This window comes from Streptomyces sp. NBC_00316 (assembly GCF_036158715.1).
Classification (GTDB): domain Bacteria; phylum Actinomycetota; class Actinomycetes; order Streptomycetales; family Streptomycetaceae; genus Streptomyces.
On sequence record NZ_CP108023.1, the window covers coordinates 5,387,950 to 5,618,635 of the forward strand.

A 230,686-nucleotide genomic window follows, 5' to 3' on the forward strand; every position below is an offset into this window, starting at 1 on the left:
CTCCGACGCATTGTGCGCGTTGCTGGTCCTTCCCGACACCGTGCCTGAGCGTTGGCCTGTTGGCAACCATCCCGGCCCGGCGCGTAGGGTCACTGGGTGCTCGATACGACCGCCCTTGTCACCGCCGTGGACCGATTCGCCGACCGGCTGCGCGCCGCCCCGCAGAGCAGACTTCAGCGCGGAGCCGCCGCCGAAGGACTGGCCACGGCCAGGGAACTGGCCGTACGGGCCCAGCTCATCGAGGCGCCGGGCCGCGAGCCGCGCGTCATGCCGGACGCCGGGATGTTCGCCATCGGCGACGAACTCGCTGTCGCGGGGCGGGACTTGGCAGTGGCACTGGAAAAGGCCCCGCCCGTGGAGCTGGACGAGGCCGTGCGATTCGTGGAGGAGGCGACCGCTCGGGCATTCGCGTAGCGGCCGTCCCGTCACCACATCGGGAAGCAGCGGCCGACGAGAGCCGCTGCGGGGGAACCCGGGGTTCCCCGGGCGTCAGGGTGTCAGAACGAGGCGATGACGCGGTCGGCGAGGATGTAGACGTTGTCCTTGCCGCAGGAGAAGGTCAGGGCGTACGCGCCGGAGACACCGGAGCCGCCCAGCAGCACCGGGTGCTCACCGGCCAGCAGCGCCCGGGCGAGGCGGTCGGCCGTCTCGCGGTGACCGGGGGTCATGCAGAGCGTGGTGCCGTCGGCGAAGACATAGACGTCGAGCGTGCCGAGCGGGCCGGGGCGGACGTCGGCGAGCTCGGTGCGGCTGTCGGCGAGCTCCTCCAGCCGGTGCACGGTGCGCTCGTGGTCGGTGACGACGGGGGTCTGCACCGGTACGAAGTCGGGGTGCGAGGGGTGGCGGCGACGGGCCGCGGCCAGCTCTGGGGAGTCCTCGGCGAACTCCGAGACCTCCGGCAGCTCCGTGATCTCCGTCAGCTCGGCCAGTTCCGTCAGCTCTTCGAGCGCCTCGGCCGCGTCGATGTCCATCGCCTCCAGGCCCGCGAAGTCGGCCTGGCGCGGCATGAAGAACGGCGCGTCCTCGCCGATCCCCGAGAGCCCGCCCAGCAGGGACGGCGCGTCGGCGGCGTCGCGCGCCTCCTGGGAGGCCCAGAACGCACGCGCCTCGGCGAGCTCGCGCTCACGCTCCTCGGCGAGTGCCTCGGCGACGGCGGCGCGTATTTCTGCGGCGGGAGTGGCCGTGGCACGGCTCTGCGGCGGCACGACGGTACGGGCGTGGCCGGCGGCCAGCTCGATCCGCAGTGCTGCGACCTGCTTGCGCAGCCCGTGAGCAGCGTGCAGCGCAGCAGCGCCCACCGCCGTCGCAGCGGCGGTGGTCAGCAACAGGGCAAGAGGCATGATGCTCACTGACATACTCCCGGTTTCAATTGATTCCTCGACTTCCTACATCAGCTTGGCCCGTACCTGTACTCCGTGTCAGTGCATTACGTCACGAATTGGACAGGTCTTTGTGCCTGGGGTTTACCCCTGATGCGGGTGTGACCTGCACAAATGGATCTCCCCCAGGAGATAGGTCACATCCTGGGGGAGATTCGGTCACGGTCGGGGCTCGGAACCGGCCGCCTCGGCGGCACGGCGCCGCCGGAAGAGGCCGACTCGGTCGATCCCGGCGGCGATCAGCTCAGCCGCTCGTTCCTGTGGTCGCGTTCGCTTCGCTTCCGCTGCGGGCAGGTGCCGCCTTCGTGCCTCAGGCGACCCCTACCCTCCGCTGCAGCTCAGCTCAGCCGCTCGATGACCATCGCCATGCCCTGGCCGCCGCCCACGCACATGGTCTCCAGACCGAACTGCTTGTCGTGGAACTGCAGGCTGTTGATCAACGTGCCGGTGATCCGGGCGCCGGTCATGCCGAAGGGGTGGCCGACGGCGATCGCGCCACCGTTGACGTTGACCTTCTCCAGCGGCAGGCCGAGGTCGCGGTAGGAGGGGATCACCTGGGCGGCGAACGCCTCGTTGATCTCGGCCAGGTCGATGTCGTCGATGGTCAGCCCGGCGCGCTTGAGCGCCTGCTTGCTGGCCTCCACCGGTCCGTAACCCATGATCTCGGGGGAGAGACCGGAGACGCCGGTCGAGACGATCCGGGCCAGCGGGGTCAGGCCCAGCTCGCGCGCCTTCGTGTCGGACATGATCACGAGCGCGGCGGCGCCGTCGTTGAGCGGGCAGCAGTTGCCCGCGGTGACCAGGCCGTCGGGGCGGAAGACCGGCTTCAGGCCCTGCACGCCCTCCAGCGTGACGCCCGCGCGCGGGCCGTCGTCCTGCGAGACGACCGTGCCGTCGGGGGTCGTGACCGGGGTGATCTCGCGCGCCCAGAAGCCGTTCTTGATCGCTTCCTCGGCGAGGTTCTGCGACCGCACACCGAACTCGTCCATGTCCTGGCGGGTGACGCCCTTGAGCCCGGCCAGGTTCTCGGCGGTCTGCCCCATCGCGATGTACGCGTCGGGGACGAGGCCGTCCTCACGCGGGTCGTGCCAGCTCGCGCCGGCCTCCTCGGCGCGCGCGGCGGTGCGGGCCTCGGCCTCGGCGAAGAGCGGGTTGTGCGTGTCCGGCAGGCTGTCGGAGTTGCCCTTCACGAAGCGGGACACCATCTCGACACCGGCCGAGATGAAGACGTCGCCCTCGCCGGCCTTGATGGCGTGCAGTGCCATACGGCTGGTCTGCAGGGAGGACGAGCAGTAGCGGGTGACCGTACAGCCGGGAAGGTGGTCCATCCCCATCTGTACGGCGATGATGCGGCCCAGGTTGTTGCCCTGCTCGCCACCGGGGAGGCCGCAGCCGAGCATCAGGTCGTCGATGTCCTTCGGGTCCAGCTCGGGGACCTTGGCCAGCGCGGTCTGGATGATCGTGGCGGTCAGGTCGTCCGCCCGCAGGTCCTTGAGAGAACCCTTGAAGGCCCGGCCGATGGGGGAACGGGCAGCAGAGACGATCACGGCTTCGGGCATCACGCGGCTCCATGAGGGCTGAAGGGCTGACTGACTGGCAGAACTGCTCTGGAAGTTACCCGGCCGTATCGCTGAGGTCACCCGGCGAGGCGTGTGATGCGGACCTCTTTTCTAAGCGACCGCTCAGTCGAATGGTCGGAGGCGGGCGGACGGGGGTGTTCAGGCGGGCCGCGAAGCGGGATCCGTGCCCGCGTCCCCGCCCGCGCGGGGGTCTCTTCCCGCGCGGGGATCACCACTCGGACGCACCCCGGGCTGCTGCCCATCCGGGTGCGCACCGTCGGGACGCGCACGGTCGGGGTGCTGCCCATCCGGGTGCGCACCGTCCGGACGCGCATGGTCGGCGTGCTGTACGTCCGGGTGCGCGCCGTCCGGGTGTGCACCGTTGGGGTGCAGCTGAGGCGCCGGATGCGGTTCCGTGGCCGCCGGCAGGCGCCGCCGCCTGCGGTGCTTGAGCAGCGCCCAGGGCGCCCGCGCCCCCGTGACCTCCGTACCGGCCTCCCGGGCCGCCTGGGACGCCGCCTTGGCGACCGGCAGCATGTCCTCGCGCCGCGCCCCGTCGAGACGGTCGGACTCCGGCCACAGCCCGAGCACGGCGCAGAGCGTGGGCAGCAGCGCCATCGCCGCTGTCGCATAGCCCTCGGCGGACGGGTGGTAGTTGTCCGGGCCGAACAGCTCGCGCGGATTCGCCTCGAACTCCGGCCCCAGCAGGTCGCCCAGCGACACCGTGCGACCGCCCTGCTCCACCGAACCGATCGTCTGGGCCGCCGCCAGTTGGCGGCTCGCCCGCCGGGCCAGCCAGCGCAGCGGCTGGTAGACCGGCTCGATCGTGCCCAGATCAGGGCACGTTCCGACGACCACCTCCGCACCCGTCGTCCGCAGCCTGCGCACGGCGGCGGTCAGACAGCGCACCGAATGGGTGGCAGGCATGCGGTGCGTCACATCGTTCGCCCCGATCATGATCACGCAGACGTCGGGGGTGCGGGACGTGTCGGCCAGCAGCAGCGAGACCTGTCGCTCCAGATCGTCCGAACGGGCGCCGGGCTGCGCCACATTACGCAGATCCACCGGTCGTTCGGACACCGCCGCGAGCCCCGAGGCGAGCAGCGCCCCGGGCGTCTGCCCGGCCCTGCGCACCCCCTGACCGGCCGCGGTGGAGTCGCCGAGGAGCCCGAGCAGCAAGGGCTCCGCCGGGCCGGTGAACGCCACCCCGTACCGCCCGTCCGCACGGGGGGGGACCGGCGCGATACCCCCGCCCACCTGCCGCTTCGCCAGCTGGACCTCCGCCAGCACCACGCCTACCGCCGCTGCACCGAGCAGTCCGATACTGCCGCCGCCGTAGGCCGCGCCCGCCGCGATCCGCCGTGCCACCCTTGCCCTTGACACAGTCCGGTCCACCTCCTCGTCGCCGTACCGCCGTACATACAGCTAACTGCCCCGTAATGACCGCCGCCCAATCGCTTCGCCCAATCTCATCCCCGTACGCATACGCTGGCGGCACCATCTCGGAGACCCCGGAGTATCACGGTGCAATTTCACGATTCGATGATCAGTCTCGTTGGCAACACCCCGCTGGTGAGGCTGGGCCATGTGACGGCCGGCATCGAGGCGACGGTGCTGGCCAAGGTCGAGTACTTCAATCCCGGCGGTTCGGTGAAGGACCGCATCGCCCTGCGCATGATCGAGGCGGCCGAGGAGAGCGGCGCGCTCCAGCCCGGCGGCACGATCGTCGAGCCGACCAGCGGCAACACGGGCGTCGGCCTGGCGATCGTGGCGCAGCAGAAGGGTTACAAGTGCATCTTCGTCTGCCCGGACAAGGTGTCCACGGACAAGATCAACGTGCTGCGCGCCTACGGTGCCGAGGTCGTCGTCTGCCCGACGGCCGTTGACCCCGAGCACCCGGACTCCTACTACAACGTGTCCGACCGGCTGGTCCGCGAGACGCCGGGCGCCTGGAAGCCCGACCAGTACTCGAACCCGAACAACCCGCGCTCGCACTACGAGACCACCGGTCCCGAGCTGTGGCAGCAGACGGACGGGAAGATCACCCACTTCGTGGCCGGCGTGGGCACCGGCGGCACGATCACCGGCACCGGCCGCTACCTGAAGGAGGTCAGCGGCGGCTCGGTCAAGATCGTCGGCGCGGACCCGGAGGGCTCGGTCTACTCCGGCGGCTCCGGACGCCCGTATCTGGTCGAGGGCGTGGGCGAGGACTTCTGGCCGAGCGCGTACGACAGCACGGTCACGGACGAGATCGTCGCGGTGTCCGACAAGGACTCCTTCCAGATGACCCGCCGGCTCGCCAAGGAGGAGGGCCTGCTCGTCGGCGGTTCCTGCGGCATGGCGGTCGTGGCGGCCCTGGAGGTTGCGCAGCGTCTCGGCCCGGACGACGTGGTCGTCGTACTGCTGCCGGACAGCGGCCGCGGCTACCTCAGCAAGATCTTCAACGACGAGTGGATGGCCGACTACGGCTTCCTGGAGGACACCGGCCCGTCGGCGCGTGTCGGGGACGTACTCGCCCACAAGGAAGGCGCGATCCCGACGCTCGTCCACATGCACCCGGAGGAGACCGTCGGTGAGGCGATCGACGTGCTGCGCGAGTACGGCGTCTCGCAGATGCCGATCGTGAAGCCGGGCGCCGGCCACCCGGACGTGATGGCCGCCGAGGTCATCGGATCGGTCGTCGAACGGGAGCTGCTGAACGCGCTGTTCGCGCAGCGTGCCTCGCTCACCGACCCGCTGGAGAAGCACATGTCGCCGCCGCTGCCGCAGGTCGGCTCGGGCGAACCGGTCGAGGACCTGATGTCGGTGCTCAGCGGTGCGGACGCCGCCGACGCGGCGATCGTGCTGGTGGAGGGCAAGCCGAAGGGTGTCGTGAGCAGGCAGGACCTGCTGTCGTTCCTGGCGAAGGACGCCGGCCCGAAGCAGTAGAGCCGCAATCGGTGCTTCGTGAAAACGGTACGAGCACGACACGTACCCGCAGCACCGGCTTAACAAGGCTCCGGCACATTGGTGGGTGTCGGCAGGGAAACCGGCCGGCACCCAAGACGGCGACACGGACTACGGAGCGGCTCCCGGACCTCCACCGTCGCCCGGACGCGGCAGCCCGGCCCTGACCCGGACCCGCGTCCCTCGCGGGGACCGCCGTCGTCCCGCCCCCTGGGAAACCGGGGGTGCGGCGGTCCCCGCGACATATCCATGCGCGTCAAGTGCGGCGTCACGCATGTCCGTCCGCTCCCTCCGGCGCCCCTTGGCGCGCATCGGCCCGGTTTCGCCCATCCCGAGCTCGACGCCCGCTCAGTCCTCCCACTCGGACTTCGTGCACGCCTCCGAGCGCCGGAACAGCGGCCGGCTGCGGGCGGCATGGAAGGCGTTGACCCCGACGATCCCCAGCCAGGCCACGACGAGCCCCTCGATCCCGGCGTTCGCGGCCCCGATCGCGGACAGCGGGATGGCCAGGATCAGCGAGATGATCCCGAACCCGAACCGTTCACCGAAGTTCCCCAGCGGCACCTGGGGCGCCCGGGCCCCTCGGGCGACCGTCACCTGCTGCTCGGCGAGATGACGCCGCACACGCCGGTCGAGCGTGACGTCGAGACGCTGGTCGAGCTTCTCCAGGAACGAGTCGATGAGCGCGGACTCGTACTCGGGCCCCAGTTCGCTGCGGGCCTGCAGGGTGGCATTGAGCTCTTTCCTGAGCTCGGAGTCACGGGGTTCCATGCTCCAACGGTACGGAGCGACGCGGCCCGGCACAGTGGGGCTAACCCCCCTGTCGGGGGTCGGGGTCGTACCCCGGGGCGGGCCCCCGGTGGAGAGGGTCCACTTGCCGATCGTGATGTCCTCGGCGTACGCGCAGTCCTTGCGGGTGGCGTACAGCGGACCGTGCGGAGGCGGTGGACGACGGGACAGCCCTCAGGCGGCCCCGGCGAGGTGGGGCCGGCAGCTCTGCGAGCCCCGCCCGGCCGCACCGCAGATGCCGGATCTACACCCCGCGAACGCACCGGGCGGTGCTCCTGGCTCCGCCCGGCCTCCGGCGCCTCGCTACCAGTAGTGCCGGCGACCGCCCACCGCATGCCCGACGGCGCCCAGGATCCATAGAACGATGCCGATGACGACGAGGACGACACCGATCGTCCACAGGATCGAGATACCTGCCACAAGGCCGATGACCAGCAGAATGACACCGAGGACGATCATGGGGTCCTCCCATCTCACGCGTCCTCCCAGTATGCGCCCGACGCCTCTGCCGTGCGATTTCGTCACGTGGACCGAGGGGTCGGGGCTCCGCCCGTAGGGTGACTTCCCGCGCATGTCGCCGGAGGAGCCCGGGGCCGCCGAGCCCGGGCTGGTACCAGCAGGGGATGCCCAGGCGATCGCATCCGCAGCCCGACAGCACGGACCCCCGCGTGCCGCCCGAACGGCGACGGCACCGGACCCGCACCCCGTCACGCCGGGCGCTGCGCTCCGTCACCCGTCCTGCGGCCCGGACCCCGGGCTCCCAGCACGCGCCGCCCGGCCAGTGGTCCGGGCCTCGCGTGAACGCCGCGCTGCAGACGGCCGCGGCCTATTCCTGGCGGATCCTCGTCGTGGGAGCCGTTGTGTACGGCGTCTTCTCGGCGCTGGGGCGGTTCCACGAGGTCGCGGTGGCCGTCTTCCTCGGCCTGGTGGTCACCGCGATGCTGCGCCCGGTCGCGGATCTCCTGGCCCGCCTGCTGCCGCGGCCGCTCGCCGTCGCCGTGGCACTGATCGGCAGCATCCTCCTGGTCCTCGGCGTCCTCAGCCTCATCGGTGAGGCGGTCGCCGGAGAACGGGCAGGTCTGGAGCAGGAGTTCGGCGACGGTCTGGCCAGGATCGAGCGATGGCTGGAAGCGCCCCCGTTCCGGATGGACCCGAAGGCGCTCGAGGACCTCCGGGACCGGATCGGGGAGTACCTGTCGACTCATCGTTCCACCCTCATCAGCACGGCCCTCAGTGGCGTGGGCCGGCTGGTGGAGGTGGTGACGGTGTTCGTTCTCGCCCTGTTCTGCTCGGTCTTCTTCATCCACTCGGGCGACCGCCAGTGGGCCTGGTTCTGCAAGCAGCTTCCGGAGACGGCCCGGGACCGGGTGGCGATCGTGGGCCGGGCGGCGTGGCGGACGTTCACCGGGTACACCCATGGGATCGTGCTGGTGGCCGCCACCAACGCCGTACTCGTCGGGCTGGCCCTTTTCGCGCTCGGAGTACCCCTGGTCCTGCCCCTGGCGCTGCTGGAGTTCTTCGCCACCTTCATCCCGTTGATCGGCTCGCCGATCGCCCTCGCCGTCGCCGCGGTGGTGGCTCTGGCGTCGAAGGGCCCGGTCGTGGCGGCTGTCGTCATCGCACTGATCGTGGTCATCGGCCAGATCGAGGGCCACCTGCTGCACCCGCTCGTGATGAGCTGGGCCGTCCGTCTGCACCCCGTGGTCGTCGCACTCGCGGTGATCGGCGGCGCCATCGCGGCGGGAGTGATCGGGGCGGTGGTGGCCGTCCCGCTGGTGTCCGTGCTCTGGTCGGCCCATCAGGCCCTGCGCCGGGCACGCGAATCCACGCGGACGGAGGACTGAGCGCCGGCCCGGCGCCGGACCCGGAGGGCGTCGACCGGGCTCAGGCCGCCGGGACCCGGTCCGCCGGCAGGATCGTTGCCGTGGGGACGTGGCTCGTGTCGCGGCGGGCGAGCAGCCAGTACAGCAGGGCCGGTACCAGCAGGCCGATCACCCAGGAGATGTCCGCGCCGCCAAGCGGCTCCACCAGCGGGCCGGTGTAGAAGGTCGTCGCCAGGAACGGGAGCTGGGCGACGATGCCCACCGCGTAGACCGTCAGCGCGTCCCAGCGCCAGGCGCCGTAACGGCCGGACGGGTCGGACAGGGCCGGGATGTCGTACCGCTCGCGCGATATCAGGTAGTAGTCGACGAGGTTGATCGCCGACCACGGGGTGAAGAAGGTCAGCAGGAACAGCAGGAAGTCCTTGAACGAGGCGAGGAAGGTGTCCTTGCCGAGCAGGGCGACCGCCGTGCCCGCGACCATGATCACGGCGATGTACGCGGAGCGGCCGCGCTGCGAGAGCGCACGCTGCCCGCGGAAGCCGCTGATGCCGGTCACCATCGACATGAACCCGCCGTAGGTGTTCAGCACATTGATGGTCAGTTTGCCGAGCGCGATCACGAAGTAGAGCAGGGAGGCGATCAGTCCGGTGCCGCCCAGCTTGACCACGTAACCGACCTGGTCGTCGAGGAACGCCTCGCCCGCGGATGCCGCGACCAGTACGCCGAAGGCCATGGACCACTGGGAGCCGAGCGTCGTGCCGGACAGCGTCCACCAGAAGGTGGCGCGTGCGCTGGTGCTGCGCGGCAGATAGCGCGAGTAGTCCGCCACGTAGGGCCCGAACGCCAGCTGCCAGGAGGCCGCGATCGACACCGCGAGCAGGAACATCGGCAGGTCGAAGGCGCGGTCGGCGAGGGCGGCGCCGAGGTCGATCCGGTCCAGCAGCCGGATGCCGAGATAGATGAACGCCAGCGCGCAGACCACACTGGCGACCCGGCCGAGGACGTGGACCACCCGGTAGCCGATCGCTGCCATCAGCGCGGTGACCGCGGCGAAGACGAGGATGCCGGGGGTCTGCCCGAGGTGGGTGAGCTCGCCGACCGCCTGGCCGGCCAGCACGCTGCCGCTGGCGAAGAAGCCGACGTACATCACGACCACGAGCAGCAGCGGCACGACCGCGCCCCGCACCCCGAACTGTGCCCGGCTGGAGATCATCTGCGGCAGGCCCAGCCTGGGACCCTGGGCCGAGTGCAGCGACATGACCGCGCCGCCGAGCAGATTGCCCACCAGCAGGCCGATCAGGGACCAGAAGGCGCCGCCGCCGAAGACGACCGCGAGCGCGCCGCTGACCACCGCGGTGATCTGGAGGTTCGCTCCGAGCCAGAGGGTGAACTGGGAGAACGCGGTGCCGTGCCGTTCGTCGTCCGGTACGACGTCGATCGAGCGGCGCTCGACGAGGGAGTCGGCCATGGGGATGCTCCTTCTGCTCTTACTTCTTGGTCAGGCCGTGCGCCGCGGCCCAGTCGTGCGCCACGTCCTCCGGGTCCTTCTTGTCCTTGTCCACCAGGCGGTTGAGCTCCGTGAGGTCCTTCGTGGTGAGCGTGGCGCCGAGGCGGGCCAGTGCCCTGCGGACCGTGGAGTCCGCCGCGCGGTCCGCGATCAGGGGGACCACGTGCTGGCCGGGGATCAGGTTCTTGGGGTCGGTGAGGACCACCCAGCCCTCGGCGGCGATGTCCGTGTCGGTGGTGAAGAGGTTGGCGACGTCGACGTCGCCCTTCTTCAGGGCGCCCTTGACCAGCGGGCCGGAGGAGTCCAGCGACTTGAACTCCTTGAACTCGACTCCGTACACGTCCTTCAGGCCGACCGCCCCGACCGTCCGCTTCTTCACCTCGGGGGCCGCGCCGATGACGAGCTTTCCGTTCTGCTTCGCCAGGTCGGCGAGGGAGGTGAGGCCGTACTTCTCGGCGGTCGCGGGGGTGACGACGAAGGCGTCCGAGTCCTCGGCCATGCCGTACGGGAGGATCTGGAGGCCCTTGGGGAGGGCGATGGCCAGGGCGTTCTGCATCTCGCCCTCCTCGGTGGCCTTCGCCTTCGGGTCGAGATAGTGCAGCAGGGCGCCCTGGTATTCGGGGAGCAGGTCGATGTCCCCGCCCTCGAGGGCGGGGATGAGGATCTCGCGGGTGCCCAGGTTGGCGCGCACCGTCGTCTTCACTCCGGCTGCCCGCAGGGTCTCGGCGTACAGGTGGCCGAGCACCTGGTTCTCGGTGAAGTTGGCCGTGCCGATGGTGAGGCCGCCGGCGCTGGAGCCGCCGCCACCGCCGACGTTCCCCTGGCCGTCGAGCGAGGTGATGCCGCTGCTGCAGGCAGCGAGGGCGGGGACGGCGGCCGCGGCGAGGAGGCCGCCGAGCAGGGAACGGCGGGTGGTGCTGTGGGACGTGCGGGTCATGGGGAGGTCTCCTCAGGCGGTGCGGTGGCGGAAGAGGATGCGCTGCAGTCCGGACAGGGCCAGGTCCAGGACGACGGCCACGACCGCCACCAGGACGGCGCCGCCCAGGACCTGGACCAGGTCGCGCTGGGCCAGGCCGTCGAAGACGTACCGGCCGAGACCGCCGAAGCTGACGTACGCGGCGACCGTGGCGGTGGCGACGACCTGGATCAGGGCGAGGCGCAGGCCGGTCATGATCAGGGGGAGGGCGAGGGGGAGCTCCACCTGCCACAGGATCTGGTGGCCGCGCATGCCCTGGCCGCGGGCCGCGTCCTTCACCTCCGGGTCGACGGCCGTCATCCCGGCGTAGGTGTTGGTGACGATCGACGGGACGGCGAGGGCGACCAGAGCCACGTACACCGGGGTCATCGACAGACCGCTGGCCAGGAAGACCAGCACCACCAGACCGACCGTGGGGAGCGCCCGGCCGAACGACGAGAGGTTGATGGCCAGGAATGCGCCGCGCCCCGTGTGGCCGATGAGCAGGCCGATCGGGAGAGCGATCGCCGTCGCGATCAGGGTGGCGAGGAGTGAGTACTGGAGGTGCTCGGCAAGCCGGTGCGCGATGCCGTCCGGGCCCTGCCACTGCTCGGCGCCGGTCAGCCAGGTGCCGAGGTTCGCGAAGAGTTCGTACATCGGTCAGGCCCTCTGCTTCCGCTTCCAGGGGGTGAGCACGTACTGCACGGCCACCAGCGCCGCGTCCGCGACCAGCGCGAGCAGCAGGGTCAGGGCGATGCCGACGACCACCGGGGTCGGGAAGTTGCGCTGGAACCCGTCGGTGAAGAGCTGGCCGAGGCCGCCGTCGCCGATGTACGTGGCCACGCTGACCAGTGAGATCGACATGACCGTGGCGATCCGTACGCCCGCCATGATCACGGGGAGGGCGAGGGGGAGTTCGACGGTGAGCAGGATGCGCAGCGGGCGGGTGCCCATCGCCTTGGCGGCTTCCCTGGTACGCGCCGGGACGGAGTCCAGGCCCTCGACGGTGTTGCGGAGGAGCACGACCAGTGTGTAGACGGTCAGGCCGATCACTGTGGTGGTGCGGGTCAGTCCGGACACCGGCAGGAGAAGGACGAAGACCGCGATGGACGGGATCGTGAAGAGGATGTTCGACAGGCCGAGGAGGAAGCCGCGCAGGGGGCGCACCCGGTGGGCCAGGACGGCCAGCGGGACCGAGATCAGCAGACCGAGGAGTACGGCGGTCAGGGCGGCCTGGAGGTGGGAGACGGTGAGGGTGGCGAGGTCGCTCGCGTGGTCGGAGATCCACGACCAGTCGATGGTCATGCGCTGCCCTTTCCTGCCGGGGCCGCCGCCGGCCGGGGGGCTGCGACCGCTGCGGTGTGGGCGTCGCCCGCCCGGACGTGGACGGCCTCACGTGCGGTGACCCCGGTCAGTGCGCCCGTGTCGTCGACCCGGGCGATCAGGCCGGCCGGCGAGGCGACCGACTCGTTCAGCGCGGAGAGCAGCGAGTCCGTGTCGCGCAGCGGCCGTACGGGCAGGAGCGAGGCGTCGCCCGCCCGGCCCCGCGGCGTGGCGGCCGGGTCGAGCCAGCCGAGGGGTGCGCCCTCGGCCGAGACGACCAGCTGCCAGTCGGTACGCCCGGCGGGGGCGGTCTCGTCGGCCCGTACCGTCGTCGCCGCCTGCCGGGGAAGGTCCGCGAGCGTGCTCAGCGAGAGCAGTTTCAGGCCGCGTTCGGCGCCGAGGAAGTCGGCGACGAAGTCGTCGGCCGGGCGGGCCAGGAGTTCGGCGGGAGGTGCGCACTGCACCAGATGGCCGCCGGTGCGGAAGACGGCGATCCGGTCGCCGAGCCGTACGGCCTCGTCGATGTCATGGGTGACGAAGACGATGGTCTTGTTCAGCTCCTGCTGGAGTCGGAGCAGCTCGTCCTGGAGCTGGGTCCGTACGACGGGGTCGACCGCGCCGAACGGCTCGTCCATCAGGAGCACCGGCGGGTCGGCGGCGAGGGCCCGGGCGACTCCGACGCGCTGCTGCTGGCCGCCGGAGAGCTGGTGCGGGTAGCGCTTGGCGGCCTCGGCGGGCAGTCCGACGGTCTCCAGCAGCTCGGCCGCGCGGGCCCGGGCGCGCTTACGGCCGTGGCCGAGCAGCAGCGGGACCGTGGCGATGTTGTCCAGGATCGTGCGGTGCGGGAAGAGCCCGGCCTGCTGGATGACGTAACCGATGCCCCGGCGGAGCTCGGCGGCGTCCGCCTCGAGGATGTTCCTGCCGCCGAGTGTGATCGTTCCGGAGGTCGGGTCGACCATGCGGTTGATCATCCGGAGGGTGGTCGTCTTGCCGCAGCCGGAGGAGCCGACCAGGACGGTGATGCCGCCCTCCGGCATGGTGAGGCTGAGCTCATGGACTGCGGTGGTGCCGTTCGGGAATCGCTTGTTCACTGCGTCGAATTTGATCATCAGTCGTCCCTTGCCCCGGCTGCATATAGTCATGCAGAGTTCTTGCCAACTGAATAGGTTGTCAATGCCTCGGGGTAAAACACTGGTTACGGAAGCCCGAACCGCGAGATGCAATGTCTGAATGAGGAGGGTTCGCGCATGATGTCGTCCCACATGATGGACTCCTCGCCCTTCGGCGGCTGGGCCGCGGACCATGCCGTCTCCGTCGTCGAGCTCGACGGCGAGACCCTCCCCGTCGCCGACGTCGTCCGGATCGCCCGCGGCACCGCCCGGCCCGTGCCCGGCATCGAGGCGATGAAGCGTGTCGACCGGTCCTGGGCCGCCGCCCGGGAGCTTGCCGCGACCGGGCGGGTGTACGGGCGTTCCACCGGCGTCGGCGCCAATCGCAACGAGGGCGTGCCCACCGAGGCCGCCGCCGGTCACGGGCTGCGCCTGCTGCGCAGCCACGCCGGGGCCATCGGTGACCCGCTGCCCGCCCGCGAGGTCCGCGCCATGCTCGCCGTGCGCGCCAACCAGCTGCTCGCGGGCGGCGCCGGGCTGCGGCCCACCGTCGTCACCGCGCTCTGCGAGGCGCTGGAGGCCGGCGCGCACCCGGTGGTCAACGAGTTCGGCTCGGTCGGCACCGGTGACATCGCCGCCCTCGCCCAGGTCGGCCTCGCGCTCGTCGGGGAGCACCCCTGGCAGGGGCCCGGCGCCGCCCCCGAGCCCCAGGCGCTCGACAACAACGACGCCCTCGCCCTGATCAGCAGCAACGCCCTCACTCTCGGCCAGGCCGCCCTCGCGCTCGACGAGCTGCGCCGGCTCGTCACCGCCACCGAAGCGGTTGCCGCGCTCTCGCTGCTCGCGGTCGACGGTTCGCACGAGGCGTACGCCGAACCGGTGCACGCCGCCCGACCGCACCCCGGCTCGTACCAGGTCGCGGCCCGGATGCGAGAGCTGATCGGCGCCCCCGACCGCCCGGGGCCGCCGCTCGGCCGGATCCAGGACCCGTACGGCTTCCGCTGCCTGCCGCAGATCCACGGCCCCGCGCAGGACGCCGCGGACGCGCTGGAACGCGTCCTCGCCGTCGAGATCAACGCCGCCGCCGAGAACCCTCTGATCTGCCCGGACGCCGGTCTCAACGACAGCCCCGCCGCCTATCACCACGGCGGCTTCTACATGGCCCAACTCGCTCTGGCCCTCGACCATTTCCGGCTTGCGGTCACCCAGGTCGCCCGGCTCTCCACCTCCCGGCTGTCGGCGCTCAACGAGCCGTCCTTCACCCGGCTGAGGCCGTTCCTCGCGGACGGCGAACCCGCCTCCTCGGGCGTGATGATCCTGGAGTACGCGGCCGGGGCCGCCCTCGGTGATCTGCGGGCGTTCTCCGCTCCTGCCTCGCTGGGGCACGCCGTGCTCTCCCGGGGCGTCGAGGAGCAAGCCAGCTTCGCATCGCTGGCCGCCCGTCAGACGCTGCGCGCCTGCAGCGCCTACCGGCAGGTTGTCGCCTGCGAACTCGTCTCCGCCGTAAGGGCGTTGCGCCTGCGCGACCTTCGGCCCGATCCTGAGCTCCCGGTCGGGCGGGCGTTCGCGCTGGCCGATTCGCTGCTCGACGCGGACCTCGCCGACCGGCCGCTCACCGATGATGTGAAGGCTGCGGCCGGGGAACTGCTCGACCGCTGCACGGACCTGTGGAACACCGGACTCACCGGAACGGGCCGGGACACCGGACCCGCCGGCACAAGGGGGACAGCATGAGCAGCGGGAGCAGCCCGGCGGCGCGGTTGCAGCAGCTCTTCGAGGGGCACCGGCTCACGCCCACCCAGCGGCGTATCGCGCACTCCATGGTGCGCAAGGCCGCTGACGTGCCGTTCCTGTCGAGCGTGGAACTCGCCGAGCTGGCCGGGGTCAGCCAGCCGTCGGTCACCCGGTTCGCCGTCGCGCTCGGGTTCGACGGGTATCCGGCGCTGCGCAGGCATCTGCGCGAGGTGGCGCCCGGAGCCGGTGAGGCGGCCGCGTCGGCCACCACCGACGACACGTACAACGAGTACCAGCAGGCCGTCCGCGCCGAGATCGAGAACCTGCAGCACCTCGCCGAACTGCTCGCCGACCCGACACCCGTCGAGCGGGCGGGACGCCTGCTCGCCGCGTCACGGCCGCTGCCCGTGCTCGGGCTGCGGGCCGCCTCCTCGCAGGCCCGTGGGTTCGGCTACTTCGCCGCCAAGGTCCACCCGGACGTCCGCGTGCTCGACGAGGGCGGCAGCATGCTGCGCGACCGCATCGACGCCGCGCGGCGGGCGGGGGCGAGCGCGCTGCTCTGCTTCGCCCTGCCGCGCCACCCGAAGGAGGTCGTGGAAGCGCTCGCGTACGCCCAGGAACAGGGGCTGACCGTGGTGTCGGTCGCCGACTCGGCGTTCGCCCCGGTGGCCGGACACAGCGATCTGCTGATTCCGGCGGCCGTCGGCACCGGGCTCGCCTTCGACACGGCGTGTGCGCCGATGCTGCTCGGGCGAGTGCTGCTGGAGGCGATGTGCGACGACCTGCCCGACGCCCAGGCGCGGCTGGAGGAGTTCGACGCGCGGGCGGCGGCGCGCGGGCTGTTCGCCGAGTGAGCACGGGGCTGCTGGCGAAGGTGTGAGCCGACGGTGGCGAACCGGCTGCCGATTCTCAGGCATTGCTCAGACATTGCTCAGAATCAGTCATTAATCTGCGCCCACGGAACACAGCACCGATCTCTGTCGAGAGGGGTACGGACGTGGGGCGCGGAGCGCAGTCGCTGGCGAGGGTGGCCGTGATCGTACGGGCGGGAGCCGCACCGCTGTGGTGGCCGGGGCTGCTGGCCGCCGCCGTCGGTGTGCTCGTCCCGGGGCTCACCGGCCGGCGGATCGGGCTGCTCGCCGGAGCAGCGCTCTTTCTGGTCACCGCGGCCGTGGTGGCGCTCGTACGGGGCCGGCGGTACGCGGCACTGGCCGGGGCCGCCACCCGGGCCGGGCGGACCGACTTCCTCCAGGACCGGGCCGTGACCGTACGCAACTGGCGGCGCGGGCACCGGTGGTGGCTGCTGGGGGGGTTTCTCGTGGCAGTCGCCTGCGGGTTCCTGCTGCCCGGGGCCGGTGGGCTGATGCTCGCGGGCGCGGGGGCCGGGCTCTGGCTCAAGGCGGTCCGGATCGGGCAGCGCGAGCGCAAGGACGACGTCCTGTACTGGGTGCGGACCGACTGGGTGGCGAAGGGACGGCCCGCGGGCAGGCAGGTCGCGGCGTACCGGACGACCGGACCGGTGGCGGGCGACGCCGCGCCCGGTGGGGCGCGGCGCCGCTGAGGGCGTCCTGCCGGGGTCAGACCTCCAGCTCGGCCTCGATGCGCTTCAGCTGGTGGCGGGCCATCGCCAGGTTGGCGCGGCCGGAGTCCAGCACCAGGTAGAGGAAGAGCCCGTTGGTGCCGCGCGCCTTGAGCAGCCGGATCAGGTGGTACTGGCCGCTGAGCGTGATCAGGATGTCCTCGATCTCGTCCTTGATGCCGAGGTGTTCCATGGTGCGGAGTTTTGCGCGTACGACATCGGTGTTGCCCGCGGCCGCGACGTCCAGGTTGAAGTCCTTGCCGCCGCCGAGGGTGCCCAGGGCCATGCCGCTGGTGTAGTCGACGAGAGCGACACCGAGGGTGCCCTCGATGGACGTCATTGCTTCCTTGAGTGACGTTTCGGTGTTGGCCATGAGTGCTCGTTTCCTTTCCTTGCCGGCCGAGGTGACCGGCTCCGTTATCTGGCGCCCCTGGTGCGGACAGGGCTGGTGTTACGTGCGGTGCGGGAGGGGGCCGCCGGGCGGCGGGGTGCGTGGGCGCGGCGCGTGCGGTGCGGGCGCGGGCTGCGCGGTGCGTTGCAGTGCGGCATCGACCAGTTCGCCGATCCGGGTGCTCGTCCGGCGGCCTTCCAGGTGGAGCCGGCCGACATTGATCCGGTCCTCGGCCAGGAGCGTGAGGACGGCGGACGAGCCCGCCGCATACGTGGCGACGTAGCCGGTCTCTCCTCGTACGAGCAGTTCGCGGAAGCCGCCCCGGCCGGTCGCCTCCGTCATCCGGAGCGCGACTCCGAGCGCGGCCGCGGTCAGTGCGGCGATGCCCTCCGCCTCCACGCCCGGGGTGTCCTGGGCCAGGACGAGTCCGTCGGTGCTGGCCGTCAGCGCGCCCGCGAGGAGCGGCACCCGGGCGCGCAGCCGCTGGAGTTCGGCCAGGACGTCCTGGACCTCGGCCTCGGGAACCATCAGTTGTCTCCTCCCGGCACGCTGTCTGAGCGCGCGAATCACAGGGCCTCCAATGCGTCTCTGAGCCGGCGCAGCAGGGCGACGTCGGGATCGGCCGTGACCTCGGGAAGCGTGATCCGGCCGGGCGCGGTGGCGGACGGGGCCGCCGTCTGCCGGACCGCTTCGACCAGTCCGGCCGCGGTGAGCCGCCGCAGGTCGACGAGGATGTGGAATGCCGAGCGGCCCAGGTGCTGTGCGATGTCGGAGGCCGTACGCACTCCGTCCACCAGGTCGAGCACGCGGCGCCGCCGAGACGGGACGGGGACGTCGACGGGGTGGGCCGCCCGGACGAGCGGGGCGGTGTCGGTCGTCGCATGGGGCCAGATCCGGTCCAGCAATTCCCGGCGCCGGAGCGTCTCGCGCTGCACGGCATCGACGGGGACGGGGTGCACGGGACCGATCCAGTGCGAGACCCCGTAACGGAACCGGGCCGGGGTCCGGGAGGGGGCGAGGGCGAAGAAGGCGGCGTCGTACAACGCCCCTAAGTGGCAGAGCTCCAGGGCGCCGCCGGGTATCCGTCCGCTGTCCACGAGGTAGCGGCCGACCCGCTGGCGGGTACCCGCCTGGGCGACGGCGTCCCACCAGCCGTCGCGGTGCACGGTGCCGCTCGTGGTGAGCAGAATGTCGATGCCAGGCGTCGCAGGGCTCTCGGCGTGCACGACCTGGCCGTCGGCGAGGTAGAGCGTGCCGCGGTCGCGCATCAGGGCGCCGGTGGCACGCTCGGCGGCGAGGCGCTGGAGCATGGGGGAGAGGGCGGAAGCTGCTCTCACAGGGGAGGCTCTCTCGGAAGGGGTTCTGTCGGGAAGTGTTCTTTCGGGCGCGGTGGTGCTCATGCCAGGACCAGCCGCTCCGCCATCTCGCTCAGCCGGATCCGGGCGAGCGCCAGGTTGCCGTCGGAGCGGTCGAGCCACAGGTGCAGGAAGACACTGCTGTCGAAGGCCGTCTCGACGAATCGGAGGATGTGGTAGCCGGCGTGGGTGGTGACGATGACGTCCTCCACCGGTGGCGCCGTACTCTTCTCCGCAACAGGGCTCTCTCCCGGGCCTGTTGAGGTTTCCGGGACGGAGGGGGCGAACGCGGGCTGCTCCGCCGCCATGCGCGCGACCTCGGCCGTCTCGGCGGCGGTAGCCTCGTGGTCGCCGTTGGGCGAGTCGCCGATGGTGCCTAGGGCGAGACCGCTCGTCCAGTCGACCACCGCGGCGCCTCGGGCACCGGGCAGCCTCATGACTTCGAGCAGGCACTCGTCGATTCCGGGCACGCGGGCTCCCTCCCGACCGGACGTGCGGCTGTGACTCCGAGGCTACGCAACGTGCTCGCCCCAGGTGGGCGTTCTGGCATTTTCCATTGGTACATGCGGAAGGTGGTCGGAATCGGTCGGACCCGTTGTCGCCCCTGTCGCGTTCTGTCCGTGTTCGATGCCGCTCGCCGTCTCCGGGGCAGGTCTTTCGGGCGCGCCTGTTGACTACAAGTATTCAGGGCGACAGGATGTGAATAGAAGCATCACAGTCGCGAGGAGGCATTGCCATGTCAGGACCCCGCCCCGTACGGGCACCGCGCGGTACGGAACTGAGCGCCCTGGGATGGCAGCAGGAAGCCGCCCTGCGCATGCTCCAGAACAACCTCGACCCCGAGGTCGCCGAGCACCCGGACAAGCTCGTCGTCTACGGCGGCACGGGCAAGGCGGCCCGCGACTGGCGTTCGTACGACGCGATGGTGCGCACGCTGCAGACGCTCAAGCAGGACGAGACGATGCTCGTCCAGTCCGGGCGGCCGGTCGGTGTCATGCAGACCCACGAGTGGGCGCCGCGCGTCCTGATCGCCAACTCCAACCTGGTGGGCGACTGGGCGAACTGGGAGGAGTTCCGCCGCCTGGAGGCGCTCGGACTCACCATGTACGGGCAGATGACCGCCGGGTCGTGGATCTACATCGGCACGCAGGGCATCCTGCAGGGCACGTACGAGACGTTCGCCGCCGTCGCCGCGAAGAAGTTCAACGGGACGCTGGCCGGCACGATCACCCTGACCGCCGGACTCGGCGGCATGGGCGGCGCCCAGCCGCTCGCCGTGACCATGAACGACGGCGTCGCGATCTGCATCGACTGCGACCCGCGCGCCATCGAGCGCCGCATCGAGCACCGCTACCTGGACGTGCGCGCCGACTCCCTGGAGCACGCGCTCCAGCTCGCCGTCGAAGCGCGCGACGCGCGCAAGCCGCTCTCCATCGGGCTGCTCGGCAACGCCGCGGAGCTGCTGCCCCGGATGCTCGCCGAGGGCGCCCCGATCGACATCGTCACCGACCAGACCAGCGCGCACGACCCGCTCGCGTACCTGCCGATCGGCGTCGACTTCGACGACATGGCCTCGTACGCCGCCGAGAAGCCCGCCGACTTCACCCAGCGGGCGCGCGAGGCGATGGCCAAGCACGTCGAGGCGATGGTCGGCTTCATGGACGCCGGGGCCGAGGTCTTCGACTACGGCAACTCGATCCGCGGCGAGGCCCAGCTCGCGGGCTACGACCGGGCGTTCGACTTCCCCGGGTTCGTCCCCGCGTACATCCGGCCGCTGTTCTGCGAGGGCAAGGGCCCGTTCCGCTGGGCCGCGCTGTCCGGTGAGGCGTCGGACATCCACAAGACCGACAAGGCGATGCTCGAACTCTTCCCCGAGAACGAGTCGCTGCACCGGTGGATCAAGATGGCCGGCGAACGCGTGCACTTCCAGGGACTGCCCGCCCGGATCTGCTGGCTCGGCTACGGCGAGCGGGACCGCGCCGGTGAGCGGTTCAACGACATGGTGGCGAGCGGTGAGCTGGCCGCGCCGCTGGCGATCGGCCGCGACCACCTCGACTGCGGTTCGGTGGCGTCCCCGTACCGCGAGACCGAGGCGATGCTCGACGGGTCCGACGCGATCGCGGACTGGCCGCTGCTGAACGCCATGGTCAACGTCGCGTCCGGCGCTTCCTGGGTCTCCATCCACCACGGTGGCGGCGTCGGGATGGGCCGCTCCATCCACGCGGGGCAGGTGACCGTGGCCGACGGCACGAAGCTGGCCGGCGAGAAGATCCGCCGGGTGCTGACGAACGACCCGGGCATGGGCGTCATCCGGCACGTCGACGCGGGGTACGACATCGCGGAGTCCGTCGCCGCGGACAAGGGCGTGCGGGTGCCGATGACCGAGGGCGGGCAGTGACGGTGCCGGGTACGGGTTCCGTCGCACCCGATCGTTCCGCTGCGAACGATCGTCCGCAGGCGTCCTTCCACACCATGTGGAAGGAGCTCGCTCCCCTCGGGCGGCACGCCGGGAGCGGTGGCTACCGGCGGTATGCCTGGACCGCTGCCGACCATGACTGCCGCGACTGGTTCCGGGCGCAGGCCGAGGCCCGTGGGCTCGTGTACGAGGCCGACCGGAACGGGAACCAGTGGGCCTGGCTCGGGGATCCGCTCGGTGACGACGCCGTCGTCACCGGGTCGCATCTCGACTCCGTGCCCGACGGCGGCGCCTTCGACGGTCCGCTCGGCGTGGTCTCCTCCTTCGCCGCGTTCGATGAACTCCGTCGCAGGGGAGCGGAGTTCACCCGGCCGTTCGCCATCACCAACTTCGGTGACGAGGAGGGGGCCCGGTTCGGGCTCGCCTGCGTCGGTTCCCGGCTCGCCGCCGGGCAGCTGACCGTCGAGAAGGCGCACCAGCTCCGCGACGGTGATGGCATCACGCTGCCGCAGGCGATGGAGGCGGCCGGCTACGACCCCGACGCCATCGGCCCGGACCCCGAACGCCTGGCCCGTATCGGTGCGTTCGTCGAGCTCCATGTCGAACAGGGGCGCTCCCTCGACCTCACCGGCGACCCGGTGGGCATCGCCTCCGCCATCTGGCCGCACGGCCGCTGGCGGTTCGACTTCCGGGGCGAGGCCAACCACGCGGGTACCACCCGGCTCGTCGACCGGCGCGACCCGATGCTCACGTACGCCGAGACCGTGCTGGCCGCCCGCCGCGAGGCACAGCTCACCGGGGCTCTGGCCACCTTCGGCAAGATCGCCGTCGAGCCGAACGGGGTCAACGCCATCCCCTCCCTCGTCCGTGGCTGGCTCGACTCGCGCGCCGCCGACCAGGACACTCTCGACGCCGTCGTCACCGGCATCGAGCGGGCCGCCCGGGAGCACGCCGAGCGTGCGGGCATCGATCTCGACGTCGTACGGGAGTCCTTCACGCCCGTCGTGGAGTTCCAGCACGCCCTGCGCGACGAGCTGGGCAAGATCCTTGCGGGCAGCGGCGACAACGGCGGCGACGCGGGCCGCGCCGTGCCCGTCCTCGGCACCGGAGCCGGGCACGATGCGGGTATTTTGTCCGCTTCGGTGCCTACCGCCATGCTGTTCGTACGGAACCCCACCGGGATCTCGCACTCGCCGGCCGAATACGCCGCCGAGGACGACTGCGCGGCCGGGGTGATCGCACTCGCCGATGTACTGGAAGGTCTCGCGTGCAGCTGACAACGACAGCGACGGGGCAGATGCACGACACCGTGACGTTCTGGCTGTCCCACGCCTGGCTCGGCACCCATGTCGAGCCGGGCGTCACCCTGGACGTCGCCGACGGGCGGATCACCGGGGTCCGTACCGGCGTCGACGCCCCGCCTCCGGGTGCCACCGTGCTGCGCGGGCTCACCCTCCCCGGTCTCGCCAACGCCCACTCGCACGCCTTCCACCGCGCCCTTCGCTCCACGGTCCAGGTCGGTTCCGGCACCTTCTGGACCTGGCGCGAGCTGATGTACCAGGTCTCGGCCCGCCTCACCCCCGAGTCGTACTACGACCTCGCCCGCGCCGTGTACGCCGAGATGGCGCTGGCCGGCATCACCTCGGTCGGCGAGTTCCACTATCTGCACCACGCGCCGGGCGGAGCCCCGTACAACGACCCGAACGCGATGGGCGAGGCCCTGATCGCCGCCGCCGACGCGGCCGGGATCCGGATCACCCTGCTGGACACCGCCTATCTCGCCGCCGGGTTCGGGCAGGGCGCCGGGCAGTACCAGCAGCCCGACCAGCACCAGCTGCGGTTCTCCGACACCACCGCCGAGGCCTGGGCCGAACGCGCCTCCCTCCTCAAGGGCAGCGACCACGCCCTGATCGGCGCGGCCGTCCACTCCGTACGCGCCGTGCCCGCCGGGCAGCTCGCCACCGTGGCCGCATGGGCCGAGGAACGTCAGGCGCCCCTCCACGTCCACCTGTCCGAACAGGTCGCGGAGAACGAGGCCTGCCAGGCCGCCCACGGCTGTTCCCCCACCCGGCTGCTCGCCGACCACGGGGTCCTCGGCCCGCGCACCACCGGCGTCCACAACACGCACCTCAGCGATGCGGACATCGCACTGCTCGGCGCCTCGGCCACCGGTACCTGCATGTGCCCCACCACCGAACGCGATCTCGCCGACGGGATCGGCCCCGCCGTCGCCCTCCAGCGCGCGGGCTCGCCGCTCTCCCTCGGCAGCGACAGCCACGCCGTGATCGACCTCTTCGAAGAGGCCCGCGCGATGGAGCTCAACGAGCGCCTGCGCACCCGGACCCGCGGCCACTGGACGGCAGCCGCGCTGCTGCGCGCAGCCACCGCAGACGGACACGCCGCACTCGGCCGCCCGGACGCCGGCGCCCTCGAACCGGGCGCCCTCGCCGACTTCACCACCGTCGCCCTGGACTCCGTCAGGACAGCGGGACCGGCGCCCCGACTGGCAGCGGAAGCAGCCGTATTCGCCGCCTCCGCCGCTGATGTGCGTCATACGGTCGTGGCAGGCCGGCACATCGTCCGCGACGGGCAGCACGCGCTCGTCGAGGACGTCCCCGCAGCACTCGCCTCGGCCATCTCAGCCCTGCACGGCTGACGCCGGACCACCGCAAGGAGAGCAGCCCCCCGATGACGACGACCGCCCTCACCAACATCGCCAGTCTGGTCACCAACGACCCTTCCCTCGGTGACAATTCCCCCCTGGGCCTGATCCTGGACGCGGCCGTCGTCATCGAGGGCGACCGCATCGTCTGGACCGGTGAGTCGAGCAGAGCACCCGCCACCGACAACGCCGTCGACGCGGGCGGCCGCGCAGTGATTCCGGGGTTCGTCGACTCCCACTCCCACCTCCTCTTCGCGGGCGACCGCACCCAGGAGTTCAACGCCCGGATGTCGGGCCGCCCCTACACCGCGGGCGGCATCAGGACCACGGTCGCCGCCACCCGCGCGGCCACCGACGACGAGCTCTCCGCCAACATCGCCCGCTATCTCGGCGAGGCGCTCCGCCAGGGCACCACCACGTTCGAGACCAAGTCCGGTTACGGGCTCACCGTCGAGGACGAGGCCCGCGCCCTGCGTATCGCCGCCCGGCACACCGACGAGGTCACCTACCTCGGCGCCCACGTCGTGTCCCCCGACTACGCGGACGATCCCGCCGGATACGTCGACCTGGTCACCGGACCGATGCTCGACGCCTGCGCCCCGTACGCCCGTTGGGTCGACGTGTTCTGCGAGAAGGGCGCTTTCGACGGTGACCAGGCCCGCGCGATCCTCACCGCCGGCATGGCCAAGGGGCTGCACCCCCGGGTCCACGCCAACCAGCTGACCTACGGCCCCGGTGTCCAGCTCGCCGTCGAGCTGGACGCCGCCTCCGCCGACCACTGCACGCACCTCACCGATGCGGACGTCGACGCCCTGGCCCAGGGCAACACCGTCGCCACGCTTCTCCCCGGCGCCGAGTTCTCTACCCGCGCGAACTGGCCCGACGCCCGCCGCCTCCTCGACGCGGGCGCCACCGTCGCGCTCTCGACGGACTGCAACCCGGGCTCGTCGTTCACCTCATCCATGCCCTTCTGCGTCGCGCTCGCCGTCCGCGACATGGGCATGACCCCGGATGAGGCCGTCTGGTCCGCCACCGCGGGCGGCGCCGCGGCCCTGCGCCGCACGGACATCGGCCGGATCACCCCCGGCGCCCGCGCCGACCTGGCTCTCCTCGATGCCCCCAGCCATGTCCACCTCGCCTACCGGCCGGGGGTCCCGCTGGTGCAGGCCATCTGGCAGCGCGGCGAGCGCATGCTCTGACCGCGCGGACGGCACGTCAGTCATGCGGAAGGACCTGCCCGTTGCCGGGTCAGGTCCTTCCGTACGAGGTCGTGCGGGGCCGCGCGGAACGTGCCGGGGCGTCACTCCTCCAGCGTCAGGCCCTTCCTGAGCCTGTTCAGTGTCCGGGAGAGCAGCCGCGAGACGTGCATCTGGGAGATGCCGAGTTCCTCACCGATCTCCGACTGCGTCATATTGGCGACGAAGCGGAGCGAGAGGATCTTCCGGTCGCGGGCGGGCAGCGAGGCGATCAGCGGCTTCAGGGACTCGACGTACTCGATGCCTTCGAGTCCGTGGTCCTCGTAGCCGATCCGGTCGGCCAGCGCGCCCTCGGCGTCGTCCGCCTCCGGCTTGGCGTCGAGCGAGCTCGCGGTGTAGGCGTTGCTCGCCGCCATGCCTTCGACGACCTCGTCGTCGGTGAGTCCGAGGCGCTCGGCGAGTTCGCTCACCGTGGGCGCCCGGTCGAGCCGCTGGGCGAGTTCGTCGCCCGCCTTGGCCAGGTCGAGCCGCAACTCCTGCAGTCGGCGCGGGACGCGCACGGACCAACTGGTGTCGCGGAAGAACCGCTTGATCTCGCCGATGATGGTCGGCATCGCGAACGTGGGGAACTCGACGCCCCTGCTGAGCTCGAACCGGTCGATCGCCTTGATCAGGCCGATCGTGCCGACCTGGACGATGTCCTCCATCGGTTCGCTGCGTGAGCGGAACCGGGAGGCGGCGAACTTGACCAGTGCCAGGTTCAGTTCGACGAGCGTGTTGCGTACGTACGCGTACTCGTGGGTGCCCTCTTCGAGGGACTCGAGCCGGGCGAAGAGCGTCTTCGACAGCGCTCTGGCGTCCAGCGGACCCACTTCGGAATACGGCGGGATCTCGGGAAGTCCCTGCAGTCCTTCGCCGGTGCTTCCGGCCCTGCTGGTGGTGCGTGTGCTGCTGCGCTGGCCCGGGACGGCGGCCGTGGCAGGGGAGTCTGATTCGGTCAGTCCCTGAGGACATGCCGACGTCGCGTCGTGGGTACGCGGTTCGTCGAGCCGGGGTGACATGGTCTCCTCCATCGTTCTCGGCATATGGCTGCCGATGCCCATACGTGTTCCTGCGGTGAAGCGGCGCCTCCAAAGCCGGCCGTGTTTCGGGTGTCCTCCTACCCTTACCCGGTTCCGACGGCGAGTTACAACCACTAATTGAGAGTAAATGTCCGGTTTATTGGGGTCTTTGGCTACCGCGTGGCGTACGGAACGCGTACTGTTTTACGAACGTCAGCGACAGCTGCACACGCAACCGCATGTGCAGTGACAGTCAGTGAGGCGTGCGGTGACGCAGGCAGTGACGAACGGTGAAGAGGGACAGGCATGGACCGCCGGACGGTCGGCAGTGCGAACCGGGGCCGACTTCAGGTCGAGACCCGGACCGAGGGGCGCAGTGAGGTCGTGACGCCGGTGGGTGAGCTGGATCACCACACCGCCGATCTGCTCCGTGAGCCCCTGGAGAGCGCGGTCGAGCAAGGGCGTGTGCGCCTGGTGGTCGACTGTTCGCGACTCGAGTTCTGTGATTCCACCGGGCTCAATGTGCTGCTCGGTGCCCGTCTCAAGGCGGAGGCGGCCGGGGGAGGGGTCCATTTGGCCGGAATGCTGCCGGTGGTGGCGAGGGTCTTCGAGATCACCGGGGCCGAGGCGGTCTTCACCGTCCACGACTCCCTGGAAGAGGCTCTGGACGCCTGACCGTGGCGTGTGTCATGACACCGGGCGGCCGGCGTGTTGCCCGAGTCACGCGAACCGCGCAGGCGAAGTGGGTGTTGTCACGATTCGGCCGGGCAGAAGAGAACCCGGCCGGTGCCGGGCGTCCCACGGGCTTCGTATCCGGTCGGTGCCCGCATCTGTATGTGTATCTGTTCAATGGCGACATGGTGAATCGGTGAGGTGAAGCGCTGATGAGCACCACCCGGCAGCATCCGCCGGGCGACCTCGGCCGCGAGCCGGAGGGGGCGGGCGACGGCGTCGGCGTACCCTCCGGCGAGCCGGTCGAGCGGCAGTGGCGCACGCTGCCGCTGCGACAGGTCAGCGGCATCGTGCCGACGGCCCGTGATTTCGCCCGCCAGGCCCTCCACGAGTGGGGCTGGCTGCCCGCGTCGACCGCCGACCGCCGCGCGGCCGCCGAGGACGTCCTCCTGGTCGTCTCCGAACTGGTCACCAACGCCTGCCTGCACGCGGAAGGGCCCGAGGAGCTGCGCATCGCCTGCACCTCCAAGGTGCTGCGGGTGGAGGTTCTCGACGGCGGTGCCGGACAGCCCGCCCCGCGCACCCCGCACCGCGCGGGCCGGCCCGGCGGGCACGGCATGTTCATCGTGCAACGGCTCTGCCTGGACTGGGGGGTCCTGCGCGTGCCGGGCGAACCGGGCAAGACGGTCTGGGCGGAGCTGGCCGCCCCCGCGTAGTCAGGGCCCGGCCCCGACTCCGTACAACCTGACTTCGCATCCCGCAGGAGCGCGCCCGATCGGCGCGCTCTTTGTCTTCCCTCCACAAGGCCCCAGGCGTACCTTGAGCGCCCGATCTGATGTGTCGTCAGTAACTTGCGTCGATGTGATGCGTCGTGCGGCGACTACCGGCATGAGGGGAACTCGAGGTGTCGTACCCGAAGCGAACAGCTCTCGCGCTGGCGTCCGCGCTGGCCGGCTCGTGGGTGCTGCTGGCCGCGCCCGCCGCACACGCCACGGTCGTGGACGTCGACTACAAGTGCAAGACCCCGATCGGCGACAAGAGCGCCGTGTCGCCCATCGATATCAAGGGCGTCAGGAGCGGCAGCGGCTACACGCTCACGATGTCCTTCCAGAAGGGTGTCTCGTCCAGCCCCGTCGAACTGGGCAAGGGCGCCATGAACCCCAGTGCGGTGATCCTGCTGGGCGGCGCCGAATCGGGCCAGGTCCGGGTCTCGGGACCGGCGAACGCCGCGGCCGTCCCGGCCAACACCCCCATCAAAATCAGTGACTTGACGGGTACGTACACCCCGAAGAAGAGCGGCAAGGTGACTTTCACCGCCGGGGTGCTCACCATCAAGGCGCTCGGCACGACCACCACCTGCACCCCGGGCAACAGCCCCAAGCCGTCGCTGGAGCTCGATGTGACGGCGGCGGGCGGCGTACAGAGCACATCGGACGGCGGCCAACTGCCGAAGACCGGTCCGCTCGACTCCGCGACGGCGCTCGGGATGCTCGGCGGCACGGTGCTGCTGACCGGTGCGGCCGGAGTGCTGTGGCTGACCCGGCGCGGGCAGCGGGCCACGGGCTGAGCCCGAACCGTCCCCGCCGCATCCGCGTCCCGCACGTACGCACCAGGGAGCCCTGCCCATGACGTCGTTGACCGGTCACGCCGCCCGAGCCGCCCTCGCCCTTCTGCTGTGTGCGTTCGTCATGACCCCGGCGGCCGGTGCCGCCGAACGGACCGGCAGCGCCGCGGACTGGACGGCCCGGCCCGCCGCGGGCGGCGCCGGGACCGGGACCGGCAAGGACGACGGCAGACCGTACTTCTACCTGGAGGGCGCGCCCGGCACCGTCCTGCAGGACCGGCTCGCCGTCACCAACCCGGGCCGTACCCCGGTCACCGTACGGCTGCGCGGAGCCGACGCGTACAACGCCGAGGACGGCGACTTCGCGCTACGTGGATCAGAGAACTCCACCGGAACCGGTGCCTGGCTGCGGCTCGCGGCGGACACGGTGACCGTGCCCGCCCGTACCCGTGCCGACGTGCCGTTCTCCGTCACCGTGCCGACGACGGCGGCGCCCGGCGACCACCCCGGCGCGATCGTCGCCGAGAGCGCCGGCCGTTCGGTCGGCGTCCGCGTCCATCTGCGGGTCGGCGGGCCGACCCTGGCCGCGCTCACCGTCGAGGACGTCACCGTGTCCGGCCGGACCATCCACTACACCCTCGTCAACCGCGGCAACACCGCCCTCGCCCCGCGCCTCGCCGTCGGCGCGGACGGGGTGTTCGGCACGCTGCTGCGGCGCGAGGCCCGGACCCTGCCGGTGGAACTGCTGCCCGGACAGCGGGTGAAGCTCACCGAACCGTGGCGGGACGTCCCCGCACTCGACTCCGTCACCGTCCGGCTGCGGGTCACCGCCGAGGGCGGCGCGCACAGCGAGGCGGCGGCCTCAGCGGTCCTGGTCCCCTGGGTGCCGGTCACCGGCGGCGCACTGCTGGTCCTCGCCGCGACCGTCCTCGGTGCGTACGGGTACCGGCACAGACAGCGGCGGCCGCCGGGCGACGCGAGCCCGCGATCGCAACCCACGTCGGAAGAAAGGCACTTGGTGCAGGCGGGAGCGGACACGTGAGACGACACACCGGAGCCGCGGAACGGCGGACGACCGGCTCCGCGCGGCGACGGACCGGAGCGGCAATCCTTCCGCCCGGCAGCCTCCGCCGGACCGCCGCGCTGCTCGCCGCCCTGCTGCCCGCGCTGCTGTTCCTGCCCGCAGCAGGTGCCCGCGCGGCGGACGGCCGGCCCACGGTCACCCTGTCGCAACAGCAGGCGGGCAAGGGCGGTGAGATCACCGTCAAGGGCAGCGGCTGGCGGCCCCACGCCCTGCTGATGATGCTGATCTGCGGGCAGTCCGCACCGGGCAGGGGCGTCATCGGCGGCACCAACTCCTGCTCCAACGCCGACGGACGCGCCGTCACCACCGACGCCAAGGGCGCCTTCGGCAAGAAGATGCCGGTCGCCGAGCCGCCCGAACCGTGCCCGTGCGTGGTGCATGTCGCGACGGTCACCGGGGAACAGGCCCTCGCCGACGTCGTGTTCGTCGTCGCGGGCCACCCGGTCGCCCCACTGCCCAAGCAGACCGACAGCGGGAAGCTCGCGGTGCTCGCCGCCACCCGGCTGGACGGCGACAGCGGGATCCTCACCTGGTTCGGTGCCCCACCCGCCCGGAAGCTCGTGTTCACCGTCGGCAATCTCGGCTCGGCACCCGTCAAGGACCCGGTCTTCGAGGTCGGCACGGCCCACGGGGTCTTCGCGCCGCAGTGGGAGGAACAGCAGTGGCGCGGCACCGTGGCGCCCGGCCGCAAGGCGCAGATCGAACTCCCGGTCGAGCTGGCGGCGGGCGCGCACGGCGACTACCGGATCTCCCTGCGGTACGGGACGAAGGTGCTGGCCGAACAGCCGTGGGGGGTGGGCCGCCCCTGGGGCGTCACCCTCTTCTGGGTCCTGCTCTGCGTTGTCGTGCCGGCCGCCGTGTTCCGGATCGGCATGGCGGTCGTCGACAAGGTCCGGCCCCGCACGCCGTACGCCTCGGCCCGGCCCGGACGCCATCGCCACCCGCAGCTCAGCGAGATGACCGCGAAACTTCCGAAGCTGCGCCGGGCACCGGACACCGTCCCCGTGAATTCAGCGACGGCGTCCCCGTCAGGACGCACCGGGCCTGCTGCGGGCACGGCCGCGCTGCCGTGGTTCACACCGGAATCCGCACCGTCAGAGAACAGACCCACGACGAAGGGACATTCGTGAGCACCCAACGGAGGATGAGCGCGGCCGGAGTCGCGCTGATGCTCGGCGGCGCGGGAATCCTGCTGGCCGCGAGCCCGGCCCAGGCCGCCGACGTCTCGTACAGGACGGAGTGCATACCGCCGTCCATCTCAGGGCTTCCGCCCGTGCAGGGCACCACCAAGGTGCAGCTGACCGCGCCCGCCGAGGCGAAGGTCGGGGACACCGTCGAGGTGGTGTGGAAGACGGTCGAGGCCGCCTCCAGCAACCCCGACGTCCTCGACCTGGAGAAGGACACGGTCAAGCCGACCGGCACGATCAAGGTGGGCGGCGCGGCCGGTGGCGACCTGCCGATGGAAGGGCCGCGGCAGAACCCGCCGATCCCCAAGAACAGCCCCATGGTGCTGCCCGACATGAAGGGCATGCTGAAGCTGGAGAAGGCCGGCGAGATCACGCTGACGCCGGACGCGTACAACATCAACGTCTCCAAGCCGATCTCCACCGACACCAAGTGCTCCCCGAAGGAGACCGTCCAGCCGGGCGCGACGATCAAGGTCACGGACGGTGGCGGCGGAACGACGACCGCAGGCGGCACCACGGCTGCGGGTGGCACCACGACCGCAGGCGGCACGACGGCCGGTGGTACGGACAGCGGAGGCGCGAGCGCCGGCGGTACGGACAACGGGGGCACGGACTCCGGAGGCACCACCACCGGATCCAGCGGTGGCGGCAACGGCGGTCAGACGGACTTCGAAGGCAAGGAGGTGTCCGTCGCGTACGCCTGCAAGACGCCGATCGGCGACAAGAACGCCACCTCTCCGGTGAAGATCGACGCGAAGAAGAACGGCGGCGGCTTCGACCTCACGGTGAAGTTCAGCAAGTCGGTCATGGACAGCCCTGCCGACATCCCGGCCGACTCGGTGAAGCCCTCCATGGAGGTCAAGCTCGGCGGAGCCGACAAGGGCACGGTCCATGTTGAGGGCCCCACCAACAAGGAGCCCATCAAGTCCGGCGATCCGATCGAGATCCCCGATCTCACGGGAACGTACAAGCCGGGTGCGAGCGGCAGGTCCACCCTCAGCCCGGGCGTGCTGACCGTGATGGCGCTCGGTACGACGACGACGTGCACCCCGCCCGCCGACGTCGCGGTCTCCCTGGAACTGGACACCGCGTCCCAGCCCGGCGGGGCGGCCGGCGGGGCGGCCGGCGGAGCGGCCACGGGCGGCGCGGCGAGCGCCGGCGGTACGGACTCCGGTGGCGGGCTGGCTGCCACCGGTGCCGAGGACAACGGCACCCTGCGCGCGCTCGGCCTGGTCGCCGGTACGGCGATCCTGCTCGGCGGCGCCGTGTTCACGTTCACCCCCTGGCGCCGGCTGCGCGGCACCAGGTGAGCTGAGCTCCGTACCGGGGCAACGCGAAGGGCCGTCGTACCGGTCAACCGGTACGACGGCCCTTCGTACGAGCGGTCAGCGCATCAGCGCATCAGCGATCAGTGCGTCAGCGCACGTCGCCCATGAGCTGCTTGACCTTGTTGCGGTACATGAAGATCGCGACACCCGCAGCCACCGCGAGGGCGGCCTGCAGAGCGACCACACCGGTGCCGTTGAGGTCGATACCCGCGATGGAGAGCAGACCCGTCGTGCAGTCACCGGCGGTGACGGCCAGGAACCAGACACCCATCATCTGGCTGGCGTACTTGGCCGGAGCCATCTTCGTGGTGACGGAGAGACCCACCGGGGACAGCGTGAGCTCGGCGACCGTCTGGACGAAGTAGATCGCGACCAGCCACATCGCGGCGGCCTTGTGGCCGTCCGTGGCGATCATCAGCGGCGCAAGGAAGAGGAAGAACGACGCACCGACCAGCACCAGACCGGAGCTGAACTTCACGATCGTGCTCGGCTCCTTGCCACGGCGGTTCATCGCCAGCCAGAAGGCGGCGAAGACCGGGGCCAGCGCCATGATCAGGACCGGGTTGACCGACTGGTACCAGGAGACCGGGAACTCCCAGCCGAAGACGGTGTTGTCGGCCGAGGAGTCGGCGAAGATCGCGAGCGTCGAACCACCCTGGTCGTAGATCATCCAGAAGATGGCGGCGGCGACGAAGAACCAGATGTAGCCGGACATCTTCGACTGCTCGGAGGCGCTGAGCTCCTTGTCGCGCTTGATGCGCGCCAGGACCAGCACCGGAATGACCAGGCCTGCGACGGTGATCGGGACGAGGATCCAGTTGAGCGTGTAGACGCCGGTGACGACCGTGATGATGTAGAAGACCGCGGCTATGGCCATCCAGATCATGCCCTTGCGCAGCGTGCTCGCACGCTCGGCGGCGGACAGCGGCTTCGGAACGACGAGGCTGCGCTCGTTCAGGTGGCGGGTGCCCAGCAGGAACTGGACGAGACCCAGCGCCATGCCGGCCGCGGCGAGCGCGAAGCCCAGGTGCCAGTTCACGTTCTCACCGACGGTGCCGATGACCAGCGGCGCGGCGAAGGCACCGACGTTGATGCCCATGTAGAAGATCGTGAAGCCACCGTCACGGCGTGCGTCGTCCGGGCCGTCGTAGAGCTGGCCGACCATCGTCGAGATGTTGGACTTCAGCAGACCGGAGCCGATGGCCACCAGGCCGAGACCGGCGAAGAACGTGCCCTGTGCGGGCAGCGCCAGCGCCAGGTGGCCGATCATGATGACCACACCGGCGACGGCGACCGTCTTGCGGGGACCCCAGACGCGGTCGCCGAACCAGCCACCGGGCATGGCGAGCAGGTACACCAGCGACACGTAGACCGAGTAGATCGCCGTGGCCGTGGCCGGGTTCATGTGAAGCCCGTTGGGGGCGATCAGGTAGAGGGGGAGCAGGGCCCTCATGCCGTAGTAGCTGAAGCGCTCCCACATCTCGGTCATGAAGAGAGTGGCCAGGCCGCGGGGGTGGCCGAAGAAGGTCTTCTCGGAGCCAGACGTGCTGGCTGAGTCCTTCGTCAGGCTGGACGCCATGGTCGATCCTTGCTTGCTCGGGACGCGACGCCCTGTGAGGGTGACGCGCCCGGTGGGGGGAGGCCGGCACCGATACGGCTGCGCCCCACCCCTCACGCCCGAGAGGGATTCGCTCCGGTCTCCGTACGCGTACGGAGTCGATGCCGGAGTCGGGGGACGGACCGCATCGGGATCCACGCCCGGGGCACTTCTTTGCGCTCCGGGCCCGGCCACAGGTCATTCACTGCGTCAAGGCCGACGGGTGTCGGCCCGCATACCAAAGAGACCTTCGGCGCTCAAAGCTGCTCAAAGGTCCTTGAGTAGTGCAACAGGCGTTGAGCCACCATACGACACCACACTGCCGGATATGGAAGGACTTGAGACATGGATCACAGGGATCGGTGCAACCAGACTCACACATTCCAAGGCCTGCCTCGTTCCGTGTCGCTGACCCGAAGGCCTTGTCGATCACCTCACGGCAGCCGCCCCATGCGGACTACCATCACCCCATGACCCGTGTACTGCTCGCCGAGGACGACGCATCCATCTCGGAGCCGCTGGCCCGCGCCCTGCGGCGGGAGGGCTACGAGGTCGAGGTCCGCGAAGACGGCCCGACGGCGCTCGACGCCGGACTCCAGGGCGGCATCGACCTGGTCGTGCTCGACCTGGGCCTGCCCGGGATGGACGGCCTCGAAGTGGCCCGGAGGCTCCGCGCCGAGGGGCACGCCGTGCCGATCCTGGTGCTCACCGCCCGCGCCGACGAAGTGGACACGGTCGTCGGTCTGGACGCCGGAGCCGACGACTACGTCACCAAGCCGTTCCGCCTGGCCGAGCTGCTCGCCCGGGTGCGGGCGCTGCTCCGCCGCGGTTCCACCGAGCCGGCCCCGCAGCCCGCCACCCACGGCGTGCGGATCGACGTCGAGTCGCACCGGGCCTGGATGGGCGACGAGGAACTCCAGCTCACTGCGAAGGAATTCGACCTGCTGCGGGTCCTGGTCCGCGACGCGGGCCGGGTCGTCACCCGCGACCAGCTGATGCGCGAGGTCTGGGACACCACCTGGTGGTCGTCGACGAAGACCCTCGACATGCACATCTCCTGGCTCCGCAAGAAGCTCGGCGACGACGCCGCGAACCCGCGCTACATCGCCACCGTCCGGGGCGTCGGCTTCCGCTTCGAGAAGAGCTGACGTACAGAAACAACCATGCGCCGCCGACTGATCAACTCCACGCTCGCCGTGGTGCTCGTGGTGATCGCCGTCTTCGGTGTCTCCCTCGTCATCGTCGAGACCCGCACCATCAGCAACAGCGCCCAGGAGAGCGTCGACTCCGAGGCGCTGCGACTGATCAGCGTGGTCGAGAGCCGGCTCGTCGAGTCCGAGCGGATCGACCCCACGGTGCTCGCCGAACAGGTCGACGACAACCGGTACGCGCTCGTCAGGATCCCCGGCCGCGCCCCCCTCGAAGTGGGCACCCGCCCCACCGGCAGCGTCATCAGCAGTACGGCGACGGGGGAGCAGGGCGAGAAGGTCACCGTCGAGGAGTCCAGCTCGGCCGTCACCCGCGAGGTCGGCCGCACCCTGATGATCATCGGTGCGGTGGCGCTGCTCGCGATCGTCTCCGCCGTACTCCTCGCCGTACGCCAGGCCAACCGGCTGACCTCGCCGCTGGTCGACCTCGCCGAGACGGCGGAACGGCTCGGCTCCGGCGACCCGCGGCCGCGCCACAAGCGGTACGGAGTGCCGGAACTCGACCGGGTCGCCGACGTCCTCGACTCGTCCGCCGAACGGATCGCCCGGATGCTGACCGCGGAACGCCGGCTCGCCGCCGACGCCTCCCACCAGCTCCGCACCCCTCTGACCGCGCTCTCCATGCGGATCGAGGAGATCTCCGTCACCGACGACCCGGACACGGTGAAGGAGGAGGCGAACATCGCCCTCACCCAGGTCGAGCGCCTCACCGACGTGGTGGAACGGCTGCTGACCAACGCCCGCGACCCGCGCACCGGCTCCGCGGTCGTCTTCGACCTCGACGAGGTCGTCAAGCAGCAGATCGAGGAGTGGCGGCCCGCCTACCGTGGCGAGGGCCGCGCCATCGTCTGCTCGGGCAAACAGGGTCTGCGGGCGGTCGGCACCCCCGGCGCGGTCGCCCAGGTGCTGGCCGCACTGATCGAGAACTCACTGATGCACGGCGGCGGCACGGTGGCGCTGCGTACCCGGGTCACCGGCAACCAGGCGGTCATCGAGGTGACGGACGAGGGCCCCGGCGTCCCGCCCGACCTGGGTGCCCGGATCTTCGAGCGGACGATCAGCGGCCGCAACTCGACGGGGATCGGCCTGGCGGTGGCCCGTGACCTGGCCGAGGCGGACGGCGGCCGCCTGGAACTGCTCCAACTGCAGCCGGCGGTCTTCGCCCTGTTCCTGAGCCGCGTCCCCGTCACCCGCCGGGAACCGGAACGCCCGGTGCGCTGAACCGGGGGCTCCGGGCTGCGGCTGTCGGGCCGAGGGCAGGGAGATCAAGCCCGCCCGGCCATCGAGGGCGAAGCAGTGACCGGACGACCCCGGTGCCTCACCGCTGTACCGCTTCCACCGGTTCCGCCGGCACCGGCGCCCGCCCCTGCGCCACCACACCTACCCCGTCTTTGGCAGGCAGCGCCTTGAACACCCAGCTCCGGTAGGACCAGAACCGGAACAGCGTCGCGATGCCGATCCCGAGGATCTTGAACACATTGCTCTGGACCGGGCTGTTCCACCCGAACCCGTACGTCGCCGCGTACAGCACGCCGTTCTCGATCACCGCGCCTACCGCGCTGAACAGCAGGAACAGCATCAGCTCGCGGGTGCGGCCGGTCTTGTCACGGTCCCGGTACGTCCAGTAGCGAAAGCCCACGTAGTTGAAGAGGATGGCGACGAACGTCGCCAGGACGCTGGCCCGCACCACCTGAAGGTCCGTGGTGTGCCGCAGCAGGTTGAAGACCGCGACGTTCACCAGCAGACCCAGCGCACCGACCGCGCCGAACTTGGCGACCTCTCGGGCCAGCCGGTCCAGCCGGGTTCGCAGTGCGCCCCGTTCGCTCATGGTGATCGCTCAACCCCGTCCCTGGATCCGGTCGACCCGGCCATGCTATCCAGCCCGCCCGTGGGTTGCCTGTGGGCCGCCGTACAGGGCGGCGGCGCTGTGCCGCAGACGCCCCGGAACCCGTCCCGGCAGGGCATCGTCCGGTGCTCCCCGGCGCGGCGGATACCCTGGAGGAGTGACGTTTCCGGTAGTCGGCATGGTCGGTGGCGGTCAGCTCGCCCGTATGACCCACGAGGCGGGCATCCCCCTCGGCATCAGATTCAAGCTCCTGAGTGACACCCCTCAGGACTCAGCTGCCCAGGTGGTGAGCGAAGTCGTCGTCGGCGACTACCGCGACCTGGAGACCCTGCGCGCCTTCGCGCGCGGCTGTGACGTGATCACCTTCGATCACGAGCATGTCCCGACCGAGCACCTGCGGGCCCTGGAGGCGGACGGCATCCCCGTGCGCCCCGGCCCCGACGCACTGGTGCACGCCCAGGACAAGGGGGTGATGCGCGCCAAGCTCTCGGAGATCGGCGTGCCCTGCCCCCGCCACCGCATCGTGACGGACCCGGCCGACGCGGCGGCGTTCGCCGCCGAGGTCGGGGGCTTCCCCGTCATCCTGAAGACGGTCCGCGGCGGCTACGACGGCAAGGGCGTCTGGGTGGTCCGTTCCGAGGCGGACGCGGCCGAACCGTTCCGGGCCGGTGTCCCGGTCCTCGCGGAGGAGAAGGTCGACTTCGTACGGGAACTGGCGGCGAACATCGTCCGCTCGCCGCACGGCCAGGCCGTCGCCTACCCGGTCGTCGAGTCGATCCAGGTCGACGGCGTCTGCGACACGGTCATCGCCCCGGCTCCCGGGCTGAGCGAGAAGCTCGCCGGTGAGGCCCAGCAGCTGGCCCTGCGGGTCGCCGCCGAACTCGGTGTCGTCGGCCACCTCGCCGTCGAACTCTTCGAGACCGCCGACGGACGCATCCTCGTCAACGAGCTCGCGATGCGCCCGCACAACTCCGGTCACTGGACCCAGGACGGCGCGATCACCTCGCAGTTCGCCAACCACGTCCGGGCCGTACTCGACCTGCCGCTCGGCGACCCGCGCCCGCGCGCCACCTGGACGGTCATGGCCAACGTCCTCGGCGGCGACTACCCGGACATGTACCAGGCGTATCTGCACTGCATGGCCCGCGACCCGCAGCTCAAGATCCACATGTACGGCAAGGACGTGAAGCCCGGCCGCAAGGTCGGCCATGTCAACACCTACGGCGACGACCTGGCGGACGTGCGTGAGCGCGCCCGGCACGCGGCCGACTACCTGCGAGGAACGATCACCGAATGACTTCCCCCGCCGCGCCGCTCGTCGGCATCGTCATGGGCTCGGACTCCGACTGGCCCGTCATGGAAGCAGCGGCCAAGGCCCTCGACGAGTTCGAGATCCCCTACGAGGTCGACGTCGTCTCCGCCCACCGCATGCCGCGCGAAATGATCGCGTACGGGGAGAACGCCGCGGACCGCGGCATCAAGGCGATCATCGCGGGTGCGGGCGGCGCCGCCCACCTGCCCGGCATGCTCGCCTCCGTCACCCCGCTGCCCGTCATCGGTGTCCCGGTTCCGCTGAAGTACCTGGACGGCATGGACAGCCTGCTCTCCATCGTGCAGATGCCGGCCGGCGTTCCGGTCGCGACCGTCTCGGTCGGCGGCGCACGCAACGCGGGCCTGCTGGCCGCCCGTATCCTCGCCGCCCACGACGGCGAGCTGCTGGCGCGCATGCGGGAGTTCCAGCAGGAGCTGAACGACCAGGCGACGGAGAAGGGCAAGCGGCTGCGCACCAAGGTCGAGGGCAGCGAGTCCTTCGGCTTCGGCAAGTAGACGACCAGAAGAGGAAGCGGGCGACCATGGCGGATCAGATCGCGGGCCGGATCACGGACCACTCCGGTGACCACCTCGCACAGGCGGCGGAACTCCTCGCCGAGTACCCCGTCGTCGACGGCCACAACGACCTGCCGTGGGCGCTGCGCGAGCAGGTCGGATACGACCTGGACGCACGCGACATCGCCACCGATCAGTCCGCCCACCTCCACACCGACATCGGGCGGCTGCGTGCCGGCGGCGTCGGCGCGCAGTTCTGGTCCGTCTACGTACGGTCCGACATGGCCGGCGAGGATGCCGTCAGCGCCACCCTGGAACAGATCGACGTGGTCGCCGAGCTGCTGGACCGCTACCCCGCGGACCTGCGGCGCGCCCTGACCGCCGACGACATGGAGACGGCCCGCGCCGAAGGCCGGATCGCCTCCCTGATGGGCGCCGAGGGCGGCCACTCCATCAACAACTCGCTCGGCACCCTGCGCGCCCTGCACACCCTCGGCGTCCGCTACATGACGCTGACCCACAACGACAACATCGCGTGGGCGGACTCGGCGACCGACGAGCCGGGCGTCGGTGGTCTCTCCCCGTTCGGCCACGAGGTCGTACGGGAGATGAACCGCACCGGCATGCTGGTCGACCTCTCCCACGTCGCGGCGACGACGATGCGCGACGCGCTCGCCACGTCCACCGCGCCGGTGATGTTCTCGCACTCCTCGTCGCGGGCGATCTGCGACCACCCGCGCAACATCCCCGACGACGTGCTCGCACAGCTCCCGGCCAACGGCGGTATCGCCATGGCGACCTTCGTGCCGAAGTTCGTCCTGCCGGAGGCCGTCGCCTGGACCCGGGCCGCAGACGAGAACATGCGCGCCCATGGACTGCACCACCTCGAGACCACCGCTCAGGCGATGAAGATCCACGCGGAGTTCGAGGCGGCCAACCCCCGCCCGATGGCCACCGTGGCGACGATCGCCGACCACCTCGACCACATGCGCGAGGTCGCCGGGATCGACCACATCGGTATCGGCGGCGACTACGACGGCACCGCGTTCCTCCCCACCGGCCTCGAGGACGTCGCGGGCTACCCGAACCTGATCGCGGAACTCCTGGGCCGCGGCTGGTCCGCCACCGACCTCGCCAAGCTCACCTGGCGCAACGCCGTACGGGTGCTGCGCGACGCGGAGGACGTCGCCCGTGACCTGCGTACGCAGCGCGGCCCGTCCCACGCCACGATCGAAGAACTCGACGCCCCCACGGCCCCGTAACGGCCCCGGGAACGACCCGGGCCCGCGTCTTTCCCCGAAGACCTGAACGACAGAGGGAGACGCGGGCCCGGACGCATGCGGGGGCCGGCGGGCGACGCATGCTCAGGCCTGGGGCCGCCCCATCGCCCGGTACGTCCAGCCCGCCTCGCGCCACAGTGCACCGTCCAGCGCGTTGCGGCCGTCGAGAATGATCCGGTGGGCTGCGGCCTCGCCCAGCGCCGCCGGGTCCAGCTCACGGAACTCGCGCCACTCCGTCAGGTGCAGCACCACATCCGCACCGCGCACGGCGTCCAGCGCGGACTCCGCGTACCCGAGCGTCGGGAAGAGCCGCCGGGCATTGTCCATGCCCTTCGGGTCGTAGACGGTGACCTGGCCGCCCTGCAGATGGATCTGCCCTGCCACGTTCAGGGCCGGCGAGTCGCGTACGTCGTCCGAGTCGGGCTTGAACGTCGCGCCCAGCACGCCCACCCGCTTGCCGAGGAACGAGTCCCCGCCCACGGCCTCCCGGGCCAGCTCCACCATGTGGCCCCGGCGCCGCATATTGATCGAGTCGACCTCGCGGAGGAAAGTCAGCGCCTGGTCCGCGCCCAGCTCACCGGCGCGCGCCATGAACGCGCGGATGTCCTTGGGCAGGCAGCCGCCGCCGAAGCCGATCCCGGCCCGCAGGAACTTGCCGCCGATCCGCTCGTCGTGGCCGATCGCCTCGGCGAGCTTCTTGACGTCGCCGTCGGCTGCCTCGCAGACCTCCGCCATGGCGTTGATGAACGAGATCTTGGTCGCCAGGAACGAATTCGCGGCGGTCTTCACCAGTTCGGCGGTCGGGAAGTCCGTCACCACGAACGGCGACCCCTCCGCGACCGGCACCGCGTACACCTCGCGCAGCAGCTTCTCGGCCCGCTCGCTCTCCACACCGACCACGATCCGGTCCGGGTGCAGGGTGTCCTTCACGGCGAAGCCCTCGCGCAGGAACTCCGGGTTCCAGGCCAGCTCCGCGTCCGTGCCCACAGGCGCCAGCTCGGCGAGCCGCGCCGCGAGCCGGGCGGCGGAACCCACCGGCACGGTCGACTTCCCGACGACCAGGGCGGGCCGGGTCAGCTGCGGCGCCAGCGACTCGAAGGCACTGTCCACATAGCTCATGTCGCAGGCGTACTCGCCGTGCTTCTGCGGGGTGTTCACGCAGACGAAGTGCACATCGCCGAAGGCACCCACCTCTTCCCACGACGTGGTGAAGCGCAGCCGCCCGGTGGACCCCTCGATGCCCGCCACGTGTTTGTGGAGGATCTCCTCCAGCCCCGGCTCGTACATGGGGACCTTGCCGGCGCTCAGCATCTCGACCTTCTCGGGCACGACATCGAGCCCGAGCACTTCGAAGCCGAGTTCCGCCATGGCCGCGGCGTGGGTGGCGCCGAGGTAGCCGGTGCCGATCACAGTGAGCTTGAGGGCCATGGAGTGCTCCTGGGAGATGCGGACGGTCGTGCGGTGAACGAGCATAGTCGTGCCTTCGGATGCCCTGTTTTACCGGTCTTACGGACCCCTGTCATGCAGCTCACGTGGACCTCTCATAGGTCTTTGCGGGGCATGGCGCATAAAATTGGGTTACTTAACGGTAGTTAGCATCCTTGGGGAGTGAGCGTCTTGGCGGGTTCCACCGATTTCGACCTGTACCGTCCGGCCGAGGAGCACGACATGCTCCGCGAGACGGTCCGTGCGCTCGCCGAGGCGAAGATCGCCCCGTTCGCGGCGGCGGTCGACGAGGAGGCCCGCTTCCCGCAGGAGGCGCTGGACGCCCTGGTCGCCTCCGACCTGCAGGCCGTGCACGTCCCCGAGGAGTACGGCGGCGCCGGGGCCGACGCCCTCGCCACCGTGATCGTGATCGAGGAGGTGGCCCGTGCCTGCGCCTCCTCCTCCCTGATCCCGGCCGTCAACAAGCTCGGCTCGCTCCCGGTGATCCTCTCCGGCTCCGAGGCGCTGAAGAAGAAGTATCTGGGCCCGCTCGCCAAGGGCGACGCGATGTTCTCGTACTGCCTCTCCGAGCCCGACGCGGGCTCCGACGCCGCCGGCATGAAGACCAAGGCCGTCCGTGACGGCGACTTCTGGGTCCTCAACGGTGTCAAGCGCTGGATCACCAACGCGGGCGTCTCCGAGTACTACACGGTGATGGCCGTCACCGACCCGACCAAGCGGTCCAAGGGCATCTCGGCGTTCGTCGTGGAGAAGTCGGACGAGGGTGTCTCCTTCGGTGCCCCGGAGAAGAAGCTCGGCATCAAGGGCTCCCCGACCCGCGAGGTCTACTTCGACAACGTCCGGATCCCCGCCGACCGCATGATCGGCGAGGAGGGCACCGGCTTCGCCACGGCGATGAAGACCCTGGACCACACCCGCATCACGATCGCGGCCCAGGCCCTCGGCATCGCGCAGGGCGCCCTCGACTACGCCAAGGGGTACGTCCAGGAGCGCAAGCAGTTCGGCAAGCCGATCGGTGACTTCCAGGGCGTCCAGTTCATGCTCGCCGACATGGCGATGAAGCTGGAGGCGGCCCGCCAGCTCACCTACTCGGCCGCGGCCAAGTCCGAGCGCCTCGACGGCGACCTCACGTTCTTCGGCGCCGCGGCCAAGTGCTTCGCCTCCGACGTCGCGATGGAGATCACCACGGACGCGGTCCAGCTCCTCGGCGGCTACGGCTACACGCGCGACTACCCGGTGGAGCGGATGATGCGCGACGCCAAGATCACGCAAATTTATGAAGGCACGAATCAGGTCCAGCGGATCGTCATGGCCCGTAACCTGCCGTAACCCTGCCGGTCTCCGCAACTCGGCGACCGCTGCGAACAGTTGGTGACCACCGATCGGCCCCCGGCATCCTGCCGGGGGCCGATCGCTCTTCCCTGCGCAGCGGGTTCGTGAACGCTCCCCGAACGAACGCTCGGGATGGCGTAACTTCCCTGTACATGACCGATATCGACACGCTCACCGGCCTGTTCACCGCACTCGGGGCCGACGACGCACCGGGCTGGGCCGACTCGGAGGCCGAGGAGAACATCCCGCAGCTCGCCCGCTACCGGCTCCTGCGCATGGTCTGGCAGGACATCGATGCCTGGGGCTCGGCGGCGCCCGACTGGGTCGAGGCGTACCGGAAGGAGGGCCTCGCGGGCGGAGCCGTCGAGCGGGCGCTGCGGCTCGGGCTGACACCCGGTGAACTGGGCGAGATAGCCCGCGAGGTGGCGAAGGAGACCGCGTTCGGCCTGCTCTACAGCCTGGCCGACCCGGCCGACGGTGATCTGCCGCCCGAGGTCGAGGAACAGCTGCCCGGCTGGTGCCTGGCGGAGCTGTCCCCGCAGGGCGAGCCCACGGGACGGATTCTGGATGCGCTGTACGAGGATCTGGACGAGCTCGAACCGCAGGGACCTCTGGGAGATGCGCGGTGACCGCCTTCGACGTGAGCGAGCGGCGGATCTGGGACGGCCGTGCCGAGGCGTACGCGCGCACGTTCGCCAGGCTCTGCGCCCATCCGGTGCCGCGGCTGCTGGACGCGGCCGGAGTCGGGGCCGGAGTGCGGGTGCTCGATGTGGGGTGCGGCAGCGGCACGGTGACGGCGGCGGCCGCCGGGCGAGGGGCGGTCGTACGGGCCGTGGACGCCGAACCCGGAATGGTCGAGGCGACCCGGCGCGCCGCGCCCGGAGTCGATGTCCAGCTCGGCCGTCTGCCCGAACTCCCTTACCAAGAAGGTGAGTTCGACGCCGCGGTGGCTAACTTCGTGCTCAATCACGTGGGCCGACCGGCGGCTGCTCTGGCGGAGCTGCGCCGGATCACCCGTCCCGGTGGCCGGGTCGCGGTCACCATCTGGCAGGTGCCCGGCGCCGCCGGGCAGGCATTGGTGGGACGGGCCGCACAGGCGGCGGGACTGACCCGCCCGCAGTGGCTGGCCACCGTCGACGCCGAGCACGACTTCCCGCGCACCCCGCAGGGGCTGGGTGCACTGATGTCCGCGGCCGGCCTCGACGACGTACGGACCGAGGTCCTCGCCTGGGACCACCACGTCGGCGCGGAGGACTGGTGGTCCGGCCCCGCGTCCGGGGTCGCCGCGATCGGCCGGCTGGTCAACAGCCGGGGGCCGGAGGGGGTTGCGGCGGCCAAGCGGGAGTACGACGTGCTGCGTGCCGAATTCACCAAGGAGGACGGCGAGTTGGCTCTCCCGCATGTGGCGCTGCTGGCTCAGGGGAGTGTGTAGGGGCGGTCGCACGGGTGGCGACGAACGCAGCGGGGCCCGGGCGGTTCGCCGCCCGGGCCCCGCTGCCGTCCGCCGTCAGTTGCCGGAGACGGTGACCTTTTCGTCGTTGTTGAGCTGCTGCACCAGCTGCTTGACCTTGGCCTTGTCCCACACCAGGTTCCCGCCGGTGGAGCCCGAGATCGGCATGTTCATCGACGTGCCGTCACCGCCCGTGACGCCCTTCATCGCGAAGAACATGTTGCCCAGGTTCCACAGCGACATGTCCTTGTCGACGATCAGGGTGTCGAGACCGGCGCCCATCGTCGGGTACAGCTTGAACGGGTTGAGGATCGTGGACGGCGTCGCCGTCTGGCTGGCCAGTGCGGCGAGGAACTTCTGCTGGTTCTTCGTACGGTCCAGGTCACTGCCCGCGAAGGCGTACCGGGTCCGCACGAAGGCGAGGGACTGCTCGCCGTTCAGCGTCTGCTTGCCCGCCTGGAAGTCGGCGCCGGAGTTCTTGTCCTTGAACGCCTTGGGGATGTCGAGCTCCACCCCGCCGATCGCGTCGACGATCTTGGCGAAGCCGCCGAAGCCGATCTCGACGTAGTGGTCGATGTGCAGCCCGGTGTTGAACTCGACGGTACGGACCAGCAGCTCGGGGCCGTCCTCGGCGTAGGCAGCGTTCAGCTTGGTGAAGCGGCCGCGGCCCGGGTAGAGCTTGCCCGAGTCGGAGCCCTTGTACGAGGGGATCTCGACGTTCGAGTCACGCGGCAGGGAGATCAGCGTCGGGCCGTTCGATCCGTCGTGCAGGATCATCATCGAGTCGGTCCGCTTGCCCTCGGCGGAGCCGGTGTGGAGCCTCTTCTTGTCCTCGGCCGACATGCCCGCGCGGCTGTCGGAACCGACGATCAGATAGTTGGTGCCGTCGCCCTCGCCGGGACGCTCGATCACCTTGGAGAGGTCGACGTCACGCTTCAGCTTGGAGTCGGCCCAGAAGTACGTGCCGATGGAGACGGCCAGCACCACGACCACGAGGGTCAGGGCGCCGATCTTTATTCGGCGGCGCCAGTCCGGCGCGGGCCGGCCCTGGACGTAACCGCCGTCACCTCCGCCGTAACCCCGGCCGCCGCCGTTGCCGCCGCCGTAGACCTGACCGGCGCCGTAACCGTTGTCGTACCCTGCGCCGTCGTCGTAGCCGTCGGCGTACCGCGGCGGCTCCGGACGGCGCTGCTGCGGCGGTGCCGGTCGCTGCTGCGGCGGTGCGGGCTGCCGCTGGACGTGCCGCATCACACGGGCGCCCTCGGGCTGGGTGCTGTCGCTGCCCCGTCCGTAGCGGTCGTCGCGGTTGTCATCGGTCCATCCACCGGGCCTGTCGCTCATGCGGACCAGTGTGCCGCCCGGACCGGCCGGTATTACAGGGGGTGTGAGATATCGGGCCAGGGCTGTTGCCAAGCTGATGCAATGTCCGCGTCCTCGGGCCGCCGCATAAGGTGGACGGCATGACAGATCAGGCCCTGCGCCCGGAGGGCGATATTCCGGGCAAGCCGACCGCGGCGTCCCGGACCACCCTCAGCCACATCATGACCGGCAGTGACACCAATCTGCTGGGTACGGTGCACGGCGGCGTGATCATGAAGCTCGTCGACGACGCGGCGGGCGCCGTGGCCGGCCGGCACTCCGGCGGACCCGCGGTGACGGCCTCGATGGACGAGATGGTCTTCCTGGAGCCGGTCCGCGTCGGTGACCTTGTTCACGTGCGCGCACAGGTGAACTGGACCGGCCGCTCCTCGATGGAGGTCGGCGTCCGGGTCATGGCCGAGCGGTGGAACGAATCGACCCCCGCCCAGCAGGTCGGCAGCGCGTATCTGGTGTTCGCGGCGGTCGACGGGGACGGCAAGCCGCGGCCCGTACCGCCGGTCATCCCGGAGACGGAGCGCGACAAGCGGCGCTACCAGGAGGCGCAGATCCGGCGCACGCACCGCCTCGCCCGGCGCCGCGCGATCAGGGAACTGCGCGAGAAGCGCGTGGCGGACGGCATCGACGTCGACTGACGGCAGCTCCCGCGGGGCGGCGGCACGTACGGGGCACGTTCCTACGGGCATGCCACCTGGTCGCCCGTGACCGCGTCGAACCTGCCCCGCTGCGGCTCCTCGGCCCGCACCCGCTCCACCTTGCCGAAGGCCGACCCGACGGTCACCTTCATCGTCCGGCCCAGCTTCGCGACCGCGCGCAGCTCGGCCCCCGGCAGCGCCGCCGCCAGCGATCTCGCCGACCGGTCCCACCGGGGGTCGTACTCGATCAGGGTGCGCTTATGCTCGCGCAGATCCGCGTTGAGCGGGGTCCGTGTCGTGTCGAAGCCGGTGGCGTGGAGCGCGTTGTCGACCGCCCGGCCGAGTCCGTTCTTCGGCGTCCCGTTGTAGACCTGGACCCGGATCCCCTGCGGCGCGACATCGACCGTCCGCACCTTCGGCGCCTTCGGCGCCTTCGGCCGGTCCAAGGCCAGGGGCTTGTCCTCGCGCAGCGTCTCGAAGAGCATCTTCGACTTCTTCGGGTCCCATTTGACTGTCGAGCCGACGCCCTTGACCGGGTACGAGGCATTGCTGATCGGCACGGAGGCGAACTCGGACGACGCCGGAGTGAAGCCGCGCATGGCCTGGCCGAGGTCCAGCAGCTGATCCGTACCGAACCCCCGGTCGGCCCGGACCGAACCGAGCATCGTCGCCGCGACGTTCCGGAACTTCACCGGGTTCAGCAGCACACCGCTGCTGGTCGCCTGCTTGATCAGCGAGGCGAGGAATTTCTGCTGGCGCTGCATCCGGCCCAGGTCGGCGGCCGCGTCGATGTGGCGCGAGCGCACGTACTGGAGCGCCTGCCCGCCGTCCAGCCGGTGGGTACCGGCGGCGAGGTCGAGTCCCGTGTACGAGTCCTTCATCGGCCGGGCCGTGCAGATCTGCACCCCGCCGAGGGTGTCCACCGTCTTCATGAAGCTGGGGAAGTCGACCTCCAGGTAGTGGTCGACCTTGACGCCCGTCATGTTCTCGACGGTCCGTACGGTCAGCGCGGGACCGCCCTCCGCGTAGGCGGCGTTCAGTTTCACCGGATGGGTGGTGCGCGCGTCGTCACCGGCCGGCCCCCGGCGCCCGGGGATCTCGACGTAGCTGTCCCGCGGCAGCGAGACGATGCTCGCGCGTTCCCTGTCCGCCGACAGATGCACCAGCATGATCGTGTCGGTGCAGTGGCAGGGCGCACCGCCCAGCCGGTACTTCCTTCGCTGCTCCTGGCTGATCCGGTCGCGTCCGTCGGTGCCCACGAGCAGGAGATTCGTGCCGTTGCCGGCACGGGGCCGGTTCTTCATGTCCTTGAACGGGTCGATGCGGTCGATCCCGGTCTCCAGGCTCGTCACCACCGCATGGCCGATCCCGCCGGCCCCGAGCACCAGCACGGACAGACCGGTCGCCACGCGCATGCCCCAGCGGGGCCTCTCGTCCTGCTTTCTGGACCTGTGCCGCGGGGGAGCGGTGCGGCGGTGCGGCGGACGAGGGGAGCGGTGCGGCGTGGGCACGGACGGACCTCCGCGGTGCAAGGGGGACCGTTCGCACAGTAGGCCCATACGATCTCCACTCCGGTGAGCAACCCGGTGGCGCGCGCCCCCGTCCCCCATTCGCGGTAACGTGGCGGCCGAATACGCCGCCTCCTGGGGTGCGAACCCCCGGCGCCCCCCGAGGACCCCCCGAGGACCACATGCCTGCCGCGCAGTACCCCGCCGTCTCCGTGATCATGCCGGTGCTCAACGAGGAACGCCATCTCAGGAACTCGATCCGGCACATCCTGGAGCAGGAGTACTCCGGCGAGATGGAGGTCGTGATCGCGCTCGGCCCGTCCACGGACCGTACGGACGAGATCGCCGCCGAGCTGGTACGCGAGGACTCCCGGGTCCACACGGTGCCCAACCCGACCGGCCGCACCCCCGCGGCGCTCAACGCCGCGATCAAGGCCTCCTCGCATCCCGTCGTGGTGCGGGTCGACGGTCACGGCATGCTCTCGCCGAACTACATCGCGACCGCGGTCCGCCTCCTGGAGGAGACGGGCGCGCAGAACGTCGGCGGCATCATGCACGCCGAGGGCGAGAACGCCTGGGAGGACGCCGTCGCCGCGGCCATGACCTCGAGGATCGGCGTCGGCAACGCGGCCTTCCACACCGGCGGCCAGGCGGGCCCGGCCGAGACCGTCTACCTGGGGGTCTTCCGCCGCGAGGCGCTGGAGAAGGCGGACGGCTACAACGTGGAGTTCATCCGCGCCCAGGACTGGGAGCTGAACTTCCGGATCCGCGAGGCGGGCGGGCTGATCTGGTTCTCGCCGGAGCTGAAGGTGCAGTACCGGCCGCGCCCCTCGGTGCGGGCGCTGGCCAAGCAGTACAAGGACTACGGCCGCTGGCGCCACGTCGTCGCCCGCTACCACGCCGGCTCGATCAACCTGCGCTACCTGGCCCCTCCGGCCGCCGTCTGCGCCATAGCGGCGGGCATCGTCGTCGGCGCGGCCCTGACCCCGTGGGGCTTCGTGGTCCCGGCCGGTTACGCCGCGGCGATCATCGCCGGGTCCCTCCCGGCGGGCAAGGGCCTGCCGCTCAAGGCACGGGCACAGATCCCGGTGGCGCTGGCCACCATGCACATGTCCTGGGGCTACGGCTTCCTGACCAGCCCGCGCTCGCTGGCGAAGCGGGTCATCGCCAGCCGCCGCCCGGCGGCCGCGCGGCAGACGGTCTGATCCGGTACGGACGCACGAACAGGGGCGCCGGTCGTTCTCCGGGGAGAACGACCGGCGCCCCTGTCGCGTCGTACGGGCCCTGACTAGAACCGGTACGGCCAGTAGACGTCCATGCAGGCGTCCGCCTGTGCCCCGTTGACCGCCTCGGTGTCCTTCAGCGGGTCGTCCTCGTCGACCGCCTTCTTGGGATACGCCGCTCCCGTGCGCCAGTCCGAGCCGACCGTGAGGGTCAGCGTCTCGACCCCCGCCGACACCTTGACCGCACTGGTCGGCAGTCCGAGGGCCTTGGCGACCGACAGCGCGTCCGACTTGCCCTGGGCACCCGAGTCCTTCGGATAGGTCACCGCGGTGGTCAGCGCCGACCCCGGAACGGTCGTGGCGCCGGCCTTGGTGAAGCCCTTGGACCGGAGGATGTCCTGGACGTCCGCCGCACGGCCGGTGGTGGCGACCTGACCGTCGCCCGCGGTGCCGTTGACCACCGTCAGGTCGAGGGCATCGGGTGCGGTCGCGGCCGGCCCCTTGTCCTTCGTCCCGGTCTTCGCGCGGTCCTTCGGGTCGAGCGACTCGTCGTCGCGCAGCAGCGCCCAGAGCGTGTCGGCGGCGCCCGGCTTCGGCAGCACGTGGTTGTCGTCCTCCGGGTCCGTGACCCGTGGCATGGTCAGCATGTTGATCTTGCTCATCGGCACGTTCTTGAGCTGCATACCGAGGTCGAACAGCTTCTTCACGGAGCCGATCTCCTCGGAGACCTGGAGCGACTTGGTCGCGGTCTCGGCGAGATCCATCAGCCGCCCGGTGTCGGTGAAGGCGTTCTGGCTCTTCAGTTCACGGATGACCGAGTTCAGGTACATGTGCTGGGCCTTGGCCCGGCCGAAGTCGCTCTCGAAGGCATGGCGGGTACGCAGCCATTGCAGGGCCTGCTTGCCCTGGACCTTGTGCGTGCCCTTGGTCAGCTTCAGATACGAGCCGCCGGGAACCCTGGGCTTGGGGATGTCGTAGACGTTGTCCTTGACGCACACATCGGCGCCGCCCACGGCGTCCGCCATGGCGACCACACCGGTGAAGTCGACCATCACCCAGTGGTCGATGTAGATGCCGGTCAGCTGCTCCCAGGTGTCCAGCGTGCAGCCGGGGCCGCCGCGGCCGAGCGTCTCGTTGATGAGCCCGTTGGTGGCCGGGGACTCCTGCTTCGTTTTGGGGTCCACGCACTTCGGGATGTCGACGCGCGTATCACGCGGAATGCTGACGACCGAGGCGTTCTTCCGGTCGGCCGACACATGGAGCAGCATCTGCACATCGGCCAGCGGCTTGGCGCCGACGCTCGACTTCGAGCCGCCGAGCTTGAGGTTCTCCTTGGAGTTACGGTCGTCCGAACCGATCAGCAGAATGTTCAGCGGGGTCTGGCCCGCGGCGTTCGGGGCGGCCTTCTTCGCGCCGCTGTTCCCGGCGCTGCGCTGCCCCTTGCGGAGATTGCTGTTCAGGTGCTCGTACCAGAGGTATCCGGCGGTGCCGGTGCCGAGTATGACGACCGCGAGCGTCCAGGCGATCCAGCGCAGTACGCGGCGTTTGCCGCGTTTGCCGTGCCGGTGCGACTGGTTGCGGCGGCGTTCGGCGCGGCCGGGGCCCGGGCGGTCCCGGTCCCCGCCCGCGCCGCTGCGCCGGTCGTTCCGTCCGCCGTCGTGCCCGTCGTCGGGGCCGGCGGACGGGGCGTCGTCGTACAGACCGTCGTCCCAGCCGAGTTGGCCGGCGTGCCGGACGCGTGGTCGCGTCCCCTCTCCGGGCGTGCTGCTCCGTACCACCAGGACCCCCCCTGCTGCTCAGACTCTTGCCATGGCGCGGTGACCGGGCGTCACTTCGCGCACTCTGCCTTGTCGGCACTTGCCTTCTGGATGCCGTCCGGCGCCTTTGCCGGTCCGGTGACGGGCACACCCGCGCCCTTGAAATCCGCGCCCAGGGTCAGGACCATCGCCTGTAGGCCCTCGGCGTCCACGGTGCCCTGCTTCAGGGCCGATCCGGGCAGCCCCATCATGGCGGCGAGCGCCCGGGCCTGGTCGGCCTGGTTCGGCGCGTACGTGAGCGTCGTCTTGGAGATCTTCTCGGGGGCGTTGGCCTTGTTGGTCGACTTGAGCACACCCTGCTCGTTCTGCAGCCAGGTGACCGTCTGCTGCGCGGCGCCCGGGATGTCGCCGCCGTTGAGGACATCGACCCGTACGTCGGCGGCGGCCGCCTTGGTGCCCTTGAGCAGCGCGTCCTGCTTGCTCTTGGCCGCCTTCTTCTGCGCGGCGACCTCGGTCAGCGAGGTGTCCTCACGCATCATCGCGAACAGCGGATCGGACTTGGCGGGGTTGAGCACCACCGTGGCATGGACCTTCTCGGCCGGGTTGTCTATCACCGGGGCCGTCACGAAGGTGATGTTCTTGGTGTCGACCTTGCTGAGCTCCTTGGCCAGCGACACCAGCTTCTTGCCGGTGCCGATGGCGGAGTCGACGGTGAGGGCACTGGTCGCGACGTTCGCCAGCTTGTACAGCTTCGTCGGGCTGGTCAGGGTGTCGTCCGACTTCATCTGCCGGATCATCGAGCCGATGAACTGCTGCTGCACCTTGATCCGGTCGAGGTCGCTCTCGTTGCCGAAGCTGTGCCGGGTGCGGACGAACGCGAGGGCGTCCTCGCCCTGGACCGTGCTCTCACCGGCCGGCAGGTCGAGATGCGACTTGGGGTCCTTGACCGCGTGGGCCAGGCAGACCTTGACGCCGCCGACCGCCGTGGACAGCTCCTTCACCGCGTTGAAGTCGACCATCATGAAGTGGTCGACCTTCAGGCCGGTGATCTCCTCGACCGTACGCATGGTGCAGCCCGGGTCGCGCCCGTCCTGGCCGAGGCTGACGTTGAACCGGATGTCCTGCGTCCCCGGAATGACCTTGTCCGTGCCGTCCGGCTGCTTGGTGGTGCAGTCCGGGATGTTGGTGATCAGGTCGCGGGGGATGCTCAGCGCCGTCGCGTTGGTGCGGTCCTTGGAGACGTGGAAGAGGATGTTGGTGTCGGCGTGGCCGGTGCTGCCCTTGTCGCCGTACCCCTCGTTGCCCTTACCGGTCCGCTTGTCGGTACCGATGATGAGTATGTTCAGCGGGCCTTCGGAGGTGACGTTCTTGTTGCCGACGTCGCCGACGTCGACGGTGCTCAGGTTGCTGTTGAAGTGCTGGTACAGCGCGTAGGCGCCGATCGACAGCGCGACGAGTACGAACGCCATCACGCCGCCCGTCCAGATGAGCGCCTTCTTGCGACGGCCCTTCTTCTGCTTGCGCTTGCGCCGGCCCCCGGCCTCGGGACCGGAACCCTCCGGACCGCGCGGGCCGTTGGCCGGGCGGCGACCGCGCTGCCCGGGCACCTCGCGGCGTGGTGCGGGGCCCCGGCCGCTGCCGTCCCGTGCACCGCTCCTGCCCTCGCCGTCGTCGTCACGAACCGCACCTCTGCGTCCGGAACCACGCGGACTCGGCGCACTCGGCGTGCGGTATGAATCCCCTCCGGATTGGGTCAGTCGCAATTCGTAATCGCCGGTCTGCGGGTTGAGTACCCACTGGTCTGCGGGGTCGATTTCGTCCGCCCGCCCACGGCTTTGCGCGTCCACGGTTGTTTGAGTCCTCCGTCGGTGCCACGCGAGGCGCCTTCCCCGGCAAGGCGCTCGATCTTTCGCTCCAGCAGTGCGCGACCTGACGGCCGGAAGCACCGGATCGCGTCACACTATCGGCCCGATTCGGCCTGAAGCGACGGGCGTGACACATTCCACGGTCCTTACAACCGGTCATTCTGCTCATTAGGTGCCGATCGTCGACGTCTGCTTGGGAATTGCTTTACTGCTTGCACGGGTCGGTGGCCGCATTGCTGCCCGAATAGGTAGGTGTGGGAGTCGGACTCCTGGAGCCCGGACCGTCCGAATTGCGGTCCGCTTCCTCCGCCGGGACCACCTTGACGGGGGCGTCGTCACGCAACCGCTTGAAGAGTCTGTCCGCGTTGGGCTGTACGAGTTCGTCCCGGTTCGGGTCGGCGGGGTACGGCTTGCGCGGCAAGGTAAGGAATTGCACCTTTTCGGTTGGTACATCACGCATGCTGCGCACCAGTTCGTACAGGTCCTTCAGGCTGTTCAGGCCCGGGTCCGTGGTCAGCGACTTGGTGGCCGCGTCGAGCACAGGGTAGAGGCGCGTCGGGTTGAGCAGGACGCCGTTGCTCTGCACCTTGTTCACCAGAGCGCCGAGGAATCGCTGCTGGCGGTCCATCCGGTCGGTGTCGCTGCCGTTCCCGATGGACTTGCGGGCCCGTACGTACCCCAGCGCCTCCTCGCCGTCGAGGGTCTGGCGCCCCGCGCGGAGCTTGAGGTGCGCGTCGGGGTCGTCGACCGGCTCCTTGAGGCAGATCTCGACGCCGTGCACCGCGTCGACCATGTCCTTGAATCCGTTGAAGTCGACGACCATGTGGTGGTCGACGCGGATGCCTGTCATCCGCTCGACGGTGCGGACCGTGCAGGCGGTGCCACCGAATTGGAAGGCCCAGTTGAATTGGGCGAATTGCTTCCTGGTGGGTTTTCCGTCCGCTTGATGACAGCTGGGGATCTCGGTCATCAGATCGCGCGGGATGGACATGGCGGTGGCGCTCTTCCGGTCCGCGGCGAGGTGCAGCAGGATCGTGGTGTCGGAGCGCTGGGTGTTGCCGTAGCTGCGGCCGTACTTGCGGTTGTCGCCGAGGCGGCTGTCGGAGCCGATCAGCAGGATGTTCTCCGCGTCGTGCACGACGGACTCGGGGCGTTCCTTCTCGTACGCGCGCAGTTCGGCTGCCGCGGACGTGTCGGTCGTGATGTTGGCGTCGAGCTTCCGGTACAGCCACCAGCCGCCGCCCGCGGCGACCAGGACGAGGAGTGAGGCGGCGAGCGCCGCCCAGCGCAGCCAGCGGTGCCTGCGCCTGGCCGGGCCGTCCGTGTCGAGCGGGTCCTGGTGGGGCCCGCCCCCGCCCTGCGACGGGTCCCGGTCCGCGGCCGAGTGGTCGGGGCCGGTCGGCGGGCCGGCGCTTTCGGTCACGTCTGCGTCCATCCTTCACGTTCGGCGGCGCGCTGGGCCGCCGGTCGCAGGAGTAGACGGCTGAACCTCACGCTGGGTTGTACTTCAGGACCTGAATGGTCTGTACCGCCGATGATGTACCGGAGTTGATGCGCAGGCTCGGGGGCTCGGCCCGGTATGGGCCGGATGAGTGCCCGTCAGCGCGCTTGTCATACCGCGGTGTTGGTGACCCGCTCGCTCTCCACGCGCTTGGCGAGCCCGTCCGCGCCCAGCTCCCCCAGATGGCGGCAGAGCACCACGGAGCCACCGGCGGCCAGGGGGGCGAAGAGCCCGGCGCTGAGCCCGTCCCAGCTGTCGAACGTACGTCCCGTCAGCAGTCGCGATCCAGGTGCCAGCCCCAGCTCCGAGGCGTCCTCGCGGGCGCGCGCCACCAGCTGTGCCCCGGTCAGCTCGACCCCGCCGGCGACGAGCGCGGGCGCGTCGGGATCCACCGGCGCGTACGGCGCGAACCGGTCGCCCTGGCTCGGCACCTCCACGGCGTAGTCCGCGAACCCCTCGGGCGGCTGCGGGAACCGGCCGCCCAGTGGGCGCAGGGCCAGCGCGATCCGCTCGCCGCGGCAGGCGCGCGCGGCGTCCAGCGTGTCCGGGCCGGTGACGACGAGGTCGGCGGCGGCGGGGTCCCCCTGTACATCGGCGACGACGCCGACCGAGGAGCAGGCGAGCAGCCAGACCGCGGACTGCCAGTGCGCGGGCAGCAGGAGGGCGACCCGGTCGCCGGGTTCCGCCGCGAGGTCGCCCTGCAGCAGGTTGGCGGTCTTGGCCACCCAATTGGCGAAGGTGGCCACCGATAGTTCGACGCGCTCTCCGGTGGCGTCGTCGTAGAAGGTGACCATGGGACGGGCCGGGTCCGCGGCGAGCGCGGAACGCAGCAGGTCGGCAGGGGTGCGGTCGCTGGCGTTCATCCGCGCAAGGGTACGCGCCGGTGGCGGGCCGGACCGGGTGCCACAGGCATCGGGTACACCGGTTCGGCAGACGGCCCGTCAGTTGTCCCGAGATATCCCGGTAGCCGGAGTTGTTGGATTGTGCCCAGTATCGTTCGTATGCGTGCCTTCATTGCATCAGCCATTGGTGTCACCTGCTCAGCAGCCCTGATACTGCCGTTGGCCGCGCCCGCGGGCGCCGCCCCCGACACCTCCGTCAACGCAGCGGCCGAGGCGGCCGATCCCGCCGATGTGCCCGGGTCGACGCAGTCCCTGCCGCTGTCGCCGCTGGCCGGCGCGTCCACGCGGGAGACCGGCGCCCCCGCCGTACAGGGCCTGCCCCGACGCGATGTCCACCCCTTCTCCCTGGTCGGTGTGGTCTGGGACGACGCCGACGCAGAACTCCACGGCAGCGTCCAGGTCCGCACCCGCGCCCTCGACACCGGCTGGTGGTCCGGCTGGCAGGACCTGGAGACCCACAACGCCGAGCACGCCGCCGACCCCGGGAGTGCCGAGCGCGACTCCGGGACCGTCCGCGGCTCCACCGCCCCGCTCTGGGTCGGTGACAGCGACGGCGTGGAAGTCCGGGTCAGCCCCGAGACGACGGACGTCCGGGTGCCGGGCAGCACCAGCGTCGCGCTGCCCGAGGGGCTGCGGCTCGAACTCGTCGACCCCGGCAAGGATCCGCAGCAGCCGCCGGTGACCGGCACGGACGAGTACGGCACCGAGGACGGCGTCGAGGAGGCAGGCGCCGAGTCCCGAAACGGCGGCCGCTCCGGTACGTCCGTCCAGGGCTCCGTCATCCCGGCGCTGAGCAAGGAGCGGACGGAGGTGGAGGCGGAGTCAGCGGCCGGCGCCGCGCCGGGCAGCAAGCCGTACATCGGCCCCCGCCCGCGCATCGTCACCCGCAAGGGCTGGGGCGCCGACGAGAAGCTCCGTGAGCACGCCTTCGCGTACACGAAGACCGTCAAGGCCGCCTTCATCCACCACAGCGCGACGGGCAACAACTACACGTGTTCCCAAGCGCCCTCGGTCCTTCGTGGTATCTACCGCTACCACGTGAAGAGCAATGGCTGGCGCGACATCGGCTACAACTTCGCCGTCGACAAGTGCGGAAACATCTACGAAGGACGCGCCGGGGGCGTGACGAAGGCGGTCATGGGGGCGCACACCCTCGGTTTCAACACCAACAGTATGGGCATCGCAGTGCTCGGCACCTTCTCCAAGTCCAATCCGCCGGCCGCCGCGGTGACGGCCATTGCGAAGCTGACCGCCTGGAAGCTCGGCCTGTTCGGCGCCAACCCCCGCGGCAGGACGGTCCTTGTCTCGGGTGGCGGAAATCGCTTCAAGAAGGGAAAAAAGGTCAAACTCAACGTCATCTCCGGTCATCGGGACGGCTTCGCAACCGAATGCCCGGGAACCCGTCTCTACAAGAAGCTCGGCACAGCCCGGACCAGCTCCGCCCATCTGCAAGGCCGCTGACGGCCCGTGCGGACTCCGGCGGAGAGCGCCGGACTGCCCTGCTGGGCGCTGACCGGGGATGATCCGACCGGTCTGCTTACACTGGCCAGCCGACACCAGGGCCGGCCCCAGCAGGAAGCAGAGACAGTGCTGTGACAGAGGCAAAAGAAGCGATTCTCCTGGTCGGTGGCAAAGGCACCCGACTGCGCCCGCTCACGGTGCACACCCCGAAACCCATGGTTCCGGCGGCCGGCGTCCCGTTCCTGACGCACCAGCTGGCGCGGGCGAGGGCCGCCGGGGTCGAGCACATCGTCCTCGCCACGTCGTACCTGGCGGAGGTCTTCGAGCCGTACTTCGGTGACGGTTCGTCGCTCGGCCTTCATATCGAGTACGTCACCGAACGCGAACCGCTCGGCACCGGCGGAGCCATCCGCAACGTGGCGTCCCGGCTCGTCTCCGGCCCGGACGAACCCGTTCTCATCTTCAACGGGGACATCCTCACCGGCCTCGACATCCGGGCACTGGTCGCCTCGCACGCCACATCCGGAGCGGATGTCTCGCTCCACCTCACCCGGGTCGAGGACCCGCGAGCCTTCGGTCTCGTACCGACGGACGCCACCGGCAGGGTGACCGCCTTCCTGGAGAAGCCGCAGACGCCCGAGGAGATCGTCACCGACCAGATCAACGCGGGGGCGTACATCTTCCGCCGCTCGGTCATCGACACGATCCCGGCCGGCCGCCCGGTCTCCGTGGAGCGCGAGACGTTCCCCGGACTGCTCGCCTCCGGCGCGCACCTCCAGGGCATGGTCGACTCCACGTACTGGCTGGACCTCGGCACCCCGCAGGCGTTCATACGCGGCTCCGCCGACCTGGTCCTCGGTCGCGCCCCGTCCCCGGCCGTGCCGGGCCGGTGCGGCGACAGGCTCGTCCTGCCGACCGCCTCCGTCGCCGCCGACGCCAAACTCGTCGGCGGTACGGTCGTCGGCGAAGGCGCCCTGATCGGTGCGGGCGCCCGGATCGACGGCTCCACGGTGCTGGCCGGCGCGGTCGTCGAACCCGGCGCGGTGATCACGGACTCGCTGGTCGGAGCCGGCGCCAGGATCGGCAGCCGTACGGTGCTGGCCGGCGCGGTCGTCGGCGACGGGGCGCAGGTCGGTGCGGACAACGAACTGCGTGACGGCGTCCGCATCTGGTGCGGGGCGACACTGCCGGACGCGTGCGTGCGTTTCTCGTCGGACCAATGACCGGCCCCTGCGGCGCGTACGCTCGATAGGCAGCCCCGACGACCGAGGACCTCATCCGTGGCAGGACGATTCGCCCCCCGCAGCGCCCCGCGCAGGCCTGTCCCGCGCCAGGCGGCAGCGGACCCGGCGGCACCCCGGGAAGCGGCGGCGCTGACCAGGGAGTGGACCCCGCCGGGCCCGCTCGACCTGCGCCTCGTCCTCGGCCCGCTGCGTCGTGGCCCCGCCGACCCCACGTTCCGTATCGACCGGGACGGTTCGGTCTGGCGGGCCACCCGCACCCCGGCCGGCCCCGGCACGCTCCACGTCACCGACCGGGGCGGCCGGATCGGGGCGACGGCCTGGGGCCCCGGCGCCTCATGGCTCCTGGAGCAGCTCCCGGTCCTGCTGGGCGCGGAGGACGACCCGGAGGCCTTCCGTCCCCGCCACCGCCTGGTCGCCGCGGTGCAGCACCGCCGCCCGGGCCTGCGGCTGCTGCGCACCGGTCTGGTAGTGGAGTCGCTGATCCCGTCGATCCTGGAACAGAAGGTCACCACCGACGAGGCGTACCGGGCCTGGCGCCTCCTGGTCCGGACGTACGGCACCCCGGCCCCCGGTCCCGCGGCCACCCTGTTCACCACACACGGCCTGCATGTGATGCCGGACGCGCGCACCTGGTCCCTGATCCCGTCCTGGGAATGGCATCGTGCGGGCGTCGACGCCAAACGCTCGGCCACGATCCTGCGCGCGGTACGGGTGGCACGCCGTCTGGAGGAAGCGGCCACGATGCCGCTGCCGGAGGCGACGGCCCGACTGGAACTGATCCCCGGCATCGGCCCCTGGACCTCGGCCGAAACCCTCCAACGAGCCAACGGCGCTGCCGACGCGGTCACCGTGGGCGACCTTCATCTCCCCGGCATCATCGGCCACGCCCTGGCGGGCAACAGAAACGCCGACGACGAGGAAATGCTGGCCCTGCTCACCCCCTACGAGGGGCAGCGTCATCGAGCCACCCGCCTGATCCTCCTCTCGGGCCACACCCCGTCCCGCAGAGCCCCGCGCATGACAAGGGGCGACATCGCCCGCTTGTAGGCACAGCGGATTCAGCCCTGCTGGTCCCGCGCCCGCGGGTTGTGACGAGGCGTAGCGAAATCAGCCCTGCTCGCCTCTCCCCGCGGGTGGTGACGAGGCGTAGCGAAATCAGCCCTGCCGGCGTGCGCCCGCAGCTCACACGAAGCGCGGCAGAACCAAGCCCGTCCGGTGATCGAGGGCACAGCACGACCGAAGGCCACGTCCCGAACCCCCGGGCTGCCCCAGGAAGCGGGCGGGTGGGGGGAAACGCACCCCACCCCTCACCGCACCGCGACGAACCCCTCCGCGTCCCGCTCTTCCCTCTCCCTCGGCACGCCCGCCGCGCGCCCCACGGCCACCGCCCCCAGCGGATCCCACTCCGCCGGCAGATCCAGCACCTCGCGCACCACGTCCCGGCAGAACATCGTCGAAGACACCCACGCCGACCCGAGCTGCTCACCGGCCAGCGCCACCAGGAAGTTCTGGACGCCCGCCCCCGCCGCGACCACGAACATCTCGCGCTCCGCCGCATCCCGCCGCGCGTCCCCGTAGGTGTGGGAGCCGTCCATCACCAGGCACGGCACCGCAAGATACGGAGCCCGGCGCAGCACATCGCCCCGCCGTACCCGCTTGGCGATCGACTCCTCGCTCTTGCCGTCACGGCGCAGATCCGCGATCCACGCCTCGCGCATCGCGTCGAGCAGCCGGGTCCGCGACTCCTCGGACTCCAGGAGCACGAACCGCCACGGCGTCGTGTGATGCGGCGCCGGAGCCGTCACCGCCGCGGCCACGGCACGCCGTACCGCCCCCGGGTCCACCGGCTCGTCCGTGAACTCCCGCACCGTACGCCGCAGCGTCACCGCTTCCCGTACCGCCTCGGACGTCCCGAGCCGGAACATGTCGTCCGCCGCGACCCGCACCAACGCCCGCGCCCCGGAACCGGAGTCACCGGAACCGGACCCACCGGAGCCCGCCCCGTCCACCACGTGCGAGAGACCCCGCACCACCGCGACCGGCAGACCCTCCGCCTTGCCCTTGACCAGATCGCCGGCCGAGGCCAGCTCGTCCGCGGTGGCGACGACGGTCGCGCTCAGCGGGTTGCCGTACGCATCCGTCCCGCCCCGCAGGTCGTCCAGCACCCGCACCCCGGCCGCCCCGATCGCGACATCGGTCAGCCCGTTGCGCCACGGCCGCCCGAAGGTGTCCGTGACGACGACTCCGACCTCGACGCCGAGGGTGTCCCGCAGCCCGTCCCGGATCGCGCGGGCCGACGCGTCCGGGTCCTCCGGCAGCAGCAGCACCGTGCCCGCGGGGGTGTTCGAGGCATCGACCCCGGCCGCGGCCATGACCAGCCCCTGCCGGTTCTCGACGATCCGCAGCGTGCCACGGCGCGCCACCACCCGTACCGTCTCGGCATCGATCGCCGCTTCCCGGTCCGCCGCCTCGACGATCCGGCCCTCCGCCTTGGAGACGATCTTCGAGGTGACGAGCAGGATGTCGCCGTCCACCAGCCCCGGTTCCGTGGCGGCGATCAGCTTCGCGAGATCGTCCCCGGACCGCACCTCGGGCATCCCGGGCAGCGCCCACACCCGGTACGAGGGCGCCTCGCGGGTGGCCGCGCCGCCGCTCACGCCCGTACCTCCTCGGCCAGCGCCAGCGCCTGCCGCGCCATCTCGGCCGTCGCGTCCACGTCCGTCATCATCAGGGGCACGGCCAGGCAGCGGATGCCCGCGGCCTCCACCTCGTCGACCGCCCCGGCGTCCACCGTGTCGACGAGCCAGCCGTCGAGCAGCCCGGAACCGTAGTGCTGGGCGACGGCCGTGGCCGTCGACTCGACGCCCACCGCGGCAAGCACCTTGTCGGCCATACCCCTCACGGGCGCGTCCCCGACGATGGGGGAGAGGCCGACGACCGGCACACCGGCCTCGGCGATCGCCTCCCGGATCCCGGGCACGGCAAGGATGGTCCCCACCGAGACGACGGGGTTGGACGGCGGGAAGAGGATGACATCGGCCTCGGCGATGGCCTCCAGCACACCGGGCGCCGGCTTCGCCTGCTCCGCGCCGACCGGCACGATCGCCCGGGCCTCCACGGAGGCACGCAGCTTCACCCAGTACTCCTGGAAGTGGATCGCGCGGCTCTCGCCGTCCACTTCGACCGCGACATGCGTCTCGACCCGGTCGTCGGACATCGGCAGCAGCCGGACCCCCGGCTTCCAGCGTGCGCAGAGCGCCTCGGTGACGGCGCTGAGCGGATAGCCCGCGCCGAGCATCTGCGTACGGACGATGTGGGTCGCGAAGTCACGATCACCGAGCCCGAACCACTCGGGGCCCACGCCGTACGCCGCGAGTTCCTCCTTGACCTGGAAGCTCTCGTCGGTACGTCCCCAGCCCTGCTCCTCGTTGATGCCACCGCCGAGGGTGTACATCACGGTGTCGAGGTCGGGGCAGACCTTCAGCCCGAACAGATGGATGTCGTCACCGGTGTTGCCGATCACCGTGATGTCCGCGTCGGGCGCGGCCTGCTTGAGGCCACGCAGAAAACGAGCACCACCGATACCGCCGGCCAGAACCACAATGCGCATGCACAACAGTCTGTCAGGCGAAGCCTGATCGTTGGTGGGGTGGTGGCGGGCGACGGGTGGGCTGTCAGGCGAAGCCTGATCGTTGGTGGGGTGGTGGCGGGCGACGGGTGGGCTGTCAGGCGGGTACGACGTCGGCGGCCGTCGGGGCGCACTGCGCCGCGTGCATCGGCATCTCGGTCAGACCCGGGTAGTAGATGTGCAGGCTGACGGCCGGTTCGAGGGAGTCGTTGACCACTTCGTGGACATATCCGGGCGCGAAGACGCGCTGCGCGCCTGGTTCCAGCGATCGGCTGCCGCGCTCCGTGCGCTCGGTCAACTCTCCTTCCAGGACGGTCAGTACGCCGGAGGAGAGTCCGTGGTCGTGCATCCCGCTGCCCTGGCCGGGGACCCAGCTGAGCAGCCACACCTCGTAGCCCGGGCCCGTGCGGAGCCGGTGGTACCAGCGGGTGGTCGCGTCGTACTGGACGAGCGGCGCCCACTGCGCGCGGTCGGCGGCGATGGTGCGGGCGAGCCCGGCGAACTCGGCCACCGTGGCCGGGTGGGTGCGTGCGGGCTGGAGGAGGTGCTGAACCTCAAGGATGTCGCCGGCGATCTGAAGGTCGCTGTCGCTGTTCATGGATGCGGTGGTTCCTCGGCAAGGGAGTGCGGGGCCTGGGTGCAGTCGCAGATGCGGGGGTGTCGCGTGGACCGGAGGCCGTGGGAACCGAACCGCTCGGCGGACGAGGCCGCAGAGAAGCCGGCGAGGGCCGGGTCCGAGGAAGAGCCGTGACTAGCTGGAGCGCGAGGGCATCGACAGCGGGGACGGCATCAACAGCTGAGACAGCTGGAACAGCAACAGAGAGCCTGGACAGCGGTACGGAACCCACGGATGTGGGTGACGCGGGTCGCTGACTTTGCTGGCATGGCACCAAGCAGAACCGAGCAAAGGTCCCGCTGTCAACCCAATGCCCGATTTGGGGGCAATGTTTCACCTCATCCGGTTACTCCAGTCGGAGAAAGGTTTGTGCAGTGATTGCAGCGGAGATGTGGCGCAACAACCGTGCCCGTAAACGTCGCAGCGGTCTCGTGACCCGACTGTGATCTTGATCGCTTCGGTGATCGAATCGAAACATGGTCGCGCTTTCGGGCGTCTCACTCTGTGGCGGACGGGGGTGCGGTGAAGCCCGTGGCATATGTCAGTTTTTTTGGTGATTTGCACACTTTCCGCTTACGCTTGGTTCCGCAGAGTGAATACCGGACCCAATAGCAGATCTCCGCTTGACTGGCCCGGATCCACACACTTGTAATTTCACTCGTGTCGTTCTGCCGAATCGATAACGGCTGCATCACGGGGACGCAAGAGACAGACGAGGGGCGCACATGACCGAGCTGTTCCAGCAACTGCTGGTCGAGGACGCGGACGAGGAACTCGGCTGGCAGGAGCGCGCACTGTGCGCCCAGACCGATCCCGAGTCCTTCTTCCCCGAGAAGGGCGGATCCACCCGCGAGGCCAAGAAGGTCTGCCTCGCCTGCGAAGTCCGCTCCGAATGCCTTGAGTACGCCCTTTCGAATGACGAACGGTTCGGAATCTGGGGCGGTCTTTCCGAACGGGAACGCCGACGCCTGAAGAAGGCCGCGGTCTGACCGCGGAGCCCGGGCGCGACGCCGGGAAGGCCCGCGCACGACGCCGGCAGAGCCCGGCCGGCCCACGGACCGCTCGCCCGCCGGACCGGATGTACCGGAACGCCCCGGCCGCCGGAGCGCCACAGCCACGCTCCGCGCCCCACCCCGGACCACACCCACGACCACATCACGGACCGCCCCGGACTCCGCTCCGGCACCCCGGCCGCCATGGCCCGTCACCTGCATCCTGCCCGCAGGTGACGGGCCTTTTCTCTGTCCGCGGCCCTGCCCAGGGCCAGGCCGCCGCCCTGCCCACCGCCCCGCACCCGGACCGGTCGTACCACCTTGCTGCCGCCCTCTCTCACCCGCTCGGCGCCGCCCCGGCTGTCCGTACCGTTAGTGTGGGGCCCCGTCCGAGACGCGCCAACGCCCCGACGGAGCGCGCGTGTACACCGATGCAGCCCCTGGGGGGACCGCCCCCCGGACCTGGCCGGAGGGCCCGTACCTCGATGTCCGTGCACAGCCAATCGACGGCGCCGTACGCGGCTGCCGCCGCCCCAGAGTTCCCCCGGCATGTCGTCACCGCCGTGCTCGTCTCCCATGACGGCGCACGCTGGCTGCCCGACGTGCTCGCCGGGCTGCTCGGGCAGGAACGCCCCGTACAGGACGTCGTCGCCGCCGACACCGGCAGCGCCGACGACTCCGCGCGGCTGGTCACCGAGGCGCTCGGCGCCGAACGCGTCCTGCACCTCGCACGCCGTACGAGCTTCGGCACGGCCGTCGACGAGGCGGTCCGCACGGTCGGTGAACTCACCCCCGACGACCTGCCGTACCTCAAGCGCCCCAGCGGCTGGGACCCGGTCACCAGGAGCTGGCGCGACGACGCCTACGACCTGCCCGAGCTGCCGCACGGCGAACCGGTGCAGTGGCTCTGGCTGCTCCACGACGACTGCGCTCCCGAGCCCGACGCGCTCGCCGAGATGCTGCGCGTCGTCGACACCGACCACCACGCCGCGATCGTCGGTCCCAAGCTCCGCGGCTGGTACGACCGCAGGCAGCTCCTCGAGGTCGGCGTCTCCATCGCCAACAGCGGGCGCCGCTGGACCGGACTCGACCGGCGTGAACAGGACCAGGGCCAGCACGACCAGGTCCGTACCGTGCTGTCCGTGTCCTCCGCCGGCATGCTGATCCGCCGCGACGTCTGGGAGGAGCTCGGCGGGTTCGACCGCAGACTCCCGCTGATGCGTGACGACGTCGACCTCTGCTGGCGCGCGCACGCCGCCGGACACCGGGTGCTCGTCGCCCCCGACGCCATACTCCGGCATGCCGAGGCCTCCGCCCGGGAACGCCGCCCCATCGACTGCGCCGGCCGCTTCGTCGCCTCCCCGCACCGCGTGGACAAGGCCGGCGCCGTCTACACGATGCTCGTCAACGCCCGCGGCAAGATGCTTCCGTGGGTCCTGCTCAGGCTCGTCCTCGGGACCCTGCTGCGTACCCTCGCCTACCTCGTCGGCAAGGTGCCGGGACAGGCACTCGACGAGGTCGCCGGCCTCTTCGGCACGCTGCTGCGGCCGGGCAGGATCTTCGCGGCCCGGCGCAGGCGCGGCTCGGGTGTGGTGGACCCGGCCGAGCTGCGCGGGCTGTTCCCGCCGCCCGGCGCGACCGTCCGCGCCACCTTCGAACAGGTCGCCGGGAACTTCGGCAGCGGATCCGATGCCGACTCGGGCGGCTCGCGGCACGGCGCCGTCGAGTCCGGACCGGGCGGTGACGATGCCGACTTCCTCGAGATCGAGCAGTTCGCTCGGCTGAAGCGGATCGGCCGCAAGCCGGGCCCGGTGCTCTTCGCCGTCCTGCTCCTCGTCTCGCTCGTCGCCTGCCGCGACCTCCTCGGCGGCGGTGCGCTGGCGGGCGGCGCCCTGCTGCCCGCACCGGCCGACGTCTCCGACCTGTGGGGGCGGTACGCGGACGGCTGGCACCCGATCGGCACCGGCGGCACCCAGACCGCACCGCCCTATCTCGCCGTGCTCTCCGCCCTGTCCGCGCTGTTCCTCGGCTCGACCGGCTTCGCCCTCACGCTGCTGCTGGTCTGCTCGGTCCCGCTCGCCGGACTCACCGCGTACTTCGTCTCCCGCCCGCTGCTCGAATCGCGGCTGCTGCGGGCCTGGGCGAGCATCGCGTACGCCTTCCTGCCCGCCGCGACCGGTGCCCTCGCGACCGGCCGCCTCGGCACCGCCGTACTGGCGATCCTGCTTCCGCTGATCGCCCGCGCCGCCGTCTCCGCGTACGGGATCCGCCACGGCGGGTACGCCCGTGGCAGCTGGCGCGCCACCTGGGCGTACACCCTGCTGCTGACCCTCACGATGGCCTTCACACCCGTCGTCTGGCCGCTCGCCGTGGTCCTCGGCATCGGCGTCCTCGCACTGCGCCGCGACGAGATCACCGCGTACGGGCTCCGCTTCCTCGCCACGATCGGCACACCGCTGCTCGTCCTCGCGCCGTGGTCGGTGTCGCTGCTCGGCAACCCCTCGTCGTTCCTGAAGGAAGCGGGCCTGGAGTTCGGTACGGGCACGGCCTCCGCGCTCGATCTGCTCGGCATCAGCCCCGGTGGACCGAAGGCCGCGGGCGGTCTGCTGCTGCTCGGCATCGTGCTCGCCGCACTGGCCGCGCTGATGCGTGGAGAGCGCCGGTTCGCGGTCCGCGCCGCCTGGGTCGTCGCACTCGTCGCCCTGGTCTTCGCCGGGCTCACCAACGGCTCCGGCTGGGCCGGACCCGCCACCCTCGTCTACGGCATCGCGCTGATCGTTGCCGCGCTCGTCGGCGCGGACGGCGCCCGGGTGCGCGTCGCGGAGCTCAGCTTCGGCTGGCGCCAGCCCGTCGCCGCACTGATCGCCCTTGCCGCGGTGCTGGCCCCCGCGCTGGCCGCGGCCGGCTGGATGATCGGCGGCGCCGCCGGCCCGCTGGAGCGCCGGGATCCGGTGCAGGTGCCCGCGTTCGTCGCGGAGGAGAGCAGCACCCGCGACCAGCCCCGCACCCTGGTGCTCGACGGCACCTCGCCCGCCTCCGTCTCGTACGCCCTGGTCCGCGGCTCCGGCGCGCGCCTCGGCGACGCCGAGCTGGCCGAGTCGGGCGGCTCCAACAGCCACCTGGACAAGGTCGTCGCCAATCTGGTCGCGGGCTCCGGCGCCGACCAGGGCAGCCAGCTCAGCGGATTCGCGATCCGTTACGTACTCGTACGGGACGGCGCACCGCGCGAGATGAGCCGGGTGCTCGACGCGACCCCGGGACTGAGCCGGCTCAGCCAGCTGGACGGCAGCGCGCTGTGGCGGGTGGACCGCCAGATCGCCCGGATCATGATCGTCCCGCCCGGTGCCGGCAGCGAACAGCTGCCCGTCGGCTCCCAGCCCGTCGAGGCACACTCCAAGATCCCGGCGGGCGGTTCCGGCCGGGTGCTGCGGATCGCCGACGCGGCCGACTCCGGCTGGCAGGCCACGCTCAACGGCCGGGCGCTGACCGGCAAGACGGTTGACGGCTGGGCGCAGGGCTTCGAGCTGCCCGCCGAGGGCGGCAGTCTGGACCTCACGTACGAGACGCCGATCACGCACACCGCATGGATCTGGGCCCAGGCGGCGCTCGGCGTGGTCCTGCTGGTCCTGGCCCTGCCGGGCCGCCGCCGGGAGATCGACGACGACCTGCCCGAGGAGTCCGTGACGGTTCCGGCGGAGCCGGTCGCGGGCGAGGGACGCCGGGCCCGCAGGCTGCGCGCGGCCGCGCAGGCGGAAGCGGCGGCCGAGGACGACGGCGAGGACGGGGAGCAGCTTCCGGAGGAAGAGGGGGAGTACGACCCCGCCCGGCAGACGACCGACCCGTACGCGCAGCAGCCGGACGACGGGGACCCGTACGCGCCGCAGGGCGAGACACAGGATCCCTACGCGCCGCAGGGCGACGACGGCCGGTACGCGTCCGTGCCGCAGCAACAGCAGTACGGCGATTGGGATGCGCAGCAGTACCGGAACGCCGACTACGCGCAGTACCAGGGCGAGCAGCAGCCCACCGCGGCCGACCCGTACCAGCAGGGCGCAGCCCCGGTGTACGACCCGTACGGCTACCCGCAGCAGCAGTACGACCAGGGTCAGGGTCAGTACGACCAGGGCCAGGGCCAGTACGACCAGAACCAGGGTCAGTACGAGCAGGGCCTGTACAACCCGTACGAGCAGGGCGCCTACGACCCGCAGGCGCAGTACGACCAACAGGCCCCGTACGACCCGCAGCACCCCGACGAGAACCCCGCCCCGGTCCAGAACCCATGGCCGACCGGCAACGCATCGCGAGGCGAGTCCGAGTGAAGTCCACCCATCTGTCCCTCATCGCGGGCACCGTAGCCCTCGCCGCCGTCACCGGATTCGCCGCGCTCACCGCACCGGGTGACGCGGGAGCCACGGGGGCGACCGCCGCCGCGCGGCTGCCCGTGGAGCGCTCCAGCCTGCTCTGCCCGGCACCGGGCCTCTCGGAGCTCGCGGAGACGACGTACACGTCCTTCACCCCGGCGAGCGAGGGCGGCGGAGAAGCGGGCACCGCGGAACTGAAGCCGTCCGTTCCCACCACGGGGGACGCGGGCGACGACACCACCGCCAAGAAGGACACGAAGAAGAAGAAGGAGGACTCCGGCAAGCCGGTCGTCTCCCTCAAGGAGCCCGGCAAACCGGTCACCGCCGACGCGTCCGGCGCCGACGCCCCCGCCCTGGTCGGTACCGCCACCGGCCGGCTGGCCCCCGGCTGGACCACCCAGCAGACCACCACGGTCGTCGCGGGCGCGTCCCGCGGCCTGCTCGGGCTCAGCTGCACCGGCCCCGACACGGACTTCTGGTTCCCGGCAGCCAGCACCGCGAAGTCCCGTGAGGACTACGTGCACCTGACCAATCCGGACGACACCGCCGCCGTCGCCGACATCGAGCTGTACGGGCCGGACGGCTCGCTCAAATCCGATGTGGGGGAGGGCATCACGGTCCCGGCCAGGTCCAGCGTCCCGGTCCTGATCTCCACCCTGACCAATGTGGCCGCCGACGACGTGACGGTCCACGTCACCACCCGTACCGGACGGGTCGGCGCGGTCGTCAGGGCGGCGGGCGACAACATGGGCAGCGACTGGCTCACCGCCTCCGTCGACCCGGCGGGCACCCTGGTCCTCCCCGGCATCCCGGCGGACGCCACCTCCGTACGGCTGGTCGCCTTCGCCCCCGGCGAGGACGACGCCGACCTGAAGGTGAAGCTGCTGGGCAGGACCGGCGCGATCTCGCCGGCCGGGCACGAGGACCTCCACGTCAAGTCCAACATGACCGCGGGCGTCGACCTGAAGGACATCACCAGGGGTGAAGCGGGCTCCCTGCTGCTGACCCCGGCACAGAGCGGAAAGGCCACCCCGGTGGTGGCCGCGCTGCGTGTGGTCCGCGGCACCGGCGACAAGCAGGAGGTCGCGTACATCCCGGCGACCGGACCGGTGGGCGCACAGGCCACCGTGGCCGACAACCGGGCCAAGGGCTCGACCCTCCTGCTCACCGCACCGGGCGCCACCGGCACGGTGAAGGTCACGGCGTCCGCAGGCAGCGGCGGCGGGGAGCGAACCGTCAAGACGTACACGGTGAAGGGCGGCACGACGCTCGCGGTCACCCCGCAGGTACCGGCCGGGCTCAAGGGAAGCTACGCGCTGACCGTCGAGACGGAGTCGGGCGGTCCGGTGCACGCCGCACGCACGCTCGCTCTGCCGGAGGACGGCATCCCGATGTTCACGGTGCAGACCCTGCCGGACGACGGCGGAACGGTCGAGGTGCCCGCGGCCGAGCAGGACCTCTCGGTCCTGGACGACTGAGCGATCGGTACGGGGCGGCGCCGGACGAGGCACCGCCCCGTACCCCGCTCACGGACGCTCAGTCCTGTCCGTACCGCGGATCCACCGACTCCGGCGACAGTCCGAGCAGCTCCGCGACCTGCTCCACCACGACTTCGTGCACGAGCACCGCACGTTCGTCGCGGTTCTTGGTCCGGATCTCGACGGGGCGCCGGTAGACGACGATCTGCGCGGGCCGGTCCTTCCCCGCGGACACCGCGCGCCCGAGCGGCACGGTCTCCTCCTGCGTCCCCGGCACATCGAGGACCATGAAGTCGACATCGGCCAGTTGCGGCCAGCGCCGCTCCAGCCGCTCCACCGAATCCTGTACGAGATCGCGGAAGGTTTCCGCCCTGCTGACCGAGAGCGGCACCTGAGGCGGGGCCACGGGGCCGCGCATGCCGCGGCCATGGCGGTCCCTGCGCCGCGGACGCGGCTCGGATCGCGGCTCGGACGGGTGGGGCGGCGGTACAGGACTGTCCATCACCGACGCAGCGTAACTCCCGGCGGGGCAGGCGGATCGCCGCTCACCGTCAGGGCAGTCGCATGTCCGCTGTTGAACATTCCAGCCAAGCTTGAGCCCGTTTCAGGCCCTGCCTGTGATCACTGATCTCTTGCGTAATGACAGCTTATGTACCAAGTGGTGACCGAAATCGTTGCCGTTGCGACCTGCACTTCTCTCCTCCGGCGCAGGTCAGGGTAGTTGCCCGAAAGGTGGTTGTGCCGGACGTCACAGTACGACACGGTGGGGTGACCTGAGGGAGAGTCGTCGCAGCCCGCTCAAGAGTGCGGTACCGTCCAACATCGTGAGCCCTGTACGTCGCTGTTCGCGCACCGCGTGCGGCCGCCCTGCCGTCGCGACACTGACGTACGTCTATGCCGACTCGACTGCGGTCCTCGGCCCGCTCGCCACCTACGCCGAACCCCACTGCTACGACCTCTGTGCCGAGCACGGTGAGCGGCTGACCGCGCCGCGAGGCTGGGAAGTGGTCCGCCTCTCGGACCCCTCCGTGCCCGCGCGCCCCAGCGGTGACGATCTCGAAGCGCTTGCCAACGCCGTACGGGAAGCGGCGCGTCCGCACGACCGGGCGGCCGAGGCCAGGGGTGGCGGCTCGCACGCCGCGGACCCGATGGAGGTCGCGCGCCGTGGCCATCTTCGGGTGCTGCGCTCGCCGGATTCCTGACCGCGGAGTACTGCTGGGCGTCCCCCGCCCATGATTTCCCGTGACAAGTTTTCACGTACGGGCCATTGACCAGAACTTGTCGTGGACACGACTATTCCCTCACTCGTGAGAAACAACTTTCCGCATCGCGGAATCGGGGGAGGTCAGTGTGTTTGTCCAGCAACTCCAACCCATGGCCGACTCGCTCGCCCTGTCCGCTCTGGTCGCAGCGCTTCCCCTGGTCACCGTGCTGGTCCTGCTCGGGGCGGTCCGGATGCAGGCGCATCGCGCCGGACTCATCGGCCTCGCCGTCGCGATAGCCGTCGGCTCGCTCGCGTACGGCATGCCTCTCGGGCAGACCCTCTCCGCAGGCGCTCAGGGCGTGCTCTTCGGGCTCTTCCCCATCATGTGGATCGTCGTCAACGCCCTCTGGGTGTACCGGATGACCGTACGCACCCAGCACTTCGACATCCTCCGCCGCTCCTTCGGGCGGCTCTCGGACGACCCTCGCATCCAGGCGCTGGTCATCGCCTTCTGCTTCGGCGCGCTCCTCGAAGCCCTCGCCGGATTCGGCGCGCCTGTCGCGATCTCCTCCGTGATGCTGGTGGCGCTCGGCTTCGACCCGGTGAAGGCCGCCGTCGTCTCGCTCGTGGCCAACACCGCACCGGTCGCGTTCGGCGCCATGGGCACCCCCGTGGTGACGCTCGCCCAGGTCACCGGGCTGCCGCTGGACGACGTGGCCTCCGTCGTGGGCCGCCAGACCCCGCTGCTGGCCCTCCTCGTTCCCCTGATCCTGGTCTTCCTGGTGGACGGAAGGCGCGGGCTGCGCGAGACCTGGCTGCCCGCGCTCGTCTGCGGAATCGCCTTCGCCGGCGCCCAGTTCGCCGCATCCAACTACGTCTCTGCCCAACTCGCGGACATCGCCGCCGCGCTCGTGGGCGCGGCAGCGCTGATGGCCGTCCCCGGGGCACGCAGGCCGGCCGAGGAACCGGTGCGTGCGGCAGTCCTGACAGGCGTACGGAGCGGGGACCTCGATCACGAGGACCCGCACCGGGAAGTGCTGCGCGCCTACGTCCCGTACGCCCTCATCGTCGCCGTCTTCTCCATCGCCCAGATCCCGCCGGTCAAGGAGCTGCTGGCCGACGCGACCCGGATCTTCGACTGGCCCTTCCTCGACGTCGCGAACCCGGCGGGCAAGCCGGTCGGCGCCAACCTCTTCACGCTCCCGGTCATCGCCACGGGCGGCACCCTCGTCCTGCTGGCTGGCCTGGTCACCACCGTCGTGCTCGGCGTACGGCCCCGGGACGCGGCGCGCGAGTGGGCGGCCACGGTGTACGAACTGCGGTACGCGATCCTCACCGTGACCTCCGTACTGGCACTCGCGTACGTCATGAACCTCTCCGGGCAGGCGGCCACGATCGGCCAGTTCGTGGCTGCGGCGGGCGCCGGACTGGCCTTCTTCTCGCCGGTGCTCGGCTGGTTCGGCGTCGCGGTCTCCGGCTCCGACACCTCCGCGAACGCACTCTTCGGCGCACTCCAGGTCTCGGCGGCGCGCGAATCGGGTCTCTCCCCGGAGCTGCTTGCCGCGGCGAACAGCTCCGGCGGGGTGCTCGGCAAGATGATCTCCCCGCAGAACCTGACGATCGCGTGCGCGGCGGTCGGTCTGGCCGGACGCGAGGGGGACCTGCTGCGCAAGGTGCTGCCGTGGAGCCTGGGCCTGCTGCTGGTGATGTGCCTGATCGTGCTGGCGCAGAGCACGACGGTGCTGGGCTGGATGCTGCCCTGAGCACGGGATCGGGACCGACCTCCGATTGACGGCGGTGCGACATCCCTGCTGTGCCCCGGTCACCGTGGGCACAGCAGGGCAGCCGCACCGCCGCGCCCCTGCACCACCGCTCAGCCGGAAGACCCCACGGCCTGCCCGAACGGTCGCCGGGTAGTTTGGGCGGTCCGCAGAGATCTCAGGAGGACGGGCCCGTGGCTGCTGATCTGTCGCAGATCGTCAAGGCGTACGACGTGCGCGGAGTCGTGCCCGACCAGTGGGACGAATCGCTGGCCGAGCAGTTCGGCGCGGCGTTCGTCGAGGTGACGGACGCCGAGGCGATCGTGATCGGCCACGACATGCGGCCTTCGTCGCCCGGCCTCTCGGCGGCGTTTGCGCGCGGTGCCGCGGCGCGCGGGGCGGACGTCACCCTCATCGGCCTCTGCTCGACCGACCAGCTGTACTTCGCCTCCGGCAGCCTCGGCCTGCCCGGCGCGATGTTCACCGCCTCGCACAATCCGGCGCAGTACAACGGCATCAAGCTGTGCCGGGCGGGCGCCGCACCGGTCGGACAGGACACCGGGCTCTCCGAGATCCGCGCCCTGATCGAGAAGTGGGCCGAGCAGGGCGTACCGCAGCCGGTCTCCGCCCCCGGCACCGTCACCGAGCGCGACACGCTCGCCGACTATGCGGACCACCTGCTGTCCCTGGTCGACCTGACGTCCCTCCGGCCCCTGAAGGTGGTGGTCGATGCGGGCAACGGCATGGGCGGCCACACCGTCCCCACGGTCTTCGCGGGCCTCCCGGTCGAGCTCGTACCGATGTACTTCGAACTCGACGGAACGTTCCCCAACCACGAGGCCAACCCCCTCGACCCGAAGAACCTCGTCGACCTCCAGGCCCGCGTGCTGGCCGAGGGCGCCGACCTGGGCCTCGCGTTCGACGGTGACGCGGACCGCTGCTTCGTCGTCGACGAACGTGGCGCGGGTGTCTCCCCGTCCGCGATCACCGCTCTGGTCGCGGCCCGCGAACTCGACCGGAACGGCGGCAAGGGCACCGTCATCCACAACCTGATCACGTCCTGGTCGGTCCCCGAGGTCGTCCGCGAACACGGCGGCACCCCGGTCCGCACCCGTGTCGGCCACTCCTTCATCAAGGCGGAGATGGCCGCACACGGCGCGATCTTCGGCGGCGAACACTCCGCGCACTACTACTTCCGCGACTTCTGGAACGCCGACACGGGCATGCTCGCCGCCCTCCACGTCCTGGCCGCCCTCGGCGGCCAGCCGGGGACGCTGTCGGAGCTGGTCGCCCAGTACGACCGCTACACGGGCTCCGGCGAGATCAACTCCACGGTCGACGACCAGCCGGCCCGTACGGCGGCGGTACGCGCCTCGTTCGCGACCCGCGACAACATCACGTTCGACGAACTCGACGGCCTGACGGTGACGGCACCGGACTGGTGGTTCAACCTCCGCGCCTCCAACACGGAACCGCTGCTGCGCCTGAACGTGGAGGCCCGGGACGAGGGCACGATGACGTCGGTACGGGACGAGGTCCTGACGCTGATCCGCCGCACCGGCCAGGCCTCCGGCACGTCCGGCAGCCCGAGCTAGCCCGGCGGTCCCGGCCGGTCCGGGGATCCGAGCCCGTCCGCGGTCCCGGACCGCGCATCCCCCCTGCCCGCAGCCCCGTACCGGGCGGAAGTCCGGCCCGTCCGGCGTTCGAGGACCGTGGTCCGGGGCGGGGCCCCGGTGCGGAAGGGGTGGGCAGGGGAACAGGCACGCCGCAGGGCCCGGACCCGTACTCCACCCGAACCGCTCCGCAACCACCGCGCCCCTGGCCGGGCCGCGCCCCCGCCACCCCGGCGGTAGGCTGACGTCGCCTGATCCGCGAGAACCCGAACCCTCTGTTCGAATGCTTGAAGGGACTCACCCCATGCCGCTCGAAGCCGGCCTCCTGGAGATCCTCGCCTGCCCGGCCTGCCACTCCCCGCTCGACGACCGGTCGGCAGCCGAAAGCCCTGAACTGGTCTGCACCGGCACGGACTGCGGCCTGGCCTACCCGGTACGGGACGGTATCCCCGTCCTCCTCGTCGACGAGGCCCGCCGCCCCGCGTGACGCGAGGCGCGGGAACGCCGGCTCACACCGGCACAGCGCCCCACCCCCGTACACCCGCAGCACTGCCGCCCCGCACCCCGCACGGTGATCCGCACGTGATCGGAGGCCCGTCCCCATGCTCGACGAGTCGTTGCTCGACGCCCCGGAAGCCCTGGCCCGAGCCGACCGCCGCGGTCTGCTCCGTGGCGCCGCCGAGGCGGGGGCCCGCGTCCGTACCGCCGCCCGGCACGCGGCGGAGGCCGGGATCGCGGAGCTGACCCCGGAAGGCCGCCCCCGCGCCGTCCTGGTCGCAGGCTCCGGTACCGCCGCATCCGGCGTCGCCGACCTGATCACCGCGCTGGCGGGCGCCTCCGCGCCCGTCACCCGTATCCACCCCACGGGTGTCGCACCAGCCGCGGGTGCCATGCGCTGGACGCTCCCCGGCTGGGCCGGCTCCGTCGACCTGCTGCTCATCGTCACGGCCGACGGCTCCGAACCGGGGCTCGCGCTGCTCGCCGAACAGGCCTACCGGCGCGGCTGCACGGTCGTCGCCGTCGCCCCCCGGCAGTCCCCGCTGCGCGAGGCGGTCGACGGGGCACACGGTCTCGTCGTACCGATGGCGTCCGCCCCGCACGGCGAGTACGACGCCGAGACGTCGGCCGCGGGCCCCGGAACGCTGTGGGCCCTGTTCACACCGCTGCTCGCACTGCTCGACCGGGTCGGCCTGATCACCGCATCCGCCGAGGCGCTGCAGAGCGTCGCCGACCGCCTCGACCGCACCGCGGAACGCTGCGGGCCGGCCATTGCCACGTACAGCAACCCGGCCAAGACGCTTGCCGCGGAGCTTGCCGGCAGCCTGCCCCTGGTGTGGACGGAAGGCGACGCGGCGGGACCGGTCGGGCGCCGGTTCGCTGCAGTACTGGCCGAGCTGTCGGGCCGTCCCGCTCTCGCCGCCGAGCTCCCCGAGGCACTCCCCGCCCACGGGGCGCTGCTGGCGGGCAGCTTCGCCGCCGGGGCCGACCCGGACGACTTCTTCCGCGACCGGGTCGACGAGACGGAGCCCCTGCACGCCCGCGTCGTCCTGCTCCGCGACCGGCCCACGGGCGGACTGAGCGCGGCCCCTGCCGCCCGTGAACTCGCCCTCGGCCACGACACGGCGATCAGCGAACTCGAACCGGAGGAGGGCAGCGAACTCGAATCCCTCGCGGAACTCCTCGCAGTCACCGACTTCGCCGCGGTCTACCTGGCCCTGGCCTCGACAGCCCACGCCTGACCGCACCTGCCCGACCGCCGCCGCCCTGCCCCGCACGGCCACCGCACCGCGCCACCCACCACCGCATTTCACGAGGACGAACTCGCCATGGACCGGCTCTCCAACACCGTGCGCCCTTACGCCTGGGGCTCCACCACCGCCATTCCCGAGCTGCTCGGCATCGACCCCACCGGTGAGCCCCAGGCCGAGATGTGGATGGGAGCCCACCCCGGCGCACCCTCCCGGCTCACCCGCATAGCCGCCAACGGCACCGCAGCAGCCCCCGCCGAGCAGCCCCTCACCGACATCATCGCCGCCGACCCGGAGCGCGAGCTGGGCCCGGCCACCGTCGCGAAGTTCGGCCCCCGCCTCCCCTTCCTCCTCAAGCTGCTCGCCGCCGGCGCCCCTCTCTCGCTGCAGGTCCATCCCGACCTCGCACAGGCCAAGCGGGGCTACGAGGACGAGGAGCGCCGGGCCGTTCCCATCGACGCACCCCACCGCACGTACAAGGACGCCAACCACAAGCCCGAACTGATCTGCGCACTCACCCCCTTCGACGGCCTCTGCGGCTTCCGCAGGCCCTCCGAGGCGGCAGAGGCCATGTCGGCACTCGGGGTCGACTCCCTCAAGCCGTACGTCGATCTCCTCGGCGCCCACCCCGAAGAGGCGGCCCTGCGCGAGGTACTCACGGCGATCCTCACCGCGGACCCCGCCGAGATGGCCGAGACGGTGACCGCCGCGGCCACCGCCGCCGAACGCCTCGGTGGCGCCCACGCTCCGTACGCCCGGATCGCACACCACTTCCCCGGTGACCCCGGCGTCATCGCGGCGATGCTGCTGAACTACGTACAACTCCAGCCCGGCGAAGCCCTGTTCCTCGGTGCCGGCGTACCGCACGCCTACCTCGGCGGCCTCGGCGTCGAGATCATGGCGAACTCGGACAACGTGCTGCGCTGCGGACTGACGCCCAAGCACATCGACGTCCCCGAACTGCTGAGCATCGTCCGCTTCGAGGCGACCGACCCCGGCATCCTGCGTCCCGAGGCGTCGCCTTCCGGCGAGGAGCTGTACGAGACCCCGGTCGACGAGTTCCGGCTGTCGCGCTTCGACCTGTCACCCGGCGCAGCCCCCGTCGACCTGACCAGGTCCACCCCTCAGATCCTGCTCTGCACCGCGGGCGCACCCCGCGTCGGCACCCTCGATCTCGCCCCCGGAGCCTCGGTCTTCGTGCCGTCGGGGGAAACGGTCGAAGCGTCCGGTACCGGGACACTGTTCCGGGCCACAGTGGTGGCCTGACGTACCGTCCGCATCAGCGGCTGCAACAATGTCCGGCCGTACCGCGGCGCCAGGGCCGCAGCACCGAAGAAGGGACACCAGGCACCCATGAGTGCGTCAGGCGGAACCAAGGCGATCGTGGCGGCACTCGCCGCGAACCTCGCAATCGCAGTGGCCAAATTCGTGGCGTTCCTGTTCAGTGGCTCGTCATCGATGCTCGCGGAGAGTGTCCACTCGGTCGCCGACTCGGGCAACCAGGGGCTGCTGCTGCTCGGCGGCAAGAAGTCCCAGCGCGAAGCCACCCCCCAGCACCCCTTCGGCTACGGCCGCGAGCGGTACATCTACGCCTTCCTCGTCTCCATCGTCCTGTTCTCGGTCGGTGGCATGTTCGCGGTCTACGAGGGTTACGAGAAGATCCTGCACCCGCACGAGCTCGAGGCCTGGTACTGGCCGGTCGGCGTGCTGGTCTTCGCGATCATCGCCGAGGGCTTCTCCTTCCGGACCGCCATCAAGGAGTCCAACGAGAGCCGCGGCAAGCTCACCTGGACCCAGTTCGTCCGCCGGGCCAAGGCCCCTGAGCTGCCGGTCGTCCTGCTGGAGGACCTCGGCGCACTGATCGGTCTGGTGCTCGCCCTGTTCGGTGTGGGCCTGACGCTCGCGACCGGCGACGGCGTCTGGGACGGCATCGGCACCCTCTGCATCGGCATCCTGCTGATCACCATCGCGATCGTCCTCGCAGCAGAGACGAAGTCCCTGCTGCTCGGCGAGGCCGCCGACACCGACCAGGTCGACAAGATCAAGGCCGCGGCCGTCGACGGCGAAACCGTCACCCGCATCATCCACATGCGTACGCTCCACCTCGGCCCTGAAGAACTGCTGGTCGCTGCCAAGATCGCGGTCCAGCACGACGACACGGCCGCCGAGGTCGCCCGCGCCATCGACGCCGCCGAGTCCCGCATCCGCGAAGCGGTCCCGATCGCCCGGGTCATCTATCTGGAACCGGACATCTTCAACGAGGCGGCCGCCGCAGCAGGCACCAACCCGGCCAGGACCCCGGACGCCCCGACGCAACCCGAGCACTGACCCCTACGGCCCACGAGTCCCCGCTCCGATCACTGTTCCGACCGCTCCCGGCCCCGGGTGGGCTGGGAGCGGTCGGGCCGTTCGGTGTAGATTCGGTGACAGTGCCAGACGTCGCTGCTGATGGCGGTCGGCCGCTCCGCGCATGCGGACCGGGCGAGGGAGAGAGGGCCTCCGACGGATGCGCTGCGAGCGCCCGGGCATTCGTATGCCCGCCGCCGCAGAGCCAACCGTGCCCATCCCTCGACCCCATTACGAGGAGCAGCCCGTTATGACGACGGTCGCCAATCGACAGGACTTCAAGGTCGCCGACCTCTCCCTCGCGGAGTTCGGCCGCAAGGAGATCACGCTGGCCGAGCACGAGATGCCCGGCCTGATGTCGATCCGCAAGGAGTACGCCGCCACGCAGCCGCTGGCCGGCGCCCGCATCACCGGCTCGCTGCACATGACCGTGCAGACCGCCGTGCTCATCGAGACCCTGGTCGCCCTCGGCGCCGAGGTCCGCTGGGCCTCCTGCAACATCTTCTCCACCCAGGACCACGCCGCCGCGGCCATCGCCGTCGGCCCGAACGGCACCCCGGACGCCCCCGCCGGCGTCCCGGTCTTCGCCTGGAAGGGCGAGACGCTCGAGGAGTACTGGTGGTGCACGGAGCAGGCGCTGACCTGGCCGAACACCCCCACCGGCGGCCCGAACATGATCCTCGACGACGGTGGTGACGCCACCCTCCTCGTCCACAAGGGCGTCGAGTTCGAGAAGGCCGGTGCGGCCCCGGACCCGTCGACCGCGGACAGCGAGGAGTACGGCCACATCCTCACCCTGCTGAACCGCACCCTCGGCGAGTCCCCGCAGAAGTGGACCCAGCTGGCGTCCGAGATCCGCGGCGTCACCGAGGAGACCACGACGGGGGTGCACCGGCTGTACGAGATGCACCGCGACGGCACCCTCCTCTTCCCGGCGATCAACGTCAATGACGCCGTCACGAAGTCGAAGTTCGACAACAAGTACGGCTGCCGTCACTCCCTGATCGACGGCATCAACCGCGCCACCGATGTCCTGATCGGTGGCAAGACCGCCGTCGTCTGCGGCTACGGCGATGTGGGCAAGGGCTGCGCGGAGTCCCTGCGCGGCCAGGGCGCCCGGGTGATCATCACCGAGATCGACCCGATCTGCGCGCTGCAGGCGGCGATGGACGGCTACCAGGTCGCCACGCTCGACGACGTCGTCGCGCAGGCCGACATCTTCGTCACCACGACGGGCAACAAGGACATCATCATGGCCGCCGACATGGCCAAGATGAAGCACCAGGCGATCGTCGGGAACATCGGTCACTTCGACAACGAGATCGACATGGCCGGCCTCGCGAAGATCGACGGGATCGTCAAGGACGAGGTCAAGCCGCAGGTCCACACCTGGACGTTCCCCGACGGCAAGGTCATCATCGTGCTGTCCGAGGGCCGCCTGCTGAACCTGGGCAACGCCACCGGTCACCCGTCGTTCGTGATGTCCAACTCGTTCGCGGACCAGACCCTGGCCCAGATCGAGCTGTTCACCAAGCCCGAGGAGTACCCGACCGACGTCTACGTGCTGCCCAAGCACCTCGACGAGAAGGTCGCCCGCCTCCACCTCGCCGCGCTCGGCGTGAAGCTCACGACGCTCCGTCCCGAGCAGGCCGCGTACATCGGCGTCGAGGTCGAGGGTCCGTACAAGCCCGACCACTACCGCTACTGATCCGGCACCCGTCCCGTCCGTCGGTGACCACACAGCCCACCCCCGATTGGTGAGCAGCCACTGACGGACGGAACAGCCGCAGACTCAGCAGCAGATACGCGCGCAGGCCCCCGCACCCCCGTGTCGGGGGCCTGCGCCGTACCGCACCCGCACAGCCCGAGGAACCCGAAGGACCCCATGCCACGCGGCCGTTATTCGCTCCACGATCCCCACGACCACACCCCCCTCGGCGAAGAACACTTCCACTGCGCCCCCGGCCCCTCCGGCTGGCGTTACGTCTCCCAGACCATCGCCCCCTCCGGCGACCACCTCGGCTCCGTCGACCTGGCCCTCGACGAACTCGGCCGCCCCATCCGCCTCGAACTCCACGCCGCGAGCTGGCAGATCCGCGGCGCCGCCCTCGAAGGCGTCACCTGGGTCCGCACCGACCCGACCGGCACTCACGCCACCGAAGGCAACGTCCGCGCCCACGGCTTCACCGGCACATCCCCCGCGTTCCTCATCGCGACTTCACGCCTGCTGCGCCTCACCCCCGGTTCCCCCGCGACCCGCGTCCGCCTCGTCGCCTTCACGGACCCGGTCCTCGCCCCCCGTACCGTCGACCAGTCCTGGGCCCTGGTGAACAGTGAAGCGCACGCCACTGACAACGGCCCTCTGACAGTGGACGAATACCAGGTCAACGCCCTGGACACCGGTGAACAGCACACCATCCACATCGCCGGCGACGTAGTCCTCTCGGCCCCGGGCATCGAGCTCGAGGACCTGGAAACCCCGCCCTCGCCGCGCTGAAGGCTGCCCCGCAGTCCCTGGCGGACGCACGACGACAGCTGAGGCACCTCGCCGCGTTGCCGGGACAGCCGAACACGCCCCGCCTGAAGACGTCCCTCCGTCCGGTGATGCACCGCATCTGACGCCGCGCGCTGATCCGTCAGGGATGACGGCACAGCCCTCAGGCAGGCGGCGCGAACCCGGTACCGGTCCGCCTGCCTCCCGACTCCTCCACCCCGGAATCCCCGGAACTCGTGGAGCCGGCAGATCCCACAGGGGTCGCAGGCGCCTCGCCCACCACAGGGCCCGCCGGTGCGGCCCAGCCGACCGCCGCCGCTGATGCCACGGCTCCGATCGCCGTTGGCGGCCCCGAACCGGCGCCCACGGGCCCTTGCCCCGGGGCAGCGCCCTGAGCAGGGGCGAACACCCGTCGCGCATCCCGCGCCTGCCGTTCGTTCACCACCCCGGCCAGGTACGCCGCGGCCGGCACCTCCGGCGGCGCAGGAACCCCCGTACGCGCCACCAGCTCACCGGCCAGCCGCTCGGCCATCGACCACCCGACCTCCGCATCGAGCTGGTGCATCCGTGTCAGGTACTGCCGTATCGCCAGCCACAGCTCGTCCGGCACCGCCGACAGGTCCAGCCCGGCGAACCGCCCGACCAGCCACGGCGGCGGAGGCGGTACGGCAACCCCGCGGCCCGAGGGCACCCGCTCCCGCACGACGAGCGTCCCCGCGAAGACATCCCCGAGCCGCCGCCCCCGGGCCGACACCAGCGACGCGGTGCACGCGACAACGCCGAGCGTCATCAGAATCTCGACGACCCCCATCGCCCCGCGCATCAGCGCGTGCCGGAAACGGATCGGCCCGCCGTCGTCCCGCACCACCCGCAGCCCACACGCGATCTTTCCCAGTGAACGCCCGTGGCTGAGTGTCTCGACCGCGATCGGCGCGCCCACGAGGACCAGCAGAAAGGTCGCGACGGCAATGGCCGCACTCGCCGCCTCGTCCAGTGACGCCGTCGCAACGGCCAACCCGATCGACACCAGGATGAACGCGATCCAGACCGCGACCAGATCGATCGCCAGAGCCAATGCCCGGCTCGGCAGTTTCGCGGGCCGCAGCCCCAGTACGACCGCGTCCCCGGTCACCAGCTCACTCATCGCCCGCCCACCCTTCGCCGACCTTCCCTGCTCCTCGCGCGCCCAGTCTGCCAAGCTGACCCGCAGCGCGCCGCAGTTGTACGGACCCGTACGCACCCATGCCTGGAGCAGCAGCCGACCATGGACCTCGACGTCTTCGTGAACGCCCACCGCACCGAGTGGGACCGCCTGGACCACCTTCTGCACCGTGGGCGCCGGCTCACCGGCACGGAAGCCGACGAGCTCGTCGCCCTCTACCAGCGCACGGCCACGCACCTCTCGCTGATCCAGTCCAGCGCCCCGGACCCGCTGCTCACTGCGCGCCTCACTCAACTGGTGGCCCGCGCCCGGTCCACCGTGACGGGCACCCGCCGGTCCTCCTGGCGCGACGCCACCCGCTTTCTGACAGCGGGTTTCCCCGCCGCCGTCTACCGCTCCCGGCACTGGTGGATACCCACGGCCGTCCTCTCGACGTTGCTGGCCGCACTCATGGGCTGGTGGATCGGTACGCACCCGGAAGTCCAGTCGGCCATCGCCGCCCCGGACGACCTCCGTCGCCTGACCAGCCCCGGCGGGGAGTACGAGACGTATTACTCCAGCCATCCGGCAGCCTCGTTCGCGGCCCAGGTCTGGACGAACAACGCCCAGGCCGCCGCGATGTGCCTGGTCCTGGGGGCGTTTCTCTGTCTCCCGGTGATCTGGATCCTGTTCGCCAACGTCCTCAACCTTGCGATCGGCATCGGCCTGATGTCGTCGGCCGGCCGTCTCGACACCTTCCTCGGCCTCGTCCTCCCGCACGGCCTGCTCGAACTCACCGCGGTATTCGTCGCAGCCGGTACCGGTCTCCGCCTCGGCTGGACGGTCATCGACCCCGGCCCACAGACCCGCCGATCGGCCCTCGCCCAGCAGGGCCGGGCCGCGATCGGCATGGCGATAGGCCTGGCCCTGGTCCTGTTGGTCTCGGGTGTCATCGAAGGCTTCGTCACCCCGTCGGGCCTGCCGACCTGGACGCGCATAGCCATCGGCATAGCGGCCGAGCTGGCCTTCCTCACCTACGTCTATGTCCTGGGCGGCCGAGCAGCCCGAGCCGGCGACACGGGAGATCTCGACGCCACCGAGCGAAGCGCCGAGCTTCCCGCTGCAGCCTGATGTGCGTACGACCCCGCTGACCTGCTAGTCTGCTCCTTGCCCCGAAACGCTGTTGACACGGCGGACGGGTGGAGGTAGATTCAAACGGTTGAGTCGGACTGGACAAGTCGGGACTCGGCGATTAGCATCTATCTCGCTCTCACTGGAAATTGAATTCCTGAAGAGCCGTCGATTCCCTTATCCGGAGCATGAAGCCGATTAGCTCGGCCGAAATGCTTCTGATAATGTCGAATCCGCCGAAAGGTAAGGCCTCTCCAAAGGCCGCCGGAATCAAATTCGAACCGGAAACGGAAGCGAAAAAGATTCTGGTAACGTTGGAGCCGCTGGAAAGGGAAACGCGAAAGCGGAAACCTTGAAAGCGAAACCCGCTGACTGGGAATCGGACACGAAAGAGTCTGATAGAGTCGGGAACGCAAGACCGAAGGGAAAAGCCCGGAGGAAAGCCCGCGAGGGTGAGTACAAAGGAAGCGTCCGTTCCTTGAGAACTCAACAGCGTGCCAAAAGTCAACGCCAGATATGTTGATACCCCGGCCTGTTTCGGCAGGTTGGTGGTTCCTTTGAAAGTCCTGCCGGGCCCTTGTGGTTCCGGTGGGCAATTTACACAGCGAGGACGCTGTGAACGACCGGTCCTATTCCGACCGGTTGTTCCGCTCTCGTGTGTGTCGTCCCGATTACGGGAAAACATTCACGGAGAGTTTGATCCTGGCTCAGGACGAACGCTGGCGGCGTGCTTAACACATGCAAGTCGAACGATGAAGCCCTTCGGGGTGGATTAGTGGCGAACGGGTGAGTAACACGTGGGCAATCTGCCCTTCACTCTGGGACAAGCCCTGGAAACGGGGTCTAATACCGGATAACACTCTGTCCCGCATGGGACGGGGTTGAAAGCTCCGGCGGTGAAGGATGAGCCCGCGGCCTATCAGCTTGTTGGTGGGGTGATGGCCTACCAAGGCGACGACGGGTAGCCGGCCTGAGAGGGCGACCGGCCACACTGGGACTGAGACACGGCCCAGACTCCTACGGGAGGCAGCAGTGGGGAATATTGCACAATGGGCGAAAGCCTGATGCAGCGACGCCGCGTGAGGGATGACGGCCTTCGGGTTGTAAACCTCTTTCAGCAGGGAAGAAGCGAGAGTGACGGTACCTGCAGAAGAAGCGCCGGCTAACTACGTGCCAGCAGCCGCGGTAATACGTAGGGCGCAAGCGTTGTCCGGAATTATTGGGCGTAAAGAGCTCGTAGGCGGCTTGTTGCGTCGGTTGTGAAAGCCCGGGGCTTAACCCCGGGTCTGCAGTCGATACGGGCAGGCTAGAGTGTGGTAGGGGAGATCGGAATTCCTGGTGTAGCGGTGAAATGCGCAGATATCAGGAGGAACACCGGTGGCGAAGGCGGATCTCTGGGCCATTACTGACGCTGAGGAGCGAAAGCGTGGGGAGCGAACAGGATTAGATACCCTGGTAGTCCACGCCGTAAACGTTGGGAACTAGGTGTTGGCGACATTCCACGTCGTCGGTGCCGCAGCTAACGCATTAAGTTCCCCGCCTGGGGAGTACGGCCGCAAGGCTAAAACTCAAAGGAATTGACGGGGGCCCGCACAAGCAGCGGAGCATGTGGCTTAATTCGACGCAACGCGAAGAACCTTACCAAGGCTTGACATATACCGGAAAGCATCAGAGATGGTGCCCCCCTTGTGGTCGGTATACAGGTGGTGCATGGCTGTCGTCAGCTCGTGTCGTGAGATGTTGGGTTAAGTCCCGCAACGAGCGCAACCCTTGTTCTGTGTTGCCAGCATGCCCTTCGGGGTGATGGGGACTCACAGGAGACTGCCGGGGTCAACTCGGAGGAAGGTGGGGACGACGTCAAGTCATCATGCCCCTTATGTCTTGGGCTGCACACGTGCTACAATGGCCGGTACAATGAGCTGCGATGCCGCGAGGCGGAGCGAATCTCAAAAAGCCGGTCTCAGTTCGGATTGGGGTCTGCAACTCGACCCCATGAAGTCGGAGTTGCTAGTAATCGCAGATCAGCATTGCTGCGGTGAATACGTTCCCGGGCCTTGTACACACCGCCCGTCACGTCACGAAAGTCGGTAACACCCGAAGCCGGTGGCCCAACCCCTTGTGGGAGGGAGCTGTCGAAGGTGGGACTGGCGATTGGGACGAAGTCGTAACAAGGTAGCCGTACCGGAAGGTGCGGCTGGATCACCTCCTTTCTAAGGAGCACTTCTTACCAAGCTTGCTTGGTCAGAGGCCACTACGTCGGCAAATGTTCGACGGTGGTTGCTCATGGGTGGAACGTTGACTATTCGGCACGGTTCTTCGGGATCACTAGTACTGCTTCGGCGTGGAACGTGAATCGTGAGGGGTCGTGTCGGGCACGTTGTTGGGTATCTGAGGGTACGGGCTCGTTTGAGTCTGTTCCTTCGGTTGCCGGCCCCAGTGAACTCACCTGTAAGGGTGGGGTGATGGGTGGCTGGTCGTTGTTTGAGAACTGCACAGTGGACGCGAGCATCTGTGGCCAAGTTTTTAAGGGCGCACGGTGGATGCCTTGGCACCAGGAACCGATGAAGGACGTGGGAGGCCACGATAGGCCCCGGGGAGCTGTCAACCGAGCTTTGATCCGGGGGTGTCCGAATGGGGAAACCCGGCAGTCGTCATGGGCTGTCACCCGCTGCTGAACACATAGGCAGTGTGGAGGGAACGAGGGGAAGTGAAACATCTCAGTACCCTCAGGAAGAGAAAACAACCGTGATTCCGGGAGTAGTGGCGAGCGAAACTGGATGAGGCCAAACCGTATGCGTGTGATACCCGGCAGGGGTTGCGCATGCGGGGTTGTGGGATCTCTCTTTTGCGGTCTGCCGGCCGTGAGACGAGTCAGAAACCGTTGATGTAGGCGAAGGACATGCGAAAGGTCCGGCGTAGAGGGTAAGACCCCCGTAGCTGAAACATTGACGGCTCGTTTGAGAGACACCCAAGTAGCACGGGGCCCGAGAAATCCCGTGTGAATCTGGCGGGACCACCCGCTAAGCCTAAATATTCCCTGGTGACCGATAGCGGATAGTACCGTGAGGGAATGGTGAAAAGTACCGCGGGAGCGGAGTGAAATAGTACCTGAAACCGTGTGCCTACAAGCCGTGGGAGCGTCGCTCACATCTTCGGATGTGGGTCGTGACTGCGTGCCTTTTGAAGAATGAGCCTGCGAGTTTGCGGTGTGTTGCGAGGTTAACCCGTGTGGGGAAGCCGTAGCGAAAGCGAGTCCGAATAGGGCGTTTTAGTAGCACGCTCAAGACCCGAAGCGGAGTGATCTAGCCATGGGCAGGTTGAAGCGGAGGTAAGACTTCGTGGAGGACCGAACCCACCAGGGTTGAAAACCTGGGGGATGACCTGTGGTTAGGGGTGAAAGGCCAATCAAACTCCGTGATAGCTGGTTCTCCCCGAAATGCATTTAGGTGCAGCGTCGTGTGTTTCTTGCCGGAGGTAGAGCACTGGATAGGCGATGGGCCCTACCGGGTTACTGACCTTAGCCAAACTCCGAATGCCGGTAAGTGAGAGCACGGCAGTGAGACTGTGGGGGATAAGCTCCATGGTCGAGAGGGAAACAGCCCAGAGCATCGACTAAGGCCCCTAAGCGTACGCTAAGTGGGAAAGGATGTGGAGTCGCAGAGACAACCAGGAGGTTGGCTTAGAAGCAGCCACCCTTGAAAGAGTGCGTAATAGCTCACTGGTCAAGTGATTCCGCGCCGACAATGTAGCGGGGCTCAAGCGTACCGCCGAAGTCGTGTCATTCGTACATATATCCCCAACGGGAGTACGGATGGGTAGGGGAGCGTCGTGTGCCGGGTGAAGCAGCCGCGGAAGCGAGTTGTGGACGGTTCACGAGTGAGAATGCAGGCATGAGTAGCGATACACACGTGAGAAACGTGTGCGCCGATTGACTAAGGGTTCCTGGGTCAAGCTGATCTGCCCAGGGTAAGTCGGGACCTAAGGCGAGGCCGACAGGCGTAGTCGATGGACAACCGGTTGATATTCCGGTACCCGCTTTGAAACGCCCAATACTGAGCCCATTAATGCTAAGGCCGTGAAGCCGTTCCGGACCCTTCGGGGAAAGGAAAGTGGTGGAGCCGCTGAACCAAGGTGGTAGTAGGTAAGCGATGGGGTGACGCAGGAAGGTAGTCCAGCCCGGGCGGTGGTAGTCCCGGGGTAAGGGTGTAGGGCGTGTGGTAGGTAAATCCGTCACACATGAGTCTGAGACCTGATGCCGAGCCGATTGTGGCGAAGTGGATGATCCTATGCTGTCGAGAAAAGCCTCTAGCGAGTTTCATGGCGGCCCGTACCCTAAACCGACTCAGGTGGTCAGGTAGAGAATACCGAGGCGTTCGGGTGAACTATGGTTAAGGAACTCGGCAAAATGCCCCCGTAACTTCGGGAGAAGGGGGGCCATCACTGGTGATTGGATTTACTCCATGAGCTGGGGGTGGCCGCAGAGACCAGCGAGAAGCGACTGTTTACTAAAAACACAGGTCCGTGCGAAGCCGTAAGGCGATGTATACGGACTGACGCCTGCCCGGTGCTGGAACGTTAAGGGGACCGGTTAGCTGACTTTCGGGTCGGCGAAGCTGAGAACTTAAGCGCCAGTAAACGGCGGTGGTAACTATAACCATCCTAAGGTAGCGAAATTCCTTGTCGGGTAAGTTCCGACCTGCACGAATGGCGTAACGACTTCTCGACTGTCTCAACCATAGGCCCGGTGAAATTGCACTACGAGTAAAGATGCTCGTTTCGCGCAGCAGGACGGAAAGACCCCGGGACCTTTACTACAGTTTGATATTGGTGTTCGGTTCGGCTTGTGTAGGATAGGTGGGAGACTTTGAAGCAGCCACGCCAGTGGTTGTGGAGTCGCCGTTGAAATACCACTCTGGTCGTGCTGGATGTCTAACCTGGGTCCGTGATCCGGATCAGGGACAGTGTCTGATGGGTAGTTTAACTGGGGCGGTTGCCTCCTAAAGAGTAACGGAGGCGCCCAAAGGTTCCCTCAGCCTGGTTGGCAATCAGGTGTTGAGTGTAAGTGCACAAGGGAGCTTGACTGTGAGACCGACGGGTCGAGCAGGGACGAAAGTCGGGACTAGTGATCCGGCAGTGGCTTGTGGAAGCGCTGTCGCTCAACGGATAAAAGGTACCCCGGGGATAACAGGCTGATCTTCCCCAAGAGTCCATATCGACGGGATGGTTTGGCACCTCGATGTCGGCTCGTCGCATCCTGGGGCTGGAGTCGGTCCCAAGGGTTGGGCTGTTCGCCCATTAAAGCGGTACGCGAGCTGGGTTTAGAACGTCGTGAGACAGTTCGGTCCCTATCCGCTGCGCGCGTAGGAATATTGAGAAGGGCTGTCCCTAGTACGAGAGGACCGGGACGGACGAACCTCTGGTGTGCCAGTTGTCCTGCCAAGGGCATGGCTGGTTGGCTACGTTCGGAAAGGATAACCGCTGAAAGCATCTAAGCGGGAAGCCTGCTTCGAGATGAGTATTCCCACCCCCTTTGAGGGGTTAAGGCTCCCAGTAGACGACTGGGTTGATAGGCCAGATGTGGAAGCCCGGTAACGGGTGGAGCTGACTGGTACTAATAGGCCGAGGGCTTGTCCTCAGTTGCTCGCGTCCACTGTGTTAGTTCTGAAATAACGAACGGCCGTGTTGTTGTCCGGTGTTGGTTAATTTCATAGTGTTTCGGTGGTCATTGCGTTAGGGAAACGCCCGGTTACATTCCGAACCCGGAAGCTAAGCCTTTCAGCGCCGATGGTACTGCAGGGGGGACCCTGTGGGAGAGTAGGACGCCGCCGAACAATTATTCCGGGAAAGCCCCGCACCTCTGGTGCGGGGCTTTTCTGCGTTCACGGGCCGGCAAATGTGGCTCCTTGCTGTGCGGACCCGCTTGCCGGGGTGGATCAGAGCCGGCCTGCTGCTTTCAGGGCGAGATAGGCATCAGCGAGAGCTGGGGCGAGATTGTCCGGGGTGGCATCGACGACCACCACACCATGGCGCTGGAGCTGTTCCGCGGTGCGGCGTCGTTGGGCTTGGGCCTGAGTCGCCGCTGCCGCTTCGTAGACCGCGTCCACTGTGCCTCGGGCGCCGGCCATCTCCTCCACATGCGGGTCGGCCACCGCAGCGACCAGCACCGTGTGGCGCTGGGTCAGCTGCGGGAGGACGGGGAGCAGGCCCTCTTCGACGGGGGCTGCGTCCAGGCCGGTGAGAAGCACGATCAGAGAGCGACGCGGGGCGCGTGCCAGGGCAGTGGCGCTGAGACTTCGGGCGTTCGTTTCCACGAGCTCCGGTTCGAGCGGAGCCAGTGCCGTGACCATGGCCGCCAGGACTTCACCTGCGGAGCGTCCGTGGACCAGGGCGCGGGTGCGGCGATCGTGGGCCAGCAGGTCCACCCGGTCGCCGGCGCGTGTCGCGAGAGCGGTGAGAAGCAGGGCCGCGTCCATTGCTGCATCGAGACGGGGAACATCACCGACTCGGCCTGCCGATGTACGGCCCGTATCGAGGACGATGAGGATATGACGGTCCCGCTCAGGGCGCCATGTACGGACTGCGACAGCCGCGTGCCGTGCTGTTGCCCGCCAGTCGATGGAGCGGGTGTCGTCACCGGGGACGTAGGCGCGCAGACTGTCGAATTCCGTGCCTTCGCCGCGGGTGAGGACGCTGGTCCGGCCGTCGAGTTCGCGCAGTCTGGCAAGACGGGACGGCAGATGCTTGCGGCTGGTGAACGGCGGAAGGACGCGTACCGTCCACGGGACGTGGTGATCCCCCTGTCGAGCCGCCAGCCCCAGCGGTCCGTACGAGCGGACGGTGACGCGTTCGGCACGGCGGTCGCCGCGGCGCGTGGGGCGCAGGAATGTGGTGATGCGGCGGCGTTCGCCGGCTGGGACGTCCAGGGTGTGACGGGACGCGGCCTGCTCCGTGCCGGCAGGCCAGCTGCTGGGGGGCCAGGCATCGCGGAGGTGTGCGCGCAGGCGACGACGTGAGGGATTGGTTACAGTCAGTTGCACCGCAGCTCCGTCGCCGAGTCGAACGGATGTGTCACCGGATCGGGTGAACTGGAGCGTTCGCACTGGCGCTGCCAGGGCGTAGTCGCACAGAATTGCCAGGGAGAGCGGGGCATTGACCGCGAGCATGCCTGTCCAGCTCGGGGCCAGGATGCCTACGGGGAGTGACCCCAGGGCGGCGAGCAGCGCGGTTCGTCCGGTGAGGGCCACGGTCACCGCCTCATCGGGGTACGGGGACATGGGCGAGGACAGCGGTGATGACGGAGTCGGGGGTGACTCCTTCCATCTCCGCTTCGGGCCTCAGTTGGATGCGGTGACGAAGCGTGGGGAGTGCCAGGGCTTTCACGTCATCCGGGATGACGTAGTCGCGGCCGGTGAGCCAGGCCCATGCGCGAGCCGTGGTGAGCAGCGCGGTTGCGCCTCGGGGGGAGACGCCGAGGGAGAGCGAGGGGGATTCACGCGTGGCACGACAGATATCGACGACATAGCCGGCGATCTCGGGGGAGACCGTGGTCTTGGCGACCGCGGCGCGAGCGGCCTCCAGGTCGGCGGGGCCTGCGACGGGGCGTACGCCTGCTGACGCCAGGTCACGGGGGTTGAAGCCGTCGGCGTGGCGGGTGAGGACGTTGATCTCCTCGTCGCGAGACGGCAGCGGCACCGTCAGTTTGAGGAGGAAGCGGTCCAGTTGGGCCTCTGGGAGCGGGTAGGTGCCCTCGTACTCGACTGGGTTCTGGGTGGCGGCGACCAGGAAGGGGTCCGGCAGGAGGCGAGGGGTTCCGTCGACGGTGACCTGACGCTCCTCCATTGCTTCCAGGAGGGACGACTGCGTTTTGGGCGGCGTGCGGTTGATCTCGTCAGCGAGGAGGAGATTGGTGAAGACCGGGCCGGGCTGGAAGGAGAACTCGGCCGTGCGGGCGTCGTAGACCAAGGACCCGGTGACATCGCTCGGCATCAGGTCTGGGGTGAACTGGACACGCTTGGTGTCGAGTTCGAGTGACGCGGCGAGGGCACGGACCAGGAGGGTCTTGGCGACGCCGGGGACGCCTTCCAGGAGAACGTGGCCTCGGCAGAGCAGCGCGACGACAAGTCCGGTGACGGCCGGGTCCTGGCCGACCACGGCCTTGGCGATCTCGGAGCGCAGAGCTTCCAGGGATGCGCGGGCTGTGTCGTCGTCTCCGACGGTCTCGGTGTTCCCGGCGGGCACTGGGGGCGGGGCGCTCATGAAGTGCGTACCTCTCTTTCGAGGTTGTCGAGTTGGTCTGCCAGACGGACAAGGGCGGCGTCATCGGCCGGAGCCGGGCCGAAGAGCAAGGTGTTGAGGTCGCCTTCGGTCGTGCTGAGGCGGGCGGAGACGGCAGGAAGGAGCACGGCGGGAGAGTTGGCATCGCGTGGAGGGACCCCGATGAGGGGGGCGATACGGGTGCGGGTGGCGGAGCGCAGTGAGGAGGCAGCCCGGTCGCGGGCGTTCGCCTTGCGATAGAGGCGGGCGCGGCCCTCGGTGGATTCCGAGGCGCGAATGGCCACGGGCAGCAGCTCGGTGACGAGAGGGCCCAGCCGGCGGGCCCGCCAGATGGCGGCGAGCAGGGCTGCGACTGCGAGCTGCAGCGTGCCCCACAGCCAGCCCGGCGGAATCAGGTCGAAGAAGCTTCGCTCGGAGCCTGTGCCGTCACTGGTTCCGTCGCCTGTGCCGTCGCGGACGCCGTCGCCGTTGCGGGCGGCGGTGGGATCAGCGAGCGAGGGGAGGTACCAGACCAGATGTGGGCGCGAGCCGAGGAGCTGCAGGGCCAGAGAGGCGTTGCCCTGGCTGTCGAGTCGGTTGTTGTAGAGGAGGTCGGCGGAGCCGAGGAGGACGGTGTCACCTGCGTCCTTCTCCTGCACGAGGAGCAAGGTGGGGAGATTGGCGCTGGGGTAGCAGCCGATGGCGAGTTTGCCCGCTGTGTAGCGGAAGCCTCCCGCATCTGCGTTGCCTGCGGTGCGGGCGGCGGGCAGGGAGCATCGCGGTGCGCGGGTGGATACCGGACCGGAGGAGTCCGCCCGGACGCCGGGGGCCAGTGTGGACACGGACGGGGGGCCTGCTCCGAGGAGGACGGTGCGGCCGGCCGAGGCGGCAGTGGCGGTGCGGAGTTCGTTCTGTTGGTACGGCGTCAGCAGGTTGGGGGCGGTGACGAGCAGGGTGGTGTCGGGTCCGGCCGCGGCGGTGGCTTTGTCGAGCGCGGTGACTACGTGGACGGAGACGCCGCGGTCCTTGAGGAGTTCGGCGACGGCCCGGCTGCCGTGCTGGTCGGCGGAGCGGGGGTCGAGTCGGCCGTGCTGGTCGCCGGAGCGTGTGGTGGCCAGGACGATTCCGGCTGCTACGAGCAGGAGGACGGCGCACAGCAGACCGCGGGTGCGGGTCCAGACCTGGCGGGGTGTGGGGGAGGTCGTGGACGCGGAGACGGTGACGGCGGTCATTCGGCTGCTCCCCGGGCCGCGGTGGTCAGCCGGGGTTTGGCGTTCTCGATGTCGAGGTCGAGGGCCTGCATGGCCAGATACGTATGCCGGTCGGCGGTCCTGCCGCCGTATGTGACGTCGTCGAAGTCGCGGGCGGCGCCGCGGAGCGGTATCTCGTGTGCGGGCAGCGAGCGGCCTGCTTCAGCGGCGGCCTCGTCGGCCGTGCGTCCGGGGCGGGGGTCGAGGAGGGCGCGTTCTTCGAGGGAGCGGACGATGGCACGCATCCGTTCCTGGACGGCTTCGTTCCAGCGTTCGGCGACAGCGTGGGCCTCGGCGGCGGTCCGGTGTTCTGCCGCGCTGCGTGGGCTGTCGTCGAAGAGAGCCTCGGGGGGACGGGTGGTGCGCTGCGGAGTGCCCAGCCGCCACCAGAGCGCGGCGGCCAGGCCGAGGATCACCGCTACGAGGACGATCAGCCCGAGTGGTCCACCCGGCGCTGCGTTCGAGGCCGTGGCGAAGAGATCGCCGAGCCACCCCCAGAGGCGGTCCAGGCCGCGCTGGAGGAGGTTCGGGTCGTTCTCGTGGTACATCGGCTTGGACAGCTCGTGCCTGGCCGCCTCGCGGGCGGGGACGCGCGGGGTGTCCACCGGTACGTCGCGGCTCGCGTGGATCAGAAGCCGTGCTGCTGCTGTTGTGCCCCCCGCCCCCGACACGGCATCAGTTCCCGGTGTCGTAGCCGGGCAGGCCTGCGGCCCGGGCGAGTTCGAGGTCGAGTGCCTCGCGGCGGATGCGCTGGTCGACGTAGAGCAGAGCCATCACCCCCGCGGAGAGCGGATAGGTGATCGTCGAGACGATGATGTCGCCGATGCCGGAGATGATCAGGAAAGGCCAGCCGAATTCGACGGATTCACCGGTGAGGAGGGCGCTCAGCGCGTGGCCGTCCACGACCGTCGCGATGATCGCGAACGGGATCGCGATGATCAGGGTCACGATGAACGTCAGCAGCCAGGTGAGGAGCAGGATGCCGAAGGTCCGCCACCAGGCGCCCCGGACCAGCTTTGCCGAACGCCGCATCGAGACGGTGACCGACTGACGCTCCAGCATCAGCGCCGGCGAGGCGAGGCAGAAGCGGACCAGCAGCCAGACGATGACGACGAGGGCGGCCAGGAATCCGATGACGGCGAGGCCGACGCCTGCGGCGGATCCCATCAGCGCGCCGGGCAGTACACCCACCGCCATGATGCCGCCGGCCATCAGGGGCAGCAGGAGAGTCAGGCCGAGAAGCCGAAGGAGGCGGGGCCGGGCTTCACCCCATGCTTCGGAGAGCGTCACGGAGCGACCCAGCACCGAGCGGCTGATCACCACGGTGAGCATGGACGTGGTGAAGAGCGTCGCGATCAGGGTGATGAGCATCGACGGTGCGGTGTAGATGACGCTGGACCGCATGGAGTCGGCGGCCTGGCGGAGCGCCTCGGAGCCGGTCGCGTTCCGGTCGACCACCGCGGGCTCCGGCAGCAGATAGCGCTGTACAAGGATGATCGCGATCTGGGCGATCACGGAGACGGTGAGCGTGACGCCGAGGACCGTGCGCCAGTGGGCCCGCATGGTGGACACCGCGCCGTCGAGGATCTCGCCAACGCCGAGCGGGCGGAGCGGGATGACACCGGGCTTGGCCGCGGGTGGCTGCTGACCCCAGCCGGATCCCTGCGGCCTGCTGCCCCAGCCGGGGGCGGGCGGCGGTGTGCCGTGGCCGGTGCCGGGGGGGCTCGGTGGGGACCACTGCCCTGCGGGCGGCTGTGTGGGAGACCAGTTCCCAGCGGGGCCGCCGCCGTCGATGCGCGCGGAAGGCCGGGGCACGCCCGTCTCCTGGCCGTCGGAGAGGGCAGATCCGGGCGAGGCCCAGCCCGGAGTGTCGTTCATTCTCGCTCCTTCACGGTCCTGTCCGCTCATCGGGGCGGCAGGTTGGCAGCCATCGTGCCACGCGTTGCTCCGATGCGGGCGGGGTGCTTCATCTCCTTCGCGCCTTCATTTGTGGGCGGCTCACCGGGCAGACTGGGCGGATGGCTGATCAGGACGCGCAATCGCCGGTGGGCATCGAGTCTGCCGCGCCTCCCTCCATCCGTTGGGGCGAGTCCCCGGAAGGCCCTGTGCTGGTGCTCCTCGACCAGACGCGGCTGCCCGCCGAGGAGGTCGGGCTGGTGTGTACGGATGTGCCCGCGCTGGTGCGGGCGATCCGGACGCTGGCCGTGCGCGGAGCGCCGTTGCTGGGTATCGCCGGGGCCTACGGGGTGGCGCTGGCTGCCGTCCGCGGCGACGACGTGGCGGAGGCCGCGGGGCTGCTGGAACGGGCGCGGCCCACCGCTGTGAACCTTGGGTACGGGGTGCGCCGCGTGACGGCGGTCTACGGGGCGGCGCTCGACAAGGGCGCGGAGCCGCAGCAGGCGGCCGCCGCGGCGCTGGCGGAGGCCAGGGCGCTGCACCGGGAGGATGCCGAGGCCAGTCGGCGTATGGCGCAGTACGGCTTGGCGCTCCTCGACGAACTACTCCCCGGCGGAGACCACCAGCTCCTGACCCACTGCAACTCGGGGGCGCTCGTCTCGGGCGGTGAGGGGACGGCCTTCGCAGTGGCGCTGGGGGCGCACCGGGCGGGACGGTTGCGAAGGCTCTGGGTGGACGAGACGCGTCCCTTGTTGCAGGGTGCCCGGCTGACCGCCTATGAGGCGGCGCGCAACGGGATGGCATACAGCTTGCTCACGGACAACGCCGCGGGTTCGCTGTTCGCCGCGGGGGAGGTCGACGCCGTACTCATCGGGGCCGATCGCATCGCGGCGGACGGATCCGTGGCGAACAAGGTCGGCAGTTATCCGCTGGCAGTACTTGCGAAATACCACCATGTGCCGTTCATTGTGGTGGCACCGACCACCACCGTGGATCTGGAGACCGCGGACGGGGCGTCGATCATTGTGGAGCAGCGCTCCGGCCGGGAAGTGACAGAGCTCACACCTCTGCGGGCCGGGTCTGCCGGGGAGACGGGCCAGCTGCTTGTGGCACCGCCGGGAACCCAGGCCTACAACCCCGCATTCGACATCACGCCGCCGGAACTGATCACGGCGATCGTCACGGAGGAAGGCGCAGTTTCCCCGGTCACGGGGGTAGGACTGGCAGAGCTGTGTGCCAGGTCATCGCAGATAACGATTAGCTAATGGGATGATGTCGATTATGAAGGGACGCGTCCTTGTCGTCGACGACGACACCGCACTGGCCGAGATGCTCGGGATTGTGCTGCGTGGTGAAGGGTTCGAGCCGTCGTTCGTAGCGGACGGCGACAAGGCACTTGCTGCGTTTCGTGAGGCAAAACCGGACCTGGTTCTGCTGGATCTCATGCTGCCCGGACGGGACGGCATCGAGGTCTGCAGGCTGATCAGGGCCGAGTCGGGTGTGCCGATCGTCATGCTCACGGCCAAGAGCGACACGGTCGATGTGGTGGTGGGCCTGGAATCCGGGGCCGACGACTACATCGTCAAGCCGTTCAAACCTAAGGAGTTGGTTGCCCGCATCAGGGCACGTCTGCGCAGGTCCGAGGAGCCGGCTCCGGAGCAGCTGGCCATCGGGGACCTGGTCATCGATGTGGCCGGTCACTCGGTGAAGCGGGACGGGCAGTCGATCGCCCTGACCCCGCTGGAGTTCGATCTGCTCGTTGCGCTGGCCCGCAAGCCGTGGCAGGTCTTCACTCGGGAGGTCCTGCTCGAGCAGGTGTGGGGATATCGCCACGCCGCCGACACCCGCCTGGTGAATGTGCACGTTCAGCGGCTGCGTTCCAAGGTCGAGAAGGACCCGGAGCGCCCGGAGATCGTGGTGACCGTCCGAGGCGTCGGTTACAAGGCCGGACCGAGCTGACATGGCCCTGGGTAGCGCTGCTCCGAAGCCCGGGGAGCCGGGAGTCCGTACGGGGCGGGCTGCCGGGTCGGAACGTGGGCCCTCGTCGTTCGGGATGTTTCTGCAGGGCGGCCGGTTGTTCCACGACCGGGCGCCCGGCGGTCCCGTGCTGCGACTGCTGATGCGCTGGGTGCGGCGTCCGCTGCTGCCCGCCGTGCGGCTGTGGCGGCGCAACCTCCAGCTGAGGGTCGTCGCGGGCACGCTGCTCATGTCGCTCGGTGTGGTGCTGCTGCTCGGCCTGGTCGTCATCGGGCAGGTCCGCAACGGGCTGCTCGACGCGAAGGGCCAGGCTGCCCAGACACAGGCCGCCGGTGGTTTCGCGGCGGCCCAGGACAAGGCCAACGCTCCGCTCACCCCCCGTGGGCAGGGCGGCGACGCCGGGGACGGAGCGACCGCCAACAACTCGTGGCGGACCGAGCTCGTCGATCAGCTCGCCAGTGGCGGCAAGAACGCCTTCAACGTCGTGGCGCTCAGCGCCGACGAGGGAACCCGTGCGCCGCGCGGCTCCGGCAGTGTGGAAGCGGCCAGCATCCCCCAGAGTCTGCGGGAGGCGGTGGACAAGGGGCCTGGTGCGTTCCAGACGTACTCCCTGATCCGGTACGCGAACGGCCAGGACTCGCAGCCCGGGCTCGTCGTGGGCAAGCGCCTGTACGACATCGACCACAATCCGTACCAGCTCTACTACCTCTTCCCGCTGACGCAGGAGGAGAAGTCACTGACCCTGGTCAAGGGCACGCTGGCGACCGCGGGACTGTTCGTGGTCGTGCTGCTCGGGGCCATCGCCTGGTTCGTGGTGCGGCAGGTCGTCACCCCCGTTCGGATGGCGGCGGGGATCGCCGAGCGGCTGTCCGCCGGCCGTCTTCAGGAGCGGATGAAGGTCACCGGTGAGGACGACATCGCCCGGCTCGGTGAAGCCTTCAACAAGATGGCGCAGAACCTCCAGCTGAAGATCCAGCAGCTGGAGGAGCTCTCCCGGATGCAGCGGCGCTTCGTCTCCGATGTCTCGCACGAGCTGCGGACACCGCTGACGACCGTACGGATGGCAGCCGATGTCATCCATGAGGCGCGCGCCGACTTCGACCCCGTGACGGCCCGCTCCGCGGAGCTGCTCGGGGACCAGCTCGACCGGTTCGAGTCGCTGCTCTCCGATCTGCTGGAGATCAGCCGGTTCGACGCGGGCGCCGCGGCGCTGGAGGCCGAGCCGATAGACCTGCGGCAGGTCGTGCGGCGGGTGATCGGCGGTGCCGAGCCGCTCGCCGAGCGCAAGGGCACCCGGATCCGCGTGGTCGGCGACGAGCAGCCGGTGATAGCGGAGGCCGACGCGCGGCGGGTCGAGCGTGTGCTGCGCAACCTGGTCGTCAACGCCGTCGAGCACGGCGAGGGCCGGGACGTCGTGGTGCGGATGGGGGTGGCCGGTGGCGCGGTCGCCGTCGCCGTCCGGGACTACGGAGTGGGGCTCAAGCCCGGAGAGGCGACCAGGGTCTTCAACCGGTTCTGGCGCGCCGACCCGGCACGGGCCAGGACGACCGGCGGCACCGGGCTCGGACTCTCGATCGCCGTCGAGGACGCCCGGCTGCACGGCGGCTGGCTGCAGGCGTGGGGTGAGCCGGGCGGCGGCTCGCAGTTCCGGCTGACGCTGCCGCGTACGGCGGACGAGCCGTTGCGCGGATCGCCGATACCGCTGGAGCCCGAGGACTCGCGCCGCAACCGGGAGAACCGGGAGCGGAGCGCGGACGGCGTCACCACCGGGAGTGAGCACCGGCTGACGGCGGTACCGGAGCAGGCCGGCCCGGAACGGTCGCCGCTGCCCGTACCGGCGCGTGCCCCCGTGGCTCCCCGGACGGCACCCGCTTCGGTGCACCCGGCGGCTCTGCCGGGCAACGGTGCGCGGGTGGTCGCCCGCCCCGCCGACTACCGGCAGGGCGCAGACATCGAATCCGCTGTGCAGACCCCGGAGCGGGAGGACACGACTCGTGGGCGCTGACCGTCGTCGGGACGGCCGTGGACGTGTGGTGGCGCTGACCGCATTGCTGGGATGCGGCGTCGTGCTGCTGTCCGCGTGCGGATCGATGCCCGTCACCGGGGATGTCAAGGCGGTCGACGCCTCGCAGCCCGGTGACTCCCAGGTGCAGGTGTACGCGGTGGCGCCGCGCGACGACGCCACGCCGAACGAGGTGGTCGACGGCTTCCTGGAGTCCATGACCAGCGATGACCCCGGCTTCAGGACCACCCGCAAGTACCTGACGAAGAAGGCGGCCGGAACCTGGAAGCCGAGCGCGCTCACCACGGTGCTCTCCAAGGCGCCGAGCCGCAGCGACCGCCCGTTCCACGACAGCGGCAGCAGCAGTTCGGAGCTCAGCTACACCCTGACCGGTGAGGAGGTGGCGACGGTCGACGCGCAGAGCGCCTACCAGCCGGTCGCGCCCTCGGAGTTCAGCCGGACCCTTCATCTGGTGAAGGAGAACGGACCGGACGGCAGGGAATGGCGTATCGACGTCGTGCCGGACGGTCTGCTGCTCGGCCAGTCCGACTTCAAGCGTCTCTACCGCTCCGTCAACAAGTACTACTTCGCCGCCGGACGGGCGGCAGGGCCGTCCGCCCTGGTCGCCGACCCCGTCTATGTCCGCAACCGGACGGATCCCGTCACCGGGATGGACACCGTGACGCAGACGGTCCGCAGTCTCATCGAGGGCCCGACCAACTGGCTGCGGCCGGTGGTCGATTCCCGCTTTCCCACCAGTACGGCGCTGCGACGGGGCGTCACCTCGCTGGCCCCCGACGACCGCAGCATCCTGAAGGTTCCGCTGAACAAGAAGGCGGACAACGTCGGGCAGCGCTCCTGCCGCATGATGGCCTCTCAGGTGCTTTACACCGTGCAGGACCTGACGTCGGCCCGGGTCGAGCAGGTGGAGCTCCAGCGGTCCGACAGTTCGCCGCTGTGCGTGCTGGGCGCCGATCAGGCGGAGGAGTTCGCTCCGGACGGTTCGTCGGGCGGGCCCGACAGCCAGTACTTCGTCGACGCCAAGGGGCACGTCCAGCGTATTCCGGGGTCCACCAGGGGCAGCGGCGACCCGGAGCCGGTGACCGGCCCGTTGGGTGACGGGCCGGTGCGGATGAGCGCAGTCGGTGTGTCCCGTGACGAGCAGGTCGCGGCGGCGGTCTCGCAGAACAATGCGGCCCTGTACGTGTCCTCCGTCGCGTCGGAGGGCGAGCTGCCCGCGCCCGCAGTGACCAGCAAGGGCAAGAAGCCCGACGACCGGCTGTCGGCGCCCAGCTGGGACGGCCGGGGCGATCTCTGGGTGGCCGACCGGGATCCGGACGACTCCCGGCTGCTACGGCTGGCCGGTGGTGCCGGCAAGCCGTCCGAGGTGACGGTGCCGGGCCTGGACGGCGCGCGGCTGGAGGCGTTGCGGCTGTCGGCCGACGGGGTACGGATCGCGCTGCTGCTGACCAAGGACGGGCACACGACTCTGAAGATCGGCCGGATCGAGCGCCAGGGAACGGCCTCGAAGCAGGAGGTCTCCGTCGTGGAGCTGCGGCAGGCCGCGCCCCAGCTGACGGATGTGACCGCGATGTCCTGGTCGGGCCGGAGCCGTCTCGTGGTGGTCGGCAAGGAGCAGGGCGGCGTGCAGCAGGTTCGTTACGTGCAGGCGGACGGTTCGGCGCCGGCCTCGGGCGTGCTGCCCGGGGTCAACCAGGTGTCGGCGGTCGCGGCGGCGGACGACGAGCAGTTGCCGCTGATGGCGGACACCGAGGGCGACGGGATAGTGAAGCTGTCGCCGGGCGACAACTGGCAGACGGTGGTCAAGAAGGGCTCGTCGCTGGTCTACCCGGGCTGAGGGCTGTCCGGCCATGATTCGCCGGACATCTCCTGGAGCCGTGATCCGCCCGACGGCACCTGTCGTTCTGCTCGTTCCGTGCGGACGCTGAGCAGGTCACGGGCGAGGGCGCATGCGTTTTCCACAGGGGTGGCCGGGTTCGTGGGCCGGGGGCACAGTGGAGGTATGCGGGGGTGGTGGCGGGAGATTGCCGGACTGGTACTGCCGGTGGCCTGTGGTGGCTGCGGCAGGCCGCGGACGGAGCTGTGCGAGGACTGCCGGGCGGCACTGTGCGGCGCGTTGCCGCGGCGGGTGAGACCCACGCCGGAGCCGGCCGGACTACCGGTGGTGCATGCGGCCGCCGCGTACGAGAACGCGGTACGGGCGGTGCTCCTGGCACACAAGGAGCGTGGCGCACTTCCCCTCTCCCGAGTGCTCGGCAGGGCGCTGGCAGGTGCCGTACGGGCCGGGACGGGGCGGATGGGCAGCCCTGGACCCCTGCTGCTCGTACCCGTGCCTTCCTCGCGTCGGGCGGTGGCCGCGCGCGGGCATGATCCGGCGCGCCGGATCGCGCTGGCCGCGGCGGGGGAGCTGCGGCGCGGCGGGATGCCGGCCCGGGTGGGCACGGTGCTGCGGCAACGGCGCCCGGTGGCCGATCAGTCGGGACTCGGCGCCCGGCAGCGTCAGGCGAATCTGGCGGGCGCACTGGAGGTGGTGGCCGGCGGTGAGCGGCTGCTTGCGGCCGAACGGGTAGTGCTTGTGGACGATCTCCTGACGACCGGGGCGACGTTGACCGAGGCGGCACGGGCGGTCGATGCCGCGGGCGGGCGCGGAGGAGCGCTTTCCGGAGCGGGGCAGGCGGCCGTCGTGGCAGCGTCCCCGTCCGCCTTCGAAATAAACCGGAACTGCTGGTGAACTTGCATCATTGCAGGTAGTGAGTAGGTAAAAGACCCTGAACGGAGGTACGTGCGAGTAGCGGGTGCCGACAGCAGGCCGAGCAGGCTATGTTCGGTTGTGAGGAATGGTGAATGCCACACCTCGACGAGTGCACCACCAGGTTTCGGGCAGGTAACTCACCGGTAGTCCAGACGTTCAGAAAGAGTCGGTGGGGTGGAGTCCTCCCCAACGGGGGAGGAGGAGGTGGAAGTCACCGAGTCCGCGGCTCCGGCGACCACAACCGGGGCCTGGTGCAAAAGGGAGATGCTCCGCCGCTGAGCGGAGCGATCCGGGAACGGAGTTCTGCGTGGACATCGTCGTCAAGGGCCGCAAGACCGAGGTGCCCGAGCGGTTCCGCAAGCACGTGGCCGAAAAGCTGAAGCTGGACAAGATCCAGAAGTTCGACGGCAAGGTGATCAGCCTCGACGTCGAGGTGTCCAAGGAGCCAAACCCCCGTCAGGCAGACCGTTCCGACCGGGTGGAGATCACGCTCCGCTCGCGTGGACCGGTCATCCGCGCCGAAGCAGCCGCAGGTGATCCGTACGCAGCGCTGGACCTGGCCACCGGCAAGCTGGAGGCGCGGCTGCGCAAGCAGCACGACAAGCGCTACAGCCGCCGTGGCAACGGCAGGATTCCCGCCGCCGAAGTCGCCGAGACCGTACCGGGCACGGCGGCCTTCAACAGCGAAGGCGCCCTGACCGGCGAAGGCACCGGCCCGTCCGTACCCACCACCAGGATCGGCTCGCTCGAGGTACAGGGCGAAGGGCCGCTGGTGATGCGCGAGAAGACGCACGTCGCGGCACCGATGACGCTCGACCAGGCGCTCTACGAGATGGAGCTGGTCGGGCACGACTTCTATCTGTTCGTCGACTCCGAGACGAAGGAACCCAGTGTCGTCTACCGGCGGCACGCCTACGACTACGGTGTCATTCATCTGAGGACCGACCCGCTGGCCGCTGACGAGGCGGGTGGCGCGGGCGGCGCGCTCGGCGGCTGACGCCACGCACGGTGGTGCCCCTGGGGTGTAATTCGCGCCAGGGGCACCATCGTGCGACGACAGGACCACCGCTGCGACGTCCGGGCATGAAAGCATGGCGTCCCAAGCCAATCGGTGCTCTGTGAAATGCCGTTGGCGGAGAGTTTGCGAACTTCAGGCCATGGCCTTCAGGGGGAGGAACGATGGCGGACACCTTCGGGCCCGTATGCGGTGCGAGCAACGGAGACGACGCGGCCGGTGCCGATACCGGCGCGGACGCGGACAGTGGTTCCCGCAAGGAGCCGATCCGCGTTCTGGTGGTGGACGACCACGCACTCTTCCGCAGAGGCCTGGAGATCGTCCTCGCCCAGGAGGAGGACATCCAGGTCGTCGGCGAGGCGGGTGACGGGGCCGAGGCGGTCGACAAGGCGGCCGACCTGCTGCCCGACATCGTGCTGATGGATGTGCGCATGCCCAAGCGGGGCGGCATCGAGGCCTGCACGTCCATCAAGGAGGTGGCCCCCAGCGCGAAGATCATCATGCTGACGATCAGCGACGAGGAGGCCGACCTCTACGACGCGATCAAGGCGGGCGCCACCGGCTATCTCCTCAAGGAGATCTCCACGGACGAGGTGGCCACGGCGATTCGCGCGGTTGCCGACGGGCAGTCCCAGATCAGCCCGTCCATGGCATCCAAATTGCTCACCGAGTTCAAGTCGATGATCCAGCGGACCGACGAGCGCCGACTGGTGCCGGCACCGCGGCTCACCGACCGGGAGCTGGAAGTCCTCAAACTGGTTGCCACAGGCATGAACAATCGCGATATCGCGAAGGAACTGTTCATTTCCGAGAACACCGTGAAGAACCACGTCCGCAACATTCTGGAGAAGCTGCAGTTGCACTCCCGGATGGAAGCGGTGGTCTATGCCATGCGGGAGAAGATCCTCGAGATCAGGTAGGGACACGGCAGGTAAAGAGAGGGCATGGTCAACGGAGCGCTCGGGCGATTTCCCGGGTGAGCGGCTCGCGCAGCTCCGGTGCGTCGACCCGTTCCAGTCGTACGTCCGTACAGCCGACCCAGGACGCCGCCTCCACCAGGGCCTCGGCCATCGGCGCCACGGCCTTGCGGCCCGCCAGGGACACCTGCCGCGCGACCAGCGTGGTGCCCTCGCGCGCCGGGTCGACCCGGCCCTGCAGCTTGCCGCCCGCCAGCAGCGGCATCGCGAAATAGCCGTGGATCCGCTTCGGCTTGGGGACGTACGCCTCCAGGCGGTGCGTGAAGCCGAAGATCCGCTCCGTCCGCGCCCGCTCCCAGATCAGCGAGTCGAACGGCGACAGCAGCGTCGTACGGTGCCGTCCGCGCGGTTCCGAGGCCAGCGCCGCCGGGTCGGCCCAGGCCGGCTTGGCCCAGCCCTCCACCGTCACCGGCACCAGACCTGAGTCCGCCACCACCGCGTCGAACTGCTCGCCCTTCAGCCGGTGGTAGTCCGCGATGTCCGCGCGGGTGCCGACCCCCAGGGACTGTCCCGCGAGTGCGACCAGCCGGCGCAGACACTCGGTGTCGTCCAGGTCGTCGTGCAGCACGGCGTCGGGCAGGGCGCGCTCCGCGAGGTCGTACACCCGCTTCCAGCTGCGCCGCTCCGTGCACACCACCTCGCCGTACATCAGGGCCCGCTCGACGGCGACCTTCGACGCCGACCAGTCCCACCACTCCCCACCGTTCTTCGCGCCGCCCAGCTCCGTCGCCGTAAGCGGGCCCTCGGCGCGCAGCTGCTTGATCACCGCGTCGTAGGCCCCGTCCGGCAGGTCGTGGTGCCAGTGCGGGCGCGAGCGGTAGGCGCGGCGGCGGAACGCGAAGTGAGGCCACTCCTCGACCGGCAGGATGCACGCCGCATGCGACCAGTACTCGAAACTGCGGCCCGCCGACCAGTAGGCGTCCTCGACCGTGCGCCGGCCGACGGCGCCGAGGCGCGCGTACGGAATCAGTTCGTGCGAGCGGGCCAGTACCGAGATCGTGTCGAGCTGTACGGCGCCGAGATGCCGCAGCACGCCTGGCACCCCGGCCCGGCGGTCCGGCGCGCCGAGGAAGCCCTGGGCGCGCAGAGCGATCCGGCGGGCCTGATCGGCGGAGAGTTCGGCGGCGGGGGGCGGTACTGGTGTCATGTCCTGCACCCTAGAGCGCGGCACCGACAACCGTTCACGGAGCGGTGGACGTCCCCCGGAGCCCCGGGGGGAGACCGGTGGACGCGCCGGTCGCGGGGGCGGACGGTGCCGCGGCCGGGAGATACGGATGGGCGCCCGGCAGGCCCAGGTCGGACGGGAGCAGTGCGCCGATCCAGGTGTCCCGTCGCACCCCCTTGTTCAGCAGCCCCGACCGCTGGTCGCCCTCCATGTGGAAGCCCGCCCGCAGCGCCACGGCCCGGGAGGGTTCGTTGCCTGCCTCGGCCCGCCACTCCAGTCTGTCCGCCCCGAGCGAGGTGAAGGTCCAGTGGGCCGCGGCCAGCACCGCCTCCGTCATGTAGCCGAGACCGCGGTGTTCCTTCGCGGTCCAGAACCCCACCTCGTACGTGCCCGGCAGGTTGCGGCGGTTGATGCCGAGCGCGCCTGTGACGGCTCCGTCCTCGCGCCGGACGACCGCGAAGTTGTACATCGAGTCGTCCTGCCAGCCGCCGGGGCACAGCTTCCGGGTGAAGAGTTCCGCGTCGGCATGGGTGTACGGGGACGGGACGACCGTCCAGCGTTGGATGTCCGGGTCCTGACAGGCGGCGTACACCTCGTCCGCGTCGCCCTCGCGAAAGGGCCGCAGCAGCAGACGCTCGGTGGTGAGAGTGATCGGTTCCATGTACGGATTCTGGTGAGGCGCCGACGGCGATGCGAACACTTTTCGGGGTTTCCGGCACCTTCGGAGCCCTTCGGCCGTTGACTCTGCAGGGCACGGCGGGGGCAACGCGGTGGCAGCCCTCCCGGCGCGGCGGGGTCCTCGCTTACGATGACCGTTGCGGTGGGGCCCACCTGCCGTGCCCGCGCCAGCGTCCATAACACGACCCAGTGCCAGGCCCGACCGGCAAGGAGACCAGCCTCAGTGTCCGTCTTCAACAAGCTCATGCGTGCAGGCGAAGGCAAGATCCTGCGCAAACTGCACCGCATCGCGGACCAGGTCAGCTCCATCGAAGAGGACTTCGTCAACCTCTCCGACGCCGAGCTGCGGGCGCTCACCGACGAGTACAAGGAACGGTACGCGGACGGCGAGAGCCTGGATGACCTGCTCCCCGAGGCATTCGCAACGGTCCGAGAAGCCGCGAAGCGTGTCCTCGGACAGCGCCACTACGACGTCCAGATGATGGGCGGTGCGGCTCTGCACCTCGGCTATGTGGCCGAGATGAAGACCGGTGAGGGCAAGACCCTCGTCGGCACCCTGCCCGCGTATCTCAACGCGCTCTCGGGCAAGGGCGTGCACCTGATCACGGTCAACGACTATCTGGCCGAGCGCGACTCCGAGATGATGGGCCGGGTTCACAAGTTCCTGGGCCTGACCGTCGGCTGCATCCTCGCGAACATGACGCCGGCCCAGCGCCGTGAGCAGTACGCCTGCGACATCACGTACGGCACGAACAACGAGTTCGGCTTCGACTACCTCCGCGACAACATGGCGTGGTCCGCGGACGAGCTCGTCCAGCGCGGCCACAACTTCGCCGTGGTCGACGAGGTCGACTCGATCCTCGTCGACGAGGCCCGTACGCCGCTGATCATTTCCGGCCCGGCCGACCAGGCCACCAAGTGGTACGGCGACTTCGCCAAGCTGGTCACCCGCCTGACCAAGGGCGAGGCGGGCAACCCGCTCAAGGGCATCGAGGAGACCGGCGACTACGAGGTCGACGAGAAGAAGCGGACCGTGGCCATCCATGAGCCCGGTGTCGCGAAGGTGGAGGACTGGCTCGGCATCGAGAACCTCTACGAGTCGGTGAACACGCCTCTCGTCGGGTACCTCAACAACGCCATCAAGGCCAAGGAACTCTTCAAGAAGGACAAGGACTACGTCGTCATCGACGGCGAAGTCATGATCGTCGACGAGCACACCGGCCGTATCCTCGCCGGCCGCCGCTACAACGAGGGCATGCACCAGGCCATCGAGGCGAAGGAAGGGGTGGACATCAAGGACGAGAACCAGACCCTTGCCACGATCACCCTGCAGAACTTCTTCCGCCTCTACAGCAAGCTGTCCGGCATGACCGGTACGGCGATGACCGAGGCCGCCGAGTTCCACCAGATCTACAAGCTGGGCGTCGTGCCGATCCCGACGAACCGGCCGATGGTCCGCGTCGACCAGTCCGACCTGATCTACCGCACCGAGGTCGCGAAGTTCGCCGCGGTCGTCGACGACATCGCCGAGAAGCACGAGAAGGGCCAGCCGATCCTGGTCGGCACCACCTCGGTCGAGAAGTCCGAGTACCTCTCGCAGCAGCTCTCCAAGCGCGGTGTCCAGCACGAGGTCCTCAACGCCAAGCAGCACGACCGTGAGGCGACGATCGTCGCCCAGGCCGGCCGCAAGGGCGCGGTCACGGTCGCGACGAACATGGCCGGTCGCGGTACGGACATCAAGCTCGGCGGCAACCCCGACGACCTCGCCGAGGCGGAGCTGCGCCAGCGCGGTCTCGACCCGGTCGAGCACGTCGAGGAGTGGGCGGCCGCGCTGCCCGCCGCGCTGGCGAAGGCCGAACAGGCCGTGAAGGCGGAGTTCGAAGAGGTCAAGGACCTCGGCGGGCTGTACGTGCTCGGTACCGAACGGCACGAGTCGCGGCGCATCGACAACCAGCTGCGCGGTCGTTCCGGCCGTCAGGGCGACCCGGGCGAGTCCCGCTTCTACCTGTCGCTCGGCGACGACCTGATGCGGCTGTTCAAGGCGCAGATGGTCGAGCGCGTCATGTCGATGGCGAACGTGCCGGACGATGTGCCGATCGAGAACAAGATGGTGACGCGGGCGATCGCCTCCGCGCAGTCGCAGGTCGAGCAGCAGAACTTCGAGACGCGCAAGAACGTCCTGAAGTACGACGAGGTGCTCAACCGGCAGCGCGAGGTCATCTACGGCGAGCGCCGTCGTGTCCTGGAGGGTGAGGACCTGCAGGAGCAGATCCGCCACTTCATGGACGACACCATCGACGACTACATCCGGCAGGAGACCTCCGAGGGCTTCGCCGAGGAGTGGGACCTCGACCGACTGTGGGGTGCGTTCAAGCAGCTCTACCCGGTGAAGGTCACCGTCGACGAGCTGGAGGACGCGGCCGGGGACCGTGCGGGCATCACCGCCGAGTTCATCGGTGAGTCCATCAAGGACGACATCCACGAGCAGTACGACGAGCGCGAGAAGCAGCTCGGCTCGGACATCATGCGTGAGCTGGAGCGGCGTGTGGTGCTGTCCGTCCTGGACCGCAAGTGGCGTGAGCACCTCTACGAGATGGACTACCTCCAGGAGGGCATCGGCCTGCGGGCCATGGCGCAGAAGGACCCGCTGGTCGAGTACCAGCGCGAGGGCTTCGACATGTTCAACGCCATGATGGAGGGCATCAAGGAGGAGTCCGTCGGCTACCTGTTCAACCTGGAGGTCCAGGTCGAGCAGCAGGTCGAAGAGGTTCCGGTGCAGGACGCGGCCGAGCGGACGTCGCTGTCCAAGGAGGACGCCGCGGTGCCGGCCGGGGCGCGTCCGGAGATCCGGGCCAAGGGGCTGGACGCTCCGCAGCGTCCCGACCGTCTGCACTTCTCCGCTCCCACCGTGGACGGGGAGGGTGGCGTCGTCGAGGGCGACTTCTCCAACGGTGACGGTGGAGTGGCGTCGGAGTCGGACGGGCTCACCCGGGCGGAGCGGCGCAGGGCGCAGAAGAGCGGGGGCGGCGGCCGCCGCCGCAAGAAGTAGATGCGGTCAGTGGTCTGCGCCTGAGGAACGTCCGGACGTGGATCCGTGTTGCAGTGCGGCTGGGGCCGGGCACCGAGGGTGCCCGGCCCCAGCCGCGTCTGTACGGGGTGAGGTCGGTGCCGGAGCGCCCGGTGGGCGCTGTCCCCGATCTCCCCTGCAGGCCTCAAGACGTGGGGGCCCTCGCACGGCCTGACTCCGACGGCCCCTGCGGGGCTGCCGCGGGTGGTGGAGGGCGGTGTCCTGTCGTCAATCGCCGGACCGGCCCGGGGCGACGGACCGGTTCGATCCGGTGGGCGGGGTCGTGCGGGGCGGGGTGGGGATGCCCAGTTCCACTGCGGCGCAGCGCCAGCGGAGGTCGGGGCCCTGTTCCAGGCGGAAGGCCATCGCCCGCACCTGCTCGCCCGCCGCGATGCTCGCGCAGGCCTCCACCACGCCCGGGGCCGGCTGCGCGCCGTGGCACTGGCGTACCACCGGGCGGGCGCCACGGGCCCTCAGAGGGGTGGCCGGGGCCAGTTCGGCGAGCTGGTCGTACGCCTCGCCGATCGTGTGGCCGAGCATCCAGTGCACCGGGCGCTGCCCGCTGAGGACCGCGAGCAGACGCTCCGCGAACCAGTGGTGGGGCCGCAGCATCCGCTGCGGTGTCCGGCGGCGCTGCGGTGGTACGGCGTCCGGCCTGTGCTGGTCGTGGCGTCCGGCGGGCCGGGTCCTGTTCATGCTCATCGTTGATCGCCCCCGTGATCGAGCCCGGACGTATACCGGGCGGTAACTTCTGTTGGGGATCTTCTACGGCGGCGGTGGACGTGCCTGCAAGCGCCGACGGGCCGCCCGACGTGGTGCGGGAAGTTCACCTATCCGGGTGACGGACGCGTTGCGGCACGGGCTCGGGGAAGGCGTGGAGAGGGTGACGGACGGCTGCCGGGTGGACGGGCCGGGCGTCGTACCCGTAACCCCGAAGGGGGACGCCGCACGTATCCTGAGGGCGTCTCCGACTACGAAAGCGGCCAGCCATGCGCGTGTACGTCCCCCTGACCCTCTCCGGTCTCGCAGCGGCGCACCGGGCGGGCGAAGTCGGCCCCGGTCCGCTGACCGCGTACGCGGTGACGCCCGCGCTGCGCGAGTGGTACGTCTCCGACGACATCGAGGAACTGGAGTACGCGGCGCTCAACCGGGCCGCGTCCGCCTCGCTGCGCCTGATCGCCGGGGACCCCGGCGCGGTGCGCAGGCGGGTCGTCGTGGCCGTCGACGTACCGGACGGGCAAGCCGTCGCAGACCCCGACCACAGCCTGGACCCGTCGTCGCTGGGCGAGGTGCGCATTGCTTCCACGGTGCCGCTGGTGAAGGCGGCCGCGGTGCACGTCGACGCGGAGGACGCGGAGAAGGACGTGGCGGCGGCCGCGGCCGTGCTCGGGGCGGCGGATCTCGGGGACGACGACGCGCAGTTCACCGTGGACGGTGCCGAGGACCATGAGCTGCTCTGGTTCGGCGTGCAGGAGATCCCCAACCTGATCGGCTGACGAGCGCAGACCCGGGCCATGCGCCCGTTGTCCTGCCCGGCGGGTATTTTCTCTGCATGGGGACGAAGGGGAAGCACCGCATGCATCTGGTCTGGGACTGGAACGGCACACTGCTCGACGACAACGCCGCGGTCGTCGGCGCGACGAATGCTGCGTTCGCCGAGGTCGGTCTGGAGCCGATCACGATCGAGCAGTACCGCGAGATGTACTGCGTCCCGATCCCCCGCTTCTACGAGCGGCTGATGGGCCGGCTGCCCACCGACGCCGAGTGGGAGCGGATGGACGGGATCTTCCACCGGTACTACACCGAGCAGCGGGTCGCCTGCGGGCTCACCGAGGGGGCCGAGGAGCTGCTGGCGCAGTGGCGGCTGGCGGGCCGCAGCCAGTCACTGCTGAGCATGTACGGCCACGACCAGCTGGTTCCGGTGGTGCGGGGGTACGGCATCGAGCAGCACTTCACCCGGGTCGACGGGCGCACCGGGCCGTCCGGCGGCAGCAAGGCGCAGCACATGGAGCGGCACCTCGCCGCGCTGGACGGGATAGCGCCGGAGCACATGGTGATCATCGGTGACGCGGTGGACGACGCGGTGGCCGCGGCACATGTCGGTGCGGCAGCGGTGCTCTACACCGGCGGGTCGCACAGCCGGGTGAGCCTGGAGGCGGCCGGGGTGCCGGTGGTGGACAGTCTGGTCGAGGCCGTGGCGCTCGCCGAGCAGATGGCCGGCTGAGGGGTGGCAGGGGCGGGACAGGCCCAAGGGCTGCCCCGTCCTCAGCTCACCGGGGCCGCGGTGCGCAGGATCTTCAGGAATTCGCGCATCCAGGCCGAGTGGTCCGGCCATGCGCGGGACGAGACCAGGGTGCCGTCGACCACTGCTTCGTGATCCTCGAAGGTGGCACCCGCGGCCTGCATGTCGAGTTCCAGTGCGGGATAGGCCGTGACGCGGCGGCCGCCCAGTTCGCCGATCGCCGCCGTCAGCAGGGGGCCGTGGCAGATCTGGGCCACCGGCCTGTCCGTCTCGAAGAAGGCCTTGAGGAGTTTGCGGAGCTCGGCGTCGTTGCGCAGATATTCGGGGGCCCGTCCGCCGGGGATGACCAGGGCGACGTAGTCGCCGGGGTCCACCTCGGAGAACGCCAGGTCGGCCGGCCAGGTGTAGCCGGGCTTCTCGGTGTACGTGTCGAAGCCGGGCTCGAAGTCGTGGACCACGAAGCGGAGCGTCTTGCGGGCGGGGGCCGCGATGTGGACGTCGTACCCCTCCTCGCGCAGCCGCTGGTACGGGTAGAGGACTTCCAGGGACTCGGCGGCGTCGCCGGTGACAATCAGGATTTTCGGTGCCATTGCTGCGGGGCTCCCCTCGCGCGGACGTCTCCGGTAAGCCTGCATCTGTCCGTTGCGCGCTGTCCAGAGTGTCAAAGTTCGGGGCCTTCTTTTGTACACATACGGCTCATGACGGTTCCGGGTGTCGGGGAGATAGCCTGGACCCCGTGATCAGCGCGATACGCCTCGGGGGCAGCGAAGCCCCCGGCCTGCGCCCGGACTGCCAACGCGCCCGGGCCATGACTGATCCCCTCGCCCCGGACCCGCTGCCAAAAATGGCCGATAAGGTCCCGGGCATCTCTCATAGCGGCATAGCGTCGTCCCAGACCGGAAACCCCGTGTCGTGGCGGTACGTCGCCTTTTTCACCTACGTCACGCAACGGCGCGCGACAGGAGCCAGAGGACATGCAGACCAAGCTGGACGAAGCCAAGGCCGAGCTGCTCGCACGGGCCGCCAAGGTAGCTGACAACAACCCGGGCGGTGGGGTCGGCGGCCCGGGCGGTAGCACCCGGGTGCACGTTGCGGGCGCCGGGGCCGGCAGCACGGGGGCAGGCCAGGACGAGCGTTCCGGCCAGGACGTGCTTCTCTCGTACCTCCAGCGCTACTACCTGCACACCGCTCCGGAGGACCTCGTCGGTCGCGACCCGGTCGACGTCTTCGGTGCCGCTTCCTCCCACTACCGCCTTGCGGAGAACCGGCCGCAGGGCACCGCGAACGTACGGGTGCACACGCCGACGGTCGAGGAGAACGGCTGGACGTCCAGTCACTCGGTCGTCGAGGTCGTCACGGACGACATGCCGTTCCTGGTGGACTCCGTCACCAATGAGCTGTCCCGGCAGGGCCGCGGCATCCATCTCGTGATCCACCCGCAGGTCGTCGTCCGCCGCGATGTCACCGGCAAGCTCATCGAGGTACTCGCCGAGGGCAACGGCCTCTCGGTGGGCGCGGTCCGCAAGGGTGCCGACGCGGCCAAGGCCCCGCTGCCGCACGACGCGCTGATCGAGTCGTGGATCCACGTCGAGATCGACCGCGAGACCGACCGCGCCGACCTCAAGACGATCGCCGAGAACCTGCTCCGGGTGCTGTCCGACGTACGGGAGACCGTCGAGGACTGGGACAAGATGCGCGAGGCCGCGCTGCGCATCGCCGACGACCTGCCCGGTGAGCCGCTCGACGCCCTCGCCGACGAAGAGGTGAACGAGGCGCGGGAGCTGCTGCGCTGGCTCGCCGCCGACCACTTCACCTTCCTCGGCTACCGCGAGTACGAGCTGAGGGAGACCGACGCACTGGCCGCCGTCCCCGGCACCGGCCTCGGCATCCTGCGCTCCGACCCGCACCACAGCGAGGACGAGGCGCACCCGGTCAGCCCGTCCTTCGACCGGCTGCCGGCCGACGCCCGCGCCAAGGCCCGTGAGCGCAAGCTGCTCATCCTCACCAAGGCGAACAGCCGGTCGACCGTGCACCGCCCCAGCTACCTCGACTACGTCGGGGTGAAGAAGTTCGACGCCGACGGCAACGTCATCGGTGAGCGCCGCTTCCTCGGGCTGTTCTCGTCCGCCGCGTACACCGAGTCCGTGCGCCGGGTGCCCGTCATCCGCCGCAAGGTCGCCGAGGTGCTGGAGGGCGCGGGCTTCTCGCCCAACAGCCACGACGGCCGGGACCTGCTGCAGATCCTCGAGACGTACCCGCGCGACGAGCTCTTCCAGACGCCCGTCGATCAGCTGCGCTCCATCGTCACCTCGGTGCTCTACCTCCAGGAGCGGCGCCGGCTGCGGCTGTACCTGCGCCAGGACGAGTACGGGCGCTACTACTCCGCGATCGTCTACCTGCCGCGCGACCGCTACACCACCGGTGTCCGACTCCGGCTGATCGACATCCTCAAGGAGGAGCTCGGCGGCACCAGCGTCGACTTCACCGCCTGGAACACCGAGTCGATCCTGTCCCGGCTGCACTTCGTCGTCCGGGTCGCGCCCGGCACCGAGCTGCCCGACCTCACCGGCGCCGAGGTGGAGCGCATCGAGGCCCGTCTCGTCGAGGCCGCCCGCTCCTGGGCCGACGGCTTCCAGGAGGCGCTGAACGCCGAGTGCGGCGAGGAGCGGGCCGCGGAGCTGCTGCGCCAGTACGGTCACTCGTTCCCCGAGGGCTACAAGGCCGACCACTCGCCGCGTTCCGCCGTCGCCGACCTGGTCCACCTCGAAGCGCTCAAGCGGGACGAGAAGGACTTCGCGCTCAGCCTGTACGAGCCGGTCGGTGCCGGCCCCGGCGAGCGACGCTTCAAGATCTACCGGACCGGCGAGCAGGTCTCCCTCTCGGCCGTCCTCCCGGCGCTCCAGCGGCTCGGCGTCGAGGTCGTCGACGAGCGCCCGTACGAGCTGCGCTGCGCGGACCGCACGCTGGCCTGGATCTACGACTTCGGTCTGCGAATGCCTCAGGTCAACGGCAGCGGCACCTACCTCGCCGACGACGCCCGGGACCGCTTCCAGGACGCGTTCGCGACCGTGTGGACGGGTGAGGCCGAGAACGACGGCTTCAACTCCCTGGTGCTCGGCGCGGGCCTGAGCTGGCGGCAGGCGATGGTGCTGCGCGCCTACGCGAAGTACATGCGGCAGGCCGGTTCGACCTTCAGCCAGGACTACATGGAGGACACCCTCCGTAACAACGTCCACACCACACGGCTGCTGATCTCCCTCTTCGAGGCCAGGATGTCGCCGGGCCGGCAGAGCGCCGGCACCGAGCTGATCGACGGTCTCCTCGAAGAGCTGGACGGAGCGCTCGACCAGGTCGCCTCGCTCGACGAGGACCGGATCCTGCGGTCCTTCCTGACCGTTATCAAGGCAACCCTGCGTACGAACTTCTTCCAGCAGGCGGCGAGCGGGAAGCCGCATTCCTACGTCTCGATGAAGTTCGACCCGCAGGCCATCCCGGACCTTCCGGCGCCCCGCCCGGCGTTCGAGATCTGGGTGTACTCGCCGCGCGTCGAGGGTGTCCACCTGCGCTTCGGCAAGGTCGCCCGCGGTGGCCTGCGCTGGTCGGACCGGCGGGAGGACTTCCGTACGGAGATCCTCGGCCTGGTCAAGGCGCAGATGGTGAAGAACACCGTCATCGTGCCGGTCGGCGCCAAGGGCGGCTTCGTCGCCAAGCAGCTGCCGGACCCGGCCGTCGACCGTGACGCCTGGATGACCGAGGGCATCGCCTCGTACCGGACGTTCATCTCGGCGCTGCTGGACATCACCGACAACCTGGTGGCCGGCGAGGTCGTGCCGCCCGTGGACGTCGTCCGCCACGACGAGGACGACACGTACCTCGTCGTCGCCGCCGACAAGGGCACCGCGAGCTTCTCCGACATCGCCAACGAGGTCGCTGTCGGATACGGCTTCTGGCTCGGCGACGCGTTCGCCTCCGGCGGCTCCGCCGGATACGACCACAAGGGCATGGGCATCACCGCCCGCGGCGCCTGGGAGTCCGTCGAGCGGCACTTCCGCGAGCTCGGCCACGACACCCAGACCGAGGACTTCACGGTCGTCGGCGTCGGCGACATGTCCGGTGACGTGTTCGGCAACGGCATGCTGCTCTCCGAGCACATCCAGCTCGTCGCCGCCTTCGACCACCGGCACATCTTCATCGACCCGACCCCGGACGCCGCCACCTCGTACGCCGAGCGGCGCCGCCTCTTCGACCTGCCGCGCAGCTCCTGGGCCGACTACAACAAGGATCTGCTGTCCGCGGGCGGCGGCATCCACCCCCGTACCGCGAAGTCGATCCCGGTCAACGCGCACGTCCGCGAGGCGCTCGGCATCGAGTCGGGTGTCACCAAGATGACGCCCGCCGAGCTGATGAAGACCATCCTCAAGGCCCGCGTCGACCTGCTATGGAACGGCGGCATCGGCACGTACATCAAGTCGTCGGCCGAGTCGAACGCGGACGTCGGCGACAAGGCCAACGACGCGATCCGCGTCAACGGGGAGGACCTGCGGGCCAAGGCCGTCGGCGAGGGCGGCAACCTCGGCGCGACCCAGCTCGGCCGGATCGAGTTCGCCCGGGGCGGCGGCCGGATCAACACCGACGCGATCGACAACAGCGCCGGCGTGGACACCTCCGACCACGAGGTGAACATCAAGATCCTGCTCAACGGCCTGGTCCGGGACGGCGACATGACCGTCAAGCAGCGCAACAAGCTGCTCGCGGACATGACCGACGAGATCGGGCGTCTGGTGCTGCGCAACAACTACGCGCAGAACACCGCGCTCGCCAACTCCGTCGCCCAGTCCTCCTCGCTGCTCCACGCCCAGCAGCGCTTCATGCGCCGCCTCGAGAACGACGGGCACCTCAACCGGGCGCTGGAGTTCCTGCCGACCGACCGGCAGATCCGTGAGCTGCTGAACAGCGGCAAGGGGCTCACCCAGCCCGAGCTCGCCGTGCTGCTGGCCTACACGAAGATCACCACGTCCGACGAGCTGATCAAGACCAGTCTGCCGGACGACCCGTACCTTCAGAAGCTGCTGTACGCCTACTTCCCCGAGCAGCTGCGCGCGCAGTTCCCCGGGGCGGTCGACGGACACGCGCTGCGTCGCGAGATCATCACGACGGTGCTGGTCAACGACACGGTGAACACCGGTGGTTCGACCTTCCTGCACCGGCTGCGGGAAGAGACCGGCGCGTCGATCGAGGAGATCGTGCGGGCCCAGGCCGCGGCCCGCGAGATCTTCGGCCTCGGCCAGGTGTGGGACGCCGTCGAGGCGCTCGACAACCAGGTCGCCGCCGATGTGCAGACCCGGATCAGGCTGCACTCGCGCCGGCTCGTCGAGCGCGGTTCGCGCTGGCTGCTCGGCAACCGGCCGCAGCCGCTGGAGATCGCCGGCACGATCGGCTTCTTCAAGGACGGTGTCGACCAGGTCTGGGCCGAGCTGCCCAAGATGCTGAAGGGCGCCGACCAGGAGTGGTACCAGTCGATCCTGGACGAGCTGAGCGAGGCCGGCGTTCCGGACGAGCTGGCGCAGCGCGTCGCCGGATTCTCGTCGGCCTTCCCGGCGCTCGACATCGTGGCGATCGCGGAGCGCGTCGGCAAGGACCCGCTGGCCGTTGCCGAGATCTACTACGACCTCGCCGACCGGCTCGGCGTCACGCAGCTGATGGACCGGATCATCGAACTGCCGCGGAGCGACCGCTGGCAGTCGATGGCCCGCGCGTCCATCCGTGAGGACCTGTACGCCGCGCATGCGGCGCTCACCGCGGACGTGCTGTCCGTGGGCAACGGGACCTCGACGCCGGAGGAGCGGTTCGCGGCGTGGGAGGAGAAGAACGCGGCGATCCTGACGCGGTCGCGCTCCACGCTGGAGGAGATCCAGGGGTCGGACGCGTTCGACCTGGCGAATCTGTCGGTGGCCATGCGGACGATGCGGACGCTGCTGCGTACGCACGCGTAGGGACCGGTGGGGGCGGGGCGGTTGCCGTGGAGTTCGGCGGCCGCCCCGTTCTCGTTCCCGCCCGTGGCCCCGAAGGCGACGGGCCCGATGCAGCTCCTGGCCGTGGGGCCCGGGTTCTGTCCTCGGGCGCCGGACGGGCCCCGGTTGCGGGCCGGGCCCTCGTCCCACTCCCGGCACATCGCTCGAAGGCCTGGTCACCACCAAGGTGACCAGGCCTTCGAGCAATGGGTTCGGGACTGCGCGGGTCGAGCGGATCTCCTTAATGCCGTCACGCGGGAAGCGGCATCCGCTCCTTCACCATTCCGTAGAGCACGACGGAGACGGCCATCACCCCGGCGGCGGTGAAGACGCCCGGTGCCCAGCTTCCCGTCGCGTCGCGCAGTACGCCGCTGACGACGGGGCTCGCCACCGCGCCGATCTCGGCGACCAGGTTGAACAGGCCGAACAGTGAGCCTCGATGCTCGTCGGTGGCCAGGTCGCCGAGGATGCTGTGGACGATCGGCTGGAGGGCGTTGAAGAAGAGGCCCGAGCAGAACAGGATCAGGCCGAGCAGGAGCAGCGACGGCTTCCCGTCGAGCAGGCTGATGCCGAACGCGATCGCGAGGACCGTGTGCACGGCTGCGCAGGTGATCGCCAGCGGCTTGCGGCCCTTGCCCGCCCGCACCCTGCGGTCGGCGATCCAGCCGCCCACCGGGAAGCCGATGATGCCCGCGCCCGCGTTGAACGCCGCGGTCAGCGCGGCTGCCCCGAAGCTGGTGTGCGCGCTCTCCACGACGATCTGCACGGACCAGAAGGAGAAGAACCAGAGGTTCCACATCACCGCGATGAAGGCGATGTACACCAGCCAGACATTGCGGTTGAGGAGGTGGACCGAGCGCCCGGTGCGGACGATGCCCCGGATGACCACGGTGAGCATGATGAGGAACAGCACTCCCGAACCGACGGCGGTGAGCCAGTCGGGCCAGCTGAACTCGTCCGCGAGCAGGAACAGGGCGACGATCGCGACGGCAGCCGGGACGGAGTAGCCGACGAGGCGCAGCGCGGGCGGACCGAGGCGCAGCGGACGGTCTCCGCGGGCGCGGAAGAAGCCCCATGTCGCGGCGGCGACGAGGAGGGAGACAGCCCCGAAGACGTACAGGGGCATGCTCCAGGCCCGGTCGCCCATGCCCCACGCGCCGCCCCAGTCGATGAGGTGGGGCGTGGCCACGATGCCGGCCGTCAGGCCGATGGAGAGGCCGGACAGGACCACACCGAGTCCTATGGTGCGGCGGGCCGGGGGCGTGTGCGCGATCACCAGGACGCGGTCGTTCGAGTAGAACACGCCCTCGCCGAGGCCGGTGAGCACACGGGCCACGACGAACCCGACCAGACCGCCGGTGAGCCCGGACACCAGGGTCAGCAGGCCTGCCCACAGCAGCGAGACGACGAGCATCTCGCGGTGGCCGTAGCGGTCGCCGAGGCGCCCGCCCGCGTACTGCGTGAGCATGTATCCGGTGAAGAACATGGAGCCGATCAGACCGCCGAGGGTGGCCGGGTTGGCGGCGTCCCCGATGAATCCCGTCTTGTTCTCGATCATCCAGGAGACGACCGGCCCGGTGACGGTGCGATCGGCATAGCTGATCAGCCAGCCCGCGAGCAGGAAGCCCCACAGGTGGGTGTGATGGCCGGAGAACAGCGCCCGGCCGGCGTGGCGGTCCTCGGCAGAAGTGGATGGGGCGGGTGCGGCGGAGTGTGTCATGCGTCCCCCTTGACGCCAGGCTGATAGAAAGCGCTTGCCAAGATCGCAGGTACTGCCGCATAGGTCAATGCTTGACTTCTGGGAGGCCGGCGCCCATGGTTTCCGGGCGGTGATCACGAACCCGCCGGAGGGATCCCCCCTCCGGCTCCGCCTCAGCCCCTAGCAGCGCCGCTCCCTCGCCGAACTGACTCCGCTCGCCGAGGTGCTGCCCGTGCCCGCACTGGAGGCGGTGCTCACCCTGGGGGTGCGGTTCGGCCCCCGGGTGGCCGTCACCGCCGCCGTCGTCGAGCAGCGGCTGCCGGGCACCGCCGAAGCGGTCACCACCTGGGGTCCGCGATGGTTGCCGCTGCTCGCGGGACCGGCGGGGGCGCGGGTGCTGCGGCTGCTGGTGGAGCAGCGGGAGCCGCACGGCGGGCAGAGCGGGCGGCTCACGCCGTGGCTGCTGGCGGCGGGGGAGGACGGGCTCGCGCTCGTGGAGCGTTTCGGCCCGGACGCGCTCGCCCTGGTCCTCGCCACCGACGCCCCGCCGGCCGACGCCCGGCTGCTCGGTGAACTGCTGATGCTGCCGGGCCCGTCCGCCGTACTGCACCGCCTGATCACCGGCTACGGGCTGCCGCCCGCCCACTGGGCACGGGCGGCAGCCCTGCTGGCGCGCGGCGAACCGGAGGGGCGGGTGCTGCTGCGGCTGTGGGGGCGAAGCCGGGTGAGGTGAGCGCGTCACCGGCCGCCGCCCGCCCGCCGCCCGCGACGTGACCGTGGTCCGCGCCGCCCGCCGACCTACTTCCTGGCCTTGGTGAACCTCTCGTACGCGGCGACGACTTCCTCCGCCGGACCGTCCATCCGCAGCGTCCCCGCCTCCAGCCAGATCGCCCGGTCGCAGGTCTCGGTGATCGACTTGTTGTTGTGGCTGACCAGGAACACCGTGCCCGCCTCCTTGCGCAGCTCGATGATCCGCTCCTTGCTGCGCCGCTGGAACTTCGCGTCGCCCGTGGACAGCGCCTCGTCGATCAGCAGCACGTCGTGACTCTTGGCGGCGGCGATGGAGAAACGCAGCCGGGCTCCCATGCCGGAGGAGTACGTCCGCATCGGGAGCGTGATGAAGTCGCCCTTCTCGTTGATGCCCGAGAAGTCGACGATCCCCTGGTAGCGCTCGCGGATCTCCTCGCGCGTCATGCCCATCGCGAGCCCGCCGAGGATGACGTTGCGCTCGCCGGTCAGATCGCTCATCAGCGCCGCGTTCACCCCGAGCAGCGACGGCTGGCCCTGGGTGTGCACCCGGCCCTTCGACGCCGGGAGCAGCCCCGCGATCGCCTTCAGCAGAGTCGACTTCCCCGAGCCGTTGGAGCCGATCAGGCCGATCGCCTCGCCCTTGTACGCGGCGAAGCTGACGCCCTTCACGGCGTGCACCTCACGCACTCCGGGGGACTGCCGCCGGGACGCGATCCTGCTGAGCGCCGAGGTGGCGCTGCCCTTTCCGGTGCGGGCACCGTTGACCCGGTACGTGATGTGGACGTCGTCCACGACGACGGTCGGTACCTGCTCGTTGTTGTCAGCCACGCCCGTACCGCTCCTCCGCCTGCCAGAAGTACACGAATCCGCCCAGCCCGCACACGAGCGCCCAGCCCGTGGCGATGGCCCACACATGCGGGGGCAGCTGGGCCCTGCTGAAGCTGTCGATGAGGGCGAACCGCATCAGGTCGATGAAGACGGCGGCCGGATTGCACTCCAGAGCCAGCTTCACGAGGTGCGGGACCCTGTCGCCCTTGAGCAGCGCGTCCATGCTCCACATGACGCCCGATGCGTACATCCAGGTCCGCAGGATGAACGGTGTCAGCTGCGCGATGTCCGGGGTCCGGGCGGCCAGCCGGGCCATCACCATCGAGAGGCCCGTGTTGAACACGGCCTGCAGGAACAGCGCCGGAATCGCCAGCAGCCAGGACGGCCGGGGGAACTGTCCGAACCCGATCAGGATCAGCACCAGCGCGCCCAGCGAGAAGAGCAGCTGCTGGAGTTGCTGCAGGGCCAGCGCGACGGGCAGCGAGGCGCGGGGGAAGTGCAGGGCCCGCACGAGGCCGAGGTTGCCGCTGATTGCGCGGGTGCCCACAGTGATCGAGTTGCTGGTGAAGGTCCAGATGAACACGCCCGTCACGAGGAACGGCACGAAGTCCTCGACGTTCTTCTTCGTGTTCATGAGGACGCCGAAGATGAAGAAGTAGACCGCCGCGTTGAGCAGCGGGGTCATGAGCTGCCAGATCTGGCCGAGCTTCGCCTGGCTGTACTGGGCGGTGAGCTTGGCGGTGGCGAACGCCGTGATGAAGTGCCGACGGCCCCACAGCTGCCGGACGTACGCCCTCAGCGTCGGCCTGGCCCCGCTCACGGTCAGCCCGTGCCGGGCCGCGAGCGCGGCGAGCTCGCCCGGTCCGTAGACCGGGAGGAGGGGGGCGGGGGCTGCACCGGTCGCCGCGGGCGTTGTCGGCGGGGCTGTTGTCTGGCTCACCACGATCGCTTTCGACGGGAGGACAGGAACCATCGCGGACGCCGGAACGGAACCGTATCGTCGCAACGCCGAGAGTAGGACGTGACCACGTCGCAACGCAACCGTTTCGTCGTTACGCACTATGATTGACGCCATGACCACCGACCCGGGAACCCGCCGCCGCGTCCCCGCCGGAGCCGCCGTGCTGCGCGAGGACGTCACCGATGCCATCCGCAGCGCCGTCTTCGAGGAACTGGCGGCGGTCGGCTTCGCCCGGATGTCGATCGAGGGCATCGCCCGGCGCGCCGGCGTCGGCAAGACCGCCGTCTACCGCCGCTGGAAGTCCAAGCTGGCCCTCGTCCTCGACCTGGTCTCCGCCGTCGCCGTCCAGGGCATGCCGGCTCCGGCCACCGGCTCGCTGCACGGGGACGTCCGCGCCGTGCTCCAGCTGGCCGCCTACGCGCTGCGCCACCCCGTCGCCTCGCAGGTCATCCCGGACCTGATGGTCGAGGCGGCCCGGAACCCGGAGATCGCCGACGCGATCAAGGCCGCGCTGCTGGACCCGCAGCAGGGCATCGCCGCGGTGGTCGTGCGGGACGCCGTCGCCCGCGGCGAGCTCCCCGAGGACAGCGACCCGGACCGTGCCCTGGACCTGATCGTCGGCCCGCTGTACTGGCGGCTCGCGGTGGTCCGGGGCGAACTGCCCAAGGGCTATCTGGACGACCTGGCCGCATCGGCGGTCGCCGCGCTCACGAAGAGCTGACCGCCCGCGCCCTCGCCGCACGGCCGTTCCGGCCCGTGCTCCGGCGCGGGGACCCGGTTCCGGGCGCTTCGACGCGTGTTCCGGGAGCCGTTTCCGCCCCTGGTGCTGTGACCGGAAAGGTTCACCGGCTCGCGCCGACCGGCACGGCACCTCGCCGCGTTGTCGCATCACCCGAGTACATCCAGTACGCGGGCGATGCTCCGCCTTGCGATGCACCGCACCGGACGCCGCGAGCTTCCCGGCAAACCCTTCCGGTCACAGCACTGGGCGACGAGTGCGCCGCCGAGCGCTCGATGCGACGTTTGTTCCTGTACGGACCCTGGTGTCACTCGTTCGAGGAGCTGATCGGTGACCCTCGGCCGTTCACACGGTTGAGCCATACGGATAACCAGGCCCCCGTATGAACGGACGTGCTCAACATGCCGCCACGGCTCAGTGTCGTCGTCCCCGTCTACAACGTAGAGCTCTATCTGACGGACTGCCTGAGGTCCCTCGCCGAGCAGACCATGGCCGACCTGGAGGTGGTGATGGTCGACGACGGGTCCACCGACGACAGTGCCGCCCTGGCCGCCGCGTTCGCCGAACAGGACAGCCGCTTCCGGCTGGTGAGCCAGAAGAACGGCGGACTCGGGCACGCCCGCAACACCGGTGTCCGCAACTGCGACCCGGACAGCAGCTACGTCGCCTTCGTGGACAGCGACGACATCGTCCCGCCGCGCGCGTACGAGCGTCTCGTCGGCGCACTCGAGGAGACGGGCTCGGACATGGCGTCCGGCAACGTGCTCCGGCTGCGGTCCTCCGGCAAGCTCCAGCAGTCGCCCAACTTCAGCAAGCCCATGGCGACCACCCGGCTGCGCACCCACATCTCCCGCGACTGGGACCTCGCCGCCGACCGGATCGCCTGCAACAAGATCTTCCGCCGGGCGTTCTGGGACGAGCACGCCTTCGCCTTCCCGGTCGGCGCCCTCTACGAGGACATCCCCGTCGTCCTCCCCGCCCACTTCCTGGCCCGCTCCGTCGACGTCGTCAAGGACCCCGTCTACCACTGGCGCGACCGCGCCGGCTCGATCACCACCCGTCGCGCCGTGGTCCGCGGCATCCAGGACCGGGCCTCGCACGTCCTGGGCGTGTCCACCTTCCTCGACGAGCACCGCAGCGCCGACGACAAACGCCGCTACGAGGCGCACGTACTCGCCAACGACCTCTGGTACTTCATGGAGGCGCTGCCCGACGGCGACGACGAGTACCGCCGCGCCTTCCTCACGTACGCCAACGAGTTCACCGACCAGGTCGACCCGGCCGTCCTCGACGGGCTGCCGCTGCGGCTGCGGGTGATGTGGCATCTCGTACGCGAACGGCGCACCGGCGAACTGCTGGCGCTGCTCGCCCACGACAAGGCCGAACCCGGCGCCTTCGGCGTCCAGGGCGTGCGCCGCCGCAGCGCCTCGTACCCGGCCCTCACCGGGCCGGTGCCCCGTTCGGTGCTGCGGATCGACGACCGGGACCTGCCGCTCACCGCCCGGCTGCACGAGGCGCACTGGCAGGGCGGCAAGCTGCACCTCAAGGGGTACGCGTACATCCGCAACCTGCCCGCCGCCTCGCGCCGCAGCGAGTTCCGGGCCGGCTGGCTGCGGGCCGGCCGGCGGCATGCGGTGCCGCTGCGGCTGCGCAGGGTCGACGAACCGGAGGCCACCGCCCGGTCCCGGCAGAGTCTGCACGACTACGACCGGTCCGGCTTCGAGACGGTCGTCGACCCGGCCCGGCTGCGGATCTCCGCCGACGGCGACACCGAACGGCTCACCTGGCGCCTCGAAGTCGGCATCGCCGGACACGGGATGCTGCGCCGCTCCGACGTCTGCGCCGACGCGTCCGCGGCGCCGCCGCCCGTGCACCGGCCGGACGGCGACCACCGGATCGTGCCCGCCTTCGAGGGCGGCAGGCTGGTGCTGCACGCCGAGCGGATCGACGCCCGGTTCGAATCGCACCGGGCGGGCGACGCGGACGACGGGACCGGCAGCGTGGTGATCGACGGAATGATCCGTGACCGCCTCGGCAAGGGACCCCTGCGCATCCACCTCACCCACCGGTCCTCGGGCACCGCCTTCGACTGTCCGGCCACCGTCCACGAGGGTGCGGTGCCGTCGGCGGCGGGCTGGCGGCGGTTCACTGCGGAGATCCCGCTCGGCGCGGTCGCCGATGCGCGGCCGGCGGCGGCGGCGGGGGCGGGCGCCGCCGTGTACAGCCTGCATCTGGTCGGACCGGACGGCCGCAGGACACCGATCGACGTGCCGGGGCCCCTTCTGCCGGGCCGCTACCCGGTCGGTGCAGTCGCCGGTGCCGGCAGCGACGACGACGGCGAGCGGCGCGAGCTCGCGCTCACCGCAAGCTCCCGGGGCAATCTGCTGATCAGCGAACGGACCGTGCAGCCCGACTGCGGGCTCGCGCGATGGATGGAGGACGGGCTGCTGCTCCTGGAGGGCACTTACCCGGACGACCCCCGCCACCCCCTCGAACTGGTGGCCAGGCACAGCGGCCACCACGAGGAGGCCGTGTTCCCGGTGGTCTTCTCCGGCCCGGCGGGCGCGCGGCGGTTCCGGGCCGGGCTGCGGCCGGACGCCGTCGAAACGCCCGGTGGTCCACTGCCGCTCGGCGAGGGCCACTGGTACCTCTTCCTCCGTACGAAGGGTGCCACCGACGAGACCGGTGAGATGCCGCTGCGCATCGCGGCCGCCGCCCACCGCGCCCTCCCCGCCGCCCGCACGCTCGGAGGCCGCAGCTACGTCATCGAACGGCGCTACCACGATCAACTGCTCGTCACCTGCGCGTCGGTGCTGACCGCGGCGGAACGCGGCGCCCGTGGCAAGCGGCTGCTGCGCGAGGCGTACGCCGGCCTGCGCACCGCGCCGCTGCGCGACACCGTTCTGTACAGCAGCTTCGACGGCCGCCAGTACTCCGACTCGCCGCGCGCGATCTACGAGGAACTGGCCACGCGCACCACCGTGTTCGAGCATCTGTGGGTCGTGCGCGACCAGCAGGCCCGCATCCCCGCAGGCGCCTCCGTCGTCGTGCACGGTTCCGAAGCGTGGCACGAGGCGCTGGCCCGCAGCCGCCACATCGTCACCAACACCCAGCTGCCCGAATGGTTCGAGCGGCGCGAGGGCCAGACCGTCGTCCAGACCTGGCACGGCACCCCGCTCAAGCGCATCGGCCTCGACCTCGCGGGCACCGCCCAGGCCAACGCCGGCTACATCGCCACCATCGAACAGCGCGCACGGCAGTGGAGCGTCCTGGTCTCCCCGAACAGCTTCTCCACCCCCGTCCTGCGGCGCTCATTCGGCTACCGGGGAGAGACGATCGAGTGCGGCTACCCCCGCAACGACCTCTTCCACGCCTCCGACCGCACCAAGGTCGCCGCGGCGGTACGGGAGCGGCTCGGGATCCCCGCAGGCAAGCAGGTGGTGCTGTACGCCCCGACGTGGCGCGAGGACCGGCCGCAGGGCGGCGGCAGGTACGCCCTCGATCTTCAGCTCGATCTGGCCGCGGCCGAACGCGAACTCGGTGCCGGCACCGTGCTGCTGGTGCGCCGCCACTATCTGGTCACAGACCGGCTCCCGGACACCGGCAGCGGCTTCGTACGGGACATGTCGCGCTACGGGGACGTCGGCGAGCTGATGCTGATCAGCGACGCACTGGTCACCGACTACTCCTCGTTGATGTTCGATTTCGCCCAGACCGGCCGCCCGATGCTCTTCCACACCTACGACCTCGCCCACTACCGCGACACCCTGCGCGGCTTCTGCTTCGACTTCGAGACGCGTGCCCCCGGCCCCCTGATCCCCGACTCCGCCGGTCTCGTCGAGGCACTGCGCGACCCGGTGGCGGCCACGGCGGGACACGCGCAGGCCTATGAGGCATTTCGGCGGGACTTCTGCGATCTCGACGACGGGCATGCGGCGCAGCGGGTGGCCGACCGGATGCTGCAGCCCGCGGACGGGTAGACGACCCGGTCCGCACCGGTGTGTTCCCCGGTTCCGGTCCCGTGCCCGCGCGGGAACCGGAACCGGACTCCGGGATGAAGCGCTGGTGAACGAGAACGCGTGAGCGGGCGCCGAGGTACGCATGAACCGTTCGAGTGATTCGGGTCAGCCGGTCGACATGCGGATACGCAGGGATCCGTTTCACCCATTTGCTTAAGTATGTTGATCGGTGCGCTGAATCACTGCTGTGGGTTGCTACGTTCGTTTTCATGGGTATCCGAATGTGGTGCGACTCCTGGAACGTACGTCGCGCACGAGCCGTCGTGCTCGTCGCCGCGGCCGTCGGGCTGCTCGTCAGAATGCTGATCGCGGCGAACACGCCGGGCCCCGCCGATGTGCGTTTCTTTCAAGGGTTCGCAAAGGCCCTCACCGTTTACGGCCCCATTCGGATCTATGAGCAGCCGCTTCCGGGACTGCCCGTCTACAACCATCCGCCGCTGGCCGGGTGGATGCTCCTCGGGCTGAATGGCCTATCCGAACTAGGAATGTCATTCGGTACGTTGATCCGATCACCTGCCTCGATCGCCGACTTCTTCTGCGCACTCGTCGTGTTCGAAATCGTCCGGCGGCGCGGCACTTTGCGTACCGCGGTCGCCTGTGGGATCGGGGTGGCCTTCAGCCCCGTGCTGATCGCCACATCGGGTTACCACGGCAACACCGACTCGGTCGCGATCACCTTCGCCTTCGCCGCCGCGTATCTGCTCGTCGACCGGAAGGCGCCGCTGGCCGCCGGGGTCGCCGCCGCACTGTCGATCGGCATCAAGTTCGTCCCGGTCGTGGCGATCCCGGTGCTGTTCGCCGGCGCGCTGCGCGGCGGCCGGTCGGTGCTCGTCCGCTTCACCGCCGGGTTCACCGCCCTGACCGCGCTCATCTGGGGGCCCGTCCTGGTGACCGTGCCGGAGAACCTCAAGGAGAACGTCCTGGAATACGCGGGCGGCGGCTACCGCCTCTGGGGCCTGGTCCGGTTCGCCGATGTGCTCGGCCTGCCGGAGCCGTTCATCGCCTTTCTCCGCGGCGAGGGCCACTACCTCTCGGTGCTGATCTGCGTGGCCGTCGGTGTCTGGCTGGCACTGGTCCGGCCCACGCAGCTGCCCGGCGCCGTCGCCGTGACGCTGGGCCTGCTGCTGCTCCTGTCCACCGCGTCCGGCCTGCAGTACCTGACCTGGGCGGCGGCCGCCATGTTCGTCATCGGGTTCTGGGAGGGGCTCGCCTACAGCAGCGTGCTCGGCTGGACGGCCGTCCTCGGCTACCAGGGACGCTCCCCGGTGCGCTGGAGCGAGACGGTGCTGCAACTGGGCGCCGCCGGCTGGCTCGTCCTTGCTGTCGGCCTGGTCTCGGGCGTCCGCAAGATCCTCGCCACCCCGCCCGCCGGACCCCCGTCGTCCCTTGCGGAACAGGCATCGGCCACGGCGCCCCGTGGTTCGCAACCGTCCGGTTCCGCCGTCAACTGACCACACCCGAGCACGACTGGAGAACATCCCGTGAAGGAAAGCACGAGTCCCAGGATCGGCATCCTGGTGGTCGCGTACAACGCCGAGACGACGCTGGAGAACACCCTCGACCGGATTCCGGAGGACTTCAGGTCCCGGGTCTCCGAGATCCTGATTCTCGACGACGCGAGCCACGACGCGACCTTCACCGCAGGATGCCGCTGGTCGCAGACCGAGGGAATGCCGCGGACCGTGGTGATGCGGCACACCAAGAATCTCGGGTACGGCGGAAACCAGAAGGCCGGATACGCCCTGGCCGCAGCGCACGGACTGGACATCATCGTGCTGCTGCACGGCGACGGACAGTACGCCCCCGAATATCTGCCCGAAATGGTCGAACCCATCGAACGCGGTGAATGCGAAGCGGTGTTCGGATCGCGGATGATGAAGTCCGGCAGCGCCCTCAAGGGCGGTATGCCGATGTACAAATGGCTCGGCAACCGAATTCTCACCCGTCTGGAGAACGGACTCCTCGGCTCGAAGCTCACCGAATTCCACTCCGGATACCGCGCCTACAGCGTCGACGCGCTCAAGAAGCTGCCGATCGACCGGAACACCGACGCGTTCGACTTCGACACCCAGATCATCGTCCAGCTGCTCAACGAAGGAATGCGGATCAAGGAGATCCCGGTTCCAACGTACTACGGCGACGAGATCTGTTACGTCAACGGCATGAAGTACGCGAAGGACGTCGTCAAGGACGTCCTCGAATACCGCCTGGCCGTCAAGGGGTTCGGTACCTGCGCCTGGATCCCCAAGCCCGTCGAGTACGCCTTCAAGGAGGGCGACGGCTCCTCGCACGCCGTCATCCTGGAGAAGATGCGCGCGCTGCCGCCCGGCCGCGTCCTCGATCTCGGCTGCTCCGGCGGCCTGTTCGCACAGCGCCTCGAAGCGCTCGGCCACGAAGTGACCGGTCTCGACTACGTCGAGGTCCCGGGCGTCCGCGAGAAGTGCACGCACTTCCACCTCGCCGATCTCGAGGACGGTCTGCCCGCCGAGATCGGCACCGACTTCGACTACGTGGTCGCCGGCGATGTCATCGAGCACCTCTCGCGCCCCGAACGGGTCCTCTCCGAGGTCGCGACCGTGCTGCGTCCGGGCGGCCGAGTGCTGCTGTCCGTCCCGAACTTCAGCCACTGGTACGCACGGCTGCGGGTCGCGCTCGGGGTCTTCGACTACGACCGGCGCGGCATCCTCGACGAGACGCATCTGCGCTTCTTCACCCGGGCCAGCCTGCGCCGCACCGTCCGGAACGCGGGCTACGACGTGCTCGGCATCACCCCCACCGGGGCACCGTTCTGGTCACTGCTCGGCGGCCGCGGACCGGTCACCGCAATCCTCGGCGGGCTGTCGAAGCTGCTGACCAGGATCCGGCCGACGCTGTTCGGCTATCAGTACGTCGCACTGCTCACCCCGCATGCGGCCGAGACGATCATCGCTGGAGAGCACGTCGATGTACAGGACATCCTCAACCGACAGTACGTCCCCGCCGACCGGATCGGGGTCTGACCATCCGACTGCCGACGTGCCCGCCCCCACGCAATCCACCGGGCCAGGGCCCGCTGCCGCAGTCAGGAGCAAGACCTTGACCCTGCCCAGTCTGATGCTGCTCCTGTTCGCCGTGTTCGCGTCGGCGGGCGGCCAGATCATGCTCAAGCACGGGATGAAGAGCGCCGCGGCGGCCGCCGGGCGCGAGGGAGGATCCCTGGCGATCCGCGCGGCGACCAGCCCGTGGGTCGTCCTGGGGCTCCTCGTCTTCGCGGTGTCCGCACTCGCCTGGATGGCGACGCTGGCCAAGGTGCCGCTGAGCATCGCCTATCCGTTCAACGCGCTCGGCTATCTGCTGATCGTGCTGGCCGGATCCACGGTGCTGCACGAGCGGACCTCGATGTGGACCTGGACCGGCTCCCTGCTCGTGATCATCGGCCTCGCCACGGTCATGGCCGGCCAGCAACGCTGAGCGGCCCCGCCGGCCGGGCGGGCGGCCGCGGAACCAGACCCGTCCGGCGAGCGAAGGCAGACGCTCGCCGGACGACCCCGATCACACCTCTTCGCCGAGCAGCACGCTGCGCACCACCCGCTCGGCCGCCCGCCCGTCGTCGTACGGGCAGTACCTCGCCCGGAAAGCAGCCCGCAGCGCCTCGTTCTCCGGACTGTTCCAGCTGCCGTCGAGGAAGATCCGGGCCAGTTCGTCCGTGCTGGTGGAGACCGCCCCGGGGGTGTCGCCCGGCTTCCCGGACAGCAGATCGAAGCAGACCCCGCGGACCGTGCGGTACGTCTCCCAGTCCGGGGCGTGCACCACGATCGGGCGGTCCAGGGCGGCGTAGTCGAACATCACCGACGAATAGTCCGTCACCAGCGCGTCCGCCGCCAGGAACAGCTCCTCGATCCGCGGATGGTCGCAGACGTCGAGGATCGTCGGACGGTCCGGCAGCCCCGCACCCTCGTAGAAGTAGTGCGCGCGGACCATGATCACCGTGTCGGGGCCGAGCGCGTCGGCGAGCCGTTCCAGATCGATCCGGCTCGTGAACAATGCCTCGTAGTCCCGGTGCGTGGGCGCGTACAGCACACTGCGCAGGCCGGGGCGGATGCCGAGCCCGGCCCGGATCTCCGCGATCCGCCCGGCGGTCGCCGTGGTGAGGACGTCGTTGCGCGGATAGCCCGTTTCGAGCGTCCGCGCGGCGCTCGGGTAAGCGCGTGACCATACCTCCGTGGAGTGCGGATTGGCGGAGACACTCCAGTCCCACCGGTCGACGCGCTGCAGCAGCCGGTCGAAGTTCAGCCCCTGGGCGGCCGCCGGATAATCCTGCTGGTCCAGACCCATGATCTTCAGCGGGGTGCCGTGATGGGTCATCACATGGATCTGACCGGGGCGCTTGACCAGGTGGTCGGGGAAGTTGACGTTGTTGAAGAAGTACGTGGCACGGGCCATCGTCGCCCAGTACCGGCGGGTCCCCGCCACCACATGGTCGATGCCGGGCGGTACCGAGGCCCGCTGGTTCTTCGACACCACCCAGACCCCGCGCACCTGCGGGGCCAGCTCCTGGGCCTTGCGGAAGATCGCCTCCGGGTTGCAGCTGACCCCGCGGTTCCAGTACGCGGCGTAGACGGCGAGTCCGCTGTCCAGCGGACGCCTGCGCTGCCACCAGTAGTAGCGCGCCGTCAGTGTGCGCTTCGCCTGGGCCCGCAGGGCGCCGGGCACGGAGCGCATCCACCGGCGCAGGGCGAGGGCGGTGTCGAGGCTGCCGAGCGCGATGTAACGGCCACCGCCGATCAGCCGCGGCCGCAGCCCCCGGGCCCCGCCCGGGAGCCGGTGCCCCTCGGGCCGGTGCGTGCGGTGGAACGCGGCGACGGAGCGTACGTACCGCCTGCGTCGGCGCTCCACCGCCGGATATCCGGACAGCAGCTCCTGGGAGGCTCGTTCGAAGAGGAGGGTCCGCAGGGGATGCAGGGCCGGCCGGTCCTGGACGAACGTCATCAGCCCCGCGTACGCCTCGACGAGGTGGAGCGGTGTCGTGCCGTCCGTGGGCTCCGACTCGTCGACGAGGTCCGGCAGATAGCGCTGCCTCCGGTGCTCGACGCAGGCCACCGGCAGGACGGCGATGGATTCGGCTGCGGCCAGCGTCTGCAGCGCGTACATCCGCTCGCCGTGCTGCCCGGGTCCGAAGGCCAGCTTCTCGGACTCGTGGAGGGTGCGGCGTACGGCCCGGTTCCAGGAGACCTGGGCGAGGTCGAGGAGTTCGGGGTGGTCGGCGAGGGTGAGGCGGCCCCTGGGCAGCTCGCACAGCAGCTCCAGCGACCGGGTCGGCCGGGGCCGGCCGCGGAACGGCCGCTTGTGGTGGCCGAACAGCAGCAGCTCCGGGTCGCCCGCTGCGTCCAGCGCCCCGGCCACGGCCTGCAGCGCGCCCGGCAGCAGGACGAAGTTCCCCTCCAGGAAGATCAGGTGGTCGCCGACGGCCCGTTCGGCCCCGGCGTTGCGCCGTCCGGCGGGACCTGCGCCCTCTCCGGCCGGCAGGTGGATGGCCTGTACGCGGTGGTCCAGGGCGGCGAACTCGTCGAGCAGTAGCCCCGAACCGTCCGGTGACCCGTCGTCGACACCGATCACCTCGATGTCCGTGAACGACTGCGAGAGCACCGATTCCAGGCACTCGCGCAGATGTCCTCGGACGCGACGGACGGGGATGATGACACTCAGCCGGGGCATACACGCTCTTTCTCGTGGGGCAACGGGGACAACGGGGACAGCGGGCGGCGGCGCGTCGGGCGGTCGGTCAGGCGGGCGCCGGGACGGGCGCCTTCGGCGCCGGCCGCCCGTCCGGCACCGACGCGGGAGGCACCAGCACGGTCGTGTCGCGGAGGAAGACCCGGCGCACCCCCCGCGGCGCGGCGTGCCCGTCGTCGCAGGGACGGAACCGGACGCGGAAGTCCGCCCGCAGGCGTGCGGAGCGGGAGCGCCAGCGGTCCGTGGGGAAGGTGCCGGTGCCGCGGGCCGCCTCGTGCGTCTCCCGGTCACCGCAGTGGACGAGGCCCGGCCGGCCTGGCGACGCGTGGCCGAGGGTGGTTCCACCGTCCAGGAGGATCAGGTGGTCGCCGGTGGCCTGTGTGATCCCGGCGTCACGGGGGCCGAGGCCCACGCCCTGCGGGGGCTGCAGGGCCCGCACCCGGCTGCCGCGGGCGGCGGACCCGTCGACGGTCGCGCCGCAGGAGTCGGGTGAGCAGTCGCCGACCGCAGTGATCCCGGCGTCCTGGCAGGACCGGCCGGGCATCGGGTCCGGGATCTCGTGCGGATACGCCTGAACCCGGCATGCGGGCACGATGACACTGAACCGGGGCACAACACATCCATGGGTCGTTCGCTGGCGCGGGCGGGTGTTCCGCAAACGGTCAATGGAGTGCAGGAGTTACGCCGAAACGTGGCATTCGCGCGAAGTTCCAGGTGGGGCGAGCTCGTTAGGGTGAACGAGGCTCGCCCCACGTTGACGTACATCTGTGTGGCGTGTGGCCGGCCGTGCGACGGATGATCGATTCCGGCGGGGTCGGCGCGGCGTGCGGGGCGTACCTACTTGACCGCGCCCGCCATCACCCCCGACACGAACTGGCGCTGGAAGGCGAAGAACACCGCGAGCGGAATCACCATCGACACGAAGGCGCCGGGCGCCAGCACATCGATGTTGTTGCCGAACTGCCGTACCTGCTGCTGCAACGCCACGGTGATCGGCGGGGAGTCGGAGTCCGCGAAGATCAGTGCGACCAGCATGTCGTTCCACACCCAGAGGAACTGGAAGATCCCGAGCGAGGCGATCGCCGGACCGCCCAGCGGCATCACGACCCGGGTGAAGAGCCGGATCTCACCCGCCCCGTCGAGCCGGGCCGCCTCCAGGAGCTCGCGCGGGATCTCCGCGAAGAAGTTCCGCAGCAGGAAGATCGCGAAGGGCAGACCGAACGCCGTGTGGAAGAGGATCACGCCCAGGGTCGTCTCGAAGATCCCGATCTCGCCGAAGAGCTTGGAGACCGGTACGAGAGCGACCTGGACCGGGACCACGAGCAACCCGACGACCAGCAGGAACCACCAGTCGCGACCCGGGAAGTCCATCCACGCGAACGCGTACCCGGCGAGTGAGCCGATCACCACGACGAGGACCGTCGCCGGGACCGTGATCAGCACCGTGCTCAGAAGCGAGTGCGTGATGGTCGAATTGTCCAGCAGGCGGGAGTAGTTGTCGAAGGTGAGCTGGGACGGGGCGGTGAAGACCTTCCACCAGCCGGTTGCCGCGATCTGGTCACCGCTGCGCAGCGAGGAGAGCAGCAGGCCGATGGTCGGCATCAGCCAGAACAGGCCCACCAGGACGAGGAAGACCCGCATCGCACCGCCTCCGGCGCGAGCCGCGATCCGTGCGCCGAGGGACTGCTTCGCCTGCACCGCTCCGGTGGCCGTGGCCGTGGGCGTGCGGGTGGCCGCGGCCGTGGTCGACGGGGTGGTCATCGGCGCCCCTCCTTCCGGATTCGCCTGATGTTGAAGATCATCACCGGGATGACCAGCAGCAGCAGGAGTACGGCGATGGCGCTGCCGATCCCCAGGTCCGCGTCCGTGCCGAACGAGGACCGGTACAGCTGAAGCGCCAGGACGTTCGCGTCGTCCTGGGAGGAGCCCGGGGCGATGATGAATACCAGGTCGAAGATCTTCAGGACGTTGATCATCAGTGTGACGAGGACGACCGCGAGCACGGGCGCGAGCATCGGCACCGTGATCCGGCGGAACACCTGCCACTCGTTCGCGCCGTCCACCCGTGCCGCTTCGAGGAGTTCACGCGGCAGCCCGGCAAGCCCCGCCGCGATCAGCACCATCGCGAATCCCGCCCACATCCAGACGTAGCTGCCGATGATCCCCGGCGTCACCAGCGTCGGTCCGAGCCAGTCGACGCCGTTGTACGGCTCCTTGAAGTTCGACGCGGGGAGCCGCAGCAGGGCGCCGTCGGCGGATCCGGGCAGGGTGAACGTGCCGTCCGCCGCCGCTGTCGCCGAGGCGACCGTCCTGCCGTCCCGGACCGCCTCGACCTCGAGGCCCCTCAGGCCGAGCTCCTGGGTGTCGATGACATTGGGTTTGCCGCCACCGCCCTTGGTGAAGTCCAGCCACGCGGTGCCGGTGATCTTCCCGGGCTCCGTCGGTGCGGCCTTCGCGGGCTTCGCGTCGGCCGGCATCTTCGCGGGGGCCACACCGACCAGTGGCAGGGAGACCGGTTCGCCGGCCCGGACCGGCACCTTCGTGACGAACGATCCGCCGCCACCCGCCTCGAGAGGGTGGACCGGCAGCGGGTGGGCGTTCGGATAGCCGGCCGACTCGGCGAACGTGTCGTGCACACCCACCCATACGGCGTTGGCGACCCCGCGCTCCGGGGCCTGGTCGTACACCAGCCGGAAGATGATGCCCGCGGCCAGCATCGAGATGGCCATCGGCATGAAGACGATCAGCTTGAACGCCGTACCCCAGCGGATCCGCTCGGTCAGCACCGCGAAGATCAGCCCGAGCGCGGTGGAGACCGTCGGCGCGAAGACGACCCAGATCGCGTTGTTCTTGACCGCCGTACGGATGGTGTCGTCCGTGAACAGCGCCTTGTAGTTGCCGAGACCGGCGAAGCCCGTACCCGCCTGGTCGAAGAACGACCGGTAGACGGAGTACACGATCGGATAGACCACGAGAGCGCCGAGCAGGACCAGTGCGGGCAGCAGGAACACCGTTGCGACGGCCTTCCGGGTGCCGGTCACACTCCTGCGGGGGCGCGGTGACCGGGAGCGCTCGGAGCGCTCAGGGAGACGCTTGTCGGCGGGGGGCGCCGTCTCGGCGCCCCCCGCTGCCGCTGTCGTCATCCCGTCAGCTCTTGTACGCCTTGGCCGCGTCGGACTCCAGTTTCGCCTGGGTCCCCGCGATGTCCTTCGGGTTCTTCAGGAAGTCCTGGAGGGTCTTCCACTCGCCCTTCCCGGGTGTCCCGCCGAACGACTGCGGGGCCTGGTCGGACATGTCGAACCGGACGGCGTCACCTGCCGCGATCAGCGCCTTCGCCATGGTGCGCTGCACCTCGTTCGGATACGCGGCGGTGTCCAGGGCCTTGTTCGGCGAGATGAATCCGCCCTGCTCGGCCCAGATCTTCGCCGCATCCGTCGAGGACAGCCAGGTCAGCAGGGCCTGGGCACCCTTGCCGTCCTTCAGGGCCACCGCCGCGTCGCCACCCGTCACCACGGGGGACTCGGCGCCGACCGCCGGGAACGGGAAGACCTTGGCATCCGTGCCGATCTTCGCCTTGGTCTGGGCGATGTTGATGCCGACGAAGTCGCCTTCGAAGACCATGGCTGCCTTGGGCTGGTCCCCACCGGTGAACGTCTGGGTGACCGAGGCCGGGAACTCCGTCTGCAGCGCACCGTCGGCACCGCCTGCGATCAGGGACGGCTTGCCGAAGAGCTGCGCGAGCGTGGTCAGCGCGTCCTTGACGGACGGGTCCGTCCACTTGATGGTGTGCTGGGCCAGCTGGTCGTACTTCTCCGGGCCGGCCTGGGAGAGGTAGATGTTCTCGAACCAGTCGGTGAGGGTCCAGCCGTCCGCCCCGCCGACCGAGACCGGGGTGACACCCGAGGCGGAGACCGTCTCGGCCGTCGTCAGGAAGTCCTTCCAGGTCTTCGGCTCGCTCGCCCCCGCGTTCTCGAACGCCTTGGCGTTGTACCAGATCAGGGACTTGTTGGCGGCCTTGAAGTAGACGCCGTACTGGGTGCCGTCCACCGAGCCGAGGTCCTGCCAGACCTTCGAGTAGTTCTTCTGCAGCTGGGCCTTGGCGTCGGCGCCGACCGGCCTGGCCCACTTCTTCTCCACGGCCTGCTTGATCGCGCCGACCTGAGGGATCATCGCAACGTCCGGCGGCTGACCGCCCGCGATCTTCGTACCGAGGAAGTTGACGATCGGGTCCTGCGCGGGAACGAAGGTGACCGTGGCACCCGTGCGCTTCTCGAACTCCTTGAGGACCTTCACGAAGTTGGCCTGTTCGGGGCCGGTCCAGACGGCCGCGACCGAGATCTTCTCGCCGTCCAGCTTGGGCAGTGCGACGCCCGAAGGGGTCTCCCCGGAGCTCCCGCCCGCCTTTTCCTTCCCGCTGCCGCCGTCGTCACCGCAGCCGGTGAGGGCCAGTGCGCCGATGGCGGTGAAGACCATGGCGGCCCTGCGAATCCGAAGCGTTGTGCGCATTCGTGCCCCGTCTCTTCCGTGCGCGTGCCCGTACGTGAGGGCTGGTGTCCGTGTGCCTGCGCCCGTCTCTGTATCTGCGTGTGTGCTCCTGTGCGCACACAGTCCTACGCCCGGTGCGCGGGCGCCGCAATACCGCTTTCCACGTCAACTCATTGATCGTGATGGGCTCGTGACGTGAAGTCAGGCACGCTCGGTCGCCGGGCGTGCCCGAAGGATCGGGCACGCCCGGTGAGGGACGGCGGCAGCCGGTGAGGGCCGAGGGCGCCTCAGGAGTGGTGAGGACGCCTCAGGAGTGGTGAGGCACGAGCGGAGCTATTCGCTCGGCGTTCACCGAACGGGCCGCCCGGTCCAGCGCGCTGGCCAGCAGCGCCAGGTCCGTCGGCCCGTTGCCGAGCTCACGGACCGGGCGCCGGGTGGGCGGGTCGCCCATCCGCTCCCACTCCAGCGGGACGACGGTGGGGCGAAGTGTTGCGGTACGGGGAATGCGGCCTGTCACGCGGCCGCCCTGGAACGGCGTCACCCGCCCGTCCGGATGCCCCAGCCTTCCGCGGCCGGGCGCCGGGTCCTCCGGCGACGGCGGCACGACGGGCGCGTCGAGCACCACCCGCAGCCGCGCCCCATGGGCCAGCTCGGTGTCCTCCGTGCGGTCGGGACGGGCGGACGTCGCGACCAGATGCACGCCCAGCCGGCCGCCGTCCCTCGCGACGGCCTCCAGTGCCCGGACGACCGAACCGGCGGCGGGCCGGCCGGGGCTGCCGAGCGCGGGTGCGACCAGCGCATCGAAGTCGTCGACGAGCACGACGAGCCGGGGCAGCGGCGACGGACCGGGATCGACGGACCGCGCGGCGGCGGGCCGCAACCGGAGCGTGCCGCTCATCGCCGAGTCCAGATCACCGCGCTGCTCGGCGGCGCTCGGCGCCCGCTGACCGACCATCCGCTGTGCGACCTCGTGCCGGGCGTGCCAGTCGTCGAAGTCGAACCGCCCGAGCAGCTCGGCCCGCCGCTTCAGCTCGCCGCCCAGCGCCTGGGCGAACTCGCGCATCCGCACCGGATCGGACGCCGTCAAGTGCATGAACGCATGCGGGAGTTCGGTACAGGGCCGCAGGCTCTCGCCGCGCTCGCCACCGGCGCCGTCGACGAGCAGAATGCCGAGCCGGTCGGGCCGCGCGGCGGCTGCGAGCGAGGCGGCCACGGTGCGCAGCAACTCGGTACGTCCGCTGCCGGCCGGGCCCTCGATGAGGAGATGAGGCCCCTCGTCGGCCAGATCGACACTGAGCGCACCCCGGGGCCCGGCCCCGAGAACAACGATGGGCCGCGCGGCGAGGGCCGGGGCGGCTTCACCGGCCCGGTCCGGACTCCCGGCCCCGGCCGCCCGAACAGCGACCTGCGGCGCGTCACCGCTGCGGTCCCCGTTCACGCGGCTCACGGCTCGCCCCGGGGCGGTGCGAGAGCTGGACGTATCGGCACCGGCCCACTCATCGCGCTGCGCGCCGATGCGGGGAGCGGCGGGGTACGGGGTGCGGCCCGAGACGGACGGGTCTCCACCCGGGTACGGCGTGCGGCCGGAGTCCGGGGTGACCGTCCCCGGGTAGGGCGTGCGTCCCGACGGTGACGGTTCGGTGCCGGGGTAGGGGGTGCGTCCGCTGCCGGGGGTGTCCGTCCCCGGGTAGGGGGTGCGTCCGGAGTCGGGGTCTGTCCGCGGGTACGGGGTGCGGCTCGACCCGGACGGGGCGCTGCCGGGGTAGGGCGTGCGTCCCGACGGTGACGGTTCGGTGCCGGGGTACGGGGTGCGTCCGCTGCCGGGGGTGTCCGTCCCGGGGTACGGGGTGTCCGTGCCCGGGTGGAGGGTGCGCCCCGATCCGGTGCCGGACAGGCCGTCCTCGCCACGTGCCGGCGTATGCCTCGGCGTGCCCGCATGCGTGTCGTTGCCCGTGCCGGGATACGGGTCGCTGCCCGGGTACGGCGTGCGCCCCGATCCGTACACGTCGTCCGCCTCGCGGGCAGCCGGGTGCGCGGGAGGCAACGGGCCGCCCGGTCCGCCGCTGCCGGCCGTGCGCTGGGCGCCCACGCGTGGGCCGGAGGCCGGGTACGGGGTGCGGCCCGAATCGTGGGCGCCGACGGGGGGCACCTGGATGCTGCCGAGCCCATGGACCGTCGCCCCCGGCTGGTCGTCCGACGTCGAGGCCCAGCGGGCCATCAGCGAGGCCGGGGTGGCCCTGGCGAGGCCCAGTTCGTCCAGCAGGCGGGCGGACGGCGGGAGGGCGGCCACCACCGGCCGGCCGGGTGCCGTCGCCGTAGCCTCCGTGCGCAACGGGGCCAGCGCCCGCCCGAACCGTTCCGCCCAGGCCGCCGACACCGCGTCCACCGCGGCCACCGTGCCGTGCCCCGCGGCCTGCCCGCCCGCTGTGCGCAGCAGCCGCAGTGCCGTCGCCACATCGCCGCTCAGCATCGCCACCGCCCCGCACTGGCGGAACGCGATCGACGCATGGCAGGCCGCCTCGTACGTCGCCGCGACCGGCGAGGTGGGCGACGCGGCCGGGGTCTCGGCCAGACAGATCAGATGGATCCCGGCCGCGGCGCCCGCGGCGGCCAGCCGGGCCGTGGTCTCGCGCAGCACCGCGGAGCCGGGGTCGCCGTCGACGATCACCACGGTGTGCGGTCCCGCGTACCGCCGGGCGGCCTCGGCGACCGTGCCCCGGTCGACGCCGGCCCAGCCGGTGCCGAGCGGTCCGTCGTCCAGCCGGCGCACCAGCTCCGTCGTACGGGCGGTGGCCTGTTCCCGGTCGTACGCCAGCAGCAGCCGGCAGTCCTGGCCGTGCATCGGCCGCAGATGGGGGAGCCAGCCGAGCCAGGCCCACGCGCGCCTGCGCTCGTCCGCGCTGCGGGCGCGGTCCGTACTGATGAGGACGATCTCCAGGTCGGCCGGGGAGTGCAGTGCGGCAAGCTGGGCGACTATCGAACGGGCGAGCCCGGCCAGCCGTTCCCGCGGTCCGGCGAGCCCGAGCGAACCGGCCTCCCGCAGCCCCACGGTCACCGGCACGGCGGGCAGCTCGGCCCGGTCGGTGGTGCCGAGCCGGACCACCAGCGCCTCCGGGTGCGCGGCGGAGCGCTCCCACAGCCTCGGACCGGGTCCGAGCGCGGTCAGCAGCACGGCCGCCGGATCGGGCCATGTCTCCTCGGGCGACGAGGAGGACGAGGAGCGTGAAGCCGTCGACGACGACGCGGTCCCGACCGGCCGGCCCGTCGGTCCCGTCTCGTCGGGCGCGGCCTCGTGCACCGGCTCGCCCTTGTTACCCGCCAGCCTGCGTGCCCAGGCTCCTATCCCGCCGCGCCGGACATCGGGGCGCCCGCCCCGGCCACCGGCCTCGGCCGGTGCCCCGCTCCCGTACGCGTGCGCGACACCCTCGCCGGGCCCGAAGCCGGGCGGGACGGCGGTGCCGTACGCATGCCCGGAGCCGTACCCGTGCCCGTCCGGCCGCGGATCCGACGGCGCATCCCGGCGTACGTCCGGCCCCGGCTCCTCCGGGAGGTCTCCGGCCGTCCGGGGCACCCGCAGATGGCCCTCGCCGTCCGGTGCCGTGGCCAGCGTCGGTGTACGCGCCCCCGCCGTCAGCCGGAGCGTCGATTCGCCGAGTCGCAGCAGCGCACCCGGCTTCAGCCGGACCGGGCGGTCGAGGACCTCCGTACCGTCCAGCGAGGTGCCGTTCGTCGAGCCCAGGTCGGTGACCGAGACCTGGCCGTCCTCGGAGACCGTCACCGCGGCGTGCAACCGGGACACATCGGGGTCGTCGAGCGGGACGTCCGCGTCGGCGGAGCGGCCGATCCGGATCTGTCCGCCGTGCAGCAGATGGACGCCGCCCGCATCGGGTCCCGCGACCACGTGGAGTTGCGCCGGAACGGCATCGTCCACCGTCTCGTCGTCGCCCGGGGCCTGGAGCGACAGCACCGCCCCGTCGACCAGCGGCGGCTCACCCAGCGCGCACCGCTGGGCGTCGAGCCGCTCGCGTCCGGCGAACAGCACCACCGCACCGGTGCCCAGCGAGCCGTCGGGCCCGGAGACGGCTGCGGCCAGGTTGGAGGCCACGGCGGCCAGGGCCGTCCCCGCGGGGGCGGTGACGAGCACGTCACAGGCGCGCGCCGGGGTCTGGCCGCTGCGCGGCGCGAGGACGGTCAGGCGGATCTGCATCGCCGTCAGCGGTCCCTTCTGCGCGGGGTGCCCGGCAGGGGGAAACGCCCTGTGATTCCCCCCACCCGGCACGGACGCGTCGTCCGGTACAGGTCGTCACGTACCGCGGGGCTCCCGCCCCCACGGTTCCGTGCTGGAGGCATCCTCGCACCTGCCACTGACGACACGCCCGGGGGCCACCTTGAATTGATCTTGAAAGGTCGGCTGTGGGCCCAAAAGTGCCTGCTTGGGCCGTCCTCCACAGCGGTGCACCGGAGTCGGCCGGTCGGCCGGAAGCAGCCCTGAGCACAGGTGTGCGGCTACATTGCGGCAACCATCCGACCGGTGCACGCGTCTTCCTCCGGGCACGACGAACCGCACGTTCCGGGCACGACGGATCACCCGCCGTCGACGACCCGGGAACGACGTGCCGGTGTCCCGTTCGAAGGCCATGGAGCGGCATTAGAGTGGGCCGGAAACTCCTGGGCGGTCCCCGGGGGACCGCAAGCACCACGATCAGCAGGGAGCGCATGACGTGCGGCCGGTAGGCAGCAAGTACCTGCTCGAGGAGCCGCTGGGACGCGGCGCCACGGGCACCGTCTGGCGCGCCCGCCAGCGGGAGACCGCGGGTTCCGAAGCGGCCGTCGCGGGCCAGCCCGGCGAGACCGTGGCGATCAAGGTTCTCAAGGAGGAGCTCGCCAACGACGCGGATGTCGTGATGCGGTTCCTGCGTGAGCGCTCCGTGCTGCTGCGGCTCACCCACGAGAACATCGTGCGCACCCGCGACCTGGTCGTGGAGGGCGATCTCCTCGCCCTGGTGATGGACCTGGTCGACGGCCCCGACCTGCACCGCTACCTCCGCGAGAACGGCCCGCTCACCCCGGTCGCCGCCTCGCTCCTCACCGCGCAGATCGCGGACGCGCTGGCCGCCAGTCACGCCGACGGTGTCGTCCACCGCGACCTGAAGCCCGCCAACGTCCTGCTGTCCGAGCGCGACGGCCAGATGCATCCGATGCTCACCGACTTCGGCATCGCCCGGCTCGCCGACTCCCCGGGGCTGACCCGGACGCATGAGTTCGTCGGCACGCCCGCCTATGTGGCGCCGGAGTCCGCCGAGGGCCGCCCGCAGACGTCTGCGGTCGACATCTACGGCGCGGGCATCCTGCTGTACGAGCTGGTCACCGGACGCCCGCCGTTCGCCGGCGGCACCGCCCTCGAAGTGCTGCAGCGGCACCTCAGCGAGGAGCCCCGCCGCCCCACCACCGTCCCGGCGCCGCTGTGGACGGTCATCGAGCGCTGCCTGAGCAAGGACCCGGACCGGCGGCCCAGCGCCGAGAACCTGGCCCGCGGACTGCGTACCGTCGCGGCCGGCATCGGTGTGCATGCGAACTCGGCGCAGATCGCGGCCGCCGACGGCGTGGGCGCCCTGCTCGCCCCCGACCCGGCGCCCCCGGCGGTCCCGGGGACCCAGGGTGCGGCCGACCCGACACAGGTGCTGCCGAGCAATGCGGGTGCGTACGACCCGAACGCGGCGACCAGCGTGATGAACCACGCCCCCGGCCAGGGCCAGGGCCAGGGGTACGGACAGGGACAGGGCGGGTACGCCGACCCGACCGCGGTCATGCCGCCCGTACCGCAGCGCCCCGACGGTCCGCCGCAGCCCGAGGGCCCGCACCCGTGGCAGTCCCAGCTGCAGGCGGCCCGCGACCGCAACGAGCAGACACAGGTCCAGTACCTCGATCCGAGCCAGGACCCGCTGCGCCGCCGCCCTCAGCGCCAGCAGCCGCAGCAGCCTCCGCAGCGCCGTCAGCAGCAACAGCCGCAGTACCAGCAGCCGTATCCGCAGCAGCAGCAGTACCCGCAACACCAGCAGTACCCCCAGCAGCCGCAGCGCCAGCAGCCGCAGCGCCAGCAGTACGCGCCCCCGCAGACGCAGCCGCCTCAGCAGCCGGCGCCGCGCCAGCCCCGCGAGCCGCGGCAGCGCAGTGCCAACCCGACGAAGATCCCGGGCCTCGGCTGCCTCAAGGGCTGTCTGTTCACCTTGGTGCTGCTGTTCGTCGCGAGCTGGCTCATCTGGGAACTGACGCCGCTGCAGGACTGGGTGGCCCAGGGCAAGAGCTACTGGCAGGCGATCGGCGACGGGATCTCGGCCGCCACGGACTGGCTCTCGAAGCTGGGCGGCAGCGGCTCCAACTGAGCGGACCCGGACCTCGGCCGGGACGGCGCGGACCATCGGCCGGGCGGCCTCGCACCGCCAACTACGTTGCTTTGTCGACTTCTACGGGTCAATTCGCCCGTAGAAGTGAAGGTTGGCGCCATCCAGGGCGCGCAACACCCCGATCGACGCGTAACTTTGTCGACCGGGGGTCATGAGCGACGGTCCATCGCCAGCCGCTGAGGGAGCAGTCTTGGCACGGAATATCGGCAGCCGGTACACCGCCCACCAGATCCTGGGGCGCGGCAGCGCCGGCACGGTCTGGCTCGGCGAGGGTCCTGAGGGCCCCGTAGCCATAAAGCTCCTCCGCGAGGACCTCGCGTCCGACCAGGAGCTGGTCGGACGCTTCGTCCAGGAGCGCACCGCGCTGCTGGGGCTCGACCATCCGCACATCGTCGGCGTCCGCGACCTCGTCGTGGACGGCAACGACCTGGCGCTGGTCATGAATCTCGTACGCGGCACGGATCTGCGCACCCGCCTCGACCGGGAGCGCCGCCTCGCGCCCGAGGCGGCGGTCGCGATCGTCGCGGACATCGCCGACGGCCTCGCCGCCGCGCACGCCGCCGGAGTGGTCCACCGCGACGTCAAGCCGGAGAACATCCTGCTCGACATGGAGGGCCCGCTCGGTCCCGGCGGCTCGCACCCGGCGCTGCTCACCGACTTCGGTGTGGCGAAGCTCATCGACACCCCGCGCCGCACGAAGGCCACGAAGATCATCGGCACGCCGGACTATCTGGCCCCCGAGATCGTCGAGGGGCTTCCGCCGCGCGCCGCCGTGGACATCTACGCCCTGGCGACGGTGCTGTACGAGCTCCTTGCGGGCTTCACACCCTTCGGCGGCGGCCACCCGGGCGCCGTGCTGCGCCGCCATGTCACGGAGACGGTCGTTCCGCTCCCCGGCATCCCCGACGAGCTCTGGCAGCTCCTGGTGCAGTGCCTGGCCAAGGCCCCGGCGTCCCGCCTGCGCGCCTCCGAGCTCGCCGCCCGCCTGCGCGAGCAGCTCCCGCACCTGGCCGGCATCCCGCCTCTGGACGTCGACGAGCCGGACGCCGAACCGGAACCGCAGTCCTACGACGAGCAGCAGTACGGCCCCGCCTCCGAGGAACCACGCCGCCGCGGCGCGGTCCCCCTGGTCCCCGGCGCGTCCCCGGACTCCAACCGGGACACCCACACGAGCATGCGCGTCCCGGCCCCCGACGAGCTCTCCGGCGGGCCCCTGGGCACGGCCCGCGCCCCGCGCACCCCCGGCCGGCCCCGCCCCGGCTCGGCCCGCAACAAGTCGGCCGCCATCCGCAAGCGCCGCATCACGCTCGGCGCGGCGGCGCTCGTGCTGTGCGCCGCCCTGGGGGTGGGCGGCTGGCTGGCCCTGAGCGGCAATGACGCGGACGCGACACCGCAGGACTCGGGGAACTCCGCACCGGCGGTGCCGTAGGTCTCCGGAAGTCCGGCCCCGGTGGTCCCGGAGACACCCTGTGTACGGGACCACCGGGCGGCCCGGCGGTCCCGTACCCGAGGATTCCGGACCCGTGATCAAGCAGCCCGGGACTGGTCCGCGCCGACAGCCGTTACGCTGGACCCGTGGCAGTCGTCGATATTTCCGAAGAGCTGAAGTCCCTCTCCTCGACCATGGGGTCGATCGAGGCCGTCCTGGACCTGGATGCGCTGAGGGCGGACATTGCCGCGCTCGAGGAGCAGGCGGCGGCGCCGTCCCTCTGGGACGACCCGGAGGCGGCGCAGAAGATCACCAGCAAGCTTTCGCACCTCCAGGCCGAGGTCCGCAAGACCGAGGCCCTCCGCGGCCGTATCGACGATCTTGAGGTTCTCTTCGAGCTCGCCGAGGACGAGGGGGACGCCGACACCCTCGCCGAGGCCGAGCGCGAGCTGGAGTCCGTCAAGAAGGCGCTCGACGAGATGGAGGTCCGCACCCTCCTCTCCGGCGAGTACGACGCCCGTGAGGCGCTGGTCAACATCCGTGCCGAGGCCGGTGGCGTCGACGCCGCCGACTTCGCCGAGAAGCTCCAGCGCATGTACATCCGCTGGGCCGAGCGGCACGGTTACAAGACCGAGGTCTACGAGACGTCGTACGCGGAAGAGGCCGGCATCAAGTCGACCACCTTCGCCGTGCAGGTTCCGTACGCCTACGGCACGCTCTCCGTCGAGCAGGGCACCCACCGGCTCGTCCGGATCTCGCCCTTCGACAACCAGGGGCGCCGCCAGACGTCCTTCGCGGGTGTCGAGGTACTGCCGGTCGTCGAGCAGACCGACCACATCGAGATCGACGAGTCCGAGCTGCGCGTCGACGTGTACCGCTCCTCCGGCCCCGGTGGTCAGGGCGTCAACACGACCGACTCCGCGGTGCGTCTGACCCACCTGCCGACCGGCATCGTCGTCTCCTGCCAGAACGAGCGCTCGCAGATCCAGAACAAGGCGTCCGCGATGAACGTCCTGCAGGCGAAGCTCCTCGAGCGCCGCCGCCAGGAGGAGCAGGCCAAGATGGACGCGCTCAAGGGCGACGGCGGCAACTCCTGGGGCAACCAGATGCGTTCGTACGTCCTGCACCCGTACCAGATGGTCAAGGACCTGCGTACGGAGTTCGAGATCGGCAACCCGGAAGCGGTCTTCAACGGCGAGATCGACGGCTTCCTGGAGGCGGGCATCCGCTGGCGCAAGCAGCGCGAGAAGTAGCAGACGGTTCGTGTGTACGGCGGTGCCGGAGCCCCACGGGGTTCCGGCACCGCCGTTTTCGGTACCGGGTGCCGCCGTGGCGTGTGCGGAATTCCTTCGCGCCGAAGGGGAGTTGGGGCACCGAGTTGCGTAGGCCCCGTGGTGAGTGCGTCACAGTCGTGATTCTGAATGGCGGTCAACTGCTCGCAAAACGGTGCACATTGCATGGAACGGGCTTGACGTAGTCCTTAACTCTGGACAGGGTGCTACTGCAGCATGCGTATGTCCGGGACGGGTGTGGACGGGGGAGGGCGGCTTGGCTACGGCACGATGTGGCCCGGCAGGCCGAGAGCGCAACCCCTGGCAGAGCCGTGAGCCCGCATATGGCTGCTCCATTGACGAGAACAGCTACTGGGGGTAGCAGCAGATGACCAAGAAGACGCGAGTCCGCGTCGCGCGGATAGCCGCGGGCGCGGTTATTGCCGCGGGCGCCTCGCTGACCGCGGCCGGTGCGGCGCAGGCCGTGGGTATCGGTGTCAACATCGGCGGTATCTCCGCCAAGGCCGAGGCCAACGAGGACGGTCTCAACGTCGGCCTGGGTATCCAGGGAGACAGCGACGGCGACAACGGCGCGACGAGTGGCGACCCGGGCGGTGTCGACCAGGGTCAGACCGGTGAGACGACCGCCACGGGTGAGACGACCGCCACGGGTGAGACGACCGCCACGGGTGAGACGACCGCCACGGGTGAGACGACCGCCACGGGCGAGACGACCGCCACGGGCGAGACCACTGCCACGGGTGAGACGACCGCCACGGGCGAGACCACTGCCACGGGTGAGACCACTGCCACGGGTGAGACGACCGCCACGGGTGAGACGACCGCCACGGGCGAGACGACCGCCACGGGCGAGACCACTGCCACGGGTGAGACGACCGCCACGGGCGAGACCAACGGCAACGGTGGAAACTCCGGCAACGGTGGAAACTCCGGCAACGGTGGTGCCAACGGCAACGGTGGCGGCAACGGCGGCTCCGGTACCTCCGGCAGCACCTCCACCGGTGGCGACGACGGTGGCGCCAACACCTGCACCGTCGACCTCGACGGTGCCGAGTGCGCGGACAACACCGACACCGACTCGGTCGGCAACCAGCCGGTCGAGCAGGGCAAGGGCAAGGACGAGCTCGCCGAGACCGGTGCGGCCGAGACCTCGTTCCTGCTGCTCGGTGCCGCGACGATGATCGCGGGTGGCATCGGCTTCCGTATCCTGCCTCGCCTGGTGAACGGCGGCCGTACGGCCGCCTGAGGCCCGATGGCCGGCAGGTGTGCCTGAACGCACAGAAGGGCCCGGGACAGCCGATCGGCGTCCCGGGCCCCTCTGTGTACGCACCTGCTCACGTACTCACTCCGCCGAGCGGGGTGGCTACAGACAGCTACACGGTCATACGGTCTGGTGCGCCAGCAGTGCCAGTGCCGCCACCAGCACCACCATCAGCGCGATCAGCATCGCCGGGCTCAGGCCCGCGAAGAGTCCCTGCTGCTCTTCCTGCTGCTGCAGCCGTGCGCGGCTTGCCCGGCACACCGGGCACCGCCCCTCGTTCACGGGCGCCGCGCAGTTTGCGCACACCAATCGGTCATAGGTCATGCGCTTTCCTCCTCCCGCGCGGCGGAGCCGCATACGCGTTCTCTCCGCACAACGCTCATGGAAACGCATCCGTTCCCCCTCCACTGTGCCAGCTCGGGCGGATTTCGGCGCGGCCCGCCGGACAACGCCCGGTCCGTTCCGGTTCCTGCAGTGTCCAGGCATGGTTCCGTTCCGCCATAAATCGCCCATCACTGGACGCGCGCCTGCACGGCTCAGTCCGGTTCGCGTATGGTCACGCACACCTACTCCCGGCCGACCGTGGTGCATCCGTGATCCGATTCGACAACGTCTCCAAGACCTACCCGAAGCAGAGCCGTCCCGCTCTACGGGATGTGTCTCTCGATATCGAGAAGGGCGAGTTCGTCTTCCTGGTGGGCTCCTCCGGCTCCGGCAAGTCCACCTTCATGCGACTCATCCTGCGCGAAGAGCGTGCCAGCCAGGGCATGGTCCATGTCCTCGGCAAGGACCTCGCGCGCCTGTCCAACTGGAAGGTGCCGCACATGCGCCGCCAGCTGGGCACGGTGTTCCAGGACTTCCGGCTGCTCCCCAACAAGACCGTCGCGGAGAACGTGGCGTTCGCCCAGGAAGTGATCGGCAAGCCGCGCGGTGAGATCCGCAAGGCCGTACCGCAGGTCCTCGACCTCGTCGGCCTCGGCGGCAAGGAGGACCGGATGCCCGGTGAGCTCTCCGGTGGTGAGCAGCAGCGCGTGGCGATCGCGCGGGCGTTCGTGAACCGTCCCATGCTGCTGATCGCGGACGAGCCGACCGGAAACCTGGACCCGCAGACCTCCGTGGGCATCATGAAGCTCCTGGACCGGATCAACCGGACCGGGACCACCGTCATCATGGCGACCCACGACCAGAACATCGTCGACCAGATGCGCAAGCGCGTCATCGAGCTCGAGAAGGGCCGTCTCGTACGCGACCAGGCCCGCGGCGTCTACGGTTACCAGCACTGAGCGGATCCGGCCGCGCCGGACCCGCTGAGCATCGAGTACTGAAAGGACGCCATGCGCGCCCAGTTCGTCCTGTCGGAGATCGGCGTCGGTCTCCGTCGCAATCTCACGATGACCTTCGCCGTCGTCGTCTCCGTCGCCCTCTCGCTCGCCCTGTTCGGCGGCGCACTGCTGATGCGCGAGCAGGTCAGCACGATGAAGGACTACTGGTACGACAAGGTCAACGTCTCCATCTTCCTCTGCAGCAAGAACGACGCGGAGTCGGCGGCCAACTGCGCCAAGGGCGCCGTCACCGCCGAGCAGAAGAAGGAGATCGAAGCCGACCTCGGGAAGATGGAGGCCGTCGAAAAGGTCAGCTACGAGTCGGCAGACCAGGCGTACAAGCACTACCAGGAGCAGTTCGGCGACTCGCCGATGGCCGGCAACATCACGCCGGACCAGATGCAGGAGTCGTTCCGCGTCAAGCTGCACGACCCGAAGAAGTACAAGGTCGTCGCCACCGCCTTCGCGGGCCGTGCCGGGGTGCAGTCCGTCCAGGACCAGAGATCCATCCTGGACAACCTCTTCGGGCTGATGAACGGCATGAATGTGGCCGCGCTCTTCGTGATGGCGCTGATGCTGGTCATTGCGCTGATGCTGATCGTGAACACCGTCCGCGTCTCGGCGTTCAGCCGACGTCGCGAGACAGGCATCATGCGGCTGGTCGGCGCATCCGGGTTCTACATCCAGATGCCGTTCATCATGGAGGCCGCCTTCGCCGGGCTCATCGGCGGCGTGCTCGCCTGCGTCATGCTGCTGGCCGGGCGGTACTTCCTGATCGACGGCGGTCTGGCCCTCCAGTCGAAGCTGAATCTGATCGACTTCATCGGCTGGGACGCGGTCTTCACCAAGCTGCCGCTGGTCCTTGCGATCGGGCTGCTGATGCCCGCCGTGGCTGCGCTCTTCGCGCTCCGCAAGTACCTGAAGGTGTGACAAGCGCCCCGTAGGGCGCACGGCCAACCGGCCGTGCGCCCTCGGGGCGTTGTCCTAGACTCAGCGCCATGTCGGGCCCCGTACACCGTTCCGGGCCCCGCGGTCTCGGCCGCGGGGCGGCTCTGACATTGGTCTTCGCGAGCGTCCTGGCCACCGCGGCGGCCACCGGATCGCTGCCGCAGGGCGGCGGAGCCGGCGGCGCCTCGCTCAAGACCCGCGCCGTCGCCTCCACCGCCGACCGCGACGCGGTCGCCCACGCCGCCGCCGAGGCGGTGGCCGACGGCAAGTCCGGTACGGAGGCGGCCGAGGAGGTCGTCAGCCGCAGCGGGGACCGCTGGGGCGCGGTGTACGACGAGCGGGAGTACGAGGAGTTCGAGCAGGCCCTCGACGGCTCGTACACGGGCGTCGGACTGGCCGCGAAGCGCTCCGCCGACGGACTGGTCGCGGTGGCCCGGGTCCAGCCGGGCGGCCCCGCCGACCGGGCCGGTATCCGGCAGGGGGACCTGCTCCGTACGGTCGACGGCCACCGGGTGGACCGGCGTCCCGTCTCCGAGGTCGTCGCCCTGCTGCGCGGGGACCGTACGGACGCTGCCGCGGGCACCACCGTCGCCCTGGGGGTCCAGCGCGGCGCCACCGGCGCGACGAGGAAGCTGATGCTGACCCGCGCGCGGCTCACCACCGAGGCCGTCACCGTCCAGCAGCTCGGAACGGACCGTTCCGATTCCTCCGCAGCTGTGCTGATCAAGGTGGACTCGTTCACCAAGGGCGCCGGCGCCAAGGTCCGCGACGCGGTCCGGAGCGCCCCCGCGGGCGCCGGGGTGCTGCTCGATCTCCGCGGCAATCCGGGCGGTCTCGTCACCGAGGCCGTGATCGCCGCCTCGGCGTTCCTCGACGGCGGGCTGGTCGCCACGTACGACGTGCACGGCGAGCAGCGCGCCCTCTACGCCGAGCCGGGCGGCGACACCGTACGCCCCCTCGTCGTGCTCGTCGACGGCGGCACCATGAGCGCGGCCGAGCTGCTCACCGGCGCCCTCCAGGACCGGGGCCGCGCCGTCACCGTCGGCTCGCGGACCTTCGGCAAGGGTTCCGTGCAGATGCCCAGCAAGCTCGCGGGCGGTTCGGTCGCGGAGCTGACCGTCGGCCACTACCGCACCCCGGCGGGCCGCAGCGTCGACGGGCACGGCATCACGCCGGACCTCGCGGTCAGCTCCGGGACCCTGCAGCGGGGCGAGACAGTATTGAGTGGCCTCGGGGGTGGGTCGTAGTGCGAAAATGGCCGCACTATGGCTAAGGAAAAGGACACAGGGCGCAAGCTCATCGCGCAGAACAAGAAGGCACGGCACGACTACCACATCCTCGACACCTACGAGTGCGGTCTCGTGCTCATGGGCACCGAGGTCAAGTCGCTGCGGCTGGGCCGGGCCTCGCTCGTGGACGGCTTCGTGCAGATCGACGGGCACGAGGCGTGGCTGCACAACATCCATGTCCCGGAGTACGTGCAGGGAACCTGGACCAACCACTCCGCCAAGCGCAAGCGCAAGCTGCTGATGCACCGGGCCGAGATCGACAAGCTGGAGTCGAAGTCGCAGGAAACCGGGCACACGATCGTGCCGCTCGCGCTGTACTTCAAGGACGGCCGGGTCAAGGTCGAGATCGCGCTCGCCAAGGGCAAGAAGGAGTTCGACAAGCGGCAGACGCTGCGGGAGAAGCAGGACCTGCGGGAGACGAACCGTGCGATCTCGGCGGCCCGGCGGCGTCAGCGGAGCGCCTGAACGCGCTCCGGCAGGAATAGGCTGGCACCGTCGTGCGTTGGTCACGTACGATGGCACTGCACCTCACAGCGGGTGCGCGTTTGAAAAAACAACATGGGGATGATCGGTTTCGACAGCGGATGTCGAAGCAGGGGAAGCGTGTCGAGGAAGCGACAATGATCTCGTAAACCATATGTCGCAACCAATAATCGCCGATTCCAAGCGCGATTCCTTCGCCCTCGCTGCCTAAGTAGCGACTTGCGAAGTGTCAGCCCGGGGGTGATCCCGACCCGGATCCTGGCATCATCAAGGGATCTAAACTTCTAGACCCGGTCACGGGGCCTGGAAGGAAATCAAACAGTGGCTGGGCCTGTCGGAGGCTTGTTCGCGTGATCTCCGGGGCCGAGAAAAGCGCAGCGAACTGCACACGGAGAAGCCCTGATTCTGCACCGTTGGACGCGGGTTCGATTCCCGCCATCTCCACAATTCCCATGTGAACGAGGACCCCGTTGCCCACCGGCAGCGGGGTCCTCGTTCGTGTCCGGGCTTCCGTTCCCGAGGTCATGACCGGCGGATCCCGGCCGCCGCGACGGCCAGGGCGAGGCCCGCCGCGCACACCGGGACGACGTACCCCGTCACCGTCCCCGTGTGCTCCACCATCCAGCCGCCCGTCGCCGACCCGGCGGCTATCCCGCCCAGCAGCGCGGTGACCGAGAGCGTCATGCCCTCGTTCAACTGGCCCTCGGGGGTCAGCCGTTGGACCAGCGTCATGCCGGTGACCATGGTCGGCGCGGTCGCCGCGCCCGCGAGGAGCAGGCTGGCGGCCAGCACGAGGAGCGAATCGGCCGAGGAGGCGGCGAGCAGTGGCAGGGACATCAGCGCCGTCATTCCCGCCAGGCAGCACAGCAGCCGGCGCCGGACGTCCGCGGCCGGGCGCAGCGATCCGTACGCCAGTCCCGCCACGCACGAGCCGCCCGCCTGGAGCGCCAGGATCGCGCCCCCGGCGTGCGCGATCGTGACGACCTCCATGGCGCCGAAGACCGCACCGGTGGCGAGGAATACGGCGAGCAGCGCGGGCATGCCGCGGGTGCGCAGCGGGGAGCCCGCCCGGGTGCGGGGCGCCACCGGGGGTTCCGTGGCGCGCTGGGCGGCGAAGATGAGCACGCCGGTCATCAGCAGGATCGCGCCGGTCAGCGTCCCGGCCTCCGGGAAGAACGCCGCGCACAGGAACGCGGCGAGGGCGGGGCCGAGCATGAAGCACAGCTCGTCGGCGGCCTGCTCGAAGGAGTTCGCGGTGTGCAGGGCGGCCGGGTCGCCGCGGTGCAGATGGGCCCAGCGGGCGCGGGACATGCCGCCGGTGTTGGGGGTGGTGGCGGTCGCGGCGTAGGCGGCGAAGAGCGTCCACGCCGGAGCGTCGTAGTGCACGCAGAGCAGCAGCGCGAGCGAGCCGAGGACGGCGATCGCGGTGGCGGGCACGGCGATCCTGCCCTGGCCGTACCGGTCGACGAGCCGGGCCGTCCAGGGGGCGACCAGGGCGGTCGCGGCGAGTCCGGTCGCGGTGACCGCCCCGGCCAGGGCGTACGAGCCGCGCGACCCGGCGATCATGATGACGGCGCTGACGCTGAACATCCCCATCGGCAGCCGGGCGATGAGGTTGCCCACTGTGAAGGCGCGGGCACCGGGGGTGGCGAGCAGTCGGCGGTACGGGTTGGTGGAGGCGCGGCGTGCGGGGGCGCCGGTGCGCGGGGCGATCACCAGCATGTCTCCGCAGACGCCGTGCAGGGGAGTGGTGGGAGTGTCGTACGGCATGGTTCAACCCTCGCGGTGGCCGGCCCGCACGGTCCAACACCTGATCCGCACCCATTCACGCACCTGTGTTGTAAATTCGGGCCCGTGACCTCCTCCGATATCGATCCGCGGCTCCTGCGCGCCTTCGTCGCAGTCGCCGAGGAGCTGCACTTCACCCGTGCCGCCGCCCGGCTCTACCTCGCCCAGCAGGCGCTCAGCCGCGACATCCGCCGGCTGGAGCGCGAGCTCGGGGCGGAGCTGTTCGTACGGAGCACCCGCCAGGTCTCCCTCACCTCCGACGGGGAGCGGCTGCTGCCGCACGCCCGCCGGGTGATCGCCGCCCATGACGACCTGCGTGCCGCCTGGGCGGTGCAGACGCGCCCGCTCCTGGTCGACATCAGCGCCCCGGTCGGTACGGGGCACCGGCTGCTCGGGCTGGCCCGGAGCGAGGCGCCGGGGATGGAGTTCGTGGCGCGCTATCTGAGCGGGCTGACGGGAGCGGCGGCGGAGATCCTGGCGGGGCGGCTCGACGTCTCCTTCGGCCGGGTCGCGGGCCTCGATCCGGCGGTGCGGGCGGGGCTGGCACACCAGCCGGTGTGTTTCGAGCGGCTGACCGTACTGCTGCGTGACGACCATCGGCTGGCGTCGCTCGACCGGGTGCCGATGGCGGAGCTGGCGGGGGAGCGGCTGTACGCGGCGGCGGGCAACCCGGCCACGGCGGAGTGGACCGATCTTGCGGAGCGGCTGTTCGCGGGGCGGGGGATCGAACTGGTGGCGCCCTTCCCGGAGATCGTGGGGGAGGAGGAGTTCGTCCGGGTGGTGCGGAAGCAGGGCTGGTCGGTGCTGGCGAGCACCGAGTTCATCGCTGTGCCGGGGATGGTCGTACGGCCACTGGTCGACCCCGTACCGCTGTCACCGGTGTCGCTGGTGTGGCGGAAGGGGCTGAAACATCCGGGGGTGGATGTGCTGCGGCGGGTCGCGGCGGGGGTGACGGCGACGGAGCGAGGGCTGGAGCTGCCGCCCGGCAGCTGGCTTCCCGAGGGTGATCTGGAGCTGATGTCCCAGGCGTGAGGGCGCGACAGGCCCGGTCGTCACGAGTGCCCGGGAGTCGAACGCAATGGGAACATCTGTCCAAGGCAAGTGATGTGTTGGCTGATAATTGACCAACGTTCGCTCAACTTCGGGGTCGATAGGGGTGAATTATGCAGGAAGATGCTGATCTGCCGTCCGGCGACGGGGTGTTCGAAACCGGTGTATCTCTCCTGCGGGGCCGCACTCGGTCGTGAGCTTTTTCGCCACCGCCGTGCGCTACATTCAACCTCCGGGTGCACTGTGCCGGGGGGCGCACGGACAGGGTGGGGGCTCGGTCCGTCGACAGGGAACTGGTCGAACGCGTGCACCCATTTTCTGAGTGGGGGATATGCCTACATCTGTGGAACATTGGCGTGAAGGTGCCCGAACCTGGCATACACACGAGCCGAACGATGTCACCGTCCAGCTCGACGGTCTCGGACGTCAGCTCTCCGAACTACCCGTACAACCGGGAGTTCCCGAAGGCTCCGACGGCCCCGTCTTCGTCGACGAGAGCGGCCGGCGCAGCAAGACGTTCCGGCGTCTGGGCTGGATCCTGGCCGCCGTCTGTGCCGGCTACGCGGTGACGCTGGTCGTCGCCGTCCTCGGCGGCAATTCCAGCGCGCCCTGGCTGCCGCTCTCCGGCCAGGAGCAGCACAAGAAGGCGGACGACATCCAGGCGCCGTCGCCGGCCCCGTCGGGCAGCGCGGACGCCGTCGTGCCGCCCGGCGCGACACCGGGCGCCACGCAGTCCGGCCAGGTGGCCGGTGGCGGCGGCCCGACGCCGTCGGGCAGCGACGGTTCCGCGAAGGCGTCCACGCCCGCCAAGAACCCCTCGGCGTCCACCGCCGTCGTACCGCCCAAGGGCAGCGCGAGCACCGGCAGCGGCACGCAGCCGGACGCGGGAACCCCGGATCCCGAACCGCCCGCCGCCACCCCGACGCCGTCGGCCGATCCCGGTCCCACCGAGACACCGACAACGCCCGTCGAGACCCCGGATCCTCCGGTGCAAGAGCAAGAAGGCGCTCACTAAATGACAACGCCCGCCGTGCGGGGCAGGCGCAACCGGCAGAAGCAGACGCGCCGGCGCAGACTTCCCATGCGCTATCTGCTGCCGTCCGTGTTTCTCGTCGCCCTGCTCGCCATGCTGATGCTGCGCGGTTACGTGCACAGCGAAATCCTCGCCGACCACCGGGTCCGGCCCCCGGCGCCCACCGATCGGGTACCCGACGCGATTCTTGACGGCGGTCCGGTCATCGACGCCCGCAGCGCCACCGGGCCCGCCAAGTCGCTGCGCATACCGGACCACCGGATCGTGCTGACCTTCGACGACGGGCCCGACCCGGTGTGGACCCCGCGGGTCCTCGACGCGCTGAAGAAGTACCACGCGCACGGTGTCTTCTTCGTCACCGGAACCATGGCCTCGCGCTACCCCGACCTCGTGCGGCGCATGGTCGAGGAAGGGCACGAGGTCGGGCTGCACACCTTCGACCACCCCGACCTCTCGTACCAGTCGCATGCGCGTATCGACTGGGAGCTGTCCCAGAACCAGCTGGCGCTGGCGGGCGCGGCCGGTATCCGGACGTCCCTGTTCCGGCCGCCGTACTCGTCGTTCGCCGACGCCATGGACAACAAGTCCTGGCCGGTCACCCAGTACATCGGCAGCCGCGGCTACCTCACCGTCGTCAACAACACCGACAGCGAGGACTGGAAGCGCCCCGGCGTCCCCGCGATCATCGAACAGGCCACCCCCAAGGGCGGCAAGGGCGCCGTCATCCTGATGCACGACTCCGGCGGCAACCGGTCCCAGACCGTGGCCGCGCTGGGCGAGTTCCTGCCCCGGATGCAGCAGCGGGGCTACACGTTCACCGACCTCACCACCGCCCTCGGCGCCCCCAGCGCGCACACCCCGGTGACCGGCTTCGCGCTGTGGAAGGGCAAGGCGTTCGTCTTCGCCGTCGACCTCTCGGAGAACCTCACCGACGTGCTGGTGGCCGGGCTCGCCGTCGTCGGGGTGCTCGTCCTCGTCCGCTTCGCACTGATGCTGCTGCTCTCCTTCCTGCACGCCCGGAAGGTCCGCGGGAGGGAGTTCGGCTGGGGGGCCGCGTTCGCCCGGCCGGTCTCGGTGCTCGTGCCCGCGTACAACGAACGCGAATGCATCGCCAACACCGTGCGTTCCCTCGTGGCGAGCGACCATCCCATCGAGATCATCGTCATCGACGACGGCTCCACGGACGGCACGGCGGACATCGTCGAGGCCATGCGGCTGCCGAACGTACGCGTCGTGCGCCAGCGCAACGCCGGAAAGCCCGCCGCCCTCAACAACGGCATCGCACACGCCCGTTACGACATCGTTGTGATGATGGACGGCGACACCGTCTTCGAACCGGCCACCGTCCGCGAACTGGTACAGCCCTTCGCCGACCCGGGCGTCGGCGCCGTCGCAGGGAACGCCAAGGTCGGCAACCGCGACTCGCTGATCGGCTCCTGGCAGCACATCGAGTACGTGATGGGCTTCAACCTCGACCGGCGGATGTACGACATGCTGCACTGCATGCCGACCATCCCCGGCGCGGTCGGCGCCTTCCGCCGCGATGCGCTGGACAGGATCGGCGGCATGAGCGAGGACACCCTCGCGGAGGACACCGACGTCACCATGGCGCTGCACCGCGACGGCTGGCGCGTCGTCTACGCGGAGAACGCCCGCGCCTGGACCGAGGCCCCGGAGACCGTGCAGCAGCTGTGGTCGCAGCGCTACCGGTGGTCGTACGGCACCATGCAGGCGATCTGGAAGCACCGCCGCGCGGTCGTCGAACGCGGCCCGTCCGGCCGCTTCGGGCGCGTCGGACTGCCGTTCGTCTCCCTGTTCATGGTCGTCGCCCCGCTGCTCGCCCCCCTCATCGACGTCTTCCTGCTGTACGGACTGGTCTTCGGCCCCACCGCGAAGACCGTCGGCGCCTGGTTCGGCGTCCTCATGGTGCAGGCCGTCTGTGCCGCGTACGCCTTCCGGCTCGACCGGGAACGCCTGACGCACCTGCTCTCGCTGCCCCTCCAGCAGATCCTCTACCGGCAGCTCATGTACGTGGTGCTGCTCCAGTCCTGGATCACCGCTCTCACCGGCGGTCGGCTGCGCTGGCAGAAGCTGCGCCGCACGGGAGCGGTGGAGGCTCCCGGTTCGATGCCGAGCCAGCGGCGGAACACCCAGGACCGGAGGCCGGTCGCATGACGGGCAACTACACCCCGGCGTTCCCCCCGCCCGGCGGCCGCAGGACCGTACGGATCCCGGCGCAGCCCACCCCGTGGGCGCAGGCCACCACCGCGCCGCCCACCGCGGACCGGCCGGGCCGCGACCGCTATCTCGATCTCCTGCGGTCGATCGCCCTGGTCCGTGTCGTCGTCTACCACGTCTTCGGCTGGGCATGGCTGACCGTCCTGTTCCCGTCCATGGGCGTGATGTTCGCCCTGGCCGGCTCACTGATGGCCCGCTCGCTGGCCCGGCCCGCCCTGGGGGTCATCCGCGGCCGGGTCCGCCGGCTGCTGCCCCCGATGTGGGTGCTCTCGCTCACCGTCGTGCCCGTGCTCTTCTGGATCGGCTGGAAGCCCGTGAAGGAGGAGGGGATCTGGTGGTTCATCAAGTTGGGCTGCTACATCCTGCCCGTCGGCGCTCCTCCGTACCCGGACGCCAGCGGCTCGCCGGGCGGACTGCTCGAGCAGTCCTGGGCCGACCAGGCCGTGGGGCCGCTCTGGTACATCCGTGCGTACCTCTGGTTCGTGCTGGCCTCACCGCTGCTGCTGAAGGCGTTCCGCAAGCTGCCCTGGGCGACGATGCTCGCCCCGCTGGGGCTCACCGCCGTGTTCGGCACCGGCCTGGTGACGGTCCCCGGCGCGGCGGGCGAGGGACTCGTCGACTTCGCGGTGTTCGGCTCCTGCTGGATCCTCGGCTTCGCGCATCACGAAGGAGTGCTGCGGCGGCTCCCGCGCCACCTCGTGATCTCCTCGGCCGCGATCCTCATGGCGTTCGGCCTGTGGTGGGCCTCCGGCCACCTCACCGAGGAGGGCTGGAACCTGGACGAGATCCCGCTCGCCCAGGCGGCCTGGTCGCTCGGATTCTGCGTGATCCTCCTCCAGTACGCGCCGTCCTGGCAGCGGCTGCCCGGCAGACTGGCCCGCTGGGACGGCCTGGTCACCCTCGCGAACAACCGGGCGGTGACGATCTATCTCTGGCACAACCTGCTGATCATGGCTACGTCGCCGCTCATCGACGAGCTGTGGAACGTCCCCTGGGTCGGTGACCACCTCGGTACGTACATCGACTCGTCCTACGCGGTACTGATGCTGTTGATGGTCTGGCCGCTGCTGGCGGTGACGATCCTCGCGGTCGGCTGGGTCGAGGACATCGCGGCGAAGCGCTCCCCGCGGCTGTGGCTGGCCGGCGCGCCCGCGAGACGGAGGCACGCCCACTCCCCGCGGTGACCGGCCCTGCCCTCACCGGTCACCTCGCGGCCCGGTGAGAGCAAGGTTGCCCACCGGTCACCTCACGGCACGGCGTCGAAACGCGCGCTCCCTAGCGTCGGGGCGGACGACCCGACACCCGTGGAACGCGAACCGTGGAGGCGTGATGGCCGGCAGGTGGATCGAGCAGTGGGAGCCGGAGGACGAGGTCTTCTGGCAGGAGAAGGGCGAGCGCATCGCCCGCCGCAATCTGTGGTTCTCGGTGCTCTCCGAGCACATCGGATTCTCCGTCTGGACCCTGTGGTCGGTGATGGTCCTGTTCATGGGACCGGAGTACGGCGTCGACCCGGCCGGGAAGTTCTTCCTCATCTCGACGGCGACCCTGGTCGGGGCCGTCGTCAGGGTCCCGTACACCTTCGCCGTGGCCAGGTTCGGCGGCCGCAACTGGACGGTGATCAGCGCGTTGTCCCTGCTGGTTCCGGCCGTCGCCGCATTCGTCGTGATGGAGCCCGGGACCTCGTACACCACCTTCCTCGTGGTGGCCGCGCTCGCCGGGATCGGCGGCGGGAACTTCGCCTCGTCGATGACGAACATCAACGCCTTCTTCCCGCTGCACAAGAAGGGCTGGGCCCTCGGGCTCAACGCGGGCGGCGGCAACATCGGCGTACCGGTCGTCCAGCTCGTCGGACTGCTGGTGATCGGCACGGCGGGCGCCACCCACCCGCGGACCGTGCTCGCGGTGTACGTGCCGTTGATCGTCGTGGCCGCCCTGTGCGCCGCGAACTTCATGGACAACCTGGCCCCCGTGCAGAACGACACCGGCGCGGCGAAGGACGCCGTGCGCGACCCGCACACCTGGATCATGTCGGTGCTCTACATCGGTACCTTCGGCTCCTTCATCGGCTACAGCTTCGCCTTCGGGCTCGTCCTGCAGACCCAGTTCGGCCGGACCCCGCTGCAGGCCGCCTCGCTCACCTTCATCGGCCCGCTGCTCGGCTCCCTGATCCGGCCCGCGGGAGGTTGGCTCGCCGACCGGTACGGCGGCGCCCGGATCACCCTGTGGAACTTCGCCGCGATGGCCGCCGCGACCGGCGTCGTCGTGTACGCCTCCGGGACCGCCTCGCTCACCGTGTTCCTGGCCGGGTTCATCGCCCTGTTCGTCCTGACCGGGCTGGGCAACGGATCGACGTACAAGATGATCCCCGGCATCTTCCACGCCAAGGCGATCGCCCAGGGGCTGCGCGGCGAAGCGGCGGCGGCCTGCGGGCGGCGGCTGTCCGGGGCGGCCATGGGGCTCATCGGCGCCGTCGGCGCGGTCGGCGGGCTGGCCATCAACCTGGCGTTCCGGCAGTCCTTCCAGACCGCGGGCACGGGAACGGCGGCCTTCTGGTCCTTCCTCGTCTTCTACGGCGTGTGTTTCACGGTCACGTGGGCGGTATACCTTCGCCGTCCCGCCGCCGTTTCCGCGAAGCCGCAGCTCGGCTACGCAAAGGTGTGAGCGCGAGCGTCCGGCGCCGGACGACGTAACGGATGGGAAATACGGGTGAACCCGGCCTGTCACGCGTTGTTGGCAGTCTCGGTCCTCGGCATTCATCGAGCAGCAGCAGGACGAGAGCCGGTAGACCATATGCGCGACGACGTACAGCACGGGCCCCTCGCAGGCTTCACGGTCGGCGTGACCGCCGCACGCCGTGCGGACGAACTCGGAACCCTGTTGCGGCGACGGGGCGCCACCGTCCTGCACGCCCCTGCCCTGCGGATCGTCCCGCTCGCCGACGACAGCGAACTCCTCGCCGCCACCGAGGAACTCATCGAAACGGTTCCCGACGTGGTCGTCGCGACCACCGCGATCGGCTTCCGCGGCTGGATCGAGGCCGCCGACGGATGGGGCATCGGCGACCGGCTGCTGGGCCGGCTGCGCACGGTTGAACTGCTGGCCCGCGGCCCGAAGGTGAAGGGCGCCGTCCGGGCGGCCGGGCTCACCGAGGCCTGGTCGCCCGACTCGGAGTCCATGGCCGAGGTCCTCGAACGGCTCCTCGACGAAGGCGTCGAGGGCCGCCGGATCGCCCTCCAGTTGCACGGCGAACCGCTGCCCGGTTTCGTCGAGTCGCTCCGGGCCGGCGGCGCCGAAGTCGTCGTCGTACCCGTCTACCGCTGGATGGCCCCCCAGGACCCCGCGCCGCTGGACCGGCTGCTCGACATCACCGCCGCCCGCGGCCTGGACGCGCTCACCTTCACCAGCGCCCCGGCCGCCGTCTCCTTCCTGCACCGGGCCGACGAGCGCGGGCTGCTCCCGGAGATCCTGGGCGCGTTGCAGGGCGAGGTGGTCTCGGCCTGCGTCGGCCCGGTCACCGCACTGCCGCTGCAGGCCCGCGGCATCGACACCATCCAGCCGGAGCGCTTCCGGCTCGGCCCGCTCGTCCAGCTGCTCTGCCGGGAACTGCCGGGCGGAGCCCGTACGCTGCCGGTCGCCGGCCACCGCGTCGAGATCCGCGGACACGCGGTCCTCGTCGACGACGAACTGCGCCCGGTGCCGCCCGCCGGCATGGCCCTGCTGCACAGCCTGGCCCGCCGGCCGGGCTGGGTCGTGGCCCGCGCCGATCTGCTGCGCGTGCTGCCCGGCAGCGGCACGGACCAGCACGCGGTGGAGACGGCCATGGCCCGGCTGCGGACGGCTCTGGGGGTGCCCCGGCTCATCCAGACGGTCGTCAAGCGCGGTTACCGGCTGGCGCTGGACCCGGCGGCGGACGCCAAGTACGCGGATTCCTGAGTGCGCCGCGGGCGGCGACAACACCGGGCTACCGTGCAGGGATGATCAATGACGTCCACCGGCTCGACGCGGAGGTAAGGCTGCGCCCCGTCGCCGCGGCCGACGCCGCCTCGCTCGCCGACGCCCTGACCCGCAGCCGTACCTACATGCAGCCGTGGGAGCCCGTGCGGCCCGACGCCTTCTACACCGAGCAGGGGCAGCAGGAGCGCCTGGCCGGGATGCTGGCGGACCGTGCGGCGGGGCGGGCGATGCCCTGGGTGATCACCGACGCCGAGGACCGTGCGATCGGCTCCTTCACGCTCTCCAACATCGTGTACGGGGCGTTCTGCAGCGCGGTGCTCGGTTACTGGGTCGATGTCGCGTACGCGGGGCGCGGTCTGGCCACCGCCGCCGTGCAGCAGATCTGCACCGTGGCCAGGGACGGGCTGCGGCTGCACCGGGTGGAGGCCGGGACGGTGCTCGACAACGCGGCCTCGCAGCGCGTGCTCGCCAAGTGCGGCTTCGAGGAGTTCGGTACGGCTCCGCGCTTTCTGCACATCAACGGCGGGTGGCGGGACCACCGGCTGTTCCAGCGGATCCTGCACGACGGCCCGCCGGCCCGCTGAGCCCGCAGGCCGCGCCCGCCCTACGCTGCCTCCCGGACGTGCAGATGCCCGTCGAGCGGCCATGGCGGCCGGGCCGGGAGGACCTTCGCGAGCGGGTACCCCGTCTTCACGGCGACCCGGCAGGAGGCATCGTTGTTCACCTGGTGGATCAGTTCGAGACGGCGCAGACCGTCCTGGGCGAAGGCCGTGAACGCCCAGCCGGTGAGCGCTTCGACCGCCTGCGGGGCGATCCCGCGCCCGCGCGCCCACGCCGCCGTCCAGTAACCGACCTCGGCCGAACCGGAGCCGGGGGACGGGTACTTCAGCGCCACATTGCCGACCGGTTCGCCGCCGTGCTCCGTGTCGACGACGGCGAAGCTGATCCGGGTGCCGGACTCCCGGCCCTCGGCCTGCACCTGCAGCCAGTGTTCCGCGTCCGCCCTGTCCGTCACGAGGTGCCACAGCCGGTCGCGCATGGCCGGATCGCGGTAGGCCTCGATCAGCGCCGGCAGGTCGTCCTGGTGCCAGGGCCGCAGCAGCAAGGGTCCGGCGGTGAAGGCGGCCGTTCGGAGATCTTCGCTCATGACCTCACGGTACGCGGGGAGTTCGGCGGCGACCCGGGCTGCGCGAGGGGTTACGGGCAGGGGCCGCGACGGGCACTCTGGTGGTGGCTCCCACGGGCGATCCGAGGCGGTGACAGGCGCATGGCGGCGGGCAAGGGCTCCTACGACTGGCGGTTCGACTGCGGGCGGCTCTGCCTGGACCTGGTGGCGACAGGGAACGGCACCTCCGGCACCTGCGAACTGCTCGACGGGGCGGACCGGCTCGCCGGCTGGCTGGTGGCCGCCGGACTCGTACCGGCGGGCACCAGCCTCGACGCCGTCGACGACACCTGGCTCACGAGCTTCCGGCAGCTGCGGACCGGAGTCGACCGGCTGCTGACCGCGGAGCTCGACGGCCGCGGCGCCGACGGGGCGCTGGAGCGCGTCAACGAACTCGCCGCCGGGGCCACCCCGGGCGTGCAGGCCGTGCGTGCGAGGAACGGGCTGCTGGTACGGACGCTGAGCGCCGAGCCCGCGTGCGCGGCGCTGCTGGCCGCCGTGGCCCGCGACGCCGTGGAACTCCTGACCGACCCGGTGGCCCGGGCCGGGCTGCGTCGCTGCGAGGGTGACAACTGCAGCCGCCTCTACCTCGACACGTCTCGCGGGCACCGGCGTCGCTGGTGCTCCAGCGAGGTGTGCGGGAACCGGGAGCGGGTGGCCCGGCACCGGCGCCGGGCGGCGGCGGTCATGGTCCCGGCGGACCGGGTCACCTGAATCCCGGCCGGAAGAATCTTGGAACCGCATTGAATGGATCGCGCCACTCCTCCGTATTCGATGGCCAAGGAGCTCAACAGGGTCTCGACCGGGAGGTTCGGGTGCGCAAGGATGCGGCCGTGGCCGATGACCGTCCGCACAGGGCTCGACATCGCAGTGAACCGCCCCCGTCCCCCTCCGCCGTCCCCGACGAGGAGCTGATGCGGGCGCTCTACCGCGAACACGCCGGACCGCTGCTCGCGTACGTGCTCCGCCTCGTCGCCGGCGACCGTCAGCGTGCCGAGGACGTGGTGCAGGAAACGCTCATCCGTGCCTGGAAGAACGCCGGTCAGCTCAACCGGGCGACCGGCTCCGTCCGCCCCTGGCTGGTGACGGTCGCCCGGCGCATCGTCATCGACGGCCACCGCAGCCGGCAGGCCCGGCCGCACGAGGTCGATCCGTCGCCGCTGGAGGTCATTCCCGCGGAGGACGAGATTGACAAGGCGCTGTGGCTGATGACGCTCTCGGATGCGCTCGACGATTTGACCCCTGCCCATCGGGAAGCATTGGTCGAGACCTATTTCAAGGGACGTACGGTCAATGAGGCTGCCGAGGTGCTCGGTATACCCAGCGGCACGGTGCGGTCCCGGGTCTTCTACGCGCTGCGCTCGATGAAGCTCGCACTCGAAGAGAGGGGGATCACGGCATGAGCGACCACGAGTGGGAGCCTTTCGGGCCCCGGCCGACCGGTCCCTCCAGCTCCACCGGCCGCCCGGGTGTCCCCGGCGGATTCGGCGGTCCCGGCAGTTTCGACGCCTTCGGCACCCCGGGCGGCCACGGCACCCCGGCCGGGCCCGGTCCCGGATCCGGTGGCACCGCGGAAGGGCCGGAGCACGACGCGGCAGGCGCGTACGTCCTCGGCATCCTGGACGACACCGAGGCCTCCGCGTTCGAGGAGCATCTGGCCGGATGCCCGCTCTGCGCCGCCCATCTCGACGAGTTCGCCGGGATGGAATCCATGCTCGCGATGCTCGCGGAGGCCGCCCCCGCCGCCGCTCCCGGCGCCCGCCGCGTCCCGCACGTCCCCGTGCCGCCGGCCCCCCGGATGCTCGACCGGCTGGTCGACGAGGTCGCGGCCAAGCGGGCCCGGCGCAGACGGCGCGGCATGTATCTGGTGGCGGCGGCAGCGGCGCTGATCATCGGCGGTCCGGTCGTCGCGGTCACGGCCACCGGCGGCGACAGCGGCACGAACCGGGCGGCCGACCCGCACCCCACCAGCCCCGCCGAGGACGCGTTCTTCCACCACATGACGGAGAAGGTGCAGGCGACCGACCCCGCCACCAAGGTCGCCGCCACCGTCGGCATGGAGAAGAAGGCGTGGGGCACGCATGCGGTGCTGGAACTGTCGAACGTCAGGGGTCCGCAGAAGTGCAGCCTGATCGCCGTCTCCAAGAGCGGCCAGGAGGAGATCGTGACCTCCTGGTCCGTACCCAAGTGGGGCTACGGCATCAAGGACTCCCCGCATCCGTCCGCGCAATATCCGCTCTACGTCCACGGCGGGGCGGCGATGGACCGGGCCGACATCGACCATTTCGAGGTGCGCACCTTCGACGGCCAACGGCTGGTGGACATCGACGCGTAATCGCCCGGCCGGGGTCCGACGCGCAATCGAGACCTTCGACGTGCCACGTCGGTGCTCGTGGCAGGTGCGCGACGGGCCCCCCTTCGCATAGGGTTGACGGCTGCCCAATGCACGTCAGAAGGGGGCCTCGGTGGCCGCGCAGGATGCCGCTGTCGATTCGTTGCGGGACCGGGAAATCGGTGTCGAGCAGGAACATCTCGACCGTGTTTACGACCGCCTCGAGGAGAAGATCCACGAGGCGGAATTTCTCATGAACGACGCCGTGAAACGCGGCCAGGTCGGTACGCCGGGAGCGCTCGCCGAACGCGACGCCCAGGTGTTCCGCGCCGGAATCCACCTCAACCGGCTGAACAGCGAGTTCGAGGACTTCCTCTTCGGAAGGATCGATCTGCTGCTCGGCAAGGACGGCGAGCGCGGCCCGGACGGCGCGTACACCTCCGTCGAGGCGGCCGACGACGCCGTACGCGACGACCGCACCGCAGACATCGCGGAGACGCTGCACATCGGCCGGATCGGGGTCCTCGACTCCGACTACGCGCCGCTGGTCATCGACTGGCGCGCGCCCGCCGCCGCGCCGTTCTACCGGTCGACACCGAAGGATCCGGGCCGGGTGGTACGCCGCCGGGTCATTCGCTCCAAGGGCCGCAGGGTCCTCGGGGTCGAGGACGACCTGATGCGTCCCGAGCTGACCGCGTACAAGGACGGCGACAAGCTGCCCGTCATCGGCGACGGTGCACTGATGGCGGCGCTCGGGCAGGCCCGCAGCCACACCATGCGCGACATCGTCGCCTCCATCCAGGCCGAGCAGGACCTGGTGATCCGGGCGCCCGCCGCCTCCGTCACCGAGGTCTCCGGCGGCCCCGGCACCGGCAAGACCGCCGTGGCCCTGCACCGCGCCGCGTACCTCCTCTACCAGGACCGGCGGCGGTACGCGGGGGGCATCCTCGTCGTCTCGCCGACCCCGCTGCTCGTCGCGTACACCGAAGGCGTGCTGCCCTCGCTGGGCGAGGAGGGCCAGGTCGCGATCCGTGCGGTCGGCTCGCTCTCCGACGAGGCGGCGGGCGTCGAGGGCGCCACCACGTACGACGAACCGGCGGTCGCCCGGATCAAGGGCTCCTCCCGGATGCTCCAGGTGCTGCGGAAGGCGGCCCGCGGGGCGCTGGAGCAGGCGCGGCCCGCGGGCGCCCGGGGCGGCGGGCAGGACGGTCAGCTGTCGTTCGGCGACGCGGACGGATCCGAGGGTTCCGCGGACGGGGCGGCCGCCCCTCTCACCACCCCCACCCGGCTGCGCGTGGTCGCCTTCGGCGCCCGCGTCGAACTGAACGCCGACGAGCTCCACCGCATCCGGCAGTCCGTCCTCGGCGGCACCGCCCCGGTCAACCTGCTGCGCCCGCGTGCCCGCAGGCTGCTCCTGGACGCCCTGTGGAACAAGTCCTCCGGCCGAGGCCGCTACACCGACCCCGAGCTCGGCGCCGAACTGCGCTCCTCCTTCGACGAGGACGTCTCCACCGAGACGCCGTTCATCGACTTCCTCAACGCATGGTGGCCGGAGCTCACCCCGCGGGGGGTGCTCGCCGCGATGGCCGACGAGAAGCGGCTCGGCCGCTGGGCGCGCCGGGTCCTCAACCAGGGTGAGGTGCGCCGCCTCGCCCGTTCGCTGAAGCGACTGGACAGCTCGGGCCAGGGCCCCCTGTCCGTGCACGACGTGGCGATCCTCGACGAGCTGCACACCCTGCTCGGCACCCCGTACCGGCCGAAGAAGAAGCGTGAGTTCGATCCGCTGGACCAGCTCTCCGGCCTGGAGGAGCTGATGCCGCAGCGCGAGGAGACGCAGCGCGAGCGGGCCGAGCGGCTCGCGGCGGAGCGCACGGAGTACGCGCACGTCATCGTCGACGAGGCGCAGGACCTGACCCCGATGCAGTGGCGGATGGTCGGGCGCCGTGGCCGGACGGCCACCTGGACGATCGTCGGCGACCCGGCGCAGTCCTCCTGGTCCGATCCGGACGAGGCGGCCGAGGCGCGGGACGAGGCCCTCGGCAAGCGCCCCCGCCGCCACTTCACGCTCACCGTCAACTACCGCAACCCGGCGGAGATCGCCGAGCTCGCGGCGAAGGTGCTGGAACTCGCGATGCCCGGCATGGTGTCCCCGGCCGCGGTCCGCTCGACGGGGGTGCGGCCCCGCTTCGAGGCCGTACGCGACGGCGATCTGGCCGGGGTCGTGCGGGAGGAGGCGCGGCGGCTGCTCGGCGAGGTGGACGGCACGGTCGGTGTCGTCGTCGCGATGAACCGTCGCGCGCAGGCCCGCACGTGGCTCGCCGAGCTCGGCGACCGGGTGGTGGCGCTCGGCAGCCTCGAGGCGAAGGGCCTGGAGTACGACGCCACGGTCGTCGTCTCGCCCGCGGAGATCGCCGACGAGTCACCGGCCGGTCTGCGGGTGCTGTACGTGGCACTGACACGGGCGACGCAGCAGCTCACCGTCGTGTCGGGGGAGCGGGATCTGCCCGACGAGGACGGGGTTCCGGACCTGCTGAGGGACTGAGCGGCAAGTCAACCCGCGATGGGGGAATCACTTATCCCGGGGACTTTGTTAGCCTGGTGTCGGCACCGGCTCGATCCAAGCCCCCGGGCCCAACCTTCGTCGCTACGAGCGACCACTTGCCGCGAGGCGAGCATGGCGGGTCGGTGCCGCTCAACTGAAAAGGACAGACCCGTGTCACCTTCCGGTGGCCCGGGTCTGTTTTTGTTGGTGGCCCGGCCGGCATCCGCGGTGTCGCGCCGGCCGCGGACGCCGGGGTTCCGCTACGGGATCAAATCTCGTATGGTGGAAAGCACTTTCCGAAAAATGTCGACCGGGGCAGCACTCATTACCGGCTACCGGTCGGTAGGTGCGAATATCGGGAGGCGTGTCCGAGGCGAGAACCCCGGCCGCGCGCAGCAATGAAGCTAGGGAAAGCGAAGGACTCGGCCATGGCAACGGCGCCCAGCGTCTCGTACTCGATGACGGTCCGGCTGGAGGTGCCCGCGAGCGGCACAGCGGTCTCCCAGCTGACCACGGCCGTGGAGTCCTCCGGCGGTTCGGTCACCGGCCTCGACGTGACCGCCTCCGGTCACGAGAAGCTGCGGATCGACGTGACCATCGCCGCCTCCTCCACCGCGCACGCCGACGAGATCGTCGAAGGCCTGCGCGACATCGAGGGTGTCGTGCTCGGCAAGGTCTCCGACCGTACGTTCCTGATGCACCTCGGCGGCAAGATCGAGATGGCGTCCAAGCATCCCATCCGCAACCGTGACGACCTCTCGATGATCTACACCCCCGGTGTGGCCCGGGTCTGCATGGCGATCGCCGAGAATCCCGAGGACGCCCGCCGCCTCACCATCAAGCGCAATTCCGTCGCAGTTGTGACGGACGGCTCCGCGGTGCTCGGCCTCGGCAACATCGGCCCGATGGCGGCCCTGCCGGTGATGGAGGGCAAGGCGGCCCTCTTCAAGCGGTTCGCCGGCATCGACGCCTGGCCGATCTGCCTGGACACCCAGGACACCGACGCGATCGTCGAGATCGTCAAGGCGATCGCCCCCGGCTTCGCGGGCATCAACCTGGAGGACATCTCCGCACCCCGCTGCTTCGAGATCGAGGCACGGCTGCGCGAGGCCCTCGACATCCCCGTCTTCCACGACGACCAGCACGGCACCGCCATCGTCGTGCTGGCCGCCCTGACCAACGCACTGCGCGTGGTGGGCAAGGGAATTGGCGACGTACGCGTCGTCATGTCCGGCGCCGGAGCGGCCGGTACGGCCATCCTGAAGCTGCTCATCGCCGCGGGCGTCAAGCACGCCGTCGTCGCCGACATCCACGGTGTGGTGCACGCCGGCCGCGAGGACCTGGTCGCCGCGGACCCCGACTCGCCGCTGCGCTGGATCGCCGACAACACCAACCCGGAGTCGATGACCGGCAGCCTCAAGGAGGCCGTCGTCGGTGCCGACGTCTTCATCGGTGTCTCCGCGCCGAACGTGCTGGACGGCAACGACGTCGCGGCGATGGCGGACGGTGCGATCGTGTTCGCGCTCGCGAACCCGGACCCCGAGGTGGACCCGGCAATCGCCCGCCAGACCGCGGCAGTTGTCGCGACCGGCCGCTCCGACTTCCCGAACCAGATCAACAACGTGCTGGTCTTCCCGGGTGTCTTCCGCGGTCTGCTGGACGCACAGTCCCGCACCGTCAACACGGAGATGATGCTCGCCGCGGCCGGCGCCCTCGCCGAGACGGTCGCCGAGGACGAGCTGAACCCGAACTACATCATCCCGTCGGTCTTCAACGACAAGGTCGCGGGTGCGGTCGCCGGTGCCGTCCGCGCGGCCGCGAGGACCGTCGGGGGCGCTGTGACGGGCCCCACGTTGGCCTGAACCACGGCGCGTCGCGGGTCGCGGGGCCCCAAACCCCCCTTTAGGGTGGGCGGGCAGCGAGCCCCGCAGGACCCCGCACCCGCTGTGGACCTCCGCGGGCCGCTCCAGTACCTGCTGCGGGCCGCTTCAAGGAGTCGACGGGACGTCACCACGACGAGGCAGTGGCGGCTTTCGTGTGACTCCGGAGGGGCCGGATTGGCTTTCCCGCCGCAGGTGGGGGCAGGATGCATATTCGGGCGCGAGGGTCTGACGTCAGACCCGGGTCCGGGGACTGTCCGAGGGCCCTGGCAGCATCGGCTTCGATCTCACGCCTCACAGGCAAGAAGAACACGGGAGTAACAACATGAACCGCAGTGAGCTGGTGGCCGCCCTGGCCGACCGCGCCGAGGTGACCCGCAAGGACGCCGACGCCGTGCTGGCCGCGCTCGCCGAGACCGTCGGTGAGATCGTCGCCAAGGGCGACGAGAAGGTCACCATCCCCGGCTTTCTGACCTTCGAGCGGACCCACCGTGCCGCTCGCACCGCTCGTAACCCGCAGACCGGCGACCCGATCAACATCCCGGCCGGCTACAGCGTGAAGGTCTCCGCGGGCTCGAAGCTCAAGGAAGCCGCCAAGGGCAAGTAAGCCCCGTAGGCACGACGGAGGGCGGTCACCCCGACCAGGGTGACCGCCCTTCGGCGTACCGGCCGCAGAGGCCCGCTGAGAGGCCGTTGCCGGGCCCGGTGGGACCGTCCGGGTGCCTGTCCCCCCGCGCGCCGGGCCCCCGGGGGCCTCTCCTTCGAGCGAGAGCCCCTCGGAGACGGAAGAGCGGGGGCCCGGGAGCAGTGCCCCCGAACCCCCGCCTCGGCCTTCGCCCTTCGGGCACCCGCCCTCAGACCAGTGCGCCGCCCGGAAGTTCCACCTTCGCGCCGAGCTTCTCCAGTTTGTCCATGAAGTTCTCGTAGCCGCGGTTGATCAGGTCGATGCCGTGCACCCGGGACGTGCCCTGCGCCGCCAGGGCGGCGATCAGGTACGAGAACCCGCCGCGAAGGTCCGGGATGACCAGATCCGCGCCCTGCAGCTTCGTCGGCCCGGACACGACCGCCGAGTGCAGGAAGTTCCGCTGGCCGAAGCGGCAGTCGGAGCCGCCCAGGCACTCGCGGTAGAGCTGGATGTGCGCACCCATCTGATTGAGCGCGGACGTGAAGCCGAGCCGGGACTCGTACACCGTCTCGTGGACGATGGACAGGCCCGCGGCCTGCGTCAGCGCCACCACCAGCGGCTGCTGCCAGTCGGTCTGGAAGCCCGGGTGCACGTCCGTCTCCAGGGCGATGGCGTTCAGCGCGCCGCCCGGGTGCCAGAAGCGGATGCCCTCGTCGTCGATCTCGAAGGCGCCGCCGACCCGGCGGAACGTGTTCAGGAACGTCATCATCGAGCGCTGCTGTGCGCCGCGCACGTAGATGTTGCCCTCGGTCGCCAGCGCCGCGGACGCCCAGGAGGCCGCCTCGAGACGGTCCGGGATCGCCCGGTGCGTGTAGCCGTCGAGCCGGTCGACGCCGGTGATCCGGATCGTCCGGTCGGTGTCCATCGAGATGATCGCGCCCATCTTCTGCAGTACGCAGATGAGGTCCTCGATCTCCGGCTCCACGGCCGCGTTGGACAGCTCGGTGACACCCTCGGCGAGCACCGCCGTCAGCAGCACCTGCTCGGTGGAGCCCACCGACGGGTACGGCAGCCGGATCTTCGTGCCGCGCAGCCGCTGCGGGGCCTCCAGGTACTGGCCGTCGGCCCGCTTCTCGATCGTCGCGCCGAACTGCCGCAGCACGTCGAAGTGGAAGTCGATCGGCCGTCCGCCGATGTCACAGCCGCCGAGCCCCGGAATGAAGGCGTGGCCCAGCCGGTGCAGCAGCGGGCCGCAGAAGAGGATCGGAATGCGCGACGAGCCCGCGTGGGCGTCGATGTCGGCGACGTTCGCGCTCTCGACGTGGGTGGGGTCGAGGATCAGCTCGCCCGGTTCGTCACCGGGGCGGACCGTCACACCGTGCAGCTGCAGCAGCCCTCGCACGACCCGCACATCCCGGATGTCGGGCACATTGCGCAGCCGGCTGGGCCCGCTGCCGAGCAGCGCGGCGACCATTGCCTTCGGCACCAGGTTCTTGGCGCCTCGGACGCGGATCTCGCCCTCCAGCGGGGTTCCGCCGTGGACAAGCAGGACATCGTCTGTGCCGGTCATGAATCTCGCGTTCCGGAGTGGTCGGGCAGGGGGCCAACCGAAAGGGTAATGGGCATGTACCCCCCTTCCATAAGGCTACGGGGGGTGTGCGAACGTCATGAATCCGCCACAACACGCTCTGCTCGCCGGGCCTTGCGGAGGGTCACCGTCCGCAAACGCTTTCCGGTCGTGCGCTCCCCACGCACCGGTGCGCCCTGAGCTGCGCTCGGGCTCCGCCGGGCGCCTTGCGCGCCACTTGGTTCCCGCGAAGGGCGAAGATGCGGGATCATTTCTGCCATGACCGAGGTGTCCTCGCTCACAGGGCGACTGCTCGTCGCCACACCCGCCCTCGCGGACCCGAATTTCGACCGCGCGGTGGTGCTGCTCCTCGACCATGACGAGGAGGGCTCGCTCGGTGTGGTCCTGAACCGTCCGACGCCGGTCGGCGTCGGTGACATCCTCGCGTCCTGGGCCGGCCTGACCGGCGAACCGGATGTCGTCTTCCAGGGTGGTCCGGTCTCGCTCGACTCGGCGCTCGGCGTCGCGGTGATCCCCGGCGACGAGGGGCCGCTCGGCTGGCGCCGGGTGTACGGGGCGATCGGCCTCGTGGACCTGGAGGCGCCGCCGGAGCTGCTGGCCGCGGCACTCGGCTCGCTGCGGATCTTCGCCGGCTACGCGGGCTGGGGTCCCGGACAGCTGGAGACGGAGCTGACCGAGGGAGCCTGGTACGTGGTGGAGTCGGAGCCCGGGGACGTCTCCTCGCCGCGTCCGGAACAGCTGTGGCGGGCGGTCCTGCGCCGCCAGCGCAGTGAGCTTGCCATGATCGCCACCTATCCGGACGACCCTTCGCTCAACTGAAGGCGGGAGCTTTCAGTACCCTGGCTGTTATGAGCACTCTTGAGCCCGAGCGCGGGGCAGGTACGGGGACCCTCGTAGAGCCGACACCCCAGGTGTCGAACGGCGACGGCGACCACGAGCGCTACGCCCATTACGTCCAGAAGGACAAGATCATGGCGAGTGCCCTGGAGGGCACCCCCGTGGTCGCACTGTGCGGGAAGGTCTGGGTACCGGGGCGCGACCCCAAGAAGTATCCGGTCTGCCCCATGTGCAAGGAGATCTACGAGTCCATGGGCGCCGGTGGCGACAAGGACAAGGGCAAGGGCGGCAAGGACAAGAAGTAGTCCGTCCCCACACCGTTCGGGCCGAGGCCCCCGGGAGGCGCGCTGGTGCGCGCACCCGGGGGCCTTTTCGCGGGTTCGCCCGGCCGCCCCGGCCGCGGCCTTCGTGCGGGCAGGTCCGACCGCCCCGCCTGCGCGCCGCGGACTCCCGGCGCCGGCGCCGAGGGGGACGAGAGGACCGGGACGCTGCGCGGCCGGCGGTTCCGGGAGGTCGGCGACAGACCCGAGGAGCAGGCGGCCGACGCGGTGGTGACCGGCATCGAGAAGACCCACGAGGGTGCGAAGGCGGAGACCGAGCACAGCCCCGTCCGCACCCGCGCCCGTCGCGTCGAGGCCGCCCTCCATGACCCCAGGAGCGCCCCGGACCTCATCGGGTACGCCACGGGCGCGATCGGCTCCGTGAGGACGGTGGACTCGCCGATGCGAGCGCGTAGTTCGCAGCGCGGGACGAGGCCGGGGCACCGGCGGAGCCGCACCCGTCACGGCGCCGGCGCCGCGGAACGCGCAGGCAGCCACGGCAGCGATGTGCCGAACCTCCGCCCCACCCGGCGTGGTTCTCCGCCGCGCGCCGCTCACCCCGCCATCGCTGCGGCCCGGCGGACCCCATGACGTCCGGGATCCCCGGTCCGGTCGACGCACCGCGAAATACCCTCGACGATGATGGCCATCCCCTTGCTGGTCTTCTTCGTACTCGTACAGCGACGCGTGGTCTCGGGGCCGGGCGGAGCGGTTAAGGACTGACGTCATGGACATGGAACTGATCCCGGCACCGGTGAGCGTCGGCGACCGGGCGCGGTGCGGCTTCCTGATGGACCGGGCCACGACCATCACCGCGCAGGCCGGCACCGAGTCCACCGAACGCTGGCTCCGCGCCACGATCGGTGCCGCCTTCGGCCTGTCGCTCGCACCGGGTGCCGAGGGCACGGACAACACCGTCCGGCTGTGCATCGATCCGGCCCTGGAACCCGAGGGCTACCGGCTGTCCACCGGGGACGGCCGGAGCATCGAGATCACCGGCGGAAGCGCCGCCGGAGTGTTCTGGGGTGCCCAGACCCTCCGTCAGCTCCTGGGCCCGGATGCCTTCCGCCGGGCGCCCGTCTCCAGTGGTGCTGCCGTGCGCCTCGAGTTCACGGACATCGAGGACCGTCCCCGCTTCTCCTGGCGCGGCATGATGCTCGACGTCTCCCGGCACTTCCTGCCCAAGGACGACGTCCTGCGCTACCTCGACCTCATCGCCGCCCACAAGCTGAACGTCTTCCACTTCCATCTCACCGACGACCAGGGCTGGCGCATCGAGATCAAGCGCTACCCGAAGCTCACCGAGGTCGGCTCCTGGCGTACCCGTACCAAGATCGGGCACCGGGCCTCCGAGGTGTGGGACGAGACCCCGTACGGCGGTTACTACACGCAGGACGACATCCGCGAGATCGTCGCGTACGCCGCCGAGCGGCATATCCGTGTCGTCCCCGAGATCGACATCCCGGGCCACTCGCAGGCCGCCATCAGCGCGTACCCGGAACTGGGCAACACCGACGTCATCGACACGACCACCCTCTCCGTCTGGGACACCTGGGGCGTCAGCCCGAACGTACTGGCCCCCACCGACAGCACCCTGCGCTTCTACGAGGGCGTCTTCGAGGAGCTCCTCGACCTCTTCCCGGCCGCCACCTCGCCGTTCATCCACATCGGCGGCGACGAGTGCCTCAAGGACCAGTGGAAGCAGTCGGCGACCGCCCAGACCCGGATCGCCGAACTCGGCCTGGCCGACGAGGACGAGCTGCAGTCCTGGTTCATCCGGCACTTCGACACCTGGCTCACCGCCCGCGGCCGCCGCCTCATCGGCTGGGACGAGATCCTCGAAGGCGGGCTCGCCGACGGTGCCGCCGTCTCCTCCTGGAGGGGGTACGCGGGTGGCATCGCCGCGGCCGAGGCCGGGCACGACGTCGTGATGTGCCCGGAGCAGCATGTGTATCTGGACTACCGCCAGGGCGGCGGCCCCGACGAACCGATGCCCATCGCGTACGTCCGCACCCTGGAGGACGTCTTCCGCTTCGAGCCCGTACCGCCGGGCCTGACCGAGGAGGCGGCCCGTCACATACTCGGCACCCAGGCCAACGTGTGGACCGAGGTCATGCAGAACCGGTCCCGCGTCGACTACCAGGTCTTCCCGAGGCTCGCGGCCTTCGCCGAAGTCGCCTGGTCCGCCCTGCCCGCCCCCGACGACCGTGACTTCGCCGACTTCGAGCGCCGGATGACCGCGCACTACGCCCGGCTCGACGCACTCGGCGTCGAGTACCGGCCGCAGGGCGGTCCCCTGCCGTGGCAGCGCCGCCCCGGGATCCTCGGACGCCCGATCGAGGGAGCGCCCCCGAACGTGTGAGCCCGGCCGCAGTGGGAGGCCGGCCGCCGCGGTTCCTGGGACCGTGGTGGCCGGTGAGCGCTCACCGCACGAACGGAACAAGTCGTACAGGAGTCGCTGAAGCGTGGCAATGCGCACTCTGCGCCGAAGAGGTGCGAAAACGGGAGCATCCACCAGAACAAGGACGGATGCACCCTTCGCGGACCCTCGCGTCGGTCCGATCGGAAGATGTGCCAGAGTTGCCACGTCCGGGCTTTGAGCACGTACCGTACGGCGAAACAAGCGGGACGCCGGGACACCGGGAAGGGGCAGCTGGGTTGACCACGCACGCACCGCAGGCGACGCAGTACGTGACGCTGCCCGCCTCGCTCGACGAGGCCGTGGCGGCACTCGGCGCCATGCCCGCCGCCGTCCCCGTGGCCGGTGGCACGGACCTGATGTCGGCCGTCAACAAGGGGCAGCTGCGCCCCTCCGGACTGGTCGGCCTCGGCCGGATCAGCGAGCTGCGCGGCTGGCACTACCAGGACGGCCACGCCCTGCTCGGCACCGGACTCACCCACGCACGCATGGGCAGGCCCGACTTCGCTGCCCTGATCCCCGCCCTGGCCGCGTCCGCGCGCGCCGCCGGCCCGCCCCAGATCCGTAACGCCGGAACGCTCGGCGGCAACATCGTCACCGCCGCCCCGACCGGCGACTGCCTGCCGGTGCTCGCCGCCCTGGAGGCCGAGCTCGTCATCGCGGGCCCTGGCGGCGCCCGCCGGGAGATCCCCGTCTCGCACCTGCTGGCCGGCCGCGAGATGCTCGAACCCGCGGAGCTGATCGGCTTCGTCCGCGTGCCGCTGCTGCACGCCCCCCAGGTTTTCCTGAAGGCGACCGGCCGCACCGGCCCCGGCCGTGCCACCGCGTCCGTCGCGATCGTCCTCGACCCGGCCCGGCGCGGGGTGCGCTGCGCGGTCGGCGCCATCGCGCCGATGCCGCTGCGCCCGCTGGAGGCCGAGCGCTGGATCGCCTCGCTGATCGACTGGGACGGCGAGCGGGGCCTGGCGCCCGACGCACTGGCCGCATTCGGCGAGTACGTCGCCGCTGCGTGCATTCCGGACCAGGCACCGCCCGCCGACGGGGGCGAGGCGCCACCGCTGCCCGCCGCCGTACTCCATCTGCGGCGCACGGTCGCCGCGCTCGCCCGACGCGCGCTGGGGAGGGCACTGTCGTGAGCAACCGCAACACCAACAGCAACGAAGGCAACGAGGACCACTCCGGGCAGCACGGTGGCTGGCAGCCGACCCCGCAGGGCGGCGAGTACGACGCCGAGGCGACCGCCTTCGTCCAGCTGCCGCCGGAGGACCTGGCGAACATCCCGCTGGCCGCCCCCGGCCAGGGCTACGTACCGCCGATGATCCTGCCGCTGACCCCTGCGGCCGGGCTCGACCCGGCGGCGACGGGCAGCTGGATCGTCCAGACGCCGAGCCGCCAGGAGCCCGCCGCGGAGCAGCAGGCGCCGGACGCCGTGCACTGGCCGGAGCCGAACCAGCAGCAGCACACGTACCCGCAGCAGGGGGAGACAGGTGCCGCCACGGGCCAGTGGCACTTCCCCGAGGCGGCGGCCGCCGAGAACCCGGGCCACACCGGTCAGTGGACGATCCCGGTCGCGGAAGGCGACCTTCCGGAGGAGTCCGGCGAGTTCGCGACGTCGGCCCTGGCCTCCGAGTGGTACGGAGACCGGACCCCGCCGGCCACGCTGCCGGGCGGCGCGCCCGCGCCGTGGGCCGCGCAGCCGGAGCCTCAGCCGGTCGCCGAGCCGGCTGCGGGGACTCCGGCGCCCGGTGCGGACATCACCCAGGGCTCGGCCGCCGAGTCCACGCGCGTCGACGTGCAGCAGGACGCGGCCGCGGACCCCGCACCGGTCACCGCCCCCGACGCCGGGACGCACGCCGACGTCCCCGCCGCCATGACCCCGTCCGCGGACGGGACCCCGGACGGAGCCCCGGCCGACCCGGCGTCCCAGGACACCGCCCCCCTGGACGGCTCCGGTCCCGACACGCCGCCCCTGGCCGCGCCCCTCGACACGGCCAGTGACCATCCCGCCGCCTCCTACGTCCTGCATGTGAACGGCGCCGACCGCCCCGTCACCGATGCCTGGATCGGCGAGTCGCTGCTCTACGTGCTCCGTGAGCGCCTCGGCCTCGCCGGTGCCAAGGACGGCTGTTCGCAGGGCGAGTGCGGCGCCTGCAACGTCCAGGTCGACGGCCGGCTCGTCGCCTCCTGCCTTGTCCCCGCGGCCACGGCGGCGGGCAGCGAGGTCCGAACGGTCGAGGGCCTGGCCGTCGACGGCGAGCCGTCCGACGTCCAGCGGGCGCTGGCCAAGTGCGGCGCCGTCCAGTGCGGTTTCTGCATCCCCGGCATGGCCATGACGGTCCATGACCTGCTGGAGGGCAACCACGCGCCGAGCGAGCTTGAGACCCGCCAGGCGCTCTGCGGCAACCTCTGCCGCTGCTCCGGCTACCGGGGCGTGCTCGACGCCGTCAACGAGGTCGTCGCGAGCCGCGAGGCCGGCTCCGAAGCGGCCGCGGTGCCGGGCCCCGCCTCCCCGTCCGGGGAGGCGCATGCCGAGGAGGCCCGCATCCCGCACCAGGCAGCCCCGGGTGCCGGTAGTGTCCAGCCACATCTGCAGGACGGAGGCATGGCGTGAGCAACGACGCAGCCACCGCGGCCAACGCGACCCGCACGGCACTCACCACCCCGCCGGTCGACGGCCCCGACACCGAGCCGCCCGTGTTCGGCCTCGGCGCGTCGCTGCCGCCCGCCGACGCCCGTGCCAAGACCGAGGGCACCTTCCCGTACGCGGCCGACCTCTGGGCCGAGGGACTGCTGTGGGCGGCCGTGCTGCGTTCCCCGCACCCGCACGCCCGCATCCTGTCCATCGACACCACCGCCGCGGCCGAGATGCCGGGCGTGCGCGCGGTCGTCACGCACGAGGACGTCCCCGGGGACGGTGCGTACGGCCGCCGCGTCGTCGACCGCCCGGTCTTCGCGTCCGACCTGGTCCGCCACCACGGTGAACCGATCGCCGCAGTCGCCGCCGACCACCCCGACACGGCCCGCCTCGCCGCGGCGGCGATCGTCGTCGAGTACGAGATCCTCGAACCGGTCACCGACCCGGAGAAGGCCTTCGAGGCCGAACCCCTGCACCCGGACGGCAACCTGATCCGCCACATCCCGCTGCGCTACGGCGACCCGGACATCACCGGTGAGGTCATCGTCGACGGGCTGTACCGGATCGGCCGCCAGGACCCGGCTCCGATCGGAGCGGAGGCCGGACTCGCCGTCCCCCGTCCCGACGGCGGCGTGGAGATCTACACCGCTTCCACCGACCCGCACACCGACCGCGACCTCGCCGCGGCCTGCTTCGGCCTGGAACCCGACCGGGTGAAGATCGTCGTCACCGGTGTCCCCGGCGCGACCGGGGACCGCGAGGACCCCGGCTTCCAGCTGCCGCTCGGCCTGCTCGCCCTGCGCACCGGCTGCCCGGTCAAACTGGCCGCCACACGCGAGGAGTCCTTCCTCGGCCACGCCCACCGCCACCCGACGCTGCTCCGCTACCGCCACCACGCGGACGCGGAGGGCCGGCTGGTCAAGGTCGAGGCCCAGATCCTGCTCGACGCGGGCGCGTACGCCGACGCCTCGTCCGAGTCCCTGGCCGCCGCGGTGGCCTTCGCCTGCGGCCCGTACGTGGTCCCGCACGCCTTCATCGAGGGCTGGGCGGTCCGTACGAACAACCCGCCGTCCGGCCATGTGCGCGGCGAGGGCGCGATGCAGGTCTGCGCCGCGTACGAGGGCCAGATGGACAAACTGGCGGCGAAGCTGGGCATCGACCCGGCCGAACTGCGCCTGCGCAACTCCCTCTCCACCGGCGACATCCTCCCCACCGGCCAGACGGTGACGTGTCCCGCCCCGGTCGCGGAACTCCTGCGCGAAGTGCGGGACTTCCCGCTTCCCGCCCTTCCCAAGGACTCCCCGGAGGACGACTGGCTGCTGCCCGGCGGTCCGGAGGGCGCGGGCGAACCGGGCGCGGTGCGCCGCGGCGTCGGCTATGCGCTGGGCATGGTCCACATGCTCGGCGCCGAGGGCGCGGACGAGGTCTCCACGGCCACGGTCAGGGTCCACGACGGCGTCGCCACGGTCATCTGCGCGGCGGTCGAGACCGGCCAGGGTTTCTCGACGCTGGCCCGCCAGGTGGTGCAGGAGACGCTGGGCATCGAAGAGGTCCACGTGGCCGCGGTCGACACCGACCAGCCACCGGCCGGCCCCGCGACACACGGCCGCCACACCTGGGTCTCCGCAGGTGCCGTCGAACGGGCCGCCAAGATGGTCCGTACGCAGCTTCTCCAGCCGCTGGCCCACAAGTTCGGCATGTCCACGGAGCTGCTCCAGATCGCCAACGGCAAGATCACCTCGTACGACGGGGTGCTGTCCACCACGGTCACCGAAGCGATGGACGGCAAGGAACTCTGGGCCACCGCCCAGTGCCGCCCCCACCCCACCGAGCCGCTCGACGGGTCCGGCCAGGGCGACGCATTCGTCGGCCTCGCCTTCTGCGCGGTCCGCGCGGTCGTGGACGTCGACATCGAACTCGGCTCCATCCGCGTGGTGGAGATGGCCGTCGCCCAGGACGTCGGCCGGGTGCTCAACCCGTCCCAGCTGGTGGCCCGTATCGAAGCAGGCGTCACCCAGGGCATCGGCACCGCCCTGACCGAGAACCTCCGCACGGCCCGCGGCGTGATCCGCCACCCGGACCTCACCGGCTACGCCCTTCCGACGGCCCTGGACGCGCCGGAGATTCGCATCGTCAAACTGGTCGAGGAACGAGACGTGGTGGCCCCCTTCGGCGCCAAACCGGCCTCGGCGGTCCCGGTGGTGACGTCCCCCGCAGCGGTGGCCTCGGCCGTACGCGCAGCAACGGGCCGCCCGATAAACCGTCTCCCGATCCGGCCGCAGGCCGCGGTGGCAGCCCCGACCACTGGCTGATTCAACGTTGCACATGCAACCCGAAGATGCGCGCTGTCACCGCTGCTGACTAGAGTGATCCGCAAGGCTGTGGCCAGTTGCATACGGGGGAGGGCGCTGTGCTGCCGAGTGACACCGGGGGATCGACGGCGACGCCGGGATGGCCGTTCGCGTCGGCCGTCGACTTCGCGCAGGACGCGGTCGGTGACCTGGTCACCGAGCTCTCGTCGTTCACGAAGTTCCGCAACCGTATCGACGAACTCCTCGACGACCTCAAGGCATCACCGGCCGACTCCAGGAAGCTCGGCGAGGACCGGGTGACGCGGCCTCAGTTCGGTGGCGGTACACAGGGCGAGTGGCACGAGGCCGATGAACTGCACGGTGCGTACAGGACGGTCATCAAGGAGCTGGAGCAACTCTCCAAACTACTGTCCGACTCCATAGAGGGCATGGGCATCGCCGTACTCGCGTCGCACAAGGGCTACGAGAACCTTGACCTGGACATCCGCGAACGCATGCTCGCGATCAAGAGCAACGCGCAGGAACACTACGGCGGCGAGTACGACCCGCTGAAGGCCGGGGCGGAGCAGGGCACCGACCGGCCCGCGGAGGCGGGCAAGCCGGCGGATCGGCAGGCGGACACGTCCGGCGTGGACGGTCTCTGATGCCGAGGACGACGTGCCCTGCACGCGAACGACGGGGATAGGGAGACACAGCGGCGTGGGCACGAACTTCGATGACATGTCCCATGAGCAGATGCTGCACTGGCTGGACGCGGCGAGGAGCGGGGAGATCCAGGGGGCAGCCGATCGCCTCGCGAGTGCGGCGACGGAGATCCGCAAGATCGCCGAGGACCTGAAGGTCCGCCCGCAGTGGGTCGAGTGGAAGGGGGCGGGCGCCGACGCGTTCCGTACCTGGAGCGCAGATCTGGCCAACTCGACGCTGCGCCTGGGTGATTACAGCGAGGGCGCGTCGAAGTGGCTGGCGAGGGCCTCCGACGCGATTGCCTCGGCCCAGGCCTCGATCCCACGTACGCACGCGGGCGCCCAGGCCGACCTGGACGCGGCCCTGGCTGCCCGCAACGACCCGGACGCGTCGGCGGTGGCGAAGAAGTCGGCGCAGACGCTGATCGCCACCAACGAGGCGAACCGCGACGAGGCGGCCAGGGAGATGCGGAAGCTGGCGCAGTCGTACGAGTTCTCGTCCTCGCAGATGAACGCGCTGGAGAAGCCGGTGTTTCCGCCGCCGCCGGAGGCGATTGCTCCACCGAGCCGCGGAAGCCGGAACGAAGGAACGACGCCTGATTTCGGGAATGGAGCTGTAACTGCCGGCACCGCATACGGGGCGGGTACGGAGAGGCAGGGCGTCGATTCAGCGAACGACGTGACTGCCCTGCCGGGCAGTGCGGGCGTCTCCACCACTTCGGGAACACCTGGCGCGTCGCAGCCTGTCGGCATGGCGATTGATGGAGCCGCCGTACTGACTGATGCCCCGTCGGCACCGGCGACGATCCCGCCCCGTGTTTCGGGCGGGGGCAGCGCAGACGGCGGCCCGACTCCCGCCGTTCCGGCTCTGCCCGGGCTCGGGAGTGGCCCGATGGCTTCACCCGGTGCCAACACCCTGGGCAGGCAGACAGGCATCGCCCGCCCGTCCGTCCGGCCACCGGTGGGGCGCGGCCCGGGAAGCGGGATTGTCGGCCGACCGTCGCCCGAAGGTGGGATTGTCGGCGGCCGTCCTGTTCCGCAGAGTCCTGGGCGTCCTGCGGGAGGTCTGCCTCGGGGCACTGTGGCCGGCGGCGAGGGGATGCGGGGAGGTCGTGCATCGATGGGACATGGTGCGGGCGTGGGTGGCGCCGGTGGCGGTCAGAACGGCATCATCGGCGGCCGCCGCCTGGCGGGGGAGCCCGGGGGTGTTGTCGGCGGTCGCGGCCAGCAGTCGGGGCGCACAAGCATGCGACCGTTCACTCCTGGCGGCTCCGGTCTGGTACGGGGCGCCGCGTCGGCAGAGGGGGCCCGTGTCGCCGGCCCGACGGGGCGTGGCGGGGTCTCTCCGGGATCGCGGCCCAGTGATTCCCGTGACGGCGAAGGCGGGCAGCGACCGGACTACCTCACCGAAGACGAGGAAACCTGGCAGCAGGGAGCTCGACGCGTCGTTCCTCCAGTCATTGACTGAACACCAAAGAATTCGGCGGAGAATCGGATGCGTATCAGCGGCAATGCGGGCGTCACTCGTTTTCGAACTGCGGTCTCGGCTGCGTTGGGAGTCCTGCTGCTCGGAGCCGCATCCGTGCCTGCCCATGCAGGTTCCGCACGCTCCGAGCAGTGGCATCTCGATGCGATGAAGGCCGAAGAGATGTGGAAGACGAGCACGGGTGACGGGGTTACCGTCGCCATCATCGATACCGGGGTGGATGCGAAAAATCCGGACCTCGTGGGTCAAGTGCTCAAGGGATTGAATCTCGAACACAGGCTTCCAGGGGACGAGTTCGATGACTACAGCGGCCATGGCACAGGGATGGCCGGCCTGATTGCAGGAACAGGCAGGGCAGCTGGAGGGAACGGAGCCTTCGGGCTTGCGCCCAGGGCGAAGATACTCCCCGTACGGCTACCCGACGGCGCCAAGGCCGCCAATCAGGCCGCCGCTGATCAAGCGTTCCACAAGAGCGCTTCCAGGGCTATCAGATATGCCGTTGACCAGGGGGCGAAGGTCGTCAACATATCCCAGGGTGTTACGACCGGATCGGATGAGCTGACAGCGGCCGTCGAGTACGCATGGAAGACGGGCGCGCTCATCTTCGCATCCGCCGGCAACAGCGGAGATGCGGCGAACCTGGTCGAGTACCCGGCCGGCACTCCCGGAGTGGTCGGGGTGGGAGCCATTGGCAAAAACCTGCACAAGACCGAAGAGTCTGAGTACGGACCGCAAGTGGATCTCGCCGCACCCGGTGACGAGATGATTCACGCTTGCGGTGGAGCAACGGGATTCTGCGAGTCCCACGGCACCAGCGACGCCACCGCCCTCGCCTCCGCCTCCGCCGCCCTCATCTGGTCCAAGCACCCGGACTGGACGAACAACCAGGTCCTGCGGGTCATGCTCAACACGGCCGGTGGCCCGACCAGTGGGGCCAGGCGCAACGACTACGTCGGTTACGGCGTCGTCCGCCCACGCATCGCGTTGAAGACCCCCGGTGACCCCGGTCCGGCCGACGTGTACCCGCTCCCGGATCTCGCGGAGGCCGCCTCGCCGCCTGCGAAGGCTTCCAGGGAGCCGACCGGATCCGCTGGCGCGGCCGGCGAGAAGAAGCCGGCTGCCATGACCCCGGCAGCCGCGGAGGGCACCCACAGCACCACCCTTTGGCTCGGCCTGGGCGTTGGCGCGGCGGCCATCGTCGGTGCGGTAATTGCTGCCCTGACCATCCGCTCCCGCCGCCGCAAGGCCGCAGTGCCCGAGATGCAGCCCCATGGGCCCTCGTACTCGTATCAGCAGCAGCCGTCATATCCGGCTTATGGTCCTCCGCCAGGCGCTCCCGGCCCCAACTCGCCGTACGGAGGCACTCCCGGGCAGGGGCCGAACGTGTGAGTTCGCATGTGCGTGCTGCCGTCAATGAACCCGCCCGGGTGCCCGACTGAGATCGGCGAGGGGAGCGTTTCCGGGCTCCCCGGGGGCACCCCTCGCCGCGCAGCGGATGAATCCATCTGGATAGCGTGGGCGGCGACACGGGAAAGCGGGGCCGAGGCCAACCGGTGGCCGGACAACCGAGTACGGGGGAATTCGTGACGTTCGATGCAGAATGGGCGGCGCTTCGCGCGGAGTCTGCGCAACAGGTCGATATGCGACTCAATGGTGTCGACGACGGCAAGACGAGGCAGAGCGGGCCGCGTGATCCCGATCTGAGCGTCAATCAAGACGACCTGGGTGCTGTCGGGCACGATGCGTACGACTTGCGCACCAGGGTGTCGAAGGAGGGCGACCACGCCCGGCCCGCCACTTTCGAGGCGGCCATCGGACTGACCAACGGCAATTTTGCCAGCGGATCGGCGCTGCTCAAGGTCCACGACCGGTGGAACACGCACCTGAAGACTCTCCTCGATGCCTGTGCGCAGATCTCGGATCACCTGAACTACACCAAGGCCGCGCACGCGAAGGACGACGTTCAGATCGGCGGCGATCTGATCTCTGTCTCCAAGCTGAATGAGTACCTGAAGTAACCGCGGGGGAATGCACATGCTCACATTCGAGGACATAGTCGATGCACCCGTCGCCAAACTCAAGGCGGCGGCTGACGACTGGTCGGAGATGGTCACCAAGCTGGACCGGCTGGCCGAGGACGCCAATGACGGCATGAAGACCAAGGCTGACAAGGCCGAATGGGAAGGCGTCAACGCGGGCGTCACCAAGGGGTTCATCAGCAAGACGGCCAAGGAGTTCAAGGACGCCGCAGCCGAGGCCAAGGGCGTCAAGCAGATCCTCGAGGACGCCCACACGGCCATCAAGAAGGCCAAGGACGACCTGATCGGCATCCGCGACGACGAGGGGCCCGCGGCCGGTATCCATGTCGACGCCAAGGGGAAGGTCACAGCTCGGTACCCGTTGGAAGAATCCGGCATCTCACCGAACCAGGATCCCGACTACTTCGAACTTCTGGGCCGGCAGAGGAAGACGATCGAGGCATGGCAGAAGAAGATCGACCTCATCGTCGACAACTGCAACGACACCGACGTCGCTTTCAAGAACGCCCTTGAGACGAACGTCACCGAGGGCCCCGATTTCAGTGCACCGAAGTACACGAACCTGGACCAGGAGGAGGCGGCCCGGGCTGCCGCACTCGCTGCCAAGGGCCACGACATCACGCACACCGAGCTGCAGGCGCTCAACGAACTGCTGCACGACAACAGCAAGTCCCGTGAGTTCTCGAAGGACTTCTACGAGAATCTCGGCCCGAAGAAGTCGCTCGCTTTCTTCGGGCAGTTGTCGACGGACACGTACGAGCGCGGCAAGGTCGACAAGGAGCGCCTGAAGGACGTCCAGGACCTTCAGAAGAATCTCGGTCTCAACCTGGCCACTGCCTCGCAGGACAAGAACTTCACCGCTGAGTGGGGGCCGGCGCTGCGCAAGCTCGGTACCGAGCGCATCCCGCTGGCCAAGCACGACTACGGCGGTCCGTTCGGCTACCAACTGCTCGGCGGGATCATGCGGTACGGGAACTACGACGCGAAGTTCCTCAATCCGATCGCCGAGCACGTGGCGCAGCTGCACCAGAAGGACCCGTACATGTTCGCCGGCAACAAGATGGTGAACAGCCCGTTCAAGAACCCGTTCAATCCGTCGGGTGTCAACGGCTCGGGCTACGACCCGACCACCTCCATGCTGGAGGCGCTCGGACACAGCCCGGACGCGGCGAAGCACTTCTTCACCGACCCGCCGACCGCGTACAACGAGGACGGCACGATCAACAAGGGCGCGACGGCCGATCTCGGGAAGAAGGACGGCCAGCTCATTGACAACTACCTCGACTTCTTCGGTAACGAGAAGTGGGATTCCTTCGGCGACGTCGACTCGCTCGACCGGAAGGAGCAGGAGGGGTCACTCGGCTATATGCCGGACGCACTCGGGCACGCGCTGGAGTCGGCGACCCTCGGGTACCCGTACGACAGTCCGGACGCCGGTGTCGTGAGGGACGCGGACAACGCCACTGTCATGCGGGACGTCATGGAGAAGTACGGCTCGGACGCAGGTCTGCTCAAACGGCAGGAGGCGATGGCCGACAGCCTTGGGGTCATGGGCGCCGGGTATATCGACAACATCAACTGGTCGCTCGACAAGAACGACCCGGGCAGCATCTTCGCTCCGGGTAAGAACCCGGGAGGGCACCTCGACTTCTCCGCCGAGAACGGTGACGGCATCAGAGACAATGGAAGAGACGTCGCGCGTCAATTTCTCAGCACCCTGGGCCAGCACCCGGATGCGTACGCCACGGTCTCCAACGCCGAACAGATCTACACCTCCAGCATGCTGGAGCATCAAGTGGACTCGAACGGCGTGCCCAACACCGGTGCTGCGCGGGCGGTGGTGAGCACCGGTGCCGAGGTGCAGGGCATGCTCGACCAGTCCCGTGCAGATCAGGTCGTGGCATCGCACATGAAGATGCAAGAGGATTACGAGAAGGCCGTGGCCGCACGGTCCGGCTGGATCGAGTTCGGAGCCGGTGTGGGGGTCGCCGCAGGGGTCGCATTTCTGCCACCGGTCGCGGCCGCAGGGGCGGCGGCAACGCTCATCACGCTGGGCAGTGATACCGCCGGCGGAGCCGTGGAGCATGTAATCGGTCAGTTCATCGGGGATATCTCGGACCAGTCCGTGGATGAGCACAAGGAAAAAGTCGAGGAACTCACCCGTGAGGAGAAGACCAGGGTGTTCCGTTCCGGCGAGTCCATGGCTGAGGCGCCCATGGAAGGGTTCCTTCAGCGGCATACGACTGCTGCCGACACCGATTTCCGTCAGGACTTGAAGGAGTCGATGAGGCTTGGATACGCGGTGGGCAACGATCGTGAGGACCAGCAGGGCAATGATCCAGAGACCGGGGACTGAGTCGGGAATGGTGCAGGACGAGGCCCGAAGGTGAGGCGTGTGAGAGCAGGACAGTTGAGGCGGGCATGGTGCATTACCGGCTTGGCCATGGTTGTCGGTGTCGGGGCGACCGGGTGCGGCGGCGAGGAGAAGACGCCGGATTACGTCAGTGCGGAGGAGGTGTGCGATGGCCTGTTCAAAGGCACTCTGGCGAAGACGATCGAGTCCGTCACGGGGGCGACGTCGTTCGCCTGGACCAATCCGGATGGTATGGACCGGGTTGTCGATGCACTCAAGGCCGGGTACGAGTCCGGTCATCGCTGGGCCGGAGGTGACACGTTGTGCCGACTTTCCCCGGAGGGCGGTGGGAGAACGAGCCGGGCAGGAATCGCGTTTTCCATGTACGCGCCGCAAGACGTGGGCGATCTGCGTCTCCCGGCGGGCGGGCGGCTCTACACCATGGGGAAGCAGTCCGAGGCGACTCCCATGTCTGCTTCTCTCTACTTCGAGTGCGTGAGCCCTCAGTTCAAGGGGTCGAAGGAGCGTCCGATGCGCATACTCGGAAACTTTGGCCGACCGAAGGACGTTCAACAGAGCATGCCTGATTCCCGTGAAGTAAATCTCACGGTTATCCATGCCGCGTCCCTTGCCGTGGCACAGAAGCTGCAGTGCGAGAACAACGGCGGGCTGCCGGAGAAGCCCGTGCTGAAGCCCCGGACCTGACACGGGCCCGGGCTGCCGGCCGAACTTCTGCGGGTGGCAGGGCCGGGGTACCGGCGAGGACGTGTGGCGCAAGGCCGGGTTCACGACGGAGGACGCTGTCTGGGAGGCCTTGGCCCGTGCTCCGGACGAGGGAAAGCCGCCCGCCCCGGAACTTCCCCGGGGCGGGCGGCTTCGTCTGCGAGGCCGTGACCGGATTCGAACCGGTGTAACTCGAGTTGCAGTCGAGCCCCTGAACCACTCGGGCACACGGCCGTGTGCTTCGTGCGCTTCTTGCTGATGTGACGACCGTAGGGGCGTGGGCGGGCGCGCTCAAGGGTGCGGGCCGCGGTGCAATGCGACTGCCATACGGCGTTCATGCTCGGCACCTCGGTCCTACGACCAAGGGACGAGCGCGCAACCGTCTCACGACAGGGGCCAAGGCGGATCTTGCCCCTTACTCTTGGGCTCATGACCGCCCTCGAACCGCGTGACGCCGATGTCTCGCCCCGCCCCGTGGACACCCCCGTCGTCGCCGAGTCCGAAGGGGTGCTCGGGCGGACCTATCGGGCGCTCAGCATCGGCGTCGTCTCCGTCGTGTTCCTGATCGCCTTCGAGGCGACGGCCGTCGGGACCGCGATGCCGGTTGCCGCCCGTGAGCTGCACGGCATTCCGTTGTACGCCTTCGCCTTCTCCGCGTACTTCACGACGAGTCTCTTCGCCATGGTGCTCTCCGGGCAGTGGGCGGACCGGCGCGGGCCGCTGGCGCCGCTCGCCGCCGGGATCGGTGCTTTCGGGGCCGGGCTGCTGCTGTCGGGGACGGCGGGCAGCATGTGGACGTTCATCGCCGGGCGGGCGGTGCAGGGGCTCGGGGGCGGGCTGGTGATCGTGGCGTTGTACGTGGTGGTCAGCCGGGCCTATCCGGAGCGGATCCGGCCCGCGATCATGGCTGCCTTCGCCGCGAGCTGGGTCGTCCCGTCCGTCGTGGGGCCGCTCGCCTCCGGCAGCGTGACCGAGCATCTGGGATGGCGCTGGGTCTTTGTCGGGATTCCGGTTCTGGTGGTCTTTCCGCTGGCCCTCGCGCTGCCCGCGATCCGGCGCATGGCGTCCGGGCCCGTCGATCCGTCGGCACCCGTCGAGCCGTACGACCGCCGGCGCATCGGGCTGGCGCTCGGCATTTCGGTGGGGGCCGGACTGCTGCAGTACGCGGGGCAGGAGCGGAACTGGTGGGCGCTGGTTCCGGCCGCCGCGGGTGTCGCCCTCCTCGTTCCCGCCGTACGGGGGCTGCTGCCCGCGGGCACCGGGCGGGCGGCACGCGGTCTGCCGTCGGTGGTGCTGTTGCGCGGGGTCGCCGCCGGGTCGTTCATCGCCGCCGAGTCCTTCGTACCGCTGATGCTGGTGACGCAGCGCGGGCTGTCCCCGACGATGGCCGGGCTGTCGCTCGCCGCCGGGGGCGGGACCTGGGCGCTCGGTTCGTACGTCCAGGCCCGGCCGCGCTTCGAGCCGCACCGGGAGCGGCTCATGGTCGCCGGCATGGTGCTGGTCGCCGCGGCCATCGCGGGAGCGCCCTCGGTGCTGATCGCGGCGGTGCCGGTGTGGACGGTGGCCGTGGCCTGGGCCGTCGGGTGCTTCGGCATGGGCATGGTGATCGCTTCGACGAGCGTGCTGCTGCTGAAGCTGTCGGCGCCGGAGGAGGCGGGGGCCAACTCCGCCGCGCTGCAGATCTCCGACGGGCTGTCCAATGTGCTGCTCCTGGCGGCGGGGGGTGCGGCGTTCGCCGCGCTCGGCGGCGGCGCGGTGGGGGCCGCGCACGAGGCCGTGGAGACAGGGGCGTCCGGGGCGCATCCGGGCGCGTTCGCCGTGGTGTTCCTGCCGATGGCGGGGGTGGCGCTGGTGGGGGCGTGGGTGGCGGGGCGCGTGCGGGTCAAGCCTTAGTACCGACTGGTAACGCTCCGTACCGTCTGTTCACGGCCGGCCTGAATGTGCGGTTCACCGGTGAAGAGCTGGATGTATTGCGTGCGCGTGCCGAGCGGGAGGGGCGAAGCGTGCGGTCTTCTGCCCACGACGCGGTGATCACCGCCATCAGCGCACACGCACGCCTCTTCGACGGGGCAGCGGATCATGTACGGACATCCGCTGGACGCGGACTCCGATGCGGACGAAGCCGAGCGGTACGTGCTCGACGTGTGCCAGAAGGCGCTGGACATGCCCAAGATCGCGGAGCCGCTGCCCGGGTTCGCCAGGTGGACGTTCCCTGTGAAGACGGTCTCAGTGGTCCCGAACCACGGTTCGTTCATACGGGGTTCCGGCCGGGCCCCCGGTAAGGTGGCCCGGTTGTCGTATCGCGCACGAGCCCGTCCCGGCCCGTGCGGACAGCGCCCCACGTACCCGAGAGCCCCGAACCGGAGACCGTGACTACTACCGCCTCCCACCACCTCTCACCCGCCTTTCCCGGCCGCGCCCCCTGGGGTACGGCCGGGAAGCTGCGAGCCTGGCAGCAGGGCGCCATGGAGAAGTACATCCAGGAGCAGCCGCGCGACTTCCTCGCGGTCGCCACGCCCGGCGCGGGGAAGACCACCTTCGCGCTGACCCTCGCGTCATGGCTGCTGCACCACCATGTCGTGCAGCAGATCACCGTCGTCGCGCCGACCGAGCATCTGAAGAAGCAGTGGGCGGAGGCGGCCGCCCGGATAGGGATCAAGCTCGACCCCGAGTACAGCGCGGGGCCCGTGAGCAAGGAGTACCACGGGGTCGCGGTGACGTACGCGGGTGTCGGCGTCCGCCCGATGCTGCACCGCAACCGGTGCGAGCAGCGCAAGACCCTTGTGATCCTCGACGAGATCCACCACGCCGGTGACTCGAAGTCGTGGGGCGAGGCCTGCCAGGAGGCGTTCGACCCGGCGACCCGGCGGCTGGCGCTCACCGGTACGCCGTTCCGGTCCGACACGAACCCGATCCCGTTCGTCGTGTACGAGGAGGGCAACGACGGGATCCGGCGTTCCTCGGCCGACTACACGTACGGGTACGGGAACGCCCTCGCCGACGGCGTCGTCCGCCCCGTGATCTTCCTCAGCTACAGCGGCAACATGCGCTGGCGCACCAAGGCCGGTGACGAGATCGCCGCCCGGCTCGGCGAGCCGATGACCAAGGACGCCATCGGGCAGGCCTGGCGGACCGCGCTGTCGCCCACCGGAGACTGGATCCCGAACGTCCTCGCGGCCGCCGACAAGCGGCTGACCGAAGTGCGCAAGGGCATTCCGGACGCGGGCGGGCTCGTCATCGCGACCGATCAGGAGTCGGCCCGCGAGTACGCCAAGATCCTCAAGAGGGTCACCGGCGAGAAGGCGACCGTGGTCCTCTCCGACGAGAAGGCCGCGTCGAAGAAGATCGACAAGTTCAGCGAGGACGACTCGCGCTGGATGGTCGCGGTCCGGATGGTGTCGGAGGGCGTCGACGTGCCGCGCCTCGCGGTCGGCGTGTACGCCACCACCATCTCGACCCCGCTCTTCTTCGCCCAGGCTGTCGGACGTTTCGTGCGATCGCGCCGGCGCGGCGAGACCGCCTCCGTCTTCGTGCCGACCATCCCGATGCTCCTCGACTTCGCCAACGAGATGGAGGTCGAGCGGGACCACGTCCTCGACAAGCCCAAGAAGGGCAGCGACGAGGAGAACCCGTTCTCGGAGGAGGACAAGCTCCTCGCCGACGCGGAGCGGCTGGAGGACGAGGAGACCGAGGAGCAGCTGCCCTTCGAGGCGCTGGAGTCCGACGCGGTCTTCGACCGGGTGCTGTACGACGGTGCCGAGTTCGGTATGCAGGCGCACCCGGGCAGCGAGGAGGAGCAGGACTACCTGGGCATCCCCGGGCTGCTCGAACCCGACCAGGTGCAGCTGCTGCTCCAGAAGCGGCAGACCCGGCAGATCGCGCACAGCAGGCAGAAGCCGGCCGGGGAGGCCGACCTGCTGGAGAAGCCGGCCGAGGCCCGGCCGGTGGTCACGCACAAGCAGCTGCTGGGGCTGCGCAAGCAGCTCAACACGATGGTGTCGGCGTACACGCACCAGAGCGGCAAGCCGCACGGTGTGATCCACACCGAGCTGCGGCGGGTCTGCGGCGGTCCGCCGAGCGCGGAGGCCACGGCCGGGCAGATCCAGCAGCGGATCAAGAAGGTGCAGGAGTGGGCCACGCGGATGGCGTGAGGCCGTGGGGCCCCCGGCCGTGAGGTCCTGAGGGCCGTGGAGTGACGGGTACCGGCCCGGGACGGGAGTCTCCTCCGTCCCGGGCCGGCGTCGTACATGCCCGTGGGGGATACGACCCCGGCGCCGGAACGCCGTCCTCCGCCCGGAGACCCGGCGATGGGCGCGATCCCGGGCGGTGCAGCGCCGGTGGGCGAAAAAAATTGTGCGACATGCGTTCACGGTGAGTTAACGATGGTTCACTTGCGTGCACGGAGCGTCGCGGAGGCGTCGGCCGACCTGGACGCGCGTAGATCGTCAGGATTCCAGCTGCGCCCCGCTGACCGGCACTTATGGGTCCGCGGCCGCACCCCTTTTCCGCGGGCGCCCGGATTCTGGACGAGGTCTTCCGCTGAGCGGACTGGCTCGCTACTGTCCAAAAAATGTGAACGCCCCGTGGCAGCGCCGCCGCGGAGCGCAGTCGGTGCCTTGGCCGCCGGCGGCCTCTCCGTGCGTCGCCGTGGGACCGGCGTCGCACACGGTAAGGGTGCCGCCACCCACCACAGAGGAGAGGGCGTCGTGACCGCGGAGACCTCCCAGACGCTCGACCGGGGACTACGCGTCCTCAAGCTGCTTGCCGATACCGACCATGGGCTGACCGTCACCGAGCTGTCCAACAAGCTCGGCGTCAACCGCACGGTGGTCTACCGACTGCTTGCCACTCTGGAGCAACACGCCCTGGTGCGACGCGACTTGGGCGGCCGGGCCAGGGTGGGTCTGGGCGTGCTGCGCCTGGGCCGCCAGGTGCATCCGCTCGTACGGGAGGCCGCGCTGCCCGCGCTGCGCTCCCTCGCCGAGGACATCGGAGCCACTGCCCATCTCACCCTGGTCGACGGCACTGACGCACTGGCGGTCGCGGTCGTCGAACCGAGCTGGACCGATTACCACGTGGCCTACCGGGCCGGCTTCCGCCATCCGCTCGACCGCGGGGCGGCGGGCCGGGCGATCCTCGCCGCCCGCGCGAAGCCGGTGGCCGAACCCGCCTTCACCCTCACTCACGGCGAACTCGAAGCGGGTGCGAGCGGCGCAGCGGCGGCGCTGATGGGTGTGACGGGGGTCGAGGGGAGCGTGGGTGTGGTGATGCTCGCGGACGCCGTACCGGAACGGGTCGGCCCGCGGGTCGTCGACGCGGCCCGCGAGGTGGCGGACGCGCTGCGGTAGTGCCCGGGCCGTTCCCGTGTCGCCGTTGCGCCCTCGGACGCCGGACGGGCCGGGTCCGGCGCCCATGAGTGCCGTGCGGGCCGGGGGCGGCCGCACCCGCCCTCCGCCCCCGGCGGTTAGATTGGGCGGGTGCTCACTCGTCTCTCGCGCCCCGGCGCCCTCGCCCTCTGCGCCCTGCCCGTCGTCGCGCTGTTCGGGGTCGCCGCCTTCGCACCGCTGCCGTTCACGCTGGCGCAGCCCGGCACGACCGCGAACGTGCTGGGGGACGTCCGCGGCACACCCGTGATCAGCATCAAGGGCGCGCCGGCCCGGGCCACCAGCGGAGAGCTGCGGATGACGACGATCATCGCGACCGGGCCGACCGCCGATGTCGGGATGGGCGATGTGATCGACAGCTGGTTCCGGACGGACCGTGCGGTCCTGCCGCGCGATTCGGTCTACCCGACCGGCGGCTCCGAGAAGGAGATCGAGAAGCACAACCTCGAGGACATGCGGGAGTCGCAGAACTCCGCCGTCGACGCGGCCATGAAGTACCTCGGCAAGGCCCCCGGCTCGGTGGATGTGACCTTGCGTCTCGCGGATGTGGGCGGGCCGAGTGCCGGCCTGTTCTTCGCGCTCGGCATCGTCGACAAGCTCGACGGCGACGGCTCCGGCGGCGATCTCACCGGCGGCCGCACCGTCGCCGGTACCGGCACGATCGAGGCGAACGGCAAGGTCGGCGCGGTCGGCGGGGTCTCGCTGAAGACACAGGCCGCCAAACGTGACGGGGCGACCGTCTTCCTCGTCCCCAAGGCCGAGTGCAGGGAGGCGGGCGCCGAACTCCCCAAGGGGCTCAAGCTCATCCCCGTCACCACGCTGGCGAATGCCGTGTCCTCGCTGAAGGCGCTGGAACAGGGCCACAAGGTCCCGAGCTGCTGACGCCGGAGGCGCACGGCCGGACTGCCCGGACCGCCCGACCGCGACCGTGACGGAGGTGTTCCGCCATGTCGGTGGGGCGTCCGGCCTTCACCCCGGCGGCCGGGCCGCCGCCCCGTACCCCCTCGGAGGCGCTCCGCGGGGTGCAGCCTGAGCGGCGGGCCCGTGGCCGAGACGGAGTCGGCCCAGAGAGGGCGGCGAGGCGGACTGCAGAGATGCAAAGGTCGCCTTGCAACGCTTCTTTGCAAGGAGACCTTTGTAACTCCCTGCCGCGCCTATCCGTTCTTGATGAAGCCCTCCCGGATCAGCCAGTTCTTCGCCACCTGGTGCGGGTCCTGCCCGTCCACGTCCACCTTGGCGTTCAGCTCCTGCGCGACCCCCGTCGTCAGCCGCTTGCTGAGCGGGTCCAACAGGCCCGCGATTTGCGGGTACTTGTCGAAGGTCGCGGTGTGGACGATGGGCGCCGCGTTGTAGTTGGGGAAGAAGTGCTTGTCGTCCACGAGGACTTCGAGGTCCATCGCCTTGATCCGGCCGTCCGTGGTGAACACCTCGCCCAGCAGGCAGGAGTCGGACTTGGACACCTGCGTGTAGATGATCCCGGCGTCCATCTTCTTGATGTTGCGGGGCGGGATCGACATCCCGTACGCCTTCTCCATGCCCGGAAGCCCGTCGTCGCGCGAGGCGAACTCGTTCTCCACGCAGACCGTCACCGCCGCCGGGTCCATCTTCGCCAGCGCGGCGACGTCGGAGAGCGTCCTCAGGTGGTACTTCGCGTTGTTCTTCCTGCTGATGGCAAGTGCGTAGGTGTTGTTGAGGGTGGACTGCGGCAGCCAGGTCACCCCGTTCTTCCGGTCCTCGTCCCGGACCGCCTCCCACTGCTTCAGCGGATCGGTGATCGGCTTCGCATGGCCGAGGTACGTGATCCAGGCGGTGCCCGTGTAGTCGTACATCGCGTCCGCGTCGCCCTTGATGATGGCTTCGCGCGCACTGATCGACCCGGGCAGGTTCGTCCGGTCCAGGACCTCGGCTCCGGCGGCCTTGAAGATCAGGCCGATCATCTGGCCGAGGATGATGTTCTCGCTGAAGTTCTTCGAGGTGACCGTCAACGAGGCGCCGTCCAGCGGCTGTCCCCGGCCGACGGATCCCGGCACGACGTCGTCGACCATCGGCGAACCGCTCTTGAGCCCGCAGCCGGCGAGGGCGGCGGCGAGGGTGGCGGCGAGCGCCAGAGCCGTGACCGAACGGGCCCCGGTCCTCGGTACCGCTCCCTTCTCCGTACGCATCACCGTACCTCCAGCCCGCGAGGCGTCAGCGCGACCTCGACGAGGGAGGCCAGCCAGTCCACCAGCAGCGCGAGCACCACCGTCAGCACGGAGCCGAGCACGAGCACCGGCATCCGCTGCGTCTGGATGCCCGAGGTGATCAGGTCCCCGAGCCCGCCGCCACCGCCGAACGTCGCCAGGGTCGCCGTACCGACGTTGAGCACCAGCGCCGTCCGTACGCCGGCCAGGATCAGCGGGACGGCGAGCGGGAGTTCGACCTTCGTGAGCGTTCCGATCGCCGACATGCCGATGCCGCGCGAGGCCTCGACCAGGTTCGGTTCGATCGCCTTCAGACCGGCCACCGTGTTCGAGAGCACCGGCAGCACCGCGTAGATCACCATGCCGATGATCGCCGTACTCGGGCCGATGCCCAGCCAGATCACCAGCAGCGCCAGCAGCCCGATCGCCGGGGTCGCCTGCCCGATGTTGGCGACCGCGGTGACCATCGGGGCGCCCTTGCGGAGCCTGCGCCGGGTGAGTGCGATCCCGAGCGGGATGGCGATGATCAGCACCCAGAAGGTGGAGATCGCGGTCAGTTTGACGTGCTGCCACCAGCGCAGCTGCACATTGCCGCCGGAGAGCGAGTTCTTCGCGATCGAGTCGAGGGGGACGTTGGTGATCCACAGATAGGTGAGGACGAGGATGATCGTCAGCGCGGCCGGGACCAGTACCAGCTTGCGCCAGGTGATCCGGCGCGGCGGCCCCGCGGGCGGCGGGGGTTCCTCCTCCTCTTCGTGGTAGGCATGGCCCCGCACGTCGAGCTCGCCGGGCGGCCGGGTCGGCGGCCGCTGCTCATCGGGCTCGGGGGGCAACACCCGGTTGGGACTCATGCGTCCGCACCGCCCCCCTGCTCCTGCTCGGTCTGGTGGGCGCGCAGCTCCTCCAGATCGTGCTGGTGCTCCATGGCGGCGAGCCGGTCGGCCTGCAGGAGTTCATGGACGGAGTTCATCAGGGTCTCCATGTCGACGACCCCGATGAACTCGCCGCGCCGCCCGGTCGCCGCGACCCGGCCGCCGCTGTCGGTCAGCACGGCCTCCAGCGCGTCGTGCAGCGTGGCGTCCAAGGTCACCGTGTCGTGGACCAGCTGCCCGGCGCGCGCCAGCGAGCCGCGCGCCCGCATCAGGTCGCCGCGCCGCAGCCATTTGTACGGACGGTTCCTGCGGTCCAGCATCAACAGCTCGTTGTGCGGGCCGCTGCGCAGCTTGTTGAAGATCGACTGGAGCGGATCGTCGACGGTCACCGTCGGAAAGTCGGCGATCCCCACATCCCGTACGCGGGTGAGGTTCAGCCGCTTCAGCGCCGCGCCCGCGCCGACGAACCCGGAGACGAAATCGTCCGCCGGGTTGGTGAGGATCGCCTCCGGCGTGTCGAACTGCGCGATGTGCGAACGCTCCCGAAGGACGGCGATCCGGTCACCCAGCTTGATCGCCTCGTCGAAGTCGTGGGTGACGAACACGATCGTCTTGTGCAGCTCGTGCTGGAGCCGGATCAGCTCGTCCTGGAGATGGTCGCGGGTGATCGGGTCGACGGCGCCGAAGGGCTCGTCCATCAGGAGCACCGGCGGATCGGCGGCCAGCGCCCGCGCCACGCCCACCCGCTGCTGCTGCCCGCCGGACAGCTGGCGCGGATAGCGCCCGTGGAACTCCCGCGGATCCAGTCCGACCAGATCGAGCATCTCCTCGACCCGGTCCTTCACCCTCGACTTCGACCAGCCGACCATCTTCGGTACGAGGGCGATGTTCTCGGCGACCGTCATGTGCGGGAAGAGCCCGGACGACTGGATCGCGTATCCGACCTTGCGACGCAGTTTCACCGGGTCGATGTCGGTGACGTCCTCGTCGTTGATCCTGATCCGGCCGGACGTCGGCTCGATCAGCCGGTTGATCATCTTCAGGGTGGTGGACTTCCCGCAGCCCGACGGGCCGACGAAGATCACTGTCTCCCCGGCCTTGATGTCCATCGAGACGTTGTCCACGACCGGGTTCGGATTGCCCGGGTAGCGCTTGGTCAGCTCCTCCAGCTGGATGGTGGCCCCCGAGGTGGCGGCAGGTGTCCCGGCGGCTTCGGCGGCGGTCTCAGACACGGATCCCCCTGGGAATGGTCAGCCGCCCGAGCAGGACGTACGCGGCGTCGAAGAGCAGGGCGAGGATGACGATCCCGAGCGTGCCCGCGAGGACCTGGTTGATCGCGTTGGCGCTGCCCAGCGAGGCGATGCCGCGGAAGATCTCGTTGCCGAGGCCGGGCCCCGAGGCGTACGCGGCGATGGCGGCAATGCCCATCAGCATCTGTGTCGACACGCGGATCCCGGTGAGGATCGGCGGCCAGGCGAGCGGCAGTTCCACTCTGCAGAGCCGGGCGATCGGTGACATCCCGATGCCCTTCGCCGCGTCGACGAGGGACGGATCGACGCCGCGCAGCCCGACGATGGAGTTGCGGACGACGGGCAGCAGCCCGTACAGCGTCAGGGTGATCACGGTGGGCGGAACGCCCAGCCCGACGAGCGGGATCAGCAGACCGATCGCGGCGAGGGACGGGATGGTGAGGATCGCCGCCGTCGACGTGATGGCCAGCGAGCCGCCCCAGCTGCTGCGGTAGGTGACGATCCCGATCAGGACGCCGAGAACGGTGGCGATGACCATGCACTGGAAGACGGCGCTGACGTGCTGGTACGCGTCGGTGAGCAGCTGCTGGTGCCTGTTGACCAGATACTCCCAGAAGCTCACACGGCACTCCTCGGCTCAGTCGCTGTCCCCCGCGGCCTGCTCGACGAGCGGGATGAAGCGCAGAGGAACGGGGTTCTCCATGACGATCGCCGTGGAGGCGCGGACAATGCCATCAAAACCGACAACCCGGTCGATCACCCGCTGAAGGTCGGCGTTGGAACGGGCGACGAGCCGGCAGAGCATGTCCCCGTGCCCGGTGGTGGTGTGCAGCTCCAGCACCTCGGGAACGCCGCTCAAATGGGCCCGTACATCGGCGCCTTGGCCCTGTTTGATCTCCAGTGTGGCGAAGGCGGTGACGGGGTAGCCGAGTGCCGCCGGATCGACGTCCGGGCCGAATCCGCGGATGACGCCATTGGACTGAAGCCGGTCGAGCCGTGCCTGCACGGTCCCGCGCGCCACCCCGAGCCGGCGGGACGCCTCCAGCACGCCGATCCGCGGTTCGCGGGCGAGCAGCACGATGAGCCGCCCGTCCAGATGATCGATCGCCACGCGAGTCCCCCTCTGGTCACCCTGTACACATAGCCCGCTCATTCCAGCAGTCCCATGGACAGATTGCCCAGCGAACGTGCGAACTATTGCGCACCTTGCGGCGCGGAGGGAGCCTTCCTTCATGACTGAGACGCTGCACAGCACCCCTGACACAGCCCGGCAGGCCGATCCCTTCCCGGTCAAGGGAATGGACGCCGTAGTCTTCGCCGTGGGCAACGCCAAGCAGGCCGCGCACTACTACTCGACCGCCTTCGGCATGAAGCTCGTCGCCTATTCCGGGCCGGAGAACGGCAGCCGCGAGACCGCCAGTTATGTACTGACCAATGGTTCGGCACGCTTCGTTTTCACCTCCGTCATCAAAGCATCCACCGATCACGGCCGCTTCCTCGCCGAACATGTCGCCGAGCACGGCGACGGCGTGGTCGACCTGGCCATCGAGGTCCCGGACGCGCGGGCGGCGTACGCGTACGCCGTCGAGCACGGCGCGCTGGGTGTCACCGAGCCGTACGAGGTCAAGGACGAGAACGGCACGGTCGTGCTGGCCGCGATCGCCACATACGGCCAGACCCGCCACACCCTTGTCGACCGCACGGGTTACGACGGCCCGTACCTCCCCGGCTTCGACGCCGCCGCCCCGATCGTCGAACCCCCCGCCAAGCGCACCTTCCAGGCCGTCGACCACTGCGTCGGCAATGTGGAGCTCGGCCGGATGAACGAATGGGTCGGCTTCTACAACAAGGTCATGGGCTTCACCAACATGAAGGAGTTCGTGGGCGACGACATCGCCACCGAGTACTCCGCCCTCATGTCGAAGGTCGTCGCCGACGGCACCCTGAAGGTGAAGTTCCCGATCAACGAACCGGCGATCGCGAAGAAGAAGTCGCAGATCGACGAGTACCTGGAGTTCTACGGCGGCGCGGGCGTCCAGCACATCGCCCTCGCCACGAACGACATCGTCGCGTCGGTCCGCGCGATGCGCGCCGCAGGCGTCCAGTTCCTGGACACCCCCGACTCGTACTACGACACCCTCGGCGAGTGGGCCGGCGAGACCCGCGTCCCCGTGGAGACGCTGCGCGAGCTGAAGATCCTGGTCGACCGCGACGAGGACGGTTACCTGCTGCAGATCTTCACGAAGCCGGTCCAGGACCGCCCGACGGTCTTCTTCGAAATGATCGAACGCCACGGCTCGATGGGCTTCGGCAAGGGCAACTTCAAGGCCCTCTTCGAGGCGATCGAGCGCGAGCAGGAGAAGCGCGGCAACCTCTGAGCCCAGCGGCTCGTACGCCGAGGCGGGGACCCCGACCGGTCCGGGACCCCGCCTCGCGTGCTGCCCCCGTCAGCGGCCGCCGGGTGCCTGTGAGGCCGCGGACGAGGGCCCCTTCTGCGGGTTGCCTGCGGGGGGCCGGCCCTCGTCGTCCAGGGCCTGCAGAGCCTTCTGGGCCTTCGGGGCCGACAGCGGGTTGAAGTGGGGGTTGAGGCTCAGGGCCTCTTTCAGATGGCGGCCGGCCTGGCCGTACTTCTTCAGCCGCTGTTCGATCATGCCCAGGTGGTACGCGTAAAGCGCCGTCCGGCCGCCCGTGGCTGCCGCCTGCTGTGCGTACTCCAGGGCGCTCTGCGAGTCGCCCGAGCGGTGCAGCGCCCAGGCCAGCGCGTCCGCCACCGCCGCGCTGTGGTGCTGCCGGTTCCACTCCGCCCGCAGCAGCTCCACCGCTGCCGACGCATCACCGTGGTCGGCCTCGAAACGGCCGAGGAGGAGCGTGTCGTCGACGCCGTAGCCGTTGTCGCGGGTCAGGGTCTTCTGGAGCCGGCGGTACTGGCCGCGGGCGCCTCCCTCCAGGCCCAGCGACTCGTACAACTCGCCCAGTTCCAGCATGTATTCGGGGCGCGGCAGCTTGGACAGGGCCGCTTTGTAGTCGTGCTGCGCATCGTCCGTACGGCCCAGGGCCACCAGCGCCCGTGCCCGGCCTGCGAGCGACGGGTGGTGGGTGCCGTCGGTCCGCAGTGCGGCGCTGTACTGGGTCACCGCCTCCTCCGGTCTGCCCTGCTCCCAGGCCAGTTCGCCCAGCCGGTACAGGCAGTCCGCCTTCTCGGCGGGTGCGGTGGCCTGGTTCGCCGCACCCTTCGCGGTGGCGAGCGCCTCCGCGCTCCGGCCCTGGTTCCGGTACATCTGCGCGGCCTGCGAGAGCGCCGGAACGCCCGAGCGCAGCGCCCGGAACCGCTCCACCGCCCGGCCTGCCGCGGTGTACTGGCCGAGCCCGTTGTACGCGTCGATCAGGGCCGGGTACACGGTCCAGTCCTGCGGCTGCCGGGTCCGGACCGTCTCGCCCCACTTCCGCGCCTCGACGAAGTCGTGCCGCGCGTTGGCGAGCGCCGCCAGCCCCACCCAGGCCGCCGTGTTGCCGCTCTCGCCCGGCTGTACGTCCAGCGAGCGCTGCAGCGCCTGCTCGGCCCGCCGGTAGTACGCCGCGTCCGCGGAACGCTGCCCCCACTCCACGTAGGCCGCGCCGAGCACCGCCCACGAATGTGCGTCGGACGGATGCGCGCCCACCCAGCTCTTCCGGTCCCCGATCAGTGCCGTCAGATCGGCGAGGGAGGAGGGGGAGCCCGCGTTCGTGGCTGTCAGCGCGCGCGAGACCGCTCCGGGCGCGGGCGGCGGCGCGGCCTTCTTGTCGTCGTCCGGTACGGCCACGACCGCACCCGCCACCAGCACGGCAGCCGCGACCATGCCGAAGGCCGCCCTGCGCAGCGTCGTGGACAACGAGGGGGGCGGCAGTTCCTCCAGCGATGCCGGGTCCGGGTCGAGCGGGGGTTCGGGATCGGCGGGCGGGGGCGTCTGCGGGGGGTCGTCGCACGGATCGGCTGAGGGGAGCGCGTGATCCTTCTTGGGGGACTCCGGAGGCTGCTGCGGCATGACGTCCATGCCGATCACTCTGCGTCAGTGCGAAGATCACACCGCGCCTTGGGAACGCTGCCGCAGACGGGTTCACACCTTTGGCCCCGGGTGTCACGCTTGGATCATGGATGATCTTCTTGAACGACTGCGCGCGGGCCTTCCCGTCGAGGCCCTGATCACCGATCCGGACGTCACCGCCTCGTACGCCCACGACATGGCGAGCTTCTGCGACGCGGGCATTCCCGCTGTCGTGGTCCTGCCCCGCACCGTCGAACAGGTCCAGCACGTCATGCGCACGGCGACCGCGCTACGTGTCCCGGTCGTCCCGCAGGGCGCCCGTACCGGACTGTCGGGCGCGGCCAACGCCTCCGACGGCTGCATCGTGCTGTCCCTGGTGAAGATGGACCGGATCCTGGAGATCAGCCCGGTCGACCGGATCGCCGTCGTGGAGCCCGGCGTCATCAATGCCGTGCTCTCCCGCGCGGTGAACGAGCACGGGCTCTACTACCCCCCGGACCCGTCCAGCTGGGAGATGTGCACCATCGGCGGCAACATCGGCACCGCGTCCGGCGGACTGTGCTGCGTGAAGTACGGGGTCACCGCCGAGTACGTACTCGGCCTGGAAGTCGTCCTCGCCGACGGGCGGCTCCTGACGACCGGCCGCCGGACGGCCAAGGGAGTCGCCGGCTACGACCTCACCCGGCTCTTCGTCGGCTCCGAGGGCAGCCTCGGCATCGTCGTCGGTGCCGTGCTCGCCCTGAAGCCGCAGCCGCCGCAGCAGCTCGTCCTCGCCGCCGAATTCCCGTCCGCGGCAGCCGCCTGCGACGCGGTCTGCCGGATCATGGAGCGCGGTCACACCCCGTCACTCCTCGAACTGATGGACCGTACGACCGTCCGCGCTGTCAACGCGATGGGCCACATGGGCCTCCCCGAGTCCACCGAGGCGCTGCTGCTCGCCGCCTTCGACACCCCCGACCCCACAGCCGATCTGGACGCCGTCGCCGGACTGTGCACGGCCGCGGGCGCCACCGAGGTGGTCCCCGCGGCCGACGCCGTCGAGTCCGAACTCCTGCTCCAGGCCCGCCGGATGTCGCTGACCGCCCTGGAAGCAGTCAAGTCCGCCACGATGATCGACGACGTGTGCGTACCGCGCTCCCGGCTCGGCGCCATGATCGAGGGAACGGCGGCCATCGCGGAGAAGTACGGCCTCACCATCGGCGTCTGTGCCCACGCCGGCGACGGCAACACCCACCCCGTCGTCTGCTTCGACCACACCGACGCCGACGAATCCCGGCGGGCCCGCGAGTCCTTCGACGAGATCATGGCGCTCGGCCTGGAACTCGGCGGCACCATCACCGGCGAGCACGGCGTCGGCATCCTGAAGAAGGACTGGCTGGCCCGCGAACTCGGCGAGGTGGGCGTCGAGATGCACCGCGGCATCAAGGCGGCGTTCGACCCGCTGGGCCTGCTCAACCCCGGCAAGGTCTTCTGACCTCCGCGGACGGCAGGGCATCAGGCCTCGCCGTCCGCCGGCTCGTCCGACGGCCACAGGTCGCTCATCCACAGGTCGTCGGCCGGCAGCGGCGCGAGCAGTTCGGCGAGACCGGCGTCGATGCCGAGCAGCGCGGACTCGGTACCGGGCGGCACCAGGCGCAGCGTCCGCTCCACCCACGCGGCCACGGCGGCGGACGGCACCTCCAGCAGCGCGTTGCCGTCGGGCGAGGTCAGCGCCATGCAGATGACGCTGCGCCGGTCGACCTTGGCCGGCCAGATCCGTACATCGCCGTGCCCGCACGGCCGGAACACGCCCTCGACCAGCAGAGCGCGGGCGAACGTCCAGTGCACGGGGGATTCGGAACCGATGTGAAAGGTGATGTGCACGGCGTACGGATCCTCCGTGCGATAGGTCAGCCGGGCCGGCACGGGGATGCTGCACTCGGGCGACAGGACCAGCTTCAGCTCCAGTTCGCGTTCCACCAGGGTGTCCATGGGATACGTCCTTTCGGTGCCGGTGAACCGGTCCCCTGACCGGCCCGCACAGGGAGAGAGCGCCCTCCCCGCCACCTATTACGCGACTTCCGGAAAAAACTTCACGGCGACCGGAAAGTGCCCCAAACGCCGGGACTGGCCCGGGGGTACGCGGCTGTCTGGTAGATGTGGACCGTTGACTTGAAGCTTCGAAGAGATACGGGACCACGGTGATGAGCGCCCCAACCCCGGCACCCGGTGACGACAGGCCCCGCGAGGGGTATTACCCCGACCCGTCCATTCCCGGATATGTCCGGTACTGGAACGGCGCTTCGTGGGTGCCCGGCACCAGCCGTCCCGCGCCACGGCAGGGCGAGTCGGCTCCCGAGACGCCCGCCGGCGCGGCCCCCGCACCGCAGCCGCGGTCCGAACAGCCTCCGGTGCCGGCACCGGAACCCGCGCAGGCATCCGGTCCGACGTACGCACCGGTGGACGAGACCGGTCCGGTCTTCCTCGACGAGGAGCCGTACGACTCCGACCGCCCCGAACCCTCGTCCGCCTGGCAGGCCGACGCCTCCCGGCAGACCGGCTTCGGCGGCGAACGCGACCGGCGGGTGTCCTGGGGCGGTACCGGGCAGCCCGGTGACGAACGGGGAGCGGGCGAGCAGGGCGGAGCCGGAGCACTGGGCCGCGATCCGCGTACGCCGGCGGGGCGTGCCCCCGCCGACCGTGCCCCGGGTGACGACGCGCCGGCGGACCGGGTTCCGACGGATCCGCGCAGGCCGTCCATGCCGGACCCCACGGGCGGCGCACTGCCGGGTATGCGGGACGGCGGCGGCCATGCCCCCGAGAACACCGTCGCGATCCGCCCCACGGGCAAGGGCGGCCGGTCGGCCCGGTCCGGCAAGGCCGGGGAGGAAGCTGGGAACGGGACGATGTCGATCCGCGCGGTCGGCTCCGGCGCCACCCCGCAGGCACCCGCGCCTGCTTCCACGCCCGCACCCGCGCCTGCCCCGGCGTCCCATGGTCCGATCGCTCCGGGACCGGGCGGCGGCGCCTCCTCCTGGGCGCAGCAGGTCCATCAGCTCGCCACCCCTCAGCAACAGCAGCCGCAGCAGGTCCCGCCCCAGCAGCAGCAACGCCAGCCGCAGTTCGGCAGCCCGCAGATGGCTCAGCGTGCCCGGCCCGCCCAGCCGGATCAGCCCGTCGTGCCCTGGAAGCCCCCGGTCAACGACCACTTCCAGCAGCTCGCCCAGGCCCAGGCGGCGGCCCGCCCTGCCGGGCTCGGCAAGCGGTTCGCCGCCCGGCTCATCGACACGGTCGTGCTGGGCGCGCTCGTCGGCGCGGTCGCGTACCCGCTCGTCACCCGGGCGATGGACCACATCGAGCAGAAGATCGACGCGGCGAAGCTGTCCGGGCGGACGGTCACCGTCTGGCTGGTGGACTCCACGACATCCGTCCTGTTCGGCGGGGTACTCGCCGCGTTCCTGGTGCTCGGCGTGCTGCTGGAGGCGCTGCCGACCGCGAAGTGGGGGCGCACGCTCGGCAAGAAGCTCTGCGGACTGGAAGTGCGGGACATCGAGTCCCATGACGCGCCCGGCTTCGGGGCGGCGCTGCGCCGTTGGCTGGTCTACGGTGTGCTCGGCATCCTGGTGATCGGCGTGCTCGACGTGATGTGGTGTCTGTTCGACCGCCCGTGGCGGCAGTGCTGGCACGACAAGGCCGCCCACACCTTCGTGGCGGACTGACCCGCCGGCGTCCGATGCCCGGCGGGCCCGCAGGACTGACGGCCCGTCGGGTGCGGGGCAGCGGCGCCGTGCCGCGTTCCCCCGAACGCACCTGAGCCGTTGCGGGCACCCCCGGGCCGGGGTGCACTGCCCCCATGAGCAACGATCAGCCGACGCCCGGCCAGCCGCCCGAGGACGACCCGTTCCTCAAGAAGCCGCAGGAGCCCCCGTCGGGTTCCGGGCAGGGGCCGGGGCACGGGCCGGGCGCAGGTTCGGGGCCGGGGTCGGGATCGCCCTACGACGGTGCTCCGCCGCCCCCTCCGCCCCCTCCTCCGCCGTACGATCCCGGAGCCTACGGCGGCGGCCCGTACGGCGGCACGGACCCGCTGGCGGGCATGCCGCCGCTCGCCGAGCCCGGCAAGCGGATTCTGGCCCGGCTGATCGACTTCCTGATCATCTCGATCCCGCTGTATCTGATCTCGTTGCCGTTCGGCGGTGCGGTCGAGATGTCGAACAGCAACGACGACAACGTCGGCGATGTCTTCAACCAGACCTACAGCGGGCATCAGCTGCTCTGGTCACTGATCGCGCTCGTGGCCTACGTCGCGTACGACACGTACTTCACGCACAAGGACGGCCGCACCATCGGCAAGAGGCTGTTCAAACTCCGGGTCGCGATGCTCAACGACGGCCGGGTGCCGGACACCAGCGCCTCGTTCCTGCGGGCCGTGGTGCTGTGGCTGCCGGCACTGCTGTGCTGCCCGTGCCTGTGGTGGCTGATCAACATCGTGCTGATGTTCACGGACAAGCCGTACCGGCAGGGGCTGCAGGACAAGGCGGCCAAGACGGTGGTGGTCACGGCCGTATAGCCGGGCGCCGGTCAGCGGCGCAGGGAGTGCTCGCCCACGCGCCCGGCCGGGATCCTGGTCCGGTGGACGTCGTCGACGGCGACCTCCTCCGCAGAGGTACCGGAAGTGGCGGTGGGGACGGCAGGGTTCGTACGAACCCCGGTTGCCGTCCTCGCCGCCTTCCGCGTTTTCGCCCGCAGCGGCGCGGGTACGGTGACGGCCACCAGCAGGCCGAGCGCCATCGCCGCCGTGCCTATGACGACGATGCCGATGCCCGCACTGGTACGGGACAGCAGCAGCATGGCGAACGTCGAGAAGACGACGGTGACCGATCCATAGGAGAGCTGTGCAGCAGTGGGACGCGGCATGGCGGTATCCGTCCTCGGGGCGTCGGATGGGCAGTCTCTCAACGCGGTCGCACTGTGAAGCGACTCTACGACGGTGGATGCCCGGGCGGAACCGCTAGTAAGCGTGACCTAACCCACGGTACCGGTGCACGGGGGGCGCACTGAGTCATCCGCCGCTCCAAAGGGGGCCTGCGGCGCGCCGTGCGGCTGTCCGGCGGTCGTTCGGATACCGGAATGTGGCTTACACATAATGCACTTGGCCTGTTCAAGTCAAGGTCTGTCTTTTCTCCCGTAACTCCGGTCGAATGTCGTCACTTGTGATGCGTATCCGCGTGCGGCCCCTCCATACTCCCGAGGCTGCAGCCGCGGACGCCGGGGAGGACAGCATCAAGTGACCACTAAGAGACGGGCGTTTCGCGCCACAGCGGTTGTCGTGGCCATGGCCGCGACAGCCGCGACGGCGTCGGCCTTCGCCACCGCCCAGGCCGACGCGAAGTCGTCGGGCGCGGGAAGCTCCATCGTCGACCGCCGTGATCCGGGGTCGGGCAAGGGCAACGCGCACGACCTGGAGGGCCCCTACAGCAAGCAGCAGGACGCGCAGCGTCAGGCCGCCCTGGAGCAGGTCATCGCGGGCGACAAGAAGGTGACGACGCGCGACGGTTCCAAGGTCGTCAAGCTCGACGACAAGAAGTACGTCGAACTCGGCCGTGAGAAGACGGACAAGATCTTCACGGTTCTGGTGGAGTTCGGCGACCAGGTCGACAACACCACCATGTTCGACCCCGACGGTGACGGCCCCAAGCCGCCCGTCAAGAAGTACGGCGGCACGCCGGGCCCCCTGCACAACACGATCGCCAAGCCGGACCCGGCGAAGGACAACAGCACCGCCTGGCAGGCCGACTACAACCAGGCCCACTTCCAGGACCTCTACTTCGGTGAGGGCACCGGGAAGAACTCGCTGAAGACGTACTACGAGAAGACGTCCTCCGGGCGCTACTCGGTCGACGGCGAGGTCTCGGACTGGGTCAAGGTCCCGTACAACGAGGCCCGTTACGGCTCCAACTACTGCGGTTCGTCCAACTGCGCCAACTCCTGGGACATGATCCGGGACGGCGTGAACGCCTGGGCCGCCGACCAGCAGGCCAAGGGCCGTACGCAGGAGCAGATCAAGGCGGATCTGGCTCAGTACGACCAGTGGGACCGTTACGACTTCGACAACGACGGCAACTTCAACGAGCCCGACGGTTACATCGACCACTTCCAGATCGTCCACGCCGGTGAGGACGAGTCCGCCGGTGGCGGCTTCGAGGGCGCGAACGCGATCTGGGCGCACCGCTGGTACGCGTACGGCACCAACGCCGGCGCGACCGGTCCGGCCGACAACAAGGCCGGCGGTACGCAGATCGGTGACACCGGCATCTGGGTCGGTGACTACACCGCGCAGCCCGAGAACGGCGGTCTGGGCGTCTTCGCCCACGAGTACGGCCACGACCTCGGTCTGCCGGACCTCTACGACACCACCAACACCGCCGAGAACTCGGTCGGTTTCTGGTCCCTGATGTCGGCCGGCTCCTGGCTCGGCACCGGTAAGAACGCCATCGGTGACATGCCCGGCGACATGACCGCCTGGGACAAGCTGCAGCTGGGCTGGCTCAACTACGCCTCGGCCAAGGCCGCGACGGACTCGGTCCACAAGCTGGGTGTCTCGGAGTACAACACCAACGACAAGCAGGCGCTCGTCGTCACGCTGCCCGACAAGGCTGTCACCACCGCTGTCACGACGCCCGCCGAGGGCTCCAAGCAGTGGTGGAGCGACATGGGTGACAACCTCAACAACACCCTGTCCCGTTCGGTCGATCTGACCGGCAAGTCCACGGCGTCCCTGGACCTCTCGGGCTGGTGGGACATCGAGAAGGACTACGACTACCTCTACACCGAGGTGTCGGAGAACGGCGGCACGAGCTGGACCGCGATCGACGGCACGGCCGACGGCAAGGCGATCCCGCGCGACGCCAGTGACAAGCCGGCCCTGACCGACGTCTCCGGCAAGTACCAGAAGCTCTCGTACTCGCTGAACGCCTACGCGGGCAAGAAGATCGACATCCGGTTCCGCTACACCACCGACGGCGGCGCGGGCGGTGTGGGCTTCGCGGCCGACACCATCGCGGTCAACGCCGATGGCGCCGCGCTCTTCTCGGACAACGCCGAGGGTGACGACAACGGCTGGACGGCCAAGGGCTTCTCGCGGGTCGGCGCGTCGTTCACCAAGGAGTACCCGCAGTACTACCTCGCGGAGAACCGCCAGTACGTCTCGTACGACCAGACCCTCAAGGTCGGCCCGTACAACTTCGGCTTCTCCACGACCCGTCCTGACTGGGTCGAGCACTACCCGTACCAGAACGGTCTGCTGATCTGGCTCTGGGACACCTCCCAGAAGGACAACAACGTCTCCGCCCACCCGGGCAAGGGCCTGATCCTGCCGATCGACGCGCACGCCAAGCCGCTGAAGTGGGCCGACGGCACCGTCATCCGCAACAAGATCCAGCCCTTCGACGCGCCGTTCAGCTGGTGGCCGACCGACGGCTTCACGCTGCACAAGGCCGACGTGGCGGTCAAGATCAAGCCGCAGCTGGGTGTCCCGGTCTTCGACGACCACAAGGGCACCTACTGGTACAAGGAGAACGAGACCGGAAGCGTGAAGGTCGCTGACACCAACACGCGGATCACGATCGTCAGCGAGCCGCTCAGCGGCTCGACGATCACGGTCAAGGTCGGCGCTTCGCACCGATAATCTCGCATCACCGCAGGTCAGAAGATGATCGGCCGTCGCCCTCTAGCGGGCGGCGGCCGATCGTGTTTAGGTGCCTCTTGTTCGCATTCTTATTGACACGATGTCTCATGGGGGAGCGCGGAGCATGGCAGGCGGAGGATTCAGCAAGCTGCCGAACGGCAGTGTGGTGGTCGCGATCACGCTGACCGGCCCGGCGGACGGGACAGGTCCGGGTGCGCCGGTCCGCGTCCTGGTCCATGCGGCCAACCGGGCCCGTGCCCTGACGCGCCTGCGCAACCTGGGCCTGCGGGCGGTCTACCTCCGCGGCAACGCGGAACCCCCCACCCCCGACGAGATCACCGCGGTCCTGCACCACCCCGACGGCCTCCTGTGGCGGGCCAGACCGGAGCGGGCCCAGGAACTCTGGCACCCGATAAGAACGCTGCTGTCGCCGCCCCGAAGCGCCGCGCACATCCAGGCCCGCCCTGCACACCCGGGCGTCACACCGGCAGCGTCCGGACCGTCCGGCGCCTGAGTATCGGCCCCGGGCGATCACGGCCTGCACATGCGGGCGCCACGCCGGCACATCCGGTCCGTCGAGGGGCCCAGCACGGCTTCGGGGCCCGGGCGAGCTCGACGGCACAGCGGCCGCGGGCGACCCCGGCAACCATCCCCCGCCTACACCACCGGCTTGCCGGAGAGCTCCACCCCTGCGTCGCGGAGCTCCTCCAGCGCCCGCCCCGTGGTCCCCGCGGAGACACCCGCCGTCAGGTCCAGCAGCACATGCGTCGTGAACCCCTCCCGCACCGCGTCCAGCGCCGTCGCCCGCACGCAGTGGTCCGTGGCGATGCCGACCACGTCGACCTCCGTCACACCGCGGTCCTGCAGCCACCGGGCCAGCCCCACCCCGTTCTCGTCGAGGCCCTCGAAGCCGCTGTACGCCGCTGCGTACGCCCCCTTGTCGAACACCGCGTCGATCGCCCCGGAGGCGACCGCCGGGGCGAAGTTCGGGTGGAAGCCCACCCCCTCCGTGCCGGCGACACAGTGCGCCGGCCAGGTGCGCTCGAAGTCCGGCTGCGCGGAGAAGTGGTCACCCGCGTCGACATGGTGGTCCCGGGTCGCCACCACATGGCGGTAACCGGCCTGGGCCTCGCCGATCAGGTCGGTGATGGCGGCGGCGACATCGGCGCCCCCCGCCACCGCGAGGCTGCCGCCCTCGCAGAAGTCGTTCTGAACGTCCACGACGATCAACGCGCGATGCATGGCGGGTGTCCTTCGATGGGGGAGCGGACGAGCGGGGAGCGGAAGGAGGCGGAACGGTCACGGAGGGGCTGGAATCGAGCCTAGAGACTGCGGCCGCCTTGCGGGAGGGGGCGTATCGCTGCTATTGGCGTTCACGCCTTCCCTGCCACCCTCCGTTCACACGTACTCCGTGGGAATCACCGGCTCTCCCCTGGACAGCTGCATGGCCGACAGCGGCAGCCCCCGGCGCGCGGCGATATGCCGATCCCGGGCCACGTCCAGCGGCTCGCGGGCGACCACCTCACCGCTTCTGACCAGCTCGACCAGCAGCTGCCGGTCGGCCAGCTCGTCCGGCACCGGGCCCGTGCCGATCACCTCGGCCTCGGCCACCCCGTCCTCGTCCAGCCGCCGTGCGGCCCACTTGCGGCCTCCCACCGAGGACTTCGCCCCCAGCGACTTCTTCGCCACCGGCTGCAGCGGTTCCGCAGGATCGGCGGAGGTCGCCCGGGCGACCAGTTTGTAGACCATCGAGCAGGTCGGCTGCCCGCTGCCGGTCACGAGCTGCGTGCCGACGCCGTAGGCGTCGACCGGCGCCGCGGCCAGCGAGGCGATCGCGTACTCGTCCAGGTCCGACGTCACCACGATCTTGGTCTCCGCGGCCCCCAGCTCGTCGAGCTGCTGCCGTACCCGGTGGGCGACCAGCAGCAGGTCCCCGGAGTCGATCCGCACCGCCCCCAGCTCGGTCCCGGCCACCTCGACCGCCGTGCGGACCGCCTCCGCGACGTCGTACGTGTCGACCAGCAGCGTCGTGCCCCGGCCCAGCGAGTCGACCTGCGCCCGGAACGCGTCGCGCTCGCAGTCGTGCAGCAGGGTGAACGCGTGTGCGCTCGTGCCGACCGTCGGGATGTTGTAGCGGAACCCCGCCGCCAGATCGGACGTCGTGTCGAAGCCGCCGATGTACGCGGCGCGCGCCGACGCCACCGCGGACAGTTCATGGGTGCGGCGTGCACCCATCTCGATCAGCCTGCGCCCGCCCGCGGCCACCGACATCCGGGACGCCGCCGCGGCGATCGCCGAGTCGTGGTTGAGGATCGAGAGGATCACCGTCTCCAGCAGCACGCACTCGGCGAAGGAGCCCTCGACCCGCAGGATCGGCGAGCCGGGGAAGTACACCTCGCCCTCCGGATAGCCCCAGATGTCGCCGCTGAAGCGGAAGTCGGCCAGCCAGTCGAGCGTCGGTCCGTCGACGATGTCCTGCGCGCGCAGGAAGGCGAGCATCTCGTCGTCGAAGTGGAAGTTCTCCACCGCGTCCTGTACCCGCCCGATGCCGGCGACGACCCCGTAGCGGCGCCCCTCGGGGAGCCGGCGGGTGAATGCCTCGAAGACCGAGTGCCGGTCGGCGGTACCGGCCTTCAGTGCGGCCTGCACCATCGTGAGCTCGTACTGGTCGGTGAAGAGCGCGGTCGACGGCACACCGACCCGTCGCCCAAGGTCCGCAGAGTTCATGCCGTGGATGCTACCCCTATTTCGTCAGAGTGACGAGATCTCGGGTCCGTTTGTGCGGTGCCCCCTCCCGGGTGGCAGCATGGGGTGCGTGAGCGTCGCCCCCGTAGAGATCGAGCGTCCGGAATCGGCCGAGGAGAACGTCGTCGTTCCCGAGCCCGATGTGCCCTGGGTGACGTTGGTCCACAACGACCCGGTCAACCTCATGAGCTACGTGACCTATGTCTTCCAGGCCTACTTCGGCTACTCCAAGGACAAGGCCCACAAGCTCATGCTCGACGTGCACCACAAGGGTCGTGCCGTCGTCTCCAGCGGCAGCCGTGAGGAGATGGAACGCGACGTCCAGGCCATGCACGGCTACGGGCTCTGGGCCACCCTCACGCAGGACCGCAACTGACACGCCCGGCCCGTCCACCTGTCCACTGCCCCGCCCGACCCACCATCGGAGAAAACCCATGGCCGGCCACTTCGAGGCCACCCCCGGCGGCGGCGCGGCCGTCGCGCTCGACGAGGTGGAGATCGCGATCCTGCGCTCCCTCGCCGTCCAGCTGCTGGAGCTGATCGGCCCCGGCGACGAACCGGCCGAGGGCGAGGACCCGCTCGCCGCCCTCTTCGCCGAAGGGCCCAGCGAACCGCCTGCCGACCCGGCCCTGGCCCGGCTCTTCCCGGAGGCCTACGGCGACGACGACAGCGAACTGCGTGCCGCGTCCGCCGAGTTCCGCAGGTACACCGAGAACGACCTGCGCACCCGCAAGCGCGACGACGCCCTCACCGTCGTGCGCACCCTGGACGCGGTCCCGGCCGGGGAGGACGGTGGAACCCTCACGCTCACCGCCGACGAGTGCCGCAACTGGCTCGGCGCCCTCAACGACCTCCGGCTGACCATCGGCACCCGCCTGGAGGTCTCCGACGAGGACGAGGGCGGCGAGGGATCGCTCTACCGGCTGCCCGACAGCGACCCGCGCAAGCCCATGGTCATGGCCTATCTCTGGCTGGGCGCGCTCCAGGAAACGCTCGTCGAGACCCTGATGCCGTAGTCGGCGCAGAAGGCTCCGGCGAGCTCCGCCGTCGCCGCGTGTTCGCTCAACGAACGCTCAAATCCGAATAACGATCCCGTCACCTGAACGGCCTTTTTTGCGGCAAACAGAAACCCCTTGTCCGCTTTTTCCTGTGGCATGCGCCACATAATGTCCGATGGCTCACCCCTGGGCCCGTGATAAATCTTCACGACCACTCGGGGACGCCACCCCTGTTCCCGAGGGCGCTACAGCCGGCGGACCGCCGGTCGCACTCCATCCATATCCGGGGGGATCAGGACCTGATCCGCAGCCTGCACGCGCGGATCGGCGTGGAGAAAGGCGCATCACCATGACATCGGCGAAGGTCGACAAGGGACAAGACGGCCGTCCGGCCGCAACCGACGCGGTCACCTCGGGCGAGGGATACCAGCGCGCCCTCGGCGCCCGTCAGATCCAGATGATCGCGATCGGCGGGGCCATCGGCACCGGCCTCTTCCTCGGCGCGGGCAAGGCCATCGCCAAAGCGGGCCCCAGCCTGATCCTGGCCTATGCCATTGCGGGCCTGGTGATCTTCTTCATCATGCGGGCCCTGGGCGAACTCCTCATGTACCGCCCGGTCTCGGGCTCCTTCTCGGAGTACGCGCGCGAATTCGTCGGGCCCTTCGCGGGCTTTGTCACCGGCTGGACCTACTGGCTCTTCTGGGTCGTCACCGGAATCACCGAAGTCACCGCAGCGGCTCAGTACATGACGTACTGGTTCGACATCGCCCAATGGGTTTCCGCACTGATCTTCACCATCATTCTGTACGGCGTGAACCTGATCTCCGTGAAGCTCTTCGGTGAACTCGAGTTCTGGTTCTCGATGGTCAAGGTCACGGCCATCGTCGGCATGATCCTCATCTGCGCCGGAATTCTCACGCTGGGCTTCTCCGACGCCGGGGACACCGCCAGCGTGACCCACCTCTGGTCCGACGGCGGCTTCTTCCCGCACGGCATCGGCGGCACCCTCATGACCCTGCAGATCGTGATGTTCGCCTTCCTCGCCGTCGAGCTCGTCGGCGTCACCGCAGGCGAGTCCAAGGACCCGAAGACCGTCCTGCCCAAGGCCATCAACACCGTGCCGTGGCGCATCGCCGTCTTCTACGTCGGCGCGCTGATCATGATCCTCTCGGTCGTCCCGTGGACCGAGTTCGAGCCCGGCATCTCCCCGTTCGTCGCCGCCTTCCAGAAGATGGGCCTCGGCATCGGCGCGGGCATCGTCAACTTCGTCGTGCTGACCGCGGCCCTCTCCTCCTGCAACTCCGGCATGTACTCCACCGGACGCATGCTGCGCGACCTCGCGCTCAACGGCCAGGGCCCGCAGTTCTTCACCAAGCTGACCAAGAGCGGCACCCCGCTCGTCGGCACCACCTTCTCCGCCGCGCTCATGCTCGTCGGCGTGTGGATCAACTACCAGTGGCCCGGCGACGCCTTCACCTACGTCGTCTCCTTCGCCACCATCTCCGGCATGTGGGCCTGGATCATGATCCTCGTCTGCCAGATCCGCTACCGCTTCCTGGCCGACCGCGGCGTGCTTCCGCAGTCCGCCTTCCGGGCCCCCGGAGCCCCGTACACCAGCGTCTTCGCGCTCGCCTTCATCGGCATGGTCATCGTCATGATGGCCGTCGACAAGGACGCCAGGATCTCGCTGTACTGCGCCCCGCTCTGGGCCCTGATCCTCGGTGTCTCGTACCTGGTGCTCAAGGCCCGCAACCCCGAGAACAAGGCCTTCGCCAAGAGCTGATCCGGCGACCCCGGCACCCTCTGTCCAGCATGCGGGCCCTCGCGTACCACTCCTCGGAGTCGCGGGGGCCCTCTGCTTATCCTGGCGCCATGCTGACCCTCACCCAGGCGCTGTACGACCAGATCGTCGCGCACTCCCGCGCGGACCACCCCGACGAGGCGTGCGGCGTGGTCGCGGGCCCGGCCGGAACCGGCCGCGCCGAACGCTTCATCCCGATGCTCAACGCCGCCCGCTCGCCCACGTTCTACGAGTTCGACTCCGCGGACCTGCTGAAGCTGTACCGCGAGATGGACGACCGCGACGAGGAGCCGGTGATCGTCTACCACTCGCACACCGCGACCGAGGCCTACCCCTCGCGCACGGACATCACCTACGCCAACGAGCCCGGCGCCCACTACGTGCTCGTCTCCACCGCCGACACTGACGACGCGGGCCCCTTCCAGTTCCGCTCGTTCCGTATCGTCGACGGCGTGATCACCGAGGAGGACGTCGAGGTCGTCGAGGCGTACGAACCCGCCTGACCACCCGCGGGCACGGGGGAGGGGCCGCGCCTCCCGGTACCCCTCCCGCCCGCCGATGTCCACCAGGCGAACGGTCACCATCCACCACGTGAGATCACATACCGGCTTCCGGGCCGGGAATCGATACGATGAGCCCATGGTTCCCCATGACGTGAGCGACAAGACGCCGGGCATGCTGCTCGTGGCGCGGCTGCACGTCGACCTGTGCAGGCTGTCCAGCGCGATCTGTACGAGCCGTCGCCCCGCCGGCCGCACGGCCTGAGCCCGGCCGCGGCCCGCAGCGCCGTCCAGCACCAACCCCTGCGCGGGGGCAGAGCCGCGCGCCCCACGCCACCTCTCCGCTTTCGACAGGAGCCCACGCCATGGCCATCGAGGTCCGCATCCCCACCATCCTCCGCACCTACACCGACGGCGCCAAGGCCGTCGAGGGCAACGGACAGACCCTCGCCGACCTCTTCACGGACCTCGACGGCCGTTACGCCGGCATCCGTGAGCGCATCGTCGACGGCGACCAGCTCCGTCGCTTCGTGAACGTCTACCTCAACGACGAGGACGTCCGCTTCCTCGACGGCATCTCGACCAAGCTCAGCGACGGCGACAGCGTCACCATCCTCCCGGCCGTCGCCGGCGGCATGAACTGATGCGGTACGACAGCCCGCTCGCCGCGGTGGGCAACACCCCGCTGGTCCGCCTGCCCCGGCTGTCGCCGTCGGACGACGTCCGCATCTGGGCCAAGCTGGAGGACCGCAACCCCACCGGCTCGATCAAGGACCGCCCCGCGCTCCACATGGTCGAACAGGCCGAGAAGGACGGCCGGTTGACCCCCGGCTGCACCATCCTGGAACCCACCAGCGGCAACACCGGCATCTCGCTCGCCATGGCGGCCAAGCTCAAGGGCTACCGCATCGTCTGCGTCATGCCGGAGAACACCTCGCAGGAACGGCGCGACCTGCTGGCCATGTGGGGCGCCGAGATCATCTCCTCCCCGGCGGCCGGCGGCTCCAACACGGCCGTCCGCGTCGCCAAGGAACTGGCCGCCGAGCACCCCGACTGGGTGATGCTCTACCAGTACGGCAACCCGGACAACGCGGGCGCCCACTACGCCACCACCGGCCCGGAGATCCTCGCCGACCTGCCCTCCATCACCCACTTCGTGGCGGGCCTCGGTACCACCGGCACGCTGATGGGCGTCGGCCGCTTCCTGCGCGAGCACAAGCCGGACGTCAAGATCGTCGCCGCCGAGCCGCGCTACGACGACCTGGTCTACGGGCTCCGTAACCTCGACGAGGGCTTCGTCCCCGAGCTCTACGACGCCTCGGTCCTCACCACCCGCTTCTCCGTCGGCTCCGCCGACGCCGTCACCCGCACCCGCGAACTCCTCCAGCAGGAGGGGATCTTCGCGGGCGTCTCCACCGGCGCGGCACTCCACGCGGCCATCGGCGTCGGTGCCAAGGCGGTCAAGGCCGGAGAGCCGGCCGACATCGTCTTCGTCGTCGCGGACGGCGGCTGGAAGTACCTGTCGACGGGCGTCTACACGGCCCCGACCACGGAAGCCGCCATCGAGACGCTGCACGGCCAGCTCTGGGCGTAGCCGCCCTTCTGCGCACCGTCCTCGGTCGTCGGGTGGGCCGGAAGTCCGGCCCACCCGACGACCGAGGACTTTTTCCGTCCGGGGGCAGGAGGAGCCGGGCGGCACCGGACCCCGTCACCCGGACCCGCGCACCCGCTCCCACACCGTCGCGTCCACCGTCCCCACCCGCCGCCGGAACCCCCGCACCGACACCTCCCGCAGCTCGTCCGTCTCCAGGAAGCTCGCGCGTCCCCGCGCATCGCCCACCGCGCCCGGCGGCAGCGCGATCACTCCCGGCCGATCCTCGCGATGCCTGCTGGTGATCTTCGCGATGCGCGCCGCATCACCTCGTACCGACAGCACCAGGCAGGGCCGGTCCTTCGACCCGGGCCTGTCCTCGTACGGGACCTCGGCCCACCAGATCTCGCCCGGCCTCGGCGCCCGCCCCTGCCCGCCCCCGGGCCCCTCCGTCCTCCCCGGCGGGCGCGTGCGGCCACGCGGGCGGCCGCCCGGACGCCGGTTGCTGCCTCCGGCCCGGCCCCGTCCGTCGGCTATCGCCGTAAGGAGAGCAAGCAGTACGACCGCGCCGAACGCCGGCCACCAGGACATGTCCATGCACTCGACCGTACCGGCGCATCAGCCGTCCCGCCCTTCGCACCCGCTTCCATCGAACCGGTGACAGAGCAGGTGAGTTCGCCCACAACGGCAGGCCCTGGAGGAGCGACCGGGTGTGTAGCCCCTTACGCTCAACAAATCGCACGAACCCTCCCCGTTCCCACGTCTCGGAGGTTCACGCTCCATGAAGCTCACCGTCGTCGGCTGCTCCGGCTCGTTCCCGTCCGCGGGTTCGGCATGCTCGAGCTACCTCGTAGAGGCCGACGGCTTCCGGCTGCTCCTCGACATGGGCAACGGCGCCCTCGGCGAGCTGCAGCGCCACATCGGCCTCTACGACCTGGACGCCATCTTCCTCAGCCATCTCCATGCCGATCACTGCATCGACATGTGTGCGTACTTCGTCGTGCGCTACTACCGGCACGACGGTGGACGCCCGGCGCCCATTCCGGTCTACGGCCCCGACGGCACCGAGCAGCGGCTGACGGCCGCGCACGGCGACACCCCGTCCGACCGGGCGATGAGCGAGGTCTTCGACTTCCACACGCTGAAGTCCGGCTCGTTCGACATCGGCCCGTTCTCGGTCCGTACGGAGAAGGTCTGCCACCCCGTCGACACCTTCGGCATCCGCGTCGAGCACGACGGCCGCTCGCTGACGTACTCCAGCGACACCGGAACCTGTGAGGCGCTGGACGAATTGGCCGAGGGCACAGACCTGTTCCTCTGCGAAGCGTCGTTCATCCACGGCAAGGAGGACATTCCGGACCTCCACCTCAACGGCCGTGAAGCGGGTGAGCTCGCCGCGCGCGCGAAGGTGGGCCGGCTCGTCCTGACCCACATCCCACCGTGGACGGACGCGAACCGCAATCTGGCGGACGCCCGTACGGTCTACGGCGGCCCGGCGGAGCTGGCGGTTCCGGGCGCGGTCTACGAGATCTAGGCCCTGCGTACGTACGACGGAGCCCCCGCCTTCCCATCGGAAGGCGGGGGCTCCTGCGTTGGTGCGGTTCAGGCTTACGCCTTCGTCAGGTCCTCGATCTCCTCCTCGGGCTCACGGCCCGGGGTGGGGAGGTTGAACTTGGTGATCGCGAAGCGGAAGACCACGTAGTAGATCGCCGCGAAGACCAGGCCGATCGGGATGATCATCCAGGGCTTGGTCGCCAGGTTCCAGTTCAGGCCGTAGTCGATCGCGCCCGCCGAGAACGTGAAGCCGGCGTGCACGCCGAACGCCCAGGTCACCGCCATGGACAGGGCGGTGAGGGCCGCGTGGATCGCGTACAGCACCGGGGCGATGAACATGAACGAGAACTCGATCGGCTCGGTCACACCCGTCACGAAGGACGTGAGTGCGAGCGAGACCATCATGCCCATCACGGCCTTGCGGCGCTCGGGGCGGGCGGAGTGCGCGATGGCGATCGCGGCCGCCGGGAGGCCGAACATCATGATCGGGAAGAAGCCCGACATGAACTGTCCGGCGCCGGGGTCACCCGCGAAGAAGCGGTTGAGGTCACCGTGGACGACCGCGCCTGCGGAGTTGGTGAAGTCGCCGATCTGGAACCAGGAGACGGTGTTCACGAACTGGTGCATGCCGACCGGGATCAGCGCGCGGTTGATCAGACCGAACAGACCGGCGCCCACGGCGCCGAGACCGGTCATCCACTCGCCGAAGTTGGAGATGACCTCGCCGATCGGCTCCCAGACCAGACCGAAGAAGACGCCCATGACGGTGCCGACGAAGGCCATGATGATCGGGACGAGCCGGCGGCCGTTGAAGAAGCCGAGCCAGTCGACGAGCCTCTTGCGGTGGAACCTCTGCCACAGCACGGCGGCGAGGAGGCCCATGACGATGCCACCGAGCACGCCGGGGTTGTTGTAGGTCGCGGCTATGTCCGCGCCGTTCTGGACCTTGGCCTCGGTGACCGGGAAGGCCTTCAGTACGTTGCTGTAGACCAGGTAGCCGACGAGGGCCGCGAGGGCTGTGGAGCCGTCCGCCTTCTTGGCGAAGCCGATCGCGACACCGATGCAGAACAGCATCGGCAGGTTGTCGAAGATCGCACCACCGGCGGTGGCGAACACTGCTGTGACCTTGTCAGGCAGGTTGAGCTTGTCGTGGATGTCCGCCTGCCCGAGTCGGAGCAGAATGCCCGCGGCCGGCAGTACGGCGATCGGCAGCTGAAGGCTGCGTCCCACCTTCTGCAGGCCCTGGAACAGGCCGGAGCCCCGCTTCTTTGCGGGGGCCGCCGAGGCGGTGGCCGTGGTCATCAACTTCCTCCAGTAGGCAAGGCGCCGCCAGGTACAGGGATTTTTTCGGGGGCGGCGACTCTAGAAACGTGACGGGCGCCACGTGGTCTGGACCACTCAGTGGTGTAGACCAGTTTTAGCACGGTGTGGGTGGGATAAGGAACATGCAAATGTCCACTACTTCGCAGTAGCTCATCGATACCTGCCGTGACATGACGAAAGGCCCCCGGACCTTGAGGTCCGAGGGCCCTTGCCTGCCGGGCGCAATCCTGGTCGGCGGCCTACTTGACGAGGTCCTTCTCGATCTCCGCCTCCAGTTCGTCGGGCTCGCGCCCGGGTGTCTGAAGGTTGAACCTGGTGATCGCGAATCGGAACAGCATGTAATACACCACTGCGAAGCAGAGGCCGATCGGAATGATCAGCCACGGTTTCGTCGCCAGGCTCCAGTTGATGACGTAGTCGATCAGACCCGCCGAGAAGCTGAAGCCGTCCTTCACGCCCAGCGCCCAGCTGACCGCCATCGACACCCCGGTGAGCACCGCGTGGATGGCGTACAGAAGCGGGGCGACGAAGAGGAACGAGTACTCGATCGGCTCGGTGATACCCGTCACGAACGATGTCAGACCGACCGAGAGCATCATGCCGCCGACCGCCTTCCGGCGATGCGGCTTGGCGCAGTGGTAGATCGCCAGAGCTGCCGCCGGGAGCGCGAACATCATGATCGGGAAGAAGCCCGTGGTGAACTGCCCGGCCGTCGGGTCGCCGTTCAGGAACCGGTTGATGTCGCCGTGCACGACCGTCCCGTCCGGCTTGGTGAAGTCGCCGAACTGGAACCAGACGAAGGTGTTCAGGAACTGGTGCAGGCCGATGACCAGCAGCGCGCGGTTGGCGACACCGAAGATGCCGGAGCCCAGCCAGTCCAGATCGGTCAGCCACTTGGAGAAGCTGGTCAGGCCGTCGCCGACCGGCGCCCACAGCCAGGCGCACAGGGCCGCGAAGAGCAGCCCGACGAACGCCATGATGATCGGCACGAGCCGGCGGCCGTTGAAGAAGCCCAGCCAGTCCACCAGCTTGACCCGGTGGTACCGCTGCCAGAACCAGGCGGACAGCAGGCCCATGACGATGCCCCCGAACACCCCGGGGTTCTGGTATTCGGCGGCCGTCACCTTCGCGTCGCCGGTGACACAGGTGCCGAACCAGGTGCCGCCGTCGGTGAAGGTGGAGCCCGGGGCGCAGTCCACCGGGAAGGCGTGCAGCACCGCGTAATAGACGAGGAAGCCGGTCACCGCCGCGAGCGCCGTCGAGCCGTCCGCCTTCTTGGCCATGCCGATCGCGACGCCGACGCAGAACAGCAGGGGCAGACCCAAGCCGGAGTCGAGCAGTGCTCCACCGGCCGCGGCGAAGACCTTCGCGACGTCGTTCCAGCCGAGCCCCTTGTTGCCGAACACATCGTCCTGGCCGAGCCGGTTGAGGATGCCCGCGGCCGGCAGCACCGCGATCGGGAGCTGGAGGCTGCGCCCCATCTTCTGGAGGCCCTGGAAGAGACCGCTCCACCACTGCTTCCGCGGCAGGGCGACGCTGTCTGAGCTCATCGGCGTCCTCCCGGAACGGGCCACGTTTGGCGGTCGGTGCAAACTGGTGTAGACCAGTTGCGTTACGGTGCGGAGCCCGCCCGAAAAGACAGGGCGCCGATGATCGTCATCATTGGTGATGGGTCGACAGCTCGCCCGCGAAGTTGGGCCAACCGTGCGTTACCGTGACGAAACGGACCCACGGTGGGCCGGCACGCGGACGCGAACAGCAGGGAGAAACGACATGGCCAGCAAGGCTGAGAAGATCGTCGCCGGGCTCGGCGGTATCGACAACATCGAAGAGATCGAAGGCTGCATCACCCGCCTCCGCACCGAAGTCATCGACCCGAGCAAGGTCGACGAAGCCGCGCTCAAGGCCGCCGGGGCCCACGGCGTCGTCAAGATGGGCACCGCGATCCAGGTCGTCATCGGCACCGACGCCGACCCCATCGCCGCCGACATCGAAGACATGATGTGACCACCCACTGAGCCCGTCCGGCTCCGCACCCCACAGGCCCCGCTCCCACCCGGACCGGGGCCTGCGGCACAGCCGATAGGCTCGACGCCATGTCTCGTATCGACGGCCGCACCCCCGAACAGCTCCGCCCCGTCACCATCGAACGCGGATGGAGCAAGCACGCCGAGGGCTCAGTCCTCATCTCCTTCGGCGACACCAAGGTCTTCTGCACCGCCTCCGTCACCGAAGGCGTCCCGCGCTGGCGCAAGGGCAGCGGCGAAGGCTGGGTCACCGCCGAATACTCCATGCTGCCCCGCTCCACCAACACCCGCGGCGACCGCGAATCCGTGCGCGGCAAGATCGGCGGCCGCACCCACGAGATCAGCCGGCTCATCGGCCGCTCCCTGCGCGCCGTGATCGACTACAAGGCCCTCGGCGAGAACACCATCGTCCTCGACTGCGACGTCCTCCAGGCCGACGGCGGCACCCGCACCGCCGCCATCACCGGCTCGTACGTCGCCCTCGCCGACGCCGTCACCTGGGCCCAGGGCAAGAAGCTCATCCGGCATGGCCGCAAACCGCTCACCGGCACCGTCTCCGCCGTCAGCGTCGGCATCGTCGACGGCACCCCCCTCCTCGACCTCTGCTACGAGGAGGACGTCCGCGCCGAGACCGACATGAACGTCGTGTGCACCGGCGACGGCCGCTTCGTCGAGGTCCAGGGCACCGCCGAGGCCGAACCGTTCGACCGCAAGGAACTCAACGCGCTCCTCGACCTCGCCACCGCCGGCTGCGTCGACCTCACCGCGCACCAGCACCTGGCGCTCGCCCGCACCCTCGGCGAGTAAAGAAGCAACCAAGTACGCACCCCAGAGCGTCGTTACGCGTACGGGCGCACGGATCGAACCGTGCGCCCGTCCGCGTATCCGCACCCGGGGAGGAACCGCACCATGGCCGAGGCCACCCGCCACCGCCGCACCACCATCGCGCTGACCCTGACCACCCTCACCCTCGCCCTCGCCACAGCGACCGGCTGCGGCGCCGTCGACAAGGCTCTCGACTGCGTCCGCACCGCCGATGCCATAGCCACCAGCGTCAGCAACCTCCAGCAGGCCGTCTCCAACGCCTCGAACGACCCCACCCAGGCGTCCGAGGCCCTCGACCAGATCGACAAGGAACTCGGCAACCTCGGCGACACGACCGACAACGCCGACCTCGGCAAGGCCGTCGACGACCTCCAGGCCGGCGTCAACAACGTCCGCACCGCCATCGACAACGGCGATGCCACCCCCGACATCACCCCGGTCACCGACGCCGCCAAGGAGATCGGCAACGTCTGCACCTCGTAGCACCGGGCCCGGCACGCCCCCGCGATAATCGGCACATGACCCGCCTGATCCTCGCCACCCGCAACGCCGGGAAAATCAACGAACTCCACGCGATCCTCGCCGACGCCGGCCTGCCCCACGAACTCGTCGGCGCGGACGCATACCCCGAGATCCCCGACGTCAAGGAAACCGGCGTCACCTTCGCGGAGAACGCCCTCCTCAAGGCCCACGCCCTCGCGCAGGCCACCGGCCACCCCGCGATCGCCGACGACTCCGGCCTCTGCGTCGACGTACTCGGAGGCGCCCCCGGCATCTTCTCGGCCCGCTGGTCCGGTACCCACGGCAACGACCTCGCCAACCTGGACCTGCTGCTGGCCCAGCTCTCCGACATCGACGACCTCCACCGCGCCGCCCACTTCGCCTGCGCGGCGGCTCTCGCCCTCCCGGACGGCACGGAGCGTGTGGTCGAGGGCCGCCTCCTCGGCACCCTGCGCCACACCCCGTCCGGCACGAACGGCTTCGGCTACGACCCGATCCTCCAGCCGGAGGGCGAGACCCGGACGTGCGCGGAGCTGACGGCCGCGGAGAAGAACGCGATCAGCCACCGCGGGAAGGCGTTCCGGGCGCTGGTGCCGGTGGTGCGGGAGCTGGTGGGCTGACGCACAGACGGTCGCCACCTTCATTTCGAAGGTGGCGACCGCTTCTTGCCTGTGGGCCCGGTGGGATTCGAACCCACGACACACCGGACCTAAACCGGCGCCCTCTAGCCAGCTGGGGTACGGACCCGCGGGCACACTCTACTGTGCGCGGCCACGTCGGTTCGAGAAGGATTCGGTCTGGCTGTGGCACGACGGACACAGGTACCGCAGGTTCTCGCGACGGTTGTCGATTCGGTCGCCGTTGATGTGGTCGATCTCCAGGACAAGGCGCTTGCCCTGCCAGACATCGCCGATGCCACACGCAGTGCAAATGTGCAGGACGCCGAGATCATCAAGCGCGCGTCGCAGAAGAGCGGTTCTCGTCCGGGGTGAAGGCGGGTCGAGCTGCCTCAGCACGTCGACCGCAGGTCTGCGGGACGGGGAGGAGACCCCGAGGAAGTGGCCCTGCCCTGTGAAGTGGTCAGTTGAGATGCCGTGCGCTTCGACGCTCCGTTTCACGAGAGCGCGGCCGGCGCCGTTGTCGACACGGCCGAGAAGCTTGAGGGTGCCGGCGATGCTCGAGGACGCCGACACAGCAACGCCCAACTTGTCTCGGGGCAGGAGAGTCACGCCGTATCGGCGGCCACGCCCGAAGTGTGAGGTGTCGATGCCGTACTGATCGAGCTTCTTGCGGATATGGCCGTACGGGCTGTCTTGCGGCGGGTAGCCCATGTACTCCAGCATTTCCCGGATGCTGTGGGACTGTGCCGCAGCCTCGATGAGGAGTTCCTTCGAGTACGAGCGGCGTTCTCGCTCCGGCAGTGGCTCCTCCCGGAAATGGGATGTGTCTATGCCGTAGTGCCGCAGGCGCTTGTTCAGGTAGTTGCGCGGTCCACTCCCGAGTGTGGCGCCGAGTCTGCGCATCAGATCCACCATGCTGGATGACTCGGCGGCGGTGCGCGCCAGCCGGTCGCGTGTGTATTGGGGCGAGCTCACACCGTCCTCCGCTTCCGGCCCCGATAAGTGTCTGTCACCGAATGGCAGTTGGGGCAGAGGAACCGTAGGTTTTCCGGACGGTTGTCCCACCAGTCGCCGTTCCTGTGATCGACCTCAAGCCGGAGTGGTTTGTTATTCCAGTCGGTGCCGGTGCTGCACATCGCGCAGCACTCCGATGCTCCGATTCGGAGGAGTTCTCGGCGGAGCCGCGCACCGGGGATCCGTCCGTCCTGCGGTGAGCCCAGTACGAGCGGATTCCCGCGTGAGCCCTTGATACGGCCTCGGCGCGTGCAGAAGTGCGATATGTCGATGCCCAGCGCCGCGATTCGCCTGCTGATGTGTGTGTGGCTGCCGCCGACCGGACTGATGCCCAATTGCTGTAAGACGTCCTTTACCGAGACGGAGGCCGCGACCGCCTCCCTCAGAGCCTGCTCGGTGTAGCGCACCCACTTCTTCGGAAAGTGCGATGTGTCGATGTTCGCCTCAGTCATCTTCTGGCGGAGGTAGCGCCTGCTGCCCGCCGTGGGCGTTCCCCCGCACCAGCGGACCGCGTCGTCGAAGTTGGTCGTTTCACGTGCTGCCTCTTCGAGCAGCTCGCGGGTGTATCGAACCGCCATCGATCCCCTCCGTTCCCGGCCGCGTGTTCGCGGTCTCGTACGGAGTAACGAACCGTTTATCGGAGAGTCACGTCCGATATCCGAAAAAATGCGGAACGGCCCGCACCGCTTCTCCGCCGCGGTGCGGGCCGTTCCGGCAGGTCGGAGCCGTATGTCAGATACCCAGATCCTTGATGATCTTGGCTACATGGCCGGTCGCCTTGACGTTGTACAGGGCCCGTTCGACCTTGCCCTCCTCGTCGACGACGACCGTGGAGCGGATGACACCCGTCACCGTTTTGCCGTACAGCTTCTTCTCGCCGAATGCCCCGTAGGCCTCGAGCGTCTCCTTGGACGGGTCGCCGACGAGTGTGACCTTGAGGTTTTCCTTCTCGCGGAACTTGGCGAGCTTCTCCGGCTTGTCGGGGGAGACCCCGATGACGTCGTATCCGGCGCCGGCCAGGAGCTCCAGGTTGTCGGTGAAGTCGCAGGCCTGCTTGGTGCAGCCGGGCGTGAGGGCGGCCGGGTAGAAGTAGACGATGACCTTGCGGCCCTTGCGGCCCTTGCGGCCCTTGCGGTCGGCGAGCGAGATGGTGTTGCCGTCGGCGTCGGGCAGGGCGAAGTCCGGGGCGGTGTCGCCGGGCTGGAGTCGCTCGCTCATGGTTCTCCTCAGGGGCGTGTGGCGTGTACGGCACCGAGGGTAATAGGGGTGCCGCCGGGTGCGCGGCCCGTCGAGCTGACAGACTGTCGACGAAGGTTTACCGGACGAGGACCACGGAGGCGGCGCAGTGTCGGATGCCAGGACCCCTGCGCAGATCGAGGCGGACATCATCCGCAGGCGTGAACAGCTTGCGGTGGTGCTCGATGAGATCGGGGTGCGGGTGCACCCGAAGACGATCATCGGTGACGCGAAGGCGAAGGCTGTCGAGGCCGTGGACCGGACTGCCGGGCGGGCGTTCGTCGCGGTGAACAGGACGGTGTCCGATGTGAAGGCGCGGTTCGTGTCGCAGGACGGTGCGGCGCGTCTGGAGCGGGTGATTCCGACGGTGTTGCTGGCCGTCGGTGTGGTCGGGCTGGTCACGGTGTCGGTGCGGCGCAAGAAGCGCTGAGAAGGCTGACCCCGGAGGCGTGCGCGGCGGCGTCGGGCAGGTAGGTTTACGGGTCGTGAGCGAGAACACCGACGACAAGCTGCCCATTCGCATGCTGCATGACCGCGTGCTGGTCCGGTCCGATACGCCCGAGGGCGAGCGGCGTTCGGGCGGCGGCATTCTGATTCCGGCGACGGCTGCGGTCGGTCGTCGGCTGGCCTGGGCCGTGGTGGTTGCGGTCGGCCAGAATGTGCGGACGGTTGAGCCCGGTGACCGGGTGCTGTACGACCCCGAGGACCGTGCGGAGGTCGAGGTGCGCGGGGTGGCGTACGTACTGATGCGGGAGCGGGATCTGCACGCGGTGGCGGCGGACCGGTTCGAGGGTTCGGTGGATTCGACCGGGTTGTATCTGTAGCCCCCGACATCTGTGATGCATGGCCTGGTGACTGGCGTCACCAGGCCATCTGCATGTATTTGCTACGTTGGTGGGACCCCGACGAGACGCGCCGTACCGGGCTTCCGCAAAGACGACGCACCCGTGATGTCCGTGTCTGTGGTGTCGGAGGTGCCGTCGTGGCGTGGGTTCTGCTGCTTGTGGCCGGTCTGCTGGAGGTGGGCTGGTCGATCGGGATGAAGTACACCGACGGGTTCACCCGGCTGTGGCCGAGTGTGTTCACCGGGTTCGGGATCGTGGCCAGCATGGTGCTGCTGTCGCAGGCGGCGAAGTCGTTGCCGATCGGTACGGCGTACGGCGTGTGGGTCGGTATCGGTGCGGCGGGGGCGGCGGTGCTCGGCATGGTGGTGCTGCACGAGCCGGTGACCGTCGCCCGGATTTTCTTCGTCTCGCTCCTGCTGGTGGCCGTGGTGGGGCTGAAGGCGACCTCGGGTCACTGAGCCGTGAGGCCGCCGCCGGGTGTTCTTCAGCCGCTGGGTGTCGGGTCCGTGCTGTCGGCACCCCGGGGGAGGAAGTCGTGGATGCCGTTGTGGTCCTCTGCGCCGTTGTCGCCGTCTCCGCCGAACAGGGGGCCGGTGGGCTCGGGCTCGGTCGCGGGTTCGCTGCCGGCGGGTGGCGTCGGGACGGCGGGCGGGGTGCCGGCCGGGCTGCTCGGTGGTGTGCTGGACGGGGTTGCGGACGGCGTGCCGGTTTCGGTCGGGCCGGTCTCGAAGTCGGTGGGCAGGCGTGGTTCTTCGGCGCCGCGTTGGAGTTCGAGGTCGAAGTCCTGGACGCTGGTGCCCTGCAGCGCGGCGCCGGTGTACTGGGCCCAGGTCTGGGCCGGGGCGCCACCGCCGTTGACGCGGGGCAGGCCGAGTGCTCCGTAGAGCGGTGTCTGCACGCCGGTGTCCGGGTCCTGGCCCATGACGGCGATGACGGTCGCGAGGTCGGGGGTGTAGCCGGCGAACCAGGCGGCCTTGTCTTCCTCGGCGGTGCCGGTCTTGCCGGCGGCGGGGCGGCCGGCGGCCTGGGCTGCGGTTCCTGAGCCGTTGTCGACGACGCTCTGCAGGATCGAGGTGGTGGTGTCGGCGGCTTCGCGGCTGACGGCCCGTTCGGTGTTCCGGTGGGGGAGGGCGAGGTCCTCGCCGTTCTTGCTGATCCTGACGACGAGGGTGGACGCGCGGTGCCTGCCGTGGTTGGCGAGGGTGGCGTACGCCCCGGTCATGTCGAGGACGCTGGCGGTGGCGGTGCCGAGCGCGATGGACGGCGTTGCGCTGAGGTCGGGGGTGGTTGCGGGGATGCCGAGGGCGATGGCGGTCCGTTTGACGTTCTCGGGGCCGACGTCCTCGGCCATCTGCGCATAGACGGCGTTGACGGACTTGTCGGTGGCGGCGCGGACCGTGATCCGCCCGTAGTCGATGTCGTCCTCGTTGGCGGGGGCGTATCCGGTGGGCCCGTCGGGGCCCTGGACCATGCGCTTGTTGGAGCCGTCGTAGATGGTGTACGGGGTGATGCGCCGGCCGTGCCGGGTGGTGGCGTCGTTGACCACGGCGGAGGTGAAGACGAACGGTTTGAAGGTGGAGCCGACCTGGTAGTCGCGGCGGGTGGCGTTGTTGACGTACTGCTTGGTGTAGTCGATGCCGCCGTACAGGGCGACGACCCGGCCGTTGGCGGGGTCGATGGAGGCGCCGCCGGCGCGGACGTTGCGGTCGGCCGTGCGCTCCTTGCTCGTCTGCGACATCACGTTGTCGTTGACGGCTTCGACGAGGGCGTTCTGTTTCTTCTTCTCGAGTGTGGTGGTGATCCGGTAGCCGCCGGTGGCCAGTGTCTTCTCGTCGATGACCTTGTGGGTGGTGAGGTAGTCCTTGACGGCCTGGACGATGTACCCGCGCTGCCCGGAGAGTCCGGTGGAGGTCTTCACCTTGCCGGGCACGGGGAACGTCATGGTGGCGCGCTCGGTGGGGCTGAGCCAGTTCTCCTTGACCATGCCGTCGAGCACGTAGTTCCACCGGGCGACGGCCGCGGCCTTGTTCTCGGGGTGGACGACGACGTCGTAGACGCTGGGGGCGTTGAGGAGGGAGGCGAGGTACGCGCCTTCGGCGGTGGTGATCTCGCCGATGTCCTTGCCGTAGTACGCCTGGGCGGCGGCCTGGATGCCGTAGGCGTTGCGGCCGAAGTAGCTGGTGTTGAGGTAGCCCTCGAAGATCTGGCTCTTGCTCACTTCCCGGTTGAGCTTGATCGCGATGAAGAACTCCTTGATCTTGCGCAGGACGGTCTGTTCCTGGCCGAGGTAATAGTTCTTCACGAACTGCTGGGTGATGGTCGAGCCGCCCTGTCTGCCCTTGCCGGTGAGGGTGTTCCAGCCTGCGCGGATCATGGCCTTGATGTCGACGGCGCGCTCGGAGTAGAAGTTGCGGTCCTCGGCGGCGAGGACGGCGTGCTGCACGTGGAGGGGGACCTGGGAGAGGGTGACGTTCTCCCGGTTGACGTCGCCGTCGCGGGCGATGACGGAGCCGTCCTCGTAGAGGTAGACGTTGGACTGCGCGGTGGCGGTGGGGTTGGCGGGAGGGATGCCGACGAGTGAGTACCCGGCGATGAAGCCGCCGATCAGGACCAGGGCGACCACCAGGAGCGTGGCGAGTACGACCCTCCAGGTCGGGACGGCCCGCCGCCAGCCGGTGCGTTTGGGGCGGTTTCCGCGCCCCTTCTTCCCTCCGGGCGCGGCCGCGGGGCCTGCGGGGGCGCCGGGTCCGGCAGGCAGGTCTCTCGGGGCCCAGTTCCCGTCTCCGGAGGCTCCGCTCTGCTGCTGTGGCTCGTCGCTCATGTCGGTGAAGACTCCTCGGCCGCGGTCAATTCCCCCATAGTGCACTTTTCTATGGGATAGGCCCTGGATCGACCTCCGGAAGGGGGGTCGAAAAGCGGTCGCGGCGGCTGCTCCCGCTGGACTAAGGTCGTGCGCTTTGGTGCCAGACGCCGTAGGGCGTCCGAGTGCGAACGATTGCGGGGGCGTTTGAGGTGCGGCTGTACGCGATGGTTGCGGCGGGCGGTTACCGGCGCTACTCCACCTACCGGATCGCCACGGCGGCCGGAGTGTTCACCAACACCGTCTTCGGCTTCATCCTGGCGTACACCTATACGGCGCTGTGGAACGAGCGGCCGCAGCTCGGCGGTTACGACATGTCCCAGGCGCTCACCTACGTGTGGCTGGGACAGGCGCTGCTCGCCACCTGCGCCATGATGGGCGGCGGCTTCGAGGACGAGCTGATGGAGCGGATCCGTACCGGCGATGTCGCGATCGACCTCTACCGGCCGGTCGATCTCCAAATGTGGTGGCTGGCCGGGGACTTGGGGCGGGCGGCGTTTCAGTTGCTGGCGCGCGGCATCGTGCCGATGGTGCTGGGCGCGCTGGCCTTCCCGCTGGCGCTGCCCGTGTCGCCGGGGATCTGGCTGGCTTTCCTGGTCTCGGTGACGCTCGGTGTCGTGGTCAGTTTCGCGGTGCGCTACCTGGTGGCGCTGTCCGCGTTCTGGCTGATGGACGGGGCGGGCGCGGCGCAGATCGCCTTCCTGGCAGGGATGTTCTTCTCCGGGATGCTGCTTCCGCTGACGTTGTTCCCGGGTGCGCTGGGCGAGGTGGCGCGGGCGTTGCCGTGGTCGGCGCTGCTGCAGGTGCCGGCCGACGTCTTCCTCGGCAAGCACACGGGGTGGGGGCTGGTGGAGGCGTTCGCGTTCCAGGGCGGGTGGGCGCTGGCGCTGCTGCTGACGGGGCGGCTGGTGCAGTCGGTGGCGACGCGGAGGGTGGTGGTTCAGGGTGGCTGAGGTTGCCGAGGTTGCCGAGGAGGTCGACGCCCGGCCGGAGGCGGTGTTCGCCGAGCGGCCGAGGCTGGTCGAAGGGGTTCGTGCGTACGGGCTGATCGCCTCGATGTGGCTGCGCTCGACGATGGCGTACCGCGCCTCGTTCGTCATGACGACGTTCGGGAACTTCGCGGCGACCTTCTTCGACTTCGTCGCGATCATGCTGATGTTCGCGCACGTCGACGAGTTGGGCGGCTACTCGCTGCCGGAGATCGCCCTGCTGTACGGGGCGTCGGGCACCGCGTTCGGGCTGGCGGATCTGGTGCTGGGGTCGATGGACCGGCTGGGCCGCCGGGTCCGGGACGGCACGCTGGACACGCTGCTGGTGCGCCCGGTGCCGGTGCTCGCCCAGGTGGCGGCGGACCGGTTCGCGCTGCGCAGGCTGGGGCGGATCACGCAGGGGTTGCTGGTGCTCGGCTACGCCCTGGTGACGCTGGACATCGCGTGGACACCGGTGCGGGCGGCGGTGGTGCCGCTGATGCTGCTGAGCGGGGCGGCGATCTTCGGGGCGGTCTTCGTGGGCGGGGCGGCGTTCCAGTTCTTCGCGCAGGACGCCGCCGAGGTGCAGAGCTCCTTCACGTACGGCGGGAACACGCTCCTCCAGTACCCGCCGACGGTCTTCGCGAAGGATCTGGTGCGCGGGGTGACGTTCGTCGTGCCGCTGGCCTTCGTGAACTGGCTGCCCGCGCTGTACGTGCTGGGCCGGCCGTACCCGCTGGGGCTGCCGGAGTGGGTGGCGTTCCTGCCGCCGGTGGTGGCGGGGGTGTGCTGGGTGCTGGCGGGGGCGGCGTGGCGGGCGGGCCTGCGCTCGTACCGCAGCACGGGCAACTGAAGAGCGGGGCAGGCGGGACGAGGACGAGGGCGAGGACGAGGCATGGACACGGATACGGACTTCATCGAGCTCGACGGTGTCGAGAAGGTCTTCGACGTACGCCGCAGGACGGGTTTCCTGCGCAGTGAGCGCCGCGAGGTGCGCGCGGTCGACGGAATCAGCTTCCGTGTGGCGCGCGGCGAGATGGTCGGCTACATCGGCCCGAACGGCGCGGGCAAGTCGACCACCATCAAGATGCTGACCGGCATCCTGACGCCGAGCGGCGGCAGGCTGCGGGTCGCGGGCATCGACCCTTCGAGGGAGCGTACGAGGCTGGCCCACCGGATCGGTGTGGTCTTCGGCCAGCGCACCACCCTCTGGTGGGACCTGCCGCTGCGCGACTCGTACCGGCTGGTGCACCGGATGTACCGGATCCCGGACGCCCGCTACCGCCGGAACCTGGACCGGTGTGTCGAACTCCTCGATCTGGGCGAGCTGCTGGACGTACCGGTGCGGCAGCTCTCGCTCGGGCAGCGGATGCGCGGCGATATCGCGGCGGCGCTGCTGCACGATCCTGAGGTGCTGTATCTGGACGAGCCGACGATCGGCCTCGACGTGGTCTCCAAGGCCAAGGTCCGTGGGTTTCTGCGGGACCTGAACGCCGAGCGGGGTACGACGGTGCTGCTGACCACCCACGATCTGACGGACATCGAGCAGCTCTGCCGGCGGGTGATGGTGATCGATCACGGCCGTCTGATGTACGACGGGGCGCTCGCCGGCCTGCATGAGGTGGGCGAGAGCGAGCGCACCCTGGTCGTCGATCTGGAGCGTGAACTCCCGCCGATCCGGCTGGAGTCGGAGCCGTCGGTGCGCACGGTGAAGGTGGAGGGGCCGAGGCAGTGGCTGGCCTTCCCGGCGTCCGGTTCGGCGGCGCCGCTGGTGGCGCGGATCGCCGCGGACTATCCGTTGGTGGACCTGTCCGTGCGGGAGCCGGACATCGAGGCCGTGATCGCGAAGATGTACGCGTCGGCCGACGGTGTGTGACGGCGTGGATCCGGGCCGGCGGGGTGTGGGCGGCAGCGGATCGGTGACGTGAACGGGCGTGTTCAATAGGGTGTTTCGCATGACGAGCGAATCTCCGGACATGCGTGCTTCCGACGCCGAGCGTGAACGTATCGCCGAGACCCTGCGCGACGCGGTGGCCGAGGGCCGGTTGCAGATGGAGGAGTTCGAGCAGCGGCTCGAAGCCGCCTACAAGGCCCGTACGCACAGCGAGTTGGAGCCGCTGGTCCGCGATCTTCCGGCGCCGGGGGCAGCGGTGGCGCCGGTGGGTTCGGGGAGCGTGCCCGCGGCCCGGACGGGTTCGCCTGCCGTCAACTGGGCGGAACGGATCGGCGGTCCCGCCACGTCGAGGGGTGCGTTCGCCTTCTGGGGCGGTTTCGGGCGCAGGGGTACGTGGACGGTGGGCCGGATCTTCACCGCGTTCGCCATGTGGGGCGGCGGCGAGATCGATCTGCGCGAAGCCCGTTTCGAGGACCGCGAGGTGGTGATCCGCTGCTTCGCGATCATGGGCGGGATGCAGGTGACGGTCCCGCCGGAGCTGGACGTCCAGGTCACCGGCACCGGCATCATGGGCGGCTTCGGTGACCGGGCGATGGGTGCGGGCGTCCCCTCGCCGGGCTCGCCGCGGGTGCGGATCACCGGCTTCGTGCTGATGGGCGGAGTCGGTGTGGAGCGCAAGCGGACGAAGGCGGAGAGGCAGCAGTTGAAGGCGCAGGAGCGGTCCCGGCAGCTGAAGAAGGGCCCCGGGGACGCATAGACCCTGCCCGGCCGCTCAGGCACGGTGGTGCGCCCGGCCGCGATGCGCACTGCCGTGCGTGCCTGCGGATGACGTCGTCGGTGCCGGCCGGGCGTCTCCGGTCGGAGGGGCCGCGCCGGACGTCTTCGGTCAGAGCTGGTCGGACATCGCCCTCTCCCGGTACAGGGTCCGCAGATCCACCCGCTGTCCCAGCCGCAGATATCCCTGGTCGTTGAGATGCAGATGGTCGCCGCTGTCGAACTGCGGAAGGAGCCGGCTCGGCCGGCGCGGGTCGCGTACCGCCTTGTCGAAGTCGACGACGTCGTCGAAGATGCCGCCCGCCCGGATCAGCGCGTTGACCTGCGTCCGTACGGCGTCCTGCGCGGGCGCCCAGTTGCGTGACCCCTCGTGCGGCGTCAGCGTCGCCCCGACGACGTGCAGCCCGTGGGCGTGGGCGCGCTCGGTCAGGTCCGCCAGCGCGTCGGCGATCCGCTGCGGGTCCCGTTCCTGCGGGAACAGCTGCACGTCGTTGATGCCGAGCGCGATGACGACGGTCTTCACTCCGGCGACACCCAGCACATCACGGTCGAAGCGCGCGCTCGCCCGCTGCCCGTGGCTCGCCCCGATGCCCTGCCCGTCGAGCAGGATGCGGTTGCCGGCGATGCCCTCGTTGACCACCCCGTACCGGCCGTGCAGCCGGTCGGAGAGCACGTCGGGCCAGCGGCCGTTCACGTCGAGGGTGGAACCGCTGCCCGCGC

Annotated in this window: 190 protein-coding genes, 2 tRNA genes, 3 rRNA genes, 1 other RNA gene, 3 pseudogenes and 1 riboswitch (1 of these 200 cut by a window edge); of the genes and pseudogenes, 127 read left to right on the forward strand and 72 right to left on the reverse strand. The window is 69.9% G+C overall.

Annotation, left to right across the window (positions count from 1 at the left end; all coding sequences use genetic code 11):
* Positions 1-96: 96 nt before the first annotated feature.
* Complete coding sequence (locus OG878_RS24035; protein ID WP_328888691.1) at positions 97-414, forward strand: hypothetical protein; 318 nt, start codon at positions 97-99, stop codon at positions 412-414.
* Between the two features lie 83 nt (positions 415-497).
* On the opposite strand, the gene OG878_RS24040 is transcribed toward OG878_RS24035, so the two are convergent.
* The 3 genes and pseudogenes from OG878_RS24040 to OG878_RS24050 all read right to left on the reverse strand — a co-directional run.
* A complete protein-coding gene (locus tag OG878_RS24040) occupies positions 498-1,325 on the reverse strand; it encodes a hypothetical protein (RefSeq protein WP_328891359.1) in 828 nt (275 codons plus the stop codon).
* A gap of 392 nt (positions 1,326-1,717) precedes the next feature.
* The gene (locus tag OG878_RS24045) at positions 1,718-2,938 is read right to left on the reverse strand and encodes an acetyl-CoA C-acetyltransferase (protein WP_328888692.1); all 1,221 of its coding nucleotides are present in this window, start codon (positions 2,936-2,938) and stop codon (positions 1,718-1,720) included.
* A gap of 372 nt (positions 2,939-3,310) precedes the next feature.
* Positions 3,311-4,306: pseudogene (locus OG878_RS24050) on the reverse strand (GDSL-type esterase/lipase family protein); the annotation flags it as partial.
* A gap of 156 nt (positions 4,307-4,462) precedes the next feature.
* Here OG878_RS24050 and OG878_RS24055 point away from each other — a divergent pair.
* Entirely contained in the window at positions 4,463-5,866 is a 1,404-nt protein-coding gene (locus OG878_RS24055) for a cystathionine beta-synthase (protein WP_328888693.1), read from the forward strand.
* 366 nt (positions 5,867-6,232) lie between these two features.
* Here OG878_RS24055 and OG878_RS24060 read toward each other — a convergent pair whose 3' ends face one another.
* Positions 6,233-6,655: a hypothetical protein gene (locus OG878_RS24060; RefSeq protein ID WP_328888694.1), complete on the reverse strand. Its 423-nt coding sequence runs from the start codon at positions 6,653-6,655 to the stop codon at positions 6,233-6,235.
* A 321-nt stretch (positions 6,656-6,976) separates the two neighbouring features.
* Entirely contained in the window at positions 6,977-7,132 is a 156-nt protein-coding gene (locus OG878_RS24065) for a DUF6131 family protein (RefSeq protein ID WP_328891360.1), read from the reverse strand.
* A gap of 164 nt (positions 7,133-7,296) precedes the next feature.
* Between OG878_RS24065 and OG878_RS24070 the strand changes: the two genes are divergently transcribed.
* Positions 7,297-8,517 carry an AI-2E family transporter gene (locus OG878_RS24070; protein WP_328888695.1) on the forward strand — a complete coding sequence of 407 codons (1,221 nt, stop codon included), beginning with the start codon at positions 7,297-7,299 and terminating at the stop codon, positions 8,515-8,517.
* 40 nt (positions 8,518-8,557) lie between these two features.
* Here the strand turns inward: OG878_RS24070 and OG878_RS24075 are convergent, their stop codons facing one another.
* The 5 genes from OG878_RS24075 to OG878_RS24095 are packed head-to-tail and all read right to left on the reverse strand — an operon-like array spanning position 8,558 to position 13,390.
* Complete coding sequence (locus OG878_RS24075) at positions 8,558-9,964, reverse strand: purine-cytosine permease family protein (RefSeq protein ID WP_328888696.1); 1,407 nt, start codon at positions 9,962-9,964, stop codon at positions 8,558-8,560.
* Between the two features lie 19 nt (positions 9,965-9,983).
* Complete coding sequence (locus OG878_RS24080; protein WP_328888697.1) at positions 9,984-10,940, reverse strand: ABC transporter substrate-binding protein; 957 nt, start codon at positions 10,938-10,940, stop codon at positions 9,984-9,986.
* 12 nt (positions 10,941-10,952) lie between these two features.
* Entirely contained in the window at positions 10,953-11,615 is a 663-nt protein-coding gene (locus tag OG878_RS24085) for an ABC transporter permease (protein ID WP_328888698.1), read from the reverse strand.
* A 3-nt stretch (positions 11,616-11,618) separates the two neighbouring features.
* Entirely contained in the window at positions 11,619-12,263 is a 645-nt protein-coding gene (locus tag OG878_RS24090; protein WP_328888699.1) for an ABC transporter permease, read from the reverse strand.
* The gene (locus tag OG878_RS24095; protein ID WP_328888700.1) at positions 12,260-13,390 is read right to left on the reverse strand and encodes an ABC transporter ATP-binding protein; all 1,131 of its coding nucleotides are present in this window, start codon (positions 13,388-13,390) and stop codon (positions 12,260-12,262) included. Before OG878_RS24095 ends, OG878_RS24090 begins: the two co-directional genes overlap by 4 nt.
* 141 nt (positions 13,391-13,531) lie before the next feature.
* Here OG878_RS24095 and OG878_RS24100 point away from each other — a divergent pair, with 141 nt between their 5' ends.
* The 3 genes from OG878_RS24100 (at position 13,532) to OG878_RS24110 (ending at position 16,685) form a co-directional block, all read left to right on the forward strand.
* Positions 13,532-15,124 (forward strand): aromatic amino acid ammonia-lyase, encoded by a 1,593-nt coding sequence (locus OG878_RS24100; protein ID WP_328891361.1) that lies wholly within the window; start codon positions 13,532-13,534, stop codon positions 15,122-15,124.
* Positions 15,121-15,978 (forward strand): MurR/RpiR family transcriptional regulator, encoded by an 858-nt coding sequence (locus OG878_RS24105; RefSeq protein WP_328888701.1) that lies wholly within the window; start codon positions 15,121-15,123, stop codon positions 15,976-15,978. Before OG878_RS24100 ends, OG878_RS24105 begins: the two co-directional genes overlap by 4 nt.
* A 143-nt stretch (positions 15,979-16,121) precedes the next feature.
* The gene (locus tag OG878_RS24110) at positions 16,122-16,685 is read left to right on the forward strand and encodes a hypothetical protein (RefSeq protein WP_328888702.1); all 564 of its coding nucleotides are present in this window, start codon (positions 16,122-16,124) and stop codon (positions 16,683-16,685) included.
* A 16-nt stretch (positions 16,686-16,701) separates the two neighbouring features.
* Here OG878_RS24110 and OG878_RS24115 read toward each other — a convergent pair whose 3' ends face one another.
* The 4 genes from OG878_RS24115 to OG878_RS24130 form a co-directional block, all read right to left on the reverse strand.
* Positions 16,702-17,076 carry a hypothetical protein gene (locus OG878_RS24115; RefSeq protein ID WP_328888703.1) on the reverse strand — a complete coding sequence of 125 codons (375 nt, stop codon included), beginning with the start codon at positions 17,074-17,076 and terminating at the stop codon, positions 16,702-16,704.
* A 78-nt stretch (positions 17,077-17,154) separates the two neighbouring features.
* Positions 17,155-17,622: a roadblock/LC7 domain-containing protein gene (locus OG878_RS24120; protein ID WP_328888704.1), complete on the reverse strand. Its 468-nt coding sequence runs from the start codon at positions 17,620-17,622 to the stop codon at positions 17,155-17,157.
* A 38-nt stretch (positions 17,623-17,660) separates the two neighbouring features.
* Positions 17,661-18,404 (reverse strand): helix-turn-helix domain-containing protein, encoded by a 744-nt coding sequence (locus OG878_RS24125; protein WP_328891362.1) that lies wholly within the window; start codon positions 18,402-18,404, stop codon positions 17,661-17,663.
* Positions 18,405-18,490: 86 nt separating this feature from the next.
* On the reverse strand, positions 18,491-18,919 hold the full coding sequence (locus OG878_RS24130) for a hypothetical protein (RefSeq protein WP_328888705.1): 429 nt from the start codon (positions 18,917-18,919) through the stop codon (positions 18,491-18,493).
* Between the two features lie 266 nt (positions 18,920-19,185).
* Between OG878_RS24130 and hutU the strand changes: the two genes are divergently transcribed.
* The 4 genes from hutU (at position 19,186) to hutI (ending at position 24,726) form a co-directional block, all read left to right on the forward strand.
* Positions 19,186-20,847 carry a urocanate hydratase gene (gene hutU, locus OG878_RS24135; RefSeq protein WP_328888706.1) on the forward strand — a complete coding sequence of 554 codons (1,662 nt, stop codon included), beginning with the start codon at positions 19,186-19,188 and terminating at the stop codon, positions 20,845-20,847.
* A gap of 74 nt (positions 20,848-20,921) precedes the next feature.
* Positions 20,922-22,142, forward strand: a complete 1,221-nt coding sequence (locus tag OG878_RS24140) for an allantoate amidohydrolase (RefSeq protein ID WP_328888707.1) — start codon at positions 20,922-20,924, stop codon at positions 22,140-22,142.
* Positions 22,133-23,521 (forward strand): formimidoylglutamate deiminase, encoded by a 1,389-nt coding sequence (locus tag OG878_RS24145; protein WP_443049156.1) that lies wholly within the window; start codon positions 22,133-22,135, stop codon positions 23,519-23,521. Before OG878_RS24140 ends, OG878_RS24145 begins: the two co-directional genes overlap by 10 nt.
* Before the next feature lie 32 nt (positions 23,522-23,553).
* Positions 23,554-24,726 (forward strand): imidazolonepropionase, encoded by a 1,173-nt coding sequence (hutI, locus tag OG878_RS24150; protein WP_328888708.1) that lies wholly within the window; start codon positions 23,554-23,556, stop codon positions 24,724-24,726.
* A gap of 101 nt (positions 24,727-24,827) precedes the next feature.
* Here the strand turns inward: hutI and OG878_RS24155 are convergent, their stop codons facing one another.
* Entirely contained in the window at positions 24,828-25,784 is a 957-nt protein-coding gene (locus tag OG878_RS24155) for an RNA polymerase sigma factor SigF (protein ID WP_328891364.1), read from the reverse strand.
* Between the two features lie 306 nt (positions 25,785-26,090).
* Between OG878_RS24155 and OG878_RS24160 the strand changes: the two genes are divergently transcribed.
* The 6 genes from OG878_RS24160 to OG878_RS24185 all read left to right on the forward strand — a co-directional run bounded on the left by OG878_RS24160 (position 26,091) and on the right by OG878_RS24185 (position 31,601).
* Positions 26,091-26,459 carry an STAS domain-containing protein gene (locus OG878_RS24160; protein ID WP_277326551.1) on the forward strand — a complete coding sequence of 123 codons (369 nt, stop codon included), beginning with the start codon at positions 26,091-26,093 and terminating at the stop codon, positions 26,457-26,459.
* 209 nt (positions 26,460-26,668) lie between these two features.
* Entirely contained in the window at positions 26,669-27,172 is a 504-nt protein-coding gene (locus OG878_RS24165; protein WP_328888709.1) for an ATP-binding protein, read from the forward strand.
* 188 nt (positions 27,173-27,360) lie between these two features.
* A complete protein-coding gene (locus OG878_RS24170; RefSeq protein ID WP_328888710.1) occupies positions 27,361-28,023 on the forward strand; it encodes a peptidase in 663 nt (220 codons plus the stop codon).
* A gap of 58 nt (positions 28,024-28,081) precedes the next feature.
* The gene (locus tag OG878_RS24175) at positions 28,082-29,062 is read left to right on the forward strand and encodes a WxL protein peptidoglycan domain-containing protein (RefSeq protein WP_443049157.1); all 981 of its coding nucleotides are present in this window, start codon (positions 28,082-28,084) and stop codon (positions 29,060-29,062) included.
* A gap of 65 nt (positions 29,063-29,127) precedes the next feature.
* Entirely contained in the window at positions 29,128-30,234 is a 1,107-nt protein-coding gene (locus tag OG878_RS24180; RefSeq protein ID WP_443049267.1) for a hypothetical protein, read from the forward strand.
* Between the two features lie 14 nt (positions 30,235-30,248).
* Positions 30,249-31,601, forward strand: a complete 1,353-nt coding sequence (locus tag OG878_RS24185) for a hypothetical protein (RefSeq protein ID WP_328891367.1) — start codon at positions 30,249-30,251, stop codon at positions 31,599-31,601.
* Between the two features lie 106 nt (positions 31,602-31,707).
* Here OG878_RS24185 and OG878_RS24190 read toward each other — a convergent pair whose 3' ends face one another.
* The gene (locus OG878_RS24190; RefSeq protein ID WP_328888711.1) at positions 31,708-33,198 is read right to left on the reverse strand and encodes an oligopeptide:H+ symporter; all 1,491 of its coding nucleotides are present in this window, start codon (positions 33,196-33,198) and stop codon (positions 31,708-31,710) included.
* A 488-nt stretch (positions 33,199-33,686) separates the two neighbouring features.
* Here OG878_RS24190 and OG878_RS24195 point away from each other — a divergent pair, with 488 nt between their 5' ends.
* Entirely contained in the window at positions 33,687-34,364 is a 678-nt protein-coding gene (locus OG878_RS24195) for a response regulator transcription factor (protein WP_277326547.1), read from the forward strand.
* A 15-nt stretch (positions 34,365-34,379) separates the two neighbouring features.
* Positions 34,380-35,645, forward strand: a complete 1,266-nt coding sequence (locus tag OG878_RS24200) for an ATP-binding protein (protein WP_328888712.1) — start codon at positions 34,380-34,382, stop codon at positions 35,643-35,645.
* Positions 35,646-35,742: 97 nt separating this feature from the next.
* On the opposite strand, the gene OG878_RS24205 is transcribed toward OG878_RS24200, so the two are convergent.
* On the reverse strand, positions 35,743-36,252 hold the full coding sequence (locus tag OG878_RS24205) for a GtrA family protein (protein WP_328888713.1): 510 nt from the start codon (positions 36,250-36,252) through the stop codon (positions 35,743-35,745).
* Positions 36,253-36,427: 175 nt separating this feature from the next.
* Here OG878_RS24205 and OG878_RS24210 point away from each other — a divergent pair, with 175 nt between their 5' ends.
* The 3 genes from OG878_RS24210 to OG878_RS24220 are packed head-to-tail and all read left to right on the forward strand — an operon-like array spanning position 36,428 to position 39,359.
* Positions 36,428-37,567 carry a 5-(carboxyamino)imidazole ribonucleotide synthase gene (locus OG878_RS24210; RefSeq protein ID WP_328888714.1) on the forward strand — a complete coding sequence of 380 codons (1,140 nt, stop codon included), beginning with the start codon at positions 36,428-36,430 and terminating at the stop codon, positions 37,565-37,567.
* Entirely contained in the window at positions 37,564-38,097 is a 534-nt protein-coding gene (purE, locus tag OG878_RS24215) for a 5-(carboxyamino)imidazole ribonucleotide mutase (RefSeq protein ID WP_277326543.1), read from the forward strand. The genes OG878_RS24210 and purE overlap by 4 nt, the downstream gene beginning before the upstream one ends.
* 26 nt (positions 38,098-38,123) lie before the next feature.
* On the forward strand, positions 38,124-39,359 hold the full coding sequence (locus OG878_RS24220) for a dipeptidase (RefSeq protein WP_328888715.1): 1,236 nt from the start codon (positions 38,124-38,126) through the stop codon (positions 39,357-39,359).
* 102 nt (positions 39,360-39,461) lie between these two features.
* On the opposite strand, the gene OG878_RS24225 is transcribed toward OG878_RS24220, so the two are convergent.
* Complete coding sequence (locus OG878_RS24225; RefSeq protein ID WP_328891368.1) at positions 39,462-40,805, reverse strand: UDP-glucose dehydrogenase family protein; 1,344 nt, start codon at positions 40,803-40,805, stop codon at positions 39,462-39,464.
* A 189-nt stretch (positions 40,806-40,994) separates the two neighbouring features.
* Here OG878_RS24225 and OG878_RS24230 point away from each other — a divergent pair, with 189 nt between their 5' ends.
* The 3 genes from OG878_RS24230 (at position 40,995) to OG878_RS24240 (ending at position 43,587) form a co-directional block, all read left to right on the forward strand.
* The gene (locus OG878_RS24230; RefSeq protein ID WP_277329697.1) at positions 40,995-42,152 is read left to right on the forward strand and encodes an acyl-CoA dehydrogenase; all 1,158 of its coding nucleotides are present in this window, start codon (positions 40,995-40,997) and stop codon (positions 42,150-42,152) included.
* A 155-nt stretch (positions 42,153-42,307) separates the two neighbouring features.
* Positions 42,308-42,784 (forward strand): hypothetical protein, encoded by a 477-nt coding sequence (locus OG878_RS24235; RefSeq protein ID WP_328888716.1) that lies wholly within the window; start codon positions 42,308-42,310, stop codon positions 42,782-42,784.
* Entirely contained in the window at positions 42,781-43,587 is an 807-nt protein-coding gene (locus OG878_RS24240) for a class I SAM-dependent methyltransferase (RefSeq protein WP_328888717.1), read from the forward strand. The genes OG878_RS24235 and OG878_RS24240 overlap by 4 nt, the downstream gene beginning before the upstream one ends.
* 75 nt (positions 43,588-43,662) lie before the next feature.
* On the opposite strand, the gene OG878_RS24245 is transcribed toward OG878_RS24240, so the two are convergent.
* Positions 43,663-44,946, reverse strand: a complete 1,284-nt coding sequence (locus OG878_RS24245) for an LCP family protein (protein ID WP_328888718.1) — start codon at positions 44,944-44,946, stop codon at positions 43,663-43,665.
* Positions 44,947-45,065: 119 nt separating this feature from the next.
* Between OG878_RS24245 and OG878_RS24250 the strand changes: the two genes are divergently transcribed.
* Complete coding sequence (locus OG878_RS24250; protein ID WP_277326537.1) at positions 45,066-45,617, forward strand: acyl-CoA thioesterase; 552 nt, start codon at positions 45,066-45,068, stop codon at positions 45,615-45,617.
* A gap of 41 nt (positions 45,618-45,658) precedes the next feature.
* Here OG878_RS24250 and OG878_RS24255 read toward each other — a convergent pair whose 3' ends face one another.
* A complete protein-coding gene (locus OG878_RS24255) occupies positions 45,659-47,128 on the reverse strand; it encodes an LCP family protein (protein WP_443049158.1) in 1,470 nt (489 codons plus the stop codon).
* A gap of 179 nt (positions 47,129-47,307) precedes the next feature.
* On the opposite strand from OG878_RS24255, the gene OG878_RS24260 reads away from it, so the two are divergent.
* Complete coding sequence (locus OG878_RS24260) at positions 47,308-48,330, forward strand: glycosyltransferase family 2 protein (protein ID WP_328888720.1); 1,023 nt, start codon at positions 47,308-47,310, stop codon at positions 48,328-48,330.
* Between the two features lie 83 nt (positions 48,331-48,413).
* Here the strand turns inward: OG878_RS24260 and OG878_RS24265 are convergent, their stop codons facing one another.
* The 4 genes from OG878_RS24265 to OG878_RS24280 form a co-directional block, all read right to left on the reverse strand.
* Positions 48,414-50,126, reverse strand: coding sequence for an LCP family protein (locus OG878_RS24265; RefSeq protein ID WP_328888721.1), 1,713 nt, complete (start codon positions 50,124-50,126; stop codon positions 48,414-48,416).
* A 50-nt stretch (positions 50,127-50,176) separates the two neighbouring features.
* A complete protein-coding gene (locus OG878_RS24270) occupies positions 50,177-51,952 on the reverse strand; it encodes an LCP family protein (RefSeq protein ID WP_328888722.1) in 1,776 nt (591 codons plus the stop codon).
* A gap of 223 nt (positions 51,953-52,175) precedes the next feature.
* Complete coding sequence (locus OG878_RS24275; protein ID WP_443049159.1) at positions 52,176-53,405, reverse strand: LCP family protein; 1,230 nt, start codon at positions 53,403-53,405, stop codon at positions 52,176-52,178.
* Positions 53,406-53,581: 176 nt separating this feature from the next.
* Positions 53,582-54,334 (reverse strand): TIGR03089 family protein, encoded by a 753-nt coding sequence (locus OG878_RS24280; RefSeq protein WP_328888724.1) that lies wholly within the window; start codon positions 54,332-54,334, stop codon positions 53,582-53,584.
* A 138-nt stretch (positions 54,335-54,472) separates the two neighbouring features.
* Here OG878_RS24280 and OG878_RS24285 point away from each other — a divergent pair, with 138 nt between their 5' ends.
* The 3 genes from OG878_RS24285 to OG878_RS24295 all read left to right on the forward strand — a co-directional run bounded on the left by OG878_RS24285 (position 54,473) and on the right by OG878_RS24295 (position 58,125).
* Positions 54,473-55,834 carry a peptidoglycan recognition protein family protein gene (locus OG878_RS24285; RefSeq protein ID WP_328888725.1) on the forward strand — a complete coding sequence of 454 codons (1,362 nt, stop codon included), beginning with the start codon at positions 54,473-54,475 and terminating at the stop codon, positions 55,832-55,834.
* 131 nt (positions 55,835-55,965) lie between these two features.
* Positions 55,966-57,057 carry an NDP-sugar synthase gene (locus OG878_RS24290; RefSeq protein WP_328888726.1) on the forward strand — a complete coding sequence of 364 codons (1,092 nt, stop codon included), beginning with the start codon at positions 55,966-55,968 and terminating at the stop codon, positions 57,055-57,057.
* A 57-nt stretch (positions 57,058-57,114) separates the two neighbouring features.
* Positions 57,115-58,125: a DNA-3-methyladenine glycosylase family protein gene (locus OG878_RS24295; RefSeq protein ID WP_328888727.1), complete on the forward strand. Its 1,011-nt coding sequence runs from the start codon at positions 57,115-57,117 to the stop codon at positions 58,123-58,125.
* Positions 58,126-58,385: 260 nt separating this feature from the next.
* Here OG878_RS24295 and OG878_RS24300 read toward each other — a convergent pair whose 3' ends face one another.
* The 3 genes from OG878_RS24300 to OG878_RS24310 all read right to left on the reverse strand — a co-directional run bounded on the left by OG878_RS24300 (position 58,386) and on the right by OG878_RS24310 (position 61,304).
* Positions 58,386-59,735: a coenzyme F420-0:L-glutamate ligase gene (locus OG878_RS24300; RefSeq protein WP_328888728.1), complete on the reverse strand. Its 1,350-nt coding sequence runs from the start codon at positions 59,733-59,735 to the stop codon at positions 58,386-58,388.
* Positions 59,732-60,688 carry a 2-phospho-L-lactate transferase gene (cofD, locus tag OG878_RS24305; protein WP_328888729.1) on the reverse strand — a complete coding sequence of 319 codons (957 nt, stop codon included), beginning with the start codon at positions 60,686-60,688 and terminating at the stop codon, positions 59,732-59,734. Before cofD ends, OG878_RS24300 begins: the two co-directional genes overlap by 4 nt.
* 115 nt (positions 60,689-60,803) lie before the next feature.
* Positions 60,804-61,304: a cysteine dioxygenase gene (locus tag OG878_RS24310; protein WP_328888730.1), complete on the reverse strand. Its 501-nt coding sequence runs from the start codon at positions 61,302-61,304 to the stop codon at positions 60,804-60,806.
* Between the two features lie 743 nt (positions 61,305-62,047).
* Here OG878_RS24310 and OG878_RS24315 point away from each other — a divergent pair.
* From OG878_RS24315 to OG878_RS24325, 3 genes are all read left to right on the forward strand, one after another.
* Positions 62,048-62,311 (forward strand): WhiB family transcriptional regulator, encoded by a 264-nt coding sequence (locus OG878_RS24315; RefSeq protein ID WP_030927001.1) that lies wholly within the window; start codon positions 62,048-62,050, stop codon positions 62,309-62,311.
* Between the two features lie 488 nt (positions 62,312-62,799).
* Positions 62,800-66,633 (forward strand): glycosyltransferase, encoded by a 3,834-nt coding sequence (locus OG878_RS24320; RefSeq protein ID WP_328888731.1) that lies wholly within the window; start codon positions 62,800-62,802, stop codon positions 66,631-66,633.
* Positions 66,630-68,153 (forward strand): DUF5719 family protein, encoded by a 1,524-nt coding sequence (locus OG878_RS24325; RefSeq protein ID WP_328888732.1) that lies wholly within the window; start codon positions 66,630-66,632, stop codon positions 68,151-68,153. Before OG878_RS24320 ends, OG878_RS24325 begins: the two co-directional genes overlap by 4 nt.
* Before the next feature lie 58 nt (positions 68,154-68,211).
* Here the strand turns inward: OG878_RS24325 and OG878_RS24330 are convergent, their stop codons facing one another.
* Positions 68,212-68,655, reverse strand: a complete 444-nt coding sequence (locus OG878_RS24330) for a metallopeptidase family protein (protein ID WP_328888733.1) — start codon at positions 68,653-68,655, stop codon at positions 68,212-68,214.
* A 322-nt stretch (positions 68,656-68,977) separates the two neighbouring features.
* On the opposite strand from OG878_RS24330, the gene OG878_RS24335 reads away from it, so the two are divergent.
* From OG878_RS24335 to OG878_RS24375, 9 genes are all read left to right on the forward strand, one after another.
* Complete coding sequence (locus OG878_RS24335) at positions 68,978-69,355, forward strand: DUF3499 domain-containing protein (protein ID WP_328888734.1); 378 nt, start codon at positions 68,978-68,980, stop codon at positions 69,353-69,355.
* 148 nt (positions 69,356-69,503) lie between these two features.
* The gene (locus tag OG878_RS24340) at positions 69,504-71,120 is read left to right on the forward strand and encodes an L-lactate permease (protein ID WP_328888735.1); all 1,617 of its coding nucleotides are present in this window, start codon (positions 69,504-69,506) and stop codon (positions 71,118-71,120) included.
* A gap of 191 nt (positions 71,121-71,311) precedes the next feature.
* Positions 71,312-72,712 carry a phosphomannomutase/phosphoglucomutase gene (locus OG878_RS24345; protein ID WP_328888736.1) on the forward strand — a complete coding sequence of 467 codons (1,401 nt, stop codon included), beginning with the start codon at positions 71,312-71,314 and terminating at the stop codon, positions 72,710-72,712.
* A gap of 322 nt (positions 72,713-73,034) precedes the next feature.
* Positions 73,035-73,217, forward strand: a complete 183-nt coding sequence (locus tag OG878_RS24350; RefSeq protein ID WP_277326520.1) for a Trm112 family protein — start codon at positions 73,035-73,037, stop codon at positions 73,215-73,217.
* Between the two features lie 115 nt (positions 73,218-73,332).
* A complete protein-coding gene (locus OG878_RS24355; protein WP_328888737.1) occupies positions 73,333-74,469 on the forward strand; it encodes an SIS domain-containing protein in 1,137 nt (378 codons plus the stop codon).
* A gap of 87 nt (positions 74,470-74,556) precedes the next feature.
* Positions 74,557-75,744, forward strand: a complete 1,188-nt coding sequence (manA, locus tag OG878_RS24360; RefSeq protein ID WP_328888738.1) for a mannose-6-phosphate isomerase, class I — start codon at positions 74,557-74,559, stop codon at positions 75,742-75,744.
* Between the two features lie 87 nt (positions 75,745-75,831).
* Positions 75,832-76,806, forward strand: coding sequence for a cation diffusion facilitator family transporter (locus tag OG878_RS24365; protein WP_328888739.1), 975 nt, complete (start codon positions 75,832-75,834; stop codon positions 76,804-76,806).
* Positions 76,807-77,074: 268 nt separating this feature from the next.
* The gene (gene ahcY, locus OG878_RS24370; RefSeq protein ID WP_328888740.1) at positions 77,075-78,532 is read left to right on the forward strand and encodes an adenosylhomocysteinase; all 1,458 of its coding nucleotides are present in this window, start codon (positions 77,075-77,077) and stop codon (positions 78,530-78,532) included.
* Positions 78,533-78,709: 177 nt separating this feature from the next.
* On the forward strand, positions 78,710-79,321 hold the full coding sequence (locus tag OG878_RS24375) for a hypothetical protein (RefSeq protein ID WP_328888741.1): 612 nt from the start codon (positions 78,710-78,712) through the stop codon (positions 79,319-79,321).
* Positions 79,322-79,481: 160 nt separating this feature from the next.
* Here OG878_RS24375 and OG878_RS24380 read toward each other — a convergent pair whose 3' ends face one another.
* Entirely contained in the window at positions 79,482-80,462 is a 981-nt protein-coding gene (locus OG878_RS24380) for an RDD family protein (protein WP_328891369.1), read from the reverse strand.
* A gap of 120 nt (positions 80,463-80,582) precedes the next feature.
* Here OG878_RS24380 and OG878_RS24385 point away from each other — a divergent pair, with 120 nt between their 5' ends.
* The 4 genes from OG878_RS24385 (at position 80,583) to rrf (ending at position 87,421) form a co-directional block, all read left to right on the forward strand.
* Entirely contained in the window at positions 80,583-81,590 is a 1,008-nt protein-coding gene (locus OG878_RS24385; RefSeq protein WP_328888742.1) for a stage II sporulation protein M, read from the forward strand.
* A gap of 684 nt (positions 81,591-82,274) precedes the next feature.
* Positions 82,275-83,800, forward strand: a 16S ribosomal RNA gene (locus OG878_RS24390).
* Positions 83,801-84,103: 303 nt separating this feature from the next.
* A 23S ribosomal RNA gene (locus OG878_RS24395) occupies positions 84,104-87,225 on the forward strand.
* A gap of 79 nt (positions 87,226-87,304) precedes the next feature.
* Positions 87,305-87,421 (forward strand): 5S ribosomal RNA (gene rrf / locus OG878_RS24400).
* The 16S, 23S and 5S rRNA genes sit together here, the layout of an rRNA operon.
* A gap of 102 nt (positions 87,422-87,523) precedes the next feature.
* Here rrf and OG878_RS24405 read toward each other — a convergent pair.
* From OG878_RS24405 to OG878_RS24425, 5 genes are read right to left on the reverse strand one after another with little or no spacing between them, the layout of a single operon-like run.
* Positions 87,524-88,834: a DUF58 domain-containing protein gene (locus OG878_RS24405; RefSeq protein ID WP_328891370.1), complete on the reverse strand. Its 1,311-nt coding sequence runs from the start codon at positions 88,832-88,834 to the stop codon at positions 87,524-87,526.
* 10 nt (positions 88,835-88,844) lie between these two features.
* Positions 88,845-89,846 carry an AAA family ATPase gene (locus tag OG878_RS24410; RefSeq protein ID WP_328888743.1) on the reverse strand — a complete coding sequence of 334 codons (1,002 nt, stop codon included), beginning with the start codon at positions 89,844-89,846 and terminating at the stop codon, positions 88,845-88,847.
* Entirely contained in the window at positions 89,843-91,075 is a 1,233-nt protein-coding gene (locus OG878_RS24415) for a DUF4350 domain-containing protein (protein ID WP_328888744.1), read from the reverse strand. Before OG878_RS24415 ends, OG878_RS24410 begins: the two co-directional genes overlap by 4 nt.
* On the reverse strand, positions 91,072-91,764 hold the full coding sequence (locus tag OG878_RS24420; protein ID WP_328888745.1) for a DUF4129 domain-containing protein: 693 nt from the start codon (positions 91,762-91,764) through the stop codon (positions 91,072-91,074). Before OG878_RS24420 ends, OG878_RS24415 begins: the two co-directional genes overlap by 4 nt.
* A 4-nt stretch (positions 91,765-91,768) precedes the next feature.
* Complete coding sequence (locus OG878_RS24425) at positions 91,769-92,971, reverse strand: glycerophosphoryl diester phosphodiesterase membrane domain-containing protein (RefSeq protein WP_328888746.1); 1,203 nt, start codon at positions 92,969-92,971, stop codon at positions 91,769-91,771.
* A 140-nt stretch (positions 92,972-93,111) separates the two neighbouring features.
* Here OG878_RS24425 and mtnA point away from each other — a divergent pair, with 140 nt between their 5' ends.
* The 7 genes from mtnA (at position 93,112) to OG878_RS24460 (ending at position 101,676) form a co-directional block, all read left to right on the forward strand.
* On the forward strand, positions 93,112-94,254 hold the full coding sequence (gene mtnA / locus OG878_RS24430) for an S-methyl-5-thioribose-1-phosphate isomerase (RefSeq protein WP_328888747.1): 1,143 nt from the start codon (positions 93,112-93,114) through the stop codon (positions 94,252-94,254).
* A 4-nt stretch (positions 94,255-94,258) separates the two neighbouring features.
* Positions 94,259-94,948, forward strand: coding sequence for an MtrAB system response regulator MtrA (gene mtrA / locus OG878_RS24435; protein WP_205375139.1), 690 nt, complete (start codon positions 94,259-94,261; stop codon positions 94,946-94,948).
* Between the two features lies 1 nt (position 94,949).
* On the forward strand, positions 94,950-96,971 hold the full coding sequence (gene mtrB / locus OG878_RS24440) for an MtrAB system histidine kinase MtrB (RefSeq protein WP_328888748.1): 2,022 nt from the start codon (positions 94,950-94,952) through the stop codon (positions 96,969-96,971).
* The gene (locus OG878_RS24445) at positions 96,961-98,826 is read left to right on the forward strand and encodes an LpqB family beta-propeller domain-containing protein (protein ID WP_328888749.1); all 1,866 of its coding nucleotides are present in this window, start codon (positions 96,961-96,963) and stop codon (positions 98,824-98,826) included. Before mtrB ends, OG878_RS24445 begins: the two co-directional genes overlap by 11 nt.
* Positions 98,827-98,991: 165 nt before the next feature.
* Positions 98,992-99,720, forward strand: coding sequence for a ComF family protein (locus tag OG878_RS24450; protein ID WP_328888750.1), 729 nt, complete (start codon positions 98,992-98,994; stop codon positions 99,718-99,720).
* Positions 99,721-100,048: 328 nt separating this feature from the next.
* Positions 100,049-100,738 (forward strand): ribosome hibernation-promoting factor, HPF/YfiA family, encoded by a 690-nt coding sequence (gene hpf / locus OG878_RS24455; RefSeq protein WP_328888751.1) that lies wholly within the window; start codon positions 100,049-100,051, stop codon positions 100,736-100,738.
* Between the two features lie 182 nt (positions 100,739-100,920).
* Positions 100,921-101,676 (forward strand): response regulator transcription factor, encoded by a 756-nt coding sequence (locus OG878_RS24460; protein WP_328888752.1) that lies wholly within the window; start codon positions 100,921-100,923, stop codon positions 101,674-101,676.
* A 28-nt stretch (positions 101,677-101,704) separates the two neighbouring features.
* On the opposite strand, the gene OG878_RS24465 is transcribed toward OG878_RS24460, so the two are convergent.
* Both OG878_RS24465 and OG878_RS24470 read right to left on the reverse strand, forming a co-directional pair.
* Positions 101,705-102,880: a winged helix-turn-helix domain-containing protein gene (locus OG878_RS24465; protein WP_328888753.1), complete on the reverse strand. Its 1,176-nt coding sequence runs from the start codon at positions 102,878-102,880 to the stop codon at positions 101,705-101,707.
* Between the two features lie 34 nt (positions 102,881-102,914).
* A complete protein-coding gene (locus OG878_RS24470) occupies positions 102,915-103,559 on the reverse strand; it encodes a GNAT family N-acetyltransferase (RefSeq protein WP_328888754.1) in 645 nt (214 codons plus the stop codon).
* Between the two features lie 240 nt (positions 103,560-103,799).
* Here OG878_RS24470 and secA point away from each other — a divergent pair, with 240 nt between their 5' ends.
* Positions 103,800-106,625 carry a preprotein translocase subunit SecA gene (secA, locus tag OG878_RS24475; protein ID WP_328888755.1) on the forward strand — a complete coding sequence of 942 codons (2,826 nt, stop codon included), beginning with the start codon at positions 103,800-103,802 and terminating at the stop codon, positions 106,623-106,625.
* Between the two features lie 246 nt (positions 106,626-106,871).
* Here secA and OG878_RS24480 read toward each other — a convergent pair whose 3' ends face one another.
* On the reverse strand, positions 106,872-107,345 hold the full coding sequence (locus tag OG878_RS24480; protein WP_328888756.1) for an Rv3235 family protein: 474 nt from the start codon (positions 107,343-107,345) through the stop codon (positions 106,872-106,874).
* 287 nt (positions 107,346-107,632) lie between these two features.
* Between OG878_RS24480 and OG878_RS24485 the strand changes: the two genes are divergently transcribed.
* The gene (locus tag OG878_RS24485; protein WP_328888757.1) at positions 107,633-108,139 is read left to right on the forward strand and encodes a DUF6912 family protein; all 507 of its coding nucleotides are present in this window, start codon (positions 107,633-107,635) and stop codon (positions 108,137-108,139) included.
* 56 nt (positions 108,140-108,195) lie between these two features.
* Positions 108,196-108,867 carry an HAD family hydrolase gene (locus tag OG878_RS24490; RefSeq protein ID WP_328888758.1) on the forward strand — a complete coding sequence of 224 codons (672 nt, stop codon included), beginning with the start codon at positions 108,196-108,198 and terminating at the stop codon, positions 108,865-108,867.
* 41 nt (positions 108,868-108,908) lie between these two features.
* Here OG878_RS24490 and OG878_RS24495 read toward each other — a convergent pair whose 3' ends face one another.
* On the reverse strand, positions 108,909-109,475 hold the full coding sequence (locus OG878_RS24495) for a DJ-1/PfpI family protein (protein WP_328888759.1): 567 nt from the start codon (positions 109,473-109,475) through the stop codon (positions 108,909-108,911).
* 384 nt (positions 109,476-109,859) lie between these two features.
* Here OG878_RS24495 and OG878_RS24500 point away from each other — a divergent pair, with 384 nt between their 5' ends.
* Positions 109,860-114,878: an NAD-glutamate dehydrogenase gene (locus OG878_RS24500; RefSeq protein ID WP_328888760.1), complete on the forward strand. Its 5,019-nt coding sequence runs from the start codon at positions 109,860-109,862 to the stop codon at positions 114,876-114,878.
* 268 nt (positions 114,879-115,146) lie between these two features.
* On the opposite strand, the gene OG878_RS24505 is transcribed toward OG878_RS24500, so the two are convergent.
* The gene (locus OG878_RS24505) at positions 115,147-116,616 is read right to left on the reverse strand and encodes an MFS transporter (protein ID WP_328888761.1); all 1,470 of its coding nucleotides are present in this window, start codon (positions 116,614-116,616) and stop codon (positions 115,147-115,149) included.
* Positions 116,617-116,827: 211 nt separating this feature from the next.
* Between OG878_RS24505 and OG878_RS24510 the strand changes: the two genes are divergently transcribed.
* Complete coding sequence (locus OG878_RS24510; protein ID WP_328888762.1) at positions 116,828-117,328, forward strand: hypothetical protein; 501 nt, start codon at positions 116,828-116,830, stop codon at positions 117,326-117,328.
* Between the two features lie 65 nt (positions 117,329-117,393).
* Here OG878_RS24510 and OG878_RS24515 read toward each other — a convergent pair whose 3' ends face one another.
* Both OG878_RS24515 and OG878_RS24520 read right to left on the reverse strand, forming a co-directional pair.
* Complete coding sequence (locus tag OG878_RS24515) at positions 117,394-118,260, reverse strand: ABC transporter ATP-binding protein (protein WP_443049160.1); 867 nt, start codon at positions 118,258-118,260, stop codon at positions 117,394-117,396.
* Complete coding sequence (locus tag OG878_RS24520; RefSeq protein ID WP_328888764.1) at positions 118,166-119,116, reverse strand: ABC transporter permease; 951 nt, start codon at positions 119,114-119,116, stop codon at positions 118,166-118,168. Before OG878_RS24520 ends, OG878_RS24515 begins: the two co-directional genes overlap by 95 nt.
* Positions 119,117-119,234: 118 nt before the next feature.
* Here OG878_RS24520 and OG878_RS24525 point away from each other — a divergent pair, with 118 nt between their 5' ends.
* The 5 genes from OG878_RS24525 to OG878_RS24545 all read left to right on the forward strand — a co-directional run bounded on the left by OG878_RS24525 (position 119,235) and on the right by OG878_RS24545 (position 127,342).
* Positions 119,235-119,855 (forward strand): TetR/AcrR family transcriptional regulator, encoded by a 621-nt coding sequence (locus OG878_RS24525; RefSeq protein ID WP_328888765.1) that lies wholly within the window; start codon positions 119,235-119,237, stop codon positions 119,853-119,855.
* Between the two features lie 419 nt (positions 119,856-120,274).
* Entirely contained in the window at positions 120,275-123,853 is a 3,579-nt protein-coding gene (locus OG878_RS24530; RefSeq protein ID WP_328888766.1) for a bifunctional glycosyltransferase/CDP-glycerol:glycerophosphate glycerophosphotransferase, read from the forward strand.
* A 248-nt stretch (positions 123,854-124,101) separates the two neighbouring features.
* Positions 124,102-125,343: a hypothetical protein gene (locus tag OG878_RS24535; RefSeq protein WP_328888767.1), complete on the forward strand. Its 1,242-nt coding sequence runs from the start codon at positions 124,102-124,104 to the stop codon at positions 125,341-125,343.
* 30 nt (positions 125,344-125,373) lie between these two features.
* On the forward strand, positions 125,374-126,891 hold the full coding sequence (locus OG878_RS24540; RefSeq protein WP_328888768.1) for a bifunctional glycosyltransferase/class I SAM-dependent methyltransferase: 1,518 nt from the start codon (positions 125,374-125,376) through the stop codon (positions 126,889-126,891).
* Positions 126,892-126,967: 76 nt separating this feature from the next.
* Positions 126,968-127,342, forward strand: coding sequence for a hypothetical protein (locus OG878_RS24545; protein ID WP_277326483.1), 375 nt, complete (start codon positions 126,968-126,970; stop codon positions 127,340-127,342).
* An 81-nt stretch (positions 127,343-127,423) separates the two neighbouring features.
* Here OG878_RS24545 and OG878_RS24550 read toward each other — a convergent pair whose 3' ends face one another.
* From OG878_RS24550 to OG878_RS24575, 6 genes are all read right to left on the reverse strand, one after another.
* Complete coding sequence (locus tag OG878_RS24550; RefSeq protein ID WP_328888769.1) at positions 127,424-129,586, reverse strand: bifunctional glycosyltransferase/CDP-glycerol:glycerophosphate glycerophosphotransferase; 2,163 nt, start codon at positions 129,584-129,586, stop codon at positions 127,424-127,426.
* 67 nt (positions 129,587-129,653) lie between these two features.
* Positions 129,654-130,217, reverse strand: a complete 564-nt coding sequence (locus tag OG878_RS24555; protein WP_328888770.1) for a hypothetical protein — start codon at positions 130,215-130,217, stop codon at positions 129,654-129,656.
* A gap of 224 nt (positions 130,218-130,441) precedes the next feature.
* Positions 130,442-131,365 carry a carbohydrate ABC transporter permease gene (locus OG878_RS24560; protein WP_328888771.1) on the reverse strand — a complete coding sequence of 308 codons (924 nt, stop codon included), beginning with the start codon at positions 131,363-131,365 and terminating at the stop codon, positions 130,442-130,444.
* Complete coding sequence (locus OG878_RS24565; protein WP_328888772.1) at positions 131,362-132,747, reverse strand: carbohydrate ABC transporter permease; 1,386 nt, start codon at positions 132,745-132,747, stop codon at positions 131,362-131,364. The genes OG878_RS24560 and OG878_RS24565 overlap by 4 nt, the downstream gene beginning before the upstream one ends.
* 4 nt (positions 132,748-132,751) lie before the next feature.
* On the reverse strand, positions 132,752-134,110 hold the full coding sequence (locus tag OG878_RS24570) for an ABC transporter substrate-binding protein (RefSeq protein WP_328888773.1): 1,359 nt from the start codon (positions 134,108-134,110) through the stop codon (positions 132,752-132,754).
* Between the two features lie 286 nt (positions 134,111-134,396).
* Positions 134,397-138,296, reverse strand: coding sequence for an FHA domain-containing protein (locus tag OG878_RS24575; protein ID WP_328888774.1), 3,900 nt, complete (start codon positions 138,294-138,296; stop codon positions 134,397-134,399).
* 514 nt (positions 138,297-138,810) lie between these two features.
* Between OG878_RS24575 and OG878_RS24580 the strand changes: the two genes are divergently transcribed.
* The 4 genes from OG878_RS24580 to OG878_RS24595 all read left to right on the forward strand — a co-directional run bounded on the left by OG878_RS24580 (position 138,811) and on the right by OG878_RS24595 (position 144,460).
* Entirely contained in the window at positions 138,811-140,472 is a 1,662-nt protein-coding gene (locus tag OG878_RS24580) for a serine/threonine-protein kinase (protein WP_328888775.1), read from the forward strand.
* A 211-nt stretch (positions 140,473-140,683) separates the two neighbouring features.
* Positions 140,684-141,922 (forward strand): protein kinase domain-containing protein, encoded by a 1,239-nt coding sequence (locus OG878_RS24585; RefSeq protein WP_328888776.1) that lies wholly within the window; start codon positions 140,684-140,686, stop codon positions 141,920-141,922.
* A 146-nt stretch (positions 141,923-142,068) separates the two neighbouring features.
* Positions 142,069-143,175, forward strand: coding sequence for a peptide chain release factor 2 (prfB, locus tag OG878_RS24590; protein WP_277326474.1), 1,107 nt, complete (start codon positions 142,069-142,071; stop codon positions 143,173-143,175).
* A gap of 406 nt (positions 143,176-143,581) precedes the next feature.
* Positions 143,582-144,460, forward strand: coding sequence for an LPXTG cell wall anchor domain-containing protein (locus tag OG878_RS24595; RefSeq protein ID WP_328888777.1), 879 nt, complete (start codon positions 143,582-143,584; stop codon positions 144,458-144,460).
* A 135-nt stretch (positions 144,461-144,595) separates the two neighbouring features.
* Here the strand turns inward: OG878_RS24595 and OG878_RS24600 are convergent, their stop codons facing one another.
* Positions 144,596-144,799, reverse strand: a complete 204-nt coding sequence (locus OG878_RS24600; RefSeq protein WP_277326472.1) for a hypothetical protein — start codon at positions 144,797-144,799, stop codon at positions 144,596-144,598.
* A gap of 269 nt (positions 144,800-145,068) precedes the next feature.
* Here OG878_RS24600 and ftsE point away from each other — a divergent pair, with 269 nt between their 5' ends.
* From ftsE to ssrA, 5 genes are all read left to right on the forward strand, one after another.
* Entirely contained in the window at positions 145,069-145,758 is a 690-nt protein-coding gene (gene ftsE, locus OG878_RS24605; protein WP_030922922.1) for a cell division ATP-binding protein FtsE, read from the forward strand.
* Between the two features lie 51 nt (positions 145,759-145,809).
* Positions 145,810-146,727 (forward strand): permease-like cell division protein FtsX, encoded by a 918-nt coding sequence (ftsX, locus tag OG878_RS24610; RefSeq protein ID WP_328888778.1) that lies wholly within the window; start codon positions 145,810-145,812, stop codon positions 146,725-146,727.
* 68 nt (positions 146,728-146,795) lie between these two features.
* Positions 146,796-147,992 carry a S41 family peptidase gene (locus OG878_RS24615; RefSeq protein ID WP_328888779.1) on the forward strand — a complete coding sequence of 399 codons (1,197 nt, stop codon included), beginning with the start codon at positions 146,796-146,798 and terminating at the stop codon, positions 147,990-147,992.
* 18 nt (positions 147,993-148,010) lie between these two features.
* Positions 148,011-148,499, forward strand: coding sequence for an SsrA-binding protein SmpB (gene smpB / locus OG878_RS24620; protein WP_328888780.1), 489 nt, complete (start codon positions 148,011-148,013; stop codon positions 148,497-148,499).
* 95 nt (positions 148,500-148,594) lie between these two features.
* Positions 148,595-148,964, forward strand: a transfer-messenger RNA (tmRNA) gene (gene ssrA / locus OG878_RS24625).
* A 75-nt stretch (positions 148,965-149,039) separates the two neighbouring features.
* On the opposite strand, the gene OG878_RS24630 is transcribed toward ssrA, so the two are convergent.
* Positions 149,040-150,287, reverse strand: a complete 1,248-nt coding sequence (locus tag OG878_RS24630; protein ID WP_443049162.1) for an MFS transporter — start codon at positions 150,285-150,287, stop codon at positions 149,040-149,042.
* Positions 150,288-150,371: 84 nt separating this feature from the next.
* Here OG878_RS24630 and OG878_RS24635 point away from each other — a divergent pair, with 84 nt between their 5' ends.
* The 7 genes from OG878_RS24635 (at position 150,372) to OG878_RS24665 (ending at position 159,164) form a co-directional block, all read left to right on the forward strand.
* Complete coding sequence (locus OG878_RS24635; RefSeq protein ID WP_328888781.1) at positions 150,372-151,337, forward strand: LysR family transcriptional regulator; 966 nt, start codon at positions 150,372-150,374, stop codon at positions 151,335-151,337.
* Positions 151,338-151,698: 361 nt separating this feature from the next.
* On the forward strand, positions 151,699-152,370 hold the full coding sequence (locus tag OG878_RS24640; RefSeq protein ID WP_328888782.1) for a hypothetical protein: 672 nt from the start codon (positions 151,699-151,701) through the stop codon (positions 152,368-152,370).
* 66 nt (positions 152,371-152,436) lie between these two features.
* A complete protein-coding gene (locus OG878_RS24645; protein ID WP_443049268.1) occupies positions 152,437-154,563 on the forward strand; it encodes a bifunctional polysaccharide deacetylase/glycosyltransferase family 2 protein in 2,127 nt (708 codons plus the stop codon).
* A complete protein-coding gene (locus OG878_RS24650; RefSeq protein WP_328888784.1) occupies positions 154,560-155,810 on the forward strand; it encodes an acyltransferase family protein in 1,251 nt (416 codons plus the stop codon). The genes OG878_RS24645 and OG878_RS24650 overlap by 4 nt, the downstream gene beginning before the upstream one ends.
* 145 nt (positions 155,811-155,955) lie before the next feature.
* Positions 155,956-157,287: a nitrate/nitrite transporter gene (locus OG878_RS24655; protein WP_328888785.1), complete on the forward strand. Its 1,332-nt coding sequence runs from the start codon at positions 155,956-155,958 to the stop codon at positions 157,285-157,287.
* Between the two features lie 129 nt (positions 157,288-157,416).
* Entirely contained in the window at positions 157,417-158,559 is a 1,143-nt protein-coding gene (locus tag OG878_RS24660) for a uroporphyrinogen-III synthase (RefSeq protein WP_328888786.1), read from the forward strand.
* A 41-nt stretch (positions 158,560-158,600) separates the two neighbouring features.
* Entirely contained in the window at positions 158,601-159,164 is a 564-nt protein-coding gene (locus tag OG878_RS24665; protein ID WP_328888787.1) for a GNAT family N-acetyltransferase, read from the forward strand.
* A gap of 20 nt (positions 159,165-159,184) precedes the next feature.
* On the opposite strand, the gene OG878_RS24670 is transcribed toward OG878_RS24665, so the two are convergent.
* On the reverse strand, positions 159,185-159,727 hold the full coding sequence (locus OG878_RS24670; RefSeq protein WP_328888788.1) for a GNAT family N-acetyltransferase: 543 nt from the start codon (positions 159,725-159,727) through the stop codon (positions 159,185-159,187).
* Between the two features lie 120 nt (positions 159,728-159,847).
* Between OG878_RS24670 and OG878_RS24675 the strand changes: the two genes are divergently transcribed.
* The 6 genes from OG878_RS24675 (at position 159,848) to OG878_RS24700 (ending at position 167,106) form a co-directional block, all read left to right on the forward strand.
* On the forward strand, positions 159,848-160,459 hold the full coding sequence (locus tag OG878_RS24675; RefSeq protein WP_328888789.1) for a CGNR zinc finger domain-containing protein: 612 nt from the start codon (positions 159,848-159,850) through the stop codon (positions 160,457-160,459).
* Positions 160,460-160,560: 101 nt separating this feature from the next.
* A complete protein-coding gene (locus OG878_RS24680) occupies positions 160,561-161,148 on the forward strand; it encodes a sigma-70 family RNA polymerase sigma factor (RefSeq protein ID WP_093776749.1) in 588 nt (195 codons plus the stop codon).
* On the forward strand, positions 161,145-162,080 hold the full coding sequence (locus tag OG878_RS24685; RefSeq protein WP_328888790.1) for an anti-sigma factor family protein: 936 nt from the start codon (positions 161,145-161,147) through the stop codon (positions 162,078-162,080). The genes OG878_RS24680 and OG878_RS24685 overlap by 4 nt, the downstream gene beginning before the upstream one ends.
* Positions 162,081-162,210: 130 nt before the next feature.
* A complete protein-coding gene (locus tag OG878_RS24690; RefSeq protein ID WP_328888791.1) occupies positions 162,211-164,619 on the forward strand; it encodes a HelD family protein in 2,409 nt (802 codons plus the stop codon).
* A gap of 428 nt (positions 164,620-165,047) precedes the next feature.
* Positions 165,048-166,481 (forward strand): NAD-dependent malic enzyme, encoded by a 1,434-nt coding sequence (locus tag OG878_RS24695; RefSeq protein ID WP_328888792.1) that lies wholly within the window; start codon positions 165,048-165,050, stop codon positions 166,479-166,481.
* Between the two features lie 343 nt (positions 166,482-166,824).
* The gene (locus OG878_RS24700; protein ID WP_003968811.1) at positions 166,825-167,106 is read left to right on the forward strand and encodes an HU family DNA-binding protein; all 282 of its coding nucleotides are present in this window, start codon (positions 166,825-166,827) and stop codon (positions 167,104-167,106) included.
* A 247-nt stretch (positions 167,107-167,353) separates the two neighbouring features.
* On the opposite strand, the gene murA is transcribed toward OG878_RS24700, so the two are convergent.
* Positions 167,354-168,694: a UDP-N-acetylglucosamine 1-carboxyvinyltransferase gene (gene murA, locus OG878_RS24705; RefSeq protein WP_328888793.1), complete on the reverse strand. Its 1,341-nt coding sequence runs from the start codon at positions 168,692-168,694 to the stop codon at positions 167,354-167,356.
* Between the two features lie 276 nt (positions 168,695-168,970).
* On the opposite strand from murA, the gene OG878_RS24710 reads away from it, so the two are divergent.
* The 9 genes and pseudogenes from OG878_RS24710 (at position 168,971) to OG878_RS24750 (ending at position 177,879) form a co-directional block, all read left to right on the forward strand.
* Complete coding sequence (locus OG878_RS24710) at positions 168,971-169,531, forward strand: YqgE/AlgH family protein (RefSeq protein ID WP_277326456.1); 561 nt, start codon at positions 168,971-168,973, stop codon at positions 169,529-169,531.
* Positions 169,532-169,560: 29 nt separating this feature from the next.
* Entirely contained in the window at positions 169,561-169,854 is a 294-nt protein-coding gene (locus tag OG878_RS24715) for a DUF3039 domain-containing protein (RefSeq protein WP_072484142.1), read from the forward strand.
* 45 nt (positions 169,855-169,899) lie between these two features.
* Positions 169,900-170,460: a hypothetical protein gene (locus OG878_RS24720; protein ID WP_328888794.1), complete on the forward strand. Its 561-nt coding sequence runs from the start codon at positions 169,900-169,902 to the stop codon at positions 170,458-170,460.
* A 42-nt stretch (positions 170,461-170,502) separates the two neighbouring features.
* A pseudogene (locus OG878_RS24725) lies at positions 170,503-170,592 on the forward strand (carbohydrate ABC transporter permease); the annotation flags it as partial.
* Positions 170,593-170,596: 4 nt separating this feature from the next.
* Positions 170,597-172,231, forward strand: a complete 1,635-nt coding sequence (locus OG878_RS24730; protein WP_328888795.1) for a beta-N-acetylhexosaminidase — start codon at positions 170,597-170,599, stop codon at positions 172,229-172,231.
* Between the two features lie 296 nt (positions 172,232-172,527).
* Positions 172,528-173,424 carry an FAD binding domain-containing protein gene (locus tag OG878_RS24735; protein ID WP_277326454.1) on the forward strand — a complete coding sequence of 299 codons (897 nt, stop codon included), beginning with the start codon at positions 172,528-172,530 and terminating at the stop codon, positions 173,422-173,424.
* A complete protein-coding gene (locus OG878_RS24740; RefSeq protein ID WP_328888796.1) occupies positions 173,421-174,899 on the forward strand; it encodes a 2Fe-2S iron-sulfur cluster-binding protein in 1,479 nt (492 codons plus the stop codon). Before OG878_RS24735 ends, OG878_RS24740 begins: the two co-directional genes overlap by 4 nt.
* A complete protein-coding gene (locus tag OG878_RS24745; RefSeq protein ID WP_328888797.1) occupies positions 174,896-177,235 on the forward strand; it encodes a xanthine dehydrogenase family protein molybdopterin-binding subunit in 2,340 nt (779 codons plus the stop codon). The genes OG878_RS24740 and OG878_RS24745 overlap by 4 nt, the downstream gene beginning before the upstream one ends.
* A 98-nt stretch (positions 177,236-177,333) precedes the next feature.
* Entirely contained in the window at positions 177,334-177,879 is a 546-nt protein-coding gene (locus OG878_RS24750; RefSeq protein WP_328888798.1) for a hypothetical protein, read from the forward strand.
* 291 nt (positions 177,880-178,170) lie between these two features.
* Here OG878_RS24750 and OG878_RS24755 read toward each other — a convergent pair whose 3' ends face one another.
* Positions 178,171-178,635 (reverse strand): hypothetical protein, encoded by a 465-nt coding sequence (locus tag OG878_RS24755; RefSeq protein WP_328888799.1) that lies wholly within the window; start codon positions 178,633-178,635, stop codon positions 178,171-178,173.
* A gap of 778 nt (positions 178,636-179,413) precedes the next feature.
* Here OG878_RS24755 and mycP point away from each other — a divergent pair.
* The 4 genes from mycP (at position 179,414) to OG878_RS24775 (ending at position 184,501) form a co-directional block, all read left to right on the forward strand.
* Entirely contained in the window at positions 179,414-180,793 is a 1,380-nt protein-coding gene (mycP, locus tag OG878_RS24760) for a type VII secretion-associated serine protease mycosin (protein ID WP_328888800.1), read from the forward strand.
* Between the two features lie 251 nt (positions 180,794-181,044).
* Positions 181,045-181,422 carry a hypothetical protein gene (locus OG878_RS24765; protein ID WP_443049269.1) on the forward strand — a complete coding sequence of 126 codons (378 nt, stop codon included), beginning with the start codon at positions 181,045-181,047 and terminating at the stop codon, positions 181,420-181,422.
* Between the two features lie 16 nt (positions 181,423-181,438).
* Complete coding sequence (locus OG878_RS24770; protein ID WP_328888802.1) at positions 181,439-183,799, forward strand: hypothetical protein; 2,361 nt, start codon at positions 181,439-181,441, stop codon at positions 183,797-183,799.
* Positions 183,800-183,886: 87 nt separating this feature from the next.
* Positions 183,887-184,501: a hypothetical protein gene (locus OG878_RS24775; RefSeq protein ID WP_328891372.1), complete on the forward strand. Its 615-nt coding sequence runs from the start codon at positions 183,887-183,889 to the stop codon at positions 184,499-184,501.
* A gap of 180 nt (positions 184,502-184,681) precedes the next feature.
* On the opposite strand, the gene OG878_RS24780 is transcribed toward OG878_RS24775, so the two are convergent.
* Positions 184,682-184,753 (reverse strand) — tRNA-Cys (locus OG878_RS24780).
* A 195-nt stretch (positions 184,754-184,948) separates the two neighbouring features.
* Between OG878_RS24780 and OG878_RS24785 the strand changes: the two genes are divergently transcribed.
* From OG878_RS24785 to OG878_RS24805, 5 genes and pseudogenes are all read left to right on the forward strand, one after another.
* Positions 184,949-186,412, forward strand: coding sequence for an MFS transporter (locus tag OG878_RS24785; protein WP_328888803.1), 1,464 nt, complete (start codon positions 184,949-184,951; stop codon positions 186,410-186,412).
* A 192-nt stretch (positions 186,413-186,604) separates the two neighbouring features.
* Positions 186,605-186,721, forward strand: a pseudogene (locus tag OG878_RS24790) (death-on-curing protein); the annotation flags it as partial.
* Positions 186,722-186,888: 167 nt separating this feature from the next.
* A complete protein-coding gene (locus OG878_RS24795) occupies positions 186,889-188,670 on the forward strand; it encodes a DEAD/DEAH box helicase (RefSeq protein ID WP_328888804.1) in 1,782 nt (593 codons plus the stop codon).
* 555 nt (positions 188,671-189,225) lie between these two features.
* Positions 189,226-189,867 (forward strand): IclR family transcriptional regulator, encoded by a 642-nt coding sequence (locus OG878_RS24800; RefSeq protein ID WP_277326443.1) that lies wholly within the window; start codon positions 189,226-189,228, stop codon positions 189,865-189,867.
* Positions 189,868-189,996: 129 nt separating this feature from the next.
* Positions 189,997-190,785 carry a S16 family serine protease gene (locus OG878_RS24805; protein ID WP_328888805.1) on the forward strand — a complete coding sequence of 263 codons (789 nt, stop codon included), beginning with the start codon at positions 189,997-189,999 and terminating at the stop codon, positions 190,783-190,785.
* Between the two features lie 272 nt (positions 190,786-191,057).
* On the opposite strand, the gene OG878_RS24810 is transcribed toward OG878_RS24805, so the two are convergent.
* Genes OG878_RS24810 through OG878_RS24830 form a run of 5 tightly spaced genes read right to left on the reverse strand, consistent with a single transcriptional unit; the run spans position 191,058 to position 195,316 of the window.
* Positions 191,058-192,065, reverse strand: coding sequence for a glycine betaine ABC transporter substrate-binding protein (locus tag OG878_RS24810; protein ID WP_328888806.1), 1,008 nt, complete (start codon positions 192,063-192,065; stop codon positions 191,058-191,060).
* Positions 192,065-192,934 (reverse strand): ABC transporter permease, encoded by an 870-nt coding sequence (locus OG878_RS24815; RefSeq protein ID WP_328888807.1) that lies wholly within the window; start codon positions 192,932-192,934, stop codon positions 192,065-192,067. The genes OG878_RS24810 and OG878_RS24815 overlap by 1 nt, the downstream gene beginning before the upstream one ends.
* Positions 192,931-194,187: an ABC transporter ATP-binding protein gene (locus OG878_RS24820; protein ID WP_328888808.1), complete on the reverse strand. Its 1,257-nt coding sequence runs from the start codon at positions 194,185-194,187 to the stop codon at positions 192,931-192,933. Before OG878_RS24820 ends, OG878_RS24815 begins: the two co-directional genes overlap by 4 nt.
* Complete coding sequence (locus tag OG878_RS24825; protein WP_328888809.1) at positions 194,180-194,827, reverse strand: ABC transporter permease; 648 nt, start codon at positions 194,825-194,827, stop codon at positions 194,180-194,182. The genes OG878_RS24820 and OG878_RS24825 overlap by 8 nt, the downstream gene beginning before the upstream one ends.
* A 15-nt stretch (positions 194,828-194,842) precedes the next feature.
* Positions 194,843-195,316 (reverse strand): Lrp/AsnC family transcriptional regulator, encoded by a 474-nt coding sequence (locus OG878_RS24830; protein ID WP_328888810.1) that lies wholly within the window; start codon positions 195,314-195,316, stop codon positions 194,843-194,845.
* A 121-nt stretch (positions 195,317-195,437) separates the two neighbouring features.
* Between OG878_RS24830 and hppD the strand changes: the two genes are divergently transcribed.
* Positions 195,438-196,583 (forward strand): 4-hydroxyphenylpyruvate dioxygenase, encoded by a 1,146-nt coding sequence (gene hppD / locus OG878_RS24835; RefSeq protein WP_328888811.1) that lies wholly within the window; start codon positions 195,438-195,440, stop codon positions 196,581-196,583.
* Between the two features lie 69 nt (positions 196,584-196,652).
* On the opposite strand, the gene OG878_RS24840 is transcribed toward hppD, so the two are convergent.
* Positions 196,653-198,236, reverse strand: a complete 1,584-nt coding sequence (locus OG878_RS24840) for a tetratricopeptide repeat protein (protein ID WP_328888812.1) — start codon at positions 198,234-198,236, stop codon at positions 196,653-196,655.
* A 97-nt stretch (positions 198,237-198,333) separates the two neighbouring features.
* On the opposite strand from OG878_RS24840, the gene OG878_RS24845 reads away from it, so the two are divergent.
* The gene (locus OG878_RS24845; RefSeq protein WP_328888813.1) at positions 198,334-199,701 is read left to right on the forward strand and encodes an FAD-binding oxidoreductase; all 1,368 of its coding nucleotides are present in this window, start codon (positions 198,334-198,336) and stop codon (positions 199,699-199,701) included.
* Between the two features lie 20 nt (positions 199,702-199,721).
* Here the strand turns inward: OG878_RS24845 and OG878_RS24850 are convergent, their stop codons facing one another.
* Positions 199,722-200,198 (reverse strand): SsgA family sporulation/cell division regulator, encoded by a 477-nt coding sequence (locus OG878_RS24850; protein WP_328888814.1) that lies wholly within the window; start codon positions 200,196-200,198, stop codon positions 199,722-199,724.
* 212 nt (positions 200,199-200,410) lie between these two features.
* Here OG878_RS24850 and OG878_RS24855 point away from each other — a divergent pair, with 212 nt between their 5' ends.
* Both OG878_RS24855 and OG878_RS24860 read left to right on the forward strand, forming a co-directional pair.
* Positions 200,411-201,925, forward strand: a complete 1,515-nt coding sequence (locus OG878_RS24855) for an RDD family protein (RefSeq protein WP_328888815.1) — start codon at positions 200,411-200,413, stop codon at positions 201,923-201,925.
* A gap of 134 nt (positions 201,926-202,059) precedes the next feature.
* A complete protein-coding gene (locus OG878_RS24860; RefSeq protein WP_328888816.1) occupies positions 202,060-202,773 on the forward strand; it encodes an RDD family protein in 714 nt (237 codons plus the stop codon).
* Between the two features lie 11 nt (positions 202,774-202,784).
* On the opposite strand, the gene OG878_RS24865 is transcribed toward OG878_RS24860, so the two are convergent.
* Positions 202,785-203,120, reverse strand: a complete 336-nt coding sequence (locus OG878_RS24865; RefSeq protein ID WP_328888817.1) for a hypothetical protein — start codon at positions 203,118-203,120, stop codon at positions 202,785-202,787.
* A 370-nt stretch (positions 203,121-203,490) separates the two neighbouring features.
* On the opposite strand from OG878_RS24865, the gene OG878_RS24870 reads away from it, so the two are divergent.
* Together OG878_RS24870 and OG878_RS24875 are read left to right on the forward strand one after the other, a co-directional pair.
* Positions 203,491-205,890 (forward strand): immune inhibitor A domain-containing protein, encoded by a 2,400-nt coding sequence (locus tag OG878_RS24870; RefSeq protein ID WP_328888818.1) that lies wholly within the window; start codon positions 203,491-203,493, stop codon positions 205,888-205,890.
* Between the two features lie 124 nt (positions 205,891-206,014).
* Positions 206,015-206,404, forward strand: a complete 390-nt coding sequence (locus OG878_RS24875; protein WP_328888819.1) for a hypothetical protein — start codon at positions 206,015-206,017, stop codon at positions 206,402-206,404.
* A 143-nt stretch (positions 206,405-206,547) separates the two neighbouring features.
* Here the strand turns inward: OG878_RS24875 and OG878_RS24880 are convergent, their stop codons facing one another.
* Together OG878_RS24880 and OG878_RS24885 are read right to left on the reverse strand one after the other, a co-directional pair.
* Positions 206,548-207,132, reverse strand: a complete 585-nt coding sequence (locus OG878_RS24880) for an isochorismatase family protein (RefSeq protein WP_328888820.1) — start codon at positions 207,130-207,132, stop codon at positions 206,548-206,550.
* A gap of 156 nt (positions 207,133-207,288) precedes the next feature.
* Positions 207,289-208,617 carry a nicotinate phosphoribosyltransferase gene (locus tag OG878_RS24885; protein ID WP_328888821.1) on the reverse strand — a complete coding sequence of 443 codons (1,329 nt, stop codon included), beginning with the start codon at positions 208,615-208,617 and terminating at the stop codon, positions 207,289-207,291.
* 79 nt (positions 208,618-208,696) lie between these two features.
* On the opposite strand from OG878_RS24885, the gene clpS reads away from it, so the two are divergent.
* From clpS to OG878_RS24920, 7 genes are all read left to right on the forward strand, one after another.
* Complete coding sequence (gene clpS, locus OG878_RS24890) at positions 208,697-209,011, forward strand: ATP-dependent Clp protease adapter ClpS (RefSeq protein ID WP_277326426.1); 315 nt, start codon at positions 208,697-208,699, stop codon at positions 209,009-209,011.
* 58 nt (positions 209,012-209,069) lie between these two features.
* Entirely contained in the window at positions 209,070-209,651 is a 582-nt protein-coding gene (locus OG878_RS24895) for a DUF2017 domain-containing protein (protein WP_328888822.1), read from the forward strand.
* A 331-nt stretch (positions 209,652-209,982) separates the two neighbouring features.
* Positions 209,983-211,416, forward strand: a complete 1,434-nt coding sequence (locus tag OG878_RS24900) for an amino acid permease (protein ID WP_328888823.1) — start codon at positions 209,983-209,985, stop codon at positions 211,414-211,416.
* 89 nt (positions 211,417-211,505) lie between these two features.
* Positions 211,506-211,937 (forward strand): M67 family metallopeptidase, encoded by a 432-nt coding sequence (locus tag OG878_RS24905; protein WP_328888824.1) that lies wholly within the window; start codon positions 211,506-211,508, stop codon positions 211,935-211,937.
* A gap of 136 nt (positions 211,938-212,073) precedes the next feature.
* Entirely contained in the window at positions 212,074-212,199 is a 126-nt protein-coding gene (locus OG878_RS24910) for a putative leader peptide (RefSeq protein WP_328888825.1), read from the forward strand.
* A 100-nt stretch (positions 212,200-212,299) separates the two neighbouring features.
* Complete coding sequence (locus OG878_RS24915) at positions 212,300-212,578, forward strand: MoaD/ThiS family protein (protein WP_328888826.1); 279 nt, start codon at positions 212,300-212,302, stop codon at positions 212,576-212,578.
* On the forward strand, positions 212,578-213,528 hold the full coding sequence (locus OG878_RS24920; protein ID WP_277326414.1) for a PLP-dependent cysteine synthase family protein: 951 nt from the start codon (positions 212,578-212,580) through the stop codon (positions 213,526-213,528). The genes OG878_RS24915 and OG878_RS24920 overlap by 1 nt, the downstream gene beginning before the upstream one ends.
* 114 nt (positions 213,529-213,642) lie before the next feature.
* Here the strand turns inward: OG878_RS24920 and OG878_RS24925 are convergent, their stop codons facing one another.
* On the reverse strand, positions 213,643-214,122 hold the full coding sequence (locus OG878_RS24925; RefSeq protein ID WP_328888827.1) for a type II toxin-antitoxin system PemK/MazF family toxin: 480 nt from the start codon (positions 214,120-214,122) through the stop codon (positions 213,643-213,645).
* A 184-nt stretch (positions 214,123-214,306) separates the two neighbouring features.
* Between OG878_RS24925 and OG878_RS24930 the strand changes: the two genes are divergently transcribed.
* On the forward strand, positions 214,307-215,059 hold the full coding sequence (locus OG878_RS24930; protein WP_328888828.1) for an MBL fold metallo-hydrolase: 753 nt from the start codon (positions 214,307-214,309) through the stop codon (positions 215,057-215,059).
* 74 nt (positions 215,060-215,133) lie between these two features.
* Here the strand turns inward: OG878_RS24930 and OG878_RS24935 are convergent, their stop codons facing one another.
* Together OG878_RS24935 and OG878_RS24940 are read right to left on the reverse strand one after the other, a co-directional pair.
* Positions 215,134-216,381, reverse strand: coding sequence for a PTS transporter subunit EIIC (locus tag OG878_RS24935; RefSeq protein WP_328888829.1), 1,248 nt, complete (start codon positions 216,379-216,381; stop codon positions 215,134-215,136).
* A gap of 260 nt (positions 216,382-216,641) precedes the next feature.
* Complete coding sequence (locus OG878_RS24940; RefSeq protein ID WP_328888830.1) at positions 216,642-217,952, reverse strand: PTS transporter subunit EIIC; 1,311 nt, start codon at positions 217,950-217,952, stop codon at positions 216,642-216,644.
* 223 nt (positions 217,953-218,175) lie between these two features.
* On the opposite strand from OG878_RS24940, the gene OG878_RS24945 reads away from it, so the two are divergent.
* From OG878_RS24945 to rdgB, 4 genes are all read left to right on the forward strand, one after another.
* On the forward strand, positions 218,176-218,409 hold the full coding sequence (locus OG878_RS24945; protein WP_037692518.1) for a glucose PTS transporter subunit EIIB: 234 nt from the start codon (positions 218,176-218,178) through the stop codon (positions 218,407-218,409).
* Between the two features lie 89 nt (positions 218,410-218,498).
* Positions 218,499-219,236, forward strand: coding sequence for a ribonuclease PH (rph, locus tag OG878_RS24950; RefSeq protein WP_328888831.1), 738 nt, complete (start codon positions 218,499-218,501; stop codon positions 219,234-219,236).
* A gap of 102 nt (positions 219,237-219,338) precedes the next feature.
* A complete protein-coding gene (locus OG878_RS24955) occupies positions 219,339-219,737 on the forward strand; it encodes a hypothetical protein (protein WP_328888832.1) in 399 nt (132 codons plus the stop codon).
* Positions 219,738-219,772: 35 nt separating this feature from the next.
* Entirely contained in the window at positions 219,773-220,375 is a 603-nt protein-coding gene (gene rdgB / locus OG878_RS24960; RefSeq protein WP_328888833.1) for an RdgB/HAM1 family non-canonical purine NTP pyrophosphatase, read from the forward strand.
* Between the two features lie 52 nt (positions 220,376-220,427).
* On the opposite strand, the gene OG878_RS24965 is transcribed toward rdgB, so the two are convergent.
* From OG878_RS24965 to bcp, 4 genes are all read right to left on the reverse strand, one after another.
* Positions 220,428-220,502, reverse strand: a tRNA-Leu gene (locus OG878_RS24965).
* 11 nt (positions 220,503-220,513) lie between these two features.
* Entirely contained in the window at positions 220,514-221,350 is an 837-nt protein-coding gene (locus OG878_RS24970) for an HNH endonuclease (RefSeq protein ID WP_443049163.1), read from the reverse strand.
* A complete protein-coding gene (locus OG878_RS24975) occupies positions 221,347-221,967 on the reverse strand; it encodes an HNH endonuclease (RefSeq protein WP_328888834.1) in 621 nt (206 codons plus the stop codon). The genes OG878_RS24970 and OG878_RS24975 overlap by 4 nt, the downstream gene beginning before the upstream one ends.
* 154 nt (positions 221,968-222,121) lie before the next feature.
* The gene (gene bcp / locus OG878_RS24980; protein WP_328888835.1) at positions 222,122-222,607 is read right to left on the reverse strand and encodes a thioredoxin-dependent thiol peroxidase; all 486 of its coding nucleotides are present in this window, start codon (positions 222,605-222,607) and stop codon (positions 222,122-222,124) included.
* 127 nt (positions 222,608-222,734) lie between these two features.
* On the opposite strand from bcp, the gene OG878_RS24985 reads away from it, so the two are divergent.
* The 3 genes from OG878_RS24985 (at position 222,735) to OG878_RS24995 (ending at position 223,928) form a co-directional block, all read left to right on the forward strand.
* Positions 222,735-223,055 (forward strand): DUF3618 domain-containing protein, encoded by a 321-nt coding sequence (locus OG878_RS24985; RefSeq protein ID WP_328888836.1) that lies wholly within the window; start codon positions 222,735-222,737, stop codon positions 223,053-223,055.
* A gap of 55 nt (positions 223,056-223,110) precedes the next feature.
* Positions 223,111-223,449, forward strand: a complete 339-nt coding sequence (locus tag OG878_RS24990; protein ID WP_030923137.1) for a GroES family chaperonin — start codon at positions 223,111-223,113, stop codon at positions 223,447-223,449.
* A gap of 56 nt (positions 223,450-223,505) precedes the next feature.
* Positions 223,506-223,571: riboswitch (guanidine-III (ykkC-III) riboswitch) on the forward strand.
* A gap of 36 nt (positions 223,572-223,607) precedes the next feature.
* Positions 223,608-223,928, forward strand: coding sequence for a DMT family transporter (locus OG878_RS24995; protein ID WP_328888837.1), 321 nt, complete (start codon positions 223,608-223,610; stop codon positions 223,926-223,928).
* Positions 223,929-223,954: 26 nt separating this feature from the next.
* On the opposite strand, the gene OG878_RS25000 is transcribed toward OG878_RS24995, so the two are convergent.
* Positions 223,955-226,291 carry a transglycosylase domain-containing protein gene (locus OG878_RS25000; protein WP_328888838.1) on the reverse strand — a complete coding sequence of 779 codons (2,337 nt, stop codon included), beginning with the start codon at positions 226,289-226,291 and terminating at the stop codon, positions 223,955-223,957.
* 191 nt (positions 226,292-226,482) lie between these two features.
* On the opposite strand from OG878_RS25000, the gene OG878_RS25005 reads away from it, so the two are divergent.
* The 4 genes from OG878_RS25005 (at position 226,483) to OG878_RS25020 (ending at position 229,949) form a co-directional block, all read left to right on the forward strand.
* Positions 226,483-227,283, forward strand: a complete 801-nt coding sequence (locus OG878_RS25005; RefSeq protein WP_328891374.1) for an ABC transporter permease — start codon at positions 226,483-226,485, stop codon at positions 227,281-227,283.
* Positions 227,276-228,151, forward strand: coding sequence for an ABC transporter permease (locus OG878_RS25010; RefSeq protein ID WP_328888839.1), 876 nt, complete (start codon positions 227,276-227,278; stop codon positions 228,149-228,151). Before OG878_RS25005 ends, OG878_RS25010 begins: the two co-directional genes overlap by 8 nt.
* Before the next feature lie 42 nt (positions 228,152-228,193).
* The gene (locus OG878_RS25015) at positions 228,194-229,174 is read left to right on the forward strand and encodes an ABC transporter ATP-binding protein (RefSeq protein ID WP_328888840.1); all 981 of its coding nucleotides are present in this window, start codon (positions 228,194-228,196) and stop codon (positions 229,172-229,174) included.
* 100 nt (positions 229,175-229,274) lie between these two features.
* Positions 229,275-229,949 carry a DUF1707 SHOCT-like domain-containing protein gene (locus OG878_RS25020; RefSeq protein WP_328891375.1) on the forward strand — a complete coding sequence of 225 codons (675 nt, stop codon included), beginning with the start codon at positions 229,275-229,277 and terminating at the stop codon, positions 229,947-229,949.
* A 129-nt stretch (positions 229,950-230,078) separates the two neighbouring features.
* Here the strand turns inward: OG878_RS25020 and OG878_RS25025 are convergent, their stop codons facing one another.
* Positions 230,079-230,686, reverse strand: the 3' portion of a protein-coding gene (locus tag OG878_RS25025; RefSeq protein ID WP_328888841.1) for a GDSL-type esterase/lipase family protein. It continues 685 nt past the right edge of the window; 608 of the gene's 1,293 nt are visible here — the last part of the coding sequence; its start codon lies off the right edge, out of view; its stop codon occupies positions 230,079-230,081.

Excerpts from the sequence above, each read along its gene's own strand:
- OG878_RS24785 (WP_328888803.1), top strand. The coding sequence starts at position 184,949 with ATGACCGCCCTCGAACCGCGTGACGCCGATGTCTCGCCCCGCCCCGTG.
- OG878_RS24225 (WP_328891368.1), bottom strand. The coding sequence starts at position 40,805 with ATGGCCCTCAAGCTCACTGTGATCGGCACCGGCTACCTCGGCGCCACC.
- OG878_RS24650 (WP_328888784.1), top strand. The coding sequence starts at position 154,560 with ATGACGGGCAACTACACCCCGGCGTTCCCCCCGCCCGGCGGCCGCAGG.
- hutU (WP_328888706.1), top strand. The coding sequence starts at position 19,186 with ATGTCAGGACCCCGCCCCGTACGGGCACCGCGCGGTACGGAACTGAGC.
- OG878_RS24655 (WP_328888785.1), top strand. The coding sequence starts at position 155,956 with ATGGCCGGCAGGTGGATCGAGCAGTGGGAGCCGGAGGACGAGGTCTTC.
- OG878_RS24665 (WP_328888787.1), top strand. The coding sequence starts at position 158,601 with ATGATCAATGACGTCCACCGGCTCGACGCGGAGGTAAGGCTGCGCCCC.
- OG878_RS24470 (WP_328888754.1), bottom strand. The coding sequence starts at position 103,559 with ATGGAACCGATCACTCTCACCACCGAGCGTCTGCTGCTGCGGCCCTTT.
- OG878_RS24770 (WP_328888802.1), top strand. The coding sequence starts at position 181,439 with ATGCTCACATTCGAGGACATAGTCGATGCACCCGTCGCCAAACTCAAG.
- OG878_RS24865 (WP_328888817.1), bottom strand. The coding sequence starts at position 203,120 with ATGCCGCGTCCCACTGCTGCACAGCTCTCCTATGGATCGGTCACCGTC.
- ftsX (WP_328888778.1), top strand. The coding sequence starts at position 145,810 with ATGCGCGCCCAGTTCGTCCTGTCGGAGATCGGCGTCGGTCTCCGTCGC.
- bcp (WP_328888835.1), bottom strand. The coding sequence starts at position 222,607 with ATGAGCGAGCGACTCCAGCCCGGCGACACCGCCCCGGACTTCGCCCTG.
- purE (WP_277326543.1), top strand. The coding sequence starts at position 37,564 with ATGACTTCCCCCGCCGCGCCGCTCGTCGGCATCGTCATGGGCTCGGAC.
- OG878_RS24385 (WP_328888742.1), top strand. The coding sequence starts at position 80,583 with ATGGACCTCGACGTCTTCGTGAACGCCCACCGCACCGAGTGGGACCGC.
- OG878_RS24815 (WP_328888807.1), bottom strand. The coding sequence starts at position 192,934 with ATGAGTCCCAACCGGGTGTTGCCCCCCGAGCCCGATGAGCAGCGGCCG.
- OG878_RS24190 (WP_328888711.1), bottom strand. The coding sequence starts at position 33,198 with ATGGCGTCCAGCCTGACGAAGGACTCAGCCAGCACGTCTGGCTCCGAG.
- OG878_RS24165 (WP_328888709.1), top strand. The coding sequence starts at position 26,669 with ATGAGCACCACCCGGCAGCATCCGCCGGGCGACCTCGGCCGCGAGCCG.
- OG878_RS24250 (WP_277326537.1), top strand. The coding sequence starts at position 45,066 with ATGACAGATCAGGCCCTGCGCCCGGAGGGCGATATTCCGGGCAAGCCG.
- OG878_RS24515 (WP_443049160.1), bottom strand. The coding sequence starts at position 118,260 with ATGTGTGGGCCATCGCCACGGGCTGGGCGCTCGTGTGCGGGCTGGGCG.
- OG878_RS25015 (WP_328888840.1), top strand. The coding sequence starts at position 228,194 with ATGGACACGGATACGGACTTCATCGAGCTCGACGGTGTCGAGAAGGTC.
- mtnA (WP_328888747.1), top strand. The coding sequence starts at position 93,112 with ATGGCTGATCAGGACGCGCAATCGCCGGTGGGCATCGAGTCTGCCGCG.
- OG878_RS24905 (WP_328888824.1), top strand. The coding sequence starts at position 211,506 with ATGCTGACCCTCACCCAGGCGCTGTACGACCAGATCGTCGCGCACTCC.
- OG878_RS24935 (WP_328888829.1), bottom strand. The coding sequence starts at position 216,381 with ATGACCACGGCCACCGCCTCGGCGGCCCCCGCAAAGAAGCGGGGCTCC.
- OG878_RS25020 (WP_328891375.1), top strand. The coding sequence starts at position 229,275 with ATGCGTGCTTCCGACGCCGAGCGTGAACGTATCGCCGAGACCCTGCGC.
- OG878_RS24930 (WP_328888828.1), top strand. The coding sequence starts at position 214,307 with ATGAAGCTCACCGTCGTCGGCTGCTCCGGCTCGTTCCCGTCCGCGGGT.
- OG878_RS24670 (WP_328888788.1), bottom strand. The coding sequence starts at position 159,727 with ATGAGCGAAGATCTCCGAACGGCCGCCTTCACCGCCGGACCCTTGCTG.
- OG878_RS24765 (WP_443049269.1), top strand. The coding sequence starts at position 181,045 with ATGCGACTCAATGGTGTCGACGACGGCAAGACGAGGCAGAGCGGGCCG.
- OG878_RS24570 (WP_328888773.1), bottom strand. The coding sequence starts at position 134,110 with ATGCGCACAACGCTTCGGATTCGCAGGGCCGCCATGGTCTTCACCGCC.
- OG878_RS24895 (WP_328888822.1), top strand. The coding sequence starts at position 209,070 with ATGGCCGGCCACTTCGAGGCCACCCCCGGCGGCGGCGCGGCCGTCGCG.
- OG878_RS24120 (WP_328888704.1), bottom strand. The coding sequence starts at position 17,622 with ATGGTTCCCGAGGCCGAGGTCCAGGACGTCCTGGCCGAACTCCAGCGG.
- OG878_RS24660 (WP_328888786.1), top strand. The coding sequence starts at position 157,417 with ATGCGCGACGACGTACAGCACGGGCCCCTCGCAGGCTTCACGGTCGGC.
- OG878_RS24105 (WP_328888701.1), top strand. The coding sequence starts at position 15,121 with ATGAGCAGCGGGAGCAGCCCGGCGGCGCGGTTGCAGCAGCTCTTCGAG.
- mycP (WP_328888800.1), top strand. The coding sequence starts at position 179,414 with ATGCGTATCAGCGGCAATGCGGGCGTCACTCGTTTTCGAACTGCGGTC.
- OG878_RS24155 (WP_328891364.1), bottom strand. The coding sequence starts at position 25,784 with ATGTCACCCCGGCTCGACGAACCGCGTACCCACGACGCGACGTCGGCA.
- OG878_RS24220 (WP_328888715.1), top strand. The coding sequence starts at position 38,124 with ATGGCGGATCAGATCGCGGGCCGGATCACGGACCACTCCGGTGACCAC.
- rph (WP_328888831.1), top strand. The coding sequence starts at position 218,499 with ATGTCTCGTATCGACGGCCGCACCCCCGAACAGCTCCGCCCCGTCACC.
- OG878_RS24410 (WP_328888743.1), bottom strand. The coding sequence starts at position 89,846 with ATGAGCGCCCCGCCCCCAGTGCCCGCCGGGAACACCGAGACCGTCGGA.
- OG878_RS24875 (WP_328888819.1), top strand. The coding sequence starts at position 206,015 with ATGGCAGGCGGAGGATTCAGCAAGCTGCCGAACGGCAGTGTGGTGGTC.
- OG878_RS24565 (WP_328888772.1), bottom strand. The coding sequence starts at position 132,747 with ATGACGACAGCGGCAGCGGGGGGCGCCGAGACGGCGCCCCCCGCCGAC.
- OG878_RS24315 (WP_030927001.1), top strand. The coding sequence starts at position 62,048 with ATGACCGAGCTGTTCCAGCAACTGCTGGTCGAGGACGCGGACGAGGAA.
- OG878_RS24375 (WP_328888741.1), top strand. The coding sequence starts at position 78,710 with ATGCCACGCGGCCGTTATTCGCTCCACGATCCCCACGACCACACCCCC.
- OG878_RS24695 (WP_328888792.1), top strand. The coding sequence starts at position 165,048 with ATGGCAACGGCGCCCAGCGTCTCGTACTCGATGACGGTCCGGCTGGAG.
- manA (WP_328888738.1), top strand. The coding sequence starts at position 74,557 with ATGGACCGGCTCTCCAACACCGTGCGCCCTTACGCCTGGGGCTCCACC.
- OG878_RS24070 (WP_328888695.1), top strand. The coding sequence starts at position 7,297 with ATGCCCAGGCGATCGCATCCGCAGCCCGACAGCACGGACCCCCGCGTG.
- OG878_RS24525 (WP_328888765.1), top strand. The coding sequence starts at position 119,235 with ATGATTGACGCCATGACCACCGACCCGGGAACCCGCCGCCGCGTCCCC.
- OG878_RS24415 (WP_328888744.1), bottom strand. The coding sequence starts at position 91,075 with ATGACCGCCGTCACCGTCTCCGCGTCCACGACCTCCCCCACACCCCGC.
- OG878_RS24595 (WP_328888777.1), top strand. The coding sequence starts at position 143,582 with ATGACCAAGAAGACGCGAGTCCGCGTCGCGCGGATAGCCGCGGGCGCG.
- OG878_RS24940 (WP_328888830.1), bottom strand. The coding sequence starts at position 217,952 with ATGAGCTCAGACAGCGTCGCCCTGCCGCGGAAGCAGTGGTGGAGCGGT.
- OG878_RS24480 (WP_328888756.1), bottom strand. The coding sequence starts at position 107,345 with ATGAGCATGAACAGGACCCGGCCCGCCGGACGCCACGACCAGCACAGG.
- OG878_RS24645 (WP_443049268.1), top strand. The coding sequence starts at position 152,437 with ATGCGCTATCTGCTGCCGTCCGTGTTTCTCGTCGCCCTGCTCGCCATG.
- ahcY (WP_328888740.1), top strand. The coding sequence starts at position 77,075 with ATGACGACGGTCGCCAATCGACAGGACTTCAAGGTCGCCGACCTCTCC.
- OG878_RS24615 (WP_328888779.1), top strand. The coding sequence starts at position 146,796 with ATGTCGGGCCCCGTACACCGTTCCGGGCCCCGCGGTCTCGGCCGCGGG.
- OG878_RS24095 (WP_328888700.1), bottom strand. The coding sequence starts at position 13,390 with ATGATCAAATTCGACGCAGTGAACAAGCGATTCCCGAACGGCACCACC.
- OG878_RS24485 (WP_328888757.1), top strand. The coding sequence starts at position 107,633 with ATGCGCGTGTACGTCCCCCTGACCCTCTCCGGTCTCGCAGCGGCGCAC.
- OG878_RS24715 (WP_072484142.1), top strand. The coding sequence starts at position 169,561 with ATGAGCACTCTTGAGCCCGAGCGCGGGGCAGGTACGGGGACCCTCGTA.
- OG878_RS24450 (WP_328888750.1), top strand. The coding sequence starts at position 98,992 with ATGCGGGGGTGGTGGCGGGAGATTGCCGGACTGGTACTGCCGGTGGCC.
- OG878_RS24175 (WP_443049157.1), top strand. The coding sequence starts at position 28,082 with ATGACGTCGTTGACCGGTCACGCCGCCCGAGCCGCCCTCGCCCTTCTG.
- OG878_RS24910 (WP_328888825.1), top strand. The coding sequence starts at position 212,074 with ATGGTTCCCCATGACGTGAGCGACAAGACGCCGGGCATGCTGCTCGTG.
- OG878_RS24060 (WP_328888694.1), bottom strand. The coding sequence starts at position 6,655 with ATGGAACCCCGTGACTCCGAGCTCAGGAAAGAGCTCAATGCCACCCTG.
- OG878_RS24535 (WP_328888767.1), top strand. The coding sequence starts at position 124,102 with ATGGGTATCCGAATGTGGTGCGACTCCTGGAACGTACGTCGCGCACGA.
- OG878_RS24425 (WP_328888746.1), bottom strand. The coding sequence starts at position 92,971 with ATGAACGACACTCCGGGCTGGGCCTCGCCCGGATCTGCCCTCTCCGAC.
- OG878_RS24310 (WP_328888730.1), bottom strand. The coding sequence starts at position 61,304 with ATGAACAGCGACAGCGACCTTCAGATCGCCGGCGACATCCTTGAGGTT.
- OG878_RS24975 (WP_328888834.1), bottom strand. The coding sequence starts at position 221,967 with ATGGCGGTTCGATACACCCGCGAGCTGCTCGAAGAGGCAGCACGTGAA.
- OG878_RS24100 (WP_328891361.1), top strand. The coding sequence starts at position 13,532 with ATGTCGTCCCACATGATGGACTCCTCGCCCTTCGGCGGCTGGGCCGCG.
- OG878_RS24550 (WP_328888769.1), bottom strand. The coding sequence starts at position 129,586 with ATGCCCCGGCTGAGTGTCATCATCCCCGTCCGTCGCGTCCGAGGACAT.
- rdgB (WP_328888833.1), top strand. The coding sequence starts at position 219,773 with ATGACCCGCCTGATCCTCGCCACCCGCAACGCCGGGAAAATCAACGAA.
- OG878_RS24320 (WP_328888731.1), top strand. The coding sequence starts at position 62,800 with ATGTCCGTGCACAGCCAATCGACGGCGCCGTACGCGGCTGCCGCCGCC.
- OG878_RS24275 (WP_443049159.1), bottom strand. The coding sequence starts at position 53,405 with ATGGACGCAGACGTGACCGAAAGCGCCGGCCCGCCGACCGGCCCCGAC.
- OG878_RS24285 (WP_328888725.1), top strand. The coding sequence starts at position 54,473 with ATGCGTGCCTTCATTGCATCAGCCATTGGTGTCACCTGCTCAGCAGCC.
- smpB (WP_328888780.1), top strand. The coding sequence starts at position 148,011 with ATGGCTAAGGAAAAGGACACAGGGCGCAAGCTCATCGCGCAGAACAAG.
- OG878_RS24700 (WP_003968811.1), top strand. The coding sequence starts at position 166,825 with ATGAACCGCAGTGAGCTGGTGGCCGCCCTGGCCGACCGCGCCGAGGTG.
- OG878_RS24185 (WP_328891367.1), top strand. The coding sequence starts at position 30,249 with ATGAGCGCGGCCGGAGTCGCGCTGATGCTCGGCGGCGCGGGAATCCTG.
- OG878_RS24495 (WP_328888759.1), bottom strand. The coding sequence starts at position 109,475 with ATGGCACCGAAAATCCTGATTGTCACCGGCGACGCCGCCGAGTCCCTG.
- OG878_RS24280 (WP_328888724.1), bottom strand. The coding sequence starts at position 54,334 with ATGAACGCCAGCGACCGCACCCCTGCCGACCTGCTGCGTTCCGCGCTC.
- OG878_RS24355 (WP_328888737.1), top strand. The coding sequence starts at position 73,333 with ATGCTCGACGAGTCGTTGCTCGACGCCCCGGAAGCCCTGGCCCGAGCC.
- OG878_RS24160 (WP_277326551.1), top strand. The coding sequence starts at position 26,091 with ATGGACCGCCGGACGGTCGGCAGTGCGAACCGGGGCCGACTTCAGGTC.
- OG878_RS24200 (WP_328888712.1), top strand. The coding sequence starts at position 34,380 with ATGCGCCGCCGACTGATCAACTCCACGCTCGCCGTGGTGCTCGTGGTG.
- OG878_RS24730 (WP_328888795.1), top strand. The coding sequence starts at position 170,597 with ATGGACATGGAACTGATCCCGGCACCGGTGAGCGTCGGCGACCGGGCG.
- mtrA (WP_205375139.1), top strand. The coding sequence starts at position 94,259 with ATGATGTCGATTATGAAGGGACGCGTCCTTGTCGTCGACGACGACACC.
- OG878_RS24575 (WP_328888774.1), bottom strand. The coding sequence starts at position 138,296 with ATGCAGATCCGCCTGACCGTCCTCGCGCCGCGCAGCGGCCAGACCCCG.
- OG878_RS24685 (WP_328888790.1), top strand. The coding sequence starts at position 161,145 with ATGAGCGACCACGAGTGGGAGCCTTTCGGGCCCCGGCCGACCGGTCCC.
- OG878_RS24080 (WP_328888697.1), bottom strand. The coding sequence starts at position 10,940 with ATGACCCGCACGTCCCACAGCACCACCCGCCGTTCCCTGCTCGGCGGC.
- OG878_RS24900 (WP_328888823.1), top strand. The coding sequence starts at position 209,983 with ATGACATCGGCGAAGGTCGACAAGGGACAAGACGGCCGTCCGGCCGCA.
- OG878_RS24850 (WP_328888814.1), bottom strand. The coding sequence starts at position 200,198 with ATGGACACCCTGGTGGAACGCGAACTGGAGCTGAAGCTGGTCCTGTCG.
- murA (WP_328888793.1), bottom strand. The coding sequence starts at position 168,694 with ATGACCGGCACAGACGATGTCCTGCTTGTCCACGGCGGAACCCCGCTG.
- OG878_RS24915 (WP_328888826.1), top strand. The coding sequence starts at position 212,300 with ATGGCCATCGAGGTCCGCATCCCCACCATCCTCCGCACCTACACCGAC.
- hppD (WP_328888811.1), top strand. The coding sequence starts at position 195,438 with ATGACTGAGACGCTGCACAGCACCCCTGACACAGCCCGGCAGGCCGAT.
- OG878_RS24810 (WP_328888806.1), bottom strand. The coding sequence starts at position 192,065 with ATGCGTACGGAGAAGGGAGCGGTACCGAGGACCGGGGCCCGTTCGGTC.
- OG878_RS24235 (WP_328888716.1), top strand. The coding sequence starts at position 42,308 with ATGACCGATATCGACACGCTCACCGGCCTGTTCACCGCACTCGGGGCC.
- OG878_RS24075 (WP_328888696.1), bottom strand. The coding sequence starts at position 9,964 with ATGGCCGACTCCCTCGTCGAGCGCCGCTCGATCGACGTCGTACCGGAC.
- OG878_RS24840 (WP_328888812.1), bottom strand. The coding sequence starts at position 198,236 with ATGGACGTCATGCCGCAGCAGCCTCCGGAGTCCCCCAAGAAGGATCAC.
- OG878_RS24845 (WP_328888813.1), top strand. The coding sequence starts at position 198,334 with ATGGATGATCTTCTTGAACGACTGCGCGCGGGCCTTCCCGTCGAGGCC.
- hutI (WP_328888708.1), top strand. The coding sequence starts at position 23,554 with ATGACGACGACCGCCCTCACCAACATCGCCAGTCTGGTCACCAACGAC.
- OG878_RS24260 (WP_328888720.1), top strand. The coding sequence starts at position 47,308 with ATGCCTGCCGCGCAGTACCCCGCCGTCTCCGTGATCATGCCGGTGCTC.
- OG878_RS24380 (WP_328891369.1), bottom strand. The coding sequence starts at position 80,462 with ATGAGTGAGCTGGTGACCGGGGACGCGGTCGTACTGGGGCTGCGGCCC.
- OG878_RS24955 (WP_328888832.1), top strand. The coding sequence starts at position 219,339 with ATGGCCGAGGCCACCCGCCACCGCCGCACCACCATCGCGCTGACCCTG.
- OG878_RS24195 (WP_277326547.1), top strand. The coding sequence starts at position 33,687 with ATGACCCGTGTACTGCTCGCCGAGGACGACGCATCCATCTCGGAGCCG.
- OG878_RS24085 (WP_328888698.1), bottom strand. The coding sequence starts at position 11,615 with ATGTACGAACTCTTCGCGAACCTCGGCACCTGGCTGACCGGCGCCGAG.
- OG878_RS24350 (WP_277326520.1), top strand. The coding sequence starts at position 73,035 with ATGCCGCTCGAAGCCGGCCTCCTGGAGATCCTCGCCTGCCCGGCCTGC.
- cofD (WP_328888729.1), bottom strand. The coding sequence starts at position 60,688 with ATGCGCATTGTGGTTCTGGCCGGCGGTATCGGTGGTGCTCGTTTTCTG.
- OG878_RS24140 (WP_328888707.1), top strand. The coding sequence starts at position 20,922 with ATGTGGAAGGAGCTCGCTCCCCTCGGGCGGCACGCCGGGAGCGGTGGC.
- OG878_RS24465 (WP_328888753.1), bottom strand. The coding sequence starts at position 102,880 with ATGACACCAGTACCGCCCCCCGCCGCCGAACTCTCCGCCGATCAGGCC.
- mtrB (WP_328888748.1), top strand. The coding sequence starts at position 94,950 with ATGGCCCTGGGTAGCGCTGCTCCGAAGCCCGGGGAGCCGGGAGTCCGT.
- OG878_RS24205 (WP_328888713.1), bottom strand. The coding sequence starts at position 36,252 with ATGAGCGAACGGGGCGCACTGCGAACCCGGCTGGACCGGCTGGCCCGA.
- OG878_RS24600 (WP_277326472.1), bottom strand. The coding sequence starts at position 144,799 with ATGACCTATGACCGATTGGTGTGCGCAAACTGCGCGGCGCCCGTGAAC.
- OG878_RS24885 (WP_328888821.1), bottom strand. The coding sequence starts at position 208,617 with ATGAACTCTGCGGACCTTGGGCGACGGGTCGGTGTGCCGTCGACCGCG.
- OG878_RS24115 (WP_328888703.1), bottom strand. The coding sequence starts at position 17,076 with ATGGCCAACACCGAAACGTCACTCAAGGAAGCAATGACGTCCATCGAG.
- clpS (WP_277326426.1), top strand. The coding sequence starts at position 208,697 with ATGGGGTGCGTGAGCGTCGCCCCCGTAGAGATCGAGCGTCCGGAATCG.
- OG878_RS24490 (WP_328888758.1), top strand. The coding sequence starts at position 108,196 with ATGGGGACGAAGGGGAAGCACCGCATGCATCTGGTCTGGGACTGGAAC.
- OG878_RS24710 (WP_277326456.1), top strand. The coding sequence starts at position 168,971 with ATGACCGAGGTGTCCTCGCTCACAGGGCGACTGCTCGTCGCCACACCC.
- OG878_RS24065 (WP_328891360.1), bottom strand. The coding sequence starts at position 7,132 with ATGATCGTCCTCGGTGTCATTCTGCTGGTCATCGGCCTTGTGGCAGGT.
- OG878_RS24925 (WP_328888827.1), bottom strand. The coding sequence starts at position 214,122 with ATGGACATGTCCTGGTGGCCGGCGTTCGGCGCGGTCGTACTGCTTGCT.
- OG878_RS24505 (WP_328888761.1), bottom strand. The coding sequence starts at position 116,616 with ATGACACACTCCGCCGCACCCGCCCCATCCACTTCTGCCGAGGACCGC.
- OG878_RS24530 (WP_328888766.1), top strand. The coding sequence starts at position 120,275 with ATGCCGCCACGGCTCAGTGTCGTCGTCCCCGTCTACAACGTAGAGCTC.
- OG878_RS25000 (WP_328888838.1), bottom strand. The coding sequence starts at position 226,291 with ATGAGCGACGAGCCACAGCAGCAGAGCGGAGCCTCCGGAGACGGGAAC.
- OG878_RS24880 (WP_328888820.1), bottom strand. The coding sequence starts at position 207,132 with ATGCATCGCGCGTTGATCGTCGTGGACGTTCAGAACGACTTCTGCGAG.
- OG878_RS24855 (WP_328888815.1), top strand. The coding sequence starts at position 200,411 with ATGAGCGCCCCAACCCCGGCACCCGGTGACGACAGGCCCCGCGAGGGG.
- OG878_RS24920 (WP_277326414.1), top strand. The coding sequence starts at position 212,578 with ATGCGGTACGACAGCCCGCTCGCCGCGGTGGGCAACACCCCGCTGGTC.
- OG878_RS24560 (WP_328888771.1), bottom strand. The coding sequence starts at position 131,365 with ATGACCACCCCGTCGACCACGGCCGCGGCCACCCGCACGCCCACGGCC.
- OG878_RS24775 (WP_328891372.1), top strand. The coding sequence starts at position 183,887 with ATGGTTGTCGGTGTCGGGGCGACCGGGTGCGGCGGCGAGGAGAAGACG.
- OG878_RS24045 (WP_328888692.1), bottom strand. The coding sequence starts at position 2,938 with ATGCCCGAAGCCGTGATCGTCTCTGCTGCCCGTTCCCCCATCGGCCGG.
- OG878_RS24125 (WP_328891362.1), bottom strand. The coding sequence starts at position 18,404 with ATGCTCCAGCGCCTCGCCGCCGAGCGTGCCACCGGCGCCCTGATGCGC.
- OG878_RS24945 (WP_037692518.1), top strand. The coding sequence starts at position 218,176 with ATGGCCAGCAAGGCTGAGAAGATCGTCGCCGGGCTCGGCGGTATCGAC.
- OG878_RS24460 (WP_328888752.1), top strand. The coding sequence starts at position 100,921 with ATGGCGGACACCTTCGGGCCCGTATGCGGTGCGAGCAACGGAGACGAC.
- OG878_RS24090 (WP_328888699.1), bottom strand. The coding sequence starts at position 12,263 with ATGACCATCGACTGGTCGTGGATCTCCGACCACGCGAGCGACCTCGCC.
- OG878_RS24860 (WP_328888816.1), top strand. The coding sequence starts at position 202,060 with ATGAGCAACGATCAGCCGACGCCCGGCCAGCCGCCCGAGGACGACCCG.
- OG878_RS24675 (WP_328888789.1), top strand. The coding sequence starts at position 159,848 with ATGGCGGCGGGCAAGGGCTCCTACGACTGGCGGTTCGACTGCGGGCGG.
- OG878_RS24330 (WP_328888733.1), bottom strand. The coding sequence starts at position 68,655 with ATGGACAGTCCTGTACCGCCGCCCCACCCGTCCGAGCCGCGATCCGAG.
- OG878_RS24365 (WP_328888739.1), top strand. The coding sequence starts at position 75,832 with ATGAGTGCGTCAGGCGGAACCAAGGCGATCGTGGCGGCACTCGCCGCG.
- OG878_RS24630 (WP_443049162.1), bottom strand. The coding sequence starts at position 150,287 with ATGCCGTACGACACTCCCACCACTCCCCTGCACGGCGTCTGCGGAGAC.
- OG878_RS24245 (WP_328888718.1), bottom strand. The coding sequence starts at position 44,946 with ATGAGCGACAGGCCCGGTGGATGGACCGATGACAACCGCGACGACCGC.
- OG878_RS24500 (WP_328888760.1), top strand. The coding sequence starts at position 109,860 with ATGCAGACCAAGCTGGACGAAGCCAAGGCCGAGCTGCTCGCACGGGCC.